The following is a 230,686-nucleotide window of genomic DNA, read 5'->3' on the forward strand; positions in this document are numbered from 1 at the left end:
CTGATTGACTCATTTAGAGATGAAAAAAGCTGTGAAAGAATAATCTTTACTCAAGTCAAGGAACTTAACCGAAAACTCAAACCAAACCCTAATTCACAATTTACACAATAATCCTTGCACTACCCTGATCTCTCAAGTCTTGACAAAATGGAATGGTTTTAGTATTCTTTCCTCAGGTCTAATGTCTCAACGGAACGCTTACTCCTATGCGATACTCAATTGCCCTGGTGAGTAGTGCTGTCCTTGTAGCAGGACTCACTTTCACAGTACTTAATGATTCCGATCCGATTCAAGAGCCATTGGTTGAAGGCAGACTCTCGTATGCGAAAACGGATACGGTTTACGCTCAGTTGAAAAGGGACGGTGCGTTGATCAGGCGAAAACAGTTGCCTAACGATTACTTCTTCGTACAACGAGGCTACCCCAACGGTTCAATTCCTAACGAAACAGTTCGTCAGGCCTATGAGCAAGCAGCCCAAGAAAGAGCAACCAAAGATCGCCAATCCCCTTTTGCAGCTTCTGTCTGGGAATCGATCGGACCGACCAACGTGCCGGGACGCATATCCTCGCTGACCGGCCTTACCGACGACGCACCGAACATTATTATCGCCGGAAGCGCCACCGGCGGCGTGTACAAGTCGATAGACACCGGTCATACATGGGAGAGAATCTTTGGCTATCCGTATACAATCGGCGCCCTCGATATGGTTGTCTCGGGCAGCGACACGATTGTTTACGTCGGCACGGGGGAAGCCAATAACGATGGCGGTGCTTATCCCGGTGACGGCGTTTACAAGAGCACGGATTTTGGTCAGACTTGGACATGGAAGGGCTTGGACTTCAGCCGTCACATCAGCCGGATCATTATCGACCCGTTGAGACCGGATACCGTGTTTGTAGCTGCAATGGGTGACGTATACGAGACTGGACTTGAGCGCGGTGTTTATCGAAGCAGTAATGGCGGGGATAGCTGGACGGAAGTGCTGTGGGTGAGCGATTCGACCGGCTGCACTGACCTGACCTTTGATCCCGACGAGGGTGTCCTTCTCGCCGCCATGATGGAACGGCTTAGGAGAGTGGACGGCCATCGGTTGGGAGGACCGACTTCCGGGGTTTATCGTTCCAATGATTACGGCCTGACCTGGAATCTGCTGGGAGCGTTCGAGGGTCTCCCGGCACCGGCCGATTCGATAGGTAGAATCGGCCTCACTTACAACACATTCTGGGATCGAGCCTATGCCATTTATGCTGATTCATCCGGAAAGTTTATGGCCCTGTACATGAGTAGTGATTGGGGTATCAGCTGGAATCAAACTGTCGATACTATCCTGACTGACTTGTACGGTGGGGCTGATTACAACTTCGGTTGGTACTTCGGACAGATAGCCTGTGAATCTCTAATCGAAGATTACGTTTTCGTGGGCGGGTTGAACCTGTACCGAGGCGACCTCGTCGGCATCCTCGACGACAACTGGGAATATATGGGCGCCTCTATGCATGTCGATTTACATGCGTTTCATTACGGCACCAGCGTCAGCGATTTGAAATTCTACGTGGGCACCGATGGCGGCGTGTATTATTCGGACGAAGACGGCGATGCGTACACCTATCATAACCGCGACGGCATGGCCAACACACAGTTCTACACAGTGACTATCGACCCGCATTCTCCGGATCGTGTCTACGGCGGGACTCAGGACAACGGCACACTAGTGACCGAGAGCGGCCTCCCCGATGACTGGCGCAATGTCCTCCAGGGTGATGGTTTTGTGGTGCAGGTTGATCCGGTCGACCCGGACGTCGTCTATGCCGAATACCAATTCGGACATATCTATAAATCGAATTCTCAAGGGTACAGCTTCGTTACGGCACAAAACGGAATCGACTTTGAAACTGATCGCCACGGTTGGAAAACACCATACGTGATAGACCCCAACGACCATCTCACTCTTTACTACGGCACTCAGAGACTGTACAAGTCTATCGACGGTGCCGAAAACTGGTCACCTATTACCGGCGATCTGACCAATGGTCCTCATTCCGGGACACTGTCCTATGGCACGATCACTGCGATTGCTGTCGCTCCCTCTAACTCGAACACCATCTATGTTGGCACCGACGATGCCAACGTCTGGGTATCAACAAACGGCGGTGCCGGCTTTGACCCGATCCATACGTCCCTGCCTGATCGCTGGGTCACGAGTTTAGCCGTTGATCCCTCTGATGATGCCGTCGCGTATGTTACGTTTTCGGGCTTCTTTGAGGGAGTTGAGGAAGGCCACGTGTATCGGACAGACGACTTCGGCTCCAATTGGACGCTGATCTATCCGGGATTTCTGCCTGTAAATGATCTTATCGTCGACCCCGATCTCGACTCCACGTTGTATCTTGCGAATGATCTTGCTGTTTGGGTCACGCACAATCTCGGTATGACCTGGGTCCAACTCGGCACCGGTTTACCGCTAATTCCTATTCTGGACATAGACCTTCATTCGCCGACACGCAAACTGGTGGCAGCCTCTTATGGTATGTCGATGTTTGCAACCTATCTTGACTGCCCTGAAATCACCGACACCGACGGCGACTGTGTGGCCGACGGTACCGACAACTGTCCTACTCTCTTCAACCCTCTCCAAACCGACAGTGATTTCGATGGGGTCGGCGATGCCTGCGATTTTTGCGCCTTTGGTCCTGCGTCACCACCGACGACACCACCGGATACGTTCTGGACCAAGACCTTCGACAGTGATGACTCCATCGAAGTGTCGTTTAAGGAGATTCTCGAAACACGGGATGGCGGGTACTTTCTGGCCGGAGACAAGGCGTTCGGTGGCATCCGTACCAACTACGTTGCTAAACTCGATGCTGCCGGTAATCTGGAGTGGGATGCAACTGGTACACTCTCGGGAAACCCCTGGCGAGAAGGCGGGGGAGCCGTGGAACTACCGAATGGGACTATTCACACCAGTTTCTCGTCAAAAGTCTCACCATCCGGCAACGTGGATATTGTAAGTAGAAGGTACTATACAGATGGCACTAGTTATCCGGTTGGACCGGTGATTGGCGAAGACAGCATTTCCGAATTCTGCACCTCCGTAATACAAGCCGGAACCGGGTTCATGCTAGGGGGCTATAGCTCTGAAGGTTCAAAGCACGGACCGTTACTGGTGAAACTTGACGCACAGGCTCGCTTCCGATGGATGCGCCATTACAGTATCGGCATCACTGCATTCGGCGCCGATGTAACCCAGACGTCCGACGGTGGATATGCGCTAACCGGACCTGCTGAATTCGACAGTGGCAACTTCGATGTGTTCATTCTGAAGACAACCCCCGAAGGAGACAGCGCCTGGATGACCTCCTATGGTGGCTCCGGTAATGAACAGGCCAGCGCTATAGTTGGGACACCCGATGGCGGCTTTGTAGTCGCAGGATATACAACATCCTTTGGAGCCGGATCACTCGACATGTATTTTGTACGAACCGACTCCGTTGGCGCCGTTATCTGGCAGCAGACCTATGGTGGAACCGGCGGGGACGTCGCTTACGATCTGCGCATCGCAAACGACGGGGATTTCCTCGTGACAGGCCTCACTATCGATGGGACAGGCGATTTGCAGGGAATCATTCTGAAGCTCAACTGCGATGGTGATACCGTCTGGACGAAGAAAGTCGGAGCGGCGCAAGACCAGTGGTTGACGCTCGGGATGCAAACATCAAACGGTCGATATCTCACGGCAGGATCAATCGGACCCTTTCCAAGCGGTCCAGCTGACATGTTCGTGGTAGCTTTCGGTCCCAACACTCTATCCGGAACAGATGTAGAAGTGAGCCTGGGCTTTGGAATTCAAACCACATTCTCAACGGTTTCCGGTGATGGCAACACCGAAGTCGATACATCGTCAACCGGCCCACCCCCGTCGGGTAGTTATCAATTCCTGCCGAGCACTTCGCCCATTTATTATGACATCACGACGGATGCCACTTATTCAGGCGATGTTGAGGTTTGTTTTGAGTATGATCCGAGTATCGTTTCCGATGAATCCAGCCTCGCCGTCTTGCATTATACGGGGAGCGTGTGGACGGATATTACAACTTCACTTGACACCGTCGCAAACATAATCTGCGGGACAACTTCTGCCCTCTCCCCATTCGTGCTCGCCGCCTCGGAGGGTTGTTGTGTTGGTGAACGAGGCAACGTCGACTTTGATATTAATGACGTAATAGACATTTCAGACCTGGTCTACCTGGTGGACTACATGTTTGCCGGTGGCCCGGCGCCTGAGTGCACGGAGGAAGCAGACACCGACGGTTCCGGAGGAATCGACATCTCCGACCTTGTCTATCTCGTCGACTACATGTTCACCGGTGGTCCGCAGCCGCCGCTGTGTCCGTGATTCTCATTGCAGGTTTGTAGGTCAGGTCCCTTGCCGACCTGACGGCATCACTTGTGCCCGCTTGATCGTCAGATCGCGCGAACAGGCACCGCCGGATTTATATAGAGGCTGATTCTCAAGACCCAACCATTACAAGAACGAGATTGCCGCGGCACGTCCGCCGCGGCGGACGCCTCGCAATGACGAAGCACCGCGGGAAACACATGATACTCATTTACAGGTGGCTTGCCCGTGTCACTCTGAGCGCCCCCAACGTCACCCTGAGCGCCCCCAACCTCACCCTGAGCGCCCCCAACGTCACCCTGAGCGGAGTCGAAGGGTGGGCGTGCTAACTCGTCAGCCGGGCCAATCGCTCACGAGTGTCGATGATTTCATCAAGCTCGACGTCAGGATCAGACCAATATTTCAGAACCTCGCGGTAAGCTTCCACAGCGGCATCCGGGTCGCCCAAAGCCTCCTCGGCGATACCCATGTAATACAAACTCGGTAGATAGTTCCACGAGTTGGTGGTTTCGTGTTGGCCCGAAAGAACCTCGGACAAAACCGTCTTGCCCTCATCGTAGCGGTGGGTCAAGACCAACAACGCACCCCACTGGGCGCGAACGCCCGACCCACCTTGATTCGCATCTTCGATAAGGGAGCGCAGTGCGTCTATCAACAAGGCGGTGTCGGCGTTGCATCGGGCGTCGAACATGTTCTGAAGTAGATCAGCGAGGTTCCACATCTCTTGGGGCAGTCGGGAACGGAAGTCGTTCAGGCCTGTTTCGATCAGCGGCCGGACGGTCGGCTCGGACGATGGGTCCCATTGGACCTCACTGACGTACAGGTCGAGCTTCTGGAATATCGTAGCCCACTTCAGTGCTTCATGATTGTAGTGTAGAGACGAGTCTTTCATATCAAGGGTTTCATACCGATTCGAAATCCTGATATAGGCTTGAGTGATCCTGGAACTGTCGTTCATTCCTTTGGCCACTTCCAGACCGTTGAAGAGTTCATCCATGCCACTGTGGAATCTCCCTTTCCAGAACTCCTGGTTGCACCTGAAATAATGGTAGTTCAACATTTTGAAAGGATCATCGCCGTGCTTCTCTCGAATCTTCTCGGTATAGAAAGCGGCGCTGTCGAAATTCCGTTTTATAATGTACGAAGATAGCAGTGTGGTCAGAGCCTGGTCATCATCCGGGAACTTCTGCAACAGTTCTTGGGCCGTCGCAATAGCTTCGTCGTGAAGGTCCAACTGGTGATAGGCGGTCATGAGGATTTGATACGATTCAGGAGATTCCGGATAGTAGCTTTTCATCAGAATTCCGTACTCGATGACCTTGTCGTAGTCCTGGAGCCCCCCGTATATCTGGGTGTACCAAGACAGGGCAAGCATGAATCGACTATCGAGAGCCATAACAGTGTCGAGGTGGGCCAGCGCCGACTCGCTGTCCTTCCCTAGTTGATGCAGGAGAATGGCGTAGAAAGAACGTGCCTCCTTGTCGTTGGGATAGTTGGCCACGAAGGCCTTGCATTTGACCATGCCGTCGTCGTACTGCTGGTTGAACCAGATATCGTTGTAGATATCCAGTAGGGACCTTTCCTTGATCGGCAGGCGATCCTCGAACCGTTGGGCCGCCGCGAAATACGGTATGGCTTCCTGAGCCCGGTTTCTGAGAGAGTACCCCATCCCGATCCGCATGTACGGTAGGGCGAAGTTTGAATCAATCGCGATCGCCTTCTCAAAATGCTCGTTGGCCTCGTCGTACTCCGAAAGACCGAACTTGTCCATACCGAGGATATACTCGCGATAGGCTTCGGGTGATGACGATGTGATGTCGGCTACTTCACGATCGGCCGATTTGGGCCCCTTGACATTCATCGACCGCGCGATCTTCTGGGTGAGACTGTCGACCAGCACGAAGGGATCATCGCCGACAACTTTCTCAGCCAGCAGTATCTGTCCCGATTTGATATCCTCCAGCCGGGCATCGATGCGAATCTTGTCACCCATTTTGTAGAAGGCTCCCGACAACACGGTAGCCGCACCGAGAGACCGGGCAGCCGTTACACATTCCTGGTGTGAAGCCAGGTCGGTAGTGCTTTTCACTTTGTCTGAAAGACAGTCCAGCACGCGGCTGCGTCCGATGATATTCATGGCGCCGCTCTGAGCCAAGTCGGTCAGCAGAATCTCAGGCAATCCGGCCTGCAACCAGTCGAGTTCTGTGTTGCCGGTCTTATTGTCGAAACCCAGAATGGCCAGAGCGTTGGCCTGGACTGGTAACTTGGGCAGCCCCGAAACACGAATGGACCCGTCCTCGTCCAATAGTCCCTGGTCAGCTAAAGCCCGAGTGATGTTCTCTCCGAGGTTTTCGAGATTGGCCAGCCCACTTACCGGAGTATCATCCGAATGACTCACAAATACCACCGGCACCACAACCATGATCAGGATCGCCAATAGCGTCACAAGAGCCGCTATCGCCAAGACGACTTTCTTCCAACTCAAGTTGAACATAACGGTCTTTTTGAACTTAGGCGCATTGGTCATGACTGAAGAACTATCGGAGATGGTGCTGTCATGCTGACGTCTCAGACTGCGCAGATCAACCACCAAATCGCGCGTGTCCTGGTAGCGATCGTTGGGGTCTTTTTGCAAACACTTGTCGATGATTCGTTCAAGCTCGGCCGGGATGCTCTCGTTCTTCAGCCTCAACGGCTCCTGGCGACCCTCCAGAATCTTGGCCAGCACAGAGACTTTGTCCGGTCCTTCGAATGGCGACACGCCTGAAAACATCCGGTAGAGCAGAATGCCGAACGAAAAAATGTCCGAGCGGGTGTCGATTGGTCCACCGCGCGCTTGTTCCGGTGACATGTAGGTCACGGTCCCCAGGATTTTGCCTTCCTGAGTCAGCTCATTGGAGGCGGTGTCGGTCATGTCGGCCTCTTTTGAGCCGAGCACTATGTCCAGTGGTTTGGCCAGACCGAAGTCAAGAATCTTGACCTCGCCGGTGTCGTCGACTTTGATGTTGTCGGACTTGATGTCACGATGGACGATCTTGAGCTGGTGTGCAGCCGACAATCCGGCGGCGATTCGTTCGGACAGCCTGAGCAGTTCGGCGTTGGAAGGAGTCCGACTTACCAGGTATTCAGAGAGTGTCTGGCCGCTGACATTTTCCATTACGATGTAGGAGATATCTCTATCCGATGACTCATCGCGGGCGCGATCCAGATCGTAGATAGCCATAACGTTGGCGTGCGATATTTTTGCAGCCGTCTTGGCTTCACGGGTAAAGCGCTGCAGCCGGTCAGGATCGTCGAAAAACTCCGACTGCAAAATCTTGAGAGCGACATTGCGACCCAGTTTCAGGTCCTCGGCCAGATATACTTCGCCCATGCCGCCCTCGCCGAGTTTGCGGATAACTTTGAAATGCGCGAATTGTCGACCTTCATCAAATATCACTGTATTGCCCTCTTGACTGTCAGGATAGTTATGTCATCCGACCGTGGCGCTTCCCCCATGAATTCGTTTATCGATCCCATCAGTTTGTCCACGATCTGTTGGCTGCCCTCGCTTCGAACCGCGGTGACCAGTTGCTCGGTTCGTTTTTCGCCAAACTGCTCACCGCCGCGGTCGGCTTCGGTGACACCATCGGAGAAAACAAAGATCAGATCGCCCGGCTCAAGCTTGGCCGTTTGCTCCGGCCACTCGAAAGCCCCGAAAGCTCCTATCATAATACCGGAAGGCTCAAGGTGCTCGTGAGACCCGTCGGCCCGCACCAGCAACGGCGGGTTGTGACCCGAATTGATGTAGCGGACGGTTGAATCGCCGGGGTCAATGAGACCCACGAACAAAGTGGCGAAGTCCTCGGGATCACTGTTCTCGAAAAGCTGCTGGGACACCCGCTGAACGGCCAGAGCCAGGTCAAAACGGCGTGATTCGTACAGAATGCGAAAAGAAGCGAGAATGTTGGCCATCAACAGAGCCGCGCCCATACCTTTTCCGGAAACATCGGCCACCATGAAGAGTAAGCGATCATCGGCCAGTTTCCGAAAATCGTAAAGGTCGCCCCCGACCGATTGGCACTGTTCCTGAAAGGCGCAGATGTCCCATCCGGGTAGTTCGGGCGGCGTTTCAACCAGGAGTTTTTTCTGAATGGCCGAGGCCCGCTTGAGTTCGGCATCCAACACATGTTTTTCCTGCCGCTCGGTCATCAGTGCGTAGTTCAAAAGACGGGATGCGACCAGGTTGCCGAACGTGGCCAGCACGCGAAGTTGTTCATCGTCGTAATGATGTCGAGGATCAGCCGTGTCGGCATACAGGATACCCAAGACCTTTCCTTCATCGAACAACGGTACGGCCACGGCCGAGGACAACTGCGACATTATTATCGACTGTTGGGAGGCAAATCGCGGATCATCCAGAGGATTTGAGATCAGAATCGCGTTCTTGTTGGTAATAATCTCGCTGACGATAGTGCGTGAGAGACTAAAAGCGCCTGGATCGCGCCCGCCGGGCAAGAGGCAGGCGGCGGTGAGGACCTCACTCTGATCTTCGGAAACGAAAAGCACGGCCAGCCGTTCGGCCTTGATCACACGAGAGATCATCTCAAGCGAACGGTTCAGCATAACATCCTGCGGTTCATGCCCACCGAGCATCTTGGCCATCTCAAACAGCGTGCTGAGCAACTCCGGCTGGTCGCCGACCTTCTGCGGCAGCGGTTTAAGAGCTTCATTTATGGACAGAAAGACGGAATTCTGAGGATCATGCTCGGAAAGCCGTGCCGTGGTCCGTTCCACCGAACCGGCTGTGGCTTCTTCGGCCGAAGCGATTCTGAATTCGGTGGAGCCAAAGGTGATGTTGTCCTGAATCTTGATCGGGATGCGTTCGGTAACAGCCATGCCGTTGAGTTGCGTACCGTTGTGACTGCCGAGGTCCTTCAGGAAGCAGTCGGCCTTATCCGATGACACTTCGATCTCAGCGTGACTTCGGGATACTGTCTTGTCCGGTATGTAGCATTGGCAATCCGGGCTGCGGCCAATCGTATGTCGTCCCGGGGACAGCGCCCAGGAGTAGAATCGTCTGCCGTCGGTTCCAACCAGTTTTAGCATAAGTATACAACCTAATCTTACAAATATAACGCCATAAAGGCCGGGGAGTTCTGAATATCGGCGTCAAAGTAAGGTAGTATACAATCGAGGGCAAGTGGATTTCTGGGTGTAGCCGGGAGGAAAGCATCGGTCCGGCAGTCTCTGTTGGCACCTTTTGAGTTTCAGCGCACATGACGGAGTGTTTTTCGGCGCCTGCAAAAGATTTTTACTTGATTTACTCCCGTGTGATTTGGATGTTGACATGATGGTAAGAGAGATACTATACTATCGATTGTTACTACCGGCAGAGTTGTTATGATGGCTAATGTACTATTTCCTGCATGCGGTGCTGTGCGCGGCATAAGTCGACTATTCGGTGACTTGCAGCCGGTGGCGTACCGCGCCGTTTGGATCGGTCAGCATGCGCCGCACCGACTCCACGAATGTCGGTTGGGATCACAATTGGGTGTCTTCGACCAGGGAGGTATTTGAGTGTTCAGCAACAGACATATTCTGCGAAGGTACCAGATAGCGTCGCTGTTGGTTGTGTCGATCATCGTTGGCGGTTTTCAACCGGCTTTCGCTCAGCCAGGTGTCACCAACGTCATTTATCCTGACCCGTCGTTTTCCACCGGTATGTTCAAAAGTGTCATCATCAATTCGAGCGCCATTCCAGGCGCCGATGTCTATGAAGTTTGTTTTTTCGACTCGGCTGATACCGAAAATACCACCTGTGCCGTGCTAACTCCGGCTGGACGTGATGCACTCGCGGCGGACCTTGAGGACGTGGTTGAGGGTCGCATCTACGGCTGTTTTATCCGGGCTCACTTTGACCAGAACGGTAAGACGGCCTGCAGTGACACTCTGTTTCTGACCGGGGAAGCCACGACACATTGCCGAGTAATCGCCAACAACGCACGGAAGAGTTTGGGCGCATACGATGCGGCAGGCGCCCAGAGCGTCACCCGCGCCCACAATTATCCCAATCCGTTCAATCCCAAAGAGGAAGATACCAGGATCGTCTTCGAGTCGGGCGGCGGCGGTAGTGTCACCATACTGATTTATGACCTCTTCGGGAACTTGGTGTACGAAGAGAACGATGTCGATACCGACGATTTGAGATGGGAAGGGCGCAATGGTCGGGGCGAACTTGTCGGCAGCGGCGGCTATATCTGCCTGCTGAAAGTCGGAGATTCAATTGTCTCCAAGCATAAGATAGCGGTGATTAAATGAGTGCGGGGAACCTAAGGTGGCTAACTCAGTCGCCGGTTTTATGGGTCATTGCGCTGGGCATTACCATGCTGACGGCATCCCCGGCAGCGACTATGGCCGCAGGCGGCGAGGCAGGTGAGGCCGATGAGTTCTTACGCTATGGTTCAAATGTACGCTCCCTGGGTATGGGACGAGCCTACGTGGCTCTGGCCGACGATGCTTCTGCCCTCTATCATAACCCGGCCGGGCTGATACGTCTGACTCGCGGCTACTCCGTTTACGGCATGCATTTCAGACCGTTTTACGAAAGCAACTACAACTTCGTCTCTCTGGCTATCAGCCGCCCCGATCCCACCGCCACCGGGTTAAAAAATATCTTCCTGGGTCCCAGTGCGGCCTGGGGCTTCGCTATTGTTCACCTGGGTTCCGATGGGTACGAGCAGCGAGATGATAACGACAATCTGGTCGATGAGGATTTCGGACTCTACCAACAAGCCTTTATGCTCGCCTTTGCTCGGGAAGCCGCTGGTTCGGCCGGGATTCTGAACTATGGAGCCACCTTCAAGGTGGTCCGACACGGTGTCTCCGACGCCACTTCAGAATACAACAATTCGGAAAGCAGCGTTGGTCTCGACCTTGGAGCACAGTTGCAGATGATTAATCCGCCGCTGGTGAAGGAACTCACCAGGGTACCTCTGATCGGCACCTTTTTCCAGCTCAAGCACCTAATGCCGTTACGCCTCGGTGTCAACATTCGCAACGTGATATCTCCAAAACTGGGATATGGTGGCAAGGCCGACAAATACCCTACCGCCTTGAGAGTCGGCGCCAGTTACCGCCTGCCAAGTGATTGGCTGTTACAAAACTCCGGCGTGCTGCTGGTCAGCGATTACGAGTGGCTTTTCGACGACATGGACAGGCTCATTCGTCTGAGCCGCCGCGTATCGTTTTCCAAAATTGCGCCGGGAGCCGGACAGTATTTCGGCACCGAGTTTCAGTACCAGACAGAGAAACTGAAACTGTCGCCACGCTTCGGGTTGAGCCATGTCTATAATGATTGGAAATTCTCGACCGGTTTTGGCGTGGCGTTCGAGGCGTCGGGCATGGATTTCCAGTTCGACTTTGCTCACGGCTACCACGAAAACCTGGCTGACGATCAGCGGATTTCGTTGACCATTAGATTCGGCGGCAAGCGTGATGCCGATTATTTTGTCGACCCATGGCAGATCCGCCCTATCGTGTCACCTGACACGATGTGGTCAATAGATCCCTGTGAGCCGCCAGTCGAACCGCTGGCAGACGAATCCGATGAGTCTGCCGACACCGTGACCTCCCCAGGCACCAATTTGTCGCGCCGGAGTACAGCTTTGCGGGTGGTATCAGGTTTTCCGGACCTGTGGGAGGAGGCGTTACCAGCCGCCGTCACACTGGCCCGGGAACTGGACACGGCTAATGCTGACAGGTACCTGGAACTTGTCGGTGGACCCTTGTTGGCGGTGAACCTCGCCGAAAGAGCTATTGGTACTTTCCAAATCGATAGACGTGGTGAGGCAAGTCGTGTTGCCCTGGAGGCTATCGCTCGGTTTGAAGAACTGGTCGCCGAATCTCCGGACATAATGGGCGACTACTTCAATGTGTTGCTCGGCCAATGTGAGATGATCAACGCCGCTACCGTCGAAGGCGCCGCTGCCAATGGCGCCTGGTCACGCGCCGCCGATCTCTTGTACCGTGCCCTGGACAATGTCCAGTGCCTGAAACTGCATTTCCTGATCGGAACCTGCCACCAGAAAGAGAAAGACTTCACCAGGGCAGCCGAGCAGTTCCAAAAAGGTCTGGAGACATCGGATGCAGATTCACAAAGCATGCGCACGCTGTCTCGACTGTTGCTGGGCGAGGCTCTGTTGAACAGCAACCACGCCGACTCGGCCATAGCGGTCTTGTCGAAATTGACTCAAAGCCAGACGCTGCCGATGGCTTCGCTGAGCGCGGACTATCCGCGTTACTGGACGTTTGATGACATGCGCGTTCCCGACGATGCCCAGTATTTTATCGCTCGGTGCTATCTGAGTTTGAACGACGACAGCCGGGCAGCAGCCGAGTTTGTCAAAATCTGTCGCTTTTATCCCGGCTCCGACAAGTGTGAAGAGGCGGCAGTTGAAACCAATCAGGCCGTACAGAAACTGTTGAATAGGTAAGAGTAGAGATAGGAGAGCAGATGTTGTTGACACAGATAATCAGAATAAAAAGCCGTGGTGTCTTCTGGATCGCCCTGGCAGGGTTAGTGATCGGGGGCACCAGCCTGGGCTGGGCACAATCGGTAGATACTACGATTTGCATCAAAAAGCCTGTCGCGATCAGGAGCGATACGGCCCAGGGTACCGATGTGGACATTCGTGTCAGATGGCAGGTGGAGTGCGACACCCTTCGATTACCGCCGCAGACATTTGATGAGTTCCGAGTATGGTGTTCCGAAGACGCGCTCTTCGATGGTGTCACCGTCCAGTCGCAAAGGATCACCGATGACTCTGTCATTGTATTCTATGGCAAAGATTCTACCGCCAGCTATTACTTCAAAGTAGTGGGGTACAGAGGCGGCGAGGAGATTACCACATCGGAGATAATGCCTTTCTCCCTGGTGCGAGCAGGAGAGGGCGTTTATTATCGAACACTGGGCTACTGGTTTCTGTGGCTTCTGGATCACATCGGGCTGATTGATGAGGATGGTCGTAAGAAAGCGTGGGTAAAGTCCTCACCAACCGGCTGGGCTGCGTTCGAGTTGATTGCCATATTCTTTGTCATAGGCAGCATTGTTTGGATAAGCAGAACCTGGTTGGCGCTCAGGTCGACCAAAGTCTTCCTGGTTAATAAGCGGATTGGAGGACGCAACGAGGTCGATGTGGTCCTCCGTGAGCAGGAGGTAGAGTCTCTTAGGCCGGATCAGAAGAACACTCTCGCTCAGTTGATAAAGGACCGATTGACCCGCGGGTCCTTCAAGGGACTGTGGGGCCGACTTATCAGTGTCGCGTTGTGGGAATTCACGGTAAGACGCCGGGTCACACAAAAACGCTTTCGCTGTGTTCCCACGGTGAGGATTCTGCTATCATCGGCAACCGCCCTGCGTACCAGCAAAGAGATCGAGGACGCCATAGAGGTTCGCGTCCAGGCGGAGGAAGAGGAACTGCGCAAACGGAGTTTCATTGATATCCTCTGGGCCTTGGGTGTAACGGCGCCCCTGGTGGGGTTGTTCGGAACCGTAACCGGTATTAGCGAGTCGTTCAAGATCATCGGCAAGAGAGAAGTTCAAGAAAGTGGATTCATGGAGGCTCTCGCCAGCGGCATCAACGAAGCGCTGTACACTACTATCTGTGGATTGATAGTCGGGATCGCCTTCATGTTGGCCTATTACTGGTACAATTACAAACTGGAGCGAATTCATGCCATGTGGGTGATATTTGCTTCGGAGTTTATTGACCAGCTCAAACACCAGGTGGGTAATAGCAAAGCCGATAAAAACGAACCGGCATGATTGCGGATGTGAAGTGCAATGAAGTTTCGAAAGATCAAAGCAGCCAAGGAACTTGAGATTGTCAGCCTCATCGACGTTGTCTTCCTGCTGATAATCTTCGGCCTGGTCATGAAGGTCTATGAGATATCGGCGGAGGATCCCGGCGAAGAACTGGCCAAGACGCTCAAGATAGAAATCTGGCGGCAGTCCGAAACCGACGAGCAGGGAACGTTGCGCTCCTGGTCGGCCGTCAGATTCCTCGATACCGACGGCGCTTTGATCAGCGATACCGGCCTCTTCCCCCCCGATGCCGGTCTTGAACGAAGCAGCTTGAGTGATGGGCAGTTCGAACAATTGGATGCCTGCAAGCTCATTCGCCGCCAGCTTGAGGATTACATGCTGACGTTCGAGGCGGAGGATGTGGCTGATCCAACCCATAAGATCCACTTGGTGGTGGCCTCAGATACCAGGGTCAGGATTGTCAATTTCATCGCCAACGAGTGCATACCTTACCGTGATAAAGTACGATGGTTGAGACTGGAAAACGAAGTCAGGTGAATGGGAATCATGTATGCCTTATAGGGTAAGTAGAGTTGGAAGACGGAAGCTCATGCTGTTTCCTTTGATGGACATGTTCTTCATTCTTCTGCTGTTCTTTTTGATCACGTCGGGTTTTTCGACAAAACCACCATCGGAAACGGTCGTGAACTCTGCAGTCCCGAGGCCGGATATCGGCGAAGCCCAGTTTCTGCTCCAGATGGTCAGCCAGAAAAGTGTCGTCTGGTTGGACATGCTTTCATTCCAGGGGCAATGGGCCGGCGACTTCCCAAAGTCGCACACCATCGGTATTTCAAAACTGGAGTTAAAAGAGCGGCTGGGGAGATTCCTCGCCAAATACGGTGATTGCCTGCAAACCGATGTTGTTGCCGTCATCAGGTGTCCCGACAGCCTGACCTTCGGAGATATGGTGACCGTTCAGGAAAACCTCAAGACTGTTTTCGAAGAAAGTCTGCCGGATCACATACTTAAGATGAGCATGGTTGGATGCGTGGGATTTGATTTCTCAGTCGAAGATGTTGCCATCCCGGAAGGCGGCGGGAGAGTGAAACTCAGATGGTAGATTCCTACAAAATGAGAAACTGGCTGAAACTGATCGGCGCTCTCGCATGTGGCGGCTGGTTGGTGGCCGCGCAACCCGGCTGCGACGGCAGACAACCGATCGATTCGATGGAAGCTCCACCCGGTTGTGTCGAAGCCCCGTCCGATACCGTTACAACACCAACGGTCGGCCTGAGGGGTCTGGACCTCACTCCCGGAACCGTCTGCACATTTCAAATCAATTTGAGAGAAGGTCGCTCGTTGTTCTGGGATGACTTTGTCAGACAGTTCCCCAACGCTACCATCATGGTATCGCTGGAGATTGATCGGGCGGGCGGGGTGGCTCGATGGATTGACGAGGACGACGGTCAACAACCGGCTGCACTGACAAAAGTCAAAAAGGCCATTAACACCTGGCGATGGGAAGGCGGATGCCTGTATGGCGTGATCTGCTTTGTCTTCAACACGGCCGAATCCCGTGTATACATCGATGACTCCCGTTTGATTGAAATGCCCGGTTGCGGTGAGGGTGAAATAATCAGAAACCGTTTGCATCGTGTCTATAGAAAGAAACAGATGTACTATTTCTGGGAGAGCAGAAGTGAGATTTGTTACTAGCCGGATGAGTCAGGCTCAGGCGGCTTCACGAAATGGTTTAGAGTTTGACCAATGACCAACCTTAAGGACTCCATACTCAGGCTTACGATCCTGATGGCTGCCCTGCTGGTTATGCCGCGTCCCGGCGCGGCCCAGGAAGACGGCTACCCCGCGCTGGACCTCATGGTCGAGGCCGGCCAAACCTATCGTGACGGCTTGGCCGAATGTGATGCTTCGACAATTGGACGGGCAGGGGATGCATACTTGACTGTGCGTCAAACCTTGTTGGCCGATCCGGCGGGCCTGGCGCGGCAGTATCAGAAACTGATCCCCAAATCCGCATATATGATCGGCTGGTGCCGCTTGAGGCAGGCGGAGATACTCGGTGATTCGGATTTGAGAGAGACTGCTCTCTCTTACTTCGATTCGGTATCAAGCGATGCACCGGGTTTTCTGGGCGGCTACGCCAGGGTAATGACCGGAGAGATTCGGTTGCTGCAAGCTGTAGAACAAAAGTACCGTCTGTTGTGCCAAGGCAACCTGGATTCAGCGCATGTCGAACAACTGACGCGAGCCATCAATGCCGCTCGTAGCGACTTCGCCGAGGCCGACGGGTTGCTTGAAGATGGGGCCGATCAGCAGGCCTTGGTACACATTAAAACTGAAGATGTTTTCTATGAACTGGCCAGGCTGCACTCATCGGTTGGCGATTCGGCCAAGGCTTTAGCCTACCTTGACAGCATAAACTACTCCCCACAGAGTCAGTCAGCCGGCCCGAGCCTGGCCGCTTATAGCCGCTACTGCGATGCCGTCACTGTTCTGGACAGATACCTACTGGCTTTGGATGACCCATCGGCAAAACAGACGGTGTCAGCCCAGATCAACCGGTTCGGTCAAGTCGATCGGCCATTTCGTCTGGCTACTATTGCGCGCCTTAATGGTGACTATAATGCACCGATTGAGGACTACGAAACCGCCGCCGGCCTCACGTATCAGCGAAGCAACCTATCCATCCCCGAGGCGCATTATTTCCGAGGCTTTGCTCACCTGGGACTGGCCACCAACGAGGACAGCTTACGCGGTATAAACAGCGCACCGGCGCAAGTGCTCGGTTTGGCCAAAGAAGATTTTGACAACTACGTCGAATCGGTCGGAAATCTCAGACTGGACAATGACGAACGTTTGAGATACCTGGTGGCCCGAGCCGGACACAAGTCACTCGTGCTTGGGTCTGCGTTGGGTGAGACTCTTTCCGATGAAGAACTGGTGTCGCTCTCGGTCGACGATGTCAAGTTCCTGATAAGGATAGCCGCATCCACTCATACCCTGGCCCGTCGACGTTGTATCGATGCTTTGCACAGGTTCTTTGATGCCTATTTACCGCGCTTGCAGTCAGGTACGCTGGATGATACGCGGACTGCCGATTTTGAAGAATGCTCAACAGCCCTGGCCACCCGTTTCACACGGGATCAGGCCCTTTTCTACAAGGGTATCCTGCAGTCGCTGGAAGCTGAAGGACAGATAGGTCCGCAGGCAGCCAGAACATTTGAGATGGCGGCCGCGACAATGGCTCAGGTCACAGGGGACTTTGAGGCCGAAGCGGAATATGTGCGGGCACGATGCCTGTGTAAGGCGAGAAAGTATGATGAAGCCGAGCCGTTGTTGCGCCAATTGGTTCAGGACTATGGCTCGGTGCGAGCGCTCTATTTCTACGCCATGGCTTTCCGCGGCTTGAACCCCTTGAGAGAGGCGGCGGACACCACCGCCATCAAGGACGAACTCCACGGATTAATGTTGGCCGTTCGCGAGGCTATCCGCATCGCAGGCGACCGACCGGAGTATGACAATTTCCGCATAAACGCCCACAACATGCTTACAGAGAGTCTGTCGGGCCATTTTCGCCACCCCGACAGCCTCCTCATCGGCGGACTCGACCAACTCAATTGCCCAGAGACTTTGTCGGTCGACATCAGTGGTTGGACTCCCGAACTGGTCATGTACGAAACGCTTTCAGAGAAAGCGGCGATTGGTGAGCAGTTTGAACAAGAGAGCCGCAAAGACCTCATCGGCTACGGCCTGCCAAAACTGTGGCTGGCACCCGGCCAGGTATATTGCGGCAGGAGCGCGATTCCAATAATTGCAAACAGTTTTGCGGCCATTCCCGACTCGGTGCATGTTGATTACATTTGGCGGGGTCGGATACAGTTTGCAGATAATGATGACAACACTCTCAGCCTCGATCAATGTCACTCCGAACTGGTCAAGGACGGGTCGTTGATCGACTGTGTCGATTCAACATCGAGCCACGGCGCCTATTTCTTTGACGCCGACATAGACATGCACGATTCAGTATTGGTTCGGGCTACCAAAGAAGGGTTCTATCTTACCACCCTGAAACGCACCTCAAGTCAACCGGGCGATGCCTTCTTCAAGGAGACCCTGGCGCGAAAAGTGCGCTATGGAGCATCAGATCGGACCGGTTCCGGACCGTTTGAAGTGACCGAGAACAACCAGGACGCCTACAGTTTCAACCTGGCGGCTCATCGAAACTCACACCAGCCGCCGGCAGAATTGGTGGAGCGTTTTGCAGCCGATCGATACCTTCGCGATTATGCTTATGATCAAAGCCACAATCGATACCTGGCCGTAAGCAGTCAACTCAACCACGGACTGATTGTCTACTCCGCTGAAGGCACCGCCGATACCCTGAGGCTGAAGGCATCGACAAACCTGGACAACGCCGAAGGCATCACCGTTGATTCGGATGGTAATATCTACATCGCCGATTGGGGGAATCATCGCGTACTGGTGCTGGATTCGTTCGGACACGAACGTTTCTCTTTTAGCGCCCTGGGGCAGAACCAAACAGCCAATTCAAACCAGGCCGCTCGACTGGTGTTCCCCAACCGGATAGTTGCCGAAGAAGACTTGGCGAGATTGGACCATCGGCGCCAAAGACACTTGTTGGTCTCCGACTGGTTCGGTGTCCACAAGTTTGATGCTCAGGGTAGATATCTCGACAGTCCCGTTCGCGCCGACCAGACCGACCTGGAGGAAGGTTCCATCTATGAGATTACACTGGACGGTTACGGCCCGGGTTCTACATTGAGACTGCACAATCTCGTGACCGACCAACCAAGTCCGTTCACCGCGGAAGAATAATTGTGTCGTCGGTCATACTGTTGACCTTATCCTTAGTCTCAGTCATCAATCTCCGGGAAACCACAGAGGCGGTTAACCGGCCTGCATACAGGTTTGGTAATCCGTCCATATCGTCTGATTTTCACTTGTGTGTCAATCGCCCGGAACGCTTATTGAGTCCGTCCTTGACTCTGATAGGTATTAGGGCAATGGGATGTTGTTATCCGGATTGCTTCCAAGGAGAATTACTCTATGCTTATGATCCGTGCTCTTTCGATCATTCTGCTCCCGCTATTAGCTATCGCCCCGGCCCAGGATAATACCTCCTCCGACCTGCCGGTGGTCAACATCGCAATGGTAATGGACGGGCCTGCCGCCGAGAGCGACTCCTTCGTTGGCATGTTTCGGCTTGAACTTACCGAACTGCTCAAAAACGAATTCGATATCAGATTTCCCGCCGACAAACTGGTCGTTTCCGACTGGACCAACGACGGAATTACCAGCAGTATCGAACGCCTCCTTTCAGACGAAGGCGTCGACATACTGTTAACGTTGGGTGCTTATAGCACCGAGTACGTTTGTCACAAGAGTGACCTACCCAAGCCGGTGGTGGCACCGTTTGTAATCAATATCGATCTGCAGAAGATCCCTTTTGACGGGCATTCCAGCAAGGTGCCGAATCTCAGTTACATTGTAGCCTCGCCCCACTTGAAACGCACTCTGGAGGCGCTTCTTGACCTGGTATCAATCCAGAAGATCAGTTTTGTCCTGCCCCGACGAATCATCGCTCTCAACCCCAAGCTGGCCGACAACCTGCAGAATATCGCCGGGAGTCTCGGTTTGTCCTCCCACGTGGTCGCAGCCGGGTCGTCCGCGGCCGAAGTGCTTGCGGCCATCCCTGCTGATGCTGAGGCAGTGTGGGTGGGGCTGATGCTCGAAATGACTCCCGAGGACTTTCAACAACTGGCCAATGGCTTGATCGAACGACGCTTGCCTTCATACGCCTTTTCCGGTCGAACCGATGTGAAGCGCGGACTCATGATCGGCCTGGGTGAAGGCGTCGATTTCCCGCGTATCGCCAGGCGGGCTGCCTTGAACGTGCAACGAATTCTCCTCGGTGAAGAGGCTGGCGACATTGCCGTACAGTTGTCCAAAAGCGACCGACTCACCGTTAACATGTCCACGGCCCGAGCCGTGGGTGTCTACCCGGATTGGAGCGTCCTTACCGAAGCGGAGCTGGTTTCGGAACCACGCACCGAGGCGCAGCAGACATGGACCTTTCAGGCCGCCGTTGAAGAAGCTGTGCGCGTCAATCTCGATCTTTTGGCCGCCGACCGGGAAGTGTTGGCCGGACGACAGTCGGTCCGTATCGCCTTGTCGCGACTTTTGCCACAGATTGATCTGGCCGCCGGCGGTCTGCTGATCGATGACGACCGAGCCGCTGCCTCTTTCGGGTCTCAGGCCGAACAGACGCTCACCGGATCGGTAACCATGACCCAGTTACTCTTTTCTGACCCTGCATTCACAGCCCACGCCATCGAAAAGCAGGCGCAGGCGACCAGGGTAGCCGAGCGCCTGAGAGTTCGGCTGGACCTGAGGCTTGAAACGGCCGTCGCTTATCTCAATATTCTCAGGGCTCAGACGTTCGAAAGTGTTCAAAGAGATAACCTGCAACTGACCCGATCCAACCTGGAACTGACCCGTACACGACAAGCAATAGGGGTGGCCGGACCGGGCGAAGTGTATCGTTGGGAGAGTCAGTTGGCTTCCAACCGCCAATCAGTCGTTGATGCCCAGGCGGCGCGCAACACAGCTGAGATTGCCTTCAACCGATTGCTTAATCGCCCGGCCGAAGAGCATTTCATGCTTGCCGAGGAGGGACCCGACGGTTACCTGGGCATCGTCGAGAACGATCGTCTGCAAAAGTATATGGGGAACAAGTGGTCCTTCCGGCACTTTCGTGACTTTGCAGTAGGTGTGGCGGTGGCCAATGCGCCTGAGTTGCTGGCTCTTGATGCCGCCATCGCCGCCGGGCGGCGCGCCTTGAGTTCCCGACAGCGAGCTTTTTGGCTGCCCCGTCTGGCCTTGAGCGGCCAACTGTCGAGCAGGCTGGTCGAACGAGGAGCGGGCGCCGGTGACAGCCGTTCATCGCTTTTGCCACCATCGATGGCCGACGCCTTCCCCGAAAGTGACGACCTCGAATGGAACCTCGGCTTGAGCATCTCACTGCCGCTCTATTTGGGTGGATCTCGGTTCGCCCAACAAAGTAAGGCCGGCCATGCATTGACCGGGCTGGAACACCAACGCCAGGCCATGGCCGAACGGATCGAACAACGGATACGTTCGACCTTGCATACCGCCGGCGCCTCGCGGGCTGCTATTCAGTTCTCCCGGAGCGCTGCCGAAGCGGCCGGTAAAAACCTCGATTTGGTCGCCGATGCATACTCGCGTGGGGTGGTGTCGATTCTGGATCTGTTGGATGCACAAAACCATTCGCTGGTAGCTGAGCTGGCCGCCGCCGACGCCGTATTCAGGTTTTTGATAGACTTCATGAAAGTCCAGAGAGCTGCTGGGAAGTTCTTTTCACTGTCAACCCAGCAGGAGATTGATGATATTTTCCAGCGCCTGGAGGTTTACTTCGAAGCCATTCCCGCTTCAAAATAGCAAGGAGAAACGCCAGGCGATGAAATCGTTTCGTGCGCTGTTGCATGAACCAGGAGGATCAATGTCCATATCAAGACTGCTTGCACTTTTTGTATTATCCGTCGCCATCTGCGTCGGGTCCTCAGGTTGTGGAGGCGAAGATGAATCGGGACCACCCCTTATTCGGCCGGTGCGATATGAACAAGTTTTTGCGACCGGCGGTACTCGTGTGCGCGAGTTTTCGGGGGCTTCCCGGGCCGGTGTTGAATCCAGACTGAGTTTCAAAGTTGCCGGAACAATCCGTGAGCTATCCGTCAGAGTTGGTGAAGAGGTCAAAGCCGGCAGTCTGATTGCACGTCTGGATTCTGAAGACTATCAATTGCAGGTGCAGAGCGCCGATGCTTCCCTGAGTCAGGCCAAGGCCCAGGCGAGAAAGGCAGCGGCCAATCATGACCGCGTGCGGGCGGGGTATGAGAATCGCAGTTCCTCGCTCAACGACTTCGATGCGGCCCGGGCGGCCAATGAGTCAGCCCGGGCAGCCGTGCTGGCAGCCCAAAAAAACCTGGAACTGGCCCAACGACGGATGGAATACACGCGTCTCACCGCACCCGTGGCCGGCGCCATTGCCGCCGTTGAGTGTGAGGTGAATGAAAACGTCAAGGTCGGCCAGGTGGTGGCTTTGCTCACCTCCGGATCGGACCTGGAAGTTGAGGTGGCGGTGCCTGAGATACTCATCTCGCAGGTGCGGGAGGGCCAGCAGGCAACAGTGACGTTCGATGCTCTGGCCGATCGACCGTGCCGATCCATTGTCACGGAAGTAGGTGTTGCATCGACCGGCATGGTTACCACCTTTCCGGTGATCGTGGTCCTCGAAGAAATTCCAGCGGAAGTACGCCCCGGCATGGCGGCCCAGGTGGCCCTGACTTTCGAGTCTCGCGACCAACGGGAAAGGTACGTCGTCCCGTCGGTGGCGGTCGGCGAGGATGGTAAGGGACGATTCGTGTACGTGGTCGCGGCATCGGACCCGGGATTCGGCCTTGTAAGAAGGCGCCCGGTGACAGTGGGCGAGTTGACAGCCGACGGCATAGAACTGTTTGAGGGTCTTGCCGATGGCGATCTGGTGGTAACGGCCGGCGTGAGCAAACTCGTCGACGGTATGACCGTCCGGCTGGCCGCCCCCGAAGGGAACCCTTTGTGAGTATCACGCGCCTGGCCATCGACAGAAACCGAGTCACCGCTGTGGCCCTGGTTGTCATCATGCTGGCCGGACTGTATGCCTACCGCGGTCTGCCACGCGATGAAACCCCGCCCTTCATCATTCGAACTGCCCTGGTGCAGACACTCTTCCCCGGCGCTTCCCCGGAACGGGTGGAGCAACTGGTCACCGACAAGTTGGAAAAGGCGATTCAGGAGATGCCTGAGATTGATTTCATTTCCAGCCGGTCCAAGACCGGCGCCTCGGTGATCTATGTCAACATCAAAGAAGAGCATCGCAACATGCGGCCTATCTGGGACAATCTGCGTCGCAAGGTGGACAAAGCGGGAAGCGAACTGCCGGAAGGCATTATCGGTCCAATTGTCAATGACGAATTCGGGGATGTCTTCGGGATTGTCTTCGCCATCACCGGAGAGGGATTCACCTACGCCGAGTTGAAAGAGGTGGCCGACGTTTGTCGCAACGAACTCCTCCTGATCAATGAAGCCGCCAAAGTCGACATCTACGGCGCCCAGGAAGAACGTGTTTTTGTCGAGTACAACAACGCACGGCTGGCCGAGCTAAGGCTCTCACCATTGCAACTGAAAAACATCCTGGAGACGCGCAACATTATCATTCCGGGTGGACAGATTTTTACCGACCGCGAACAACTCGTTTTGGAACCGACCGGCAATTTCGAATCGGTGGAGGACCTGCGCCGGACGGTGATCAAGCTGCCCGGTCGTTCCGAGCTCGTCTACCTGGGTGATCTGGCCAGGGTCTATCGAGGCTATATCGATCCGCCGAATTCCACACTGCACTACATGGGTCGGCCATGTCTCGCTCTCGGGGTTAATCTTCGCCAGGGAGGGAATCTCCTCGAACTGGGTGAACAGGTCAAAGAGCAGGTGGCGCGATTCCAGACGGTTTATCCTATCGGAGTTGATTTCGAGTTTGTCGCCTTTCAACCTTTCTTCGTCGAAAAGAAGGTTAACGACTTTGTCGACAGTCTGCTGATGGCCGTTGCCATCGTTCTATTGGTGATGCTGGTGTCCTTGGGTCTTCGCACCGGCCTGGTGGTGGCCAGTTTGATCCCGGCCGCGATGATCATGGCTTTATTCTTAATGTCGCTTCTGGACATCGGGCTTGACCAAATGTCCCTGGCTTCTCTGATAATCGCCCTGGGCATGCTTGTAGACAATGCAATCGTCATGTCCGAATCGATCATGGTGCAGATGCGTAACGGCAAAACGGCGAAAGCTGCCGCCATAAATGCAGCCTCGGAGTTGCGTATCCCCCTGCTGACATCATCACTGACAACGGCCGCAGCCTTCCTTACAATCTTCCTGGCCGAGTCCACTACCGGTGAGTACACGGCGCCGTTGTTCAAGGTGGTGACGATCACGCTGATATCATCATGGATACTATCTCTCACCATGACACCGCTTTTGTGTGTCCGTTTCATGAGAGTGAAAGTTGTCGCGTCCGATGCGATACCTTTCAACAGTCGGTTCTATCACAAATATCGGGCTTTTCTGCTGATGGTATTGAAACGTCGGTTGCTGTCGTTGGCCGGGGTGGTAGCTGTCTTCATGTTGGCCATGTTTGCATTCGGCTGGGTCCCAAAGATCTTCTTCCCACCGGGGGACAAGCCGATTGTCTATGCCGAATTAAAGCTGCCCATCGGTACCCCTCTGAAACGCACCGAGAAGGTGGTCGAATCCATCGAGGGATTCATGGCTTCTGAATTGGTTGCAGATTCGACCCGTTCGGAAGGCATCGTTAATTGGGCGTCGTTTATCGGCAAAGGTGCACCGAGGTATGTACTCGGCGTTGCCCCCGAACCGCCCAGCCCCCATTACGCCTACATCCTCATCAATACTACCACCAACGACGCCGCGCTTAACAGAGTCATACCACACCTGGAAGTTTACTGTCAGGAGCAGTTTCCCGATCTCGACGCGACCATCTCCGATCTCACTCTGGGACCACCGGTCAAGCACCCCGTGGAGGTCCGGGTGTCCGGAGCCGACCTTGACAAAGTTTTTGATTTGGCCGACCGCGTCAAAGAACGCATGCTGACCCATGAGAGCCTGCGCAATGTCACCAACGACTGGGGACCGCGCACCAAAAAACTAATGGTAAACATCAACGAAGCACGGGCACGACGAGCCGGACTGACCAATCGTGACATCGCGTTCTCGCTTCAGACGGTACTCTCAGGCATCAAGACCACCAACTACTACGAGGACGATAAACTGATCCCGGTCACTCTGCGCTCGATTGCAGCCGAGCGTGATGATATCGGGAAACTGCAAAGCCACAACGTCTTTTCGCCACTGACCGGTCGTTCGGTGCCGTTGATGCAGGTGGCCGACGTCGAAGTTGTATGGCAGCCGGCGGAAATCCATAGACGCGATCGCCTTAAGACCGTGATCGTCTCGGCCAATGTCGCACCCGGTGTTAATGCCATCGCCGCAGCGCAGGAATTGGACAAGTGGCTCAAAAGCGAGGCCTCCGGTTGGGAGATCGGTTACAAATATGAACTCGGTGGTGAACTGGAATCGTCGGGTGAAGCCAACGAATCAATCGCCGCCAAATTCCCTATCGCTATGTTGATCATCGTCATGCTCCTGGTGGGACAGTTCAACTCGGTAAGACGACCGGTAATCATCCTGCTGACTATTCCCCTGGGGTTGATCGGCGTGGTGATCGGTCTATTGGTGGCTCGCTCCTATTTCGGCTTCATGACCTTACTGGGTGTTATTTCGCTGGCCGGAATTGTCATCAACAACGGCATCGTGCTGCTTGAAAGAATCAAGCTGGAAATCGAGGACAACGGTCTCAGGCCGCAACGTGCCATTATCGAAGCGGCTCAACACCGGTTGCGACCGATCCTGTTGACAACGGCCACAACTGTCGGTGGACTGTTGCCGCTGTGGTATTCAGGCGAACCAATGTTCAAGCCGATGGCCATAGCCATCATTTTCGGTTTGCTTTTTGCAACCATACTGACTCTTGGGGTGGTGCCGCTGCTCTACTCCCTTTTCTTCCGAGTCAGTTTCAAGGATTTCACGTACAACAAAAGTTGAGGAAGGAGACTTCACGCTGCCGGGCATGTTGATAAACACTTGTTCCGTTGTGTCGGGTCCTGACCACACCGGTGGCATCCTTGTGCCGAAGGTCCGCCCTAGGAGGGATACCGCCGAGATCGGCAGGATCACAGTCCGCCGCGACTCTTGCCGGTGCTGTCAGTCGACTCGCCTGACAGCCAGTTGGCTGGCGGTATCACCCAACACCACCCACGAACGAGATGTTCTTCAACGACGCCCGTTCGGTAGGGCGCGCGCCTGACTCGAACGGTCGAGTTAAATGCCTCAGGATGAAGAGAAAGTCCTTGGAAACAGTGGAGCAATGGCGTTAATAGCAGCTAACGAGTCTTAGGTCTGGACGAGTCTGTATGAAAAAGATATTTGGAAATCTCGTGGACATTCGCAAAGGTGAGATCGGCCTCACGCTGCTCATGTTCTCCAATTACTATCTGCTCTTAGTTACCTATTATTTTCTGAAGCCGGCGCGGGACTCGCTGTTCCTGGTAAAAGTCAGTTCCGAGATGCTACCGCTGGCGTTTATTATAACAGCACTCGTTGCGGCGCCGCTTACCATACTCTACTCGCGGGCCAGTCGCTCGCTTAAGTTGAATCAATTGGTCAATGTGACCATTGCGGTCATCATCATCAACTTAGTCATCCTGCGCTATCTGGTTCAGATCAATCAACCTTGGGTGTACTATCTGTTCTATACGTGGGTAAGCATCTACGGCGCCTTGACCACTTCGCAGTTCTGGCTTTTGGCCAACACCGTCTATGATGCATCTCAGGCCAAACGAGTGTTTGCTCTGCTGGGTCTGGGTGGTATCCTGGGCGCCTTCACCGGCGGCGAGGTCACGGCTTTCTGTATCGAACGCCTTGGCGTGTCAACTGAGAACCTATTGTTCTTCTGCATGGGTTTTCTTTTCATCAGCGCAGTGTTAAGCAGCGCCGCCTGGAAAAAAAGTTCCGGTCAATTGAGTCTCAGTAAGAAGCCTCGCAGCCGAGGCAAACCGCGAGCGGAAAAAATGGGACACTCGGTCAAGGCCATCTTTGGATCGAAGCATCTGAAACTAACCGTTGGAATCATCGCCCTAACCATGATGGTGGCGACCTTTGTCGACTACCAGTTCAAGTCGGAAGCAGTCAACGCATTTCCCACCAAACCGGAACTGACTTCGTTTCTGGGACAATTCTATGGTCGTCTCAGTTTGGTGTCGCTCGGTCTGCAACTTTTGTTTGCCTACCGCTTCATTCGTTGGTTGGGTGTCGGTGGCATCATAATGTTTCTCCCCATGGGATTGGTCCTTGGCTCGGCGGGCATGTTTATGTTTCCGGGTTTGCTGGCCGCCGTCCTCCTGCGTGGCGCCGATGGCAGCCTCAAATACTCGCTGGACAAGACCGGTCGGGAGTTGCTATTCCTGCCCATCCCATCGCAGCTAAAGGCTCGCACGAAGATATTTATCGATGTGTTCGTCGACCGCTGGTTTCGCGGATTGGCCGGCGGCCTGTTGCTAATGTTCACCGCTGTCTGGAGTTTGTCGGTGCGTGAGATTAGTCTGGTGGTGCTCGGCTTGCTCGCCGTATGGCTGGTACTGGTCCTGATGATGCGCAAGGAGTATGTCAACTCGTTCAGGACGGCGCTGGAAAAACGACATATCGACGCTGACGACATTCGGATGAATATCAACGACACCGCGACGGTCAACGCCTTGATTGCCGGTCTCGGGTCAACCAATGATCGTCAAGTAGTGTACTCGCTTCGGATGGTCAAATCGGTGACCGATGTCGAACTCGTCTGGCCGGTCTTGCCGCTTCTCAGACACCGATCGGCCGAAGTAAGGCGGACAGCTCTTGAAGCCCTTCAAATCCACGGCGGCACCCAGCAAGTCGAGGAAGTGAAACGACTGCTCACAGACTCAGACATAAGTGTCCGCTGTGAGGCTATTCACTTTCTGAGTCAGCAAGAATCGCCCGACGGGATCGATACTATCAGACAGTACCTGGGCAGCACCGAGATTGGCATTCAACACGGCGCCTTGGCCTGCATGGCCACCTACGGAACGAGCGAGACGGAGAGACTCTTAACCGACCGGGTGATCAGCGGCATCATGCAGGAAACCTCGCCGGGCGCGGTCGAAGGCCGAGCGCAGTTGGCGCGTGCTCTGGGAACTATGCAATCGACAAAGACCGCCGAGGTCCTGGAACAACTTCTTGACGACCCATCGACAACCGTCATTAAGCATGCCATCGCCGGTGTCGGACGCAGGCAGATACGCAGCCGCGTGCCGTGGCTTCTGGAGCATCTGGCCGACCGGGAACTCAGGTCCGACTCAAGAGCCGCCCTGGCTGCTTTTGGTCGCAGTATCCTGGGAACGCTGCATGACTACCTCATGGATACCGGCATCCCGTTGAACATTCGCCGAAACATCCCCCGCGTGATGCGGCAGATCCCCATCCAGCAAACGGTAGAGATACTCACAACGGTTCTGGGTAAAGTAGAACCCACTATCAACGGCGCGGTAATCAAAGCCCTGAACAGTTTGCGAACGCGACACTCCGATCTGGCCTTCAACTCCGATGAACTCGGCGAATCGCTGGTCGGCCAGACTAAGAGCTACTACCAGGTCGCCCGGGTGCTGCACCTTCATCAGCAGTCCTTGGACAGTCCGGCCGGGAACCTCTTGCAAAGAGCCCTTCAAGAAAAACAACAGCAGAATCTGGAGAGGATATTCAGACTCCTGGGACTGGTGTATCCGCCCCGAGACATTTATTACGCCTACCTGGGCATCGTGAGTGGCCGCAAGATGCTCCACGCCAACGCCATCGAGTTCCTGGACAATCTGCTGCGTACAGACATCAAGAGATATATTCTGCCCATTTTGGACGATGTTTCACCCGGCTTGATACTGCAAAAAGGAAGTGAACTGTTTGAGGTTGGCTACGCAGATCGCGAAGATGCTCTGACCTATCTCATGGAAGGGCCCGATTCGTGGTTGCGAGCCTGCGCCGTTTTCACTATCCGACCGGACGACTCGCATCGCTTGCAGGAACTCGTCGAGAAGTCGCTGGACGATCCGGATCCGGTTGTCCGCGAAACGGCCAGATTAATGAAGGCGAACAAAGGGCCATGATGACTGACCGAACCGATCAAGACGGGAGGTGTTACATAGATTATGCGGCTATCACAACCAAGCAGCCGAAGACGAAAGGAGCAACCAGATGCTCACAACTATTGAGAAAGTGATCTTTCTGCAAAATATCGATGTGTTCGCCGAAGTGCCCACCGAGCAACTGGGCTTGCTGGCCACCATTGCCGAAGAAGTGGACTTCGTGGCGGGCGAGGTCATCTATAGTGAGGATGAACCGTCGGACGCACTCTACCTGGTGCTTGATGGAACCGTCAGGCTGCATCGCGGCGAGCAGGAGATAGCGCAGGCGACCAACAAAGATGCTTTTGGCACCTGGGCGCTGTTCGATGAGGAACCACGGGTGGTGACGGCAACCGTTGTGGATGATGCCCTCTTGCTGCGCGTCGACCGGGAAGATTTCGTGGACCTTCTGGCCGACAATGTGCAAATCGCCCAGGGCGTAATGAAGACGGTCGTCAAGCGGCTGCGCAGTCTGGTGGAACGTGTGGCCTGATCGGTTCTAATAACTATGTCGAATGCCAACAATGCAGACCTGGATCGGCTTCGTGAATCGGAAGCGAAGTATCGTCGGATGATCGAAATGGCCAACGATGCCATTTTTACCATCGATGCTTCAGATAGTTCTATTTTGGAAATGAACCCCAAAGCCGAGCAAATGACCGGCTATAGCCGAGAGAAACTGGTCGGGCGCAAAGTGTGGGAACTCCATCCACAAGATGAAATGGCGTCGGCGCAGGAGTTGTTTGCCGAAGTCGTGAAAACCGGTCGGGGTGCGCGGCATGAAATGCATCTCAAACGAAAAGATGGCGACCTTCTGCACATTGAAGTGAGCGCGTCGGTCATTACCTATGGCGACAAGAAAGTCATTCAGCGTATTTGTCGCGATGTCACCGAGACCTGGAATCTGCATCAGCGCAATGAGTACATGAAACAGTATTTCCGATCTATTCTCGATATGATGCCGATCGGCCTCGGTGTTCGCAAGAATATCGATAAGACGCCGGAAGTGGAGTTCGAGAACAGGAACCTTATAGACATGTTCAAACGTGTGCAGGAGCAGGGTTGCGACTGCGCCTGGCACGAAGGTGATAACTCAGGCAGAGTCGATGTTACGCCGGCCGTGAATCAAAACGGTGTCTACGCCGAAGAGCGCGTCTTTCCCAATGATAAGGTCTTTCAGTTCACCGCCAACTACTTTCGTGACTTTGAAAACAACTGGCGCGAACTGCAAATCGTTCAGGACGTCACCGAGCGACACCGCCTTCAACAACAACTACAAGCGGCCAACGAGGAACTGGAGCACAAGGTACTCGAGCGAACGCGCGAGTTGGAAGAAAAGCACGCTCAACTTCTGCAGGCTGAGAAGATGGCCCTTCTCGGCAACCTGGTCGCAGGCGTTGCGCACGAAATCAACACCCCGCTGGGCGCGCTCAAGAGTAACTACGACTTATTTGTCAGGTCCATGGAAAAACTGCATTCAATCGCCCAACCGGCGCCGGATGCATCCGACGAAGACAAAAAACAGGCTGCCAAGTTGTTTGAGAGTATCCGAAAACTCAACAGTATTAACGAAACTGCGACCGAGCGGATCGTAAACATTGTCAACTCGCTCAGGACATTTGCCCGCCTCGATCAGGCGGAGATGGACAGTTTCGACCTCCATGAAGGCATAGAGAACACGCTCGTACTCGTGGCGCACGAATTGAAAAACCGCATTGAAGTGGTCAAAGACTATGGATCTCTTCCGATGATCGAGTGTTTTCCCAATCAACTGAATCAGGTCTTCATGAACATACTGGTCAACGCGGCCCAGGCCATCGAAGGTGATGGCACGATCGGTGTAACCACCCGCGCTGAAGACGGCTGGGTGTCGGTAGTGATCTCCGATTCCGGCAAGGGCATTCCCCGAGAGGACCAATGGCGGATTTTTGATCCCGGTTTTACCACCAAAAGCGCCGGCGTCGGCACCGGGTTGGGACTCTCAATCGTGCACCAGATTGTCGGTGAGCACGGCGGAACCATCGAGGTTGAAAGCCGGCCGGGCGAGGGCGCAGTTTTCACAATCAAGCTACCCATTAAGTGAGGCGTGGATGAACGCTATAGCGGGACCAACCGAAGCCACAACCACTGTGATGATTGTCGACGATGAAGAGATCGTCACGCAGAGTCTGGGGTCGTTCCTGGAGTTTGAGACCGACTACGAAATCGCCACCTTCCAGACCCCAAGAGAAGCCCTCCAGATGCTGAAGAAACGCCCTGTCGATCTGGTGATTTCGGATTTTCTGATGCCGGAGATGAACGGCCTGCAGTTTCTGGCCGAGGTGCGTCGCATGTATCCACAGGTTCCGCGGGTTATTCTTACCGGTTATGCTGACAAGGAGAACGCCATCCGAGCCATCAACGAGATCGGACTCTACCAGTATCTCGAAAAACCCTGGGACAACGATCAGCTCAAACTCGTGGTCCGAAACGCCGTGACCAGCAAAAGCCGCCAAGAGCAGCTTGCCGCCAAGATCAAAGAGCTGGACGGAGTCCTCAGACAGCGCGACAGACTGTTCGAACGCGACGACTTGATGCGACGGGAGTTAGAAATGGCGCGCTGCGTTCAGGAAAAACTGTTGCCGAACGCGCTGCCCGGGTTGGATGGGTTCTGCTTTGAGGCGCTGTATCGTCCGGCCATGGAACTGGGCGGAGATTTCTACGATATGATTGAACTGTCCAATGGTCGCTGGGCGTTGCTCGTTGCCGACATCACCGGTCACGGCATCCAGGCAGCGCTGTGCATGGCGTTGTTAAAATTCGCTTTTGGATCGTTCGCCGGTTCCGACTGCACGACGACACAGATAATCTCCGGCATGAATCCGATTCTGCATCGTGGCTTGCCGGAAGCGATGTTCGTGGCTGCCTTGATAACCATCATCGACCCGGTCGGCCGTAAGTGCACGGTTACCAATGCCGGATTACCCTTTCCCATGTTTGTCAACCGCCGCCTCGGCCAGGCCGAGTGCGTACCGAACGCCGGATTGCTGCTGGGCGTGATCGACCAAGAAGAGTATCAGCCCGGTGAAGAAACCGTCCTACAACTTGACAACGGCGACCGTTTGATAATATTCACTGATGGCCTGACCGAAATAAAAAACGATTCGGGTGAAATGGTTAACAACGATGCCGTGTGTGATCGTCTGGTGCAAAGCTGCGACTCGTCACTGGCGGAGGCCCTCAAGCTCTTGGCCGACGATGCTGCGAAGTACACCGATGTCGACAGTCGGGACGACGTCACCCTGTTTGGAATTGAAGCAAAGTAAAGTACGGAGAATACTATGGAAGATAATTCTGCTATCAGCACAGTTGTAATTGTCGACGACGAGGAAATGGTCCTGACCAGCCTGGCCTCGTTTTTGAATCTGGAAACCAAGTATACGGTCAAAACTTTTGTCTCCGCCGGAAAGGCCCTGGAGTTCATTAAGACCAATGACATCGACCTGGTGATTTCGGATTACCTGATGCCGGAGATGGACGGGATTAGTTTTCTGGCTCGTGTTCGTGAGCACAAACCGCAGGTGCCGCGCATCATTCTGACCGGCTATGCCGACAAAGAAAACGCCATCAAGGCGATCAACGACGTCGGTTTGTTTCAGTATATCGAGAAACCATGGGACAACGAGGACCTTCTGATAATTCTGCGCAACGGTTTGGAACGTCAGATGCTGATGAAACAGCTTGACGACAAGATCAGTCAGATCAATAGTGCCTATGAAGAGTTGCAGGGATTACAGAAGGAAATTGTCAAGACCTTTGTCTGAGCCGAAGCGATCGGATCAGAACGTCCAGCGATAACTCACGACCATCGGCGCCCCGCCGCTTACGTTGTCGGTGACATCGGGGTCATCGGCAAATTGGTAGAACAACTCGGCCATCAGCACGCCCACCGCTGCACCCACCATAACATCACTGACAAAGTGCTTGTAGGCATGAATACGGCTCCAGCCAACAAACGACGCCCACGAGAACAACACTGTCGGGGGCAGCCAGCGATAGTCTCGATACTCCCCGGCATGAAGTTCTCTTCGCATGATTGCCCGTAGACGCAGATTGAGATAGGCACAGGCAAAAAACGCGCTGGAGGTATGCCCCGATGGGAACGACTGACGGTCATAGTAATTGTCAATCTTCTTTCGCTGACCTGCTAATTCCGGCTCCAAACATAACAACGGTCGCGGTCGGGCCACGATGGTTTTCAAAAGGCTGGTAGCACCCTGGGTGGCCAATACTCCCGATGTGAACAGAAACAAATCCTGGCCGAGCTCCTTTCCTTTCTCATACCGTGGCCAAGCCAGATCGGCTGAGACCAATAGGAGCGCTGCCGTGATTGCGGTATAACTGGAACCCCTCTTATTGTCCAGGAAGTTCGTCTGCCCCAGGCTGCATCGACCGCCCAACCAACGTTGCAACGACGCTTCCAGAGGAAGCGGTCCGCCTATCAACGGATTCCGCGTTGAGTCTGCATTGCCCACCAGGTGAGCCAGTCCAAAAACAGCTGCCGCCCCTCCACCGATAGTCGCTACCTCCCCGGTCGACAGGTACTCTTGCCCTTGCAGCGTCGGCGTGGCCAGGAGGACCAACGCAATAAACAACGCCATGAATCCGGTCGGCAGGCGAACAATAACTCGACTTGTCTCTTTAGTCGGTGTAACCATATTGGCTCCTACAATAGTCAATTCACCGTTTTGGTTCCACTAAATTAAATCCGCCCGGCCATACCCAGACAGAGCCATGCTACCGAAAAAAAGCCGTCCCTGTCGACAGAGACGGCTTTGGATGTATCGGTAGATACCTGCTTACGGTATGCAGTAACTGTCGGTCGTTTCGTGGTTGGAACCGGAATTGTAAGTTGTTCCGGATTTGGTAACACCTGTCACAGTGGCATCAAAACACAACCCGGAGGAAATACCGCGCAGGGTGAACTTGATCACGCCGGAGCTGCTGGTAGTGCCGCCGAAGTTGTAATCACTGCCGCCAATGTGGTGCAGCGTCATGGTGACGTTGGCACCAGACACCGGGGTGGAATGATCCTCGGAGTGAATGGTCACGAAAACGTTCAGGTTCTTCTTGTTGTTGGCCCACGTGATCGACTCCACGTGCATTGTGTCGGCGCCGCCCGGAGGATCGCCGCCACCGAGGTCGTCACCGTTAGTGGTGTTGATAGTAGCCTTCTCAGCATCAAGCAGTCCCGAACCCTGATCGTCTGACGGCAAGCCGATGTCTTCGGCCGATGACTTCAAAAGGTTGCGAATCTGCTGGTTGGAGTATCCCGGATGAGCCGACCAGGCCAGCGCCGCACCACCGCAAACCATCGGGGTCGACATTGAAGTACCGCCCATGTAAGCATAGCCGCCACCCTTGTAGGTGGAGAGAATGTTGTCACCCGGGGCGATAACTTCCACCTCGGGTCCATGGCTGGAGAAACCGGCCAGGCCGTCCGAAGCGTTTGACGCGGAGATCGCCATCACACTGCTCAGTGCAGCCGGATACTCAACGTCGGCGCCGTAGCCGTTACCGGCAGCCGCCACGATAAGCAGTCCGGCGTTCCAGGCTGCCTGACAGGCATCATCTTCAGACTGAGCATAGCCGCCGCCATAGCTCATGTTCATGATGTCCATGCCGTTGTTGACACACCAGTCGATGCCGTCAAGAATGTCCGACAGGTAGAAGCTGCCCGAACGAGAAATCTTCACAGCCCACAGATCGCATCCCGGCGCAACACCGACAACACCTTCGCTGTTGTCAGCCGCCCCGATGATTCCTGCAACGTGAGTACCGTGACCAGACTTGTCATCCCAGTTGCGCCCGACGAAAGTTACGCCACCGGCCCAGGGTAGGTCGGGATGATCCATGTCACCACCGGAATCGAGGATAGCAACTTTGATCCCGGCGCCGGTGTAACTGGAATTGGCCCAGACATACTCGGCATCAACGCGGTCAACACCCCAATCCAGAGTCTGGGCCGACGGGTAGCGAAGAATGTCTTCTTCCACATAGCGGACGTTCGGATCGTTTTTCAACGCTTCGATGCCTTCAGCCGTAAGGCTGGCATAGATGACCGCGAAGTTCTGGTACTCGCGTTTGACGACACCATTGGATGCCGACAGCGCGGTGCGCACAGCGTTCTTGCCGGTGTAACCGATAAGGACATCGATCGGTCCATTGTCGGTCGCTACCGTTTCGCTTGATGACGAAGTCGGTGCCTGCTCCTTCGAACAGCCCGACACCAGGAGCACTACCATTGCGAGGGCAAGGATGAGGATTAGTGCATGTTTCATACTGCGTCCTTCAACTTTTGGGGTTTGGGTTTATGACAGAAAAGAACACAGCAGTCCATTTAGGATTGAGTACCCTCGGTCGCCTGACTATGATTCGATCCTCTGTCAATTTCTTATGCCTGCGTTTGGCGCTGGCGTTGGCTGCCGGCTCAGCAACTATAATGCAGAAAAGTGAGAATCACCGCAAGTCAAAAATGAAGATACTGTCGGTCCGAATTCGCCGAAGACAGTCAGAGCTTACTGATGAGGATACCTTCGTACTCAATCCCCAATCGGTCCAGGGCAATGAAAAAATGCCCGAGCGTCAGCAGGTAATGATCGGAACGAGTGGCAATATCGTCACGAATGGTCTCTGCGATATTGCTGTAAAAGTAGTGCCCCGACTGCGCGTTGACTTTGACCAGTTTCTGCTCGGCTCGTTCATCGATGAAGAAAGCGCCGGCAGTCAGGAGAGGTTCGCCCGGGAACAAAAAGGCGTGATTGGCGCGCGGCACTTTACGGCCGGTCTCTTTCTCGATACGATCAACCTCCTCGCGCAATAGCTCACGACCAAACCGGATTGTGCCGTTGAGGCCGACGGCGAAAAAGTACTCGCCCGATTGCAATCCATCGAATCCAGCCCTGGTCAGCGTCTGCAATACTCCTGGGTCCCCCCCGCGTCTGAAGAACTTGCTGTACTCCTCTTGCAACTTGGCTGCTTCTTTGTTGGGAAATGCCTCACGCGGCGCATTCTCTTTCATCCACTCCAGCGTCCTGACCGTAGGTACAAACGCCGTGATGCCACTGGCAAACTCGGTCGTAAGTTCGGCGTGTGCGTGCAGGAAATCTTTGTAGTTTTGGTATCCCTGGATGACATAGTCGGGCGGCTCGGCGTACAGATCGAAGAGCGCGGGTAGATCAAATTCGGTCGCCACCGGCGGCCTGTGTACCGAGTCGGCGTCCAGGCTCATCAGATATTGATAGACTGCGGCCTCGTATTTCGTGCGATAGGACTTGTTTTCCAAGAACCAGCCATCACTCGCCACCCGGTGCAGCCAGATCAAGTACCGGTTTTGTTGCACAGTGCAGAGTTGGATATCTGCATTCCATGGTGCGGTTTGGCCGTCCGACTTTTCCCCATTGAGTACGTTGCTATAAAAACGAAAAGAACTTGGCATGTATAACGGAACCACGAACGCCGTCCCCACGCTAACAGGTGAGTTGTTATGATACTGGTGGTTTGAAAGCGCCTCTGCTGCCCGCATGACTGCCGCCCGATCGACACAGATCAGCCGGGTTGTTCGGAACCAGGCGTAAAAAGTGGTATCACTATCGAACCATGGATCAAGCGGCCCGCAGGCGTAGCAGCCTTCAGCGCGCAGCAAGCTACCCAACTCTTGCTGCAACATCGTATCCTGGGCCGCCATCAGCGATCCAAATGCGTCTCCAATGATCGGCTCAGCCAGGCCACCGGAAACGGCAAAGACAGTTACCAAGACGAGAACAAATATGGGAATAATGCGAAGATGCATACCGGTCACCTATTAATCCATGTGCTCTATGCTCACCAGGCGAAACCGTTCGGACAGATCATCGAACCAGAGCAGCAGTCGGGTCGGTTTGGAAAGGCCGGTCTGCTGACGCTTGGTTTGAAGAATGATCTCATACAGATGGTCCTCCTGCTCATCGCTGCCCTCCTCGTGCGGAAACTGTGCCATCATAGTGCGCTGATCCTTCAATGACAAGGCGAATGATGTAACACGGAACTCGCGGGGACCGATGACATTTTCTCCACGGTATCGAACGGTCATGAAGTAGGTGGCGTTGTCCGGATAGAGTCCGTACTTGACGGCCAGATCCTCGAACCTGAATTGCAGATCACGACGGAAATACCCGACCTCGAAATAGTCGAGCGGGTTGATTTTGTTAAACCAGTGCCGTCCGATCTTGTCGCGCCGTTCGAGAAGCGTTCTTAGCAGATAGGCTTCCGCCTCCGGGTCGGAGTATTGTCCGGTGGAGACGAGCGCTTTGAGGTCCTCATCGGTGAAAGCCATCACAATCTTGGCGCCCCAGTAGGCGTCACGATCGGTCATGTTCTCAAAGGCCGGGTTGGGATAGATGGGATCGAACTTGTCAGGTTCGAACAACTTCGACTCAAAGTAACCAATCGACGGATACTGGTACGGTTTGGCGTACTCCCAGGGCCAGGTCTTAAGACCGAGTGTGACCAGCGAGACGAAATTGTCCCTAAGATCGAAAAAGTTCGCATACCCTTTTATCGGCGGCTTGGCGCCATGACCGTCGGCGCCCAGCGTGGAACCGAAATCCAAAAGGTAATGTCTGAGGAATCCCCGCCCGTTTTCTTCTTCAAACACATCAAGGCTGTTGTGGTCTTTGAGATCATAATGGTTGACCAGCGATCCGATCACATACAGCCCGCGCAATTCCCGTCGATCCTCGTGTCGGCACCAGTCGTTGGGATCATCTTTGCGCCGACCCGAGTAGCTGAAAGGTCCCTTGACATTACCGAGCGACAACGAAGCCAACGACCGGATGCGTCCGTCCGGTTCATGATGAACCTCGGCCAGTATCTCATCGAGGTCCTCTTGCAGGAAGGGGCGCTTTTTGCCCGCCGCGTTTTTGATGGTAGCACCTTCTTTGATGCGCAACATTTCCGGCCGCCAATAAACAATCGTCTCCTGGGCCACATTGTAACCGCAGGCATGAAAATAACGCGACACTACAGCAGCGGCGCCGGTCCCCAATTGGGGGAACCCATGCGGGTCAAACTTAATAATGTACTGGTCGCCGCGTGCATCCTCGATCCAGAATCCGGGCGTTTGACCACCCACTTTGGGCCGGAACACCGTCCACACGCCGGTCGTGTCGGGCCCCGCCGTTCGCGCCGGTCCGGTGCGGATTTGCTCGGTAGACATTCGTTCAAAACCATGACGATTGGTAAACCAGCTACTGTTCGGCACTTCATCGAAGCTGTTAATATTGACCGCCCGTTTTCTGTGTCCGGTCAAAATTCGGGCAGAACGCTCGAGGTCGAGAAGCTCAAGACCCGGATCGAAAACTGTGCGGTCAATGGTCGTCCAGGACAAGTCCGGTTCACGGAACTCTGGTTCGTCGATATTCCGTCGGTCGTCATCGACCCAGAACGGTCCCTCGGGGTCAATCCTGGGATGCGACCCGCACGATGCCAACAGGATGATCGCACTTAGGGCCGGAACAATACCGCCCAAAATCGTGCTCTTGTTCACAATCCTGTGATCCTGCCTATTCATCCGACGCCTCCTCACAACCTCTCCGAAAGTTGCAGATAGAAACGCATGCCTTCATCGCTGAAGGCGACCTGTGTGCTCAGTATCAGACCATTGTCGTTCCAGACGCGCAGCCCGCCCCCGGCCGAGTAGCGCCAGCCGGACATGTCGAAGTCATCGGTGATTGACTCAGCCACACGGGCTTCGTCGAGAAACATAAATGCATCCAGCGTCAACCAGACAGGCCATCGGTATTCCACCGAGACCAAAGCCAGGTCGTTGTCCACGAATCTCCTCCGCCGGTAGCCGCGCAGATCATCCTCCCCGCCGAGATACCTGCGCAGATAGAAAGGAACATTCGGCGAATCACCCACCGGATCGATTGATTCCACCAGCAGGCGCAGGGCGAGTATCCGTTTTTTGAAGATGTTCAGGTAGTGCCTGAGATTCAGGCGCGTGACCGTATATCCGAGATCGTCGGAACGGCCGACGCCATGATGGTAGGTCACACCGATTTCTTCGTAACCGCCGCGCGATGGCTGCCCTTCGCTGTCGCGCCAATCGTGCGAGAGCGAGGCGCCGAACGCCATTAGGCGTACCGCAGCCAGGTCCTCAGCCGCCAGACCCAGATTACTTCCAATGCTGTCTATGTCTCCTTCGAGATTGGGATCTTCGCCGTCGTATATGTTCTGGGCATGGAAGGCGCCGTCGATGTTCAGCCGAATCTGTGGTTGCAGAAGATGGTGCCAACCTATACCCACATAGCTTTTCTCAAGACCAAAGGTGACTTCATCGGTTTCACGCGCGTCGTTACCGAGTCCGTAGAAACTCTCCCAGGGACGGTTTCTGTATCCGGCCGCAAAGTAGGGCCTTTTGAAGGCGCCGAATTTGTTGGGAGCACTGTATATGAGAGTGTAGCGCTGATAGTCGTTGGTCGAATAGGTAGCTTTGATTTTGAGCCGCTCACCTTTGGTGAAGACCTCCTTGGAGGTGAAGGCAAAACCTCCCTTGAACCCGGAGTTGGAACCATAGCCTACCACCGGGTAGAAACCCCAGACGCGATCGACTTTGGCAAACAGGGAACGGAATCGAGCCACCGGCTTGGTCAGGATAACATCGTTGACAACGAGTCCGACTACACCTTCGACCGTGTGAAGCGGCAGCTTGATTATCGTCTGCGGAAGCCGCAGAACCTTCTGCCCCAATGACCGCTTGTGCTTTAGCTGCCTGCGGACACGCGTCGTATCTATCTCGTAGGCATCAACGGTTACCGCCTGCATCAGAGGGGCAATTATCAATAAGGAGACCAGGATATAACGCCGAAGCATCATAGCACATACTTTCGTCCAAAAGTGTTTCAGCAAATCGTAAATCGTATTGGCAAAGGTTACTTAAAACTGGTAACAAGTCCAACCAGAAACTGTTCCATGTCGATCTGTCTTACAATTCGGCTGAGCCGATCACTGGGCCGGCTTCACTCCTGCAAGTATACTTCGCCCGCTCGGGCCAGGGCCATTCTGGTCAGGAACGGTCCCACCCCTTCGTAAATGATCACCGACGATAGAACTACCGCACCCATGATTTGTCCCAACTCAGGGTTCGATTCCATCACTGTCAGCACCATGCCGATGGCCACACCGGCCTGTGGGATCAACGTAAGACCAAGGTTTCCGCTCACTATCGGATCGACATCGGTCGCCTTGGCGGCAACCCAGGTTCCAAGGAACTTGCCGACAGGTCGCATGACCAGGTAAACGATACCAAGAAGACCAAGGGTGGCCAACGATTCAAGGTGCAAACTGGCCCCGGAGAGGACGAAAAAAGCAATGTAAAAAGGCATCTCCGTCTGGCGCAACTCGGCATACACCAGTCTGTGCATCATCGACAAGTTGTTGGTCACGGCGCCCACGATAAGGCACACCATCAAGTATGAAATGCCGATGGTTTTAGCCGCACCGATGCCGAGAAGGAGTCCGCCGACGATCACCAACAGCAGCTCCGACAGGTCGTCGATCTTCTGTTCCCAATAGGTGATCAGGGCTGCGATTACCGCGCCGATAAACACCGACCCGATCAACTCTTTGCCAATGGCCAAGAGCACACCGGCTATCGGCTCACCATCCAACAGCGCGCTTGAGGCATAGAAAACACGGAATATAATCAGGCAGATAATATTGTTGATCGCCACGACCGCCAGAAGCGTATCGGTCAGCGGTCCTCGCGCTCGGTACTCGCGGATAACCAAAAGAGTCACGCCCGGTGCCGTGGCCATACTGACCGCCCCAAGAAGGATCGACAATCTCAAGTCCGAGGTAATGGCCAGCGTTGCGACAAACACCAGTATGAAAGCGCCGAAGCTCTCGGCCAACGCAATATTAATCACGCCGCGACCAAGGGATTTCAAGTGACGTAGTTCAACTTCGCCACCGATGGCAAACAGGATTAGTCCCAGAGCGACATCATTAATGATATGAATATCAGCCAGTGTCTCATACGAGATCCAGCCCATCACCGAGGGTCCGAAGACCAGCCCGACCAGCATATAACCGGTGACCCGGGGGATTTTGATCCGATGCGATAGTTTACCGCCCAGCAAGCCAAGCAGTATCACCATGCCGACGCTTAGTAGCTCATAGACCTGCACCTGTTCTCACTCCAATGCTCGCGCTCATTTGTCGAAGATGATAAGCGGCGCGCTGTCATGTGTCAACCAAACTTCATGGACGCAGGTTTGTCATCAAACCTACCGACCGTGTAGGGCATCCGCCGAGGCGGGTTTCCAGGAGTTTCGGGCGACCCAGACCGCACTATGCTGTAGGACAAGTCTTTCTTCAGACCTGCCAAAGAAGGCGGGTCCGAAGACGGACCCACCCTACTAATGAGCTCTCAACCTCACCCTGAACTCCCCAACCTCACCCTGAGCTCCCCAACCTCACACTGAGCTCCCCAACCTCATCCTGAGCGGAGTCGAAGGGTGAACCAAGTCCAGTAGGTCGGAACCCCTTAGTGGTGCCGACATGAATGAACGGCAGAACCAGAAGCGGTTCTGCACTACGTCATCTTGAGGCGGTCTTCGGGCGACCGTCTCTGAACATATTCGAGGCGAATATCAACGGCGTTTGGAAGAACGACTGCGCGTTTTCTTGCGGGGGCGGTCTTTCTTGGGAGACTTTTCAGGCGGAGCAGGTGGCGCGGGTGAAGGCTGTTCCGGCGGCGCGTGCAAAGTCTCCTGGTAGTAATCATCCAGCAGCATGGCAATCACCGAGGCTTCATCTTCGCTCTGACCCAGTTCAATAGCCAGCGGGACGAATCGCTGCATCCGTTCTACCTGCAACTTATCGCGCGCACGCAACCGGGCTTCCAGCAAGGCCGTCACGCGCTGGGCGGCAATGGCGGCAACGTCGTCATCGGTCGGCAATGGTCGTTCAATCATTTCGATACTGAACCGCTTGGCGATGCGTTGCAGCTCGGCTTTTTCCAGCACATTGGCCAGGGTGATCGCTTCGCCCGACGCTCCCGCCCGTCCGGTGCGTCCGGCTCGATGAACATACAGTTCGGGGTCCTCGGGTGGTTCATACTGAATGATATGCGACAATTCCGGTATGTCGATCCCTCGCGCAGCCAGATCGGTAGCGACCAGAAATCGAAGTTTGTGTTCACGCACGCGGGTCATGATCTTTTCGCGAGCCCGCTGGGTCAGATCGGCCGTGAGTTCATCGGCGTCATAACCAAACCGTTTGAGCACAGTCGTAACAAAACCGACCGTTGCCTTGGTATTACAGAAGACAATCGCGCCGGTCGGGTTTTCGATCTCAATAACGCGCACCAGGCAACGTTCTTTTTCCATGCCCGGCACCACGTAAAAAACATGCTCGGTTTCGGCCACATGCACGTTGTCCCGACTCAGACTCAGAAAATCCGGCTGCCTGAGGAATTCTCCGGCCAGACGGATGACGTGACTGGGAAAAGTGGCCGAGAACATGTAGGCGTTGATCCGCCGACGCGGCAGGTAGCGCTGGATCTGCTTCATGTCAGGATAGAAGCCCATCGACATCATTCGGTCAGCCTCATCAAAAACCAGTATTTCCAAACCATCCAGACTCAACGTCCTTTTGAGCAGATGATCAAGGATTCTTCCGGGAGTGCCCACCACAATCTGCGCACCGGAGCGGAAAGCCTCGATTTGCGGACCATACCCGACACCGCCATAAACAGCGACGCACCTGATACCGGTATTACCGGCTAAAAGTGAAATCTCATCGCCCACTTGTTTGGCCAGTTCGCGGGTGGGAACCAAAATCAACGCCTGTCCGGTCGGTCCCGGATTCTTGATTCGTTCCATTATCGGCAGCACAAAAGCGCCTGTCTTACCGCTGCCGGTACGTGACTGACAGATCAGATCACGCCGGGCCAGCATGTAAGGAATGGTCCGTGCCTGAACCGTGGTCAACTCCGTCCAACCGGCGCGCGCTGCAGCCTGGCGCAATTGTGGCGGCAAGTCGACCATCGAGGTGCTCGGAAGTGAGTCGGCCGGTTCGACCAGATGTTCGGCGCCGGCACTCAGTGATCGGGCTAGTTTGCTCTCGAGGGCATCCGGCGAGGCGTCTTCGTAATTCGTGTCTTCTGTTGTCATGTTCCAGCTATAAGTTCGTTCAACCCTTCGCTATTGTACCGGGTTTTCCAAGTCGGTTCCTAAGATACAGATTATAGATCAATGTGTACAGGAGTATCTCGGGTTTTCCACAGTGACATACCTACTCCGGTTTTTGCGCTAAGGCGACGGGGCTTGACCGCGCCAAAGGCAGGATCATGACCCGACCCATAACGTACATACGAGACAAGAGCGGTCGCCCTCTTGGGGGTTGACATGGCGGTTGGTCGGAACATATAATGACTGTTCTGAACATCCAGCTAAAGGCCTGACAGAATGAAGCCAGTCGGTAGTACTACCAGAGTATCCGGATTCCACGTGATCAGAGCAATAACGGTCTTAGGAATAATTGCGACCCTCGGGGCTGTTGTCGCAAAAACTGAAGCGGCCCCGCAAAACTCCCAGCCCACTGACAAAAAGTCCATTGCCGTGCATACGCCGAGTTCGTCTGAACCTGCGGGAATCGACGCTTACCCCTTCCATCGACCGGTCACCTCAGGGGCTATCATACTCTATCAAAAACTGATCAGCCCGGCCCGCGGCACGTCGTGTCCGATGCATCCACACTGCTCCGAATATGGCCGCGAGGCGTTTGCCAACCACAGTCCAATTCGGGCATATATCATGACAGCCGACCGGCTTCTTCGCTGCGGCCACGATCTCAATCAGTACCGACCAACCAGCGTTGATGGTCGCAGGCGTTACTTTGATCCCATTGACCTCGACCAGGCGTTCGGTGGCCGGATGATCGCCCTCGCCGCTGCCGGTGAGAGCGAATCCGCAGATGACACCAACATCAATCCGCGATCATCGGCCAACAGCACAACCTCGACCAATGGCGATTCGGACAGTTTGCTGTTTCGGTTCGCTCGCCAGCTACAACAAGAGGGCGACAATCAACGCGCGGTTACCGAGTACCTCCGCCTGGTGTCATACTATCCGGACTCTCCATTTGGGGGACGGGCAAAGTTGGCGGCCGTGCAGTGCTATCATGCCGCCGGTTTGTTCTCGCAGGCAGTTGTCTACGGTGAATCCGTTCTGTCGGAACAGCCGGAGGCAACCATCGCCGATCCGATCAGATTTCGTGTCGCTGCTTCCAAATTCAAATCCGGTGACCTGGACTTGGCCCTGGCCGACTTTACGGGCTTGTCTCGAGGCGAGGGAAGTTTTCGCCAGCAGAGCATTATGGCGCAGGGTTTAACGCATGCGCATTTGCATGATTGGACGGCTGCTGCCATCTCGTTCGATGCCATCGACGACTCTTCGCAGCATTCAATGAAAGCGCGCTACTGTGCTCGGTTAGCCCGTGAAGCGTCTGACCTGGATTACAAGAATCCCAAATTGGCCGGGCTTCTGGCGGTCGTACCGGGGCTCGGTTACCTGTACGACGGCTATTATGGAACCGCCCTATCGGCGTTGATGGTGAACGGGCTGTTTATGTGGTCCACATACGAAGCTTTCCGCCAGGATCACAACGGCCTGGGGGTAACTCTGACAATTTTCGGCATGGGTTGGTATGCCGGTAACATATACGGCTCGGCCTACAGCGCTGTACGGCAGAACGAGCGGCGACGGCATGATCACCTGCTGAAGTTTGATCTTGGTTTCAAATTCTGAATGGGTAATACAGACTATTCGATGACAACAAGCCGTTAGTGAGACCGGCATGGAGACAGAGGATGTGTAGATTATTCGACAAGACAAATTACAGCGGCTCGCAACCGGTTCACCCGGTCAGCCCATTGCTGTTGGTGGCGCTGATGATCGGCCTGATCACCGGATGCGGCGGCGCGAAGGTAGTCCATCTGGTGGAGGATCCATCGTTCGACTACTCTCAGGCCTCCTCGGCGGAAATCGGCATGGCTGGATTCGTGTCGATAGTCGGCGATGACAAACAACGCGCTACCATTCGGCGACAACTGCCGCCGTTATTGGCTCAGAGTATCAGTGAGAAACGGCCCGATCTGACTATCATTTCACCCGAAAGAATCCAACAAGCATTGGGTGAGGAAAACCACAAAGCAGTGCTGGATCAGTATGTCAGGGGTGGCGACCTGGATCAGGGTAGCATGATTCAACTGTTCAGCGCCACCCGTGGGCTGGTGCGCTACGTGATTCTGGGACGGGTTGAGAAAGACCATGTTCTCCGTTTTGAAGAACACGAAGTAGACTCCACGTCTTCAGGAACCAGGTACAAGGTGCGTCGCGAAATGGCCGTCTTTTTGCAGGTGTATGATCTGGAAGCGGGGCGGTCTGTCTATGGCGGTTTGATTACCAACGACCAAACCAATCAGCGCTTTGAGCCCGATGTCACCTCCGGCGATGCCGACTCCTTCGGTGAGGCTGGCACTAATCTGTTCGTATCCTGTATGATGAATCTGGTTTGCAGTATGTTTCAGAAAGAGTCGGAGGAAGGTGGCTACCCCGCACCACCCACCAACGAGGAAATCACCCGGGACATTTTTGAGAAGTTCGCCGAGTCGCTGCCGGCACCGGAAGGAAGTTAATGGAATATGAGAAGTGACAATGGAACCACCATGAACAAGGGGTTAACCTTCGGGTTGATATGTCTGGTCACACTTCTTTTTGCAGCCTGGTTTGGCGGCTGTGGTGAGGCCAAAGTTGTCCATGTCAGAACCGATCCAAATTTCACTTATGAGGCGGCATCTTCCTCCACCATCTCGATAGCCGGTGTCGTCACAGCGATCGGGGATGAGGATTATCAAAAAGAAGTTGGCAACAAACTGCCGCTCCTCCTGGCTACGCGAATCGCAAAGAAGCGGCCGGACCTATCCATCACAGACCCACAGCGAATCGAGAAGGCTCTGGGCAAAGAACGACTCCGGGAACTGCTGGATCGTTACGGTCAAAGCGGTCGGTTGGATACGGCCAGTGTGATAGCGCTCTTCGAGGCCAGCCGCGGATTGGCCCGCTATGTAATCTTGGCCAGAATATATATGGACTCAACAGCGCGGGTCATAAACGAGGATGAGTTTTCCATCGATCACAAGACGGAGCGGATGATCAAGATCGTTTTCAACGTCTACGATATCTCGACGGCTACACTGGTATTCGACGAAAGCATCTCGCATGAGGATTTCAACCTGCAACTGGACGCCAAGCATGAGGCTCCCGACGATGATTGTAGCTCGGCTCTTTCTTTCGTCGCCTGCATACTTGATATTTTCAGCTTCCTGGAAGACAAGGACGATGAAGGATTTCCACCGCCGCCTGAGCTTGAAGACATGGCCAAAGTGATTTTCGACCAATTCGCCGCGACCTTACCGGCAGCCTCATCCGGATAGGTTAACCGGCTGGCCCGCTTCTCGTGGGCAGCAGACTCGAACGTACACCGCTCACAAGACCGGTCTAGAACCAGTCCAACGCGGCTAACTCGGGGATTGCATCCCTCAGGTCATCGGTGAGGTAGTCCAAATCGTCGACCATGTCTTCGATCTCTTCGGCTTTTTCCTCAAGCTCTTCGGCGCGTTCCTCAATCTTTTCAGTAGCCAGCTCGACTTCGTCCTCTAAGTCGTCCTCACTATAGTCACTGAAGATCATTTTTAAGACGCCCAGTCCGGCCACCAGCCCGATCTTGGCCCCTTCCGCGCCGATGCGAGCTCCTTCCCAGCCGATCTCTTTCGCCCGGTCATGGATTTCGCCGAGCTGCTGGTGATATTGCTTGAGGAGTTTGGTTTGGTCATCATCGGTCTTGACTAGCTCATCATCGATGTATAGTTCGTAATCTCTGGTGATCTCGACCCTGGAAGTTTCCCGTCGGCCACGGTGCTTAATCATCACCGAGCCGTGCTTCATATCGATACTGGTGCGGTCAGCGTGCCCATGTTGCCATGATATATGATCCCAATCACGATCACGATGGCGGCTGCGGCTACGATTCCTGCTTCCGGCGAAAGCGCTGCCGACCAGCAGAAGAGCCAGCCCGATTGTCAAAATGCGAGTTACAGATGATCCCATTATCATTCCTCCAGTGTCTCATTCTCTCTTTGATTTTACCTACGAGCAGCAGCCGGTCATGTTTCAAGCCATTGCTTGAAACCGCGTAGCGGCGGGGCTTGTCTCCGCCGACCTGAAATCTTGCAGGGCAGGTCTCTTTTCTCCCTGGGACCTGCCGGTGGCGGGTTCACGCCGTGGCGCGTAGTCTGCTGTCATGCCGGACCTTGATCCGGCATCCATCTTTTCTTCTAACTGACGTGCGTGGTGTACGTCCCCCTGCGCCACGTTGAAATGGGTTCGTTTTGCGGAAAAAACACTTTCCCAGCCCTCCACTTCCCGCGGGCGACAGACAACTCGACCTAAGATCAACGGGGACACAACCATGTCATGCCGAGCGCAGTCGAGGCATAAGCGCATTGAAATGGGTTTGAGTGTCGTGAATTCATGTTATTGTAACAGAATCTATGGTGATGACGAGACTGGCGTGCTATAGCTGTTGTTCGGACGATCAAAGTGTTCATGGCATTCGTCTTTTTACCTACCGGTGTGCAGATGTTGTTTGGTAAGGGTTGGTACGGTTTTTGTGGGAGGGACATCCCCGTGCACCACGAGCGTAGAGGTCTTATCGCGTAGCGGCGGGGCTTGTCTCCGCCGACCTGATATCTTGCAGGGCAGGTCTCTCTTCTCCCTGAGACCTGCCAACGATGTCGAAACCGCAGGGGTTTCGACCTACGATTGAAGAACTGGATTCCGGGTCAAAGCCCGGAATGACATGCTGCAGGACCGCAGGGAACCCTGACCTACAGACGCCGTCGCGCGGGGTCGCACGACAGCACCTGAAGAATCACGCGAAGCGCGTGATGTCGAAACCGCAGGGGTTTCGACCTACTGTTACTTGCAATGACGGCAAACTGGTGTCGGGCGGGGTCGCCGCGACACCACAGGCAATTGCGTCAGGTCTCCAAGAAAAGAGAGACCTGACCTACAAGAGAAGAACTGGATTCCGGGTCAAAGCCCGGAATGACACACTGCAGGCCCGCAGGGAACCCCGACCTACGGTTGAAGGCTCGTACACCAGGCACAAGAATCTTTTGAAACCCGGACGAACGTCCGGGCCACCCGCGGCACCATCGTGGCGCACGAGGACGTACACCACGCACGGAAACCAGGATGAACGTCCCGGGTCACCCTGCCGGAACTCACAACACCGCGTAGCGGGCGGCCTTGTGTCGCCCGATAGATGCTTGGCCGGAGACAAGCCCCGGCCCTGCGCTATGAAATCCCCTCTTTCCATTAATCGTTTTCCCTGTCAGATGGTCTAAGATTATGAGTGATTGAAGCACACGTTTTGGAAAGGTCCGCAAAGTATGAACGACAACCCATATAGAGAGGCGCGAATGGCTGGTCTGCAATCGACCGGGAACAGAACCCGCTCCCCTATCGGCTTGGCCCTGATCGGCATGGTGGCCGGCCTGGTCTTGACAACATCCTGCAAGAAAATCGAACTCAACAGCAGTTGGGCAACGGCGCCCATGCTCATCGACGGTCAAACTCCGGACTGGAAGGGTGTCACCAGCCACTTCCTCGAGGAGAGCGAAGCTTCGGTGGCTTTTGCCAATGATAGCTCGCGACTCAATATACTATTGCGAACTCGTGACCCCCGGCTGGCTTCGGTGATTCGCCGTAGCGGCTTGACCTTCTGGGTAAACGCTCAAGGCAACCAGGAGAGGGATTTCGTGATTCGGTATCGCGGTGGTCCCACACGCGAGGAAATGAGTTCCATGACCGGTAGAATGCAACACCGCGAATTCGACCGCGAGCCGGAATTCATGACACCCGACACGGGTGGGGCGAGTCTCACCTGTTTCGTGAGAGACAGGATTGTCGAGATGGAGATTCCACTTGACGGGTCCACCGGTCCGGCCGCCGCTTACAGTTTGGACGAAGGCTTTTTCACCTACGAATTCAGCCTGCCCTTGCACGAAAGTGCGATGCGATCCTACGGACTGGCCGCCGTGCCGGGACAAACAATCAGAATCGGCGCTGCCTGGGGAGGCGAAGGACGGGGTCTGAACCCGGACCTGCCAGGCCCAGCCGGTCTCAAACGGAGTCCACCGACCGGCGGTGGATTTGGCGGGCGCGGCGGCCGAGGTGGCGGCCGGCGTGGCGACTCTCAACAGAAACGGCCTCAACCTATGACCTCACAGGATATTCAAATGCGCCTTAAACTGGCTGAATCGAGGGGAACATGAAAGATGTGTGCGTCTCACATTGCCTTGTTGATAGGTCCAGCTTACGTTGTGTCGGGTCCTGAACCCCGCGATAGCGGGGGTTGTGACCCGGCGCTTGACCCTATGTTGGACAGCGGCGGCGGGTCACACGGATTCGCTTGCGTCCGCCGCGGCGGACAGGACCCACCTCAACAGGCTACCGGTTGTGGCATGAAGGATGTGTGTGAGTGAGCTATATAACCCACCGAGCTAACGAGAGTTAAAACTTTGATTTGGAAGACCAAAACTGCAGATTCCACTATGCACGAAATGATGTTCGCCGACTCAAATGGTCGGCCCGGATTCAAACAACTCAGAAAGTGACGGCATGGACAAGTTTGTAATCAACGGCGCCAAACGCCTCAAAGGGGAACTCAAAGTCGAAGGATCCAAAAACGCAGCTTTGCCCATTATCGTGGGATCACTCTTGATCGAAAAGGGAGAGTCCGTAATCCGCAACGTACCCCCGCTGAGAGATATCGGGTCGGTCATAACAGTGATGGAATACCTCGGGGCGAAGATCAGTTACAATGCCAAAGCTCATGTGATGACCATCAACGCAGAAAACTGCGATCAAAACACAGCGCCATACGAACTGATGCGTCAAATGCGAGCATCTTTTTTGGTGTTGGGTCCCTTACTGGCCAGACTGGGCGAAGCACGCGTGTCGCTGCCGGGTGGCTGCGTGTTAGGTGCGCGCCCGGTCGATTTTCACATCAAAGCGTTCAAAAAGATGGGCGCCCGCGTTACCGAAAAAGGCGGTTACATCACGGCCAAAGGCAAGCCGCTGGCCGGTGGCTCGATCTACTTCGATAGGCCGTCGCACACCGGTACCGAAAACGTCATGTTCGCGGCCATGTTCGCCAAAGACAGGACCACCATCGCCAACGCCGCTTGTGACCCGGAGATTGTTGATGTGGCCCGGTTCTTGAACAAAGCCGGGGCCAAAATAAGAGGCGCCGGGACGCCTACAATTGTAATTGAACCGGTGCGTCGCCTCAAAGCAGTCGACCACAAGGTCTCCGGCGACCGGCTGGTGGCCGGCACATACATGATCGCAGCAGCCATCACCGGCGGCCGGGTGAAAGTTGCCGGTATCGATTCCGATCATCTCACTATGGTCACTCACAAACTATTGGAAATGGGGTGCAAAATCGAAACCGGACGCAATTTCCTGAAAGTGGCCGGTCCCCGAAAACTCAAACCGGTCTCGGTCACTACCTTTCCCTACCCCGGTTTTCCAACCGATTTACAGGCGGCCTTGATGGCGGCAACTTGCGTGGCCGACGGTACCTCGCAGGTCAGGGAGACGGTATTTCCCGATCGGTTCACGCACACCATGGAGATGCGCAGGCTCGGCGCGGAAATCACGGTATCCGGCGATGAAGCCATTATCCACGGCGTACCCGGCCTGACCGGAGCAGAGGTAATGGCTTCAGATATCAGAGCCGGAGCAGGCATCGTACTGGCCGCCCTGGCCGCAAAAGGCAAGTCCGAAGTGCTCAGAGTGTATCATGTTGACCGCGGTTACTTTGCCATAGAGGAAAAGCTTTCGGCTATTGGCGCCGATATTAAGAGAATGAGTTAGTTTGAAGGGCCGGTGCGTACTCAGTCCTGATGGTTTTGCCGTCACAGTATTGAACCGAAAGGCCTTCTTACTCGTTATAATAGTGTGATGACTGAGGAGCTCGGCCAATAGCCACGGGTGACATAATGAAAAGATACAGAATAGCAGCGTTGTTTATCATCGGCCTGGCCTATGTTGGGGTCAATGCCCAGGAGACTTATTTCGGCAAAAACAAAGTCAGGTACAAGGACTTCGAGTGGAGCTACATTCAAACGCGCCATTTTGATATCCACTTCTATGAAGAAGCCTACCCGACGGCCAAGTTTGCCGCAACCGTGCTTGAGTCATCATACGTTGAGGTCAGCAAGGAGCTTAACTACAAGATTCAGCGCCGGGTACCGGTCTTTCTCTACAACTCACACAACGATTTCCAGCAAACCAATATCCTGCCATCGCTCATCGGCGAGGGAACGGGCGGCTTTACGGAGGTCTTCAAGAACCGCGTGGTGACACCGTTCAACGGTTCATACGAAGATTTTCGTCATGTTCTGCATCATGAACTGACGCACGCCATGACATTCGACCTGCTTTACGGCAACGCCTTCTCAGCCCTGGTGTCACGCCGTCGCCTCTTCCAAATGCCGTTGTGGCTGGCCGAAGGATTTGCCGAGTATTCCTCACGCCACGGCTGGGATGCCGCTTCTGACATGTGGGTGCGCGATGCCACCATCAACGGCTACCTTTTGCCGCCCATGTATCTCAATGGCTACAATGCCTACCGCGAAGGTCAGGCCCTGGTGAAGTACATCGCCGACAAGTACGGCGAGAAAAAACTGGCCGATATTTTCCGCAAAGGAAAAATCTACCTATCCATTAACAAAGCCCTCAAAAAGTCAATCGGTATAGATCAGGAAAAACTCTGGGAGGAGTTCTCGCGAGAGATGAAACGGCGCTATTGGCCCGAGATAGCCTTGCGCCAGGAAGCCGAGGAGATCGGTACCAAATTGACCAAGGCGCGCAAGGACGGTTCTTATTTCAACGAAAAACCGGTCTTCTCCCCGGAGGGGGATAAGATCGCCATGTTCACCGACGGTTCAGACTTTACCGAGATCGTCCTGATCTCGGCCGATGACGGCAAGATTCTTGATCGGTTGGTCAAGAGTTCCCGCAACGGCGATCTGGAGTCGCTGCATGCATACGTCTCCGGTATTTCGTTTTCGCCGGACGGTACCAAACTGGTGTTCGTTGCCAAGTCGCATGGCAAAGAGTCTCTGTTCTTTTATGATCTGCTCAGAAACCGGGTCTACAAGAAAAAACGGTTCGACTTTTACAACCTCCTTTCGCCGGCCTGGTCACCCGATGGTGAGAAAATCGCCTTCTCAGCCCTCAAGGAGAATGAGCGCGACATATTCGTGTATTACCCTCAGACCGATCAACTCGACAGACTGATGAATGACCGCTATGACGACGTCGATCCGAGTTGGTACCCCGAATCGGACAGGATTCTCTTTACGTCCGATCGACCTCACCCGCAAAGCGAGGTCGTCACCGGTGAGGAACATGAATACGTAACAGCCGGTGCTTTTATGCCGGGTGATTTTGTCTATGGATGGTACAATCTCAATGAGATCGATCTATCCAACCGAGAGGTCACGGCCGTTGATGTCGGTGCGGGTCCCAACACGGTTCCCACGGTATCACCTGACGGCAGCAAGATTGCGTTTATTTCGGGCCGCAGTGGGATAGACAATATCTATGTCGCATACACCGATTCCGACCGCGTCTATCCAGTCACCAACATCCTTTCGGGGATCGATTACGTCTCATGGTCGCCCGATGGTAAGAAACTGGCCTTTGAAGCATTCAACCAGGGCGCCTTTGACGTTTTCATTCTGGACGAAATAGTCCCGGTCGGCGACAACGGCACACTGACGCCGACAGCCTTTGCACAGGGTGACAATAGTCTGTTCACTTTCGACCAATCGGAAGAATCGGTCGATTCCGCGTTGGCGGACGTTGAAGACGAGCCGGGCGAACAACCCATGCTGGCTTCTCTGGACCCGGACGAAAACCTCTCGGATGATCAAGCCGCCGCCTCAGGCGACCAGCAACCGTTCGATTCCACCATGGCAACTCCCGTAAGTACGGAAGCCGACAGTTCGCAGACCGCCGACGGCAAGGAGGACGATGAAGTCATCACCGAATCCGGTATCTACGACGAGGAATACGTTCATGTCTCAGACGGCCGGTCCGGTGATCCGCTTGATCCGTTTATGTTTGATGTTGAGGGTGATAGCTCAGATGTTCGCAAGACCGTGGTGGTGGAGGAACCACCTTCTTTCGATTCAATCGCACCGCCTTCATCATCGGGCGACTATAACATCCAGCAGTACAAAGTTAAATTCACGCCCGACTATGTCGGTGGCGGATTCGGGTACGATACGTTCTTCGGCTTGCGTGGCCAGACAGTGTTTCTGTTTTCAGATTATCTGGGTAATCACCAGATTCTGGTTGCCACCGACCTGGTCAACACTATCGATCAGTCAAACGTGCTCGGCTACTATGTGAACAGCAAGAGGCGCATCAATTATGGCGTGGGTCTGTTTCACAGTAAGAATTTCTATCTGGACCCGGCGGATAATCTTTTCTCCGACCGCTTCTATGGCTTCCAGGTGTTCACCAGTCGGCCTTTTTCGATCTTCGATCGACTGGAATTGACAGCCTCGCAGTTTTTCATCGACCGAGAGCATCACGAGGCTGACGATACTCTATCCAATCGCAGCAGCAAGGTTACAACGGCCGAGTTCTCCTATGTCACCGACAACATAATCTGGGGTCTGACCGGTCCCTTGAACGGACGTCGCGCCAAGGTCACTATCGGCAGCGGCCTCAACCTCTTCGATTCGCGAGATGTCGAGTTCTACTCGGCGGAGTTCGATTTTCGCCAGTATTGGCATTTCGGCGGCCTCTATTCCCTGGCCTTCCGGGCTTCCGGTGGCGCCTCAAACGGCCGCACCCCCAAGTTGTACTTTCTGGGAGGAACTACCAACTGGATCGGCAACACTACTCTTGATGCCAAAGTCTACGAAGTGGAAAACCTGTACTTTGCGGATGTCGTTACGCCATTGCGAGGCATTGACTATTATAGTCTTGCCGGTGACCGCTATGGCCTGATAAACATCGAATTCAGATATCCCATGATCGATTACTTTGCCATGCGCTTTCCGCTGGCTCTCACCATCAGTCGGGTCGGCGGCGCCATCTTCCTGGACATGGGGTCCGCATGGGAAGGCAGTAACTTCAAGGCGGGAACAACTCATGGCGGCCTCCCTGCCGACAGCACCTTGGGGGGCAGGGGGAGCGAGAAGCGCCTGCTTGACCTCAAGACAGGTTTCGGCTTCGGGATGCGTGCCAACCTGGGTTTCATACTGCTGCGTTACGATATTGCCTGGTCAACGGATTTCTACTCCGTGTCGGACAAACCGACCTTTTACTTCTCGATGGGTGCCGATTTCTGATCTGACGGATGCTGCCTGAGAGCGACGAACGTCTGCGTCCGCACATGATCCACATACAGTAAGTTCCGGCATTTCCTGCGTTCGCCGAAGGAGAGACTGTGCACGCCCATCGCGCGCAACGCGAAACACAGGCTTGCCTGCGTCAGCACGTTCACCACACACCGCCGATCGGGTAATACTGTTATAGGCCGGTATCCAGTCTTCGAATACAGAACTGGATGCCGGATCGAATCCGGCATGACGAACAAAACCACTTTCTGCTTCTCAAAGAAAAACGCGACTCCGATATGGAGCCGCGTTTTTCGGAAGCTGACGCAACCTATTACCGTTTATGCACGGAGCACATTTTGGCTTTGCCGTTAGTGAAGCGTTTGCACTTCTTGCCGGCTTTGGTCTTGCCTGCACAGCGGACCTTCTTGGTCGCTGCCTTCTTCTTCTTCGGAGCCGCCTTCTTCTTAGCTACCTTCCTCTTCGGAGCGGCTTTCTTCTTTGCCACTTTCCGCTTCGGTGCAGCTTTCTTTTTGGCGGGCTTTCTCTTTGGCGCAGCCTTCTTTTTGGTTGCTTTCTTAGCTTTGCGCATAGAAACTCCTCCAAGGTTTGGGTTTCGTTATACACAAAAGTTTTTTTTTGAATATATGTCAAGGAAAAAAGTTGCATGTCGTGCATCTTTTATTACGCATCATGCACGAGTCGTTCACGGTGCATGCATGATTGCACGCAGCTTCTGTTGACAAGGTACCAGTACGATCCGGCCGGGCTCGGCCAAAGATGCATCCCATCTAACCTATCATCTCATGGTGCAACACACTATTCGGATGGCTTATGTGAGTTGTTATGGGCGACGACGTTTCTTTCGCGATGACGATTCAGTCTTGGTGGTTCGCCGGGTTTTCTCCGCTTTAGCTGTGTCGTTGTTTGAAACACGTCCGAAGTTCTGCAGAGCAAGGGCCATGTCGTACAGCTTCTCGTCAACGGTTGCCATGACGGATCCTTTTGTGAACCTCCCGCTGGCCAGACGGCGACCGGCCGCCGTATCGGTGAGAATCTCGATCCCCTGCGCAATGGTCTTAATGGGATAGATGTGGAACTTCCCTTTGGCAACGGCCGCCAGTACGTCGGAACGAAGCAGCAGGTCGCTTGCGTTCTGATGAGGTATTACGCAACCCTGCGTTCCGGTGAGCCCGCGGCTTGAGCACACATCGTAGAATCCTTCCACCTTTTCGTTTATGCCGCCGATCGGTTGAATCTCCCCTTTCTGGTTCACCGAACCGGTGACGGCCAGGTCCTGACGGATAGGGATGCCGGACAATGACGACAGAATAGCGTAAATCTCAGTCGACGATGCCGAGTCGCCGTCGACCCCGGAGTATGATTGTTCGAACGAAATTGAGGCCGACATTACCAGCGGCTTGTCCTGAGCAAAGGTCTCCCTGAGATAGCCACCCAGAACCAGCACACCTTTGTTGTGAATAGGTCCCGACAAGTCCGCCTCGCGTTCTATGTTGATCACACCGGATTTGCCCATTGAAGTGCTCACCGTGATGCGAGTTGGGCGCCCGAAAGCGTAATCTCCGATGTTGTAGACCGAAAGTCCGTTGATCTGTCCCACAACTTTACCGGTGGTGGAAACCATCAGGGAATTGGTGTCTATCATTTCCTGGATTTTGTCTTCGACCAGATTAACGCGCGTGCGGCGTTCCTTGACGGCATTCTCGACATCATCGCGTGAAGCTTTGGACGCCTTACGCTGACTGGCCAGGAACGACGCTTCCCGAACGATGTCTGAGATTGTTGCGAAACGGGTTGTCAGTTTATCTCGTCGACCGGCGACACGGCGTCCATACTCGGCCACCGCCTGCATCCCCGAGATGTCGAACGGCATCAGTTGCTCATTCTCGACCAATCTTCTGGTGAATCGGTAGTACTCGTGGGTGTTTCGCTTGTTGAACGGCATGACGCTGTCGAATTCGGCCTTGATCTTGAAGACTTTCTTGAAGTCATCATCGGCCCGCCACAACAGATGGTATATATTCGGTTCGCCGATCAACACTACCTTGACATCGAGCGGTATCGGCTCCGGTTTGATTCCCGATCCGGCCATGTTAAAAAACGGGTCATATCCGGTGATCTCGATGTTGTTATTGCGAATGGCTCGTTTCAGATGAACCCACACACCCGGCTCGGTGAGTACATCCATGGCGTTCATCACCAGGAAGCCGCCTGATGCCTGCAAAATCGAACCTGAGAAAATCCTCGTAAAGTCGGTGCGCCAGTACCCGAACCGATCAACTACGCGCTCAAGTGAGCCAAACAGGTTTTTATAAGACGGCGACATCTCAATGACAATCGGCACCGTTTCGGCCTCCGAGTTGTCCAGCACGACATTGATCGAGAACTCTTCAAACGGTTCACGTTTGCGATACGGCGGCGCTTCTTCTTCACCACGGCGAGGTCGCGCCTCACGGAAACGATCCAGATCGGACAACAGCGCCTCCTGCACCTCATCCAGGTAAGCGACTACCTTATCAGAAGGGAAACGCTTCTTGAGCAAGTTGACTTTGTCGGTCACCAACGGTGAAATGGCTCCGGAGTCCAGCTTCTCCAGCGCCACCTCCAACTTGTTGGTCAGTTTCTTGGATTCTGTCGAGGTTACGTCGAACTCTCGGCGTAACCGATCCCACAGCCTGCGTAGTTCATCAAGCCGCGGCAGGGGGAATTTTCCCTCACGCGAAAGCTGTTCCAGTTTATCCAGTGAGGAAGGTTCATCATCTATCAACGGCTGAATCTCGTTACGGACGCCGATACCGGATTGGACCTGTACCATCACGAATCCGGCCTGAGTCAGTTTATCCTCGAAACCACGGATCAAGTCCTTTTGCCGGTTTTCGAACTCACGAGTAATCCGCGAGTGCTTGTCTTTGTAGTCATCGGCAAGGAATATCTGCGGCACCGCCTTGCGCACCGAGCTGATCAGGTACGACATATCTTTCTTGAATCGTCGACCGTCACCGGCATTCATTATCAAGACCCGAGGACAATCTTCATTCTTGAAATTGTTGGCGTAGCATACATCCTGAAGGCCCGGTCGATCATGATCAAGTTGTTCCAAGAGACGTTTGATCGTCGTCGTTCGGCCGGTGCCGGTCAGGCCGGTGACAAAGATGTTATAACCTTCACTTTTTACATTCAGGCCGGTCCGTATGGCGTCAACGGCCCGTTGCTGGCCGATAATACCACAGCAGGGGTCGACATCATCGGAAGTCTTGACGCCGGTCGGCTTCCAACTGATCCTGTAATCCAGATCTTTGGTTTTTAGTTCGCGTATTGTCTTCGCTTTTGTCTTAGTCGCTTTGGGCATATAACCTCCGTTACCGCGTTTCTACAAAGGTACAATAAACAGCACTACGGCCTCTGAGAGTACAAAAAAAAGCTCACTCCGCGTCATCGGAAAGCGAGTTGTCACCAATGTATACGTCAAATACCGGCACGTAGCATCCTGAAAGCAAAGAACGGCGCCGTCATTTTCATTATTAATGTGAAGGATCGATGGTACGCCGGACTTAGGTGTGCGGCAGACATCCTCGTCTGCCCCCTGACATCGTGGCGCACGAGGACGTACACCACGCACGGAAATGGTTCATCACTGCGCGCGCGAAGCGCGAGAAACAGGCTTGCCTGTGTCACCCACGGCTTGACCGTGTCACCCCGAGCGGAGTCGAGGGGTGCTCCAGCTTATCGCGTAGCGGCAGGGCTTGTCTTCCCCCGGTCACCGCTTATCGCGTAGTGGCGGGGCTTGCCTCCGCCGACCACTGTCTTTGGTAGGGCGGGTCCGGCTTCGCCTGCGCGCCGCGGCGTGAACCCGCCAAATGTGTCACCCACGGCTTGACCGTGTCACCCCGAGCGGAGTCGAGGGGCGCTCCCGTTTGAGCGACGCGGCAATCTCATCCCTCGTCATTCCGGGCTTTGACCCGGAATCCAGGCGATAAATCGCTTTCTTGCGCTACGCGCATCTTTGTACCCCTGCCAATCCCGCGAAATCAGGAATCCCGTCTTGCGTGAAAAGGCTGGATTCTGGCCTGCACCAGAATGACACACTTGGCTCAGTCTGGATTCCCTAAACTCACAAACGAAGTGCAACACCTGTATAGGCAGTTGTTAGAGTGGTGTTGGGCGACCTCGCCCGACACAATTCTCGACCTAAAAAGCGGTTTATCACAGCGTGGTTTATCACAACGTGATTCATCACAACGTGATTTATCACAACGTGATTTATCACAACGTGATTTATCACCGCGAAGGGTAAAATACCCATTTATGAGTGTTTTTCAGGTGGCCAAGGCCAAACCTGCCATAATGGCTGTCGGCCTGCCATGTCGCCGCTCGAAATAATCTCAAAAAAGTGAAATTAGCGCGAGATTTGTGACAATTATCAAATCGTTGAGCGGCCACAACTTGCGATAGCGCCAACCGTAACTTGTTGTGGTGTAACGAGGTTATCTTACTTGACTTGGCCTGTAAAGCTGATATATTGCTTCGTTGCTTTTTTAGCTTTGCGCATGTTGGCGGTATCGTCTAGTGGTTAGGACGGGTGGTTCTCAGCCACCAAGCCGGGGTTCGATTCCCCGTACCGCTAAAAGCCAGCATGGTCGCGCTAAGCGAACCAGGTGGCAGGACTGAGGTGGTTGGTCCTGCCACCGCTTTTTTTGTTTGGAGTTCCACTTGCATCAGCTGGGGTCGCTCAGTGTGGTATCCGTCCATCACTAAAGATGAACTCACCTTGTCCACACAATGCGTCTGTATTTGTGATCTCTTGCGGTTCTCAGAGATTCCATCCAATCGGGTTCGTCTCCAATTGAAGAGTAACTACCGACTAAACGGATTTCCTCCCCGTTTGACAGAAAGTAGTAGAACTTCTGATTCTCTGGGAGTCCATGGGGTGGAATCGATCCTACGTGAAAGTAGTACTTCAGAGAAATTGGATTTTGTTCAACATAGATGTCATTGCCGGCTTGACGCACGTTGATGGACTCCATACTTGTGATGCCCGGAAGCTGTGAAAAGGCGTCCATCAGCCGAGCTGGGTGGAAATGGCCGTGCCTGGTTCCCTTGCGGACAAAAATCCATCCGGTTGTTGCTGAACTGCTAAAACCACCGAAGTGCTCTGATATACACCTGAAAGGCCAATAGGCGGGACTGTTTCTGGAACTTAGCATTGTAATATCGGCTGGCGCCAACTTGAATCCAGATCCGTACCATGGCCATCGGTACTCTACACTGTCAATTGATGCCAGCGAGTCGGGCCAGTTCTCTCTGATCCATTGCAGATCAGCGGCGATCCGGTCATGCAGGTCCTTTGGAGCTATGAGGCTACCAGATAAGAGCAGCGCAGCACCTCTGGCCTCTTCACTCCCTTCGTAAATCTCGAATTCCGGAAAATCCAAACTTATTGTATCGCAAGCATACACCGGCGGGGTAGTGTCCGCAATCCACGTCCGAAACACTCCATACTGTTCTCCTGCAGCCACCAGAAACTCATGCCAGTAATCGTGTGTAGACGTGTCATTATGGTGGTCTTCACCCAGATAGACCGCTGAGTCACCTTCGATTCGGAAACCGAGTCTGGCCGGACTACACGAGTTCGAAACAAAAAAGTACCTTGCGTCATTGTCTTCGTGAATCAGGATGTGGATGCTGGGATACAGGTCCAGGTGCGCGTGGCCGTTGGGCTGAATCCACCGTACATCCGGAATGGAATCCAGACCGTAAGTATCTACCAAGAGATTTGAGTTAAGAAGGGCCGAATCAGCGGTGTTGAAGTGCGCCAAGAACCAGCCCCCGGAGTATGGGCTGTCATATACTGAATCTACCTCAATCGTAATACCGTTCCATTCGTAGGACCTCATCTCCACGGGATGATCGATTCCCATTATCAGCATGCTTGGCTTCCATGGGAGATGAAACCGTGTGTTGACACAAGGTATCGAATCACCGAATCGCGATCTAAGCAATTCGAAATCCTTGGTTAGCGAATCATACAAGCCCTGTCGTGCAAGCAATTCACCACCGAGCCACAGGGCTGCTTCGTGAGCTTCACTGTTTGCAGCACCAGACGTAATGTATGCAACAGGCTTCTCCGTCGTTATCAATGTCACATCCCCCGAACACCCTGTATACCAAGACAAACACACACCCACTAATGACACTGATAGTAAAGTACGTTTCACCACAACCTCTTAACTTGCGGCCTCCAACCAAACTGACTGTCAAAGATGCAATTCCTGCTATCCACAAGTAAGGACGGCGATAGCCTTGGAATGTGCAAGGCTATTTATCGCACCCTTCCCCCTAGACCAGTGCTTGGTGCGTGTAGATATTACCGAATTTGGTTCTAGCGCAATCAGCCAGCGGCCAGAACAAACTCTTCGCCTCCCCCCCATACCCCCAAAAATAAACACCAACAGAACGCAAACTGGATACGTTTGGCCTACGATAGATACTGTTTCTTTTGTGAGCCGGGCAGTAACGATTCAGGCAGTACACATCATGCCGCGCCGGCCAACAGTTTGACAGAGCTACGACAAACAAAACGTCAGGGATATTAAATGAGAAGAAACTTAATTGCTTTGGCCGCAGCGCTTGTACTATTGCCCCTGGCCGGTGCGATTGACAGCGTTGTGGCGGACACGAATAACGAAGAGATCAACTGGCAGGTAACGCCCGGCGGCGGCACGGTAAGCAGTTCGGCCGATTACTTCCTTCGCGGCACAGCCGGTCAAACCGCGGCCGGAAACATCTCCGGCGAAGGCATCAGCTTGAGACAGGGATACTGGCAGGATTTCGAGACGGCCAGTTGCTGTATTGGCGCCATTCGCGGCAATGTGGATTATGATCCGGGAGATAATATCGACATCTCGGATGTAATCTACATGGTGGACTTCATGTTCACCGGTGGACCCACGCCGATCTGTTTCGAAGAAGCCGACACCGATGGCGACTTCGTGACCGAACTCAATGTCGCCGACCTGGTCTATCTGGTCGACTTTATCTTTCTGGGTGGACCGGCACCGCCGCCGTGTCCATAGAGTGTGCAGTAAGTAGTCGCATAAACGCGGCCTTTCTTTTGACGTAAATATGGAGTATATTGAGCCAAAATATCCGTATCTGGACCCGCAAACAACGCGATACAATTGTGCTCATAGAATAGAGTCTTGTCAAACATATTGGAGACATTCAAATGCGTTTCACTAAAGCCATACTATTAACAATCGTGACAATCTTCGCCCTCGGCAGCACCATTCAGGCCGAGGCTCCGAAACTATTGAGCTATCAGGGTCGGTTGGAAGACGGCGCCGGTGCCTCGGTTGCCGATGGAACTTACGAAATCGCCTTCGAGATATACCCGATTGCCACCGGCGGCGCTGCCGTGTGGAGTGAAACGCAATCGAGCGTCTATGTAGCCGATGGTTTCTTCAACGTCCTGCTCGGCTCGGTTGAACCGCTGGTAGACAGCGTCTTCAAAGGTGAAGAGCGTTACCTTGAGATCACTGTCGGCACGCAGGTGCTGTCACCTCGGACCCAGCTTGCCTCGGTCGCCTATGCTCACCGAATTTCCACGGTCGATGGCGCCAAGAGCGGCAGCCTGACCGGTGAGTTGACGATATACTCCGACGAGACGATTGCCTTTGGTCCTCCTTCGCCGGCTGGTCCGAACGCCACGCCCAATTATATCAAACTCTCGTTCGACGACGGCGCATCGATGGCCATTTACGAGCCGGCTGACTCCAAAAACGGCGACTTTACCTCTACCAAAAAAGTCGAGATGCGAGCCGGCGGCGTAACACTGTTTGGGCTTAACGAACTGGATACCACATTGCAGGTGCTACCCAACGGCGACATTGTCGGTGTCGGTCAGATTACGATGGGCGAGAACAGTTCATCGGGCGAAGAGACCACCGTGTTGGGGTTTGAGAACACAGCCGACGGCGATTCATCCACGATTGGCGGTGGCTCGGCCAACGTCACCACCGGCACCAGTTCGGTTATCGCCGGTGGCTACAACAACTCAGTCAGCGGCGAAGGCGGCACCATCTCCGGCGGCAGCACCAACGATGTCAGCGGCGCCTACTCGGTAATCCCGGGTGGTCAGTTCAACGAGGCAGCCGGTGACTACTCTTTCGCTGCCGGATACCGTGCCAAAGCGCTGCACAATGGGTCCTTTGTCTGGGCCGACTGGACCGAGGAAGATTTCTTCACGACCGCCGACGATCAGTTTATCATCAGAGCCGGCGGCGGTGTGGGCATCGGAACCTCCTCGCCGTTGGGTCTGCTCGAAGTGGCCGGGGCCACCGGGGACGGCTCGGTCAATCTACCGGAGTCGTCTATTGCATCGCCTGAGATTCTCGACGAACCCGGTCTGGCCTCGTCACGATACGCCGATGAAGTTGTTCTCGCCCAATATAAAGCCAATACTGACGGCATAGTGACGATCTCAATCAGCACACCGTCATCCGGCTACATCATTATTCGCGGCGGCACCACGCTGAAGACTTCGGGGACGGCCGGACCCAATCGCGCCTACCTTCAGATATCGGAAAGTCCGGGCGGGACATTGGACCTGCCGTATTCGGCGCTGGCCGGCGCGGGACACTATGATGGACCCAACAAGGTCGCATACAGGTCCATGACGGTGGAGCGGGTATTCTTCAAACCGGCCGGAACATACGATTTCGAGCTTGAAGGTCTCGCCCATCCTGACAACGATCTCGACGCGATTACGTCTATGGCCAACTCATACCTGACCGCGTCGTACCTGCCGACTTCGTATGGTTCGGTTAATGCCATCGTATCCAATGAGGATCTGAACGAATTCGACATGGCTTCACCGGTGCAAAGTGAAGGCTCGACTGCGCACTATCAAGTTGACTTGCGCGAACTGGAACTTCGTGCGGCCAAAGCGCGCGCTGATGCTATAGAAGCTGAAAGGATGTTGCTGGAGGCTCAGTTGAAGTCTTCTGGTGGGTCGACAATGGCCAAGGGTGGTGAATAGAGGCTCAACCCCGTCTGTTTCGCAGGGTCTCGACTTTGCCGAAGGCTGAGTTGAGACCCTGTGAATTCCCCAGATTAATGTAATATATAGTGGTGGTCGAGTCTTCTGACTCGGCCACAAGACCCACGGGATCTGAAGATCACGCGGGCACAGGCGTGCGCCGCCTATACGTGCGCGGCGTATGTCCTCATGCGCCGCATAAATGTCGCCCCTCGACTCCGCTCGGGGTGACAGGGTGGGCGCGCGGAGCGCGAAGGACCCATTTATGGGTGTCATTCCCGCGAAAGCGGGAATCCACTCCGTCGAAAGATGGACCCCCGCCTTCGCGGGGGTGACAGAGATAAGATTGGCGCTTATGATGTAAAGCGTGCAATCAAACTTGATATCTGTTTGACTTGCGGCTGGATCTCACGCTGGCGGGCCGAGGTAAGAGCTGCTTCGAGGGTTTTGAGTCCTTCCGCCTGATCCGCCTCAGGACCACGACAGAGCGACTCGCCCAGCAATACTTCAACGTGCAACTTCAACTCGAAATCGGCGCTTTCCTGCACCTTGCGTCGCACCGTCTGAAGCTGCCGAATTCCGGAATGGTACAACCCATCCCTGACCGACAGAGCAGCCAGATAAGATGCCACCAGGTCCCTACCCGACTTGTCACCGATCTCGCGCGAGATACTCTGGGCCTGCTTGACATGACTGGCACATGACTTATTGTCTTCGACATGGTAGTAAATCTCTGCGATGTCCAGATGCAAATGGGCCATGTTCCGGCTCATGTTGCCTTCAGTCGCGATGTCCAAAGCGGCTTCGTAATGTTCGATAGCTTTGTCTGAGTCTTCCATCACGAAATACACCGCGCCGAGGCGATGATGGGCGGCGCAGCTGGTCAGCGGATGTTGAATCTCCTCGGCCATGCTCAGGGCGCGTTGGGCGGTCTTGAGTCCGTTTTCGTTGTCGCCAAGAGTAAGCGTGAGCTGGCTGATGTTGCAAAGGGTGAGAGCAAGATTGCTCTGATCGCCCAGCGCCTCGAAAGTCTCGGCGGCCAGTTGGAACAGCCTGAGCCCCTCGTGGTACATACCGCGCTGAAGCTGGATCAGCCCGGTATTGAGGTTTTGTCTGGCCTCGCCGGCCGTGTCGCCCAGACGTTGGTTGATGTCCAACGCTTCATTATAGTACTTGAGGGCCATCTCGATCTCGGCCTGAAAGTAATAGACATTGCCGATATTCGACAGACAAGCAGCCTGCAGTGAGAGATTCCCCTGCTTGCGAGCTACTTCAAGCGCTTCGTCGTAGAGATCCAGTGCCCGGTCGTACTCACCCTGACGCGAGTAGGCAACGCCCATGTTTTTGAGCGCCTCGGCGGTTTTCTCTTCATCATCAAGTTCGCGACTGATCTCCAGCACCCGATCAAACAGTAGCAACAACTCGTCGTATTTTGCCTGCGGTTGCAGGACCGATATCAAAGTACCGAGTATCTCAGCTTCACCAGCCAGATCACCGCTCTCACGTCGGATTTGCAGAGCTTGCTCACCCACTGCCCAGGCTTCTTCCCAACTGGAGCGACCGATATGAAGTTGCGCCAAAAGATGCAAAAGGTTGGCTTTTTCAGCCGCCTGGTCCTTTCCCTGAGCCTGCTCCAGAGCGGATTTCAATTCGGTCTCCGCTTCTGTGAAGTCTGCTTGATGTATCAACACCTCGGCTATTCCGGCCCGGGCGGCCAGCAAAGTCGGTTCCTTCTCAAGAGCCTGACGGTACAACTTCTGAGCCGCTATAATGTCTGAGGTATCCTTCTTGTGGTCGAATGTGTATTTGCCTTTGAGGTAGCTCTCATAGGCGTGCGCATCTTCAGCTTCGGGGACTCCGATTTGCGCATCGTGGATCACCGTAGTCCTGACCTGGAGGGCTTTACTAATACCCTCGGCCAGGGCTCGCTTTATCTGCGGTAGATTCCCGGCCTGCTCCTCCCACCGTTCGGCCCAGAGGGCATCACCGGTGGAAATCTCTATCAACTGCACGGACACTCTGACCGCCGTTTCGGTTCGTTGAATGGAACCATCAAGCACCATACCGACTTTCAACCTGGCCGCGATTTCTTCCAGATCGTCGTCGGAGTCCTTGTATTTGAGCACCGACCGCATCGGCGTAATACGCATTGAGCCGATACGCGAGAGGTCTACAATCAGATCTTCGGTAATACCATAGGCCAGGAACTCATCGTCGGCCGGTCCCAGATTCTTCAGTGGCAGAACAGCCAGACCACGCGACGTCTGCTGCTGCGGAGGCGGTTGAATTGAGGTGATCTGAGTGGGTGCGGAAAAACCGGCCACTTCACGAAGGGCAATGGCAAAGTCGTTGATGCTCGGGTAGCGATCGGTGGTGGCCTTCTGCAGGCACCGTTTGATGATGTTATCCAGCGACGACGGAAGACCCGGCATTATCGTCGAAGGCGGCGCCGGATCTTCGTGGACTATCGAGTGGATGGTGGCCGGCATGTTGTCTTTTTTGAAGGGCAGTTTGCCCGTCACCATCTCATAGAAGACAATCCCGACTGAAAAAATATCGCTGCGAGAGTCAACATCAATGCCCTGCCCCTGCTCCGGTGACATGTACTGCACCGTTCCGACCGCCTGACCCACCTGAGTGAGTTGATTGTCGCCCGGCTCCTTGGCCAATCCGAAATCGAGGATGCGCACTCGTTGTGAATTGTCGATCAGGATATTGGCAGGCTTGATATCACGGTGAACCAACCCGGCAGCATGGGCGGCGGCCAGGCCGTCGCAGATTTGAGTGCAGATAGCCACCGCCTGATCCACCGGCATCGGCCCCTGATCCATGACCTCCCTCAACTCCTTCCCCTCGACCGCCTCCATGGCTATAAATACCCGATTGTCCTGATCGGCGACATCGTAGATTGTCACGACATTGGGATGATTCAGCCGCGCCGCGGTCTGGGCCTCACGCATGAAACGCCTTCGAAAACTCTCGTCGGCGGCAAAATCGGGCGAAAGGAACTTTAAGGCCACGTCCCGCTGCAACTTAGTGTCGGTGGCCAGGAAAACCTCCCCCATGCCGCCTACGCCCAGTTTCCTGGTCAGTTTGTACTGTGAAATGACAGCGCCCGGCGCCAGTATTGTCACCGACTGGGTACGATCATCGCCTGCCTCATTGGACATCGAACGGACACCTCCGCCTTTTCATCTTCTGTCTCGGCCTTAACACAACCGCAAGTAAAGATAGTATTGGTCTATCTTCACCACAATAAACAATTTGCCGGTTCGATTGTGCCCGGAATGTTGCAAGTTATAGACATGAGGAAACTATTGTCAACCCCGGTCCGGGTAGTCCGTTTGTTTGTGACGGCAAGTTCCTCTGGTTCCTGCGTTCGCCGTAGGCGAGCGTGTGAACCGGAGGATTCCAAGGCTGCTCATACCCAATACCTTAGTGAGAGTCGCAGGGTCACAACCACGTCTGGTGCGTGGTCAGGACCCTGCGAAACCACATTATGACACAGCCTCTGGGGGTGAGGCGGCCAACCACCATCCACCGGCGGCCAGGTCGGCGGGGCGCAACCTCGATTAGATCGATGTCAACACCCGGCGCAATGAAAGCATGGACAAAAAAAAGGGCGGATCAAGAATCCGCCCAGGATCGACGCTGTCTTCCTGAGACCCTTTCGTAACAAAAGGACAACGCCGGGGAACTTTAACTCTGTTCATTGGTGCATCGTTATCTGATACATCTTTTTCAAACTCGAATCAACACTTGGACCCTGTAGCAACTTCAACGAATGCGCTCGACGTGTGGGATCGAGCCTGGCGGTGAGTAAACAGTCTTTGTCTTCGGCGATAATATAATCCTTCGCATGCGAATGTCAAACCGTTTCTGTAGTCTGTGCGCCGGATGTTTGGACGTTGACTAAAGACGCAGAATCTGCTTTCTTGGCGGACAAAGACAACGCCACAGAAGAGGACAACCCATGTCGAATGCATCCGGCGCCGGTACCGGCGAAAGTCTCCGCTCGCAGTTTTTCTCCATGAGCCGTCCGTTTTGGATGGTGAACATCATGGAGATGTTCGAACGACTCGCCTATTACGGCGTGCGTGTGGTCATCCCCATCTACATAGCCCAGGCCGACGCCATCGGCGGGCTGCACTTTTCGCAGTCGGATAAAGGTCTCATCTTCCTTCTGTGGGCGCTGTTTCAATCGCTCACGCCGATGATTTCGGGCGGCTTTGCAGATCGATATGGATACAAGAAGACGATCGCGGCCTCGATAGTCATCAAAATCGTCGGCTACCTGCTGATGGCCACCCAGACCGAATTCTGGCCGTTCCTGATCGGATGCTGCACACTGGCTTTGGGCACGGCGATTTTCAAACCGGGTGTTCAGGCCACCATGTGCTCCGCCCTCACCAAAAAGAACTCGTCGGTGGGCTGGGGAACGTTTTATATGCTGGTGAATATCGGCGCCTTTCTGGGCCCCCCGCTGGCACATTTCCTGTATGGAATCTCGTGGCCGGCTGTTTTCTACGGCTGTGCGGCCATAGTCTCGCTCAATTTCCTGATGTTGCTCACCTACAAGGACCCACCGGCCGGCGGCGAACAGGTAGGTGATCCTCTAAAGGTCTTGTGGATCACCATCAAAAACTTTTTCAATCTGAGATTGATCGTTTTCGTGTTTATAATGTCCGGCTTCTGGCTGATGTTCATGCAACTGTTTGACATGCTGCCGAACTTCATCGTTGATTGGGTAGACTCATCAAAACTGGTGGCTGATCTCAGAATACCGGACTTCATGCTGCAACGCGACTCATTACGCGGTGCGCAAATCACTCAGGAGTGGTTGATCAACGCCAACGCCGGACTGATAATTCTGGCCGTGGTCTACATCAATTTTCTCGTTTCGCGGATGCGTCGGGTGCACTCGATGTTTATCGGGATTTCGATTGCCTCGGTCGGTCTGGTGGCAGCCGGGTTTACTACCAGTGGTTACCTTTGCTTATTGGGAATTTTGATTTTCTCCGTCGGCGAGATGCTTTCCTCGCCGAAAATGAATGAATACCTTGGTGTCATCGCCCCGGAAGGCAAGAAGGGCCTATACATGGGTTACGCCAATATCCCGCAGGGGATCGGTTGGGGCTTGGGGTCGTGGTTTGCCGGACAGGTCTATGATGACATGGGGGACAAAGCCAACCTGGCCATTAGATATATGGCCGACAACAACGGCATCACCGGAATCGACCGCACCGAGGCCATGAACAAATTGGTCGAGGTTACCGGCATGACCCACCAGGAGGCGACCGACATGCTTTGGACGGCCTACCACCCGTATGAATTGTGGTACCAGTTTGCGGCTATCGGGGTAGCGTCGGCCTTGCTGATGCTGGTCTATGCAAAATGGGTGAAGAAATACGAAGCCTCGGATGTGTAACCGATAAATGGGTTTCTTGCGCTTCTTAGGCCATAAATGGCTTTCTCGCCCTTCGCGCGCCAACTGTCATGCCGAGCGCAGTCGAGGCATGGGCGGCAGGACCTCACTCTGAGCGAAGTCGAAGGGTGAGGCTACAAATGTGAGAAACATGAGAAGCAGGTTTATCTGTGTCATTCTGGCGAAGGCCAGAATCCAGTCTTCGAATCCCGAACTGGATGCCGGATCAAGTCCGGCATGACAAGGGAATGAGATGCTTGCCCGCCGCCCCAAACAAGTTTGAGACGGCCACAGATGCTTCTGTCTGAGTCGGAACACACCCCGCCCCGCCGTCGGCGGGGCACCCCTCTCAAGAGGGGATAAGAAGAAAGTGGTTTATCACCGCGATGCGCGAGAAACAGGCTTGAATAAATGCCGCGTCCAAAACTAATCGAACAACTCGCCGAGATGATCAACATCGTGAAACGGTCTCACACCGTGCGCGTGGCTATCGATGGTGTCGATGCCTCGGGAAAAACAACGCTGGCCGACGAACTGGTGACACCCCTTGAGGCCAAAGGTCGGTCGGTCATCAGGGCTTCAATCGACGGCTTCCACAACCCACGAAGCATGCGCTATGGTAGAGGGGCCGACTCCCCCCAAGGTTACTATCACGACTCCTTCAACTATGACATGTTGAGGTCATCACTGCTGACTCCGCTCGGACCTGTCGGCGACGGACAGTATGTCCAGGCCGGTTTCGATTTTCGCACCGACGCTGAAGTTGTATCAGAGAAGAAGTCGGCGCCGGACGGTGCAATTTTACTGTTCGATGGCGTCTTTCTACTGAGACCTGAGCTGATCGAATGCTGGGATTTTTCTCTGTTCGTCGATGTGGGCTTCGACGTTTCGGTCCAGCGTGCGGCACAGCGCGACCAACATCTTTTTGGATCCGCCGATGATGTTCGCGCCAGGTATTTCAACCGGTATGTGCCGGGCCAGAGACTCTACCTACAACAAGCGCAGCCAAAGAGCAGAGCCGACGTCATAGTGAACAATAACATCCCGGAAGATGCTTCAATTGTGCGCGGAAGGCGCCGACCTACCGACTCAGATTAAACCAGACCTCGTTGGCTCCACCTCCGAAATTGGATATAAACAGGTCCAGGTCGCCGTCGCCATCGAGGTCACCCAACGAGACACCGGCATTGGTGGCTCCACCACCCAGACGCATGCCAATGTCGATCAATTCTCCCGAGCCGTCATTGATCCAGGCCTGGTTGGGCAAGCCGAGATTGGATACTACCGCATCCGAGTGGCCGTCACCGTTCAAATCGCCGACACCCAGACGAGCCCTTCGCGTTCCGTGTAGTTCCTGATCGGAGTCCATGAACGACTACATTTCCATTGTCGATCCATGAAACAGTGGCAAGCCACTTTTTCGCGCTACGCGGTGATAAATCACTTTTTCGCGCTACGCGGTGATAAATCACTTTTTCGCGCTACGCGCGTTGGTCATGTCATGCTGAGCACAGTCGAAGGCGTTCTTTCCCACTCGAGAGGGGTGCCCGCTGGGCGGTGTGTGTTCTTCGCCACAATGAGCCAATAACACACCCCTAAATCCCCTCTCAAGAGGGGACTTTGAAAGAACCAACATCACCCGGAGCGAAGTCGAAAGGTGCGCCCAGATGATCGGAATCCACGAACGACTACATTTCCATTGTCGATCCATGAAACAGATGTTAGATTGGGCGCATCGGAAGAAAGCACAAAACAACCCACAAGGAGATAACAATGCCGAACGAGCCGACTTTTGACCTGAAGGCCGCTCACAAGTATTTCTCAGCACACTGTTTCAACTCGGCCTGGGGCCTGATAGACAAAGAGAACCGCACACCGGTAGAAGACCAGGAGATGATCGCCCTCAACCAGGCCTCACTGTGGCACTGGACACAACGTGAGGACTGTACGCCCAAGAATATGTCGATTGGTTATTGGCAGACATCACGCATCTACGCCCTATTGGGCCGTGACCATCCGGCGCGCAAGTACGGACAGCTTAGCCTTGACAACGCCAAAGATGCCGAACCGTTTTTCATCGCCTACGCTCACGAAGCACTGGCCCGTGCCGCCAAGGTGGCCGGTGACACCGGCATGATGCACGAGCATCTAGCTCAGGCACGCAAACAGGCCGAGGCTATCACCGACGCTGAGTCGAAAAAGATGCTTGAGGATGATCTGGATACGATTGGGTAGAAAGTAGGGCGGGGCCGACTTCGAAGCGGCCAGTTATTGTTCAGGGTTCTACATACTTCAGTAGTGGATTCTCCAGGGAATCGTCGGCTGATGGACGCGTCGGAGGGGGGATGAGTAGAATGTCAAATCCGTACATGTGAGCGCTTCTGTCCTTCCAATGTCCGGCTTTTCGTTGATACTCGAAAGTCTGCTTCACTGGTAGCGTCACCGCAAGACTGTCGACAAGTCCACAGGAGTTCATTGCCGCCGATAGAATTCGGTCGTCCCGTGAACTCCATTTCTCAATTCCGTAGCGTAGAGAAAGCCTGTTGCCGCCCGACAAGGAATCAACAGACATTTGCAGACGACGAGCGGTGAGATCATTGTACTCGTTCTGTACCATAGCCAGCACGGCTAGAACGTTGTCCGCGCAAATATAGTGAGCGTCAGGGTGGATGGAGAGTAGGATCAGGCGTTTTGGCTCTTGTCGTATAAGACTCTCTACCAGACCGAATAGAGCATTGAAATCGACAACGTACACTGAAGAAGCAGCGTTCAGTGAATCCGGCGGCAGAAGCTTGGGCAGGTTGTCAGGTTTTACAAACCGTGTGTTCCACCAAATGCGACAATCATCGTCCACTCTAATCTCCACAAGCCATGACTCTCTTATCCCCGTCGATGTTTCGACGGTGGCCGACGTAAGGGCAATCGCCAAGCAACTGTATGTGATAAAGCTACAGAATGTCCTCATATACCTTACCCTGCTTTGTCCACAAGCGAGTCCAATATAAAGACGTGGCTTGAGTGAGTCACGTTCAATTGAATGTCTGTGTACATACAGACAAGAAAGTCAGGACCACAAGGGTCCTGAGTAATAAATCACTTTTGACTGCGCTCAAGGTGACTGACTTGGCGGGTCCACGCCGCGGCGCGCAGGCGAGGACGGACCCACCCTACTTGAGTTCATGCTTCGACTGCGCTCAGCATGACGGAGTCAAGACGCACTTACATTCAATGCCGCGCGAAGCGCAAAAGACACGGCTTGACCGTGTTACCGCAGTGGCGTGTGGTCCTTTGAGTAGTAATCGTTGGTGATCTTCACCAGCAAGCCCGAGAGCGCTATCAGAGCAATCAAATTCGGAATGGCCATGATACCCAAAGCAAGATCGCCGAAGGTCCAGACTTCCTCAAGTTTTAGGACAGACCCCACAAAGATCATGACACAGAACAATAGTCGATATGGTACGATCACCTTGTCGCCGAACAAGTACTGTATCGACCGATCACCATAATATGACCAACTGATCATGGTCGAGGTAGCAAAGAGTATGACCGCCGCCGTCACGATGTAGTTGCCATATCCACCCAGGAATGCAAGTCCCTGCTGGAACGCATAGGCGGTCATCGGTGAGCCGTTCAACGGGGCACCGTTGATTTCAACAGTCCATGCACCGGTCACCACAATGGCCAGTCCGGTGAGGGTACAGATTGTTAAGGTGTCGATGTATGGGCCCATCATTGCCACCGTGCCCTCGCGCACCGGTTCGTCGGTTTTGGCTGCAGCGTGGGCAATTGGCGCCGAACCCTGACCGGCCTCGTTGGAGAATAGGCCGCGCTTGATTCCCCATATTAATGTAAACATGAACCCCGAACCGGCAAAGCCACCCACGGCACCCGGTGGCGTGAATGCCATCGAGACAATGTCCGAAAAGGCGCCGGGAATGCGGTCATAGTTCAACAGAAGAATCAAAAGCGCGCCGCACACATACACTACCGTCATGAATGGTGACAAAAACGCGGTCACCCGACCGATTCGTTTTACGCCGCCGAGAATCACTAAGCCGACCACTATCGCGATAACTAAGCCGGTCATCCAATACGGAAAAGCAAAATCGGAGTTGAGTTGGTCGGCGACGGTGAAGGCTTGAATCGCATTACCGGTAGCCAGGGCGCACACCGAAGCCGAGCCGGCAAAGAGAATGCCAAGCCATTTCCAGCCGAGCGCTTTTTCCATGTAGTACATCGGGCCGCCCGAAGCTGAACCGTCCGGGTTGATCTTGCGGTATTTCATCGACAGTGTACATTCGGCATACTTGAGCGAGGTGCCTAAGATACCGGTGACCCACATCCAGAATAGCGCCCCCGGACCACCGTAGTGGATAGCCGTGGCGACACCGGCAATGTTGCCGATCCCGATAGTTGCCGACAGCGCGGTCGAGAGAGCTTGAAAGTGTGAGATATCCCCTTTGTGTGAGGGATCGTCGTACCGGCCACGGGTGATATCGATGGCATGTTTCAAACGGCGGAGTTGAATCCAGCCAAGCCGGAACGAAATAAACAGTCCGGTGCCCAAAAGCAGGATAATCATAGCCGGGAAGATATCCGGCCAGCCCCAAACGTAACCTGTCGCTTCGTCAATGATGAAACCTATGAATTCCACGTCGCCTCACTATGGTTGAAAGTGCTGATTAGCATGACTGTGTTTCCAATGAAGAATGGCGGGTCCACGCCGCGGCGCGCAGGCGAAGACGGACCCAGCCTACTTAAGTTCACCCTTCGACTCCGCTCAGGGTGAGGTTGTTGGATGCTCCTGGTGAGAGAAAATGGATTCCCGCCTTCGCGGGAATGACAGAAAGGGCGCGAAGCGCGAGAAACAGGGCTTGACCCTGTCGCCATTCGACTGCGCTCAAGGTGAGGTTGTTGGATGCTCCTGGTGAGAGACAATGGATTCCCGCCTTCGCGGGAATGACAGAAAGGGCGCGAAGCGCGAGAAACAGGGCTTGACCCTGTCGCCATTCGACTGCGCTCAGGGCGAGGTTGTTGGATGCTCCTGGTGAGAGACAATGGATTCCCGCCTTCGCGGGAATGACAGAAAGGGCGCGAAGCGCGAGAAACGGGGCTTGACCCTGTCGCCATTCGACTGCGCTCAGGACGACCCTTTGGGCCAGGGGTTTGACCTACAAGACTTGTTCGGGTGTAGAACATTGCTGCAAAACTAAGACAATCCGGATTTGCGGGCAAGGATAAAGTGTGGGAGAGGAAAGGCCGAGGCTTACCGCACTTCTTTCCAGTTGCACACTGAACAGACAAGCTATATGTTTCGTCTTCGGGATAGACGCGAGGTCTGTCACATGTCCCGGCCGACTGTGATGTCCGCCTTGGGACTTCAAGACATGGGAGGTAATATGAACAAGGTTCTAGTCGCAACGCTTCTAACAGCGATGCTCGCAAGCTCGTGTGGTCATTCGAGCAAAACAGTTTACGACCAAGACCCACCGGAGCCGGAGATCGAGTATGAGTTGGGGGTGCGGCTGAGCATGGACCTAAGACCGGGAGACCCGGCCAACTTCAGCGGCCTCGAAGCCACTATCTGTCTGGCAAAGTCCGACAGTTCAGAGCTCCCTCCGGTGACTGAGATCGCCTGGATGAAAGCAATCACCGGTCCTCACTTGTGGTTGTATGTGTTCACGGATCAAGATACCACCGTTGGTTCGCCGATCAAAACCTGTCGCACGGCCGACGGCGGTCCTTTGTGGCCTGAGAACACTCAGGTGGATGTACAGGTTATGATAGTAGATTCTCTTGGCGATTCACTGTGGCTTGAATCCAAGGGTGAGCGGATTTATGTTGCTTATTAGCGATTGACAGAAGCAGATCGGCATCTCGGCGATGCCAACGAGATAACAAAATTCTTGACTGATCGATCTAACGGGGCGTATTATTAGCCACTTGCTTTAGGCCGTAACAGGGTTCGTCCACCGACAACTATTCGGATTGTGCATGGAACAACAAGACTCTGCAAACCCCGACATTTTCTTAAGCTACGCCAGCGAAGACCGCAAGCGCGTTAAACCCCTCGTGGCGGCCCTGGAAAAACGAGGCTGGTCGGTCTGGTGGGACCGCAAGATTCCGGTGAGCGGCAACTACAACGAAGTGATAGGGAATGCCCTGAATGAGTCCCCATGCGTTGTGGTGGTCTGGTCCGAAACCTCCGTGAAATCGAACTTTGTCCAAGCAGAAGCAAGCATCTCGCTTAAAGCTAAAAAATACGTGTCCGTAATGATCGACCAGGTGCCGTTCCCAGTGGAGTTCTACATGCTTCAGGCAGCGAACTTAATTGGCTGGCAGCCGGGTATCGACAATGAGGACTTCGATCATCTGGTGACCGCAATCACAGCGTTAGCAGGCGAACCGAAGCCAGAACCGGTCACAGCACCCAAGGAGACTGCGAGCAAACCGGAACCGGCGCCAGCAATCAAAGAGCCTGCGAGCGAACCGAAGCCGAAAAAGGCGAAGCCGATCAAGGCGTCCGCGAGTAAACCGAAGCCGGAAAAGATGAAGCCGATCAAGAGGTCGGCGGGGGAATCGAAACCCACCACGATGGCTCAAGTTGGCCCTATACCATCTGGGCACGATATTCTTTTAAGTTATGCCAGCGAAGACCGCAATCGTGTAAAGCCGCTGGTGAAGGCACTCGAGGCGGAAGGCTGGTCGGTCCGGTGGGAGCGGGGGATACCACCGGGGAGAACCTTAGCCGAAGTAATCGACGAGGGATTGACATCCTCCAAGTGTGTGGTGGTCGTTTGGTCTAAGAAATCGGTACAATCGAATTGGGTAAAAATTGAGGCCAGCCTCGCATTGGAGCGAAACAAGCTGGTGCCTGTGATGATCGACCATGTAGAACTACCGCTGGAGTTCTACATGATTCCAGCGGCGAATCTGGCGGGCTGGCGGCCGGGTGTGAAGAATGTGGGCTTTGATCAACTGGTGAACGGAATCAAGGCATTTGCAGGCCAACCACGGTCAGCTAAGACACCCAAAGCGAAACCCCGGCAGAGAATACCCTTCCCTGACAAAAGCCGAGGCAAACTCAAAGCCCCATCAAGCAAACCGGTCAAGGGTGCGAGCCTTAGAGAATTCGCGGCTGGGGCGAAGCAGCCAGATGCCAAGAAGATAACCACAAAAAAGAAACCCGCGTCTTCCCCCGGCCAAACCCCTGTTGCCGTGACCGCCGATGAAGTACGACAAATTCTGACACCTCTTAGATCATCCTCAAAGGGTCTGTACATATCACCCGACATCCCTGACAGGAAGCTGAGAGGGGCGATGAAAAAACGGTCTCTGCCGAACGATGAGACTCCTTTGGCCTTAGTCGATCTCACGGTTTGGGGTTCCGCCAGCAGCTGCATGATTGTAGGGGAAAAGGGTGTGTACTATCACAATTGGTGGGCTGCGGAACAACCGGGGTCCGGTGTTCTGCTGTATTCCAGTTTTCCTAAATGCCAGTTCAGTGCGAAAGGGACGAAAGAGGTGCTGCTCGGAAGTCTGGGTTCGATAGATGTAGCCGGCGGAGATTATAAGACAGTGTTGGCTATCCTTGAGGCGCTCAAGCGCTTTTTGGCCCCAAGGAGGCTCCCTTAGCCTCATGTCCTTAGACCTACTGCACGGTTTGGGTTGAACGTATTCTTGTAACCAGTCGAAAATCACCATTCGGGTCGGGAGGATACGCACTGCAAAGCTCTACAAAAAAAATCAGGAGCACCAAGGGCTCCTGACCTACAGTTTCGGCATTCACCCTTCGACTCCGCTCAGTGTGAGGTTGCAAGATTGTCGTGCGTGGTGTACGTCCTCGTGCGCCACGTTTAAGTCATGCTGAGCGCAGTTAAAGCAGGGGAAGACGAGGGCGGCCACAAGTGGCTTCCACCGGCCGCCCACCGTGCCCTCTAGGTGTCGGGCGGGGTCGCCCAACACCACCCGGCGGCAGATGTGGACATCTGCCGGGCACAGAGCAAAGACAGGCTTGCCTGTCATGCCGGACCTTGATCCGGCATCCAGTTCTGCAATCGAAGACTGGATACTGGCCTTCGCCAGTATGACGTAGAAAGAAAAGATGGATTCCCGCCTGCGCGGGAGTGACACGGGGGGCGCGGGAATGACACGGTCAAGCCGTGTTCTTTGCGCTTCGCGAGTGTCAAATCCGCAGTGTCCTCAACCTAAAAGATCCCACAAAAAAAGTCAGGACCACGATGGCCCTGACCTACAATTGACTTATATGTGAGAACCTACGCCGAGGTTTCGGCAGGCTCTTTGGATTCTTCGATGACTTCGTGCTTGCACTGGGGACAGCGAAGGAAATCACCCTTTTTCTTGGATGTCTTTTGAACCATGAACGGATGCTTGCACTCCGGACAAGGTTTTTTCACCGGCGGGTCCCAACTGGCAAAATCACACTTGGGATATTTCGAACAGCCATAGAATATTTTCTTGCCGCGAGTACGCTTCTCGGTAATCTGGCCTTTGCAGCCGTCGCGCGGACAATCGATACCCAGCGTGATTGCTTTGGTCGTCTTGCAATCAGGATAGGCCGAGCAAGCCAGGAATCGTCCGAAACGTCCGACCTTGACGACCATCGGTGAACCGCACTTTTCGCACACCTCGTCGGTTTCCATCTGCGCTTCTTCACCGGGCAGCGGTTTGGTCGTCTTGCATTCAGGATAGGCCGAGCAGGCCATGAAGCGACCGTTACGACCCCACTTGATGACCATCGGTGAGCCGCACTTTTCGCACTTTTCATCGGTCGTCTCGACCATCGACTCTTTGATTTTCTTCTCTTTGCCTTTCAGGTGGCCGATCGTTTCCATGAACGGATCATAGAAAGTGCGCATCACCGTGACCCAGTCTTCTGCGCCTTCTTCGATCTGGTCGAGGTCTTTTTCCATATTGGCCGTGAAAGCGACATTGAAAATATCCGGCAGGTTTTCGACGAGAATTTTGTTAACCGTATTGCCGAGTTCGGTGGGCGTCAGTTTGCGCTCCTGCGACTCGACGTACTTGCGGTCTTTCAATGTCGAAATGATCGAGGCATAGGTCGAAGGTCGTCCGATCCCGTCCGCTTCCAGTTCCTTGACCAACATTGCCTCAGAAAAGCGAGGCGGCGGTTTGGTAAAGGCCTGGTTCGGTTTCAACTCGACCAAGTTGAGGTTTTCGCCTTTTGAGAGATCGGGCAGGGAGTCGACTTTGTCGCCATTGCCGTTTTCATCCGGCTCTTTTGTCTCGTGGTATAGTTTCAGGAAACCATCGAACACCAGTTTCTGCGTGGTCACGCGGAAGGTGAACCGTCCGGCTTCGATATCGACCGTCACAACGTCAAACTTGGCCGGATTCATCTGCGAGGCCACGAACCGATTCCAGATCAGGCTGTACAGTTTGAACTGTTGTGGCGTGAGAGCTTTTTTGACTTTTGCAGGCGGCAGGGTCAAGTAGGTCGGACGGATCGCTTCGTGCGCATCCTGGGCGCTCTTTTTCTTGCCATACGGAATGGGTTTCGGCGGCAGGTAGTCTTTGCCGAACTCTTTGCCGATGTATGACCGCACCGCCGACAGGGCTTCTTTGGATACACGCACCGAGTCGGTCCGCATATAGGTGATCAAACCGGTCGGTCCGTCCTGCCCGATTTCGATACCCTCGTAGAGCTTCTGGGCCGTAGACATGGTGGCTTTGGGCGACATCCGATAGACCTTGGCGGCGTCTTGCTGCAACGTGGAGGTAATAAACGGCGGCAGCGGACGACGACTGCGCTCGGTCTTCTTAATCTCTGCGACCTGATACTTTGCTTCTTTGAGCTCGTCGAGGTATCCTTTGACCTCTTTTTCGGAGCCGATGGTGATTTTTTTGGCTCCTTTTTCGGTGGGGCGAACCACCGTCTTGCCGTCGATCTGGTACAGTCGAGCGGTGAATTGTTCCTTTTTGTCGGTGGCTAAGTCAGCAGCGATCTGCCAGTATTCCTGCGGCTTGAAAGCCAGAATCTCCGCCTCACGCTCGCAAACCAAACGCAGCGCGACCGACTGAACACGACCGGCCGACAGATTGCGCGCGACCGTTTTCCACAAGAAAGGGGATACGGTGTAGCCGACAATGCGATCCAACACCCGGCGGGCCTGCTGGGCGTTGACTCTGTTCATGTCGATTTCGCGTGGGTTCTGGATAGCTTCGTTCACGGCCGATTCGGTGATTTCGTTGAAAGCTACCCGCACCATTTTGGTATTTTTCTGGTCGATACTATTGGCCACATGCCAGGCAATTGCCTCCCCTTCGCGGTCCGGGTCGGGGGCCAGGTAGACAGTGGTGGCTTTCTTGGCTGCTTTTTTGAGCGCCGCGATCACCTTTTCTTTGCCTTTGATAACCTGATAGTCCGGCTTGAAGCCGTCTTCGACATCAATACCGATTTTGGATTTGGGCAGATCGATAACATGACCCACTGTGGCCAGGATTTCAAAATCCTTGCCCAGGAAACGACTCAAGGTCCGTGTCTTGGCCGGGGACTCAACTATGACTAAATTCTTCGGCATTCTGCAAATATGGTCCTAACCGATGTTTACCTTATTACATCGTTTCGGGGCGATTAAACTTAACCTTTCCATCCAAAACATCTTTCAGCGCCACGGCCGTGATTTTTCGGGTTTCCAGGTCAACCGACGGGTCTTCACCCATGCGCTCCAGTTGCTCCAGCCGGACTGCATTGAGCTTTCTGGCGTGCTGGGAGGCGACAATTACGGCCTCGTAGGTGTTTAAGTTCAACTGTTTCAAACCTTCAATCGAGAACAAGGGCATTTAAGCCTCCTATCTAAAAGAACAATACGTTAACTACCAAACCTTTGCTTTTGTTCCATCGGCAGGTTCTCTGTGCGAAACGAAGCTGCCTCTATAATAGTGCGAACCTGTTTAACTGCTTTGCTAAGATCATCATTGACAACGGCATAGTCGAAACGGTGGTAGAGGTTCATTTCTTTCCGGGCGTTGTCAAATCGTACTTTTAACTGCGCTTTGGTTTCGGTGCCGCGCTGTTTGAGGCGTTTTCTCAGCACCGTGGTCGAGGGTGGCAATATAAAGATCGTAATCGCCTGCTTGTAAACTCTCTTAAGTCGTTGAGCGCCCTGAACATCGACATCCAGTAGCATCACGCCGCCCTGTTTAAGCACCTTTTCCAATGGTCCCTTCGGCGTACCATAGTTGTACAGATGAACCTTGAATTGTTCGGCAAAAAAACCAGCGTCCGCTTTTTTTTGAAAATCCGACTCGCCCACAAAATGATACTCACGACCTTGTCGCTCACCGCGTCGTCTTTGCCGTGTCGTACAGCTTATGGAAAAACGCCAGCCGAGTTTTTTTCGGGAAGGGGTGAGCAGTTTTCGACAAATCGAGGTTTTGCCGCCCCCGGACGGCGATGAGATAATCACAATTCTGCCCGGTTTTTCATAGGAAGGGGAGACCTTGGGGCTGTGTCGATCTGGGCTATTCAACGTTCTGGACCAGTTCCCTGAGTCTCTCGACTTCGTCTTTGACATTGATTGAAGCCTTGGTGATGCTGATTTCCGAGGCTTTGGAAGCTATAGTATTGGCTTCGCGGTTCATCTCCTGGAGGATAAAATTGATAGTCTTGCCTATTGAACCTTTTTGCTTCATGGTGGCTCTGAACTGCTCTACATGGCTGATCATCCGGGTACATTCTTCGGCAATATCGGTTTTCTCAGAATAGACTGCGATTTCTTCCTCCAACCGGACCTGATCGGCCGCCGGTCTGGCCAGCAACTCTTCGATACGGTCGGTCAGCCGCTGACGATACTGCAAAACGGCCTGGGGCGCCTTGGCCATAATCTCTTTATTGAGACGGCTTATAATGGTGAGTCGTTCTGCCATATCCCGGGCCATGGCCTGACCTTCCTCTTTTCGCATGCCGATCAGCGAAGTTACCGCCTTCTCCACCGAACGTTTCAAGGGCGGCCAAAACTTATCCTGGTCGGCCCCTGTTTGATCGGAGCTACAAATCTCCGGTAGCGCCAGCAAGTCGCTCAACTTGATGTCATCAACCAACTTGAGTTCTTTATTGAGTTTTTTCAGTTGCTGATAATAAGAGCGTGCAGCCGCTTGATTGACCGGGTACTTTTCCGGTGCGCCCTCGGGCATCTCATAGTTTACAAACAGGTGCACCTTGCCCCGCTTGAGTTTACTGGAAACCAATTGCCGGACGCTTGGCTCCAGGGAGAAGAATGAACGCGGCAAGCGAAGGGATATCTCCAGGAAGCGGTTGTTGACACTGGCCACTTCGGTGGTAAACTTGCCGTTCTTAGTTGTCACTTCGGCTCTGCCGAATCCTGTCATCGAATTCATTATATATATTCCCAGTACGCTGGATTGCGGACAAAAATAGAGTCTTGCAGCTATTTGTCAACCGAATTCGACACCACGGCGTTAGTTTCGCCTTTCTGGCCGGTTTGGCGGCTCGGTTCGATATCGACGATAGCCCCGGCCGGGGTCGGCCGTATGGACGGTTCCGAGATGTTGGAGAGACGTTTCAAACTGGATTCAATTCGTTCGGCCGACTGCCTTATCATGGTAACTTTACGGGCCACATCCGGACTGTGTTTCCTGGACTCCTTGAGAATCAACTCAGAAATACCCAGGATAGCCATCAGTGGGTTATTGATCTCGTGCGACAGAGTACCGGCGGCCGTTCTCATCATTTGCGCTTGCGTCTCGGTCGGTTTTTCTTTGCGGCCTACCCAATTGACCGACTCACCCACCGGCCTGCGCAGAACTTCCTCAATGACGGTGGTGACGGTCCTGGGATAGCCGTCTTTTCTGGTCAGGCAATAGACCGCTTTGACCGAAGTAATCCGGCGCGGCGAGATGCTGTCGTCGGCCGGCAGCGAGACGATGATCGGCAGGTCTGCGACCAAATGGCGAATCGACTGAACGACCTCCACTACGCCAACATCGCCACTCTCCACGTGGATAATGGCCAGATCAAAGCTACGCGCTCGCAATATACATAAGGCTCTGGGTGGATCACAAACGGCGGGATCGCAGCCTTCGAAAAGTTCACCTATTTCGTCCAACAGGATCATTGCCCCATAGCGCTCGTCGCACACCACCAAGACTTGCAGTTGGGTATCCATGGTCAGGATCCGCTCCGAATAGTCTGGGGCAGCATGACGGCAAAACGGGTACCGACTCCCTCTTTGGAGGCGCCTCGGATTTTGCCGCCGAGATCATGCACCAGAAGTCGGGACAGTCCCAGTCCGGCCCCGCCGCTTCGACGCGGGATACCTGTCGCCTTCGGTGGCAGGTAGATATCGAACAAGCGCTGGAATTGCCGACGCGGCATCCCGGCCGCCTCGTCTGTCACTGCGATACGGCAGTGGTCGCCGATCATGCTGACGTCTACCGACAAGGTAACTTCGTTCTTTGGATTATGCCTTACGCAGTTGGTCATGAGGTTCCTGAGCACGGCCGCCAAACGGACCCGGGAAGTTTTGATTGAGGGTAGCCCGGCATGCATGCAATTGATAGTGACATCCGGAAACTCGCCGCGCACGGTTTCAGTCGCTTCGTCGACCAGATCGCCCAGACTGACGGCGACCGACGACGAGGGCTGACGCCTGGCATAAAGGAGTGAACTATCGGCCAGTATCTGATGCATGGTGCGGACCGCTTCGTGCAGTCGGTTCAATCCGGAATCATCCAGGTGCTTCACCTGGCGACAGTAATCACGACTCACCTGCTCGGCCCCACCGGCCAAGTCATCCAAAGCCGGTTTCAGGCCATCGACCAGCGAAGACCAGACCGACGTCTCATGGTGGGTTTCGGAGTCGTTGTCAGGTGCCTGCGACCGCGGTATCAGCACCCAGCAGGCGGTTTGGTCACCCGGTTGGTCGCCAAACCGAATTATCACCAACAGGTACTGGGCGCCAGAACCAAGAGTGAGATCGATTCGCAGATCAGCGGTGTCGCTGTCTCGCAACTGCTCATGGATCAAGGCCGCCCATCCGCTGGAGTCATCCCCTTCGAGCAAGTCGACAAAGTCCCGGCTTGTTTCACCGGGCGAGAGTTGGTCGAGCATTTCGACCAGGATCGGATTGTAACCTACAATAGTGCCGTCGGCATCGGTCAAGAGAGCTCCGAAGCCGAGGGTCGACAAAAAGCCGATAGTGAACTTCATGTCGATACCGGGATCAGTATCGTCGGACGATGCAGGTGCCGCGCTGAACAACTTTTCGGCCACCTGTAAGGCCAGCCGGGCGCGGGCCGTAGCCTGAGGTTGCATATCGGAGGGCATCTGCGCAGAGAAGACAAAGCGCAGCAGGCAGGAACGGTTGTCAAGAGTAGCAGAAGCCACAAACTCGGGCAACGCTTCGATATCAGCATCACCGGCGTGTGCGGCGCTTTCATCACCCAGGGCGTAAACCTCGTTCGTCTGTGCCACCCGGTGGTGCAGCTCGGTCGGTTCGGTGATCGTTTCGAAACTGAACGGCTCGGAGCTACCGGCCTGAGCCCCGGCTATCGCTTCGAGTCTGTCTTCGACGATCAAGTAGATAGCCGCTTGCTCGGCTTGAGTGTATTGACACAGCAGGTCGGGCAACCAACTCAAGCAATCGCCCGGCTCCAGGGCAAGACAGCGCTGGATGAAATCCTCAGTGGTGAAGCTTTCGTCAACCTCATCGGACGGCTGAACGGATTGGCTCCGTTGGTTCAGGATCAGTAAGTAGTTGACCGGGTTGCCGGCGGCGAAACAAAGCGAAATGGTAGCGTCAACCTCAATGGCGTTACCGGATTTACCAAGCAGGGTGAGCAGCGCATGGTCATAGTGGGTTTCATAATGGTTTCGATCCGACAGCACCTGTTCGATCAGAGCTTTCGAGGAAGTGTCCAGGTAATCGAGAATCGATTTGCCGAACAGCTCGACGCATGCGTACCCCAACAGTTTTTCTGTTTGTGCATCGACAACGACGAAGCGCCCTCGCAGATCAATCTTGCAGACGGCACAGCGACATATTCCGGTCGAACCGGTGAGCGTTCCAGTAGTCATTCAGCTCGCGTCTCAGTTTGACTTCAGCAACTTGAGGACCACCTGTTGCCGCCCGGTGGTGACCACAGCCATATAGACGCCGGCGGCTGCCGGGTCGCCTTGCTGGTTGCGACCATTCCAGGCCAACATGGTCCATTCCCTTATGCTATCGGTCGATCCGGGATGCGAGTTGACTTTTTCCCATATCTTTTCGCCTGAGACGTTGAATACTGAAACACTCTTGAGCGGTCCGACCGATGGGTCCACGAAGAACCTGACCGAGTCTATAAAGGGATTCGGACCGGCAAAAACCTGACGGTCGGTCGGTACGAAAGTCTCAAGATATATCGTAGTGCTGTCTGAATACCGGTCGAACTCTGCGATCAGTCGAAAACTGACCTGGGGTGGGTTATCCGATGAGCCGGTGACCGACAAGAAACCGCTGCCATCGCCGAAATCATGCAGCACAACCCCGGCCGGTGGTTCTCTCAAAGACAACCGCGGCATGGTTCCGTTGTTGCCGGTAACGGTAAACGGCACCTCGCGCAGTTCACCCACGGTAACCCGGATGGTGTCGATCTCTGCAAGCGTGGCTACGCCCGAAGATCGAAAAGCATTGAACAGGCCGTAGCCGAGATCGTTGTCCGGACTTTCGGCCTGGCTGGCCGTGGAGCGGGCCAGTTGACGAAACTGCTCGGCGGTCAGACTTTGGTCGTATTGCAGAGCCAAGGCCGCGCCGCCGGCCACCAGCGGAGCGGAAAAAGAAGTCCCCTGGGCAAATGTAAAACCACCATTCGGTTCGGGGCGAATAGTATAGATGGCAGCGCCCATGGTGGTCACATCCGGTTTAATACGACCGTCGGCGGTCGGACCGGGCGAGGAGAACCCAGCCAGCGTTGAATCCGGCCAGACGGCGCCGATAGCCAGCACACTGTCACCATCGGCCGGGGCACCCACAGAGTTCCACGAAGTCCCGCGACTGTTACCGGCGGATGTAACAACTATGATGTTCTTCGAGGCCGCGATGTCGGCGGCGATTGTAATCAAGGCCGTGTTGCCGTCCATGTCATCAAGCGTGTAGCTGCCTGAGTCGGTGAACTGTGTGTAGCTCAACGACGACGTGATGATGTCGGCGCCGATTGAGTCGGCCCATTCGGCAGCCGCTATCCAGTTGTCCTCTTCCAGCTTGATCTCAGTACCGCCGCAGACAATCTCCGTTTTGGCCAGAACGAAATCGGCGTCCGGGGCCACACCGATCATCGTGTCGGCCGCAAAAGCTGCAATTACGCCGTGCACCAGAGTTCCGTGGTAGTTCTGAGTGCCGCTGCCGGTGCACTCGTTTTCGCTGACCGATGTGTCCTGGTTTATGAAGTCGTAGCGCGCGACAATCGAGGCGCCCGACAAAGCCGGGTGGTCGGTGTCGAATCCGGTATCGAAAACGCCGATCATGACGCCTCGACCGGTGATACCCATTTGGTGCAAGCGGTCCGCTTGCAAAATCCGGTTTTGTGTCAACGACTGACCGTATCCAAAGTCGATGGCGGGCTTCCGATGGTGACCACGATCAAATTTCACCTCAGGCGGGATAGGCGCCATGAGCGAACGCAGGGTGTGGACTTGCTTGACAAAGGGCAGCGTGGCCGCTTGTGCTATCTGAGCAGGGTCGGCGGTTACCGCGACCGCTTTGAGATAGCGTGAGGCATGCCGGATGGTCAGGCCGAGATCAACTATGCGTTGCAGGGCGGTATCGGCGATTGGATAGTCACTGCGGTCGATCAACCATCGCGATGGATCAACTTTGGCCCGTCTGTCCCGAGCGCGAGTGGTCAACGGGATCGGCTGACCGGCGACAGCCGTGCTGTCAACGAAGAGCCAGTAGATGTTCGGGTATGGTCCTTCGGCGACCGTGGCCTGTGCTTCGCGGGTGAATTTGTCCAGGGGCAAAATGGGTGACCCCGAGACCTCCGGTTCCGGTGCTTCTTGCGTTCGCGCCAGGCGAATGTGTGTACCGCCTATTGGGCCATCCGACACTGGCAGGGTTTCACTTTCGACTACGTCGAATGCAAGACCCTGCGAAACGATAATTGCGAAAAGCAATAACAGCCGAGGCATTTTCTTATCGCTCCTCCCAAAGCGTATGGAGAACAGGAGAGACAGCGCAGGAATCGGTCGCAGTTTCCAGTTGTGGCAAAGAGTCCAACCAAGCTCTGAGGTCTTCGTTGGTCCGAAGCTCGAATCTGTGGTCCTGGGACCACGAGCCAATGGCATCCCATAAGACAGAATCACCAACCTGGGCTTCTACACCACACAGCATCCGGGGGACCGTGCGTAACCAGGGTTCGACATGCTTTGTTATGCGCTCATTCCTGTCGAAACTCTTCCACATCGATTCGTGCCCTTCTATCATTGAGAAGCCTTCCCGGCCGGAGATGTCATATATCAGGTTTAGAGTGGTGTAATACTCAAGGCCGCGTTGATATGGCAATTGGTCGGCAGAGTCGGACAGTCCGGGTGAGAACCAGCAAGGGGTCAGATTATGAGCAAGGGTGGCCAGGTACAAGGAGGGTTCCATGGGATCGTAAAGTGTCAGTAACAGGTTCCTTGAAAACACCTGCACCCGGTAGATTCGTGAAGGAGCGATCCTCAAGTGCTTAAGCGGAAACATACCCAGCCTGGTTTGGAGCCTTCGCACCATCCGGGCGGCATCTTTAGCCACAACACCCGCCCAAACGTCGGCCAACTCAGGTGGGTAGCAGACTTCGATGGTCAAACTGTCGACGTAGGCGCGGTCGCGCAGGAGTCCCTTCTGTGCGAATACATTGAAATCGATCGTGTTATGCGAACGGATGAAGTAGGTCTTTTTGCCGTGTTCAAAAACCGGCGTGTATTTCATTCCGGCATACGACTGTTGGTGCTGGTGGACGATATCGACATAGATCGAATCGTCATGGGCCGGGGGCAAGAGACCGTAGTGTTCTTTGTGGTTCACCAATTCGCCGGGATGCACGAGGTGCCACGCCGAATCGACACCGACCGATACGGTGAAGTCGGCAAACGACGGCACCGCCCGATCTGTCATGCCGCTGGTGGGAGTGTACCATCGCCCCTCGTGGTAAGCTGCGACCCTGGGATACCAACCGGCGTAGGCCACTCCGTCCCTACCGTTGTCCGAATCCATCTGCGACTCAAACGTCATGATGAAGAACGCTCTCTCACCCGGCTCAAGCGGTTGCGGCAGAGTTACGGTGATGGTTTGGCCGTCGATTGCCAGTTCATTTTCCGACAGCGGAACACCGCGGTAGAGCATTGAGTCCAGGTGTACGAACGGCGGCTCGACCATTGTGGTACTGTCACGGGGGTCGACAATCGGAATCCCGGTGAACATCCGGATGTCGGCCAGTGTATCTGAGCTGCGATTGGTGAACTCGATCTCCATCAGACCGCGAGCCAGCGACGAGTCCGGTTTCAGTTCACCTCGGAACCGGACCTGCACCGGGGGAACCCGGCGCGGCTTGAAAGTGCTCATGTCGGGATGCTGGTGTCCGTGGGTCTGGGCGGTGGTGGTGGCTGTTAACAGAATGACCAGAGCAAATGTGACCAGACTTATCAGCACGGGGAATAGATGCCCGCCTTGGCGGGCATGGCAGAGTGCGGGCGGCCCACAGCTTGCCGTGGGATTTGCTGTTTGTCGAAACCTCACTTCGTGACCCCTTCGGGGCAGGGGTTTCGACCTACTGGCGCCGTCAGGCGAGTCGCCTGACAGCACGGGGAATGGATGCCCGCCTTCGCGGGCATGACAGAAAGGGGCTGTTTTGTCTGAAGCCCGTATCACTGCTAAAACAGCCCCTTGATCAGACCCTCGGCTTCTTTTTTCAAGTTGTCACCGAGGTTGTCCTTGATAGCATCCGTATCGAGGCTTGGCTTCGGATTGTCGAACGTTCCGCCGATTGACAATGGCAATTTCACGCGGCCGGTGTTGCCGCTTCCGAACAGCGACCCCAATCCGCCCATGAGTTTTTTCGAACGTTCCTGCGACAGAAGGATAGTACCATTGTAGTTCAAACTGCCGTCGAATATTCCGTAGAATCCGTCCAATTCCAAATCGCCCAAGTCGCCCAGTTTGGTGATCAGTTTGTCGATACCGACTTTGCCGTCTTTGACATACAAGTTGGTGGCGGCATTTTTGAGCGGCTGCTCCCGCGAGAACTCTTCGCCTAACTTCGACGCGAGGCTGTTGACTAATTCGAAAGTGGCCCCCGAAGTTCTGAGTTTCCCCTCGTTCATGTCGAGCCTGGAGTCCATCTTGAGCGAATTGAGAAAATCTTCCGGCTCCCAACCTACGGCGTTGAAGCTGCCGTCCATATCGATCTTGCCGAAAACATATCCACCACCCATCGGTAAAACCGGGAATCGTGTGATGAAGTCATCCACCTCTATTTGCCTGGCCTGGAACTCACCCTGGTAAACCGGTATCTCAAAATCGCTCAGGTCGATGGTGGTGTTTCCGCTAATACCGCCTGAGTAAGCGTTGCCGGTAACATCGGTACAGACGATCTTGCGATCCTTGATCATCACACGACCATCTATGCCGGTAAACTCAACCGCGCTGTAAATCAGAGTGTCGATATGGAAACTACCGCGCCCGTTGATATCGGGCAGAATAACCGATGACACCGAATCGGCCGGCAGCGAGGCACGATTGTTGCCGGAGCCGGGGACTGCTTCGGGGAAGAGGCTGTCGATATTCAATCGATGCGAGGTCAGGTCGAATTTGAAATTCGGTTTCTTCACTTGGCTTTGGTCTACGATCTCCAGGGGCAAGAGATATGGAAAAGGGTCGATCAACTTGCCTGTGACGGACATATCCGAAGTTTGAAACTCAATCTTAAGCTCTTCGACGTCGATAGTGTCCGGCCTGATTATCAACTGAGCATCAAGTCGCTCGATAGGTTCCGGCCAGCCATCGTTGTGGTAAGAGCCATCGCTGATCGAAAGCGTCCCGTGCGGTTTGAAATTGGCCAGGTTGTCGGCCGAACCGGCCAGTCTAAGATCCATCGTAATCTGTCCGGTCAGTTGTGCATGTGCCTCCTGATCCAGGAATCTCTGGAGCATACCGAGGTTGAGACTGCCCTCAACAGAACCATCCATCGACGGTGTGACGCTCGACGCAACGGTAGAATCAGCCATCAGGTAAGGAACCAGGTTGTTGACCCGCCCGCTGAAGGTCAGTTTGCCACCGGCGGTTTCAAGCGAAAGGTTGCGCACGTTGGCCAGGCTGTTGTCCACAAACATATCCAGGCTGAACCGTTCGATCGGTTCAGGCAAGAGCTTTGATGAGTAGGCGCCGTTGGCAACCGATAGCTCTCCGGAAAACCGCATGTCGGCGGGGTCTGTCATCGAACCGTCGAACTTGGTGTCAAACTCCAGTTCACCGGCAAGCTGGTGGTTCTCCTCAACCGGCAGAAAAGGGGCAATGAAAGCCAGGTTCAATCGCCCGGCCAGTTCACCGTTCACCGTGGGGTCATCGAAATCGTTGATAGTTAGCATGCCGGTGAGAGGACGACCGTCGAAGGACCCCTGTTCGATATTCATGCGCAGGTTGTCCACCTCGAAATCAACCAGCGCCCGCTTGAAAGTCAGTTTCCCTGCAATATCTTTTTGAGCCATTTCCAGATCGGTGATTACGGCGCTGCCGGAGTAGTCAAGGGGTTGTTCTTTCTGTTCATCGTAGGTGAGATCAAGATCAAAACTAAAGGCGCCATCCAGCTCGAAATCCTCAAGTAGTTTCATCTGTTCCGGCGGCATCAGTTTGAACAGGTCGGCCACACTGATCTCTTTGGAGTGAAGCGATCCCCGACCGTGCTTAGCACCATTTGCATGGCTGCCCGAACCGTTAAGTTGGAAAGCCAGACCGTTTACATTCAACTCCGACTCGTGTATGAGGATTCTGCTTTGGGCCAGGTCATAGTCGGCGCGGTATTCAATTCCCACTGCAAAAGAGGGCAACGAATCCTCGGTCACTACCATCAGGGACTCGGCGCTGATTTTTCCTGACGATTGATAAACGTTGTCGCGCGGGACCTCCAGTGAGGTCGACAGATTCAATCCGCCGGCATGAATGGCCAGCCCGGCTTCGGTGTCGACAAAATCGACCCGACCGTTGTTGATTTCCAATTTGTCGAACGTCACCACCGCCGCGGCGGCTTTGGCTTCGTCCGGCACTGCTTCGGCTACGGCATCCGGAACCTGTTCCTCCATCGAGGGGAAATCGAAATTGGAAACACCGGCTGCGTTTTTGCGCATGGTGACTACCGGGCTGTTGATTATCAGGCGGTCGACACGGTACTCGCCGGAGATCAGCGGGAACAATTGTAGTTTGACGTCGATATTGTCAGCGGTAAGCAGGTCGGCGGTATCAAACTCTGCGGGGCTGGCTACTGTTACATCGACCAGTCTGACACCCAGCCCGCCCCAGAACGACACATCGAGATCAGCGATCGTGACTTGGCGATCCAACGCTTCGACTGCTTGCTCGACGGCCATAGCGCGGATTTTGTCGGCCGGTAGGAACAGCTTGGCCGCGACTATTAATAGCACTACCAGCACGGCAAATATGCCGGCTGACCACAGGAGTATCTTGAACAGTTTCTTCATTATCTCACTCTTTGGCGTATCATATCCATCTGTAGGTTATACTATGTGACAACGGGTGAGCGATCAATTAAAACAGCACGGCCAAGCCGTGTTCTTGTGGCTTCGCCACCTGGTGCACCAGAAGCGCGAAAATCGCAAAAACCAGGCTTGCCTATGGTTCGACTCCGCTCACCATGAGGTTTTGCGCGAAGCGCGCAAAACGGCTTCGCCGGTGCAATCCTCCCCCTCTGTCATTCTGGCGCAGGCGGGAATCCAGTCTTGTAGGTCGAAAGCCCTGAACCGAAGGGTCGTCCCGAGCGGAGTCGAGGGACGGGTTTCGACAAAGATACCTATCTCTCTATCGACCAAATGCCGCGGCATCAAAAAAGTCTAAATAGTACTTCACGGACCCATGTTTTCTTACGTATTACTTGCGAGGCTAATAAGTCAGACAACTATTGCAATAGGGAACAGAGGAGCCTACTTGCTTGCCGCATTTGGACGGTATGACCGGACCGGTGTGTCTTGTGGGTCTGGTATGTGCTCCTGAGATAGCATGGAAAATGGTAACCCAGAGGGAGAAAGATGGAATTGGTGTTTCTGAGCTAAATAGAAAACGAGGTGGAATGAGCCGCTTTAGTATCAATTTACCAAAAGGAGAAGACAATGGACGTTAGGAAGATGTCTAAATGGATACGCAAGAACACTTGGATCATGATTGCGTTGATTCTCATGTCGGCGTCGGTGGCCCGTGCGGATGAGGCCAGGGCGAAGGAACCTGATCAAGAAGGCGATTACACTTTCAACCTCACCGGGGCCAACCAAGAGGTGGAAATAGTACCGGTTGAGAAGGTGAAAAAGAAAGAGGTCGCCAAGAGCAAGAAAGTGGTCTACACTTTCGACCTCGCGGGGAAAAACCAAAAGATAACTATTGATCCTGACAAGGAGTTTGAAATAGTACTCAAGAACGCTGTTCCCCTTTACTCATATACCTACGAATTTGAAACGATAACACTCAGGCCTGAGCCTCTCTCGGTGACTGAATTCTCGAAAGTGCTGAGCGCTTTTGCTGCGTCCGCGGATTCCGCATCTGCTTCGTTCGTAGCTCCACCATCATGCTTAGAGGAGGCGAGTGAGATTATAGTGACTCTCGGGGGCAAATTGGAGAACCTGAAGGATGAGGCGGACGTAGTTACCACGCTGAGAGGAGCCGAGCTGAAGGCTGAGATTCTTTACGGGCAACATCCAGATTGCTCAGAAACAACTGTGACGTTTCTGAAAGAGGGACTTGCACGGCTTCGCCACCTGACTGAACGTCGTTTGGAAAACACGATTGTGCTCAAGAAAGACCAGCAAGTAACGATCAAAGTGAATCGTCCAGAAATCACTGAGCGCAAGAACAAAGTAGATACTACCATCCAGACTTGGGAGTTTACCCTCTCAACAGGTGAACTCCCACACTTTGAGATATTGTATGGATTTTCGTTTATCACGAACGGATTCAACAAAGGCAGCGAATATCATTCGCGACAGATCGATTCCGGTAGCTATGAAATCGTGCGCAATGATATGCGTGGTTGGGGCGATCTGGACTATTCTCCCACAGTTTTCGCTGCATGGTATCTTTCCAGAAACTCGACCAAGCCGGAATTTGGATTCATGGGTGGCATCGGTACAGCAAATGAAACTATGAGTGTGGCCTTTGGATCGTTTGTGTCGTTCAAGAGGAACTTGGGCATTGGATTCGGAGTGGCGGTTCATCAGGTGCATGAGTTGAGGAGTAAGTATAAGGCGGATGCCGATCGCTCCGTAACGGAATCGCTCGACTTCGATCAAGTACATGATAAGCGATGGGCCACAGATTTCTTTGTGTCGCTAATGTTCCGTTTTGGCAGTAGTCCGTTTTCGTCGAGTGACAATCAGAAATGATTGCTGTTGTGCAGGGTCCTTCCCCGCTTTCAGCGGGGTGAGACCCTGCGCTGGCTCCGACAGCAGGGTCACACTCACGCCTGCGGCGCGACCAGGACCCAGCTGAACAACTACATACCGTCTAGGCTGCGTTCCTGCAACCCAGCCGCGCGCGAAGCGCACGAGTGCGATTTATCGCCGCGAAGCGCACGAAACCCATTTATGGGTGATTTAGCACCGCCCCTACATCTTGTACTCCTAACCACATAGACCACAACATATAACACCATAAAGAAAAAGTGACAATTTATCATATTTCGCTTGACAACTGCACAAATGTGCAGTATTCTTATCCAGAGCCGATAATCTACAACAGACCTCGGAAAGGAAACCAATATGATTGAAATCGGACGGTCGTACCCCTATCAGGGAGCTGAACTGGTTGAAGATTATTCTGTTGGTAGCGCTGCTGCTTTTGTGGATTCACCCACCGAGGCGGAGAACTACAGCTATCTCAACGCCGCCACCTGTCCCGATTGCGGCGCCGGGATGGTTCGGTTGGGCAACTGTTTTAGCTGCCCGCTTTGCGGTTTCGGAGGTTGCGGTGTTTGACACCGCAAGCGGTGCTCTTGTGGCTTCGCCACCAAGTTTCGTCGGACGGGTGGCCCGGACTTCAGTCCGGGTTTCAAGGCCCTTCGACTCCGAAAGAGAGATTGCCGCGCTCCCCGCGAAACGCGGGATCGCTCGCAATGACAGGGATATGAAGTACGATTTAAGGAAACAGGTTTACCGATCACCCTTCGACTCCGCTCAGGGTGACACCGCAAGCCCACAAGTGGGTCTTTGGCGCTTCGCGCCTGTCTAGCAAACACGGTACCCCACCTAAAGCGAAGCGACGCTCAGGGTGAGGTTAAGGAAATAATAGAATGACAGAAGTTGTTACAGCATGGTTAACAACGCGCGAAGCGCGAGGAAGTGATTTATCACCGCGTAGCGCGAGAAACAGGCTTGCCTGGTGAGACTAAGTGATCTTGACAAATATGGGATACCATCAAAACTGATCGACCTCTGGCGTGAACGTCAGGGAGAATCACTACTGCCGGTACAAAGCCGCGCCGTGCGCAAAGGACTCCTCGGTAACTCAGAGTCCGGCAGTGAGCACGATCCGGTGCGGATGATTGTCTCGGCGCCGACGTCGTCGGGCAAATCATTCTGCGCCGAACTGGCCGCCGCCAAAGCATTGATGGCGCGACAGCGGGTGCTGTTTTTGTTTCCGCTCAAATCACTGGTCGAACAAAAACACAAAGTCCTGCAGGATACATTGGGACGGCTTGGCATCGACTGTTTGGTAGTCACCTCCGACCATCCTGAAAACGACAAGAAGTTCGCCGAAGGGAACTACCGAGTTGCACTGGCCATCTACGAAAAATTCGACCTATTATTGACAGCCAAACTCGACGCACTGAAAAATATCGGGCTGGTGGTGATCGATGAACTACAGACAGTCGGTCAGCCGGGGCGGGGAGCTCTTTTGGAAAGACTTCTCACCAAAATCAAGGCCTCGGTTTACACTCCCTCGCAGCTTGGGCTGTCGGCGGTAATTGGGGACAACGCCGCCTCAGCCGGTCGCTTGGCTGAGTGGCTGGAAGCTGAACTGGTCGAAGAGACCAGCCGCCCGGTCGATCTGATCCGTGGCGTGGCGGCCGAGGGATCCTTCCGTTATCGTTTTTACAATTCCGGGTTGGACGGATCTGAACCGTTTGAACAAACTGAAATGGGCGAGGAACCGATGGCCGGATTTATCCGCGCGTTGAAACAAAACTCTGGTTCCACATTGATCTTTTTGAAATCACGTCGCGAGACGGTCGATGCAGCTTTTCGTTTAGCCGCTGCCGTCAACTGGCCGGCTGCTTCCAAGGCGCTTCAGGCGCTCGATGAAGAAGAACCATCGTTTCTGATTCGTTCGTTAAAACAGGCACTAAGCCGAGGGGTGGCCTTTCACAATTCCGACCTGTCCAGCCGTCAGCGAGCCATTATCGAGCAGGCCTTTCTCGACAAAGAGGTCCGGGCGATTTTTTCGACCACCACGCTGGCCATGGGCGTCAACCTTCCGGCTGATACCGTCTATCTGGAGACGGTCAAGTATGACTCCGGTGAATACGGTGGGGGGGCATCGTTGGTGCCGGTGACTCGCTCGGAATTTGATAATATGACCGGTCGGGCCGGACGGTTGGGTTTGGCCAGGGAAGGCCAACCCGGTCGTGCAGTGGTTTTGGCCGAGACCGATTTTGATCGCGATATCCTGTGGGAGAACTATATCGCCCCCGACCAGCCCGAAGCTATCAAGTCGGCGCTGGCCACTACCGGGTGGGCAGACTGGCTGTTGGATTCGATTGCCGCCGGGTTAGTGCAAAAGAGCAATGATATTGGCAACCTGTTTGAGCAAACTCTTTACGCCACCGAGAACAGTCTGCCCATCGATTTTGAATCGGTGCAGCAAAATCTGCTCGACAACGATCTGATTCGATGCGATGAGACCGATCGTCTGAGTGTCACGGCCTCCGGTCAGGCAGCGGCGGTGTCTGGTATGTCGGTAAAACAAGCGATCCACCTCAGAAGACAACTTGCACAGGATCGGCCAACCGACGATGTCGGCTGGATTGCTCTGGCTTTGAGCACGCCCGACTGGAATCTGCCGCCCGGTCTGTTGTCGCACTGGGAACACAGCCAGGGGCTGCCGGTGCGGATGCTCTACCAGCAGTTCGGTGAGACCGTCGGTGAGGTATCTTTCCTGTTGGGCAATTGCCGTTTGAGCGAACCGTTGCCGTATCGTATCGCTGCATCAATGAAAGCGCTGATGCTGACCGAACAGTGGCGTCGGATGATACCGGTGAAACAACTGGAAGAACAGTTTCAGATGCATCTCGGTCAGATGATGGCCCTAGGCGATAGTGTCGCCCATCTGGTTTGTGGGCTGGCCGCGTTGATCGAAGCAGAGGACCGAGATTCGTCGTTGATCGGACAGTTGCGTGAATTGTCTTTCAGTCTTCGCTTTGGAATGCCCGTATCGATGCAACCGTTGTACCAACAAGTTGGTCATATTCTCACCCGTGGCACTCTGGCGGCACTGTACCGGGAAGGGATCACCACCGTCAAGGCGCTTTTGGAGCTTGATGAAAATGAACTGGCGCGGCTTATCCCAGGTACGCGCAGTTTGCACCACCTGAAGAAATATTTGTCATCTAATAAAAAGGAGAACGATATGAACCACAATGCAGCAATTATCAGTCAACCGGTTCAGAAGGGAGCAATGCCTTTGGTAACTGCGCCGCAGTCGGTCGAGATTGACGGCGCCTATGAACGTGAACGGTATCTGGTAAAGATCGATGGCTTCCCTGTCCGGTTGACCGGGAAGTCGTTCAAGTATTTTGCCAAGCTGGCCTGGTCACGACTGCACAGCGAGTCCGGATGGATCTACAAAGAGGATTTGGAAATCGGGTTCAACCAGGCGCGCTATCTCTATCGCATGAAAAGCGAGATCAGCGACAGCCTAAGATGCGACTGGCCGGTGATCGAGAACAATCGGCTCGGTTACTACCGGCTCAATGTCGACCCGTCTCAGGTGCAACTCAACATTGAGTGCCTCAAAAACCATCCGGACTGGGAGGTGCGCTCTTTGGTCGACAACGCGGGCCGTAAAGCCGCGAACTGACACACGGCCAACAGGCAAGCCCATAAATGGGTCTCTTCGCGCTTTGCGGCGATAAATCGCTTTTTCGCGCTACGCGCGTTTCCAATGTCACCCTGAGCGCAGTCGAAGGGTGACACGGTCAAGCCTGTCTTTTGCGCGTTGCACCTTTGTAACGGCACCTTGAGCGCAACCGGAGGGTGTGTCTAATATGCCCGCTGAGTCTTCGGACTCAGTGGGCAGACACATGTAAGCATCTTTCGGGACAGGTATCTTGTGGGGCAGAACCGTCTTTGGTTATTGTGTCCGCGTGATCTTCAGATCGCGTGGGTATGTAGCTGAGTCTGATGACTCAGCCACCACAACGCATTGTGATCCCGGACTTGACCCGGAATCCAGTAGGGCAGAATCACTTCTGGTTCGGCCGCTTATTGACGGGTGGCACCATCAAACTTGGTTTGGGGGTGATAAATCACTTTCTTGGCGCTACGCGCCTTTGACTCCAGGATACTCACATACCTGCTCAAGACGCGCGTGGCGCGAAAGACAGGCTCGCCCACCGTCCCAAACAAGGTTTGAGACGGCCACCCATTGTCGACTTCTCAATGGCGGAACCGCTAATCCGCCGCGGCGGACGCCCTACAGCTCAGTGGATAGACGCAGCCTGCTCAATTTGTAGCATACATCTTGTAGGGCAGAACCGCTTCTGGTTCTGCCGTTCTTCAGTGGCGGGTTCACGCCGCGGCGCGCAAGCGAAGACGGACCCGCCCTACAGGACTGCCGCCTCACTCGATGTGCGTGACTCGCAAGGACAGTATTGTGCGCAAATCATCGAGTTTTTTGGACCCTTTTGATCCCAAGTCCGTTATATTGGTGCCGGTCATACCGATGGCCGATTAGTACCAGATTCGGCGGTGCGCCGATGTTGCCGCCACTAAGGACGAGCCGTAAGCTATAGTGTCACAGTCGGTTCAGAGCCCGTGCAAACCGGCGGTTCAGGGAAACCGAAGAAAGTCGATATATATGAAAATGGCCTCAGATATGATAATCAAAAGCCGCTACCGGCTTCCTCTACTGCCGGACGGCCAAAAGGTGGACTGCCCGCTCTTACGACTGCGGATGGCCGTACTGTTCCCGCACAATTTGTTTACCGTTCAGGTCAGGCGCAAAGAGTCGTTGCAGGTGATAGGTGATTGCCAGCCGGGCGGTCAGCAGTTTGTTGCCTCACTTTCACCGCACCATAACGACGATGATCCGTCCCCGATCCACGAAATGGGCACGTTGGCCACCGTGCGTGACTGTCGCGAAGCGCCCGGCGGTTCGCTGTTGGTGACAATCGAAGGACTCAGCCGGGTCGGTATCGAAAAAGTGGCCGGTTCCGACATGTACTCGCGAGTCGCCGTCCGGGAACTCGAACTGGACTCCAGCGATGTAAAGAGTCACCTGGGCCGTATGGACGCCGTGATCTCGATGGTCGATGAAGTCAGCCGTCTCGATCCCAGCTACTCGGCGGAGTTGGTATATCTGCTTAAGGCCATCGAAGACGACCCTTCATTGTTGGCCGATCGCGTGGCGTCGTTTTTTCATTTCCCACTTGAATGGAAACAGGAGTTGCTGGAAGCGGTCGATCTGCAATTGCGCTATGGTCTTTTGTTGGGATACCTGGACCGCGTGTTGACCCACGCCGGTGCCTTGCGCAGCGTCAAGAACGAGCGGCACAGCGACGGGACTCAAAGCCCGTATATTCCCTGGCAGCCGGCCCGCGCTTTGCAACCCTATGCCGATAACGACAATGGTCAGGCCGAAGAAGCATTCCGAGTTCGCGAGGTAATCAGTCGTTCTTCGCACCTGCCTCCGGAGGTGAAAGCCCGGGCCACCATCGAAGTGGACAGGCTGTCGCGGCTGCCTTCGGCCTCGGCTGAATACGGCGTGACCAAAGACTATCTCGACTGGATCCTGGCCCTGCCCTGGGGGCGCCTTACTCCCGAGAGCTATGAAATCGATGATGTTGAAAAGATCATCTCCACCGACTACTTCGGTCCGACCAATATAAAAGAACAGATTCTGCAACGGATGTCGGTCCGCAAACTCGCGGGCGGTATCGACAAAGGTCCTACTCTCTGTCTGGTCGGGGCCTCCGGCACCGGCAAGGCATCGCTGGCCAAGGCCATCGCGCGGGCGCTGGGCAAAGAGTTTATTCGCATCTCGGTCGGCGGTATCTCTGAAGTCTCTGAGATCAAGGGAACACCCCGGACTTTTCTGGGTGCGCAACCGGGTAAAATCATCCGCGCTCTCAAGGATGCCGGATCGTGTGATCCCGTCATACTGATTGAAGACATCGATTACTTCAATCTCGAAAACAAGTCATCGGTTAACATGGCGCTGTTGGAGGTTGTGGATACGCGCTACAACGCCCGCTTTATCGACGCCTACCTCGGAGTGCCGTTTGATCTGAGCAAGGTTCTGTTCATCTGTTCGGTGCGGGCTTTTGAGGAGATACCTGAACAGTTCATACCACGTTTTGAACTGATGGAGATACCCGGCTACATCGAGCGGGAGAAAATCGTCATCACCAAGAAATACATCATCCCCTCGCTGTTGAAGAAGCACGGCCTGCGCAAATCCGAATTCAAAATCTCTGAAAAGACTCTGGCCTGTATCATTGCCGGATACACCCAGGAGGCCGGTCTGTTGGGGTTTTCGCAGCAGATAGAGAAAGTGTGCCGCAGGATAGCCCTTGAGAAGGCCCAGGGAAAAAAGAAGTCCTGGACGGTGAACGACAAAAACCTCGAATCGTTCCTGGGTTCGCCGGTGTTCATCCCCGAAAAAGCCGAAAAGGAACCGGAAATCGGTACCGCTACCGGTCTGGCCTGGACCGGCGCCGGGGGCGACTTGATGTTTATCGAGGGGCTTAAGATGAAAGGGGAAGGGACCATCATCACCACCGGTTCGCTTGGCGAGGTGATGAAGGAGTCTATCCAGGCGGCGCACTCGTATGTCCGTTCAAAAGCCGACGTTCTGGGCATCGACTTCTCCGATTTCAACGAGTTTGATATCCACATCCACTTTCCCTCGGGCGCAATCCCGAAGGACGGCCCGTCGGCCGGCGTGACCGTCTGCCTGGTGATAGCCTCGGTCATGTCGGAGCGCCCGATTCGAAATGACATCGCCATGACCGGTGAGGTGACACTACGCGGTAAGGTGCTGCCGGTAGGTGGAATCAAAGAGAAAATTTCAGCCGCTTACCGGGCCGGGATATTCAACGTCGTTATGCCGATTGAAAACAAGAAAGACATCAAAGATATCCCGCGAGAGATTCAACGCAAATCGAAGTTCACTTATATCAGCCGTGTCGATGAACTCTTCTCGCTATGCCTGATGGATTTCACGCCATCTACTTTTACCCTTGAAAAGATTTTCGCCGAAGAGATGGAAAAGGCCAAGAAGTCATCGGCCAAAAAACCGGCGAAAAAGAAAAAGGGTGGCACCAAAGCAGCTCGATCGCGGAAGAAGTAACCTTCGTGTCGTGGCTGTAGGTCAACTCCTGTTGCGTAACGATCAATAAAACCTTCATGCTTCGACTCCGCTCAACATGACACGGTCAAGCCGTGGGTGACACGGGCAAGCCACAGTAGGTCAGGACCCCTTGCGGTCCTGACATCCCGCGCCACGCTGGATTCTTCCTTTGGAGTCGCCCGGCGGCGTTGGCGTCTCCGTCCGACAAAGAGCCCCACCCGACGCAAAGCCTCTGGGTGGGGTACCGTGTACGACTTGCAAAACTTCTTCGTACCGTCATTCCGGGCTTTGACCCGGAATCCATTCTTCGAAGCGGGCACTGGATTCCAAGACTGGATTCTGGCCTGCGCCAGAGTGACAGACAAGGAAGCCGGGTTCACGCCTCGGCGCGCAGGCAAAGACGGACTCGCCCTACAATGCTGGTCGCAGCATGTCTCGAAGAGCGCGCGTAACGCACAAGCGTGGTTTATCACCTCACCCTGAACGCCCCACCAACCTTACCCTGAGCGGAGTCGAAGAGTGAACTTTCTGGTCTCGGTTTTCACTTGAAAGCGCGGACTGCTTGCCCTAATATCAATCACATGAAACAGAATTCCCCCGATACCGATCCCTTCGCAATCGTCCGGAATGGATACGACAAGATCGCCGAGTGCTATCTCAAGGATAGAGAGAAATTCGAAAACTGGAACGAACTGGAGGAATTCTGTTCCAAGCTTCCGCCGAAGGCGAGAGTACTGGATGTTGGTTGCGGAACAGGTACGCCCGTTGCCAGATATCTGATAGAGCAAGGTTTCGAGGTGGTCGGGATCGATGTGTCGAAAGAGATGCTAAAGGTGGCGCGGTGGAACGTGCCGGAAGCTTCTTTCGTTCAGATGAACATGACGGATATCGACTTTCCACCGGAATCATTCGATGGTTTGATATCATGCTACGCTATCTTTCATGTTCCCAGAGAAAGACACGCCGCCATATTTCGATCTTTCCATACAATTATCAAAACCGATGGCCCCCTTCTGGTATCTGTCGGCAGTTGTGCATGGGAAGAAGTTGAGAGTTACTATGGTGTGAAAATGTTCTGGAGCCATTTCGATCCGGCGACCACCGAGTCGCTGATAACCGACGCAGGTTTTAGTATCGTGTTCGGCCGAAATGTCGACAGTGGTGACGAAACACACTATTGGATTCTGGCGCGCAAGTGAAAAAGTGAGGACATACACGCGGTAGCTAAGAAATCATGGAATGAACGTCTGCAACGGCGACCCGGTCTGTGCCTTACCCTCGTCTGAACCTACAAAGTTACACATCCAACCAGCGGGGCCGGGCCGCCTGTGAACATGTAATCCACCAGATAGACGAGATCACCAATATCAAGGGCGCATGAAGCATCAACATCAGCCAATTGGCCAATCGGCGGCGGATCGCCGTCTGTGAACATGTAGTCCACCAGGTAGACCAGATCGGATACGTCAACAACACTTGAGTAATCTATGTCGCCGGGCACCAGGGTGGTCGGTGAGAGGTTGAAAGAAAACTCTCTGGAATCTTCATATCCAACTACCTGCTGGTCCTCAACGTGCACGGTGAAAGTGAACATTCCGGTGTCGGAACTGCTGCCGGATATTACGCCGGCCGAGTCTATGCCATACCCGTCGGGCAAGGCGCCGGACTCGATAGTGTACGTCGTCCTATCCAGACCGCCTTTGGCTTGGATGGTATCCGCATAAAACAGATACTGCCGAGGTGTGCTCAGTTCTTCCTGGGTGGTGACAATACGCATATCCCACGACTCGAAAGTCTCGTATCTGAGTATCCAGTTCAGCGGGTCCAATTGTACCAGATAGCTTTCCACTTCATCGGCGAAGTTCAGCTTGAACATCTGCGTTCGTTGATCGTTGAACAAAACCAGCGTGTCATCAGGAGCGTCCACCAGACCAAAACGGAACCGGATCGGCATCGCGAACACCTGTGGATCGGTAGTCTGCAATTGCTTTACTTCGAGATAGACATCATATCCGGCAGTGTCGGAAACCTCCTGGAAGTATGACCATCGATAGCTGGGCAAACTGGAACCATAGACCCATTGATCGAAAAAGTAATCGAGCTCCACACCGCAAACCGTCTCGTAAATGTTTTTCAGGTCTTCGGTGGTAGCTGCGTTCCATCTGTGTTGCGAGTTGGCGTAAGCGTCGAGACCGGCAAAGAACAGCGAATCGCCCACCACACCTCGCAACATGTGCAACACCCATGCCCCCTTGTAATACTGTGCCCTGGAGAAGAAATTTGAGTAGCTGGTGGTATCACCGACAAACACGGTCAGATTGCCCCAATACGCCATGTCGTTCATGTACTCATGGTAGAAGGGACGTCCGAGAACGGTTTCGAAGTAGAGCGCCTCAGAATATGTGGCAAATCCCTCGTTCAACCATAGATCACCCCACGATTCACAGGTGATCATGTCGCCCCACCATTGGTGAGCCAACTCGTGTATCACAACATCCGGTTCGAAAATCCCCTCGGCCGTACCCATGGTGCTCATCGTTTGATGCTCCATCCCCACCCAACCCTGACTCATGGCATGACCATACTTCTCATCGGCAAATGGATACTGTCCAAACATCTCAGACAAGAGGGTCAGAGCGTCGGGTAGTATACCGTAGCGAGGAAGGGAGTACGAATAGAACGATGGGAAGACGGCGTGAGTTATCGGCATCGTATCCGCTTCATCGTTGTAGACCCATTCATCGTGCCAGACCTGGTACTGGGATATCGATAGCGAGAAAAGATAGCTGGCCATCGGGTAGTGCTCGGTGTAATAAAAAGTCTGCCATACATCGCCCGAAGCAACCACCGAATCAAGCGTTCCATTGGAGCCGACATAGAAGCCGGTGTCCACCGTTATGGCGATGAAAAAAGTGTCGGCTTTGTCGTCCATGCGATCCTTACACGGCCACCAGTCCCGAGCGTCGTAAGGCTCAAAAAGAGTCGTCAGATAGACGATCTCCTGAAAGGAAAAGAAGTAGATCGACCGACGATAGAACATGTCAAACTCGAATTGCTCACCGGCATCGTACACACGGTCGAGGTCGACGGTCACGGTGTTGTTCAACCGAGAAAAGCTCAGCGTCCCCGACGGAATCGCTATCGAATCAAGCTGCCGGCCATCATTGAAGTCGACCTCAACCTGAGCGACACCGTCGACGGTGGCCCGGGCGACAAATTTCACCGCACCATAGAGTGTGTCGACATCGTGGTCGAGCTTCATTCGGATATCGTAGGTCAACACGTCATAGTTCGTCTGAGTACTCATGGCGTCCTGAGCATCCCGCATCTTCTCAGTGAAACGACTATCCATCAACCTCTGGCGTTTGGCGTCGGCCAACCGTCTGTGTGATTCATCCGACCACCGGGTCTTGTCGGTCGGCGGAATCGGCTGGTCACCGGCGAATGCCGGGATGGAAAGGGTGAGCAGTACTATTGCGGCTGTACAAGTCATCGATGCAGTCATGTTACCTCATTCCGGTATGTATTTTGCAGACCCGACCAATATAACCGTGGCTTCAAAATACTCCTACCCTTAGTTGTAAACTACCGCAAATCAGACGCAAATAGGCTCGATGACTCGATTACCATGGGCTCTGAAGCAGGCGACAAACCGGTTGAAGCCAAAATTCCTTGACAAAACCGAGGCGGACGGCGTATTTTATTGGTGGATAGGACGAGTGAACATCATCGGGTCAAACTGATAAGTTCTATTGTGAGTTAAACGCGCACTTGAAAACCAAACCGGGTTGGCCAGGCAACCACTCTGGTTTGATTTGATCGCACAAACGCGGATGATTTGAGTCTACATTGCGTGACTTGAGAATCGCCCGCCGCCGGATTGACTCCTTGTTTATTCTGGATAGCGACCCGATGATGGTCCGCAGACAGGGTGACTGTCAGGCCGAGTAATCACCTGAGTCCCCTGCAGACATGTACACGATAATGTGGCAGTGTGGATTGTACCGTGGAAAGCAGACGGGATACAAATAGAGTCGAATCGCAAGGAGGCAGATTAGATGAAGGTTAGAACGGCTTTTGTAACAGGGTTGGTGGTGGTATTGATGGCAGCGTCGGCAGATGCTTCAGTCGACGGCCTGGGTGCGCCGGACACGGTTGACCTCCATGTCACGGTGGCGCCGCATGCCGCCGGAAGTCAGATGCAGGTGCAGATGGACCTCTGGGTGTTTAGCGACTCCAACGATGTTTTTGGTGCCACCATGGGTTTCAATTGGGACAATCCGAATCTTCAGATGGACTCGGCCGTTCCCAGTGCGCTGGCCACCAGCTTTGAGATTGGACCCTTCGTTTACGAGAATGACGACATCGGCCTGACCAATGCCAACCAACGTTTTCTGTTTGGCGGCGCCAAGTTGTTCGGTTCCGGGATACCTCCCGATGACACTCGCCGCTTGTGGGCATCCTATTACTTCACTTTGTCAAACTGGACCGTCAATGATTCGATTGTGTTTGATACTGTAAGCTACAGTTCATCGACTGTCTACAAATTCGTCGGCGGGCAGGGTGTCGGCGACTACTTCCCCAATTATGTGGGCGGTTCGGTGATCCATGACCCCGACTTCGTGGAGCCGGTCGACCTGGTGGTCACGCCCGATTCGTTGGGTTTTAGCGCTGTTGAAGGAAGCGGCAACCCGGCCGGACAGTCTTTCCAGGTGGCCACCGACGGCGATCCGGTTTCCTTTGAACTGAACGAAGACGCCGACTGGTTGATCTTGACGCCGACACAAGGAACCACGGTTCAGACTATAAATGTTGGCGTGAATGCCATCGGCTTGAGCGCCGGAGAGTACATCGATACGGTCGAAGTTGTCTCAACGGGCGCGGCCAATTCACCTCAGTTTGTGGTGGTGACGCTAAGTATTGTTGAACCGGCGCCGGCCATCGCCGTCGAACCGAACGAGTTCTTTTTCAACGCTATCGCAGGCGGTTCCAACCCGGCTTCGAAGACGCTGACTATCACCAATTCCAGCGCCTCCGTCTTGCAGTGGTCTGTGACCAACTCAGAGAGCTGGCTGTCTCTGGCGCCCGCCAACGGCACCGATTCCGGCGATGTGACTCTCAGCGTGGATATCACCGGGCTTGCCTTCGCCGATTACTACGATACCATAGTTGTGAGCGATCCGGCCGCTTCCAATGATCCGGTTCTGGTGCCGGTGAACCTGTCGGTCGGCTCCGATTTGCCGATCATTGAAACCGATTCGGCCGGTTACACGGTCATCGTTGGCTTGGTCGCCACCATTCCCGATCGTACAATTGGCATCCTCAACGGCGGCGCGGGCACTCTTAACTTCTGGCTGGAGGAGAGCTCGCCTCGAATTCTGGGAATGAATCCGGACAGCGGCACGGCACCTCAGGGGGTGGACATCAATTTCAAAGCCCAGGCCGGTACGCCGCCCAACGACTACTTTGACACTATTTGGGTTTACTCAAATGAAGCCATCAACTCACCCTACCCGGTTGAGATTCACTTCATTTATAGAGAGAACCCGGCTTACATGAATGTCAACAAAGATACCGTAAACCTTGACGTCTACGAATGCAGCATGGGATATCTGGGCATTCTGCCTTCCCGAAGCTTTGTTGTTTCCAATCTCGGCGGCGACAATCCCATGCCGATAACCTTGACCTATGAGTCCGATTACTTTACAGTCTGGCCCGACACCGGTACGGCCGCAGCGGCCTTCACGATTTCGGCCGACTATCTCGAACTGCCGGTGGACACATATCTTGATACTATTATGGTTTCGGCGCCCAACGCTACGAACTCGCCAATTTACATTGAGGTTCGTTACAATGTGCTGGAGGGTGTTATAACGCCCGAAATCGTCCTGCCGATAGATCGTTACGTGATCCCCACTCAGGAGAACTCCGGACCCACGCCACCGGCGGCAATGGATATATACAACAAGTACGGCGGATGTATGGAGTGGGAGCTGATTGATAGTATCCCCTGGCTCTACCCCCATGTCCTTAGCGGGGACGTTCCGGCCGGTCTTAGTTTCAATATGAATTCAGCCGGGTTCCCATTCGGCGAGTACGAAGACACTCTGTTGGTGGTAGCGCCCTCGGCCGGCAACAGCCCCCAGGAGGTCTCGGTACGAATGCGGGTTTGGCGTTTTCACGGCGACAATGACTATGACGGGATTATCATGATCGCCGATCTGGTCTACCTGGTCGAATACATGTTCTCCAACGGCCCCCGCCCGGAACCTCAACTGCACGTGGGCGACCTGACCTGCAACCTGATTATCAATGTCGAAGATCTCGTTTACATGGTGGACTACATGTTCAACGGCGGGCCTATCCCCTGCGGTAACCCCTATTGATCGGATAAAAGTCTGAGTTTTCAAACGCCGCTCATACCAAGTGAGCGGCGTTTTTGTTTGCCGCCCCCTACGGGCCTGTTGAAAAAGGCTTGGCTCGCTGGTGGTGTTGGGCGACCCGGCCCGACACTTGCCGCCCAGCCAATGGCTGTCCGGCGAGTCATCTGACAGCAGCAGCGCTGCAACGCAGGTCACCTGACGGCGCCAGGGGTCTATCAGCAAGCCCTGCGGCCCGGGGTGCAGTTCCTGCGCCGCTTTAGCATTGACAAAGCCCGCCGATAAGGGTATTACCTTGACAAAAACCGTAATTACAATAAGTTGAGGACTAACTAAGCACGTCATCCGCCTGGAGAGGCGGAACCAACTTATGTTCAGGTGGTTAATCTACTGAACAATGTACTTACTGAATGGAGCCCCCGATGTACGCTGCTGATCGACTCAAAACTCTTCTCTCCGCTATTACGATTACCGCCATACTATGCCTTACACCGGTTTTGTGCAATGCCGAAGACTCGGATATCGATTGGGATAAGGCGCCGCCTTCGCTGATTCATCAGAAGCTTTGGGAGGCCAAAGCCTCCTCTCTGCTCGACCGACAGTTTGCGCGCAAAATGTCCGCAGCTTCACCGGATGTGAACACTCAGACCAACTACGACGTGCTGTTTTACGATGTCAATATTCGCATCAATGACACCACCGAAGTTGTCTACGGCACCGTCAAGATGATCGCGGCGGCGGCTATCGACGGCGTTACCGAAGTCCAGGTCGATTTTCACAGTTCCATGTTCATCGACTCGCTAAAGTATCCCGCCGGGACGCTGTCGTATACACGTATGGGCGACGTCGTCACAGTGACTTTGGATGCCTCCCGGAACACCGGCGAGGAGTTTGAGACGGTCTTTTACTACCACGGTCATCCCACTGAAGGTGGTTTCCAGGGATTCAGCTTTGATACTCGCTTCACCTCCAAGGTGATCTCATCGCTTTCCGAGCCATACTTCGCACGTAGTTGGTGGCCGTGCAAGGATCGCATGGATGACAAAGCCGATTCGTTCGACATTGCCATTACAGTGGACACTTCTCTGTACGTCGCCTCCAACGGCACGCTTGACTCCACGGTTGCCTTTGGCGCCAACGCGCATACTTTCTACTGGTCGGTGGGCTATCCGATGGTCACCTATCTTTTTTCCCTGGCCATTTCTGATTACACGGTGTGGACCGACGAATGGGTCTACAACGCCGGTCAGGATACTATGCCCCTCGTACACGCCGTCTATCCGGATCGGTACACCTACTCCCTGACGAAATATGGAATCACCCCTTATGCACTCACGGTGCTGAGCGGCAAGTACGGTCAATACCCATTCGTCACCGAGAAATACGGCCACGCCAATTTCGAGTGGGGCGGTGCTATGGAGCATCAAACCATGAGTTCCATGGGTGGTTCCGACTTTGGCTTCTCCGAACCGGTGGTCATACACGAACTGGCCCACCAATGGTTCGGCGATATGATAACCTGTCGCGCCTGGGGACACATCTGGCTCAACGAGGGTTGGGCCTCCTATGCCGAGGCGGATTACTTTCTGGAAAAAGACGGTTGGGCGGCCTACCACAGCTACATGAACAACATGGCCTACACCGGCGGCGGCACGATCTACGTCGAGGACTGGGACACCACTGGCGTGTGGGGGATCTTCCATGGAGGACTCTCATACGACAAAGGCTCCTGGGTGCTGCACATGCTTCGCGGCGTACTGGGCGACCAGTTGTTCTACGACGGCGTGGATGCATACACCAACTCGGAGTTCAGACACGCCGCAGCCACCACCGAAGATTTCCGCGACGTTTTTGAAAACTCCTCCGGGCGAGAACTGGATTGGTTTTTCGAAGACTGGATTTACGGCACCTATCGCCCCAACTATCACTTTCGCTACCTGGAAGAAGTATCCGACTCAGGTGGCTACGACCTCTACCTCCTGGTGGAACAAGTTCAAACTACCAACCCGCAGGTGTTTCGAATGCCGGTCGACTTCTTTTTCGACTTTGCCTCGATACCGGATGACACCGTGCAACTGTGGCCCAACGAGCGCCGGAATATGTTCATCTACAATCTGCCGACGACTACAAACAACATCCAGTGCGATCCCTCCGACTGGGTGCTGAAATATGAATCGCACCAGCCGTGGCAGTTGCATTTCGTAACACCGGTGGACGGACTCGCCGATGGGGAGCAGTTCTTCGAATACAGTGGTGAGCTTCGCGCCATAGGCGGCTCCAATAACCTGGCTTACACGCTGGTGGGTGGCTCATTGCCCGACGGATACAGCCTGAATTTGGATGGGTCCATCTCGGGTTCGACACTCGACACCGGAACGTTCACGTTCACGGCTCGGGCCGACGACAACTTCGGAAGTTTCTTCGACGAATTGGAGTACAGCCTGCGGGTGGGACCTACGCCGCCAATTCCCGGCGATATCGATCTCAGCTTCGCTGAACCGGATATTGCCGATTTGGTCTACCTGGTCGATTTCATGTTCACCGGCGGTCCTGAGCCACCGGTGATGAACATTGCCGACGTCAATGCCAGTTGTCAGATTGACATCGCCGACCTGGTCTACCTGGTCGATTTCATGTTTACCGGCGGTCCCGATCCGTTGATCGGCTGTGTGATCGGTAAGGTGGAGTGGCCCGGGCCACTATCCGGCCCGAATCAGTGAGTCTTCAAATCAGCAAGACCCGCCCCGGCTCCGAATGAGCCGATTTGCCGGTCGGCGGCTGCCTTCCGGACAATCCCTGGGGCAATGTTTTGTTTGCTTTTGAACCAATAACCAGTATCATCCTGACGAGTTGACCGATCGTTGAAAGTACCCGTCACCCCGGGGTTGGAAATGGACCGCAGCCCGCGACCGCAGACTTTTCACATCACTACATTTGGTTGCCAGATGAACCTGGCCGATTCCTCCACCCTGGTGTCGATTCTCAGTGACTCTGGCTACCAGAGGGTCGATGACGAATCGAAGGCCGATCTGATAATCCTGAACACATGCTCGGTGCGTGATAAAGCGGAGCAGCGAGTAATAGGCAGGCTGGGTGAATTGCAGCGTCACAAACTGGCTCGACCTGAGATGAAGCTGGCCGTTGTCGGTTGCATGGCCCAAAGGCTCGGCGAGGACCTGGTCGAACTGGCCCCTCATGTCGACATCGTGCTGGGCACCGACCGGCTGTTTGAGTTGCCTCAGGCGCTTATGCGCACCAATGGCTCGGCTACCGTGGCCACTTCGTTCGGACAAGTTGACCTGGATGGTATAACACCGGTGAAAGAAACCGCCTATTCTGCTTTCGTTACAATATCACGAGGCTGCGACAATTACTGTTCCTATTGTATCGTACCATACGTGCGTGGCAGTGAGAGAGCTCATTCGGCCGACGCTATTGTAGATGCCGTCAAACGACTGGTCGATGAGGGCGTGGTCGAAGTCACCCTTCTGGGGCAGAACGTCAATAGCTATCGGCACGGCCAAGTAGACTTCCCCCGCTTGATGAAACGTGTGGCACGAGAGACAGAGATTCCCCGGTTACGTTTCATGACCTCGCACCCCAAGGACCTGTCGGCAGAGCTGATCGACGTCATGGCTTCCGAGCCTGAGTGGATGCCGCATGTTCATCTACCTTTGCAGTCGGGCTGTGATCGCGTGCTCAAAAAGATGGGACGGGTTTACAGCTTCTCACACTATATGGGCATCGTCGAGCAGCTTCGCAAGCAGCTTGATTATGTTTCGCTTACCACCGATCTGATTGTCGGCTTCCCCAGTGAAACAGAAGACGAATTCGTGCAAACTCTGGATGCCGTCAGGGAAATCGGTTTCGATGCAGCCTTCATGTTTCGATACTCGGTCCGGCCCGGCACCGGCGCCGCCCGACTGAATGATGACGTGGCCGAGGAAGATAAGATCAGGCGTCTGTCGGAACTGATCAGGCTGCAACAACAGATCGGTCACCAGCGTAACCAACGTGAAGTGGGTCAGGTACGTTCGTGCCTGGTGGAGGGAACCTCCCGGCGTAGCGACAGGTATCTCCGCGCCCGCACCAACGGCAACAAGACGGTGCTGTTTGAGGCCGATGGAATCTCGGCCGGCGCCGTGGTGCCGATCCGGATAAGTTCGGCCGATGCCTTTACATTGCACGGGGATCTGGTGGAGCCGCCAAGATGATCAATGCTTGGGGTCACATATTGTTGCCGCTTTTGACTGCGCTGGTAATCGTATTTGTAGCCTTACGTCTGCGCTTGTTTGCCGACGGCGGATTGGCTGGTCGCTGGTCGTTTGTTTTCGGTGGCCTGCTTGTGCTGCTGGCCGCCATCTGGCAAACAGTCAAAACCGCGTTTTCATACTACGAGTGGTTTATCCAGGATGCGTACTATTGGCTGGAATGGGGACAGCTTGTGATATTGCTGAGTGGTGTGATCCTGATCGCGGTAGGTCTGTCCCTATACTCTGACTATTGGCAAACACGTGGCGAACAAATCGCGCTACGCGACCGACGCCTTTCGCTCATGGAGAATCTTCAGCTTATCGCCCGCGAACCGTATCAGCTCCTCCAACTGCTGGACATCTCACTCAAGGAGATGCTCAGCGAACTGCCGGATGCCTCGGGTTGTGTCTTTCTGATGAATCGTGCCCGCCGTCAACTGGTGCTAACGGCGTCGGCCAACCTGACCCCGGAGGAGACAACGCTACTGGAACATTATCCCTTCGGTCGCAACCTGGTCAGTCGGACGGCGGAGTTGGGCGAACCAAGCCTGGCCGCGGATTTTGAACTGTTTGATCGCAGCGGTAAGTTGGTAATCTCCCGCTTTCAGTCATCACTATTGTTGCCGCTGGTCTCATCGTCTGAAAGGATTGGCGTCTTTGTGCTCCTGGGTGAGTCCCGCCACTTTTTCTCGCCGGGTGAAATCCGTTACCTGGCCCCGGCCGTCCAGTGGCTGGCCGAAAAAATAAAATCGGCCCGGCTGACTCGTGAACTGACGGTGGCCCGAAACGAAGTGGAACGTCATCAGACGTACCGACAGGATATGTTGGCTCGGTTGACAACGGCCGGTGCAGCCTTTTCTTCGGCCGATACCGCCGACGCATTCTGCCGCAGCCTGGTTGGACTCCATGGTGCGGAGTCGGTCCATTTGGTAGGTATGGCTCAAGGGGGCCTGATGTTCCCCGGTGGTAGTGAGCCGATGCTGGACCTGACCGAGAACTACAAGACAGCAGTGGTCGATGCTCTCGACCGGGAACGACCACTAATAATCAATCAGGAGGTGGTTGGCGAGCAAGATAGGACTGTCGTTGCTCAGTCTACCCTGCTCTATCCGCTCGGTGATCGGTCCAGACCGCATGCCCTTTTGTTCCGACGTGAAGGCGGACCGTTCAAAGTTGCCCAGGACGATCTCAAGACGATTGGCGTGTTTGCTCGCCTGGCTCAGGCGGTTTTGAAACAGAAGGAGCTCTCACGAACCGACATTACACGACGTAAAGGTTTTGACAAAGTCCTCAGCCTGTTGCGCTTTGACTCGGCAGAACCGCTGGAATCCGACACCGACCAATTGGTGAAACATGTGAGTGGAATCCTCCCCTCAACGGCCCGAGTGGTTGTACTTACCAAACATCCCGATGGATCTTTCAGAGCTCCGATAAGTGACGAGGCCAAAGCCCTGCACCTGTTGCCTGGCGAAGGAGTGGTGGCCGAAGCGGCCGGCGCCCTTGAGCCGGTGGTGATCCGCGGCTGCAAAAACGTGGCGGCCCGACTGGAGGAGCTACAACTGGCCAATCGTGAAGCTTGCTTTCGCCTGCTGGGTGAGAAGGAGGCGCCATCTTTCATGGCCGCCTACCCCCTTGTTGGTTTGAACGACCTGGCCTGTCTGATTCTGGTTTTTATCCAGGATGGACCCGAGGGGGAACAGGCCGAATGGGAGCGGCTGTTGACCCTGGCCCTGGGGCTTTACTCGGTGCGCATGACCGTTGCCGAACTGCGAAGGCATCAGACCGTTGCATTACCGAACGATATCCCCGGCGTGCCGCTGGGTGGAATCGTTAACCGGCTGAACAACCATCTGTCGGCTTTGATAGGCAACGCCGAACTGGGTATGACTCGCGCCGATCAACCGGTGGAGGTACGTCGCTACCTGGAGAGCATTGTCGATGAGGCCGACAAGGCGGCTCGATACGTGCGTAGTTCTCTTGGACATTCTCTTCAGGGAGTGTCCGGGAGTGACATCTCTGAGGACGGCGCCGACGACATCAATGATATCATCACAGCTTATCTGGACCGGGTGAGGATTTCCGACAGCCTTTACATGGTGGCCGGACGACCCCGCGAGATTTTTCCACGTCTATTCAAGACGGCTCCGATCAACACCTCACCTTGGGCCATAGAAAGGCTGGTTGAAGAAGCAGTTGGCCACCTGGCTTCGGTTGCTCGCGACGATGAAGTCATCACAGTTTCCAGCTATCGACTTGACCGCCATGTATACCTTGATCTTTCGCGACATGGCCGTGAGTTGCCGCCGGTGGATCAGATCGCTCGATTTGGTGACTATGTTTGGGTTAGTGAACTGTCGGTTGATCTGCCGGTGGAGAAGTACCTGTCAACGCTTGCGGCACAACCCTGTTTGTGCAGCATCGACCGTAGCGGTGTTCAGCCATCATATCTGTCTTTCAAATTCCCGGTCAACGACACTCCGGTCAAGTCCGGCAGGTCTGTCTCATCAAGAGTTCGATTGCTGGCTATCGATGATCAAACGGTCATTCTGGACCTTATTACGGCCATGTGTCAGTCGCTCGACTATGAGGTCTTCACCGCCCTGTCCGGCGCCGAGGGGTTGAAACTGGCCGAGCAACAGGATTTCGATATTATTCTGGCCGATCTGGCTATGCCCGGCGCTTCCGGGCTTGACGTGGCCAGACGGCTCAAGGAGATCGCACCGGGCGTACCGGTAATCCTGGTTACGGGCTGGGAGGTCACCATTCAGCCGGAGCAGCTCAGAGAAGTCGGGATAATCAACGTGCTGCACAAGCCATTCCGGATCGAGCAACTCACAGAAATAGTCCGTTCGGCCACCGCCCCCAAGAACGTTGGTTAGACCCTGCCAAAGCCGAGTTTGGGCGGCCGGTTAACCATTTCGACAAAGCTGCCGATACTACCAACAAAAATAAATACGGCCAAGTATGAACAAAATCGACATCCTAGCACAGATTCGCAGTAATGAGAAACTTCTTAGCCTGCCGCACGTCCTGTCGGAAATCCTGGCGGAGGTGGGCAAAGACGACTTTTCCGCGGACAGCCTGGCCAAGATCATCTTGAAAGACCCATCGCTGACAAGTCGTCTGTTGAAGATGGCGAACTCGTCATTCTATCAGCGCGTCACCGAGATCACAACCGTGCACCAGGCGGTCTCGATCCTGGGTGTGACAACGGTGAAGTGCCTTACCCTGTCGGCCTCGGTTTTCAATCCGGACCGGATCACCGCATCCACCGGCATAGACCCCAAGGAGTTTTTTGCTTACTCACTTTCAATTGCCGCAGCGTCTGAGAAGATCGCCCGGACGGTGAATTATCCATCACCTGAGGAAGCCTTCATCGCCGGTTTATTGCACGATATTGGCGTCCTGTTTTTTCTGCACCATCATACCGACAAATATGCCGGTATGCTGAAGGGCGAGATTATTGCCGAGTCCTTAGTCGAGGCGGAGACAAAAGTGTTCGGCGTCGATCATTGCGAAATCGGGTACCACCTTGCTGAAGTCTGGCGGCTTCCCGACTACGTTGCCGATGCCATAATCACTCACCACGGCCAGAAATCGTCGGCTCCTTCTACGGTCCTGCAAAACATCGTCGGACTGGCCGTTCAGCTGACCAGCGACCGGTTCTCGGGATTCGAGATCAGCCTGGAAAAGCGTCTGCAGATGATCGGTGAACTATCCGAGCGGTTGTCGCTGGACAAATCGCAGGTCGACGAGATCTCATCGTCGCTGCTGGCCGGGACCATCACCACCGCTGAATACCTCGGAGTCGATATCGGCAACATTGAGGACATGCTCATTCGGGCCAACCAGGAAATCTGGAAATCCTACCTGACCATAGAAAACCTCTTCCGCGAACGACAAGAGTTGTCACAAAACCTGCTGAAGCAGGAGCGTGAAAAAGGCGCCATCGAAGCCAAAAACGTTGCCATGGCCACTCTCTCACACTATCTCAACAATGCCACCATGGCGATTTATGGCCGGAGCCAACTCCTGAGAATGAAACTCACCAAGGGTGACAGCGAGAACCTGCTGGCCAAACTGCCGCACGATCTCGAAGTGGTAGACCGGTCAATCGAACGGATCGTTGCGGTGCTTGAGGAAATGCGGGAAATCTCGCCGATCGATCAGCAGAAATATTACGACATGTCCAAAGCGCTCAATATCGACGATCGTATTACGCAACGTCTTGAAAGAATGGGCACCGACGGCGCCTGGGCATCACGAGTTGAGATGGCTCCCGAAGTGTAGCCACAAACTCGTTGCGCCCACCAACTCATTTGCATAGTTTTGACCTATGCTTACCTATCTAACCTCAGGTGAATCGCACGGACCGCAATTGACCGCAGTTATCGACGGTCTGCCGGCCGGTCTCAAGATCAATGTGGAAGCCGTCAATCATCAACTGGCGCGACGTCAGAAAGGTTACGGACGGGGCGGTCGGATGAGGATCGAGAAGGATCAGATTGAGTTGGTGGCCGGGGTACGTTCGGGAATCACTATGGGCGGACCGGTGACTATAGTTGTCCAGAACCGCGACTGGAAGAACTGGTCGCAAATTATGGACCCGGTCAAGCCAATCGGTGAGGAGCTTACCGACAAACAACACAAGCTGGCCTACGATACGCACCGACCAAGACCGGGCCATGCCGACTTAGCCGGCGGCATAAAATGGCATCACCACGATATGCGAAACGTGTTGGAACGGTCCTCGGCCCGCGAAACCGCCGCTCGAGTGGCCCTTGGCGCTGTGGCCCGACAACTGTTGGAGCATTTCAATGTTAAGTTTGGCTCCCATGTCGTCGGTATCGGTGAGGTGACACTGCCGCCGGACTTCGAACGACCGGGTCTTGAGAAAATGGCTGAACTCACCGAGGACTCCGATGTACGATGCATCGATGCCGACACCGAACAGCGGATGATCGCGGCTATTAAGGCGGCCTTGAGGGACAAAGACTCAATCGGGGGCGTGGTGGAAATTGTAGTGCAGGGGTTACCCGTCGGTCTGGGTGGATTCTCTCAGTGGTATCACCGCCTTGATGGTCGGCTGGCCGGCGCTATGATGGCTATTCACTCGGTGAAGGGAGTAGAGATCGGGCTGGGTTTCCGGGCTGCTGAGACCCGTGGTTCTGAGATGCATGATCAGATATTCTTTGACCCCTTTGGCGATCCGGCGCGCAAGAAGTTCCACCGCGAAACCAACAATGCCGGTGGCCTCGAAGGGGGCATCACCAATGGTGAGGATGTAGTCGTCCGCGTCGCTGCCAAACCAATCTCGACCTTGAATCGGCCCCTTAAGACAGTCGATGTTGTCACCAAAGAAGCAGGCGAAGCCATCGTCGAACGAACAGATAGTTGTATCGTACCGGCTCTGGCGGTGGTGACCGAAGCGGTGGCTGCATTGGTGTTGGCCGAGGCCTTCTGTGAAAAGTTCGGCGCCGACAATCTGGCCGAGACCGAACGCAACTACCACAGTTTCCTGGCAACAGAATACTAGTAGGCTGGGTCCGTCTGTCCCTGTGTCCACGTGGCGCACGAGGACGTACACCACGCACAAATGAGGTCGCCCGGCACACCATGCACGCGCTTAGAGTATGATGCATCCTTCGACTCCGCTCAGGATGAGGTTGTGACGCGCGTAGCGCAAGACCCATTCATGGGTGCGTCTGCCACTGCATCCACGTGGCGCACGAGGACGTACACCACGCACATTATCCAGCCCTGATTCGCCACCAATCCTCAACTGTAACGCTCTATCTTCCCGGTCGAAATCTGTTGCCGTTGCCTGAGTATTACACTACTTTTCACCAAAGCAAAGGAGTCCTACCGTGAAGATAGATTATTCGGCCAATCCTCCGCATGAATGCGCGACCACTGCCCTGGTTATGTTTGTCACTTCATTCGACAGCATTGTGGATAAACGATTGAAACAGCTGGACAGTGCATCCGATGGGATCATCCGCACCCTGCTGGCGAGTGGTGAGTTCACCGGATCATCAGGTGAGATGGTTTGCATCAACAGACCCGATGGATACGCAGCCAGCCGAGTCGTGCTGGCCGGTCTCGGCCCCAGGAAAACATGCACTCCGGACAGTTACCGGCAAATGGCCGGGCTACTCTCCCGCTACAAACCGTTGACCTGTTGTGATTCTGCTACCTTTCATCTGGGTACGGTTTCTGAGCCTGAGACTTTTCAGGCGGTGATTGAGGGATGCATCCTGGGTTCATATCGGATGCTGAAATACAAGACCGATGAAGCCAGTCTGGCCGGCGAAAACCTCTCGGAAGTTACCTACGCGATCGACAACAGGCGATTGTTGAACCGGCTTCAGAAATCGGTCGAGCGTGGTTGTGTTACGGCCGGGGGGCAGATCAATGTCCGGCGACTGTCGGCGCTACCGGGCTGCGACCTCACGCCCAAGATGTTTGCGGCCGAGGCGGTCAAGACGGCCGACAAGCTAAAGGGCTTGTCATGCCGAGTGCTTGACCAAAAAGAAATCAAGGCCGAGAAAATGGGCGCCCTGATGGCCGTCGCACAGGGTTCTGTGGAGCCACCGCGCTTTGTGATTCTGGAATACAAAGGCGGACGCAAAACACAGAAACCGATCGTGCTGGTCGGTAAAGGGGTCACTTTTGACTCCGGAGGTTTGTCGCTTAAGGCGGCCGACATGATGATCGAGATGAACGGCGACATGACCGGCGCTGCCGTCGTCCTGTCCACCATGCAGGCGGCAGTTCTGTTGCAGTTGCCGCTCAACCTGGTCGGACTGATGCCGCTGGCTGAAAATATGCCGTCGGGTCATGCCATCCGTCCATCTGATGTTGTCACCACCCGCAAAGGGATCACTGTTGAGATCATCAACACCGACGCCGAGGGTCGACTGATCTTAGCCGATGCCCTTGACTACGCCAACAAGTTCGACCCGCAAGCGGTGATCGATATCGCAACGCTGACCGGCGCCACGTTGTACATTCTGGGTTACTCAGGCGCACCCATTCTGGGTAACCATGACGATCTTCTCGAACGAATACGAGCTGCGTCCGAGGCCACGGCCGAACGAGTATGGCCGTTGCCTATCTGGGATGACTTTCGCAATGCCCTGAAATCCAACATTGCCGACATCGTCAACTCGGCCGGCAAGACGGCGGGCACGGCTACAGCGGCGGCCTTTCTTGAGAATTTTATCGGTGACTGGCCATGGGCGCATATCGACATCGCCTATGTCGACATCGAAAAAAAGGGAGCACCTTATACTCCCAAAGGAACGACCGGTATCGGTGTCCGGTTGTTGATTGACCTCTTGTCGAACTGGAAAAAGCTCTGAGGGCGTAGCAAGATTTGTGATCTGCTGCATCCTGTTCATGCTTCGACTCCGCTCAGCATGAGGTGAAAGATCGATCTTTCAGTGCTTAGCACCCAGTGTGAGTAGAACTGCGCGCTTAGCGCGAACAACATGGCTTGACCATGTCACTCACGGCTTGACCGTGTCACTCACGGCTTGACCGTGTCACCCACGGCTTGACCGTGTCACCCTGAGCGGAGTCGAAGGGTGAGGTGATAAATCACCTTCTTGCGCTTCGCGCCTGCATCCTCAACATGGGATTCAGTAGATTCTTGTAGGGCGGGTCCGTCTTCGCCTGCGCGCCGCGGCGTGAACCCGCCATCTTCTCTTTGTGTCCGGCAGATGTCCACATCTGGCGACTGGGATTCACTCCCGCACATGAAACGGTACAGCCATCAGCACAGCACCTATCCCCACGATCAAATAGGCGTTATCGAAAAAGTACGGAAAAGCGCACAACACCACGCCACAAAGCAGGGCGACACCCTGGCGCTGTTTTCGACCATAGACAATATACCCGGCGCCGATGGCTCCAAACAATATGCCGAACATCATTCCCATAGCTCAAGTCATGTCTCGATTGCAGGCGCAACAATCTTTTGTGGTGGCCGAATCTTCAGAATGGGCCAAGACAGGCATTGCCATCTGAAGATCACGAGGGCACAAAGCACAGGCTTGCCTTTGCACAGGCTTGCCTGTGAGCAGGTGTGCCGGTGTCGGGCGGGGTCGCCGCGACACCACCTGATAGCGGATGTCAATCTCCGCCGCTTCAGCCCGGAAGATAGGTCTGGCCTACGGCGGTTGAGAAGATAAAAGTCGATCAGAGGCGATGTCTATACGGTCCAACATCTTGCAGCGCAGCACCAACTGACTGTGAGCCACTCAGATAGCATGACCCGAAAAAAATCGCCCCAAGGGACTTGAACCTCATCGGATATTTGCTTATTATTTAAGGCTATGAATGACAAGACCATCTGGGCACCGTGGCGGGCCGGGTTTGTCCTCGGAAAGAAAGAATCAGGATGCATCTTCTGCAAACGACTGAAGATGAAGGATTCGGTCAGGAATCTAATCGTCTATCGCGGCAAGAAGGCGTTTGTGATTCTCAACAAGTTCCCATACAACGGCGGGCATACGATGGTGGTACCTCGTCGCCATGTAGGGCTTTTGGAGAAGTTGACACCTTCGGAGTCGGTTGAGTTTTTTGAGTTGACCCGTTTGTCGGTCAAGGCGATCAAGAAAGCGCTTAAACCTCATTCCATGAATCTCGGCATGAATCTCGGCCGCAGTTCCGGCGCAGGGATTCCTGAGCATCTGCACATGCATATAGTACCGCGCTGGCAGGGAGATACCAATTTCATGCCGGTGATCGGCAACACCAAAGTCATGTCGGTGCCGCTTGCGCCGGTGTACGAGGCGATCAAAAGGGAGTTTGACAAACTGTGAGTCCACGCCCCAAGATACCTACCAAGGCCGAACTGGTGCAGTTGCAGAAGCTGTACAAAACCGATGAGAAGATCGGCGAGCGACTGGGTGGGGTGCCGGCTTATCTGGTTGCATACTGGCGACGCAAAAAGAACGTACCCCGCCACTCGGTACCCAAGTTCTCCGAAAAAGAAGTCCGTAGTCTTTGGGAGAGGTTTGGCGACGATGATCGATGCGGGTTGGAACTGGGTATATCCAAAGCTGCCTTTTACAACTGGCGACGGCGCTACGGGATTCGTGAGAAACCTGCCTTTTTGAAGCTGGAACAGTTGGAGCTTGATTTCCCAGGGCTATCGACAAGCTCGAAATCCGCATCGCTCTGGGGAAAGCAGACGTTGTCGCAAAAGATCATAGGCGGCCTGGCCAAACGTGACTCTGTAGATGTGGGCGAGACTGTGGAGGTGGAACCGGACCTGTTGGTATGCGACCGGTCGGCCGACCTGGTCATGGAGAAGTTTCGTGAACTCCCGGGTGAATTGATGTTCAACAGTTCGCGGATCGTCGTGGCCTTGTCCGAAGTCAACTACTCCGGCAAAGGTTCGACCGCCGAACTCAGCCACACGGTCCGGCAGTTTGCGGAGCGTCACAGACTTCAGGCAGGCCTTGAACACGCCCAGGGTTGCTGTCATCAAATCATGATCGAGCAGGGGACGGCTCTGCCCGGTATGCTCTGCATGGGCGCAACCGAGAACATAGCGTCTCTGGGGGCAATCAACAGTCTGGGCTGGCAGGTCGACCTTGACACGCAGGCCGGGATACTGGCCAGCGGTCGGGTGGCCATGACGGTGCCACACACCCTGCGTGTCGATATTACCGGCAGGCGGTCGCGCGGCGTTTATGCCGGGGATGTTGCCCTGTCGATTGTTCAGCGACTGGCGGCGGAAGAGTCCGACGGCAAGATGATTGAGTACTACGGACCGGCGGTGTCGCAGATGACGATCAGCGAAAGATTCACCCTTTGTGCTATGGCCGCGGCAATGGGTGCTACAGGCGCTATCTGTCCTTTTGACTCGGCCACCCGCCGTTACCTGACCGGTCGGACTCAGCCGGTGTTGACGCCGCAAATGGCCGACAAAAACGCCGTCTACGAACAACACTACCAGGTGAACATTGAGCAGTTGCCGGCCCAGATAGCGCCGCTGGGACAACCGGGTGAAATCAAGCCGGTGGCCGAAATCGAAACCTTGCCTGTCAACAGGATCATTATCGGCTCGGCTATTAACGGACGGTTCGATGATCTCAGAATTGCCGCTGACGTTCTCAAGGGGAAGAGAATCAAACCCGAATGCAGCCTGCTGATCTACCCGGCATCGCGCACCGTGTTCCTTGAAGCGCTCAAAAAAGGACTGATCCGTGCCCTGGCCGAAGCCGGCGCTGTTATCATGCCGCCCGGCTGCGGATGTCATGACCTTCCGGCCTGGGCCAGGTTGACCGACGGTGACCGATGCTTGACCACCGGGCAGGCCGAGGGTGTTGTCCCAGCCGACGACGGCAATGCAGAGGTCTATCAGTGCTCTCCGGCTACGGCCGCCGCCTCGGCCTTGAACGCCGCCGTCACCGATCCATCACGGTACGTCAAGTGAGCCCCCCTGCGGCGAGACGGAATGTGTGCAGGTGGCAGGTTTGAAGACAAACCTGCCCTACGAGACTGTCAGTGGGTGGGATTGCCGGTGTCTGGCGGGGTCGCCCAACACCACCAAGGGTAGCGTTGTGTCAGGTCTTGATCATGCCGGTAGCGTGGGTGTGATCTGACACCGATAAATCGGTTTTTTGCGCTTCGCGCTCTTTGGTCCCAGATGGCGAAGCCACAGAAACACGGCTTGGCCGTGGCAGGTCACACAAACCACGCGGAAGGCGTGTCTCGCAAGTAACGAGTAGGGCGGCATCCCTGCGAGGCCGCCGAGATCGGCAGGATCACAGGGATCCTGCCCTACAAGACTGTCAGTGGGTGGGATTGCCGGTGTCGGGCGGGATCGCCCAACACCACCAAACACCGCGTAGGGAGCGGCCTTGCGTCGCCCCATGAACGAGGTAGGGCGCTTGCCGAAAACTGAACCACAATTATCGAAAAATATCTCAGCATCGTCCGTGGCGTATGTCATTCGTATCGTTGTCACCTTTCTTTTCGTGCCGTTCATTACATCGGTGTTGGGGGACGCGCGCTACGGCGTGTGGGTCATAATCTTTCAGACGATCAACTACTTTACGCTGCTCGACCTGGGTTTGACCTCGGCCATTACTCGTTATGTATCGAAGTATCTAAGCGAAAGGGACTATCCGCTAATCAACCGGGTGCTGAACACATCCACCCTGCTCTACTTCGTGATCGGGACTGTCGTCGCGACCGGCATCTACCTATTTGCGACTTTGTTTTTTGGATACTTCCGAGTAGGCGATCCGGCCATGATCGAAGAGGGGCGTCGAGCGTTAATCGTTCTCGGTGTTTTCATGGCGTTCAATTTCTACTTGCTGCCTTTCGGCAACAGCCTGGGAGCTTTTCAACGGTTCGATCTGGCTCGCGGCCTGGCCGTGGGCGAGGAAGTGTTGCGCACCATCATGATGGTCTGGCTGTTGCGACAGGGGTACGGCCTGGTGTCGCTGGCGATGACGCTGCTTTTGTTTACCATCATACGTCATGTGGTCAGCTTTGTCATTTTGCGTCGCCTGCACCCGGAGGTCTGTCCCGGCCGGGGGTTCATCGATAAAGAGACGGCCGGGATGCTCTTTCGCTATTCGCGAGTGACCTTCGCCATTGTGGCTGGCTGGCTGGTCATCTTCAATACCGACGCTTTTCTGTTGGGCCTGGTAGGTTCATCGGCTCTGGCCGGAGTGTACAATCCCGGCGCGCAACTGTTATTGTATGTCCGTAATGCGGTCAACGCGATTGCCCAACCATTGACACCGATGGTGTCGCACCTTGAATCCACCTCAGGTGTTGAGGCTGTCAAAAGACTGTATCTGAAAAGTCTGCGCTATGTCTCGTTTCTGTCGTTCATGCTCAGCGCCTCGGTTATTCTCTATGCCCATGACTTTGTGGCGTTATGGTTAATGCCGGAGTTTGGAGCAGCAGCCGATGTCATGCAGGTGCTGGCGGTTGGATCGGCGATCTTTCTGCCGCAGATCATCGGTAACGCCGTGCTGTTCGGAATAGGCAAACATCGCTACATCCTCTACGTTGTGATCTGCGAGGCGGTGGCCAAGATCATCCTCGCTCTCTGTCTCATAGGTCCGTATGGGTTGCTCGGCATGGCTGTCGCTTCGGCTTTACCACAATTCATCCTGTACCTGAGTTTGTATCCATACTTCATGTCTCGCGTGCTCGGCCTCTCCTTCATGCGGTTGATGAGCCGTGTTCTGGGCATGGGACTCTTAGCCGCTGTTGTTACCGTTGTGGTAAGCACAGGCATGCGCATAATATGGCCACCTTTGAGTTGGTTGGCGTTTGCGTTCAATGTCATTGTGGTGCTGGTTTGCTTGATGTTGACGGCGTGGTTTGTAATAGAACCAGGGGACAAAGACAGGCTGAGGCGACGCATCTTCAAAAAACAGTAGGTCGAAACCCCTGCGGTTTCGACATCACGCGCTTCGCGGGATTCTTCTTTTGATGTGGCCGGACTGAAGGGCTTGTTGATAAACCCACCATACTAGATGGTGAGGTGCTTCGCGATGAAGGTGCTGTCAGGTGACTCGCCTGACAGCCAGCTACTTGGAAGAATGGCGTCGGGCGGGGTCGCCCAACATCACCCATCATAGGAGACTCTTTCAACCCTCCCTGAAGTCCGCCCACACTGAAAGATGGCGGGCTCACACCTAAGCCGGGACTCAGGCGAAAACGGATTCACCTCACCTGGGACAAGAACCGTCACGCGGGGTCGCACGACGGCACAGAATTGGCGGGTTCCCTCCTACGGCGGATCTTCGGCGAAGATGGACCCGCCCTACTGGGGATACCGACTGGGACAAGAACCGTCGCGCGGGGTCGCACGACAGAAGAGAATCACGCGATGCGCGTGATGTCAGGTCTCTAAGAGAAGAGAGACCTGCCCTACTGGTAAGAAGGCGACCGACGACATAGAAAAGCGGGTCCGCCAAACGACGGACCCGCTTGAATTCAAGATAGTAGCATCGAGCTTAGCGCTTGAACCTTTTGGGACTGCGGGCTTCCCACTCGACAACGATCGGGCTGGCCACGAAGACCGAGCTGTAAGTACCAACAATAACACCCAGGATCAAAGCCAACGCAAAAGTGCGGAGTACTTCACCACCCAGGAAGAAGAGCGTTCCCACGACCAACAGCGTGGTCAATGACGTGTTTACCGTTCGTGAAAGCACTTCGTTGATCGAGGCGTTCACGGACGCGGCGAATTCGCCTTTGGAGCGAAACTTCTTTAGGTTCTCACGGATGCGGTCATAGACCACCACCGTGTCGGTCAGAGAGTAACCGGCCAGGGTCAACAAGGCCGTGATCAACAACAAGTCGAATTCAATATTGAGCAGGTAGGTAATCCCCAGCACGGCCAGCACATCGTGAAAAGTGGCAATTGTGGCCGCTATGCCGCTTCGAAAATCGAACCGGACCCAAATGTAGACAACAATGCAGAAGAGGGACAGAAGCACCGCTTTCTGGGCATCGTTACGCAGGGTTTCACCGACGGCCGGACCTATGATGTGTTCCGACTGGATGGTAAATGTATTCCCTTCAAAATTGGTGCCGATGATCTCTTTCAACCGAGCAGAGCGATCCCGCCCCTCGGCTTCGGACTCCGGTCGTTTGACCTTGACGATGAAAGCATTCGGTTCCTCGAAGTCGGACAGTTGCGTGATCATGGCGGCCGGGAAGTCGGCTGAGATAGCTGATCGCATATCATCGATAGCGACTTCGTTTTCAAAGGTGCCGATAATCATGGTGCCGCCTGCAAAGTCGATCCCCAGGTTGGCTTTGCCCGTGATCACCATGGACAAAGCAAAGATACCCAGGGCCACCAAGGCCAACGAGATAACGAAGGCATACTTGCGGACACCGATGAAATCTATTTTGGTATCGCTGACAATTCTAAACATATACTTCGTTCCTCTCGGTTAGATACTCAGTTTGCGATAGCCTTTGCGGAAATCGAAGACCTGTTTGGTCACCACAAAAGCCGTGTAGAGTGAAATCACAATTCCCCAGAATAGGGTCACCGCAAAACCTTTGATGGGGCCAGAGCCCAAAAGGAACAGCGCGCCGGCGGTAATCAGGGTTGTGACGTGAGAGTCGAAAATGGCAACAAAGGCGCGATCATATCCGGCATCGATTGATGCCCGCACGGTCTTTCCGGTGCGCAACTCTTCCCGGATGCGTTCGAAAATCAGAATGTTGGAATCGACCGACATACCGATGGTCAGGATGATACCGGCGATTCCAGGCATGGTAAGGGTAGCACCCAGCGCCGACATGACGGCCAGCAGAAAGAATATGTTGAAGCATAGACCGATATCGGCAATGAATCCTGATAGACGATAGTAAATGGCGATAAACACGAGGACCAGGGCAAGACCGAGCAGTGAGGCGTTGAATCCCTTGCTGATCGAGTCCGCCCCCAGGGTGGCGCCAACCACGTTTTTCTCGATTATCTCAACGGGCGCCGGGAGAGCGCCGGCTTTAAGCACGATCTCCATATTGCGAGCGTTATCTATCGACGCCGTTCCACCCATGGTGATTTGTCCACGACGGCGAATCTTGCTGCTGATGAACGGCGCCGACTCCACCCGGTCATCCAGCAGGATGGCCAGCGGCTTGTCGATATTGGCGCCGGTCAACTGGGCAAACCGAGACGCACCGTCGCCGGAGAGGCTGAAGTTAACCACGAACCCACCCATCTGATCACGACCAAGTGCGATATTCTCAAGGAACTTGCCCAGGAACTGCACTTTGCGTTTCAACAGGTATAGATAGTGGACCTCACGGTTGTTGCGTACTTCCGATCGGGTCGACCAGGACCACTGTACATCGATCGGCAGCAGATTGGCCACCGCCGGCAGTTGCAGCCATCGTTCCACTTTTTCGCGATCGCGTTTGTTGATGGCGAATTTGGGCCAGGCTGTACCGGTGCTGCTATTGTAATGAGCAAGCTCCAGACGTGAGGTCAGCGGATAGTCGCCTTCATCCAGAGCGCCGGTTTCATCAAAAGCAAACAGGTCGCTGGTGTCCGCGCCGGTGGTGTCATCGCCCAGTAAGTCTGCAATGACATCATCGCTGCCGGTCTGGGTTGAATCATCGGTCGAAGTGTCGGCAGTCAGTTCGGCGGTCAGGTCGTCGCTTTCGACCGCTTCTTCGGATGTCTCTTCGCCGCTCTTTTCTCTCTCGTAGGCGGCAATCACGGAGTCTATGCGGGTCAGTAGAAGATTGGCGTTTTCAGCCGTCTCCATCAGCTTGAACTGTAACAGCGCCGTTTGACCTATCAACTCCTCGGCCCGATTGGCATCGGTGTATCCGGGCAGATCAATGATGATTCGATCATTGCCCTGTTTGACTATTGTCGGCTCGGCCACACCGAGACCATCGACGCGGTTGCGGATGACCTGCATGGCGCGGTCAACGGCGTCTTCCTGCGCTCCTTGGTCGAGTTCTTCCAGCTTGACTCGCAGTACCACATGGATACCGCCCTGGAGATCCAAACCCAGCCGGATAGCCTCCTGCTGTAACTTTAGCAGGCCACCGGGATCGTCTTCCTGCATGGTGACCCGGTCTGAATCGGTCATGGTCCACAGCTTAAAAGTGTCCCAGAAGGCAATACAGGCCAGGGCGACCAGAATGATGGTGAGGCCAATGCGCCAGTTGTGTTTTGACATAAGCAATCCTTTTCAGCTTATCGAGACGTTATTGATTTTTTCAGTGAATTTCGGCAAAAGCGTCCGCAGCCAGATGATCGGCCGGACGTATGAGGAGCTAACTGGTGCCGGAGGGTCGCGCGCCCACCAATGTGAACTGTCGACTGAGTTTGGTGTCGATCATTGGGGCGGTGGTGCAAAGGGCGCCGACATGCACATCTGTGTCGGACCAAACCGGCGACCGACCGCCGATCCCACGGCGGAGTTTGGTGCGGCCGGGGCCATTGTCCTTTTGCAGAACAAACGGCACCAACTGAGCTGCTGAATCATCGCCTGAGGGAGCACTGGTTGAAGCCCTATTACCGGGATCTGAATCAGAAGACGGTATCCCGGTCGTCAGTATCCGGCTGGAGTCGCCGGTTGCCTGATCAGTTTGTAGACAAAACCGGTCAGCCACGGCTGCCAGGGTCAAAAGCAGTATCAGACAAAGCAAGGCTTTGTGCCGACCGGCTCGGGCGATATGTTTGGTCAGTTCATTCATAATCAAGTCGGGCGAATATAACATCTATCGCGATCAAGTCAATGCAAATTTGAGACTGGATTGACTTGATTGCTGGGACTCGATAGTATATCCTTTTATCGTTCGAGAAGACCATGAACTTGACCAGTAACCAGCACTTTTGCAGGAGAAAGCTATGAGCCACAGCAGGGCAAAAACGGTTTCAAAAGCGGCACTGGGCTGCATCATCTTAACGATACTTACGGCCGGAATGGCACAAGCGGCCGGCACAACTTACCATCTGGACAACGGAATGGAAGTGATTCTCAAGGAAACGCACGCTTCTCCGATGGTCGCAGCGATGGTCTTTGTCAGATCAGGGAGCAAATACGAGTCCCGATTTGAGAACGGTATCACCCATTTTCTGGAGCACTTGCTTTTTGACGGCACTATTAACAAAAGCCGTGAGGAGATCGACGGTTCGATACGCGATCTGGGCGGCTATATCAATGCCTTTACGCGCAAAGAGATGACCGCCTATTTCGTCCTGATGCCCAAACAGTATGCTGATTTCGGCATGGTCACCATGTCCGACATGTTGTTCAATTCTACATTTCCGGACGAAGAGCTGCCCAAGGAACGAGGAGTTGTGATTGAGGAGATCAAGCGTGATATCGACTCCCCCGGCTGGGCGGCTGAGAAGTTCTTCACCGAAAAAGCGTTCATAGGCACCGATTATGACCGCCCGGTCCTCGGGTATGAGTCGTTTATTGCCAATATTCCTCGAGAAGCCATAATCGATTACTGGAAACGATACTACCGGCCGGACAATATGGTGCTCTTGGTTATCGGTGATTTTGAAACTGCCGACATGAAAAAGAGCGTGGCCTCGATTTACGGCGGGATCGAAACGGGTATAGCGCCCGAGAGGGCCGAAGCCGAGCCAACGGGTGACAATCTATCGGGCGGTCATGTTTTCGATACGGTTGCTGATGTCAGTTCGACCTATATCAAGTTTTCGTTCACCGCGCCGCATCACGGCGACAGTATGTATTTGCCGTTCGATCTGCTATCGCAATACTATGGAATGGCCGGAGCCTCGCCGCTGGTCAAGGCACTAACCGAGGGAGCTTCGCCGTTAGCTTCAGAGGCCGGCCTCTATCTGGATACTCGCGAGGAATTCTCGCGTCTGACGGTTTCAATCATCACCGAAAACGCAAACAATGTCGATTCCATTGTCGCCCTGGTACCGGCTCTATTGAAGCAGGCAAGCTCCCACCAGGCCGATCAAGAGACTATTGCCGGAATTATAACCAGCACCAAGTGCTCAGAGATTTACAACTCCGAGAAACTGCACTACCTGGGCTTCATGATCGCCCCCATGCTCATGACATCCGGATGGGAGGCGGTTGAGAACTACGGCCCGGAACTATCCAAAGTCACCTGGACACAGGCCCAACAAGCCGCTGCCGCCTGGCTGGATGAGCCAAACTTTGTGGCTACCGTGGTTCGACCATTAGTCGACTCAACCCATAGCGCCTGGCTGCCTGCCGAAATGACGGTCGATGAAGTCACCAGTCACTTTGAGACAGCCGAGATCGCCGAGCATGATCTGACCAAAGGTCAGGCCCTCACCTATCCCGAACCGGATTCGGTAGAAATGGCTCTGCTGGACCCGGCCGAGTATCACCGGCAGTTGATGGTCAGTGGTTTGACCGTGATCATCAAGAGCAGTCCCGACAGCCGTGTCTTTGGAGTCAGCCTTATCGGCAAGAACCGTAACGCCAACGAGCCGGTCGGCAAAGCCGGAATCACCGATTTTGTCAACCATTGCCTGGAAAGAGGAACCGTGAACCGCGACGCCGCTGAACTTTCCAGGGACCTGTCTCGCATCGGCGCCAACCTGACCATGTACGACAACCCGTGGATACCATACGATGATCACTATACGACGCGTCGGTTTTCATTCATCAAATTCGAGACTATTGATGAATTCGCACGCGAGGGTTTTGATCTGTTCGCTGACCTGCTCTTGAATCCGACCTTTGATTCGACTGAAACCGAAAACGTCCGTTCTTCGCTTATCGGCGCTCTCGGTCGTAGCGCCGGATCTGCCCGCAAGGTGGCCCGCGGCCTTTTTTATCAGTCCTTTCTTGGTGACGGTCCTTTTGGGCAGCCGGTGGCCGGGACAGCAGCAAGTATTGGTTCGATAACTCGCGAGGATCTCATCGCACACCACAAGAAAATCTACTCGCCCGGCAACATGATCCTCAGCATTGGCACCAACTTGCCGATCGACACGATTATGAGTTGGGTCAAGAGTAACTTCGGTCTGTTCCCGGCGGTCAGTACGGCGCCGACTGTGGTGTCTGCTCCGGCCTCAAGGGCAGAACCATTGACGGCTCACCGTGAAATGGAGGCCAAACAGATCAGCATGTATCTTGGCAACCCCCTTCCATCAGCCAGTAGTTCGGACGTGCCGGCTCTGGCCGTGGCTACTTCAATCCTGAACAGCCGGCTGTATCTGAACCTGCGCGAGAAGCAGGGGTTGGCCTACTCGGTCGGCGCCGGGACTGTTTTTGACCGCGAGTTTGGATGGTTGTATTGTGTCATGGGGACCTCGCACGAGAATTATCAAAAGGCGCTTGACGGTATCCTGTTGGAAATCGACAAACTCAAACTCGACGGCCCGACTTATAAGGAGATCAATACGGCTCGAAATCAGATTTGGGGGAGCGTTGGCCGGGCTCGTTTGTCGCGTGTCAACCAAGCCTACTGGCTGGCCGTGAATGAGTATCTGGGACGACCGCTGGGCCACGATCAGACCTACCTGAAGGCGCTTTCAGAAGTTTCTGCCGATGCCATCCGCCGTGTCACAGCCAGGTATTTCAATACCGATGCTTACGTGCTGGCTTCGGCGGGCAAGAAGGAGTAACGGGCTTGATGGACATGACAACCGGGCGAAAGAGTGTGTTGGTAAACCGCCGCACCGTTGTGTTGGGTCTTGATCACGCCGGAGGCGTGGTTGTGACCTGACACATAACTACATGCCGGGCAAAGGCGGCAGGCCACATCCCGCCAGGGCGGGACAAGACCTACCGCAACGCTTGGGAGCAGAACAAGTCTGCCAACAAGCCCAACGGTCCGGACCATCCGGCTGTATAGAATACGAAACAGACAATATGACATGAAAGATAACCCGTGGAGTTAAAACATGACCAAAGGTGAAGTGTGGAAACGGTTCTTTGAAGGAAAAGGGTGGCTGGCTGATGATGTCGTGCGTGGCAATGAGGGGGAGTCGATTAAGATCACCATCAGTTCCTTGTGCAATTCGCAGGAATCCGGGACGACCACATTTGACGCCGTTCTTGTCCTGAAAGAATACGACGTTCTGTGTGCCGAACTGCCCTCAGGCTCCGTGTTTTTTCAATGGGACGATATCGTTCACGTGATGGTTGGCGAGGCTAAGAAAAAGAAGGGCGGCTGGTTCTGATATTGGCGCTGACTACTCTTGTGTCGTCAGCGAAAACTCGCGATAGCCTCATCGACTGAATCAAAACATTTGAAGACCCGGTCTATCCGGCACTTCTCCATTATCGAGGAGACCACATCACAGGCTCCGGCCAGCCTGAAGTCCCCTCCTTTGTTGCGCAACGACACCAAGGCTGAAATACACATGCCAATGCCCCTTGAGTTCATCCAGGTAACCTTGGATAGGTCCATCACAACATTGGTGTGACCTTGGTTTATCAACCCATTAACAGCCTCCACCAAGGAGGCCTCATCCGGTTCACCCATGATCTTGCCCGATGCTGTGATGACTTGCGTTTCGTCCTTTTGACCTATAGTGAACTCCATACTCTGACCTTTCCTCCGGATTCGAGACCAGGTTACCCGTCCGCAAGGTGAGTGACCCTGGTTTCCGATGCTGTCTCTACTTGCCGTCAAATATGCACTTTTGAATCGGGAGATTCAACCCTAAAACCCAAAAACGCGAGCAAACCACCGATTTCCGGTCACCTTTGGCGATTATCTATGGGTCTGATCCCGATGTGTGGCCGTCTCCAACCTTCTGGCTGTGTTATAATGTGGTTTCGCAGTGTCCTGACCACGCCCCAGGCGTGGTTGTGACCCTGCGACTCTCAATAAGGGGTTGTGAAAGAGCAATCTTTGAGACCTCCGGTTCACAGGCTCACCTTCGGCGAACGCAGGAACCGGAGGAACTTGCGCGAAACCACATTGGGATACAGCCTGCTTGGTCGGGGCGGGGTCGCCCAACGCCACTTGAATGGACTCACCCTACGACTCCGCTCAGGGTGAAGCTTTCACCCGCCATTTCTGAAGACTCAGCGGGCACAGTTTGTGGAATGACAAGCCGCGAAGCGCAGCTAAGCGAATTATCGCCAGCCCCAAACCGAGTTTGAGAGTGCCACCCGCCGGGATCAGAGCGAATGCGAGACTGCTGAAAGAAAAAGCTACATTCTTCTTGACATGTAAAACGCCGAGGATATATTCCCCGCAAAAATCGGACGTTATACCAAAGAGTAGCCCGTCTAAATGACCACCACCGTCGACTCCGGCCGACCCTATAGTTCGCAATTTAAGCCAGGGGATTCTGTTGCCCTGAAACTGGCGGTCATGGCCGGGTTGCTCTACCTGTTCATCCTCTCGATCACACTATTGGGGTCCACCTTCAAGCTGTTCGGCAAAGGTTTCGCCGAGACGATCTTTCAATCGACTTCGAACCCGGTGCTCGGTCTGATGATCGGAATGTTGGCGACGGCTATCGTGCAGTCATCGTCTACTACGACCTCACTCATCGTGCGCCTGGCTGCATCTGGTCCCAATGTATTACCTCTGGCCAGTGCAATTCCAATGGTCATGGGCGCTAATATCGGCACATCGGTCACCAACATCATTGTCTCCCTGGGTCATATTTCGCGGCGTGATGAGTTCCAACGTGCTTTCACCGGTTCGATGTTACACGACTTCTTCAACGTCTGCGCTGTGGCTATCTTGTTGCCGCTCGAATCGTACTTTCACATGATTGAGAAGTCGGCGCGTGTCCTGCAGATTCAGTTTTCCGATTTCGGAGGACTCAAGTTCACCTCTTTTTTGGGTGCGATCACCAAGCCGGTAGCAGAGTGGATTATTCAGCTGACCGGGGACAATCCATACGTCGCAGTTGTCCTGGCTTTGATAATGATGTTTGTGGCGCTGCGTTATATTGTGAAAGTGATGAAGACATTAGTCCTGGCGCGGGTTGAGAAATTCTTCCAAAGATATATTTTCCGCACGCCGGTCTTGAGTTTCCTGCTCGGTATGGCCATCACCGTTCTTGTCCAGTCATCATCGATTACCACTTCGATTGTGGTGCCGTTGTTAGGCGCGGGCGTGTTGAACGCCGTCCAGATATACCCCTACCTGTTGGGCGCCAACGTGGGGACCACAATCACGGCCTTCCTGGCCTCGTTTGTCACCGGATCGGTCGATGCCGTGGCAGTGGCTTTTGCTCATCTTATGTTCAACGTGTTCGGCATTGCGATTTTCTGGCCTCTCAAGCGCGTGCCGATCTTCCTGGCCGAAACGCTGGGTAAGCTCACGACCAGGTCCAAACTGGTTCCGATTGCGTATATAGTTGTAGTGTTCTTTGTGATTCCCGGAATCGTTATATATTTGATGGAGTAGATAGATGTTTAGTAAATTCAAAGAACTGTTTAGTTCCGAAAACCTACTTGACTCAGCCTTCAAGACCACGCTCACCATGATGGAGTTCGATCAGAATATGTTCGATGCGGCTCGCAAGACTCTTCGCGAATCCGACAGTGACGAACTCCCCTTCGACATCAGAAAAACCGATCGCAAGATTAACAAGTTCGAACGACAGGTTCGCAGACAGGTGATGACCCACCTGACCATTGCCGGTACGCACAACCTTGCCCCCGGCATGGCTTTGATTTCGATCGTGATTGACGTCGAGCGGATCGGCGATTACACCAAGAACATCGTCGACCTGGCCAGTATGCACAAGAAGCGGTTGAGCGGCGGCAAGCACGAAGGTATGCTGAAGGAGATTGAGGAGACTAATGAGGAGGCTTTCGCCAAGGTTATCCGGATTCTGAAGACACAGGACAAATCATTGGCTCGCGAGGTAATGCAGGTTGAGGTGGAGACCGGCAAGAAAGTGGAGGCTATCATCGCCAGTATCGTAGCCGGCAAGGACAAAAGCCTCGATACGGCCGACGCTGTGACATTGAGCATGTACGCCCGCTTCTTAAAACGGATCAACGCGCACCTTACTAATATCGCCAGTTCGATTGTGAATCCATTCCCGCGCATCGGATTTAGAGAGAAGAAGAAGCCGAAAAAATCTTAGCGCTTCTTGAGACCAAGACCCATGCGCATGGCCGGCAGAAGCTCTCGACGTTGCACAATGTGATATATGATCGCCAAGGCCAAATAAACTGCCATCATTTCCAAACGGATTTCCGAGAAGACAAGCTGAGCCAAAAAGAGCACCAGCAACGCCAGACCTTCCTTGCGATTGAACTTCAGATTCACTAGAACAGCAACACCAAACAGAGATTGCGCTGCGGTCAAGAGCAATTCGTGCTGCTGGAAACTATCCAGAACAAAAGGTTTTATCGCACTACCACTGATCGCGTAGACCAACGGAATCGTGCCCACCAAAAGTGTCCACTGATTCACTTTCGACGAGATCAACGCTTTGATGGCGGAGTTGGCGGCGCCGCGTAGCGCCCACGTGGCGGCGACTATGAATTCGGGCGCCTCGGACGCCAATGGCGCCAGCCACTGGATCAAAAGACGCTTATCAACGCCAAGTTCCTCGCCCAGATAGATTAATGAGTCTGCGAACTGATGGGCGGAAAAGAAAATCACCGCGCCCCCCCAAGCAAAAAGGGACACGGTCATCACTCTGCGTGGAACGGTTTTCATGTTAGCGATGATTTTTACCGGTCCCACGAATTCCGGCTCGATGGTTTCCATTTGGGCCGCCCGCCGTGTGTACATCGCAAACATCAGCACCAGGATAACCGTATCGATCAGGTTAAGACTGCCCTTCAGCGGAATCGTGAAAGAATACAGCGTGGCCATGGCAAGGTAGAATATCTCCACCCGTTGCGTGGAATCCATGACAATCTCTTTGCGACGTTTCGCCCAGACATATAGAAACAGCACCACCGGCCAGCCAAGACCCACCAGCAGTCGATTGGCACCGGTCATGTTTGCGATAGCTAACGGCGCCTGCGAGGGATCATGGGCCGACCTCCAGGTAAATACAAAATCAACGGCGTACTCGGGCAGCACTGCCAGGAGAGCGAGGATAGCAACCGCCAACGACTCCGAGATGTCAATCTGCGCCGCCTCCGCTGCCCACGCCAGACAGAATGCCGACCCGAAGATAGCGAAACCAAACACGAGGCTGCCGACAATCGGGCCAACCTCGGAATCCGTCATGCCCAGGTAGAAACCGGGAATAGTGGCGGCAAGCGTCGTCGCCATCATTACATAGAGTCCGGGTGAAGTTGTGTACTTACCTGGTTGGTGACTCATTTTACTACTGGATACTCGGGGAACTCAATAAAAGTCGTGATGCCCTGATCATCCCCTTATTACCATACTCACGATATCTTTGCGCAGCAGCACGCCGACCAGATTCTCGTTCTGGCAAACAAACACCCGGCGCACATCCTTGAAGATCATCATGGCAGCCACTTCCACAATGCGGGTATCGGGCGTTGTCACCTCGAAGTCGGAGCGGTAGAGTTGCGACACCTTGATTTTGTCTTCCTGCTTGAGCAATTCCTCGAACGGCTCGACATCCATTGAGTAGTTAAGATTGGAGATGAGCGACTTGTAATCCGGCAGGGCCGCCTTGATCAAATCCCGATCATCGATGACGCCCAGTAGCTTGTTTCTTTCGTCGACCACGGCCAGCGCAGAGAGGCGAAAACGGAACATTTCATTGGCCACGTCTTTGAGCGTGTTGTCCGGCGTTACGCAGGCGACTTTATGACGCATAACGTCCTTGACCATCAGCTCTTTGTCGACCTGGAGACCGGCGTCGCTGATTAGCTTGATAAGGTCGACCGGTCTTGTCACGGCCAGTACTTTCTCAAGAGTACCATCGACTCGCCCGAAAGCAGCCAACCCGGACAGCATCTGCAGATACAACTTAGCAATAGTTGAAGGGGTCAGAAGCAGGCAGATGACGTGCGAAGGTATCCCGTCTGCGGTCTTGCCCACCAAGCCCTCTTTGGAAACGCCTATCAGAATGTAGAGTTCGTTAACCGCATCGGTGCGAGCATGAGGAAAAGCAAAGCCATGACCATAGGATGTATTTTCGATATCTTCACGTTCTCTGATCGACTTGAGGATTGAATCGAAATCCAGTTGCACACCTTCATGCTTGATCAAATCGAGCAGTTCGATAACCGCCTCATCCTTGGTCTTTGCCCGTAAGTTTATCGAAATACGCCGTTCCATTATCAGGTTGGCCAGATTCACTTAACTACCTCTCTTTTTTCGTTCGAACTACTTTGCGGTCGGCATTGAAATGTGGTCGGTGACGCCACACCTCCTGAAACCAGGAACTTGACACCCTCTTCCACGGTCATGTTTACCGCCATGACCTCACTCGCCGGCACCACAAGTACAATCCCGGACACGGGCGTCGGTGTCGACGGTACGAATACGGTGACATACTGGCTTGTCTCCCCGTTGATCTCCATTACCGGGCGTTTGGCCACGAAACAGAGCGCGTAGGCGCCACGGCGGGGGTACTCCACCAGCGCCACTTCTTTGAACGAGTCGACAGTCGGCAGGGCGATAGCTTCCAACAGTTGTTTGGCCGCCGAGTAAATGGGACGAATGAGCGGCATGCGAACCAGGATGCTATCCCCCAGACGGTAGAGTCGAGCTCCGACTAAGTTGCGAGTAAAAAAACCGGCCAGGATAATCAGCAAGATAGTGGTCACGATTCCCAGTCCGGGGTAGTACCACCCGACTACACGATGCAAAGCAGGTTCCAGCAGACCGTCGACTACTTCGAACAAAACTTTCAGCACCAGGTATGTCAGGATCAACGGCACCACGACCAGAACGCCGCTTACGAAGTGGCGTTTGACGATGGCTTTTACTGTATCAAGCAACTTCATTCAGACACCCGTCCCTGTGTAACACCGAAATGATTATACCAGCGAGCAAGGAAGGTGTCAACAATTATCCAACGTCTACCTGGGGATCACGCCCGCGGCCGATGGGATATCGGAGACAAATTGAAGAATCGGCTCAGCATAGATACCGAAAAGTACAACACCAATCAATCCAATGGCTATGACTGCCACGGCCGGTGCATCAGGCTTGAGGCTATAAGGGGAGGCGGCGTTTGAGAAATACATCTGCTTGATAACATTGGCATAGTAGTACAACGAAAACACAGCCGTAATCAAACCGACACCGGCCACCCAGTACAACCAGGAGTGAAGTTCGTTGTGCGAAGCTAAAGACACAGCAGCTGCAAACACCTTGTACTTGGCCAAGAAACCGGCCAGCGGCGGGATGCCGGCCAGCGACAACATAAACACGGCCATGGCCGCCGCAATTCCCGGCGAAGACTGTGACAAACCACGGTAGGTTCCCAACTGGCACGATCCCGTCCGGTCTTCGACCACGGCCACGATGGCAAAGGCACCCATGTTGGCAAACATGTAGGCAAACATATAGAAGCTGACGGCTTCGAGGCCCCATTCGTTGACGGCGACCATACCGATCATCATATAGCCGGCCTGGGCAATTGACGAGTACGCCAACATGCGTTTGATGTTGGTCTGCCTGATAGCCACCACGTTGCCGTAGATCATGGCGGCACAGGCCAGAATTCCGACCAGGTAGCCCCAATCGTTGGGGGCCATCTCACGTCCCCAAAAGGCCCAGAGACCGTTGACGAAGATTTTCGAAAACGCAACCAAACCCGCCGCTTTTGAGCCGACCGATAAGAAAGCGGCAATCGGGGTCGGGGAGCCTTCATATACATCCGGCGCCCATTGATGGAACGGCGGCAAGGCCAACTTGAAACCCAGTCCGGCGATGATGATGATCAAGGCCACCATCGGAACCACCCCGATAGATCCATGCGCGATGAACATGGCCGCCAGGTTCATCTTCATCGGCACGATTTCAGTCGTGGCCGACATACCGTAGAGGAACGAAAGACCATAGAGCAACAAGGCCGACGAAAAAGCGCCAAAGACAAAGTACTTGATACCGGCCTCAACGGATAGCTTGTCGTCCTTGTAAAAGGCGGCCAGGATAAACAACGGAATGGTCGTAAGTTCCAATCCGATCCACAGCGACAACAATTCCTGCGACGAAGCAAGGAACATCATCCCAACCGTCGACATCAGAATCAACCCGAAGTACTCGCCTCTGTGGTTTACGATTCGTTGTCGGGTGATGCTAAACGAACTGCCGACGGCCATAAAGGCGGCGCCCAGAAAAATGACTTTGAAAAAGAGAGCCATCGGTTCATTGAAGAACATCCTCCCAAAGCCACGGCCGTAGCCGGTGACCGACAGCAGGCCGCCGCAGATTAGGAGTCCGGCCAGTGTCAGATAGCCGACGGCATCACCTTTTTTTCGTCCTGTGATCAGGTCGAAGAGGATGACTACCAGGGACCAGAGAAACAGAAATATCTCCGGCAGCATCAGACGCAGACTGTAATCGGGTAGCTCGAATTCCATTTTGTTACCGCGCCATCAAAGTTATCAGATTCTCCAGAGTCGCGTTCATCAATAGACTCAGCGGCTTCGGATAGATGCCGACGAACAATGTCAACAACATCAACGGAACCACCGTCACCAACTCGCGAATGTTGATTTCTTTCAGGCCGCCCCACTTGGCCAGATCAAACTCACCGAGGAATACATTCTGCACCATCCTCAGCATGTAGGCGGCGCCCAGGACTACGCCCAACACCGAGATGCCGACCAGCACTTTGTTCAAGGCCGAGAAAGCGCCGACAAAAATCATGAACTCACTTATGAACCCGCTCATGCCCGGCAAACCGAGGGCAGCCATCGAGAAGAACACCATAATGCCGGAGTAAATCGGAAGTTTGGCGCCGAGTCCGCCAAAGGCTGCTATTTCGCGGGTGTGGGCGCGGTCATAGATGACTCCGACCAATAGGAATAATGCGCCGGTGATCAAACCGTGCGAGATCATCTGAAACATGCATCCGGCGATGGCCGTCACCGATGAAACAGCAGCCAGTGCGAGCATGCAATAACCCATGTGGGACACCGATGAATAGGCCACCAGCTTTTTGAGGTCCTTTTGCGCCATTGACACCAAGGCGCCGTAGATTATCGCAATGACGCCGAGCAGGGCTATCCAGAACGACAGCGTGCGCAGCGCTTCGGGGAACATCGGCCAACTGATTCGCAGCATGGCATAAGTTCCCATCTTCAACAAGACACCGGCCAGGATTACCGATACTGCCGTGGGTGCCTCCACGTGTGCATCAGGTAGCCAGGTGTGGAACGGCCATACAGGTACCTTGATTGCGAAGGCTATGAAGAAGAAGATGAAGCAGACCATCTGCAAAGTGTGCGACAGCGCCGGGCTGGTTTCCAGCAGGGTCATCATGTTGAGCGTGTGCGGTTCCGACGTGAAGTACAGAATCAGAATCGATATCAACATGAAGATGGAGCCAAACAACGTATACAAGAAGAACTTGATCGCTGCGTACTCTTTGCGTGGTCCCCCCCAGACGCCGATCAGGAAATACATCGGCACCAGCATGATCTCCCAGAACACATAGAAGAGAAAAAAGTCAAGGGCTACAAACACGCCCATCATGCCGGCTTCCAGAAGGAGGAAGAAGGCAAAGTATTCTTTGACGCGGTTGGTAATGCCGAACGATGCAATCAACGAAATCGTGCTCAACAGTCCGGTCAGGAACAACATCGGCACCGAGATGCCGTCGACGCCCAGAAAGTACTGGATGTTCAGGCTCGGTATCCAGCTGTACGGTCCCTCCTGGTAGGCCATGGCCGCCGAACCGGAAAAGTTGACGAAGTAGTCCCAAGTGAGCCAAAAAGAGAGGAACATGGGAATCAGGCTGATGATGGTCGCCGTCCAACGAATGCTCTTGTGGTTTTCTTTTGGGAGCAGCATCACCACCACCGTCCCGACAATGGGAACGAATATCAATGAACTCAGATACGGGATTTCCATAACTTTGATCTATCCTCCAAACTCAGGCAGGTTCTTTCTCTTTTGTTTCGGCGGCCGATGCTTGCTGTCCGATCGATCTTGAGAGGGCGGCGAGGAAAATGATACCGACCGTCAAGAGGATTGACAATAGAGGCAACCCACCCTCTCTGTCCGGCGATCCCATTTCCAGCTTGACAAATGCCAGCAGAACGATCAGCAGCATCGCAAAGAACGTATAGAATTGGACGTGACCGGTCTGGAAAAACCTCAGGATGTCGGCTCCCTGACGGACAATCCATCCGGACCCGTTAACAGCGCCGTCAACGATCCATTTATCGAACCACATTTTGATATCCGACCACACGATAGTAAACCGAGCCGCGCCATTGACCAGACCGTCGATTATACCGGCGTCAAAACGCCACATCAAACGACCAAAGGCCATTGTCGGTCGCAGAAGGATCAGTTCGTACAGTTCATCGAAGTAGTACTTGTTGTACAGCAACGTATGGAGCGGTTTGAATCTCTCGGCCAGGCTGTCTGCGCTGATTGATTTCTTGTAGTAGACCAAGTAGGCCAGCCCGATACCCGAAGCCGCCACGATGGTCGAAACAACCATCAGAAGATAGTTTGCATGCGGATGGTATCCCTCACCGTGCGACACGAACGACGCGAAACCATGCTTGATCCAGGGTATACCCACCCAACCGGCGAAGATTGACAGGAAGGCCAGGAAGACCAACGGGTAGGTCATCACCTTTGGCGACTCGTGCGCATTGTCGAAACGTTCCTTATCGCGCGGCTCGCCGTAGAAGGTCAAGAAGCAAAGTCGGAACATGTAGAATGCAGTCATGAATGCAATCAACAACGTGAAGACGAAGAAGATGGGATGGTGCGATGAGGCCGCCACAATTTCATCTTTGGACCAAAACCCGGAAAGCGGGAAGATCCCGGCTATCGATAACGATGCGATAATGAACGTCGGACCGGTGATCTTTAGTTTGCCGAGGAGACCACCCATCTTCTGGATATCATTGGTGTGCACGGCGTGAATCACCGAACCGGCGCCTAAGAACAAAAGTCCCTTGAAGAATGCATGCGTCATCAGGTGGAAAGTGCCGGCGTAGAATCCCGGTGAATGTTCCCCCACCGCGGTGTCGTAACCATAGAGACCGAGCGCCATTATCATGTAACCCAACTGGCTACAGGTTGAATAGGCGAGCACTCGCTTGATATCGTTTTGTACCAAGGCGATTGACCCGGCCATAAATGAAGTTACCAATCCGATGACGGCCACTACCATTGACGCTTCCGCCGAACCTACAAACACACTCATCGAACGGGCCACCAAGTAGACCCCGGCTGCGACCATGGTGGCGGCATGAATCAGCGCCGAGACCGGCGTGGGTCCTTCCATGGCGTCCGGCAACCAGACATGCAGAGGAAACTGCGCCGATTTTCCGACGGCGCCGCAGAATATAAAGATGGCAGCGGCTGTCAGAATGCCGGTTGGAATCATGCCGGCTGCCACACTGTCGAAGACCTCACCATAGTTGAAAGTCCCGGCATAAACGGCAAGTAGAAAAAGTCCTACCAAAAAGCCGAGATCGCCCACCCGAGTTGTAAGAAACGCTTTTTTGCAGGCGTTGGCCGCTGATGCTTTCTCAAACCAAAAGCCGATCAGCAAATAACTTGTCAAGCCGACCAACTCCCAGAAGATGAAGATCATGAAAAAGTTGTTGGCCAGAACCAGTCCCAACATCGAGAACAAAAAGAGTGACAAGTACGAGAAGAACCGGCTGAACCTGGGGTCGCCATGCATGTATCCGATGGAGTAAATCTGCACACAAGCGCCAACGGTGGTTACAACCACCAACATCACGGCCGCCAGCGGGTCGATGAGGATACCTATCTCCGGTGCGAAACGGGTGAACTCGACAAACTTGTAAAACATTTCGTAGGCTTGGCCGTGCGCCGACAGTTGCTCGATAAGGACCATAACCGACATGGCCCAGGACGAGAGAATCGCGGCAATTGAAACACCTGCCGAGAGTTTCTCATTCCATCGCAAGAAGAAGACGATCAGAACGAAGGACAACAAGGGAAGCAGCGCGATCAGGTATGAATGTTCAGTCATGCTTGTTATCCTACCACTTCATCACATTAAGGTTGTCCATACCAATTCCACGCCAGTTGCGATAGATCAGAAGCACGATAGCCAGACCGACTACGGCTTCAGCCGCCGCGACGACAACGATGAACAATGCGAACATCTGCCCGACCAGCGCATCCGTTGCAACAAACTTGTTAAAAGCGACAAAATTGATGTTGGCGGCGTTGAACATCAGCTCGAGCGACATCAAAATGCCGATAACGTTTCTGCGTGTCAGAACGCCGAACAATCCGATGGCGAAAAGAACCGCCGCCAATGCCAGATAGTAAAACATCAGGAGCGCTCCTTCCTGGCCAGGACAATGGCGCCGATCAAGGCAGCCAACAAGAGCACCGACACTACTTCAAACGGCAACATGAAGTCGGTCATCAGATATTTGCCGATACTACCGACGTTGTCGGCGATCAAGTCTCCCTTGGCGGGCGGCCACACTCCCGTCTCCTTGATGAGATAGGGGGCGCCGATGGCAAAGAGGCTGCATACGACAAAGGCGATGGTGCCGTTTTGGTTGTGTTGGAGTGTTTTGCTCGACCCCAGATCGGTGGTCAACATGACCGTGAACACAATCAGTATGGCCACTGCTCCCACATAGATCAACACCTGCGCTGCGGCCAGGAATTCTGCGCCCAACAGAATATAGATTCCTGCAACCGCCGACAAACAGAGAATCAGGCAGAGCGCGCAGTGGAAGATATTTCTAAGGGTCACCACAAGCAGGCCGGAGACCAGGATCACCAAGGCGAGAATCCAGAAGACGATGCCGGGCTCAAGAAGTTCCATCGGTTTGACCTCCCTGTTCTTTGTCTTCGTTTCCGGGAGCGGGATTTTTCGCGACCGTCGGCTTGGTCACCTCGGGCGGATCAGCCGGGAGATCCGGATCGGCGACGACCGGTGGTTCCTTGACAGCCTCCGGTGATGTTGTGGTATCCTTTCCATCAGCCTCAGGTACAGGCGTTGCCGTCTGTTTTTCTTGCGTACCGGCTGCCGGTTTTGCGCTATCCGTTGGTGGATCGTTCTTGGCCGGCGCTGTACTATCATTGGTGGTCTTGGTTTCGGCCGGTTTGTCCGGCTTTGGCTTTTTCTTCTTGCGAGTGTCGACATAGTCAACGTCGCGGCCCACCTGTTGAAGTTTGTCCACATCCCAGATGAGTTCGTCCTTGCCAAGCGTGGAAAACTCATACTTGGTCGCCATCTTGAGAGCGCTGAAGTTGCACGCTTCCTCACACAGTCCGCAGAAGCAACAAAGACCGTTATCGACGACAAATTCGTCGAGCACCTTTTTCTTATTCTCATCACGATGGGCAACGATTTTGATGGCGGCCGTGGGGCAGGCTCGCATGCACAGTTCGCAGGACGTACAGTTGAGTTCGCCGGTTTCCTTGTCGGACAGCAGAACCACGATGCCGCGCGAACGTTCGGGCATATCCATACGCTCTTCGGGATACTGAATAGTGATCGCATGGCGGCCCAAATGTTTACCAGCTATGCCGAGGCCTTTGAGCAGGTTTCTGATATGGTCAAGTATACGCATACCGTCCTACTCCCAGTAGAGCCCGTAGTGTTTCAGGATTGCGGCCAGGATCAGATTGGCGAACGTTACCGGTACCAGGAATTTCCAGGCGAACTCCATCAACTGATCGACGCGCAACCTTGGATAGGTCCATCGCACCAGCATCAGGAAAAAGACCATGAGCAGCGTCTTGCCCAGGAACCACACCCACGAAGGCAACCAGGGACCGTTCCAACCGCCGAGAAATACAGTTGCGGCGATTGCAGACACCGTGAACATATTTACAAATTCGGCCAGGAAGAACATGGCGAACTTCATACCTGAGTATTCGATATTGTACCCGGCCACCAATTCCTGTTCGGCTTCTGGAATATCAAACGGCGTGCGGTTGGCTTCGGCGATGGCGGCGATTGTATAGGTTACAAAAGCAATTGGTCCGAAGGGCACACGGAAGATGAACCAGTTGAACCAGCCGGATTGCGCTTCGACAATGTCAACCATCGACAAAGAACCGGTGTAGAGAATAACGGCCAGCAGAGATACTACCATAGGCACCTCGTAGCTGACCACCTGAGCGGCCGAGCGCATCCCGCCCAGCAGGGCATATTTGTTGTTGGAACCCCAGCCAGCCATCAAGAGCGAGATGACGGTGAACGTCGTTACGGCCATGATGTACAGAATGCCGATATTGAGATCGGCCACGATCAAGCCACGACCGAACGGCATTGCAACATAGGCCAAAAAGGCGGCCACAAAACAGACGATAGGCGCCCAAAAGAATACGATCTTGTCACGTGTCTCGATTCTGATGTCTTCTTTTTGCAGTAGTTTAAGCGCATCCATAACCGTCTGGTACCAACCATGCCAACCTACGCGCATAGGACCGAAACGCTGTTGGATGTGGGCTGCTATCTTTCGTTCCCACCAAACCAGGAACAGGGCGAACAATGACAGCACACTGAACACCGTCACGCCGAGTGCGCCGTACATGACGATGTTTTGCAGCGGCTCGGGCAGACCGATTGAGACCAATAGCTCGTGTAGCCATTTGAAAACGCCGTGGAGTTCACCGATAGCAATAACCGGAGGGTTCATCGATCAACCTCGGGCATGATAATGTCAAGGGTGGCAAATATGGTCACCAAGTCGGCAATCAATACATCGGTGGCAATCTCCGGCACCAGTCTGAGATGATTATATGAGCTGCCGCGCAGTTTGACCCGCACCGGTTTGGTGCTGCCGTCGGAGCGAATGTATACCCCCATCTCACCGCGCGCACTTTCGATACGCGAGTAGACCTCGCCTGCCGGCGGTTTGAACTTCGGTTTGACTTTGCACTTGATGTCGCCTTCGGGCAGATTGTCCAGCGCCTGTTCGATGATTCTCAAAGACGCTTTCATCTCATCGATGCGTTGAATAAACCGGTCGTAGGAGTCGCCGTTTTTCTGAGTAGGTATCTCAAAATTAAATTTGTCATAGATCGAGTAAGGGTCGTCGCGTCGGACATCGTAATCGACACCCGAAGCGCGCAGTACCGGCCCTGATGCACCGAAGGCAATGGCCTTCTCAGCCGTGAGTACGCCGATCCCTTTGGTGCGCACCAGCCAGATCGGATTTTCGTTCAAGAGTCCTTCATAGTCGGCGAACTTGCCCCACAGTTTATCCATAAACTCCCGACACTTGGGCACGAACTCGTCCGGGATATCCTGCGACACACCGCCGATGCGAATGTAGTTGTAGGTCAGGCGCTGTCCGCAAGTCATCTCGAACAAGTCGATAATATCTTCGCGTTCACGCAGGCCGTAGAGAAACGGCGTATAGGCGCCGACATCCATGGCCGTCACGCCCCAGAAAATCAGGTGTGAGGCAATGCGGTTCAGCTCTACCATGATGACCCGCAGATACTCGGCCCGTTCGGGCACTTCCAATCCGGCCAGTTTTTCCACGGCCAGGGCGTAGACATGATCCGAGGCCATGGCCGTGACATACTCGAACCGATCCATCATGGGCGAACACTGCGGATAGGTGCGGTTTTCACAAATCTTCTCTATGGCCCGGTGAAGATAGCCGATTACCGGCTCGATATGCACTACCTTTTCACCATCCATGGTCAACACCAGGCGACAGACGCCGTGCGTTGAGGGATGGTGCGGCCCCATATTAACCAGGAATTCTTCGGTTCGCAGCTTGGCCATTACAGCTGTGGCATCCTTATGAAGTCGGGTGCATCCCAGTCTTTGCGCATGGGGTAACCCTGGTCCCAGTCGTCCGGCAACAGGAATCGGTTCAAGTCGCCGTGGTTGGCAATGTCGATCCCGAACAGCTCCCAGATTTCACGCTCGTGCCATTCGGCAGCCGGCCAAACTTCTTTGGTGGACTCGATCACCGCCTGATCGTATGGGAGCGCGACCTTGAAGTCGAGGCGCAGGCTGAACGTGATGGAAGACAAAGAATAGACGACCTCAAACCGTTCGCCGGTGTCGACACCTGAGATGTTGTTCAAAAAATCGAACTTGAGGTTTTCGTGGTCGCGAAGCATCAGCGCGACTTTCATAAGGTCGCTCGGCTTCACATCGAACATCAGATCGAAGACACCACTCTCTGAAGGGGTCATCGTTCCCTGGCTGAGCTTGAGTATCTTCTCTTTGAGTTCGTCTTTATTCATGTCGGTCATGCCTGTCGTGCTATTTTTCGTGCCAGTCAGCAAGCTTCTGCGACTTGATTTTCTTTTGGAGATGAAGGCAACCTTCCAAAAGCGACTCCGGTCGTGGCGGACATCCGGGTATATAAATATCGACCGGGACAATATGGTCGATCCCCTTCTCGACGGCATAGCTGTCATAGTAAAACGGTCCGCCCTTGATGGTGCATCCTCCCATGGCGATCACGTAGCGCGGCTCAGCCATTTGGTCATACAGTCGACGCAAGCGTGGCGCCATCTTTTTGGTAATTGTACCGGCGGCAATAATCAGATCGGCCTGCCGGGGCGTGGGGCGGAAGATCATGCCGAGTCGATCAAAGTCATAGCGTGAGGCGCCGGTGCACATAAGTTCGATAGCACAGCAAGCGGTCGCGAACAGAAGATACCACATGGAACAAGCCTGCGAATGGCTGAGAATGGATTCAAGCTGCGTGGCGACAATCCCGCCACCTGGAATTTGTTCAGCATATACCGGAACTTTTTTGATCAGACCCATTTGAGGGCTCCCTTTTTCCAGGCGTAGACGAGTCCGAAGAACAATATCAAAATGAAGATCACCATTTCAACCAGGGCGTAGAGGCCGAGTTGGCCGTATGCTACCGCCCACGGAAACAGGAAGACCGCCTCGACGTCGAAGATGACAAAGATCAGCGCGAAGATATAGTAGCGATTGTGAAACTTGATCCAGGAATTACCGATGGGCAACTCGGCGCATTCGTAGTTGACGTTTTTCTCGGGGTATGGATTATGCGGCCTGAGAAGACGGGCCAAGAAGAACGTAAACAGCACCATCCCGGCGCCAACACAGATGAAAATCAAGACCGCCAGGTACTCGGACATTTCTCAATACCTCTCATTTCCGGTGAACTCGTGTCCATGTGACCGAATTCACAAATAACGTTGGCGAAAGAAAGGCTGGTGCGCCCATAAGTCAAGATGTTTTTTGCGGAGTTTGGTGCCTTCTCGATTCGCTCAGGGTGAGTTTGGGGGGCAGTCAGAGTGAGGTGTACGGGTTTCGTTAATGGCCACCTCATGGTGAGCGGAGTCGAACCATGAACGCTCGGTATGATCACCTACGAGAGCACATTATAAGAATGTAGGGCAGGTCTGTCTTCTTTAATGCTGGAAAAGTCCCGCGCGGCGTCATTGCGAACGGGTCGGCGTTTCGCGGACGAGCGCGGCAATCTCATGCCTCGACTCCGCTCGGCATGACATAATTACAACGAATTGAGATTGCCACGGCATCCGGCCAATAGGAGCCACTTGTGGCCGCAGGATACCTCGCAACGACGGGTCCGTGGGTTTATCGACAAGCCCCTTGCTGTGTGTTTACTGTCCTACTCTCACCAGGCCGACGGCGCCGGACCGCCCGTGAACATGTAATCCACTAAATAGATGAGGTCGGCTATATCGATCTGGGTGCCGCCGATACCGTCGACATTGGCTGTCTCCATTATCGAAGGTTCGGGACCTCCCTGAAACATGTACTCGACAAGGTAGACCAAATCCGAGATGTCTACATGGCCGTCAGCGTTCAGGTCACCCGAAATGTGGCCCACGAAGACAAGCCGGCCAACTGCCGTGAACGGTGCACCGTCCAAATACTCACCTTCAACGGTGTAAGGCTGCACACTGATGTCCATCAGAGCTCCATAACCTTCAATGAACTCTCCGGCATGGAAGACTACTTCAAGGACATCGCCATCGAAAGCGGGAAGTGAAGGAATCACGGCTGCTGAAGTTGGAGAAACAGTGGCATTGATCGAAAGTGTCGCCGTATTAACATCAGAGGCGGTGTAGCCGGAATCGAAATTGCCCATATACGATGTCAGTTCCAAGGGAGTTACACTGTGCGCAAAGTAATAGTACATCGTATCAGGATCGGGCGCGGCTGCCGGTGTCGTCCCCCATTCGGTCAGATTGGACAGGATCGAAACATTTCCAGAGCCCCCATTTGCTACCGCCAGATCGTTGTCATTGTCGCCATCAAGGTCGGCCGAGAAGATCGCCACGGGACCGTTACCTGCCCCATAATCGCCGGCCGCTGCAAATGTTCCGTCACCATTGTTCAGCAGGATGGAGACATTGCCGGAGTTCGAATTTGCCAAAGCCAGGTCGTTATCACCATCTCCGTCAAGGTCGGCCGAGGATACAGACGAAGGCTCATTCCCTGCTGCATAACCGGCCGCGGCGGCAAATGTCCCGTCACCGTTGTTCAAAAGGACTGAGACACTATTAGAAGACTGATTGGCCACCGCCAGATCGTTGTCGGTATCGCCGTCCAAGTCGGCTGAGAAGACCGACCAGGGCGCTGTCCCGACAGCATAGTTGACCCGTGTAGCGAAGGTCCCGTCGCCATTGTTCAGCAAGATAGAAACGTTGTTGGCAAGCCGGTTGGCCACGGCCAGGTCGTTGTCGGTATCGCCGTCCAGGTCGGTTGCGAAAACTGACCAGGCGGCATTCCCGGCAGCATAGAATACCCGAGGAGCAAAGGTCCCATCGCCATTGTTCAGCAGGATAGAAACATTGTCGGACTGTCGATTCGCCACCACGATATCGTTGTCGGTATCACCGTCAAAATCGGCTGAGAAAAGGGCGCGAGGCTTGCCTCCGGCGGTGTAATTGACCGCCGCCGCAAATGTCCCGTCGCCATTGTTAAGCAGGATTGAGACATTGTTGTTGTTGGCGTTCGTCACAGCCAGGTCGTTGTAGGTGTCTCCATCAAAGTCGATTGAGAAAACTCCGGACGGGAAAGCACCTGTTGCATGATTGGCAGCCGTGGTAAAAATCCCAATACCGTTGTTCAGCAGAACAGTGACGTCACCGGAAACGCGATTGGCCAGGGCCAGGTCGTTATCATTATCCCCGTCAAAGTCAGCTGAGAACACGGCCCGGGGGCCACCTCCGACCCCATAATTGACCGCGGGATCAAACAGCGGATCAATGGACAAAACGGCTCCGACCAGAGCCAGGGTCAACAGTAGGGTCAGCAACAGGAGTGTTGGTTTTGACATGATATATCCTCTCTGTAATAGTCAATATCGTGCAGTAATGGCTTACGATTCCACGGGGACTCCTGGTAGAGTGATCTCCGGGAAAGCGTGAAGTATATGGCGCTTAGACCACTGGAAATATACCTGATTTCCAGAAATCTCCAAGCCGAAATTCCCATATATGGGTTACAAAAGCCGGGCCGGTGGGGTAGTGCATTGTTGTGGTGGTCGAGTCTTCAAGGCATGTTGAAAGAGTTCCCTCGTGAGGGCTTGTTGAAGAACCCTCGGCGCCTCGGGTGGCCGTCTCAAACCTTGTTTGGGACGGTTTTGCGATATGGAGAAGATCACCCCCAAAGCGACCTTGAGGGTGCCACCCGACGGAGAGATTGCCGCGGTACGTCCGCCGCAACAATACCATGTCATGCTGAGCGCAGTCGAAGCATGAGCGCAGTCGAAGCATGAGCGCGGCGACGTAGGAATTCACCCTTCGACTGCGCTCAGGGTGACACGGTTGAGAACGTACTTCGCGATTCGCGGGATGTCGAAACCACAGGGATTTCGACCTACGGTTTTCTGCCGATCTCGGCGGGTCGGGTGGCCGTCTCAAACCTTGTTTGGGACGGGGTTTGGCATAGAGAAGATCACCCCCAAAGCGACTTTGAGGGTGCCACCCGACGGAGAGATTGCCGCGTCGCTACGACACAGGTGCCTTCGCTCCTCGCAATGACGTTGAGCGAAGCGCAAGGGACCCATTTATGGGTGATTTATCACCCCTCGGCTTCGATCTCGGCCATCAGGTCGGCGCCGACCTCCAGCTGGTCGTAGGTGCTCTCAGACGATTGATAGAGAACCAACAATGTCACGCGGCGGTTGCGGGCATCGGAAGGCTTGTCCATTATCATTGGAAATCGGTCGGCATAGCCGCGCACTTCGCGGATTTGGTCGGGGCTGAGACCGGAAACTTCCATAAGTTGTCTGGCCGAGTTGGCTCTGTCGGTGGACAGTTCCCAGTTGGTGTAACCTTTACGGCCGGCGTAGTTGGCGTCGGTGTGGCCTTCAATCGAGATACGATTGTTCAGTTGGCCCAATTCACGGGCGATAGTGATCAGAATCACGGCCGACTTCTGCAAGAGCTTGGCCGATCCGGGTTCAAAGAAGGCGGGTGAGTTTTCAGACTCGTTGAGGATGATACGGAGACCCTCAGAAGTCATTTGCATTTTCACATTTTTCTTGAGCCTTTGAAAGGCCTCCTGCTTTTCCAGTTCGTGGGCTATCCGTTTGGCCGCTGAGTTCATTGTTTTGCGTTCGACATCGGAGGGTCCTTTAGGCGAATCTGCCTGCGCCGATTTCAGCCCGACATCGGATGAAACTCTTGGGATCACGGAGGCCGAACCTTTCAAGACACCGGCTGCGCCTTCTCTTTGGTACTTCCCGGGATCGCGAAAATAGCCGCCGACCGCTTCACGCACTTCCGGTTTCTGACCGACCAGCCACATGACCATAAAGAAGGCCATCATGGCTGTCATAAAATCGGCAAAGGCTACTTTCCAGGCACCGCCGTGGTGGCCGCCATGACCACCGCGTTTGACTCTCTTAACGATAATTGGTTGTTGTTCGTTGCCGTCGGCCATTTCGATTATCTCTTTTTGGCCTCGTTGCAGGCGGTTTCGAGCTCAAGGAAATCCGGCCGGACTTGATTGAACAGTGATCGGCGGGCGAACTCGACCGCGATGACACCGGCGACACCTTTGTTGAAAGCCAGCAGCGCATGTTTGATACAGGTCAAGTACTGCTTGTTTTCATCGACCCGATGTTTGAGCGTAGTGGCCAAAGGTCCCACAAAACCGTAACAGGCTAAAATACCCAGAAAGGTTCCGACCAAAGCAGCCGCAACGTTGGCGCCTATCTCTTCAGGAGGACCATCGATGTGTCCCATGGTGATGACAACGCCCAACACAGCGGCCACGATACCGAGACCGGGCAGTGAATCAGCGGTGTTGGAGAGGGCGCTGGGCGGAGCAATCTCCTCCTCATGGAGGGCCTCGATATCGGAATCCATCAGGTCTTCAAGATCATGCGGTTGCACGGCGCCCGAGATAATTACGCGCATGGTGTCGGCGAAAAACGCCATGGCTTCGTGATTCTTCAGAAACTTCGGGTAGCGCTGGAATATCTCACTGTCATCCGGATGTTCGATATGGTTTTCCAGGCCGACCAGACCATCGCGTCGGGCGACATTGAAGACTTCAAACATCATGACGAGAATGTCCAGATAGTCTTTTTTGACAAAGCCACCGCCGAGAACACCGGTGATCTGCTTGATCAGACTCTTCAGTACCGCAACCGGCGTGGAGATAATCAAGGCTCCAAGCGCCGCCCCGCCGATAATCAGAACTTCATTCGGCTGGTTGAGGGCAAGCACCTGACCGCCGTGCCACATGTATCCCCCCAGAACCGAACCGAGTACGACAATTGCACCAACAAATACTAACATAAATAATGTTTCCCACCGTCTTGGACTATTTCAACGACGCCTTTCAAAGCGGCTATTACTCTATATTTCGACAGTTTAGGGCCGATCTTGAACGGCTCGGCGATGGGTCTCCAGAGCTTCCGGGGGAAGTCCCGGCTTGTCTTTAGGCGGACAAAAAACTTGCCGGGACTCAGGCCGAACGGTAGTTTGCCGCCAGTTTGGAGCTTCAAAAGAACAAGGCGTTCACGGAGGTGACATGCGCTTCTTGACCGATAGACGACTGGTTTTGATCCTGGCTGTAATGGCTGTTTACCTGTTGTACGGGCTGGCTTTCGGCGATGACGCCAATACCGGCGCCGAATTGGCTGTGACAGATTCAACTACCCATGAGGATAGCGGGCATGGGGGGCCGGTTCTGGGCATATTGCTGGGCCTGATCGTGATACTCTTGGTAGCCAAACTTGGGGGGGATGTTTTCGAACGCTGGGACCAGCCGGCGGTGTTGGGAGAGTTGGTCATGGGCATGATTCTCGGCAACCTCTATATGGTCGGAATCGACCTGTTCGAGCCGTTCAAACATGACCTCACACTGGAAATACTGGCCGAGTTGGGCGTGATAATCCTGTTGTTCGATGTTGGCTTGGAATCATCGGTCAAAGAGATGATGAAAGTCGGGCTGGCTTCGTTTATGGTGGCGCTGTTCGGCGTGGTGGCGCCGTTCTTCCTGGGCTGGGGCGTGGGCTATTGGTTCTTGCCGAACGAGTCGATCTACGTGCATGTTTTCATCGGAGCCACGTTGACGGCCACATCGGTGGGTATCACAGCCCGCGTGCTCAAAGACATCGGCAAGAGCAAGTCGCGTGAAGCCAAGATTATTTTGGGAGCTGCGGTGATCGACGACATCCTGGGACTGGTGATCCTGGCCGTCGTCGCAGGTATTATCGGAGCGGTAAATGCCGGCCAGGGTGACGGTGTGTCATCCGGTATGATTCTGTGGATCATCAGCAAAGCCGTTCTGTTCATTGTCGGCGCAATTGTGATCGGATCGTTTATACTACCCCACTTTTTCCGGTTCGCCATTCGGCTCAGAGGCAAAGGTGTGTTTCTGTCGTTTTGCCTGTTGGTCTGTTTCGGATTGGCCTTACTGGCCGGTAAGGTCGGTCTGGCACCGATAGTGGGTGCTTTTGCCGCCGGGCTGATCCTGGACGATATTCATTTTCATCAGTTCCGCGAAAAAGGGGAACACAACATCGAGGAATTAATCGCGCCGATAGCCACCTTCCTGGTGCCTATCTTTTTCGTGCGTATGGGAATGATGGTCGAGTTGAGCACATTCGGGCAGGTTGAGATTCTGGGCTTTGCTGTCGTCATGACGTTGGCCGCAATTGCCGGTAAACAGGCTTGCTCACTGGCCATTTTCGACAAACAGACGAACCGAATCGCTATCGGCCTGGGGATGATTCCGCGCGGCGAAGTGGGGCTGATATTCGCCGGCATCGGAGCCAAACTGATGCTCGACGGCGACCCGGTAATCTCCACAAGTACTTACTCGGCGGTGGTGATTATGGTTATTGTTACAACGCTGGTGACACCGCCGGCTTTGAAAATGTCACTGTTGCGCGGCGACAAGAAAACCCCGGCGCAGGCAACCTGAGCCGACCATGTAGGACAGAACCGCTGGTAGTTCTGCCGCCCATAAATGGGTCTTTGGCGCTACGCGCCCACCCGTGTCATGCTGGGCGCGGTCGAAGCATAAGACCGGTTTGTAGGTTATGCCATCTTTCATTGGCGGAACCACTAAACCGCCGCGGCGGACGCCCTACTAATCTTCGCTCCGAGCAAAGTTTGAGACGGCCACTCGGCTTTTGTGGTTTCGGGAGTGGCGTTGGGCGACCTCGCCCGACGCCTGCCATGTAACTCAAATGCTGTCAGGCGAGTCGCCTTACAGCACCCAATAGCGCGCGAAGCGCGAAAAACACGGCTTGACCGTGTCAAGTCGCAGATGGGATTCTATAACAGGCATGCTTCGACTTCGCTCAGCATGAGGTGGCTTTACAGATGTTGCCAGCCAACTGGATAGCGGCGCTAAGGACAAGGCGGCGGCGGTGGTCCGCCCATGAATATGTAGTCCACCAAAAACACTAAGTCGGCGATGTCGATCTGGCCATCCGGTGACCCATTGATATTTCCTTCCTCCAGGCAGGGTGGTTCGGGGCCACCACTGAACATGTAATCAATAAAGTAGATCAAGTCGGAAATGTTAATCGGGTAGGAGCCGGAGTGATTGACATCGCCTGGAAAGTCGCAGCAGCCGGGCGGATCATAGTAGAAGAAGCTGAAAGTCTCTGAAGAATATGTTTCGGCGAGAGCAAGGTCGCTTGCCATCACCCGCCAGTAAAGCCATACATTAGGGTCGGCCAGGTAGGAGACCTCGGTATCATAGAGTCCGGTCATTGAAATGGAGCCGGTGAAGCCTGGATTGTCGGCCAGTTGCACTGTGTAGCTGACCACGTCGCCGGGATCGTTGTCGGTGGCCGGTTGCCAGGTTAGGAGGGCCAGCTGTGTGGGCAGAGTATCTCCGTCGGGCGGGCCGATCAGGCTGAAACTGCCGGGCGCTTGATTGACGGCGTTGATCCGAAATGCGGCCGGGTCTGAAAAGTCGGTATACTCAAACCCATCGTGCGACCGTGTCCGCCAAAAATAGATCTGGTCCTCAACCAGGGTCACATCGACCGTCCAGGTGGTCCAGGGGAAAACCTGCGGTACCGCCGAGGTAGAAGTAATCAGATTGGATAAACCGGGATCATCGTACAATTCGAAGTCGTAGGTGAGCGTGTCGCCGTCCGGGTCGGCGGCGTTAAAAGTCTGGAGCGTGGGCGTTGTGGTGGAGATCAGTTCGCCGGCCCGTGGCGCGTAGGGGATGCCCGGATTCCCCCGGCTGTTCATTCTGAATTCGAATTCACTCCAAGCCGACCAGGTGACACCATTGTTCGTGCGCACCGTGACGACATAGGTCTGGCCGTCTTCAAGCAGATCCCCGCTGTAAACGACACTACTATCGTCACCACTTTGAAGGTCCAGAGCCCACAGGTTGTCACTGTTGTGGCAGTTTCTGCCGGTTCCAACATGCACTTCGTACATCATGGTCGGATTGGCTGTGCTGTCTATGACGCTCCATGAAAAAGTAGGCGTATGATTCACGACGTTCTCAGCAACCTCACCGACCACTACGACATCGGCTACGGTCGGGTTTTGTGAATGAGTCTCGGGCACAAAGAAATCTATGATTCGTTGGAACACCGTATCCGGCGGCGCCCATCCGGTGGCCTGCCATTGATCCGAGATAGCCTCAAACCCGAAGCTGAACAGCACCAGCTTGTAATTGCCGTCATAGGTCAAGCAGGTGGAGCCGGCTGGTATGGTGAAATTGGATACCGAGCCGTTGATAGGCTCCATCGACTGCGGGTCGGTCTGGTTGGCTGTCGGACCATAGCGAATCTTCAGACCGCCGCCGACCGGCGATCCATCGACTCCGAACATGATGGGATAGATCACACTCGAATCGTAGGTAGCGCGCAGGTAGTTGTGCAGAAAGGCTTGATTGTCACTGTCCAGTTGTCGGATAATCGACTGTCCGTTCAAAAACAATGAACCGCCCGCATCCATATACGTTTGCATGGCTGCGACATCAGCAGCACCAAGAATGTTCGTCCGTTCATCTCCGGTCAGCCACATTACTATCGGATAGTTATTCAACAGGGCGCCGCTGGGTGAGCCGAGTTGCGCCTTATCGTGCAGATCGAAAGTCAATCGCCTGGCAAACAACGGTGCGATCAGAGCCTGTTCCCAGTCGGCACTATTGTCATCGTCGACCAGGAGTACCTGGGCCGGGCCGATGTTTACCAGGAGTCCGAGCGTGGGCACAGGGTTGGGGTTGTCGGAGTCAAAGCTCAAGTAAAACGAATCCAGACAAGATGCAAACCCGGTCGGGACACTGAATACGATCGGGTTATCGTTGTTGTCACCGAAACCACCTTCGCCGTTCACCGTGCCGAAATCGGCCGTCGGATCATCGAAGATGATGTCGTTGTTGTCGCAGCTCATTGTCGCCGTCACATTGATAGCCGTCAGCCAGATGTTCTTCACCGTGCAGGTGAAAGTAATACTCTCACCCTCTTCAACGACGCCGTTGTCATTACCGTAGAGTGAGTCCGAAAAACGATAAGTCATGAACTGATACCGTGGCCGTGAATACGTGATGTCCAGATTGGCATGCATCAACGAATCGGAGTCCGAGATATCCCACACCGCGGTCTTGGTGGAGCCGGTTTCCCAGGCGTGAGTGTTCGGAGTCGTCAGGTCATCGAATTCCGACTGGGTCGATGTTGACCAGACATCACCGCCGTCGCCACGATTGAAATTGGCTTCCAGGTCGAACCGTCCGTCGGCCTGCTCCACTGAGACTTTGAAGCGAGGTTCGTTTTCGTTACCCCACTGGGTTTCGTCGATATGCAAAATCAACAAACCCGAACCGGGCAGATCGAACTCCTTGTCTATGGCCTGACGGTTTTCAACAAGGAAATACTCGCTGCCCTGTTGGCCTTCGGTCCAGATACGATAGGCGACCTGATTGTACTGGGCGACCGGAATATCAACGTTGGTTAGGTTGGCCGTGACATTTATGGGTGTCACCATCCCCAACTGTGATTTGCACCAGGCATCCAAAAAGGCCGGATGATCGCCGCCATCGCCCCAACTGCCAAAAGCCATGAGCGTCCAGTTGCCGGCGCCGGATGAAGAGTAGTCGGTGTCGTACAGATCGGGCAGGCCAAGGTAGTGCCCGTACTCGTGAGCAAAGACCCCGAATGAATGAATCTCTCCACCCTGCTCTTCCGGTTCGATAGAATATATGCTGATGTTCACGCCGTCCAATTGATGCCAGTCCCACGTCCCGCCCATGTGGGGCCAGATATGGTTGTCACTGCCCGACCAATCAGCACCTTCGCCGGGGAAGACGATAAACAGTCCATCAAGTTCACCGTTGCCGTCGACATCGTAGTTGCCGTAATCGACATCAGGATCGGCCGCCACCACGGCCTCGTCGGCGAGCACGGCGGCGCATCCGGGACATGGTCCCCAGCCATTGTTGCCGTTAACGTAATAGGCGTAGGTCTCAGGCATGCGGTACCACCCGACCACGTCTCCCTGAAGAATGAATCCACCGGCCGAGTTGTCGCGGAAAAACTCGCTCATGGTATAAAACTGATCGTACTCATTGATTGAGAACAGCCGAGTTTGAAAATCAGCCGGCTGAGCAAAGACGCCACCGCCCGAAGCCGGGTTGTCCGAGAAGTCGGTCATTATGACCAGCACGCGCAGAGTGTCCGGACTGGCCGGATCGAATTGAAGCCGCTCGGCGGCCTTGTCGTAAAGCTTGAGATAGCCGCCAGTATTCGGCCAGACGCCATTGGCCCGAGCCGCGGCCATCCGTTCGGCCAACTGCTCAAGCTGACCAGCCTGTTTGAGTCGCTCATACAATTCCGGTGACGGCGGCGAGGCAGTAATCGAGGCTGAAATAAGCAGTATGATCAACAGGCAACAAACAGCAACCATAGACTGCGCGATGGAGGTTCGTCTGAGGACAGGTGCGGTCATGTCGGATTCTCCGTGCCTTTGTGTGGGACCTGTACCTAAGATAGTCCGAAACGGAGTTCTGTCAAGCCGCATGGTGGGTGTCTTAGCGACGCCGTGGTTTTGTCGATAACGAAAAGATGGATTCCCGCCTTCGCGGGATTGACAGAGATAGCGCCGGAATGACACCCCGCGCCACGCGGGGTCCTTTGCGCGTCGCGTATCTTTGGGCCATACCCTTCGACTCCGCTCAGGGTGAGGTGGGACCCCGCTCAAGGTGAGGTTTGGAACGCTCAATCGTCCAACTTCACTTTGAGAATGACCTTGCCGGCCATAAGCGTGTCATCACGACCGGGAAACTGTATCTCGATGAGTTTACCGATTCGGTCCAGAAGCGTATCTTTGTTCCAGAGAGTCTGTTGGTCTTCACTGTCGATGTACACCCGGACAGCCTTAGCCGAGTCTGAGTATCGTGGACCCAATTCGAGATTCACCACCCGGTATGATGGTTCACCGACCGTCTCGACATTCACCGACAGCGCCATAGCTTCGGTCTCAACCAGATGCCAGATTTTCTCCAGCATAGACTCAACTGCCGCATCTGATGAATCGGCCGAAAAGACGGCGCCATCGAGCTGCTCACCGTTAATTATGAGTCTATTGTCCCTGACCCGAATTCTGTTGGGCGGCTCTTCATCGTCGGCCGATGGTTTTACCACCTGAGCCAGCAGTGAGCCGGAAACTTTCTGTCGGATCGGTTCGACCGATGGTTCGCTCTCCACTTCGGCTAATCCGGCCAACGCCCCGGCCAACTGTCTGGCCTCAGACTCGGTGTTTATAGGCGCAAACACGTAGGATTCCACTCCATTGTTCGTCAACGAAGACACTTTGATGTCATCTAATCCGGCGGCCGACATGGCAACATTCCACAGGGAGGGCGAGGTTCCCAAACGTTCTCCCAACCCGGCCACGGATACTTCATAACCGACCGTCTGAGTGTAGCTGAACGGCACCAAGCCCACGAACGAGATCACAGTCAACATTACGGCACAAGCAGCCCACACCAAAGGTCGTGAGCGCCATTGATATTTGATTGAGGACATGATATTCTCCCAAGCTGTAACATGGTTTTCAAGTTCGGTCAACCGGTTGCGAACTGTCTCGAACGACGGCGGATCGGCCACCTTGCTTGCGGTCTCAAACAGTCTTCTCAGATGATGACTCGTCTGAGCGGCCCGGGCGCAGCCGGTACAGAGCTTTAGATGGGCGATCACTTCAAGGCTTGGCGGCGTCCCTGAGTCAATCTGCCGTATCACATCCTGGCAACGCATAGGCACTATCTCCAATAGTCTGTTTTTGTTCAGTCTTCCGTCGGTCGTGCTCGAACCGTTCGCGCAGTTTTTTTCGGCTGCGGGCAAGGCGCGTCTTGATCGTACCCTCCGGCCTGTCGAAGGCCACAGCCAACTGTTCGATTGACCAGTCTTCCATTTCGTAGAGGACAACAAGCGCCTGATCCTCGCTGGACAAGGCGGTCAGGAGTTGCCTAAGTTGACGACGATGCTCGTGCGTCGGTCGCGGATCGGTTACGCCGATGGCATCGATGTTCTCGGCGGTCAGAGGTTGTCGGCGCCGCCACCACGGGCTGCGCCGGCGGTTCTTGTGCTGGTTGACGATTATCCGATACAACCAGGGCCGGAAAGCGTCATGATCTCGCAGCCGTTCCAGTCCGCGCATGGCTTTAAGCAACGCCTGCTGATACAAGTCATCACCATCATCGTCGTTCCCGACCAAACGTCGGCAGAAGATCGCCGCCTCTCGGTGCACCGGTTTCAGAAGCTTCCAAAACAACTTATTGTCCATACCACTAATAAGACACGGCAGGACGCCGACACGGTTTCATTTAATTGGGCGCATCAGCCCATACCGCGCAGAGGGCGACCTTGCCTCGCCCTTTTGGAAGTTCCCCTGGGGACTGCGCTGGGGGTGAAATCCACCTGGCTCTTAAGTTGCCCCGGTTCCTTTTCAGCCAAAAGCGGGATGAGACCCGGCACGCCTTGTTTGACAACAGGGTAACACATTCACCTCTGGTGAAGCCAGGACCCGGCTGAACAAAGCCGTGGGGCGCACCAGGTCGTACACCAGGTATGTTAACAACAGATGGAGAGGAGCCCAGATGTTATTTCGAGTGGTGAGACTCGTCAGGCCGGATGAGTGACGCGATTAAGTTCGTCGCGCACGGCCGCAGCCAGACGACGACGGGTCAGCGGCTTTTTCACAAAGGCGCCGGCGCCCATCTTTAGGGCGGCCGCGACCCGGTCGCTCTCGGCAAAACCAGAGACAATGATTGCCCGCTGTTCGGGGTTAACCAATTGTGTTTGTCGGAACGTCTCAGCGCCGTCGATCCCCGGAGGCATTATCATGTCCAGAATCAGCAGGTCGTATGCATGATCCTTGAGCACCTTCAGCGCTTCTTCACCGCTTTCGACGGCCGTGGTATGGTAACCGAGGCTGCCGAGCAACTTGATACTAACATCACGCTGTACTTTGTCATCGTCAACGATCAGAATCGACTCTCTGCCGCCGACAATCTCGTGGTGCAACTGAGTGCCAACGGTATCCCGTGTGACCGGAAAATACAAGAAGAAGCTGGTTCCTTTGCCCATGTTGCTGATCAGGTCGATGTGTCCATCGTGGTCCTTGATGACAGCGTCGACCACACTGATACCCAGTCCGGACCCTCGTTTTTTGTCCGCTGTCTTGGTTGTAAAGAACGGCTCGAATATCTTCTGCCTGATTTCATCCGGAATCCCGCAACCGGCGTCGGTGATGGTCAGCTTGACGTACTCTCCCTGCGGTACTCGGGCGTAGTTGATCCACATTTCGTCGACGTAAAAATTCTCTGTCCTGAGAGTGATCTGGCCGATGTCCTGCATTGCCTCGCGGGCGTTGACCAGAAGGTTGGAGATAGCTCGGAACACCTGCGATCGACCTCCCTTGATGTTCATGAGGTCTTCCGCCAAGTCGGAAACCAGCACCAAGGTCGATGGCGGAGACTCTATCTGCCTGACCGCCTGCGAAACCACATCGTTGAGATTCATCACTTCCTGGTTGTAATGACCACGTCGACCCAGGGTCAGCAGTTGTTGATTGATGTCGGCGATCTGTCGAGATGCGTTTTCGATGTCGTCCAGGTATTTTAGAGCGGAATGATCGGTGCCGAGTTCCTCACGAATAAATTCAGGGTAGGCCATCAACGGCGCCAGCAAGTTGTTGAAATCGTGAGCCACCTGGCCGGCGATCTGTCCAGCTGTTTCCAGTCGTTGAGCGCGCGACTCAAGTTCTTGCAGACGCTTGGTCTCGGTGATGTCTGAACAGAAGGCCATGTACAGCCCTTCGGAAAGTGCAACGGCATCCAAAGACACCGAGACCAGTGAACCGTCCTTTTTACGGAATCTGCTTTCCGAACTGGTCCGTCCGGATTCCTTTAGGTTTTCAAAGCGTGCCCTGGCTTCATTGCTTAGCTTGGGATCGACTAAGTCGGTGATTGACATGTTGGTCAGTTCTTCTATTGAGTAACCGGTCAGCCGGAAGGCAGCTTCGTTGACATCGACATATCGACCCTGGGGATCGGCGATAAAAACAGCGTCGGGCGCGTGGCTGATATATGTGCGGAATCTCTCTTCGCTGGCTCGCAGTGCTTCGTTGGCCAATCGCTGCTCGGTTATATCCTCAGCCGAGGCGAGTGTTCCGGTTATCTGCCCGTTCTTGTCTCGCAGTACAGAATTGTGCCAGGAAACCAGACGCTCCCGGCCCGACTTGGTGAGGATGGGATTCTCATAGTACTCAACCGGATCGATATGCCCTGACATAAGTTGGTCAAAAACCGCTCTCGTTGGTAATCTGTGTTCTTCGGGGAGGAAGTTTTCAAACCAGTCTTTCCCTTCGATTTCATCCTTGGCATAACCGAGAATCTCACACCCGGCTCGGTTGATCATCGTCACCTGGCCATCGGTATCCAGCGCCACAAGAATAGAGCCGGCAATGTCCAGATACTTCTGGGCGCGATCACGTTCAACTCTTACATTCTCTTCGGCTTGTTTGCGTTCGGTAATATCCTGGATCGTGCCAATCATTCTTATGGCGTTGCCTTCGGAATCAAACTCCAGTTTTCCCATGCCGTGGACCCAACGGACTTTGCCATCGTTCCGGCGTACAATGCGATACTGTCGATCAAAAGAGTTGTGTTTATTGAGAACTTCTTCTGTGAGGTACGAAAGCAACTCTTCTCGGTAGTCGGGATGTACAATCTGTAACCAGCCGTCGATGTCCTTTTTGTAGTCGGCCTCGATACCGAAAACAGTGTTCAAAACATCAGAGCTGGTCCATTTACCCTGGGCAACATCAAGATCGTAGGAGCCTAGTGAAGCCACCTGTTGCGACTCTCGGAGAGTGTAGTCTCTTTCGATCAAGGCTCGATCGGCCCGAACTCGCTCGATTTCTGCAGCAGCGCGGGCTCCGAGAATAGTCAGCAGATTCCTGGCTGTATCCTGCAGCTCGTTCGAGAACGGCTTGGTGTCCATCACAACCAAAATGCCCAAAGCACTGCCGGTCGAACTGAAGAGAGGAGTTCCCATGTAGCTCTCAGCGCCAAGCTTCACCAGGTCCACATCGTCGGGGAACAGAGCCTGGATATCACGAGGGTAGACGCAGGCTTGCTTACCTGAAACGTTCTCGCAGGGGGTCCCGGTCAGGTCGTAAACCATATTTTCAACAATGTTGTCACCGGCACAGATGGCCAGAGTTTGCACCTGCTCTTTGTGGCCCGGCAACAACTCGCCGATAAGCGCGTACTGCATGCCCAGAGCTTGAGACAAGAATTGGACCAGTGATTGAAAAAACTCTTCACCGGTCTTGGCCGAGGTTCCTTCGACGGCCAGTCGCAACATGTGTTCGGCCCGCTTTCTCTGGGTGATATCACTGGTGAGAACCACCACACTGTCCACATCTCCCTGCTCGTCCATCACAGCATAGAAGTGTTGCGAAATCCACAGATGTCGCCCTTTACGTGACTTCTTGATTTCCAGTTCCGGTATGAAGAGGTAGCCACCGTCATGGTAGATCTTTTCTACTTTCGGCCGCCAATCACCAAGGTAATCGTCACGGTGATCGAACCTCAATGACTGGCGTTCCCGAGTTTCGTAGTCGGCCATGTCGTCTTCGCGGACCTTCCAGATCTCTCGCCAGGCTTCATTGTACGTAAGCAATTGACCGGTGCGGCTGCGCACAGAAATGCCGACCGGTGAGTGGTCGATGACGGCGCGGCTGAGTTCTTCACTCTCTCTCAAGGCCGCCTCGGCCCGAGTGCGTTCGGTGATGTCGTAGGCCGTGCCCTGGGTACCGATGATATTTCTGTCACTATCGTAGAGAGGCAAAGCGTTGAATACCAGATGAACGTCCTGGCCAGACTTGGAAAGGTGCGAGGTCTCATAGCCCTTCATGGAACCACCGGCGAGATGGCGTGCGAATTCTTTAGTGTCGCGCTCGTGAATTTCCGGGCGCTGAAAGTCGCCGAATGGACGGCCCATCATTTCCTTGGTCGTGTATCCCAGCGTCTGTTCCCACGCCTGATTGAGATAGGTGAACTTGCCCTCGGCATCGCATTTCCAGATCAGGTGCTGTGAAGTTTCGACAAGTTTGCGGTATTTCTGTTCACTCTCCTCGATTGCTTGCCGCGCCTGTTTTCGTTCGGTAACGTCTCGTACCATCGCCTGCAGGTAGTTGCCACCGGCCAGGTCGAGCCGATTGACCGTCACCTCGGCGTCAAAAGCGGTTCCATCATGTTGACAATGCACCCATTCAAACCGCAGCGACTCTCCGGCCATTGCCGCCACAGCGATCTCGCCCACCCGCTTTTCGGAATCGGTACCGTCAGGCTGGGTCGGAGGCGAAAAGTTGATCGGCGACTTCCCGATCATTTGCTCCCGGGTACAGCCGAAGATCTCCAGTGTTTTTGGGTTGCAGTCAATGAACCGCGGTCCTTCGTCGGTTACTTGTATGATGAAAATAGCATCACCGGCCGCTTCGAATAGGGTGCGGTGTCTGGATTCGCTTTCGCGTAGCGCCTCCTCGGCCCGTTTGCGTTCGGTGATTACTTCGGTGTAGACTATGATTCCGCCGACTGAGCCATCAGCCTCATACCACGGGCGGCATTCCCAACGAGTCCAGTCTACCGTGCCGTCCTCCCGGTAATAAGGATCGTCTTCTGCGCTTGATATCTCCCCGGCTAACGCCTTTTGGTGCACATCTCTCCATTTCCGGGGAAGGTCCGGGAAGACCTCATAGTGATGCTTGCCTATGACATCACGCTCCTGAACCTTGTATTCGTCAAGATAACGTTGACTGACATAGATGTACTTTAGGTCTTTGTCGTGGACGGCAACGCAGCTTCGGTTGTGCTCGATTATGTAGCTCATCAAGTCATGGGAGTGTTTAAGCGTCTCCGCCGCCCGCTTGCGTTCGGTGACATCTTCGAAGATACAATGTGTCTGTTTGAACGTACCGTCGTCGTTATAGCCGACTCTTCCAACAAATGAGGCGATAATGCGGCTACCGTCTTTCTTCATCATAGTATGTTCGACGCCATCTATGGAACCAGCGTCTATGAACATGGGGAAACATCGTTCAAAAACATCCTTGAAACCGGGATCAATAAACTCGGCGAAGCTTCGGCCGATCACTTCCTCGCGACTGTAGCCCAGCGTCCGGCACCAGGTGTCGTTGACTTCGAGAAAACTGCCGTTTTCATCAAGCGACTGGTAACCCAGGGGAGCCAGTTGAAAGAGTTTTCTGAACCGGTCCTCGCTTTGAGCCAGAGCCTCCTCGGCCTGCTTGCGCGCGGTGATGTCGATCATGGTACCGAGGAGATTGGTCGGTTTTCCGCTTGAGTCACAAACCAACTCCGCCTGAGCATGGACCCAAATCACTTTACCGTCAGGACGCAGCATGCGATGGTCATTGTCGTATGGCTTGACACCGCGGATAGCCAAATCCAGTTGCTCTTTAACCCACTCCTGATCGTCCGGATGTGCAAATCTGACAGTCGCTTCTAAACTACCATCGTATTCACCGGGATCGACCCCAAGCAGGCGATACATCTCATCGGACCAAAGCACCTCATTTGTCTGGAGATTCCAGTCCAAAAGACCCATGCCTGCGACGTGCTGTGCTTTAAGCAGCCCGTCGGTACTCTTTTGTAGAGCTTCTTCCGCTCGCTTGCGCTCTGTGATGTCCGTGAAAGTAGTATAAACCTGAGTCGGGCTGTCATCTCCAGCTGTAAACTGTGGCACGGCGTTAACGAGTATCCAACGATATGTTTCAGTATCGGGATTGAAGACGCCCATGATCACATCATTCACCACCTTGCCGGTTTTGAGTGCAATCATGGAAGGATGTGTTTCCCCCGGAAAATCGGACCCATCTTCGTGAACAGCTTTCCAGCGTGGGTCAATGGATGTTCGACCTTGCATTTGATCCACTGTCAAACCCAGGATCCGCTCAGCGGCCGGATTAGCAGAGACGATTTCCCCGGCTGCATTCTGGTAGACCACTCCTTGTTCCATTGTCTTGAACAAGACGCGGTACTTTTCTTCACTCTCCCGTAGCGCCTCCTCGGCCAGCCTGCGCTCGGTGATATCGCGACTAATAGCTACGAAAAAGGGCCGACTATTGAGATGTACGTAATGCGAGTTGACTTCGACGGGGACTTGGTTTCCATCCTTGTGGAGATTTGTGCGTTCAAAAAGCGAGTGCCCATTCTCAGTCATTTCTCTCGTAAACCTGGCGTTGTCGGCGGGCACAGTTGGGTCGCGCAGGTCGACCGGTCTCATCTGGAGTAGTTCATCACGGGAGTAACCCCACATCCGACAAGCAATATCATTCACTTCAACGAAGTTGCCGGGGGAACCGATATCGTCGGCCTTGGCTACTGTAATTGCATCCTGGCCGGCGTTGAAAAGCGCCCGATATTTGTCTTCGCTCTCCAGCAATGCCTCCACGACCCTCTCTTGTTCAGCCGACAACCGCAGATTGACCACTGTTGTGGCAGCCAGATCGGCAAAGAACTCCAGATACCGAAAGGTCTGCTCACTTGGCCGCTGGCCGTCGGTCGGGTCGTCCATGGAAATCACCCCGATCACCGCACTATCGGGGCCGTACATTGGGACATAAGCCTCATCACATGAGTTCCACGTATCTCCGACTTGCTGGTGGCGACTGGATAGTCTGATGGGATCAGACAGACTAAGCTCGCTCCGCCTTTCCGCGGGAATGAAATACGATTTGCTTACACGGAAATCGGCTCGCTCCGAACCGTAGATTGAAGATCGCTCTTGTGGGCTGAGAAGTCCGGACTGCAGGATTTCGATATCCTGTTCGCTCAGCCCCACAAAGGTGGCGTCGACAATCTCCCAATCCTTGAACAAGTATACTGCTACAGATGCCCAACCGGAATCGTGAACCGCGGGGGCTACAACATCGAGCACCTGTCGTTCGGTGGTTGCCGCCTGGACCTGGTTGGTTGCTCTGAGGAGGGTGGCAAGCTTCATTCGTGTTCTTTCGGCAACACTTGACGACTTCTCTGGTTGAGACTCAGTTGGCCTATGTCCGGTGACATCGGCCATTGTAAGGATCAACGCCGTTACGTGTCCGCCCTCATCCCGGACCGGCGCCAATCTCCAGTCAAACCAACTGACGCCACGTTCTTTGTTCTTCTCGTATTCAAACGGCTTGGCCTCAACATGATAAGGTCGGCCGGTCTCAATTACCTTTTGGAATATCCGGAGGTTTTCTTCGTTGGGGTACAGATCAAAGTGGTTCTTGCCGGGATAGAAAGAAGGGTCCTGCCCATGAGCCTCGGCGTAGGCGCGATTCACCCGGACAAAATCAAACTGCGGATCGAGGTAGGCCACGAGTATCGGCGAATCATCGAGCAACGCCTTCAACAGGTTTTGATTATCCACTGATGTGATTTCGCGATTGCCGGAACTCAATTGGACCCTCTTCCCCAACCCGGGCTAAAACAAGACACTTCCGAATAATACGAAACTAAACTCCAACGCACGAATGGTCACTCAGGCGGCGCTTGAAGCCCGGATTCAACCACCACACAAACATGATTTAATTCCGAAACACCTGCAGCCTGCGTGACTCTTGGTCCGGAGATGCTATCCAACAGATGCTTAAGTTATTTATCGGCTCTTTGGCTGTCGATGTCAAGCGTTAAACCTGATTTTCCTTGGTCAACCGCTCATGCCTCAGTATATTACCACAGAATACGGCTGCCCGAAGGTGGCCGAGACAGCGAGATCGAAAAAGTGAATCCAACCGCTATTCGGTCTCCCCATTGGACTGGGCTCTCCCTCACCTTTTGCGTGCCCTCGTCTTCCCGTCGTACCAACATGTTGAAAGGTTCGTTATGTTCAAGACCGTAATCACTCTGACCCTCCTGATGGCGCCACTTCACTCACACACAATTGCCCAAGACCTTTACAAAGTAACCATCGACAGCCGAAGCGCGGCTGATCGGCTGGAAAGCTGCCAGGCGGACGTCGTGCTGAGAGTCGAAAACGGATACCTGGTGCTCGTGGATAGCAAGGGCATTGAAAGGCTGACCCAGAGCGGGTTGAGGTGCGAAGAGATTGCGACCGATGTAGACCGCGGTGAAATCGCGCTGGACACTCGGCTGGACTTGGCCAACCGCGGACGTTATCCAATGTTGTTCGAAGAAGGCCAGGTGCGTTTGTATCGTGCCGATCCATTGGTACCATCGCGTCTGGGAAAAACAACGGGGCTGGCCGGGTTGCCGACAGGTGGGTTGCGCATCGTTTACAGGGAGAGCCAACCTCTCAACATGGGACGACTGAGCCAAGTGATGGACCTGAACGCGCTGATCGGGCTGGTGGAGCAGGATTCGCTTGAGTCGTACTCGGCCCAACTGGAGACATTCTGGTGGCGTGTCACCGGTACCAGCGGCAACTATATCAGCCGGAATTGGATTATCGACAAATTGTCCGAGTTCGGCTATGACTCCGTCGGTATCGACAGCTTCACCACCGAGATTTACGGACGGATAAAAAAGGTATACAACGTCGTGGCCGTCAAAGAGGGAGCCGAGTATCCTCTGCATGAGATAATTGTAGGAGCCCATCGTGATGCCGTACCGGACTCCCCCGGCGCCGACGACAATGGTTCCGGCACGGTGGCCACTCTGGAGATAGCCCGTATCCTTTCGACCATCGATACTCGCTCCACTTTCAAGTTTATTCTGTTCGATGGCGAAGAGCAAGGTCTCCACGGCTCCTGGCACTACGCCAACAAGGCAGCTATGGCGGGCGATAGTATCATCTTCATGCTGAACATGGATATGATAGCAGAACTGACCAACACCAACCAAGCCTACATATACCGCGGAGGCGACGACATCTATGCTCCCCTGTGGGCAACTCTGGCCGACTCGCTTGACGGTATCAACATCACGGCCATCCTGCGCGGAATGAGTGGCGGTTCAGACCACTATCCGTTCTATTCGAATGGCTTCGACGCCATCTTTGCCCATGAGCGGTATTTTTCGCAAGTCTACCACACCTATCGAGACAGTATCGGCTACATGAATTTCGATTACTTCACACGCATGACCAAAGCCTGTTTGGCGACGGCCTATGCCGTCGACGCTGCTTACGTTGCTCAGCCGATGGTACTGTTTGAGTACGATGCGGATGAACTGCCTATCATATATCCGGGGATGGATACGACGGCGCAGGTTTCAATTACCGCTTACGCGGGCGAAACACTTTTGCCGGGCACGACCCAGATGCATTACTCAGTGGATGGAGGCTCATTCGTTGCCACGCCGCTTGATGACCTCGGTGATGGTCTGTACTCGGCAACGATTCCGGCCCAAGTTTGCCTGGCCACGGTAGAGTATTACTTCAGCGGCGAGGGCGCGGCCAGCGGCATGACCTACTACCCGGACACGAACTCACCCTATCTGGTCGTGGCGGCTACCGGTGCCACCACCAGGTTCACCGATAATCTCGAGACCGACCAGGGCTGGACCGTCAACGGCAACGCATCCCATGGCGCCTGGGAACGGGCGGAGGTCGATGGCGGCGCCTACGGCGCTCCGCCTCGGGATCACGACGGTTCCGGCATGTGCTACCAGACGGGGGAAAGCTACGGAGAGGATGTCGACGGCGGCCTTACCAACGTATTCTCACCGGTGGTCCTGCTTGGCGGCGGCAGTCCTCTGATCGAGTATGCGCTTTGGTATTCCAACTCCACCGGTGCTGCTCCCCACGAAGATGTTCTTAAAACCTATTACTCTGAAAACGGGGGGGCCAATTGGGTGCAGATGGAAGAACTCGGCCCGGTGGACGATGCCGACGGCGGTTGGAAAATGCACCGAATTTGGCTGGATCAGTTTGCGCCCGCAGCTACATCGGTGTCAATCCGATTCAACGCTTCGGACTATGGCGATGATTCACAGGTGGAAGCGGCGGTCGATGCCGTTCGGGTTGTTGAATACTCGTGCGATCCGCTTATTCTAACGGAGCAACTTCCCGACTGGACGGTCGGTATGCCCTACCTGGCGCAGTTGATAACGGTCGGCGGCGAGGGAAACGTGACCTACAGTGATCTGAACAACGACTTGAACGGAACCGGATTGAGCCTGGACCCCTCCGGCCTTCTTTCGGGCGCCGCGCTCAGCCACGGCGACCTGGGATTCACGGCCGTGGCCACCGACACGATCGGGCAGGACGATGCAAGACTATTCGGTATTACTATCAACGTAGCGCCGGACATCGCCAACCTGAACCTGGATGATGCCTTCGCGGGCGTGGCCTACGGATTTCAACTGGTATCTACCGGGGGGACAGGTCAACTGTCCTGGACTGACCCGAGCAACGATCTGAGTGGGACCGGTCTGACTCTGAGTGTCGACGGCCTGCTGTCCGGCACGCCGGTGGACACCGGTACGATTTTATTCACAGCCCAACTTGAAGACATTGCCGGCGCAACCGACCAACAGCTCCTTAGCCTTTTGGTTCGCGTCTGGTTTATTTGCGGTGATATCGATCACAGCGGCGGTCTGCCGGACATTTCGGATTTGGTTTACCTGGTAGACTATATGTTTACCGACGGACCGCCACCGGCGGTGATGGAATCAGCCGACGTCAACAACTCCGGCGGCGATATCGACATTGCCGATCTGGTGTATCTTGTAGACTTCATGTTCACCGACGGTCCACCACCGGTCTGCCCGTGAACAAGCTACCCCAATGATTACATCTGCAGCGTCCCGGCCATGCGATAATGCCAGCGAATCCGGTCGCCTTCCTTGGTGGTGTACTTGTCGCAGGCTACCGCACCCATCTCGCCGTTGACCGAGTACATCCAGAAATATCCGCCCTCATTGGGGACGTCGTCGATCCTGGTGACATAGGCGCCCTGAAGCGAGGACATGTACTTGACATCGTACTGCTGCAACAGGACATCGAGCACCGTCATAGAATCCACACCGACCATCTCGTAAATCAGGCTGTCGGATGGGTCGGCCAAATCTATCTGCTTGACCGGTTCGTTGTCGGTTACTTCGATGTCCTCCTCTTTCTGGCTACAGGACACAATGAGGATCAACGCCGTCAAGGTGGTAACAATGCTCACGAATCGATAGTATGATTTCATGCTGGCCTCACGATATGCTCATGGTTTTATTCTGCATCATCTGTAGGTACGCAAAAGTGGGAGACAAATCAAGAAAAGGGGCGCATCCGGTACCGATCGTGTCCAAAATTAAACTTGAATAGACCAAGGCTGTTTTGGTATTCTTGTCAGAGAGGATAGATTTCATGGACTACGGACGCATCATCGGTGATTCATTCCGAATAGCCTGGCAACACAAATCGCTATGGGTATTTGGCCTCTTCGCCGGCACCGTCGGCTCCGGTCTCAGTTTTGATCCAAGCGCTCGGGATTTCTTCCTGAGGGGGAGCGAATGGCGAGAATCCGTCGAGTCGGCCGGTTCGTTGATTGGCATGGAATTGGTTTTCGCATGGATAATGATAGTGTTCGTCATCGGCCTGATTCTAATGGCCATGCACTTGGTTTGTCTGCCCGCTCTGATTGACAGCGTAAATAAAATAGTACGAGGTGGCCTCTTCCAACTGAGCAGTTCCTTTTCCGTGGGGCTGGACTTCTTCTGGCGTTTTCTGGGACTGGCGTTGATCTCCATCACGATAGGGTTGATAGGATTCGGACTCAGCGTGATGGTTGGATTAGCAATGCCCGACGTCGATACAGCAATACTGGCTATTGCCGCGCTGTTGTTTCTGCCCGTGGTGCTGTTCGTTAGTTTCCTCCTCAGTAGCATCTTCGCGCTGGCCCAACGCGCTATGGTGGTGCGAAACGTCGGCATCGCCGACGGCTTGCATGAAGGCTTCGAACTGCTCAGGCAAAACCTCGGCAGGAGTCTCTTGGTTTTCCTGATCTATATAGGTCTTTCCATCGGAATGGCCTTCGGCCTCGTGGTGATCCTGCTAATCATCGCAATTCCGGCGATCCTGGTGGTAGTGATTGCAGAAGATGCCTGGGTCTTGATGGTTATCCTCGGTTTCCTTTTCGGGTTACCACTGTTGATGGCCATGATAGCCTTTATCTCCACAGCGCTGCAAAACCTGTACACGCTTTTTTACTTCGAATTGGTGGAACCGAGAGGACAAGTCCCCCCCGGCTCAGCTACCCCGGCGGCCCCGATAGCATAGTTTTCCTTGCCTTGGAGGGCCCCAACAGGTTATTGTCTGGTATGAAACGGTTCCTGATCTATACTGTCCTGACGGCGTCGCTGATTGTGTCGGCCTCGGCCCAGGATGCTTTCTATTCAATCTTCAGCTTCAACGGCTTCACGCCCAAGGTAAGTTTCAATGACCGCTCGACGGCTTTGCAGCACTCTCTTTTTCCAAAACTGTACGACACCCGGTCGGTTCGCACCGACATGCGTTGGCTGGCCGACAACGACAGCCTGTTGACGGCTTTTTGGCAGAACAAAGGGGACTCCGTTCTGCACATCCTGAGAGAACTGTCCGGCATCGAGTGGTACGAGTCGGAGTTTGATATCTACCTGGTCAGGTTCTACCCCACCCTGGGTGCATCCGATCCGTGCATCATTCCGATGGGCGGGATGGGGGACGGGACATCGTTCGAGGTGGCGCCCGATGGTAATCGGCTCATCTTGAATCTGCTGTTTCAGTTATCACGGCGGATGCTGGCCCAGGCGGTGCAGCCGGAGGACTCGGTGGTGCTCGGTATTGCCTACCATCCCCTGATGCAGCCGGGACCATACCGGCAGGACAACCTGGCCATGCTGCTGGCTATTACCGCTGCTCACTCCGTTATGGGTTATGATTCGACAATGGATGCCTGGGCGTCGGCCTTTTGGAAATATCATACGCCGGGCCGCAAGATTCTTGAAAAATACCTGTACAACCAATGGATCCTCAGCCCTGATCGTCCCCTGGCCGATTGGATCGCTTCCGAATCGTACAGTTCGCCCTTGGTTCGATTGACCCGTCCGCCCAAACCGGTACGGCCGGGCTTCGGCGCCAAGCAGCAGCCGCTGGTCGACGGTTTGCCGTTCAAGGGGGAGCTTGGTTTCTCGGTCAAGTTTGACGAGTCCGACCGCATGGTGGTGAATCAGATAGATGTCAACCGGTTGGCTTTCGCCAATGGTCTCCGGGAGGGTGATCGGTTGCATAGGGTGGATGGTCGTCGAGCGAAGAGTCACCGGGAACTGGTCGAACGATTGTTGGCCGGTCTTGATGCCGGCGGGACACTGCTTGAGATTGTCCGTGACGGAAAGACCGAGACACTTCTGATGCAGCCATTGAAACCGCTCGACGAGACCGACTACTATTATCTGGACGCCTACGACGATTACGACATCGACACCACCGGCACCGCCCCCGACCCGGATGAGGATGAACAGTAGGGGGCGTTGCTCCTTAATGAATTTCCTTGAAACCGGCTAGCCCTTATCCACCCGCCGCTGCGCTTCCATCTCCAATGTGGTGCGGGTGTAGTCGAAAGTGTCGAGCAGGCGTTGATGATCGGCTGGGGCGGCATCAACCAAATCCTGCGGGAAGCGATTCAACAACTGGACGAATCCGGTCATCGAGTAAACGAAAAGAGCCAGGTCGCTGACAGACGTGAAGGGTCGCGTGACGGCGTGGACGATCTTAGGTAGCACCATAGGTATCTTCCGGTATCTAATCTGTCTGCCGACGACACGACTGATCCGTTGGGCGGCCTGCTCAAATGACACAGCATCTGGACCGGCCATACGAAAACGCAGCCCCGACAAGTCCCGCCGTTCAACAGCCTGGGCGGCAATCTCGCCCATGTCAACAGGCGATATGCACGGCAGCGCCGGCGGCCCACCACCGGGCACCATCATGCTACTCCCGCGAATCATGCGGAAAAACATCTCCATCGAAGGTGGCGCTCCAAGGACGGTCCAATTGAAATTCGAATAGGTCAGCGCCTGTTCGACATCGAGCTTGATCTGGGCGATCTCTTTTCTGAGTGCGAAATCGAATCCACCGGGCATGTCTAACCTTATGTCATAGATGGAGACATAGATCACGCGTGCAACGCCCATTCGCTCAGCCTGGGCGATAACCTGAAGTACCGCGTCTCGTTCGATCATGCGCATGCTTCGAATCGACTTGGGGCTGAAGGCAGAGACGCTAATGACTACCGCACGCACACCATCCAGGGCCTGGCTGATCGAAGTCTTCGATACAATATCCCCTTCCACGATCTCAGGTGATTCACCGAGTAACTTCCGAGCATTACTGGCGCTTCGGCTTAGAACTCTCACCAAGGCGCCCCTGGCCAGGAGATTCCGGACAATGTAGCGGCCATAATGGCCGGTTCCGCCCAGAACGATGATTGGTTTTCTCTCGGTGTCGTTCAATTAATGCCTCGCTTCAAAACAGGAAAGGGATGAACATCCGGGTTCGCTTCATGTAGTCCTGATAGGCAGCACCGAAAAAGCGAATGTTTTCGGCTTCTTCCATCCTTGCGGTCATTACCAAAAAGTAACTCGCCACCATCGCCAAGACAATGCCCGGCAGAGAAGGCTGTTTGAAGAAGATACCCCAGGTCAAGAATAGCAATGAACTATAGATCGGATGACGCACATATCGAAAGGCGCCGCCTGTCACCAACACGGTTGTCTTTTCAATTCCTATCAACGATGAATCCTCTCGCTCACTACTGGGCTTCCCCATCCGACGTAATGAATGAACGCCGTGAATGAACCAGTAGGTGCAGATAGTAAGAAGAAGCCACGAGATCAACTGGTGGATACTAAAGGGATCATCAAACCAATTGTCAGTTCTTAGCAGCGCCTGAGCCAGGATCAGTTCCCAGGCAAAAAAGCGATAGAAGCCGTGGGAGCGCCTATCGCGCAGGCTTGATCGGGACAGCCAGAAAAGTCCGACCGACACGACGATGAAGACGGCTTCTTTGTACTGAAACAGCATCTGTTCTTCTCAGCGGGGTTGTTAGCTTTAGCTGTGGTGTCATCGTCCGAAGATGCAACTAACACCTTCGTGGCTCCCCTGTCCAGTAGAAATCTACCACCGACCAACAGCGCCATTTCGCCCCAACCCTCCCCATAAAAAAACCCCCGCCGGCTAAGCAGGGGTCTGGTCTAACAAAACTGGCTGGTAAACAACCAAGTTCTGAGACAGGTACCATGCAACCTTTGTGCCGGTTGGTGGCCCCAAGATGGCCTTCCCGATTAAAGCTCCTGCCGGCAGCACGTTTCGCGGTGATGATTCATACCGGCAGACTCTCAAACAGTCTCCAACAGGCGATTCCTGTAGGTGGACCGTTGACGCCTGTGCAGTCGGGTGCAGGGTCGGAGACCGTCCAGATGCAACCTGGTTCGGTCATTGAGCAATAACGTGCTTACATCCGGGCCAAAAGAGAGATTCCGGGCCTGGTGTAGAGCCTGTCTGGTGCCTGTTCGTTCACCCTTCGACTACGCTCAGGGTGACAGGGCCAGCTGCTCTCTGGGTGGCCTGGTCAGGCCGAGACAGGCGTATCGACGCAGATATCGGCCAAAGGGAAGGTAGTGGTGATTGATGTGCCCTGAGACAGGGCTGACTCTATAGACAACTTGCCGCCGTGATTCTCTATGATTCGCTTGCAAACAAGCAGACCAAAGCCGTGGCCGTCCTTTTTGGTAGTGAACTTTTCAGCAAAAGCCTTCTCCAACAGGGCCGGCTCCATACCGGCCCCTGAGTCACTGATGGTCATGGCAAACATTCCATGGGCGCGGTCGATGGTGATACCCACGTTAATCTCGCGTCGGGCGCATTCGATAGTTGCATCGGCGGCGTTGTTGAACAGGTTGTACAGCAACTGCTGGATATGGGTGGCATCGGCTTCAAACAGAATCGGATCTTTCAGAGCTGCAATGTTGAGAGACACGCCGGCAAACCGCTTTTGTGGTTTGAGATAGTCGACCACCTCCATCAGAAGCTGATCGAACCGAATGGCTTCCTTCTTCGAAGCGATCGGCGTCAGGTCCATCAAGTTCCCGGTGAAGGTCTTGATCTTATCGATGTTATCGAGAATCGCATGGAGATACCTGGGGAGTTCGTCGTAGTTCTGCTTTTTGAGATGGAAATCCAGGAGCGACAGGTTGCCGGTGACGACACCCAGGAAATTGTTCAGCTCGTGGCCGATCTCGGCCGACATCTCACCACGCGTGGCCATTTTCTCAAGCTGAATGGTCTCATCCTGTAGCTCTTTGAGACGTGCGTAGGCATCCTTGGCTTCTTCCAATAGAGTAATATTCTCAAGCGATAAGGCCAACTGGCTGGCGGTGATGGAGAGAAAGGTCAAATCGGTCTCTTTCAATGTATCCGATTCCTGATTTAGACCTATCATAAGCAGCCCATAGTGAGACCCGGCGCGACTCAGCGGCACCGTCACCACACGATGGGTCGGTTCCAGACAGGGCGGAAACAAGTATTCAACCAGGGAGGGGTCGGGACAGGCCAGGTACAAGGGATGTTGATGAATGTCGTTGACATAAAACGGAGCTTCCAACAGTTCCGGATCGATGGCGCTCAGGCAGGCCGTCAGGGGCTGATCGGCCAGCGTGGTTTCTTCGGTCTGGTCATCGACGATGGAGACCCTTCTGCAGTCTGCCCCGAGGCTGTCCCAGTAGAGGGCGACGCCGTGCGTCGAACGGCAGTGGACCATGGCGAATTTCAAAGAAAGAGTGGTAAGCGACTTTCGATCTCCGGCCGTATAAAGCATCTGACTCAGGTCCGAGAGACGTTCAAGCTGGACGCCGCCGTCTTTGTCGGCCGCCAATTGACGAATTTTCAGGACTGCTTTGTCGACCGCCTGTCTGATCTCCTTCAGTTCGAACGGTTTTAGAATATACTCAAAAGCACCCTGCTTGATAGCATCCTTGGCAGAGTTCAGGTCGGCATAGCCGGTGATGAAGATGACCACAACGTCGGGACGAACCTCACGCGCTTTTGCGGCCAACTCGATGCCATTCATGTGCGGCATACGAATATCGGTTATAATCAGATCGACCGGAGTCTCTTCAACCAGTTTCAAGGCGTCAGGACCGTTGGACGCAACCTGGACCAGATGCCCTTCATCCTCCAGCATGTCGCGTACCAGGGAGAGGACGATTTCCTCGTCATCAGCCACGACAACATGGACGGGTTTTTCGTCAGTCTGGGTCATAGCGAAAGTGCTTTTGAGAGAACCTCTTCAACGGTTCGAGTGACCTCTTCCAGATCGAACGGTTTGGTCAGACAACCATAGGCGCCTGCCTCCTGAGCCAGTCGTGCCAGTTCATCGGGCAGGGAGTCGGTCATTATGAAACGTGAGGATGGACGGGCCGCCGTCACCTCGGTAAACACCTGATAACCATTTTTCCGAGGCATGTGTAAGTCACACAGGATAATGTCAAAGTCGCCATCCAGCGCCTGCTCGATACCATACTGACCGTCGACGGCTGAATCGACCTGATGACCTTGCTCACTCAAGTATTCGGTCAAAAGTTCTCTGATAACCTCTGAATCGTCCACAATCAAAATCCGAGCCATGAGTTACCTCACTGGGCGATACATTCAGCCACTGTGTTCATTAGGTCCGAGATCGAGAACGGCTTGGATAGAAACGCACACGCGCCACCCTTGGCCGAATCGCTGACGGAGAACAGAGTAGAGTAACCGCTGATGACCACAACCTGATAGTTTGGGTCCTGTTCGCGAGCGAATTTCACCACTTCTTCACCCGATACTCGGGGCATTTTCAGGTCGGTGATAATCAGATCGTATTTTGTCGACTTGATTTTTTCGATAGCTTCGTCACCGTCACAGGCCGTTGAAACCTGATAGTCTTCGCCGAGAACCTCAAGAAGAAACTCTCGGATGATCTCCTCATCATCTACAACTAAAATGGATTTGGCGGCTGAATCCTGCATGGTCCTAAGTTCAAACCTGTACGTCAGACTGTTTTGGTACCGTCTCACTTGAATTATCGGAAGCTGAGGCCGGTTTCTGAACAGGCAGAATAAGAGTAAACTTGGTTCCCCGACTAACGACCGAGTCGACTTTAATCTCGCCGCCGTGATCCTTGATAATACCGTAGCTGACCGAGAGCCCCAGTCCTGTTCCCTTGCCGACTTCTTTGGTGGTGAAGAACGGCTCGAATATCTTCTTGATCGTCTCCGGTTCAATGCCACTGCCCTGGTCGGCGATTTGCACTTCGACCGCTCCGCCGAACTCTCCCAGGGCCGGACTGAATCGCGACTTGATGCTAATCACACCCTGAGGCTTGGAAGCATGCATGGCATTGATAATCAAATTGGTGAATACTTGCTGCAACTGTCCGCCACTTCCCTGGATGATCGGCAGATTACTATCGAGTTCAAGACTCAACTCGATCTGGTTCATGTGTAGCTGATGCTCCACAAAGGTGACAGTATCCTCTATGGTCGCGTTGATATCGACATCTTCAAACTCGGTGGCCCGCCGTGAACGCGAGAACCTGAGAAGGTTTTGGACAATAGCCTTACAACGCCGCGCCTGGGTCTCGATATCGGTAAGGTAGCGAATGAAGCTCATCATCTCCTTGTTGTCGGGATCGGCGGTTTTCTTCTTCTTCATCTTCTCCAGAGCGAATTGAGCATAACCCAGAATCCCGCCAAGTGGGTTGTTCAGTTCATGGGCGACTCCGGCTGCAAGTTGACCGATAGCACTCATCTTCTCTGACTGGATCAACTGAGCCTGGGCATCTTCAAGTTCCAGGGTGCGCTGGATGATTTTCTCTTCGAGAGTACGGTTGTATTCCTCAATTTCGTTTCGTGTTTGCTGCAACGACTCAATCATCTTGTTAAATGTATTGGCCAGTTGACCGAGCTCGTCACTTTGATTTACACTTACACGCTGACTCAGATCCCCTCGTGCTACCTGGTCTGTTACATCGACCAGCATCTGTACCGGTTTGGTCACAAACCGAACAATGAAGGTGATAAAGAGAATAGTGATAGCCACGACCAGCAGGGTAAGGATTATAGCGGCCACTCTCGCTTCAGCAATAGCCTCATTGACCGCTTCGAGGCTCAAAACCAGTTTGATGTCCCCGAGGTGTTCGCGAACAAAGGTCTTGGTCAAGGAACGATCAATACCACCTGTGATGCCGAGATTTTCGCGATCCAGTTTTTCCACCCGTGACATCACCGGGTAGTTCATTTCGATGTAGACCTTGCCTGTGGCGTCTTCAACGTAGTAGTCATGGCAGTAGGCGGCATCGGGATCGTTGGGGTGGCTGATTTCTCTGAGCCGAATTGCCGAATCTACATCCCACTGTCCGAGTTGCGAGAGTATCTCACCCTCAAGGTTGTAGATTGTCGCACACCGAATATCCTCGAAAACCGAGAACTTGTCCAGCAATTCATCCAGTTCCTGCGTGTCCTCAAACAACACGCCGCTTTCGGCTTGCAGGGCGAGTATGCGAACCATTGTCTCGCCGTTCTTTTCGAGCCCCAAGCGGAAACCGTCTTCCTGTCTCTGGATCAGATAGGCGCTCATCACAAAAATGGAGCAAACCAGGATAACCGATATCGGCGCCACGAATTTGGTGCGAAGCTTGCAGCGGCTAATCATGCTCGGGAGGTTCATCGGTACACCTCCTTGGCCACTGCCACCAGATCGTCCGGGATTGTAATACCCACGTGTCCGGCGGTTTTTTCATTGTAATGGAACCAGACGAAATCGGCCTGGGTAACAGGAATCTGGCCCGGGTTTCTTCCGGCCAATATACGCTTGACAATCTCACCGGCTTGTTGACCGATTGCCTTGTAGTCAAAATCCAGCGCGAACAACGCGCCCGACTCTACCACGTGCCGCGAAAAACCCATGAACGGGACGCCCTTGCGGAGCGTGTTCATCAGGATGTATCGGGTGGATCGCGGGTCAAACAGATTTGGGTCGGCAACGCTCCAGATACCGTCGGTGATCTTGGCCAGAGAGTCGAGCGCTTTGGGTAGCTCTTTGAAATCGTTTACAAGCATCGGCACCAAAGTGATACCGGCGTTGTCTGCCACCACCCTGGCGTGAGCGATCAGTGCGGCTGTATTGTCCGTGTACAATACACCGACATCTTTCAGTCCGGGAATTATCTTCTTGAAATACTTAAACTGGAGATCGACCGGAACGTTGAGCGAGGCGCCGGTAATACTGCCTCCGGGCTTGGCCATCGACTTGACATAGCCCGAAAGAACCGGGTACTTTACCGCCGAGAAAACCGTGGGGACATTTTCAATATTGGTTTTGGCGAACTCTGTGGCCGAACTGCCGACGGTCAGGATAACTTTGGGGGACACTTGGTCGAGCGAGTCGATGATGGTCAGGTTGCCGGCAACATTGTCGCCGACTTGAAACTCATGAAAGGTCGCACCGGGGTGTGTTCGCTTGATCACTTTGCGCGCACCCTGCAAAGTGCGCAGGGTGGACTTCAAGCTATCCCGGGTGATTATGCCTATATGAATATCCTCACCGGCCTGCGCGACAGCTGAGCCGGCCAGCAGATATAGAATCACCGCGCATACGAGCACTCTCTTGGACCACTCGTTCATTGGCGTACCGGACCGTATCTTATTGACAACGTTGACAATCCTATGCTGTTGGGCGCTCCCCCTTCTGGGTCCAGCACCACGGGTTGTATGGTCATAGCTATCGGACACAACGCGCAAAACTTGACAACCGATGCTGGGTCTGGGGGGATCGAGCAGGTCAGGGCAGCTGACCCATTGGTGATCGTCATTATAACAATCCACTTTTTGTTCTCAGGGGACCTTAAGATTTTTTTCACAGGACCGACCTTAGAATGTAAAGTGCATTCTGTCTAAGAAGCCGGAATCTGGAAAATACAATGTTCAAAATAACTCGTGCAGGAGGAGTTGCCTTGTACAAACAACTTCTATCGTTGTTCTTGCTCCCACTTGCAGTCCTGTTGCTCTTCGGAGCGACGTCACTTCACGCAAGTGTGAGCGGCAAGATATCGGGAGAGGTTTTAGACTCCCAAACCGGCGAACCGATCGTGGGGGCGACGGTTCGTATCTCAGGGACTAGTCTGGTAACACGAACGGATGATGACGGTGAGTATTTCATGATCAACATACCAGTTGGTAAATGCGATCTTTTCGTCACCTCCGTCGGTCATGAGACAATGACCAAGAAGGGAGTGCGTGTTCTGGTTGATCTGACTACACCCGTTGATTTCGAACTGGCTCAACAAGTCATCGAAATCGGTGGGGCGGTTGTCGTAGTGGCATCCAATCCGATCATCCAACTAGACCAGACGGAGTCGCGGATCACCTTCACCGCCGATCGACTGAAAGAACTACCCAACATAGTAACAGTTCAGTCGGTACTTACCAATTATCCCGGCGTAGTGATCGGTCGTGATCAGAATCTTCACGTCCGCGGCGGCCGGGACGGCCAGGTATCCTACTACTACGACGGATTCTCGATTCAGGATCCGTTCTACTCGACCTCCGGCATTCGGATAATGCCCACCGCCCTTGAAGAACTCTCACTGACGTCCGGCGGCTACACCGCCGAGTATGGTGAGGCGCTCTCAGGTGTGGTCAGGGCGGTGACTCGTGAGGGCGGACCGGAGTTCCACGGCGGGATAAAGCTCTACGAAGGGGCTACGCATCCGTATGACGTCACCACCGGCGACTGGGGTGATCTCACCCGGACCGGAAATCGGTCCGTTGCTTTCAACCTGTCCGGACCGCTGATGGGTTTTGATCCCAAACGTTTCAATTTCTTCACAGCCGGTGAGTATCTCACCGACGAAACATCCCTGCCGGCCAACGGGATGGACGCCTACACCTGGACAGCCAAAATCTCGGCACAGCCGACTCCACACTTGCGAGTAAAAAGTAATTTTACTTATCATGATCAGAGCGGCAGGCTGTACAACCATCGGGATGTGAACGGCATCTCCTATGATTTCAATCTTGATGGGTTACCATCGATGGAGCGGAATTCATATCTCTTGGGTCTGACCAGCAATTACAACTTCAGCGAAAGCGTAATCTGGTCGTCCACATTCAACGTCTTCAGCACCCGTACCTGGCGTGGCCCCAAGGACCTCATCCACACTTACTGGAATGAATGGCCCGGGTATTCCGAGGACGCAGAAGGCGTCTACAACGGTACGATTGACGACGACAACTACCTGGGTCTCGGTTATCGCGACTTCAACGATCCCTATCATGCGACCGGTTTCACCACCGGAAATGACTTTGAACCCACGTTTCGTCGGCGAGAAGCTCATTACACTTCATTTAAGACCAGCCTGCTGACCCAGTTGAATAAGACCAATCAGATCAAGGGCGGTCTTGAAGTGCGTCGTTACAAGGTCGATTGGGACCTCAAACAGTTCTACAACGAGTTCCCTTATGGTGAAAAGTATTCCAGCCGTCCGCTCTTGGCCTCGGCCTTCCTTCAGGATAAATTGGAGTACAAAGACTTTGTTATTAATGTAGGATTGCGTTTCGATTATCGTGACGCTGATATCGAGTACAATCTGGCTGCTCGCGGCACGACCGCCGAAGAGGAGGCTCACTATGTGAAGTCCGAGTCTGAGTCGCGCCTATCGCCGCGGCTGGGCGTCTCCTTCCCGATATCCGAAAAATCCGTGATGCACTTCAACTACGGCATCTACTTTCAGGAGCCACGCTACGTCTTTATGTATACCAATCTGCAGGGCGATGTCACCTCCGGACTGCCGTTGTTGGGTAATCCCGACCTGGAACCGGAGCAGACGATTTCCTACGAATTGGGCCTGGATCACCTGATCGGCGATGACTTGAAATTCGATGTGACCGCCTATTATAAGGACATCAAGGATCTCGTCACCACCCGCGCTTCGGTGCGCGATGCCGCCAACATTATAACATACTTCGACAATGGCGACTATGGTTCGGTCACCGGCTTTGATGTTGAAGTGGAGAAACTGCCTCTGGGTGGGTACTTCGGCGGATCGATATCCTATGGTTACATGCTGGCCACCGGCAACAGTTCTTTCGCCACCGAACCTTACTATACGTTTATAACCTCAAATGCTGATTCTCTGGCACCGGTGGGCGAGTACCCGCTCGACTTTGACCAGCGCCACACGGTCACAGCGGTTCTCAGTTATCGGGTACCGGCGGAGTGGGACGGCCATTTCTTCGGTATGCCCCTCCCGGGCGCATGGGGCATTACAACCGTTGGTCACTATGGCTCGGGACTGCCTTACACACCAACCGATCCGTTCGGCAATCGGTTCGGCGAGCGCAACGAAGGTCGTCTACCGGCCAACTACACAGTGGATATGCGCTTCAGCAAGGACTTCAATATCGGCGGCGCCAGCCAGGTTTTGAGCCTGTTTACAGAGGTCGACAATCTGTTTGACCGACGAAACGTGATAAACGTTTACACCCGTACCGGCCAGCCGGACAACGACGGACAGCTAGCCCAGATCAGTCTGGGCACGGCTGAAGTTCAGTCGTCGCTGTCACGGCTTGATCGGCTTTACGATCACGATCCCCAGAATTATTCCCCACCCCGCACTATTCGGTTCGGGCTGGAGTACAACTTTTAGAGCGGAGCCCAGAGCATGAAAACGACACACAAAACAACCGGGGTTGGTTGGGTGACACTACTGCTTCTGCTGGTTCCGGTTACCCTGGTGATGGCCCGTCCGGCCACCCAGGGAGGCTACCAGAACCCGAGTGATCCCCGCCCACCGTCGGCCCTTTCGCCCGGCGTCCACACGCTGGATCAGATCACTCATAACAAGGGCAACATTGTAACCACCATCGACAATTTCGGATATATCGGCGGTTACCAATACTATGGTTATCCTTCGGGCGAATGGCCGCGCAATTCCGGCCATGACTACATAGGTGAGATTCGTTATTGGATGGGTGCCGTGACTCCCGGCGGTGATACGCTGGTGGCCAACACCTACGATGATTTCGAAGCCACCCCCATGCCGGTCAACGGTGAAGACGAGTATTTGATCTATCTGTCAACCGACACCAGCCGCTACTGGAACTATGATCCCACCGACACAGTGGGACTCGGTGGCGGCAGCCCGGCTTTCGGTTGGCGCGTCTGGGACCCCTCCGGCGACGTCTTCGATTTCAACGAAATCTGGGATCCGCTGGCGGCTACTTATGATCCGGGCGGCCCAACTTCACTTCAGGAGTCGCACTATCGGTTCAACGATGCCGCCGAAGGAGCACCGCTATTGGGCCTGGAGCTGACTCAGACTATCATGCAGTGGAACTACTGCTACAACGAGGACTTCCTCTTCGTTGTCCTGGAGATCACCAATACTTCGGTAGTAGATTATTCGGAGTTTGCTTTCGGTCTGTATATCGATATCGACGTCGGTGGTCCCGACGGCACCGGTGAAAACGGACGCCTTAACGACATGGTTGCATACGATGTCGACGACAACCTGGCCTGGAACTATGATGTTGCCGGATATGACCCGGGTTGGAAAACCAAGACCGGCGTCATGGGCACCAAGATTCTGGAGATGCCGGACGGCCTCGGCATGACGGCCTTTCGCTCCGACGACTGGGCGATTGTTACCGGAATCGATGATCCGGGCATGTTTGAATTGATCAACAGTACGCAGTTCGATGAGTCACTACCGCCAACCGATCAATTCTATATTCAGTGTACGCGAGGTATCGACCTCACCGCCGGCAAAACTGTGCGTTGCGTTTTCGCGCTGGTGGCCGGTAAAGACGAAGCTGACTTCCGTAACAATGCCTCCCTGGCTCAGAATCTGTATGATAACAACTTTATCGGCCCTCAGCCACCGGCCACACCTACCTTGACGGCACGCGCCAGCGAGGGCCAGGTCTATCTGAACTGGGACGACACGGCAGAAGTCAGCATCGACCCGCTGAGCAGCGAAGTCGACTTTGTCGGATACAAACTGTACCGCAGTAACAACCAGGGCAGGTCCTGGGGCGCTGTGGATGACGAAAACGATAATAGCTGCCTCGATATCGACTATGACAGGATCGCCGAGTTTAGTGTCTCCTACCCAGGTGATCCAATCAACCATTCGTACATCGACACCGGTCTCTACAACGGCGTGGAATACTGGTATTGTCTGGTTGCCTATGATCGTGGAGATTTGGAAACAGGCGTGGATGTGCTGCAATCGGGCTTCGGCATCGCCGGTGAGGTGTCCAACGTTGTGGCGGCAACTCCAACAGCCGCCCCGGCCGGATTCTATGATGCCGCTTCATCCGTTAAACACACCTACGACGGAGCGGGATCACCTTCCCAGGGCAATGTTGTCCCGATCGTCTTTGACACCGACGACATTACCGGTTCTGAGTACCAGGTGGTGTTTGAAGACACGCCGGATAACGAAGCCACCGTCTGGCATCTGATAAACGTCACCAGCGGCGACACGCTGCTGTTCGATCAGGAAACGATGTCCGGCGACGAAGGTCTCTACGAAGTGGTCGAAGGGCTAAGAGTGGTTGTCACCGATGTCGATCGGGAACCGGCCAGCTTTGGCCAAACCGGTTTTTCAGGCGCTGACACCAGCTTCAATGTTTTTGAAATCCTGGGACCGCCGGTCGCCTGGTTGTATGACGACCCCAGCTACGTGTGGGGCAATGAGCCCTACCGTAACACTTACGAGCTGCGCTACACTGGAGATTCCACGCGCGCCACCTGGCTTTTGGACTGGTACTACGGCCAGGACATTCCGTACTGGGTACCCTTCGAGGTTTGGAACACGACCTCAGGCGAGCGCGTATCGATTTCAGTGCTGGATTGGGGTGGCACCGGCGTGTGGGACGCCAGCCAGTTAATGACTATTGTCGACTGGCCTTACAATGCCGCTTCCTCGGTAACCGACAGCGCCTTCCCTAATCATTACAGTTGGCTGTTCGACCTTGACGTGGATACCTACGATCCGGCCACCGGTGATGTGGTGACCATGGAAGGGGCGCCCATGAACGGTCCGGCCGACGTCTTCACGTTCAAGCCGGATGGAATCAGCGCCTCGGCCGCCAGTAACGAACTCAAAAACATCCGTGTCGTGCCCAACCCGTACTTTGGACGTTTCTCAGGCTATGTCGAGACGGCCAGCGAGGCTTCGGAGATCACTTTTAACCGAATCCCGGTGGGTTGCACGATCAGAATATACACGCTGGCCGGCGATTTGGTGGCGACACTGCATCACACCGATGGTGACGGTTCGGAAAGCTGGAACCTGCAGTCGGATAACGGCCGCCAGGTAGCCAGCGGCATGTACGTATACCACGTTGAATCAGAGTATGGCGAGCACCTCGGTCGCTTTGCCATAATCAAATAGAAGGAGGTGCGAAGTGAGAAAGATTATCTGGCTGATGTTGCTGCTTATGGTGGCCACGACCGCCTCCGCAGGACATTCCAAAATGGGTAGCGCCGGCGCTCAGTTTCTGAAAATCGGCGTTGGCTCCAGGTACCAGGGTACCGGTGAAGCTTCGGTGGCCATGGCCAACGATGTATACGCTATGTTCTGGAACCCCGCCGGTCTGGTCGAAGTTGAGAATTCCGCAATCGGCTTCACCAATGTCAACTGGCTTCTGGATATCGACCTCAACTATGTCGGCTACGCCAAGCACTTCGAAGACATCGGCGTCTTTGGTGTCTCGGCGGCCGTGTTGTCGATGGAGGATCAGGAGATCACCACCCTCGATGATCAGGACGGCACCGGGGATTTCTATTCAGCTGTCTCTTACGCCGTCGGCGTGAGCTATGCTCGCCAACTTACCGATCGGTTTGCATTCGGCGGATCGTTCAAGTATGTCGGTGAACGAATCCACAAGGAAAACGCATCTACATTCGCCTTCGACTTCGGTACCCTGCTATACACCGGATTCAAATCGCTACGGATGGGGATGAGTATTACCAACATGGGTCCGGACCTTCAGTTTTCGGGACCCGACCTTGATGTAGCCTATGACGAGCTGGATGGAGACGGCGCCAACACGCCAATCGGCGCCTCGGTCAAAACCACTCCGTATGATCTGCCGATGATGTTCCGGTTTGGTCTTGCCTATGACTTTGCGGTTGCCTCTAAGTCAGATGTAACGATCTCGGCTGAGATGAAGCATCCCAATGACAGTCACCAGCAGGGATCGATCGGCGCCGAATGGCAGTACGATGAAATGTTCTTCCTCAGGAGCGGCTATAAGTTCCAGTCCGATGAGGAAGGGTTGTCCTTTGGTGGAGGCCTTATAACCAACATCTCCGGCGAAACCGATCTCTTGATCGACTACGCCTGGCAGGACTTTGGCCGACTACAATCTACCCACCGGTTCAGCGTTGGGTTCAATTTTTAGAGGCTCTTTGCGATTGAGAGAAAGCCCGCCTTGTGGCGGGCTTTTTTGTAACAACTCTGGACTTGACGTGTAGAATGGATGATATTGTCGGACGATATGCAAGATACTCAAGGAGCAGCGACCGAATGAAAACAGTTTTGTCTCGACTTTCTATTGCAGGTATGTTGATAGTTCTTTTTGTGTCAGCCGGTACCGCCGGGGCGGCTGATCGACCCGTGGATATCCTGGGCGAATACTTCGATCTACTGATCTCCGGTAACATTGAATCGGCCCACTACCTCTGGAGCGGGCCTTCGTTGGAACGAGCTTCCCGGTTCGGTATCGAATACACCGATATACCTCTAAAGAACGACTGCAACTCACCCATAATCCGTGATCTGAAACTGTATCGGAATCATCTTCAGCCGGTGGCCAAGCGCATTATCAGCCTGGGCGATCCGGCCTACCAGCTTCTTCTGTACTCAAGTATCGTAGAAGGAGAGTTGGTCGAACACAATTATTTCCTGAATTTCGATGGACAGTATTGGTGGTTGTGCTACCCTCAGGATTACTACTGCCGCGACTGGCCGATTCGGGAAAGTCGCTACCTGAGAGTGCACGTGGATCCTACCGCCGAACGATACCTCAACCCGGTATGCTTAGAGGCGACCGATTCATTCATTGAGCAGACTGCCCGGTTGCTGAAACTATCCAAAGATCAGCTTAAGCTGCTGACCGACGAAAAGATTGACTACTTCTACTGCGGCAGTGATTCAACCATCGAGCAGATCACCGGACATCTCGTTAAGGGCGTTTTCGATCTGCCGTCCAACGATCTGATTTCATCGTTCTTTCCACACTACCATGAGTTGATCCACTTCCTGGTAAACCTGAAACTTCAGAAACTGCCGCTTTACACTCAGCCACTTATGAGAGAGGGGATTGCCGTAACACTCGGTGGTCGCTGGGGTAAGACACCGACTTCTCTCATTGATCTGGGTGGGTTCTTGTATCGAGAGAAAATAGTCGACCTGGACAGCCTGCTGGCCATGTCGCTGTTCGAGCCCCATTCCGGTGCCGACATCGCCTACCCGGTGGCCGGCCTGTTCTGTGCTTACCTGCTCGAGCGTATGGATCAAGAGCGATTCTTCGAAGTATACCTGAAACTCTCGGGCGATTTCAAAACTGTCTATGGCCAAACCACTCAGGTAGTCAAACAGATTCTGATCGAAGCAACCGAAGACGAAAACTGGGAAGAGTTTCTTGAGGGATTCGACAAGTTCATCGACGAGGTGATGGATGACCGACTGATGATTCGACCCGGCAGGCTGGCCAAGGGGAAAGAACTGATAAAGGGGGACAGCTACATCGTTCGCGAAAACAAACATTGGCTCGGTTTCGAATTCAGCTTCGAGCCGGAGCAGGAGATATCCGGCAATCTGATGTTCGGTTTCGACAAGCGTCTGGCCGCGGTCTCTTCGGTCTTGTTTGGAGAACAGTACGGCGTTACCACCAATGTCGACGGATATCGGTTCGGCGTTCGTTTTGACCGTAACGAAGTCGGCCTGTATGACTACGCCACCAGTCATTTGATGGCCAAGTATATCTGGGGAATCACGCCGTCGGGCGATTATTTCGATGAAGACAACAACCGCATAACGCTGATGCTCCACAAAGACCTTCTGAAGGATCACCTGCCCGAGAAGAACGACGTCAAGTACCTGGCCAAATAGCAACTGAAAAGAGATTGATGGACGGCGTTAGCATAATAATCATCGGCGGACTCGGACTGGTGGTTGTCCTGTTGGTCAGTTTGTTGGTCGGTCAACGTCGGCCTGACAGCGACGCTCCACGAAAAATCGAACTGGCCCTGGAAAAGCTCAAGAGCGAATTACTGGAGAAACAGTTGGAGGGGCTGGTCAGTTTGCGTGATTCGCTGGACAGTACCGGCCGTCTGATGAACGAACGCCTGGCCGAGGGTACCGGCGCTATCGACAAGCGTATGGAACTACTGGTCGACATCGAGCACCGGCTGGGGCAGCTTCAGACCCAGGCTGAGAATATCGAAGCGGTCGGAAAGAACATCCAATCACTCTCCGACCTACTGAAGCCACCCAAACTCCGAGGCAGCCTTGGGGAGATGCTGCTTGAGAATCTGCTGGCTCAGATATTGCCGCGCTCGATGTTCGACACGCAACATAGGTTTGCGTCGGGCAAGCGTGTCGATGCTGTAGTAAAGCTAGCCGATAGACTCTTGCCGATAGACTCCAAATTTCCTCTCGAACCGTTTGAACGACTTCGCGCCGAACCGGATTCATCGGAAGCTCGAAAAGAGTTTGTGCGCTCGCTCAAGAAACATGTCGATGACATCAGCGGCCGTTATATCCTGCCTGCCGAGCAGACCACCGACGTTGCGCTCATGTATATTCCATCGGAGGCGGTCTACTATCGTTTCGTTTCCGATGATCTCGAAACCGGTTTCGAGTATGCCCTGTCCAGGAACGTCATCCCCAGTTCACCGGGTCATCTGTATGCCTTCCTGGCGTCGCTGGCATCTGTGTATGCACATGCCGGTCTATCAGGCGATGGCCGAAAGCTGTCGGCCGGCTTGAACAACCTTGGCGATGCGTTGGGACGTCTGACAAAACTGCACGAACGGATGGAAGGTTCGGTTCGTGCACTCACCAGTACACTTAGTCATGGTCGTGACGAGATCAACGGCATGACCACTCAGTTACAGCAGTTGCGTGAGCCGTCGACATTGGACGAGCCGGTCGAAGAGCCGACTGTTGCAGACGGGTGACGGTCTTGCACTCTTGTAGGGCGGGTCCGTCTTCGCCTGCGCGCTGCGGCGTGAACCCGCCATCTTCGTTTATTCCACGAATGTTGCGCTGGGTCCTTCTCGCCGCAGGCGAGTGAGACCCTGCGCCGAAGAAATAACACACCCCTAAATCCCCTCTCAAGAGGGGACTTTGAAGAAGGACTGGTTTGTCGTTAAGCCTGCTGTTGGTGTAAAGAGCGCAGAATAGCCGACTCAACCATCAGGTGGTGAGAAGAAACTGCCGTATGAGTGGTTTCAGGCTGTCCTTATACTCTCTAATAGCCTGTTTGGGATCATCCAGTAGGTGTTGCCAGCGTGCTTCCGTTTGCCTCCTCGCCCTCTGGTATCTCACATTGAACTGACTATGGCGATGATAATGAGCAAACTCTGTCAGAAAGTCTATGTCGATAGAACTACCGTTGACAATCGCAATCCGATCTCTTGCATCGATGACACCGATGTCCGGATTCTTGAGCGTTTCCAACACTCTGTACCAAAAGAAATACGGGTTTTCTAGGGTGAGAATTCCATGCGCGTAGTTCTCGAGACAAATGAGCTTAGGCTCGGAACTGGGCTCAAAAAGGGGCTTTAGTATGGCGTAGATATCCCCCAATCGGCTTCTCGCCAGTGTCCCCCTGGCGGAAATAGGAATATTGTGAGTAACGGATATCCACGGTTTCGTTTTTATACCTGCCTCCGCTGCTTTGTCAGTAAAATCGTCTTTGACCGGGGGCAGCTTTAATAGGCTCTGAAGCGATGGCGAGCTTTGCGATTCAGTTGGAAAGTGGTCCAGAACAAAGACAATGGATAGGAGAAGCCTATAATGGAGGTGCCAGAGTAAAGGTGCGTGCAACTGGTGGTTGGCAGGATTGTGCCCAGAAGTGTCCTTGCACGTTGCACCGGCGTACAAGCGGAATAGTGTGCGATCTGAACCGTGTGAATAGTGGACTTCATAAGACAAGCGATCCGCTAAATTGACACGATAGCCCTTGGAAAAATCGTCGCTGAAATCCAAGGACCACGGAACGGCAAACTCGGATGTATAAGTGTACTCAAAGTTCCCCGACTCTTCCTTTGTCATTTCATCCTCCTATTGCATTGATCGCTGTTGCTCGACCTCCAGAAATCGCCATCTCTGGCAAGATGCCTTGGTTAAGCCTTTCACACACTGTTACAAACATATACTATCAAGGACGACACTGATAATCAATAATCTACGTCTATCTTAGCCAAGCCGATTTCCAGCTTCGCCCCAGCAAAACCCCCACATCATCCCCGCAGAAACTGGCTGGCTCCCGCTTAGTAAAGGACCTTACTATGCCTACGAGTGAAAGACAAATAGCAGTCAACCGCCACACGGCCAGTCTCATGCAACACCCGGATCAGTCCGACATCCCACCTCACTCCGGCGGAAAAGTACTTTTTCCGCAAAACAAACCCATTTCGCCGACCATTGGCGTTCCCATTGCAAGTTGAAGATGTCTATGCAGAGAAGATGGATTCCCGTCCCAAACAAGGTTTGAGACGGCCACCCGAATCGAAGAACTGGATTCCGGCCTTCGCCGGAATGACAAAATGCAGACGGGTCCCGCAATCGGCGGGTCCGAAAACGGACCCACCCTACAAGAACTGAGCGGAGTCGAAGCATGAATACACGGCAGATATGGACATCTGCCGGGCACAGCTGAAGTGCCTTGAAACACGGACCAAGGTCCGGGCCACCCGCCATACCGAGCGGTGTCGAGGTATGAACGTTCTTCCTTTGGTACCCCACCCAGAGGCTTTGCGTCGGGTGGGATCATAAATGTACATGGGGCACCGGTTAGAGGCGGATCCGAAGACAGACCTATTTCAAAGTCACCCTTCGACTCCGCTCAGGGTGAGGTGGTGAAAACAAACCCGGCAATCAGTGCTCGGTGACTTGTAGATTAATATTGCGGGCTTTCAGATGCGGGATGAACAAGGACGGATCGACCACTATCTCCTGCGGCTTGACACCACGCTGCGTAATCTCACCCGAAGCCGCCATCAGGGCCACTATCGAAGCCGGGAAAGCTGTAAGACGCATCATCGCTGTCAGCGCGGTTTTGCTCTCCTGCCGGTCGACGATCTCGTAGATTCTGGTCTTGCTTTCTCCATCTATCAGGCCCTCAGCGGTCAGACGAACCAGGCCCAGGTCGAGGTCATCGAAAGTCAGCGATCTATTCAGTACCGCCTTGAACACGGCACGCGGTTCGACAGCAGTACCGTTGACATCGATCTCCTGACGGGAACCCAGACCTATCTCAAGCATCGGCCGAAAGAGCGCACAGTGGCCGGGATAACGGATAGTTTTATAATCCAGGAAATCTATCTGCCCGAGGAAACTGTCCGGCAAGGTCGAAGTACCACCGGATGTATAGAACGCTTCCAGTTTACCGATACCGTCGAACTCCAGAAGCTCCACACCGGTCATCGGGTTAACGGTTTTCTTCTGACCCTCCTCGACAATAACGCACGGCTCCCAGTATTCATTGATGAGTCCTTCAGCCGCGAAGAGCATCATGTAGTTCAAGGGCGGCCTGGGTGATTGCGGCAGTCCGCCGACTCGAATTCTCATCGACTCCACTTTATCAAACCTGGTCATGGCGTCGGCGGCGAGCACCGCTACCATGCCGGGCGCAAGGCCGCAGTCGGGGACGATGATGACATCGGCTTGCTCGGCTTCAGCGGTAAGTTGAAGTTGGGCGTCAACCATGTCGTTGTTGCCACCCAGGTCGACCAGGTGACAACCGGCGGCGATGGCGGCTTTGGTCAGGTTCAGGTTATATCGGTAGGGAACGCATGAGATGGCAGCGTCATATCCCTTCAGAGCTGCCGCAGCAGCGGTTTCATCATCGGCATCAAGAGCCGAAGCAGAGGCTTTGCCGTAGCCAAATTTGGTGGCCATTTCGACGGCGAGGTTTTCGTCGGTATCGAATAACCCGACGCTCTGGACACTATCGTTTTGAGCAAGATCATAGACGGCGGCTCGACCCATGAGGCCGGCGCCGATAACTGCAACTCTCATTGATGTCTTCTCCTGTTGTCTTTCATCGGCCCAATATACACCGAGGGTCTGGATTTGCGAAGAATATTCGAGTCTGCCCACTCTTTTTAACCGGCAACTGGAGAACTTCTTCCGACCAGCCGATAATACAACAGAACTAACGAAAAACGTCCCTGTTAATGAAGGAATTCAAATGGCCGGCCGGGTTCTCAAGACCCACTTACTGACTGAGAATCAGCAAGAGGAACTGGACCTCTTTGAGGCGCTAAAGCCATACCTCGGACAGTGTCTGACACTCAATCATGACCTGAACAATCCGTTGGCCGGGATAATGGGTTATGTCGAGTTTCTGATCGAAGAGTCAGACCAGTTGAGCGAAGAACACCGGGAGTTTGTTGAACAAATCAATCGCTGCGCTGAACGGATGCGCCAGGTGCTCGACAGCCTTTGTGAAGAGAAGATTGCATTGTCCAGGAAAGTGGATATCCGCCGTGTGACCGAAGCTTACCAGGCCTGTGACAAGTCGTCAGATTAGCTGGTTTACTTTCCTTAGAAGCCACTCCACCGAAATCGCTCCCAGAAAAACAAGCAGCAGCCAAAACTGTCCCCACAGTAGATGCTCGGTGTGCGAGGTAACCTCGATAGGCGACAGATCGAGATATTCCAGCGCATCATCAAAGGCAACAGCCTGAAAGGCCTTGCCGCCGGCGCGTGAGGCCAACGCTCGCATCCCGGCCGGGTTGCCGGATTGATCCAGTTCCTCCAGCGAGAAAGCCTCCAGCAGAATTCGACCCTCTACCCTCTTGAGAAGCCCTTGCTCGCTATGGAAACTGGCCTCGTAAGTGTATTGTCCCGGCGGAAGGTTCTCAAACCGGGCCGAGTACTCTCCCTGGCCCAGCGCCAGCAGATCAAGCTCTCGACCTTCATCGGTACCTTCAGCCTGCAATTTGACTACACCGGTGACGCCCGGTATGGGGCGATAGCCCAGGTCGAAGGCGTACCCGTCGAAACGTACCGCTTCGCCACGCGTGAAGACTTCCTTCTCAGGCAGAATGCGGATTGGGTCGAAATCATCCCTGACCGTCAACCAGGTGACCGATCCTTCGAGAAACCGATTGTAGAAATCGGCAGAAGAACCGCGGCCAAGATCGGCGAAGCTCCAACTCCAGAAGGGCATTGCCGACGACGCCAGCAGTTTGCCGGGTCCCATTCGCCTGAAGCCCAACACCGGTGGTTTCTGAATCCGGCCAAGTGATCGGGATGCCCAAGCCAGTACTACCGCCTGCGGCGCAACCTGATCGCATGGCACCAGCTTCTGAAAAGGAGGGACTTCCATCCAAGCGGCCCGGACAGCACTCTGATCATCGGCCAACCTTACAACCGGGTGCAACAGGTTTCCTTCGGCCGGCTCAGCGTTGAACTCAACGTACTCCACTTCGGTTCGACTGGACTGAGAAAACGGCAGCAACCGGTTGAACCAATCAAGGGGACCGGCGGCTGCGAATCTGTCACCCATCAGGACCCACAGGGCGCCACCCCGATTGGACAGGTATGATTCGATAATATCTTTCCTGGCCGTCAGGCGATGGGGGTCGGGATCGTGCAGAATTACCAGGTCGAACCGATTCAATTCGGTCTGACGCGATGGAAAACTTCCGGCCATATTGCCGACCCGTCCCCCGGTGGCGGCCAGTTGTATTTCGTACTTGTCGGAACGTTCCAGGAATCGTTTCAGAAACCCGACCTCGTAATCCGGCGCTTCCGACACCAGCAAGACCAACAGCTTGCTTTTGAGAATCTTGACAGCGAAGAATCGTTGGTTGTTGTCGGTAGTTTCTTCGCCCTCAACCGGCACCACCCTGGTGCTCAGCATTTTTTGTCCGGGCTCCTCCGGAATCAGTCGGAGGGCTACTTCACCGAGCCCATCACCCGAGGTCAGTTGCAACCGTTTCTGGTCGATCACTCGGCGATCATCCAGGAGCTTCACCTGTACCGTTCGGTCGCCGCCTCGTTGCCATTGCAGCTTGACCAAAACCTCGGTCGGCTGACCGACGAAGGTAATCGGGTTGTAGTTGATATCAGCCACGCCGATGTCGAAATCGCCGCCGCCGGTTGCCATGTCGATAGCCACAATCGGCGTGGACAAATCGGCCGCGACCTCGGTCGGTTCCCGTCCGGAATTGGAGTTACCGTCGCTAAACAGCAACCATAGATCGGCCGGCGCGGCCAGTTGTTGTTTGTCAAGCTCGTACATGACATCGGCCAGCGCGGTACGGTCAGCATTGACCTGATCCGGCAGGGTGGCCAGATTACCGCCGAAATAGCGCGTCTGAGGCTCGACCTGCTGTAGCACCTGTGTGAAGTCGGGCGAGGTCAAGAGCGAGTCCATGCGCTGCCGGCGAGTCAGCCCCGCCTCCTGTTTGTCCATGCTGGTCGAATGGTCCAAAAGCATGGTCACCCGGCGCGGTCGTTCATACTCGCGGGTGAGCCTTAGCACCGGTTCCAAAAGGGCCAGGATCAAGGCCAATACCGCAACCACCCGCAGAGTGGCCAGTAGCATGCGTACATAGAATGGCAGTGGCGGGTTGGTACGACGGTAGAGCAACACTGCAAAGGCCAGCAAAACCAACATGGCCGGTAGGACCAGGTACAGGTAGTTGCTCAACAAGTCAAATGAGATGTCCTTGAGACCGGTCATGATCTACCTTATACACGCGGGTCGATGCTTCGATGAAAGATGTTGGCGCCGGGGGGGGATCTGTATCATTAATCGGTAGCAGGGCATCGTCTTCACACCAGTTTTCGTTATCGGTTTCAAGCGCCGCGTAGCGGGCGGCCTTGTGTCGCCCGAAATGACCGGCCGGAGACAAGCCCCGGCCCTGCGCAACAAGAATCGTATCTTATGGGGCAACTTGGGACGGGCATGGCCGGTAATATCACGAGGCCCGTCGGGTGGCGTACTCGACGAGACTGGCCAGGCTGTCGTAGTATATCGAATTATCGATTCGGGCGATTGCCTCCAGCCCTTGTCCGCTCAACCGCTCGGCTTTCTGGTAGGCGTATTCGATGCCGCCGTTTTCGGTCACGAAATTATGCACTTTTTCAAACGATGCTTCATGACCATCTCCCTTGAGCGATTTCATGATCTCGTTGCGTCCGGCCTTGCCTACTTTCTTGAGCGAGTGAATCAGCGGTAGAGTTACCTTGCCGGTCATTACGTCGTTGCCGGGCTCTTTACCCGTAACTTCGGGTTCGCCGACAAAGTCCAGCAGATCGTCGGCGATCTGAAAGGCGGTGCCGATTTTTTCGCCGAACTGAGCAAAGCGCTGCCGCTCACGAGCGCCTCTGGAGGTCAGGATGGAACCGGTCTCACAGCTCACGGTGAACAGAGAAGCGGTCTTGTCGGCGATTATTGAAATGTATTCTTCTTCGGAAAGGCTGTAGTTGCCCGTTTCCTCAATTTGTCTGAGTTCCCCCACCGAAACCCGCTCGGTGGCTTTGGATACCGTGCCCATCAGTTCCATGGAGCCTGTACCAACCAAAATACGAAACGCCTTGGCGAAAAGATAGTCCCCCATCAATACCGATATCAGGTTGGTCCACTGAGCATTGACCGTTTCCTGGCCACGCCGGAGATCGGATTCATCGATCACATCATCGTGAAGAAGGGTGGCGGTATGAATCAACTCGATGGCCAAAGAGGCGCTGACCGAATGCTCGGTAAAACTGTCGGCCGCTCGTGACGACAGAAACACAAAGGCCGGTCGGATTCGTTTGCCACGAGTTTTCAACAGGTGGCGGGCGATCGATGAAATCAGCGGTGAATCCCCGCGCAAAGAGTCCGAAAGTTGCCGATCAAACTCCTGCAAGTCGGTCTCGACCGGTCCGACACATTCCATCATGCTGGTGGCATCAAGCATATTATCAACTCATACGTTGTCAATTCACTCCGGACCGTGAAAATATGATGCGATTGTATGGTTGTCAATGGATTTGTAGGCTGGCCAAACAGTCGCTACTCACTCCGGTTTCCAAGTGGCGCACGAGGACGTACACCACGCACAGTCTTTGGTCTTGTAGGGCGGAACCCTCTTAGTGTCATGCTGAGCGCAGTCGAAGCATGAAGTAGGGCGGGTCCGTCTTCGAACCCGCCAGGTCGTCAGGACCACACCGAGAATCCCACCCGATGCAAAGCCTCTGAGTGGGGTACCGGTTTCCAAGTGGCGCACGAGGACGTACACCACGCACAGTCTTTGGTCTTGTAGGGCGGAACCCTCTTAGTGGTTCCGCCATCGGTGGACGACAGAACCAGAATCGGTTCTGCCCTGCTTCTCTGTCAGGCGAGTCGCCTGACAGCACCGGGAACTTCGGCTTGACAGGTGTCGGGCGGGGTCGCCCAACACCATGAATAGGAATTGGCGGGTCCACGCCGCGGCGCGCAGGCGAAGACGGACCCACCCTACAAGCACCGGTATAGTAGGTCAATCCGCCGCGGCGGATTGTGGTCCTGACGTGTTGCCCGGTGTCAGGTCCGTAAAGGACCTGACCTACAAGAGAACTCGCCCACAATAAGCTAGTCCCAATTGTCGAACTGCCGATTGATTAGAATGTTCTCTATGCATTCACGATACGATTCAGCCTGCATATAATGCCGATCATTGTGCAATCCCTCAATTTCGACAACTCGCTTGGGGCCCATACCCTTCTCATACAGCGCCAGACCCATCTGAAACGGGATCATATCATCCTCTTTGGAGTGAGTCACCAGCAAAGGACAGTTGACACTCTTGATCTTGTCGATGGAGGCGAATTTGTGCTTGAGCAACAGCCCAACCGGGAAGTACGGAAACATAAGATTGCCCATAGCTTTGGCCGATGTAAAAGAGGACTCCACAATCAACCCGGCGCACTCGACCTGAGTGGCTAACTGTATGGCTACCGCACCTCCCAGCGAACGACCGAAAATCATGATCTGTTCGGACGGCGTTTCCTTTGTGTCGGTCAGCCACCGGTAGCAAGCCAGAGCATCAGCGTACATGTTTTGTTCACTGGGAACGCCGCCGGAGCGACCATAGCCACGGTAATCCACCAACATAATATTGGCGCCCAGTCCGACCACCAGGTCAACCGTCGGCAGGCGATGCGATATGTTGCCGCCGTTGCCGTGGAAAAAGAGCACGGTGGGAGCGTGGCTGTTGTTACTGCCGCTATTACCGTCCGGCGCAGGTACGTACCAGGCGTGGACCTGCACGGAATCGGTCACTTCAATGAAAACGTCATCGAAAACCAGGCCGATTTCGGCCGGTGTGGTCTCCATCTCACGACTCGGAAAGAAGACCATCCGGTCCTGCGACAAGTACAGATAGAGACCGAAGGCGACAAAAGCGCCGACAGCAACTGATCCTATAATTAACAACATCCTAAGCAGTTTCATCCCGGTTCATCGCACCACACACTGTGTAAGCGTTATATGATTGAACATATAAATATGATAATGGTTCAGACGATCCCGAGCAACCGACGAAATCCGGGTGGGCCGGCAGGTGGACTCTGCAGCCCGCCTCAGGGCAGTTACTGCGGCGTGGTGGCGGCTGAAACCACCGACGCCTTCCCACGTGATCTGAAGATCAGGCGGGCACAAATCCTGACTACCCAATACAATTACCCATAGTACCCACCAACCTCACCCTGAGCGGAGTCTATGGGTGAATCTGTTGTACCGCCTCTTGCCTTTAGTCAGGTTCGTGAAGCACCTGAACTTCTTTGACCGAAGGCGATTTTGCAGCCAGACGGTTTTTTAATTTGACCCTGAGCATTTAGATGGTAAACTAAGGTCCTGATCGGTTCGATATATACGATAGAGGCGTACCAGAGCGTGCGCACCGCATCGTGAACGGAATATGAAGTCTGTATTATGACGGTAGGAAACAAGTAATTTGGGTCTGTTTGACGTTCTCTCCAACGATATCGGTATCGATCTCGGCACCGCCAACACTTTAGTCTATGTCCGTCATCAGGGGATTGTCCTGGACGAACCCTCGGTAGTAGCCGTTGAGAAATCAACCGATAAGGTTCTGGCTATCGGATCGGCAGCCAAGGAAATGATGGGGCGCACTCCCGGAGGTATCGCTGCTATTCGCCCGCTTAAGGACGGCGTGATCGCCGATTTTGAAATCTCCGAGAAACTTATCTCCGATTTCATCAGACGAGTGGTCAAACATCGCTATCTGATGAAACCGCGCGTGATTATTTCGGTCCCATCCGGTATTACCGAGGTGGAAAAACGCGCCGTGCGCGATTCGGCCGAGAACGCCGGCGCTCGCGAGGTCTTCTTACTGGCCGAGCCGATGGCGGCCGCTATCGGTGTCGGCTTGCCGGTCGATCAACCTTCCGGAAGTATGATAATCGATATCGGCGGCGGCACCACCGAGATCGCGGTGATTGCGCTCAATGGCATTGTCAACGACACTTCCATCCGCGTGGCCGGCGATGAGCTCAACGAAGCGATCATTATGTACCTCAAGAAGAACTACAATCTGCTGATCGGCGAACTGACGGCGGAGGAAGTCAAGATTCAGATCGGTTCGGCCCATCCACTGGACAAAGAGCTTTCGATGGATATCAGAGGACGTGATCTCGTGGCCGGCGTACCCAAAAACCTGACTCTTTCCTCGGTGCAGGTACGTGAGGCCATCTCGGAAACTATCGATATCATCGTCGAAGCTGTCCGTCAGGCGCTGGAACGAACACCGCCGGAACTGGCTTCGGACATTCTCGAACGCGGTATCATTTTGACCGGTGGGGGGGCGCTGCTGCGCGGATTGGACAGGCGACTTCGCCAGGAAACCAACCTCCCTGTCAACGTGGCCGAGGATCCACTCACCTGTGTAGTCCGCGGGACCGGCCGGGTCCTTGAGGATTTCACCGGATTCACCAAGGTTCTGGAAAAAAGCCGAAAAGACTGATCCCTTTACTCGATACACACCCCAAAGTGGCTTTCAAACAAGGCGCGATACTCGGTGCGTAGGGCCGGGGCTTGTCTGCGGCCAGGCAGTACACGGGCGTTGCTTTAGGTCGGCGGACACAAGACCCGCCGCTACGCGATAGAATAAACAGATTCCGTGCGTGGTGTACGTCCCCGTGCGCCACATTATCAGAGGGCATACCTATTGACCCACTCGTCAAGGTACGCACATGGGCGTCTGCCGCCCACAAAATGGGCAAAGACCCATTCATGGGCCTGTCTTTTCTTGCTGCCGACTGAAGTTTCCATTAATCTAAGGTGAGCCTCATCTGTCATAAGTGCAGAATGGACTTGTATGGCATCGGAAGAATATGATGAAATCGAACAACTGGCGCAGAAGGCAAAACTGGGTGACCGGGCCGCCTTCTCTCGGATTGTGCGGATAATGATGAGTAGAATAGTATCCCTGACATATCGTATGACCTCAGATCGCGAGAGCGCGCTGGATTTGGCCCAGGACAGTTTTGTGGCGGCCTGGGAGCAGCTAGCTGGTTTTAGGGGTGAATCAAGATTCTCCAGTTGGCTTTTCCAAATCGCTACCAACAAGTGTCTGAACTTTCTCAAGAAGGCATCGACGCGACAGAATGTCCCGCTAGATGATACGACATCGGCCACCCTGACATCAGGCGACCCGGCCGCCAATCCGGAACGGACGCTGAAAATCAAACTGTTGAAGGAGGATGTCCTTCACTTTATGCAGAGTCTGCCTGATATGCAGCGGTTGGTGTTTGAGCTCAGATTTTATCAGGGGATGCCATTCTCAGAAATCGCTAGACAAACAGGTAAGGCCGAAGGTACGGTCAAAACACATTATCGTCAGGCGGTCATCAAGCTGCGCGAAGTCGCCACCGCCAAAGGATGGGCGCCATGACCTGCGACGAATATCGACAGCAGTTGGAGCAGAGTTTTGGACAGACCCGCCTTGAGACGTCTGTTTTGGAACATCTAAAAAGTTGTGCCGAGTGTAGAAGATACTGGCAGCAGTTGGCGGGTCTTGCCGAAGATATACCGGATGACCAAGCGTTTGCGATCGATGCCGCCACTGTTGACAGGTTGGTGCAAAAGGTTGATGGCGTCATCAATCTATCGAACGGCACAGCATCGCTAGCTCCAAGTGACTCGCGCGAGAGTTCACCGTGGAGCCTGCTGAAGTTACTGCCTGCCGCGGCGGCTCTGCTGGTGGTGGTTGGCGTTGGTGTCGGTGGCTATTTCGTGGGCCGGACCGACCTCGACCCACCCACAGCGACCAACGATCAGGCGGATGCAACACTTTCTGGCTTGGTGGACGAGAGCGACTACGATGAACCGGACGAACCTACTTATGACATACTCCTGTCTGCGTTCACCACTGATCGACCCTATGATGCCAGTGAAAAACTGTTGGATGACATAACCGATGAAGAGATGGAGTACTTAACTCAGAACTTTGATGTAGGAGATTTGCTCTGATGCGCAAAGTTGCTCTGATTTTTGCAACCGCAGTGTTGCTTTTCGGAGGTGGTCCGGCGCTACCGGATGACAAGCCCGAAACTGTCGTAACACAAACATGGGACGACTTCTTCTTTGAGATGCAGCACGAAATGTTCGCCCAGGTTGAAGAAGAAGGCGAGCATGCTCAAATGGAGCCGGGCAAACCGGGTCAGCGTCGTCGCCAGCGAAAACATGTCGAGCAGTTACGAATGTTGAAGATGCTCGAACTTTTGGACCTCAATGAGGATCAAGAGATTAGTTTTTTGACCAGCTACAATAATCTCAGAGGCGACATCCGGCGGGTAGACGAAGCGCGGATGAAAGCGCTGACAAAGCTGGGTGGTAAACTGCACGATAGCACCTCCTCGGATTCCGAGATAGAAAAACTGCTTGAACAAATCGGGGCGAATCTTGTAGAGAAACAGACTGTGGAAGCCAGGTTTCTTGAAAACGCCGCCGCTATACTCACCGTTCGTCAACTCGGTAAGCTGATTATTTTCAACGAACACTTTGAGCGGGAACTTCTGGATCGGGTACGCGTGTTTCGTGAAGGCAAGATGAACCGCCAGCGACCGGATGGACCCTGACCCTTCTTGAGACAAACAAGGATTGAATGCACGAACTATACGAAAGGAGACACCATGAAGAAACTCACCGTCATACTGTTAGTAGCCCTGCTTGTTCCAGCCGCAGGCGTAATCGGTCAGATGCAGTGGCATGAAAAGGATGGTGACAAGGAAGTTGTCATCTTCGAAGGTAAGGCTCACGGCATGGATACCGGTAAGGGCCGCGGAATGCACGGCGACAAGATGATGAGCAAACGGGGGCACGGCGGCCACGGCATCATGGCGATGGCTGATGAGTTGGGTCTGAGCGACGACCAGAAAGAACAGATCAAGAAGCTGGCCCTGGGGCACAAACTGGCCTCTGTCGATAATCACGCCGCCGTTAAGAAAGCTGAGATAACTCTCAAGGCAATGATGCACGACGGCGATTCCGACCAAGGCAAAGTTTTTGCTGCTATCGACAAACTGTTTGCGCTCAAAGCCGATGTCAAGAAAGCGTCCTGGAGCCATCACGAGAAGGTGAAGGGTCTATTGACCGACGAACAGCGCGACAAAATGAAAGAACTGAAACACCGATCCGGAAACGTCATGTTCTTTGGCGAACCGGGCGAACACGGCAAGAACAAAGTGATGCGTCGCAAAGTCATCGAAATCGAAGACGACGGCTGATACCACTCACGATCAGTCGACACACCCCCTGTCATAGAAAGGCCCGCTTCACGGCGGGCTTTTCGATTCTTCTCAGAAGCTTCCCAAGCGATGGCTGATCAATACGGACACTCCGGCGGCGGCGGTCCCGCCAAAGTCATGTAGCGCCATAAATACTCCACGTCGTCCTCGTCGATTGGATTCTTATCACCGCTGGCGTTTATATCAGCTTCTTCGATGCAGGAGGGACGTGGTCCATTATTGTATACGTAGTCTACTAAGTAGGTCAGGTCCGAGATATCCAGCACATCATTTTCATCGCCATCGACATTGCCTCGAATCCCGTCGCAGCATCCGTGTGGCTGGCCCGGATAGGACATGTCTTCCGAAGTTGCCATGATAGCCCAGCCCGAAGCCAGCAGCACCATCGACGCCAGAGCGCGCTGAACCATACCCGGGCGAAAAATTCGAATGGTTTTGGAGTCGGGGCGTCGCAGGAACCAGTAGCTCATCGGCAGTATGTTCAGTGCCATCAGGTCGGTAGCATCCTTGACCCGTCCCGGCATCGGCCAAGTGGTCAGGCTACCCAGCCAGTCAAGCATGATCTCGACCGGGGCCAGTTTCCACAGCGCAAAACAGAGTCCGACCGCCAGGTGCAGAACAATCATCGACCGGCGGCTGTGCCACCATCGTCCAAGAACGACGGCCAGGAACACCGGAAACACAAAGAGTCCGGAAAAATCGGACAGTTTCCCGGTAAGCCAGGACGGATAGACTGCTTTGAAGAGATGGTCATTAAGTATCAGCGCCAGCAAGGCGCCAAGAAACAGAGGGTGCGTCAACAGGTAAATCTGTTTGTTGGTGTCGGCTTTCATGATCACAACGCTCCCGACCAGTGCGTAATCTCAACGCCGAGACCCAAAGATACATCAACGCCGGTTCCGGAACCGAATTCGGGGTTATCAAAATCGAGACTAAAGACCGAGACCCGAAACGAAAGCCAAGTCAGAACTCGATGGATTCCCCCGTGGAGTTCGGCTCTGTCGAGGAGCAGGTCAAAGCGCACGGCACCCAGCGGCCGGGCTCGACTTTCGGCGTTCAGATTCCAATTGGGGTGACGGTCGTAATACTGGTGACGCTCCTCAAGCTTATCCCATCGCAGTCCGATTTGAGGTATTACGCGAAGCCCGCGGCGATCATAAAGCTGGTACTCAAGCTGCAAAAGAGTCGCTGTCGACTTAAAGTCCAGATACGACAGCGGATAACCCGACCGGCGGGAAAAACCTCGACTGACTTGGTAATGTTCAACGTGCGTGCCGTAGGAGATAGCTATCCTGCGATACCGAAAACCGACGGTAGTCAAACCCATCGCACCGTTTTCAAGAGCGTCGCCCGCACGGCCCGAATACGATACATCGCCAAACAAGAGACTAATGTTCAACCAGGGGCCGGGCGCTTTGGACGATGTCCAGGACCGTGACGAATCGCTCCCATCGGAGCTTGTCGACAAACCCGCATTTTGTTGTGTCGGGTCCTGAACGCGCCGAAGGCGTTGTGGTGACCCGACACCTAACACCATGTTGGACTGCCGCGGCGGGTCACGCGGAGCACGTGGGTCGCAGGACCCACCGCAACAATCTGCAGAGACTTCATCAACATCCCCATCGGCCCGAGTATGCGGTGCCGCACACAAAAGCACCGCCGCCACCAACCACGCCCGAACAAACCGCTGAGCCGTGAACAAGTGGGTACGTCTCACGGCAACAACCGCCGTTCTAAGACAAAGCCAAAGCTGAAACCACGGACCGCGCCGGACCTGAGCACTTTGTCTCCGAAGTCCATTGTGGATAGAAACCCCTGAACACGGAACCAGAGGTCACTCTCACCCAACCAGGCCAGGAACTCTCGATTTGGGATCGATAGGCGCATCCCCAGAGTCAGCCCCAGAGACGCAGCCGGTCGACTCCACACCCCCAAGTCGTCGGTTACCTCCCACTCAAGCTCGCTTGGAAAATCCGCCTCACGCACATAGTGCCATCCAACACCGGCCTTCGGCGTTATGCGGATTCGCGAATGAGCCGCAATGGCATACCCGACCTCAAGACCCCAGTAGCCTACCTGAAGGTTGACCTTTCCAGCCGGCATGCCGAAACGATCGGCGTAGCTTTGGTTCACTTTCGGTGTTCCACCGACAAACCTGGCGCCCATAGTCAGTTCGCTCCTGCGAACTCCCAATAGGACGGCAATCACATTCGACCGCTCCAACACATCCCCCGGGTCGCCGTCAAACCACTGTTCTCCAAATGATAAACCGATACAGATTCGTGGTGTTACGCGTGAGTCGCCAGAATCCCCGACGATAGGTATCTCATCGCCGTAGGCTCTGAGAGCCATTAACGTCATACCGATCACCAACAGTTTTAGCTTGATCGTTTTCCTCCCGGGTCAACGACAACTGGGTTGTCTCACGTGGTGCTTCCCTATACTAACGCAGGAACCGATTGGATTGTCAAACGGATTCTCACTCAGCAAATCACAAAAAAAAGGGCGGGGTGAACCGCCCTATCAAAAACACGATGCCTTATCGGTGGTGAACTAAAGCATCGAGAGATACTTGCCTGTTTCAAACTGACCCACATGCATGCGATAGGCATCCCACTCGATCCGCTTGTTCAGAATCAACGCATCGAAAATATGATCACCCAGCGTTTCGCGCATCAGTGTGGACTCTTCGAATTTGCGCACAGCGTTTTCAAGTGAATTGGGCAGGATTTCAATGTCCAACTCCGCCTTCTTGTCATCGGACATGTGGAAGATGTTCTCTTCTATCGGTTCGGCCAGTTCGTATTCATTCTCGATCCCTTTCATACCGGCCGCCAGCATGCAGGCAAAAGCGAGATACGGATTGGCCGCCGGGTCGGGCGAGCGCAACTCTATCCGGGTAGCGGCCTCTTTGCCGACCCGATACATCGGTACCCGCACCATCGAGGAACGATTGCGCCGTCCCCAACTGACATAGACCGGCGCTTCATAGCCCGGCACCAGCCGCTTGTACGAGTTCACCCACTGGTTGGTGATCAGCGTGAACTCTTTGACATGTTTCAAAATCCCGGCCGTATAATGCCGAGCCATTTTCGACAGATTATACTGAGCGCCGGAGTCGAAAAACAGATTCTTTCCACCTGAGAATATCGATTGATGGCAGTGCATGCCGCTTCCGTTCACACCGAAGACCGGCTTGGGCATGAAGGTTGCGTAGATCTCGTTGTGCATGGCTATTTCTTTGACGATAAACCGATAGACCTGAGAAAAGTCGGCCATGACCAGCGCTTCCTGGTATTTCAAGTCGATCTCGTGCTGGCTGGCCGCGACTTCGTGGTGCGAACACTCCACCGGAATATCCATCGCCTGCAAGGCCGCCACAGTGGCTTTGCGCACCTGAGTGCCGAAGTCGATAGCGTCAAAATCGAAATACCCGGACTTGTCCAGCGGTTTGGTGGTCTCGTCGTTCTCAAAATAGAAGTATTCGATTTCAGGGCCGACATAGACGGTCCAGTCTTTGTCCTGCAGCTTGGCCAGGTTGCGTTTGAGCACCCAGCGCGGGCAACCTTCGTAGGGCGTGCCGTCGGTGTTTTGAATGTCGCAAAACATCATGGCCACCCGTTCGCCGGAAATCTCCCACGGAATTATGCGAAAAGTGAGCGGGTCCGGCACGGCCATCAGGTCGGACTCTTCGATTCGCGCAAAACCTTCCACCGAGGAACCATCGAAACCCTGACCTTCTTCGAGCACTTGCTCGATCTCTGACCGAGTGATTGACATACCTTTGATCTTGCCGAGAATGTCGGTGAAGCAGAGCCGGATATAGCGCACCCCGGCTTCGTCAATTTGTCTGAGAACATCTTCTTTGGTTCTGGTCACGGCGGGCTCCTTGCGGAAAGTGGTCTAAACACCTCGACGAAAGGCACAATAAACAGGCCGCTTTTTCAGAAGCAACTATAAAGTTACCCAGCCGTGTTTTTTCGTGTTTTTGGGGTGGTTGTTCCGCAGGGTCTTGCACGCCGGAGGCGGGTGTGAGAGTGGGGGGCCAACCCTGCGCGAAGCGCAAAAAACCCATTTATGGGTCACCCCGAGCGGAGTCGAGGGGCGACAACCTCATGCTGAGCGGAGTCGAAGCATGAGCGAATTCACGTAGGTCAGGAGCCCTGCGCACCTGACACCCCGCCTACTCCAGCACCAGGTTGAAGCAGTTGGTGATGTGGATATTCCTGGAAACTGCTATCCAGTCCAGGTCCAGCTGGAGCAATAGACGTCCAAACCTATGCAACTCTCGAATACTTAGATCGTCAAACGGTTTTTGATTTAGAGTACCTCTTTCGGCGGTCTTGGAAGGTTTCTTCTTCACCTGATAACAGAATTCTCCCTTGTCATCGAACACCAGATTCGGATCAATCCCAGTTGTGGCGAATGGAGATTCCCAGCCTCTGCCGGATAGCCATCGAACCAAGGCGGCAGACTCGAACGGATGCAGCACGGAGATAGCCAACCACTTTGCGAACGACGAAGGTGGCACATACCCGGTTCCTGTGCCTACTTGTCCGGCCCGCTCCATTATCAGAATATGGCGAGCCATCATGTAGATATTAATGAATCTTTTCATAAGACGGGGCGAGATGTTGAACCCATCGGTGTCCATGATGTTATTAATCACACTGTACTCGGTCGGTGTGATCTTCATTCTAACTGCCTCGATCGGTCCCGGTTGATCGATTTCATCGGATAACTCAGCTTCAGGTGAAGGCGCTGCTTTCCGGGCCGGAGCAGGTCTTTCGGCTGACGGAGGAGCGGCGGTTTCAGCTATTGGTTCGGCTGTCGGCTCGGCAACATAGGGTGCTGGTTTGGCGGGGAGATCAATAGTCTCGGAAACAGGCACCGGCTCAGGCTCCGACATTTCTTCAACCACGTATTTACTGATTACGCTGTCAATCAGTTGCCTTCGCTTGACCGCAGTTAGCGCCGGTAAGTGGAATGGCACCTGGATCATCTTTTCGAGGTAGAACCGGCCCATTTCCTCGCGGTCCTTGACTGTCTTGCACATAAACTTGTAGTGTTCACCGATGGCGAACCGTACTACTCGCGTATCCATGGCCAGAATGAATACGAATCGTTCCGTGTCCATAAACAGTTTGATTGCTTCCATCAGTAATAGCACCTTGCCCGGTTGCACCCGGTCTATGTCGTCTATGAACACAACAAAGCGGTCGGTCGACAGGCTGGATGTGGGTGGTTGGTCTTCAGACTCCTCGGTCGGTTTGGTCTGGAGAGCAAGCCACTGAGAAACTATGGACAGGTATTGAATGACATCCTCCTGCGCCTGTGGAAGAATGTCACGGCCACCCTTCTTGACTTTACCCAGCACACCCCGAGATAATGGCCAGAACCAACCCCAGATGGTACTGATGACGGTGATCAAGCCCGTGACAACGGTCATTGCATTTTTGACACCTATCGACTCAAAATCAATCAGGGAGTCGTTCTCTGTCTTGGGTTCTTTGACATATAGAGTCGCTGTAGTGTCGTTAGGTGGATTGTCCTCAACTACCGTGATGATCTGTCTCAGCTGATCCCCTTGAACGGTTTGGTCGGATGTAAAGTGGTCGATGATTGTGGGTACTTTACCGTAGAGGATAAAACCAAAGACTATCACACCAGCAATCCAACCGACCAGCCGTAAGGGGTGTGCTTTACGTGTAACGAATAGACGGAAACTGATCTTTTTCCAGAAGCCGAGCGAATCTTCGATACCTTTGACAATCACGCCGAGGAAGGCGGCCCAGACGGCATTGGATTTGGAATACCTCCAGGCGTTGAAGTCAATAACTTCTGCACGTTGCTGGTCCTGCTCCGAACGGTTCTTGACCCCTTTCAGTTTGGCGTTTATGACGTTGATTTCGTCCTTAATAAACTTCATCAACGCGGTCTTGCCCCGACCCCAGGGCGCACAAATGCCGATAGTGAATGGCATGCCTGTGGCGCTGTCGCAAATAGTGGTGGCTAAGGCCTTGGCATAACCGCCGTAGTCTAGGGCATCATTGGGTGCTTCGCTGTCGGAATCGAATCCGAAGAACCCGGTGCTGGCGGTTTCCCGGGGAGTGGGTGAGTCAGGAGTGGGAGTTTCCTCAGTCGGAGGCGGCAATGAACGTCCCACCTTGCTCTCAATGGCCTCGATCATCCGGTCGAATTCCTCGTTGGGAACGCCCGGCTCCCAGTCCACCAGATCCGTTGTCTGGATCATCCGAAATTCCAGCGGCGGGGTCACATCGTCTATCAGCACGGGGAGAAGTTTGTCACGCTGTTTCGCTTCGCCTGCTTCCGTTTTTACCCAGTGCGATTTTATCGAATTTGCAGACCAAACCGCGATTACACACTGCGATGCAGTCAGTGCAGATTCGATAACATCGTCGAAGCTCATCCCGGGAGGTATGTTCAGTTCCCACTCCACTGACAAACCTCGTTTTCTGAGGGCAACTATCAGTGGTATTACGCGCTCACGGTCTTCATGGGAGTAGCTCACAAATACATTGCCGGTCGAGGGAGAGTCGTCTGTTACTGGGGTCCCTTTTTTGGATGCGCCGCCGGAGCTTGCCGTCTCATCGGGGGCCTGTTGGCGTGGGTCGGGTCTGGCTGTAGACTTGGCGTGGATGTTGGGATACTTGTCTGCAATCACCGCCAACACACGCTCAATAGCGCTGATATGATTGTCAACGCTTGGAGTCGATTCGCGGGTTGCCTGTAGGGAATCAGGAAGCGGCCACAGCAACACGCCCTCATTCATCCTGCTTGCCCAGGAGTTAGGCAATTGATTCAGCATCTCATGAATTACCTGGTTCGGGATATTCGGTGCGTGCTCATAAAGACCGATGGCCGCAAGAACAAGGTAGGCGAAGATCGGGACGTCCGGCCCATCGACCAGTCCCATCTTGTAACCACGTCGGCTCACCACGGCCATGTAATCTCTAAGTTGGATTGGGTCTCGTGTGAGTATCTTATCTTCCAGTATGATCTTGAGATCCGCTGTAATCACCGGATCGGCGGGCGCGCTTAGCTCTATATCATCGATTTCATACGGTGGATTTCCTTGCCAGATAACTGATATTTCCCCCGCAAATTCAACTTGAATCACCCCACCCGATTGGGCTGTGATAAACTCCGCGACTTCGGGGCCGCATGTGACGCGCGGTGTGGTAAAAAGCCGGTACCGATATTCCCGTTCTTCTGCCTTCATGTATCGCTCCTGATTGTTGACGGACGAAAGAACACACCGGCGGCTGTGTGGGTCAACAAGTTTTGTGGTTAGGGCATGCCTCAACTGGGCTAGTGCCTGACTGCGCTCGGCATAACGTTTTGTGGCCGAGTCTGAAGACTCGACCGCCACAACGCAGGAGGTGTCGGGCGGGGTCGCCACGACACCACAAGAAATGGCGGGTTCACGCCGCGGCGCGCAGGCAAAGACGGACCCGCCCTACATAAGGAGGTCATTCCAGCTTGCACACTCGTACCAATCCCATATATTCCCAAACATGTTTGCACATAGTAACAAGGTGTTGCAGTCGTGCCGTTAGTGTCCATCGGTGAGCACAAGCTGTTCTATCGGGAAGAGATGCCACCGCCGAGTTTGGGTGGTACGCAGGAGAGTCTGATCCCCATCATATTCCTGCACGGGTTTACGCTCGACCATCGGCAGTGGAACAAGCAAGCCGAATACTTCGGCCAAACTCGGCGTGTGTTGTGCATCGATGCGATGGGGCACGGCAAATCCGATGCGCCCGAAAGTGGCTACAGCCGCGCCGACCGCGTGGAGCACTTGCGCGCCTTTGTCGAAGCGTTGGGAATCAATCGGTTTCATCTGGTCGGGCTGTCGATGGGAGGAACAACGGCAATCGGCTACGCGCTCAGGTACAGCAAGCAGCTTGAGTCGATGACACTGGTCAGTACCGCCGCCGCCGGCTGGTCCGGGAGCAACAAAGTGTCGCTGGTCGACCGGCTGGCCCGTGAAAAAGGGCTGGAAGCGGCTCGTCGTAAATGGAAACAAATCACACTATTGTACTACAAAGAGAAGCATCTGGAAATCAAGCAACTTATGGAAGAGATGGTCGACGGCCATTCCGGCGCCGTCTGGCTGGACCCGATGCGAGGCAAGTACCCGCGCGAATACGATCTTGAAAAAGTCCATGAGATAACTGTCCCGACCCAGATTATTGTCGGTGAGCTGGATCGCATTTTTGTTCCGCTGGCCCACACACTGAATCGGCAGATCGCTGAAAGTCGGCTCCTCGTCTACGAAAACACGGGACACATGGTCAACATGGAACAGCCCGACCGCTTCAACGCCGATTTGAGTGAGTTTCTGAAAGAAGTAGACAAGTAGTCGACTGGGTGGCCGTCTCAAACCTTGTTTGGGACGGGAATGAGCGCAACAGATTGACCCTTCGACTCCGCTCAGGGTGACACGGTCAAGCCGTGAGTGACACGCTCAAGCAGTGGGTGACACGGTCAAGCCGTGTTTTTCGCGCTTCGCGCCGAAGCGTTCATTTGCTTGTCTAAACCCGCCTGCGGCGACCCTTCGGGTCGGGGGTCTCGACCTACCAACCGGCAATGTTCCTTTGCAAGATTGAGACGCCTGCCCAATACACCACCAAGTTTTCTCCAAATCAATTGACACGGCCCGTGCGCAATTTATATTGCCAGACCATTGGATTTCTCCGGCGGGTTCACGCCGTGGCGCGCAGGCGAAGACGGACCCGCCATACAAGACCGTGTCGGGCGGGGTCGCCGCGACACCACAAGAAACGGCGGGTTCACGCCGCGGCGCGCAGGCGAGGACGGACCCGCCCTACAAGACCGTGTCGGGCGGGGTTGCCGCGACACCACAAGAAACGGCGGGTTCACGCCGTGGCGCGCAGGCGAGGACAGACCCGCCATACCGGCGGTGGAGATGGAAATGGAAGCGAACAAGACCACACCGAGACTCGCCGTGTTTATTTCCGGCAGCGGTAGCAACCTTCAAGCCCTGATCGATGCTACCAAGTCGGGCATTCTGTCGGCCGAGGTGGTTTACGTGGTCAGCAGCCTGCGGAAAGCATACGGGCTGTTGCGCGCGGCCAACGAAGGAATCGAGTCGTTCGTGTTCAAATCGAAGAAGTACCCCTCGCCTGAGGCCGCCGGTGAGGATATTGTGCAGAGACTTCGCGAACGAGATATCGACTACATCGCGTTGGCCGGCTATCTTAGTTTGATCCCACCGGAAATGGTCAAGGCTTACCGCAACCGGATCGTCAATATCCACAATGCACTCTTGCCCAAGTATGGCGGAAAAGGAATGTACGGCCACCATACTCACCAAGCGGTGTTGGCGGCCAACGAAAAAGAGTCCGGACCAACGGTCCACCTTGTTGATGAAATCTACGACAACGGACGTATATTGGGACAAAAACAGGTACCTGTTCATCCCGACGACACCCCCGACAGTCTGTCGGAGCGAGTGCTGGAACAGGAACACAAGCTATATGCACGCGTCCTACAGAAACTGATCAAAGGAGAGTATGATCTTGATTGATGAAAAGGTTGTTCTGACCTCGAATATCGCCGAGTATCCGCTGATGGTTCAGGGGAAGGTGCGTGATGTGTACGATCTGGGTGACCAATTGTTGTTCGTCACCAGCGACCGTATTTCCGCTTTTGATGTCGTCCTGCCGAACGGTATTCCCGGCAAAGGCAAGGTGCTGACGGCGATGTCGCTGTTTTGGTTCGAACTGTTGGCCGACACAGTCGAGAACCATCTTATCACGGCCGATGTCGACCAGTATCCCGAGCCGCTGCAAAAGTATCGCGACATCCTCGAAGGGCGCTCGATGATTGTCACCAAAGCCGACCGTATCGACTGTGAGTGTATCGTTCGCGGGTATATCTCCGGCTCTATGTGGAAAGAGCTTCTCGAAGCTCGCTCAGGCGGCTTGCATGAAGTGCACGGGTTTGAATTCCCGCCCACTCTTCAGGAGTCTGAGAAACTGCCTGAGACGATTTTTACACCATCGACCAAGAACGACACCGGTCACGACGAGAACATCAGTTATGCCCAGCTGGTCTCCACCATCGGCGACGAGCAGGCAACGATGTGCCGCGACGCCTCAATAGCAATCTACACCAAGGCGGCTGAGTACGCTCTGGCCAGGGGGATAATTATCGCCGACACCAAGTTTGAGTTCGGCTTCAAAAACGGACGGTTCATTCTGATCGACGAAGTGCTATCGCCCGACTCCAGCCGCTTCTGGCCGGTCGATCTCTACGAGGTCGGCAAAAGCCAACCATCGTTTGACAAACAGCCGATTCGCGACTATCTGGCCGGGTTGGCCTGGGACCGCAAACCACCGGGACCGACGTTGCCCGACGAAGTGGTCGACGCATCGGCACAACGATACCGCGAAGCACAAAGACTGATTACAGGAAGTTGAGAGCATGAGCGATAAGGTGAAAATCAAGCGCGCCGTCATCTCGGTCTCGGATAAGAGTGGCGTTGAGGACCTGGCCTTGAAACTGGAAGCCATGGGCGTTGAGATTCTGTCAACCGGCGGCACAATGAAAAGACTGAAAGAGGCCGGAGTCCAGGTCATTTCGGTATCTACATTCACCGGCGCCCCGGAAATCATGGGCGGGCGGGTCAAGACGCTGCACCCGAAAATCTACGCAGGCATACTTTGCCGCCGCGACAACCCCGGCGACATGGAACAGTTGAGTGAGCAGGACTATCGCCCGATTGATCTGGTCGTGGTCAACCTGTATCCTTTCCAACAGACCGTGGCCCGACAAGATGCAGACGACGCCGAGATTATTGAAAACATCGATATCGGCGGACCCTCGATGATCCGCGCATCGTCGAAGAACTATGAGGCCATCACAGTAGTAGTGGATCCATCCGATTACGGCAAGTTGATCGAACAAATGGAGGCCAACGACAGCGCAACCGATCTTGAGTTCAGAAAATCATGTGCAGCCAAAGCGTTTGCACAAACCGCTGCATATGACTCAGCCATCGCCACCTACTACAAAAGCGGTCGCGGTGCAGAAGCTGACAAGTTTCCGGCCCAATTGACACCGTCGTACTCCTTCACCAGCCAGCTTCGCTACGGCGAAAACCCGCATCAGCAGGCGGCTGTGTATGCTGCCAACGACAATGTCGGTCCGACTCTTCTGGAAGCCGAGGTGCTTTCCGGCAAGGAACTATCATACAACAACTATGGCGACCTCGATGCCGCTCTTGATCTGGTTCTGGATTTCTCTGAGCCGTTTGCCTGCGTGCTGAAACATGCCAACCCGTGCGGCGCGGCCGTCGGCGCCTCTATCGCCGAGGCTTATCAAGCCGCCTATGACAGCGATCCTTTGTCCGCCTTTGGATCGATCATCGGATTAAACCGTGAGGTCGATCTTGAATGTGCCAAGGTGCTGCACGAAACGCCGTTTGTCGAGTGCGTGCTGGCGCCGTCGTACTCAGACGATGCTCTCAAACTGCTTAAGAAGAAGAAGAATCGCCGATTGTTGGCACTGCCCACGATCGCTCAGGGGATGCCTGAGGATCATTCGGTCTACAAATACATCCGTGGCGGGCTTCTGGTGCAGGCTGGTGATGTTCTTGAGTCAGCCGCCGCTGATTTGAGAGTGGTCACCAAGCGGGCACCTACCGACGAGGAAATCAAGTCGCTCTTGTTTGCCTGGAGAGTAGTAAAGCATACCAAATCCAACGCTATAGTGCTGGCCAAAGGGAACGCCACAGTCGGTGTCGGCATGGGCCAGACCTCGCGCGTCGATTCCGGATTCATGGCCGTCAAACGGGCCGGGGACCGCGCCAAAGGTGCGGTGATGGCCTCTGACGCATTCTTCCCGATGCCCGACGGTGTGGAAGTTGCCACGGACGTTGGTGTCACGGCGATAATCCAGCCGGGTGGATCAAAAGGTGACGAGCAAGCCATCAAAGCGGCCGACAAAGCGGGCGCGGCGATGGTCTTCACCGGCGTGCGCCACTTCAAGCATTAACCGACAAAGCTCTGTCGTGTAAGCCCATCTTTGCAGGTGGGCTTTTTTTTGGCATTGATTAGAATGTAGACACAACTGTTTTCGGGTGGCACCGTCACAGCTGCTTTGGGGGTGACAGGCAAGCCTGTTTTTTGCGCTTCGCGCCTTCCATGTCATGCTGAGCGCAGTCGAAGCATGAATCCATGTTGCCGGCTCCCGTCCCAAACAAGGTTTGAGACGGCCACCCGCCGGCGAACGCAGGAACCGGAGGAACTTGCCATTGGGTGGCTTGGCCGGACCGGCCGGGCATAAAAAAACCGGGGACCGCGCTTGCTGGCGCGGTCCCCGGGGGAATAATCAAATCAATGTCTGACTATTGAATTTCGAAGAAGGCGTTGCTCGCATCGGAAATGGAGCCAGCCATCTCAGAGATTCTAATCATACAGGCCGCCGAAACTGTCTCGGCAGGATCGATATCCCAAGTCCAGGAGGCAGCGGCCGGATCGATATCCGTGGCCAAGGTTGTCCAATCGACGCCTGCGTTGGTCGAAAGCTCAATCCTCAGCAGGCCGACGGTCGCAGTAATCACATCCCAGGTGATGTCATAGCTGTTGCCGCGAGTCCAGACATCGCCCGGACCGTTAGGCACTCTGACGATGACACCGGCGATGGAGAAAGCGTCGCCCTGACCGACACCGGTCGGAGCTCCGGCCTTCTTGACACGCACCCAAGCCTCATCGGCCGGCGGAGCCGGTACAGGATTCCACAGCCATGAACCGGTATCCGGCACGTTGGAGGCCAGCGTGATCCAGTTCGGCTGGAAGCCTGAAGTATCGTACTTGTACTGAATGTCTACGAAGCCGCCTATCAGCGTTCCGACTGTCGTCCAGGTGACCGTTGTGCTGCTGCCCTGAGCATGGTTGCCCGAGACAGGAGCGGTAACTACGGCACCGGAGAAGGTCATAACACCACTGGTGGTGTAGACTGCGTCGGAGTTACCCCACAGGCGAATGGTGATATTGGACGAGGCCGAATTGGCAGGAACCGTCCAGTTGAGCGGGCTTCCGCCTGCATAGTTCAGGTCAATAACAGTTGAGTCAGTCACAAAACCGTCATTCGACCAGTAGAGCGAGATATTGCCGACGTTGCCAACCGAATGCCATTCGATATCCTGACCGGTACCGACCAGCCATTCTGTTCCAGCAGTCGGAGCGTCGATTACGATACCGGAGATATCGAAGTTACCGGTCGCATCGAGGGTATTCAGGTTCCACTTGTCGCGGATTCTCACCTGTGCGGAATCGTTGGCATAAGTGGTAGCCGGCACAGCCCATGTGTATTCACCGTCATTGGCAGTCGGATCGACAATGGTCATCCAGGTAGCGCCACGGTCGATCGAGTACTCAATAATGACTTCGCCGCTTGTCAGGTGCGGAGCGTAGACGGTAGTATCCCACGAGATAACGTAGTCGGCACCACCGGCAACGGCTTCGCCTGTTGACGGATCAGTCAGATCGGTGTAGTCGTTGGTCACGTAGAATTCCCAGGCAGCCTGGTCGTTCGGACGGTTATCGCCGTCCCAGTCGGCCACGCGAACCTGGCACATGTAATCCCAACCCATGTCAGGAGCATAGAAGGTGTAAGAACCGGTGCCGCCGGTGACAGCAATAGTAGTGTCATCCATCCAGGCGGACCAGCCTTCGTCTTCATAACGATACTGGATCGTTACGCTGTCAAGACCAGCGTAATCCCAAGTCAGCGGCACACCGGTGGAATCAACACCGCCGTCGTCATAGAACAGGCTGGTGTCGAGCCAGGCCGAGTCCGGACCGGTCACGTCGATACCGGTGTGGGTAAAGACGTCACTTTGCCAGATCCAACCGCCATTGGTGTTGGCCAAGCCAACCATTGCGGTGGTGGAGTAAACCGTATCAAGAACACTCCAGCTACCCTCATACTCACTCCACCAGTCCCATTCAAAGACTGTGTCGGTCCAGGTGACGCCACCGTCATAGGAGAAGTACAGGTCAAGATAGTCGTTGAAGCTACCGCAGTCGCTATCCCAGATATCCCATTCGATTGTGAATGAAGGGGCCTCAAACTCGGTAGTTGCGGCGTTAGGCTCTTCGATTACGAGGTAAGGATGGATGTCGACAGTATCTTCACTGGCGTTACCGGAGTTATCGGTAAGTGTGACGACCATGTAGTCGGCCGATCCGCACATGCCGATAGCTACCGTGCCCATACCTTCACCATTTCTCATATCGACGTCCCAGTCCCAGGCCACGTCGGCTGAGGTCAGAACAAAGTCGGGATCACCACCCATTTCGAGGAACGCGAAGGCGATGGTCGAAAGGTATTCGTGGTCGTCGCCTTCATCAAAGTCGCCTTCGGTGTAGATGTAGAATTCCATCGGCTCGGTGCCGGCAGTGTTGTCGGCACAGCCTTCGATGTAGGCATCGAAGTTCGGAGGTGTTTCGTCACCGACCGTAATCTCAGAGGAGAACGGACCGGCACCGGCGGAGTTAACCGCGCGCACCTGGAATGTGATCTCCGTTCCGGCACTGAACGGCGTCTGGATTGCATCATCAAAATACAAGTCAAATGACGCGTTCGCAGCATCGGCTAGATTAACGGAACCAACCTGCATGGTGTGGAAACTGATATCCTCAATGTAAGGATTGACCACGATCAGATCGGTGTTCTGCATGTTGTCTTTGGCGAAAATCTCGTAATATTCAGCACCACCAACCGAATCCCACTGGAATCCGATCCAGGTTGTGTTGAAGTCGGCCTTCCAATCGGTGTCCATATCAAGAACAAAGTTGGTCGGAGCAGCCGGGATAGAAGCCATATTCACCGTTGTATAGGTCAGCTCGGGACTTTTTACTTCTGCATCGGTGGCAAAATCACCACGCAGAGCCGAGAAAACCTTGAAGTCCAGCAGGTACTCGCTGAAGGACTTAAGATCGTTGGACGGATTGATCGTGATGGTAGCGCCTGAAGCAGAAACCGTTGCGTTCACTTCGCGATCGTTCCATGTGTCATATAGAACCACCCAACCGGTAAGCTCGTCACCCGGTGTCGGCAGAACAACATCCATATCGAAAGTGATAGTGATGTCGGCGTCGAGCGGGAAGAGCGTGAACGGGTTGCTGTCGTCGCCATAATCATCAAGGTTGGTGGCTACGAAACGGATACCCTGCTGGGTCATGAGGTCGCGATCCCAGAGGTTGTTGTGGTCTTCAGAATCCCAGAGGGGGAGTCCGTCGGCAGACATACCGGAGATTTCGACGTCATAAGTCTCGTCCGGTACCAGCGACAAGGCCGGGTTGACAGTCAGCGTCATGAAGCCGGCATCCCACCCAAAAGCGAAGTCCGGACCGTCGAGATCGATCTCAACTGTGGTCGGATTCATCTCCTTCGAGAAGTTGATGACCAGGTCGTCGGTAACCATAAAGCCGGGTGTGTCAAAGTTGAAGGCGAGCACTACCGGATTGTCGGTTACGTCGGCATCGTCACCACTACCGTTCAACGGAGCGTAGACGTTGGGAATCGTGGTCGTACCCGGAAGCATGCTGATGTCTTCCAGAGTAACCGCCTCGAAGCTTTCGCTACCTACCGTAAACGGCAGAATAACCAGATCAACTTCCCAGGCATCGGCCAAGGCTTTATTGGGGCCGCCGTCTTTGGGGGCATCTTCCCACCACGGTTCATCGGTGTTAAACACCAGCGGTACGTCTACGAAAGTGTAGGTACCGAAAGCGTCGGTGGTCGCGTTGTACTTGTCGGGGTGGATATCGAAACCATAGTCGAGAATCACTTCCACACCGGCGGCCACGGACACGAGGTTCGGATCATCGAGGGCCAGGACAGGTTCACCGTCCTTGGCGGGCGGGGCCGGAAGAGCCGTGTAGACTTTTCCGGTGACGGTAGCAGTCATCGGCAGCATCCAAATGTTGGCGGTTGCCATATATTCAGTCCAGCCTACCGCATCGTCGTCGATATCCTCTTTGATTTCGGCGATGGTCGGGATATACACGGTTGCGGTGAATTGAGCATAACCGTTCATGGAGAAGGTCAGGACGTAGTATCCAGAGGACAACGAATCGTCTATCAGATAGTATCCATCGGCGTTCGTTGTGTAACTGAAGTCCGCGTCGTTCTTGGTCCAAGTTACTTCCACACCAACCAATAGTGCATTGTTATAAGCATTAGCTACGACACCCTGTATGGAACCGAGGACACGATCTTCCTCTTCCACAATCACGGTGGTGTCGTTGGTTACCGGATCGGGGAACTCAATCACGGTTGAGTCGTCGCCACAACCGCTGATGAAGTACGCCGCCATGATGCTGGTTGCGAAGATCGCAAGCAGCAACAGAAACTTCATGTTTCTTCTCATTACCATCTACTCCTTTGAGATTCGGTTAAAACTTTGTTTACGTTCTGAAGATTATTTTTCGTGGTTATTAAATTCCTAGCCCTCATCTCGGATAAAGGGGCTGCTACTACGGGCTGGGTCCAGCCGTCTGTTGCACCAACAAAACCTCCTTTGTTCGGCCTAAGAGAATCCTTTCTACTTGTCTTCATCCTATAGAATCCAGTATCGGCGTTTTTACCTAAATCCTTATACGGTAGCCTTTTCAAATAAAGACTTTTTGCCAAGTTGGGGCATAACATAAAATTCGCGTTTCTTACTGTCAAGAATAAAAAGGACACCTTAGTGACTTTATTCTCAAGTAGTTATCCTCCGCCAGAGCGTTGTTGCGATCCGCTTAAATCCCTGCGGGAGCGCAAAATAGCAGCAACAGCACATGAACGTCCGTTTTCAAGGCTGGACTATAAGCACGTTTGGCATCAAAAGCAAGAAAAAAGCGGCTTTTTCAGCCTATCGCCCGCGGCGGGCAGATTCGACCAAAGGGAGGAGTGAAACAGTTTCGATGAGCACAAGCGCGTCCGGTTATGCACCACGACCGATGGGTCACACTCTCGCCTATGGCGTACAGGACCCAGCCGGCCTCATGTTCTGCAATGGCGGAACCGCTAGCCCGCCGCAGACGCCCCGCGTGAAGTCGCTCACCGATGGTCACCCTCCGACTCCGATCAAGATTAGGCGCAAGTTCTCATACTTGTCATTCCCGCGAAGGCGGGAATCTATCTTCATGTTTGATGCTGTAGGACTGAATCGCGTCTGGAGCAAGCGCTCACCGATGGTCACCCTTCGACTCAGATCAGGATGAAATTGGGGGATGCTCAGGATGAAATCGCGGGGTGCTCAGGGTGCTGTCAGGCGACTCGCCTGACAGCCAGTGGGTGCGACAGCAAGTGTCGGGCGTGGTCGCCCAACACCACCTGAGATGCCGATGCTTATTGACCCGCAGGCAACCCTTGTCTATACTGACAGCAAAGACTTACAACCGCATATAGACGGAGCGTGTTTTAATGTCCATCCTTACCCTGGATAAACTGCCCAAACAAGTCCTGGCCAAAATCGATCTGCAGACTGCGTTCCTGGCCTCGCGATGTGTTATCGCAGCGGAGCGTCTACAACTGTTTCGCAAGCTTCATGGCAAATCACTTACATCCACGGAGATCGGTCGTAAGACCGGTATCCGTCAACCTCGGCGTGAGTTCTTCCTCGCGACTCTGATCAGTCTGGGGTTACTCAGAAAAAAGGGCAATACCTACAGCCTGACGCCGCTGGCTCGGAAGTACTTTGTTGAGGAACGGTCCATATACTGGACCACTCTCCGTTCCGAAGAGTTAGTGGACGAATACCAAGCCTTCCTGCCTCTGGAAGAAGTGCTTACGACCGGCCAAAGCTACCAGTCCATTCTGGGCATTAAGCGTCCCAGCTACACTGAAAAAATGAAGAAGAACCCGAAATGGGCGCACGACTTCACGCACATGCTTTACTATCATCATCAGGACAACGCCAAAGCACTGGCAAAGCATCTCGATTTGTCCGGATACCGACGGTTGCTGGACATAGGTGGTGGCTCCGGTGTGATGTCTATGGCGTTGTTGCGCAAGTATCGGAGTTTGTCAGCGACGATTCTCGACTTTCCCCCGGTGTGCAAAGCTGCCACGAAGATCATCCAGAAAGAGGGTCTCGCGAAACGGCTTGACACTCAACCGGGCGACTTGAACAAGCGGTTGCCGAGCGGATACGACGTCATCATGTTCTGCGATATCGGCGAGACCGATCCTGAGGTGCTTAAACGAGCCTATCGAGCCTTACCCAAAGGGGGTAAGATCGTTGTGGCTGATTACTTTGCCAAAGAAGACTGGTCGGGGCCGCTGCTAAGATTCATGTGGCAACTCAGGTCGGATACCCCCTGGTTGATTACGGCCAGTCGGGCGGCGAAACTGGTGCGATCGGTTGGATTCAAGTCGGTAAAACGTCGAGAACTGAGGGCGGATATCATAATGGTGACGGGTATCAAGTAGTCGCCGGGTCGTGTCACCATTCGACTGCGAGCCACCACGATCCGTCATGCTGGACTTGATCCAGTATCCAGGCGACAAATCGCTCTTTCGCGCTACGCGCTGACCAGTCACTTCTTCAGACTTTGTCAGTGCTGGTTCCTGCATGGGAGATGACTGGATTCCGGATCAAAGCCCGGAATGACAGCGTAGGGATATTTTGCTGTGTTCACCCTCCGACTCAGCTCAGGGTGACACGGTCAAGCCGTGTTTGTCACGCCCTGCGTGCTGTCTCCTCCAAACGTCGCTCATCGGATCAAGTAGTCTCAGCTTCGAGTTTGCGTATGTAATTACGAACAAGCCACAACGGCAAGATGCCGATTACACCGAACGAACAGTCGATCACACGCCAACTGAGCGGGATACCTCGAACGTATCCGAATATCAGCGCGTATGGCACGACCAGTACGCATGCGATCATGCCGAACTGAATCACCCAGACATTCTTCACAGGATCGCGCAACGGTCCGACGAAGGCCAGCGCCAAAACAAAATGCCCGAAAGCGAGCCAGTCGGTGCCATAGGCCAGAAACGGATATTTGATACTGGTTTCCTGCACGCCGTTGTTTACAAACGTGCACCACTCTGCCATCCCCGGCCACATTTCCCCGAAGCTGCTTCCCACCCCGAACGTTTCGTGCAACCAGGTTGCTCCGTGCGTGAGCGGTATTGCTGTCAGTCCGCTTAAGAACAGACCTACGATGAAAAAGCCGATGAGTAGTTTGACACGTTTTCTTATTTGTGTTTGGTCCATTGTCTACTTATACAACCAGAGATCAAAACATTGTCAAGATAGTTGATGGGGGGTGGGCCAACCGTTGCCGGTTACCCAGTGCAAACTGTGGCCGCCTGAGGAACCTGGTTCAATGGCTCACTTTTCCGTGGGCGTCGGTCTTGATAAGATAGATATCGGCATAAGTGTTGTGCCCGATTTCCGGCGAGTGCGTCACCCCGGCAACAATGTAGCCGCCGTCGGGCGTTAAGGCCACGGCCATACCAAACTCGCCGCCTGAGACTCCATGGAGCTGTGTCCAGAGACTGTCTCCGGCCGCATCAAGCTTGATCAAATAGACTTCGCGACCGTTCGAGAACAAGGTACCTACGACGATACAGCCACCGTCCGGGGTCGCCGCCACCGACCGTCCATGATCCCAGTTTGCTTCTCCGAAGGTCCTCTCCCAAATAAGTTCGCCTGTTGAACTGAACTTGACCACCCAGATATCTTTGCTCCCAGCTCCCGAGGACACAGTGTGACCTACCGCGACATAGCTCCCATCGACCGTTTCTGTAACGGAATTGACAATGTCCTCCTCCGCACCGCCAAATGTCCTGGTCCAAACAGTGTCACCTATGGCATCAGTCTTGACCAGATAGCCGTCATATCGGTTGTATCCGTTGGAACTGGCGCCCGCCAGTACATAACCGCCGTCACGCACAGATATGACGGATGTGGCCACTTCTGCGCTGGCCTTAGCATATTTCCTGGTCCACAGGGTGTCGCCTTGGGAGTTGATTCTCACCAAGTATGCCCAGCTACGATGATGTGGATCACTGGTGTAAAGCCCACCGGCCAAAACGAAGCCGGAATCGTTGGTTTTGGCAACGGACATCGCCCACTGGCGCTCTCCGGGACTGAGTGTCTTTTCCCAGACCGTACCACCGGCACCGTCGATCCTGGCCATATAGATTTCGTCTATGCCGGTAGCTTCAGATTCGGTCATGCCCACCAAGAGGTAACCGCCGCTGCCGTCGGCCACTATCGACATACCAATGTCTTCGGCCGAGTTACCCCAAACGCGGCTCCAGAGGCTGTCGCCCTTGGCGTCGGTAGCCAGTAAGCAGAAATCAGCCGAACCCGGGGTCATGTTTTGTGTGTAGCCGGCTATCAGGTAACCGCCGTCACTGGTCAAGGCAACCGATTGGCCCTGCTCGATCTGATTACTTCCGAACGCTCTGGTCCAGGTAATGACCGGCTCGTCCTTCTTGACCGGGTTGCGTTTGTGGCAGTGAAGCAGTGCGCCCGTTGCCACAAAGAGGGCCAGCATCGGCACTACCAATCGAACCTTGTTGTTTGACATCGCGGTATATTCCCTCCAGATTCTGACTCTGTAGCAAGGTAACGTCTGGTGGGCAAATTGTCAAACCGGGCTCGACTGGGTGGCGCCCTCAAAGCCGCTTTGGGGGTGGTTCTTCTCAACATCCGCCCCAATCAAGGTCTGAGACGACCAGCCGACGTTGGCAACCACTAATCGAAGACGGTCAGTAGCCTACACCTTCACGAAGTACTGCTCGGCGTGGATCTGGCCCGGTTCGCGTTTGGAGTGTTTGATGAATCCTTCCGCGACTAAGATGTCGGTCATCTCTTCGATCATCAGAGGGTGACCGCAAAGAAAGACATGGGTGTTGTCAGCCGTAGGATGAAAACCCCAGGCCTTATCGAGAACACCGTTGGTCCAGAGCTTCTGCACAAAACCGGTGTGACCGTTCCAGGGTACTTGTTCTTCGTGCGGATGACTCAGGGTGGGCAGGTAGGCAAACTGCTCGGAGACGGCATCGAGTGTCTGCAACTCCGAGTGATATCCCAGATCGGTCGAATGGTAGGCGCCGTGAAATACAGCGAAACGTCGTTTTAGTCCGGATGCAATCTCGGTGCGGATCATGCTCATGTACGGCGCCACACCGGTGCCGGTGGCGACTAAGACGGCATTGAATTGTTCGGGTACTTCAGCCAGCGTGAACATGCCCTTGAACTTTTCAGACATCCACAACCGGTCACCGACTTTGAGACCCAGTATACGCGGCGACAACCCGCCGGTGTGCACCAGGCCAACATAGAATTCGACAAACTCCTTGGCTCGTGACGAAGAAGCCACCGAGTATGCACGAATCATCAGCTTGGCGGGGTCTTTGGGCGGTCGTTCTTCGGGAAGTTGGGTCCCCACTCTCGGTGTCGTACCCGGTAGTCCCAGGGAAGCAAACTGTCCCGGTGTGAAGTTGGGCAACTCCCAACCATCGGGAATGACCCGCAGCTTTATCAGTTCGGGGCCAACTTCGATTCGTTGGCTGACTATCGCATTCGGCTCTTTGGTGGCCATCGATGACTCCTGCACAAAACAGATGGGGCAAAACAACACCGTCAACGGTTTCAACAGGAGGTCATAATAGCGGCACGATTTATTATGTCAAGTCCTTTGCAGGGCCAAGCAACCAAAAATAGGTTTTGCTTTACAACATGGGTCTAATTATCCCAAATTGACAAACGCCCTCATATCGCTATATTACAGCAATCAATAGTTCTGCATCAAACCATGAACGGTTGGCTTCAGCCATTCATTAGGCTCAACCAGAAGAGGATTGCCATGAAACACCACACTTATACAACCGCTATGTTGACCCTCATTTGCCTGTTGTTTGTCGCCGCGGCAAGTGCCGATGTACCGCCGTTGATCAATTACCAGGGTCGGCTGTTGGACGTCGGTGGAAGTCCGGTGGCCGATGGACCGTATCAGATCAGTTTCAAAATCTACGGCAGCGAGACCGGCGATGACTCACTTTGGTGGTCCGGTTTCCAGACCGTACAGGTGCAGGACGGGCTGTTCGATTACCAACTGGGGTCGACCAATCCTATTCCGGCGGACATTTTCGGACCGACCAGTGAACCGTATTTGGGGATCACTGTCGATGCCAATCCGGAGGCGGTGCCGCGCACACAGATCAGTTCTGTGGCCTTTGCATTCTATGCCAACACGGCCGATACGGCAACCGTTGCCGCAATCGCTCAAGACATCACTTGTTCCGACTGTGTGACGACGAACGAAATCGCCGACGGGACCGTTTTGTTTTCAGACATTGGCCAAAACGGAGCCAGCTTCGATCAAATCATGAAATGGAACGGCTCGGCCTGGATACCAGCCGACGATGAAATCGGAACTGGGGGAAGCGGTGACATTTCTGCGGTCCATGCCGGGAACGGTCTGCTTGGCGGCGGTGAGACCGGTGATGTCGGTCTTGATATTGACAGCGCATGGGTCGACGCCCTTGTCGACACGAGCAATACCCGCTATGCCGACAGTGCAGGTTTGGCCGCGGTATCTCACTCAGCCGAAGAGGCCGGGCACTCAATCAATGCCGACACGGCCGGGTTTGCACATGAAGCTGCTCACGCCGCCAATGCCGACACGGCGGGGTTCTCGCATGAAGCTGCACATGCCGAAATGTCTGAGAATGCCGGACATGCAACGCACGCGGATACGGCCGGGTTTGCACATGAAGCTGCTCACGCCACCAATGCCGACACGGCCGGGTATACGCATGAAGCTGCACATGCCGAAATGTCTGAGAATGCCGGACATGCATTGCACGCGGATACGGCCGGGTTTGCACATGAAGCTGCTCACGCCACCAATGCCGACACAGCCGGGTTCTCGCATGAAGCAGTGCATAGCGAGGCATCGGAGTATGCCGGCCATGCAGTACATGCCGACAGCGCCGGATTCGCTCCGATGGCGACTTATGCCGACACGGCCGGCTACGCCCTGGCAAGCCCCGGCGGCGGGCTGAGCCTGCCCTACAGCAGTACAATTACCGACCCCGGGCCGGCCTTCTTCATCGCCAATAGCGGAACCGGTGCCGGGACTGCAATACATGGGTTGAGCGATGAAAACGACGGTGTCGTTGGATGGTCGGGCGTCTCGGGCAAGAGCGGCGTGTATGGTTACAACGCCGCAGGAACCGGCATCACCGGGCGAAGCGAGGGTGACGGGAACGGCGTCTATGGCGAAACCGGCAGCCTTGATACTCTACACGGTGGTGTCAAAGGAATAAACCTGGGCGTTGGGGCCGGTGTACGGGGCGAAGGTTTTAACGTCGGCGTCGAAGGAATTGCCCAGGGAATCGGTACCGGCGTTGTTGCCGCCGCTCCGTTTGGTGGCATCGGCCTGTCAGCCCACGCTGATGGGTTGGCTGCATGGGGTGGCCATATTTCGGTTTCAGATGCATCCAGCATTGGACTGGTTGCAGCCAATGCCGATGGAGGCGTTGCGGGCTCCTTCCTCGGAGACTTGCAAGTCCTTGACGGTACCAGCTACTTTGAGGTCGACACCCTTACCAACTCAGACTCTGCTGTCCTGCACGTGGAATACCACGGACCCGTGCCGACCAGTTTATCCGCCGTCGGCGTTAGGTCTATCTGTATAGCCGAAGATAGTATAGGCACGGGAGGTCTCTTTAGGGGTGGGCAAACCGGTGTTGCCGGTTACGTTTTGGACCCGGGCCCGAACTTTATGGTCTTCGGCGTAGATGGAGCTGTCCGGGACCTCGGAGGGTCGGGTCCGACTGGAATCTACTTCGGCATTACCGGGTCGGTAATGAGTAGCGGGAATGCGGTCAACGAGGCAATCATCGCAGACGCCGATGGAGCGTCACTAAACGTCGGCCTGTATGCCAAGGCGGCCGATGTCAATGGTTATGGGGTCACCAACTACGGCGTATATTCCTTTGCCGGCGGAAATGGACCATCTAACCTGGAAAACTGTTATGGCGTCTACACTGACGTCGAGGACTGTGATACCGCCTATGGGTTCTATGCTTATGCTATTGCGGACGATGTCAGTTATGGAGCATACTGCGAGGCCGATAGCGCCGCGCGGAACTACGGTATCTATGCCAAGGCTCCGTTGGGTGCATCGGATTGGGCTGGGTATTTTGAAGGCGACGTTGGCATCAGCGGTACTTTGTATGGTGGCAAGTCGGCGATACGAATCGATCATCCTCTCGATCCGGAGAATAGATATCTGCAGCATTCCACCGTTGCCTCACCGGACATGATGAACGTCTACAACGGTAACGTCACGGTCGGTTCCACCGGCGAGGCGGTAGTGACTCTTCCCGACTACTTCGAGGCGCTTAACACCGACTTTCGCTATCAACTGACGGCTATAGGTGCTCCGGGGCCCAACCTGTACATCGCCGAGGAGATTGTAGGCAACCGATTTGTCATTGGCGGCGCCATGCCGGGATCAAAAGTGTCCTGGCAGGTGACCGGTGTGCGCAAAGATGCCTCGGCGATAGCTCATCGGCAGCCAACTGTAATGGACAAACCGGAGATCGAAGTGGGTGCCTACCAAGACCCGCAAGCGTTTGGGTACGGAGAAGAAGCGGGCATCGGTCACCGTCTGCATAAACAAGGAGATGCCGGGAGGGAACGCGACCGGAAACTGCTGGACGAGACGAACCGCAAGCGAAGCGAAAGGTAATATCTCCACCACCTCATGCTGAGCGGAGTCGAAGTATGCTACCGAAGCATCACTGTGGTGGCATTGGGCGACCCCGCCCGACGCCCCGGCACCAACCAGACGGCTGTCAGGCGGTTCACCTGACAGCACCAAACACTCATCGGCGACCGATCACGGTGCTTCGTCCGGGCATGGCGGTGGTGGTGGTCCATCGTTGAACATGTAGTCTACCAGATAGACTAAGTCACCTATGTCCAGTTGCAGGTTGACTTCAAGGTCGACCTCTTCAAAGCACTTGGGCGGCCCGCCCCCGGTGAACATGTAATCAACCAGGTAGACCAGGTCTGAGATATCAACTATCTCCGAACCATTGTAATCGGCATCGCCACGACCGGCACCCAGACAAGGAAAGCGCGCGATTGTCGGCGTCCAATGCTCTCCGTCGTCATCGCCGACTGCAAACGGATAGTGTGAGTATCCCTCGGTTTGTGACGGCGACAACGAATCCCATTCGATCTCGATCGGTCGCCACACCAGCGGAAGAGAAGGCATGGTCAGATGCACATAGCCATACTCGTAAGTACCGGGAGGAATGTTGTGCGCCGGTTGCATGGAGATCAACCCGATTGAGACCTTGCCGTCAGTGTGATCCACCTTGCTTACATATTGAAAGGTGGTGTTACTTCCCTCAGGCAGGGTGACTGAGTCGATGGTCGGAATCTGGCCGCCAACTCTGATATTGAAAGCCAGAGAGGCTACGGTCAGTTCGGTGTCGGTGGTCAGATGAAAGTGCACGGCGAATTCGTCCTCACCCTGTGGGAAGTACTCATCGGCCGGAAAAGATGTCTCGAAAGTGTGCAGGAAGATGTTCCCGTTGGTCGTTCCGCCCAAGGGCGAATTGGTCGGTGGACACTGTGCCGGTGCGCCCAACACAAACAACATGCGAACAAGTACGGCCCAGTCGTTGATGGTGTATATCTCATGGCCGTCGCAATCGGCAAAGTCATAGTCGGCCGGTGGGTCGCCGTCGAGATACAGATAATTCAAGCCGGCGATGAAGTCCGGTATACTGGCCATCATGTCGCCGTTGAAGTCGCCGCACATCTGAGCCCGGGCGACAGGTGTAAAAGTCAGTGTCAACAAAACTGCGATGACGCCGATCAATAGTTTGTTATTACTCATCATTCTCTCCTCCTAAAAAGTCAAAGTACCGTTCAGCCTCACGGGAGACGATTCTCTCGATATTATTTCTTCGTCTATTAACAATTGCCGGCAGCCCAGTGATATTGTGGGACCACGGGCGAGCGAAAGCTCAAAAACGTAAGACAGTGCTTGTCAAATCAGACAAGAGGACAATACCCAAGCCTCCAGGCGGGTGAGAATGTCCTCGTGACTCCAAAGTAGTAAAAAACGGTCGCTTTTTCAAGCGGTTTTTGAGTTTCTGGGAGCGCTTATCGGATTAACCGAATCCATGTTGACACATTTATAGGTTTGGGTTATATTCACAGAAGCAATCGAAAAACGCCCTATTGACGCCCGAAAACCAGATACTGTAAGCAGCGTTTGTAATCACCTAAAGGAGCCACCGGTGGTCTAGCCCCTTTAGAAAAAACCGAACCATTTCTGATCGCATTGGACTAACGCACTATGATCAGGTCTAATGCGATCAATCTGGACGTTGTACTTATCCGCAAGATAACAGTTTTCCGCATGGCAACACACTGGAGACATACCCATGAAATATCGTAACCTTGGTTTAACCGGTCTAATCGTCCTGGTGACCGTATTGGCGATGGCCCCACCGATCTCGGCTGCTGTAGTCAGCTATCAGGGAGTACTCACAGACGCCGGGGGTGATCCGGTGGCGGATGGCAACTACTCGCTACACGTTGCTTTCTTCGATGACTCATTGGGCGGAACGAAACTGTGGGAAGAGACTCATCCCAATGTGTTAGTTACAAATGGCGCCTTCAACCTGCTTCTGGGTTCGATAGACCCGATTAGTGATGGTTGGTATGGTGCTCAATCCGCCTTTGATGTCTTCTTCGAGGTTGATGTCGATGGGAACGGTCCGTTCACTCCGAGGACTCAGATAACGTCGGTGCCTCAAGCGATGAATACCCACCGGGTGAGCGGCGACATTCTGACCGGGCCGGGACTGCTTGAGATGCACCCGCCCGAGCCGGGAGTAGTCGGCGGACCCATGTACCCCGGCTTCCGCCTCAGTGCCGATTCACTCGTTTCCAAATGGAAGCTGTTTGTGCCCGGAGCTGCGGGGGAAGACGACACCTGCGGCGGCATGGAGGGAACAGTGGAAACCGAGTTAGTGGAGCTCAATCTGAGCATGGATACAGATCCTGCAGATCCCTGCGACAGCTTACCGGGCCTCAAATTGGCGGTCGATGCCGACAAGGCCAGACTGTTTATGCAGCGGCATAATGGCGGATCGTCGGTCGATATCACATCGAATGTCGGTCCGGATTTGGTCATGACGGAGCCTGTCTCGATGACCGAAATCAACCTCGGCGCCGCTCCGAGCCAGGGTGGTCTATTGGCTATGAGCAGCAAGTCGGCCTCGAGTAACGACTCCAATGCTGTTGAGGTGATGACCAGTTCATCCGGAGCGGAAATCAACATCAACCACATTCCGGGCGGACCAACCCACAGTTCGACGATGGCCATAAGCACAGGGCCGACCAGCGGGGTGAGCATGTTCATGTTCAATCCGCAACCGGAACCGCCGGCCGATCCGTCCGACGCTGCCATTCTGCTCAACACCACACCCGGTAGCGGCGCCAGTATGCTGATGTTCAACCCCCAGCCGGAACCACCGGCCATGCCGTGGCTGGCTATCGGAACTGATCTGGGCGGAGCCAAGGACGCAAATATCGGCGGTAACATAGGTCTCCTCATGTTCAACCCGCAGCCGGAACCACCGGCCGAGCCTCAGCTTGAAATGCTCAGTTCTGCCATGGGTGGACGTTTCAGTTTGGCTGGAGCAGAGTCGGATAATACAGACGGCAACTCGGCCTTGCGAATGATCGCTGAGGAGGCTCAAGCCAGCCTCACCGTCGCTCACGACTTCATGCCTCCCTTTGGTGGCAATGACAGCAACAAGGTGGAGATTCACACCGACTCTGCTCAGGCCTCCCTGAGCCTGTTTGGGGGACCGGCTGATGTTATTCCTGATATCGTGATGACAGCCAACAGCAGCGACGGCGGCATGGTTGGCATTAACACCGATGCACCGACCGAAGCGCTCTACGTGGTGGGCAACATTATCGCTACAGGTAACATTACAGCCCTGACAGACACCAAAGTAAAGACCAATGTCGAAACGGTTCAAGGCGCTCTGGACAAAGTGTCTGCGCTGCGCGGAGTTACCTATGACATGAGGCGGGACGAGTATCCCGAACTCAAACTCTCTGACGAGCGGCAGCTAGGTTTCCTTGCGGATGAAGTTGAACAGGTCGTGCCACAAGTAGTGCTGGGTGAGGGCGATAATCTAAAGTCGGTCGACTACGGACGCCTGACACCTTTGTTGGTGGAAGCAATCAAAGAACTCAAGCAACAGAACGAACAACTGAAGCGACGTATCGAACAACTGGAATCGCGATGATGATCGCCACGATGTAAGCACCACACTTTAGGGAACGAATGAAATTGGCCGGAGTGTGTCATTCGCACACGCAGAATATGGAGTTTATTGACCCAATAACACCATTACTAAGAAATCAAAGGACCCAAGCTTGCAAGGAAACCCAATGCGCAAAACTCTCTTAGTCACGAGCCTGCTATCTGTTTTTCTGACAGCATCGACATCAGCCGCTGTCCCAACAGCCATCAACTACCAAGGTCTTCTGTTGGACAATGCCGGTGAGCCCGTTGCCGATGCCGCCTACTCGGTCGTGTTCACAATCTACGACGCTGCCGCGGCCGGTAATTCCAAATGGACTGAAACCCAAAACGTAAACACGTCGGGCGGTCTGTTTTCGGTCCTGCTTGGATCGATCAACCCGATTCTGGACACCGTCTTCAACGGCAGTACCCGTTACCTGGGAATCAAAGTTGGCGTGGACCCGGAGATCAGCCCGCGAACGGCAATGGTAACGGTTCCATATTCATTTCGCACCGCTACTGTTGACGGCGCCAGTGGGGGCAACATTACCAGTAAAGTTACGATTGGTCCCGGCCACACCAACAGTGGCGCCGACGCCTTCGTGGCCGGTGACGGCAACATTGCCTCAGGTGATCAGTCTACGGTTGGCGGCGGTACCGGCCATGATGCTTCAGGTACGCAGTCTACGATCGCGGGTGGCCGGAGCAGCACTGTTTCAGCCACCGTCGGTACCGTCGGTGGTGGAATTGGCAACACCGCCTCGGGAACGCTTGCTTCGACGGTCGCCGGTGGTGAGAGCAACACAGCCTCGGCCAGCCGGGCTACAGTCGGAGGCGGCTCGACCAACGAAGCTACAGGTGAGCGCAGCACTATCAGCGGCGGCTCACACAACGATGCTTCCGGGGAAGCCTCAACTGTTGGCGGTGGACGAAACAACTACGCTCGAGGGGACTTCTCCACGATTGCCGGTGGCGGAAGCGATGTCCCGGCCGACTCCAATTATGCCGAGGGTATCTACTCAACAGTTGGCGGTGGAGCCGGAAATGGGGCCACCTCCGGGCGGACCACAGTCGGTGGAGGAAGGGACAACATCGCCTCGGGTTACACGGCAACGATCGCGGGTGGCTACAACAACTCCGCGAGCGATCAATACTCATCAGTAGGTGGCGGCTCCGGAAACATCGCGTCTGGGTTCATGGCAACGATAGCAGGGGGCCAGAACAATGAAGCCGACGGCACAGAGGCAGCCATCGGGGGCGGGAATGGTAACACTGCCGACGGGTCACGGGCAG

General features: G+C 54.3%; 148 protein-coding genes and 1 tRNA gene (1 of these 149 cut by a window edge). 74 read left to right on the forward strand and 75 right to left on the reverse strand.

Translation table 11 applies throughout. From position 1 onward, the window contains the following. Positions 1-206 precede the first annotated feature (206 nt). A complete protein-coding gene (locus tag OEV49_06615) occupies positions 207-4,397 on the forward strand; it encodes a hypothetical protein (GenBank protein ID MDH3890740.1) in 4,191 nt (1,396 codons plus the stop codon). Between the two features lie 328 nt (positions 4,398-4,725). Here the strand turns inward: OEV49_06615 and OEV49_06620 are convergent, their stop codons facing one another. Both OEV49_06620 and OEV49_06625 read right to left on the reverse strand, forming a co-directional pair. Further along, complete coding sequence (locus OEV49_06620; GenBank protein MDH3890741.1) at positions 4,726-7,839, reverse strand: protein kinase; 3,114 nt, start codon at positions 7,837-7,839, stop codon at positions 4,726-4,728. Next, a complete protein-coding gene (locus tag OEV49_06625) occupies positions 7,836-9,488 on the reverse strand; it encodes a SpoIIE family protein phosphatase (GenBank protein MDH3890742.1) in 1,653 nt (550 codons plus the stop codon). Before OEV49_06625 ends, OEV49_06620 begins: the two co-directional genes overlap by 4 nt. Positions 9,489-9,959: 471 nt before the next feature. Between OEV49_06625 and OEV49_06630 the strand changes: the two genes are divergently transcribed. The 15 genes from OEV49_06630 (at position 9,960) to OEV49_06700 (ending at position 32,902) form a co-directional block, all read left to right on the forward strand. Further along, on the forward strand, positions 9,960-10,700 hold the full coding sequence (locus tag OEV49_06630; protein ID MDH3890743.1) for a hypothetical protein: 741 nt from the start codon (positions 9,960-9,962) through the stop codon (positions 10,698-10,700). Continuing rightward, entirely contained in the window at positions 10,697-12,874 is a 2,178-nt protein-coding gene (locus OEV49_06635) for a hypothetical protein (protein MDH3890744.1), read from the forward strand. The genes OEV49_06630 and OEV49_06635 overlap by 4 nt, the downstream gene beginning before the upstream one ends. Positions 12,875-12,894: 20 nt before the next feature. After that, positions 12,895-14,205 carry a MotA/TolQ/ExbB proton channel family protein gene (locus tag OEV49_06640; GenBank protein MDH3890745.1) on the forward strand — a complete coding sequence of 437 codons (1,311 nt, stop codon included), beginning with the start codon at positions 12,895-12,897 and terminating at the stop codon, positions 14,203-14,205. Between the two features lie 18 nt (positions 14,206-14,223). Beyond that, on the forward strand, positions 14,224-14,742 hold the full coding sequence (locus OEV49_06645; protein ID MDH3890746.1) for a hypothetical protein: 519 nt from the start codon (positions 14,224-14,226) through the stop codon (positions 14,740-14,742). Between the two features lie 52 nt (positions 14,743-14,794). After that, positions 14,795-15,304: a biopolymer transporter ExbD gene (locus OEV49_06650; GenBank protein ID MDH3890747.1), complete on the forward strand. Its 510-nt coding sequence runs from the start codon at positions 14,795-14,797 to the stop codon at positions 15,302-15,304. Further along, positions 15,298-15,900 (forward strand): hypothetical protein, encoded by a 603-nt coding sequence (locus OEV49_06655; protein ID MDH3890748.1) that lies wholly within the window; start codon positions 15,298-15,300, stop codon positions 15,898-15,900. Before OEV49_06650 ends, OEV49_06655 begins: the two co-directional genes overlap by 7 nt. 51 nt (positions 15,901-15,951) lie before the next feature. Beyond that, complete coding sequence (locus OEV49_06660) at positions 15,952-19,041, forward strand: SBBP repeat-containing protein (GenBank protein ID MDH3890749.1); 3,090 nt, start codon at positions 15,952-15,954, stop codon at positions 19,039-19,041. 231 nt (positions 19,042-19,272) lie between these two features. Beyond that, positions 19,273-21,684, forward strand: a complete 2,412-nt coding sequence (locus OEV49_06665) for a TolC family protein (protein MDH3890750.1) — start codon at positions 19,273-19,275, stop codon at positions 21,682-21,684. Between the two features lie 61 nt (positions 21,685-21,745). Further along, positions 21,746-22,861: an efflux RND transporter periplasmic adaptor subunit gene (locus tag OEV49_06670; protein MDH3890751.1), complete on the forward strand. Its 1,116-nt coding sequence runs from the start codon at positions 21,746-21,748 to the stop codon at positions 22,859-22,861. Then, positions 22,858-25,950 carry an efflux RND transporter permease subunit gene (locus OEV49_06675; GenBank protein ID MDH3890752.1) on the forward strand — a complete coding sequence of 1,031 codons (3,093 nt, stop codon included), beginning with the start codon at positions 22,858-22,860 and terminating at the stop codon, positions 25,948-25,950. Before OEV49_06670 ends, OEV49_06675 begins: the two co-directional genes overlap by 4 nt. 368 nt (positions 25,951-26,318) lie before the next feature. Then, positions 26,319-29,081 carry an MFS transporter gene (locus tag OEV49_06680; GenBank protein MDH3890753.1) on the forward strand — a complete coding sequence of 921 codons (2,763 nt, stop codon included), beginning with the start codon at positions 26,319-26,321 and terminating at the stop codon, positions 29,079-29,081. 88 nt (positions 29,082-29,169) lie between these two features. Further along, the gene (locus OEV49_06685; GenBank protein MDH3890754.1) at positions 29,170-29,592 is read left to right on the forward strand and encodes a Crp/Fnr family transcriptional regulator; all 423 of its coding nucleotides are present in this window, start codon (positions 29,170-29,172) and stop codon (positions 29,590-29,592) included. Positions 29,593-29,607: 15 nt separating this feature from the next. Then, a complete protein-coding gene (locus OEV49_06690; GenBank protein ID MDH3890755.1) occupies positions 29,608-31,182 on the forward strand; it encodes a PAS domain S-box protein in 1,575 nt (524 codons plus the stop codon). A 7-nt stretch (positions 31,183-31,189) separates the two neighbouring features. Continuing rightward, entirely contained in the window at positions 31,190-32,404 is a 1,215-nt protein-coding gene (locus tag OEV49_06695) for a SpoIIE family protein phosphatase (GenBank protein ID MDH3890756.1), read from the forward strand. A gap of 15 nt (positions 32,405-32,419) precedes the next feature. Next, positions 32,420-32,902: a response regulator gene (locus OEV49_06700; GenBank protein ID MDH3890757.1), complete on the forward strand. Its 483-nt coding sequence runs from the start codon at positions 32,420-32,422 to the stop codon at positions 32,900-32,902. Between the two features lie 15 nt (positions 32,903-32,917). Here the strand turns inward: OEV49_06700 and OEV49_06705 are convergent, their stop codons facing one another. The 7 genes from OEV49_06705 to OEV49_06735 all read right to left on the reverse strand — a co-directional run bounded on the left by OEV49_06705 (position 32,918) and on the right by OEV49_06735 (position 43,297). Next, positions 32,918-33,796 carry a phosphatase PAP2 family protein gene (locus tag OEV49_06705; GenBank protein MDH3890758.1) on the reverse strand — a complete coding sequence of 293 codons (879 nt, stop codon included), beginning with the start codon at positions 33,794-33,796 and terminating at the stop codon, positions 32,918-32,920. A gap of 141 nt (positions 33,797-33,937) precedes the next feature. Further along, positions 33,938-35,419, reverse strand: coding sequence for a S8 family serine peptidase (locus OEV49_06710; GenBank protein MDH3890759.1), 1,482 nt, complete (start codon positions 35,417-35,419; stop codon positions 33,938-33,940). 230 nt (positions 35,420-35,649) lie between these two features. Continuing rightward, on the reverse strand, positions 35,650-36,930 hold the full coding sequence (locus OEV49_06715; protein MDH3890760.1) for a hypothetical protein: 1,281 nt from the start codon (positions 36,928-36,930) through the stop codon (positions 35,650-35,652). 12 nt (positions 36,931-36,942) lie between these two features. Further along, on the reverse strand, positions 36,943-38,688 hold the full coding sequence (locus tag OEV49_06720) for a hypothetical protein (GenBank protein ID MDH3890761.1): 1,746 nt from the start codon (positions 38,686-38,688) through the stop codon (positions 36,943-36,945). An 11-nt stretch (positions 38,689-38,699) separates the two neighbouring features. Next, positions 38,700-39,995 carry a BamA/TamA family outer membrane protein gene (locus OEV49_06725; protein MDH3890762.1) on the reverse strand — a complete coding sequence of 432 codons (1,296 nt, stop codon included), beginning with the start codon at positions 39,993-39,995 and terminating at the stop codon, positions 38,700-38,702. Between the two features lie 143 nt (positions 39,996-40,138). Then, the gene (locus OEV49_06730; protein ID MDH3890763.1) at positions 40,139-41,308 is read right to left on the reverse strand and encodes a cation:proton antiporter; all 1,170 of its coding nucleotides are present in this window, start codon (positions 41,306-41,308) and stop codon (positions 40,139-40,141) included. A 465-nt stretch (positions 41,309-41,773) separates the two neighbouring features. Next, positions 41,774-43,297 (reverse strand): DEAD/DEAH box helicase, encoded by a 1,524-nt coding sequence (locus OEV49_06735; protein MDH3890764.1) that lies wholly within the window; start codon positions 43,295-43,297, stop codon positions 41,774-41,776. A gap of 336 nt (positions 43,298-43,633) precedes the next feature. Here OEV49_06735 and yidD point away from each other — a divergent pair, with 336 nt between their 5' ends. From yidD to OEV49_06750, 3 genes are all read left to right on the forward strand, one after another. Further along, positions 43,634-44,932: a membrane protein insertion efficiency factor YidD gene (gene yidD / locus OEV49_06740; GenBank protein MDH3890765.1), complete on the forward strand. Its 1,299-nt coding sequence runs from the start codon at positions 43,634-43,636 to the stop codon at positions 44,930-44,932. Positions 44,933-44,994: 62 nt separating this feature from the next. Next, positions 44,995-45,822 carry a hypothetical protein gene (locus tag OEV49_06745; protein MDH3890766.1) on the forward strand — a complete coding sequence of 276 codons (828 nt, stop codon included), beginning with the start codon at positions 44,995-44,997 and terminating at the stop codon, positions 45,820-45,822. Positions 45,823-45,828: 6 nt separating this feature from the next. Further along, entirely contained in the window at positions 45,829-46,620 is a 792-nt protein-coding gene (locus OEV49_06750) for a hypothetical protein (protein MDH3890767.1), read from the forward strand. Positions 46,621-46,684: 64 nt separating this feature from the next. Here OEV49_06750 and OEV49_06755 read toward each other — a convergent pair whose 3' ends face one another. Continuing rightward, a complete protein-coding gene (locus tag OEV49_06755; GenBank protein ID MDH3890768.1) occupies positions 46,685-47,293 on the reverse strand; it encodes a YggN family protein in 609 nt (202 codons plus the stop codon). A gap of 1,346 nt (positions 47,294-48,639) precedes the next feature. On the opposite strand from OEV49_06755, the gene OEV49_06760 reads away from it, so the two are divergent. The 4 genes from OEV49_06760 (at position 48,640) to OEV49_06775 (ending at position 55,358) form a co-directional block, all read left to right on the forward strand. Continuing rightward, the gene (locus OEV49_06760; GenBank protein MDH3890769.1) at positions 48,640-49,524 is read left to right on the forward strand and encodes a hypothetical protein; all 885 of its coding nucleotides are present in this window, start codon (positions 48,640-48,642) and stop codon (positions 49,522-49,524) included. Between the two features lie 346 nt (positions 49,525-49,870). Beyond that, positions 49,871-51,130 carry a UDP-N-acetylglucosamine 1-carboxyvinyltransferase gene (gene murA / locus OEV49_06765; protein MDH3890770.1) on the forward strand — a complete coding sequence of 420 codons (1,260 nt, stop codon included), beginning with the start codon at positions 49,871-49,873 and terminating at the stop codon, positions 51,128-51,130. A 125-nt stretch (positions 51,131-51,255) separates the two neighbouring features. After that, positions 51,256-54,627: a BamA/TamA family outer membrane protein gene (locus OEV49_06770; protein MDH3890771.1), complete on the forward strand. Its 3,372-nt coding sequence runs from the start codon at positions 51,256-51,258 to the stop codon at positions 54,625-54,627. Between the two features lie 218 nt (positions 54,628-54,845). After that, positions 54,846-55,358, forward strand: a complete 513-nt coding sequence (locus tag OEV49_06775) for a hypothetical protein (GenBank protein ID MDH3890772.1) — start codon at positions 54,846-54,848, stop codon at positions 55,356-55,358. A 101-nt stretch (positions 55,359-55,459) separates the two neighbouring features. Here the strand turns inward: OEV49_06775 and OEV49_06780 are convergent, their stop codons facing one another. Further along, positions 55,460-57,985, reverse strand: coding sequence for an AAA family ATPase (locus tag OEV49_06780; GenBank protein MDH3890773.1), 2,526 nt, complete (start codon positions 57,983-57,985; stop codon positions 55,460-55,462). 1,203 nt (positions 57,986-59,188) lie between these two features. Here OEV49_06780 and OEV49_06785 point away from each other — a divergent pair. Beyond that, positions 59,189-59,260: transfer RNA gene (locus tag OEV49_06785), tRNA-Glu, on the forward strand. Positions 59,261-59,399: 139 nt separating this feature from the next. On the opposite strand, the gene OEV49_06790 is transcribed toward OEV49_06785, so the two are convergent. Further along, positions 59,400-60,773, reverse strand: coding sequence for a hypothetical protein (locus OEV49_06790; GenBank protein MDH3890774.1), 1,374 nt, complete (start codon positions 60,771-60,773; stop codon positions 59,400-59,402). A gap of 456 nt (positions 60,774-61,229) precedes the next feature. Here OEV49_06790 and OEV49_06795 point away from each other — a divergent pair, with 456 nt between their 5' ends. After that, positions 61,230-61,709, forward strand: a complete 480-nt coding sequence (locus tag OEV49_06795) for a hypothetical protein (protein ID MDH3890775.1) — start codon at positions 61,230-61,232, stop codon at positions 61,707-61,709. Positions 61,710-61,861: 152 nt separating this feature from the next. Next, positions 61,862-63,673 (forward strand): hypothetical protein, encoded by a 1,812-nt coding sequence (locus OEV49_06800; GenBank protein ID MDH3890776.1) that lies wholly within the window; start codon positions 61,862-61,864, stop codon positions 63,671-63,673. 353 nt (positions 63,674-64,026) lie between these two features. Here the strand turns inward: OEV49_06800 and OEV49_06805 are convergent, their stop codons facing one another. Beyond that, entirely contained in the window at positions 64,027-66,843 is a 2,817-nt protein-coding gene (locus tag OEV49_06805; GenBank protein MDH3890777.1) for a protein kinase, read from the reverse strand. Positions 66,844-67,646: 803 nt separating this feature from the next. On the opposite strand from OEV49_06805, the gene OEV49_06810 reads away from it, so the two are divergent. Together OEV49_06810 and OEV49_06815 are read left to right on the forward strand one after the other, a co-directional pair. Further along, positions 67,647-69,101 carry an MFS transporter gene (locus OEV49_06810; protein MDH3890778.1) on the forward strand — a complete coding sequence of 485 codons (1,455 nt, stop codon included), beginning with the start codon at positions 67,647-67,649 and terminating at the stop codon, positions 69,099-69,101. 408 nt (positions 69,102-69,509) lie between these two features. Then, positions 69,510-70,196 carry a uridine kinase gene (locus tag OEV49_06815; protein ID MDH3890779.1) on the forward strand — a complete coding sequence of 229 codons (687 nt, stop codon included), beginning with the start codon at positions 69,510-69,512 and terminating at the stop codon, positions 70,194-70,196. Here OEV49_06815 and OEV49_06820 read toward each other — a convergent pair. Continuing rightward, positions 70,180-70,467 (reverse strand): FG-GAP-like repeat-containing protein, encoded by a 288-nt coding sequence (locus OEV49_06820; protein ID MDH3890780.1) that lies wholly within the window; start codon positions 70,465-70,467, stop codon positions 70,180-70,182. The genes OEV49_06815 and OEV49_06820 overlap by 17 nt on opposite strands. A gap of 404 nt (positions 70,468-70,871) precedes the next feature. Between OEV49_06820 and OEV49_06825 the strand changes: the two genes are divergently transcribed. After that, positions 70,872-71,333, forward strand: coding sequence for a hypothetical protein (locus OEV49_06825; GenBank protein MDH3890781.1), 462 nt, complete (start codon positions 70,872-70,874; stop codon positions 71,331-71,333). A 40-nt stretch (positions 71,334-71,373) separates the two neighbouring features. On the opposite strand, the gene OEV49_06830 is transcribed toward OEV49_06825, so the two are convergent. Together OEV49_06830 and OEV49_06835 are read right to left on the reverse strand one after the other, a co-directional pair. Further along, the gene (locus OEV49_06830) at positions 71,374-72,063 is read right to left on the reverse strand and encodes a hypothetical protein (protein ID MDH3890782.1); all 690 of its coding nucleotides are present in this window, start codon (positions 72,061-72,063) and stop codon (positions 71,374-71,376) included. Between the two features lie 300 nt (positions 72,064-72,363). Further along, complete coding sequence (locus OEV49_06835) at positions 72,364-73,743, reverse strand: sodium:alanine symporter family protein (GenBank protein ID MDH3890783.1); 1,380 nt, start codon at positions 73,741-73,743, stop codon at positions 72,364-72,366. Positions 73,744-74,497: 754 nt separating this feature from the next. Here OEV49_06835 and OEV49_06840 point away from each other — a divergent pair. Both OEV49_06840 and OEV49_06845 read left to right on the forward strand, forming a co-directional pair. Beyond that, complete coding sequence (locus tag OEV49_06840; protein ID MDH3890784.1) at positions 74,498-74,950, forward strand: hypothetical protein; 453 nt, start codon at positions 74,498-74,500, stop codon at positions 74,948-74,950. Positions 74,951-75,092: 142 nt separating this feature from the next. Continuing rightward, complete coding sequence (locus tag OEV49_06845; protein ID MDH3890785.1) at positions 75,093-76,733, forward strand: TIR domain-containing protein; 1,641 nt, start codon at positions 75,093-75,095, stop codon at positions 76,731-76,733. A 641-nt stretch (positions 76,734-77,374) separates the two neighbouring features. On the opposite strand, the gene topA is transcribed toward OEV49_06845, so the two are convergent. From topA to OEV49_06890, 9 genes are all read right to left on the reverse strand, one after another. Beyond that, on the reverse strand, positions 77,375-79,660 hold the full coding sequence (gene topA / locus OEV49_06850; protein MDH3890786.1) for a type I DNA topoisomerase: 2,286 nt from the start codon (positions 79,658-79,660) through the stop codon (positions 77,375-77,377). Between the two features lie 34 nt (positions 79,661-79,694). Beyond that, the gene (locus tag OEV49_06855) at positions 79,695-79,922 is read right to left on the reverse strand and encodes a hypothetical protein (GenBank protein MDH3890787.1); all 228 of its coding nucleotides are present in this window, start codon (positions 79,920-79,922) and stop codon (positions 79,695-79,697) included. A gap of 29 nt (positions 79,923-79,951) precedes the next feature. Continuing rightward, a complete protein-coding gene (gene gmk / locus OEV49_06860) occupies positions 79,952-80,548 on the reverse strand; it encodes a guanylate kinase (protein MDH3890788.1) in 597 nt (198 codons plus the stop codon). A 55-nt stretch (positions 80,549-80,603) separates the two neighbouring features. Next, positions 80,604-81,479: a YicC family protein gene (locus OEV49_06865; protein MDH3890789.1), complete on the reverse strand. Its 876-nt coding sequence runs from the start codon at positions 81,477-81,479 to the stop codon at positions 80,604-80,606. A gap of 50 nt (positions 81,480-81,529) precedes the next feature. Next, positions 81,530-82,267, reverse strand: a complete 738-nt coding sequence (locus OEV49_06870) for a hypothetical protein (protein ID MDH3890790.1) — start codon at positions 82,265-82,267, stop codon at positions 81,530-81,532. 2 nt (positions 82,268-82,269) lie between these two features. Continuing rightward, entirely contained in the window at positions 82,270-84,177 is a 1,908-nt protein-coding gene (locus OEV49_06875) for an ATP-binding protein (GenBank protein ID MDH3890791.1), read from the reverse strand. A gap of 12 nt (positions 84,178-84,189) precedes the next feature. Further along, entirely contained in the window at positions 84,190-86,268 is a 2,079-nt protein-coding gene (locus tag OEV49_06880) for a S8 family serine peptidase (protein ID MDH3890792.1), read from the reverse strand. Positions 86,269-86,272: 4 nt separating this feature from the next. Continuing rightward, the gene (locus OEV49_06885; GenBank protein MDH3890793.1) at positions 86,273-87,769 is read right to left on the reverse strand and encodes a hypothetical protein; all 1,497 of its coding nucleotides are present in this window, start codon (positions 87,767-87,769) and stop codon (positions 86,273-86,275) included. A 221-nt stretch (positions 87,770-87,990) separates the two neighbouring features. After that, on the reverse strand, positions 87,991-90,810 hold the full coding sequence (locus OEV49_06890) for an AsmA family protein (GenBank protein MDH3890794.1): 2,820 nt from the start codon (positions 90,808-90,810) through the stop codon (positions 87,991-87,993). A gap of 645 nt (positions 90,811-91,455) precedes the next feature. On the opposite strand from OEV49_06890, the gene OEV49_06895 reads away from it, so the two are divergent. The 5 genes from OEV49_06895 (at position 91,456) to OEV49_06915 (ending at position 101,100) form a co-directional block, all read left to right on the forward strand. Then, positions 91,456-92,718, forward strand: coding sequence for a hypothetical protein (locus OEV49_06895; GenBank protein MDH3890795.1), 1,263 nt, complete (start codon positions 91,456-91,458; stop codon positions 92,716-92,718). 375 nt (positions 92,719-93,093) lie between these two features. Further along, positions 93,094-93,309, forward strand: a complete 216-nt coding sequence (locus tag OEV49_06900) for a hypothetical protein (protein ID MDH3890796.1) — start codon at positions 93,094-93,096, stop codon at positions 93,307-93,309. A gap of 403 nt (positions 93,310-93,712) precedes the next feature. After that, positions 93,713-96,409, forward strand: coding sequence for a DEAD/DEAH box helicase (locus OEV49_06905; GenBank protein MDH3890797.1), 2,697 nt, complete (start codon positions 93,713-93,715; stop codon positions 96,407-96,409). A gap of 999 nt (positions 96,410-97,408) precedes the next feature. Further along, positions 97,409-99,901: an endopeptidase La gene (gene lon / locus OEV49_06910; protein ID MDH3890798.1), complete on the forward strand. Its 2,493-nt coding sequence runs from the start codon at positions 97,409-97,411 to the stop codon at positions 99,899-99,901. Positions 99,902-100,482: 581 nt separating this feature from the next. Continuing rightward, entirely contained in the window at positions 100,483-101,100 is a 618-nt protein-coding gene (locus OEV49_06915) for a class I SAM-dependent methyltransferase (GenBank protein ID MDH3890799.1), read from the forward strand. Between the two features lie 89 nt (positions 101,101-101,189). Here the strand turns inward: OEV49_06915 and OEV49_06920 are convergent, their stop codons facing one another. Beyond that, on the reverse strand, positions 101,190-103,406 hold the full coding sequence (locus tag OEV49_06920) for a M1 family aminopeptidase (GenBank protein MDH3890800.1): 2,217 nt from the start codon (positions 103,404-103,406) through the stop codon (positions 101,190-101,192). Between the two features lie 553 nt (positions 103,407-103,959). Here OEV49_06920 and OEV49_06925 point away from each other — a divergent pair. The 7 genes from OEV49_06925 (at position 103,960) to OEV49_06955 (ending at position 117,898) form a co-directional block, all read left to right on the forward strand. Further along, on the forward strand, positions 103,960-106,287 hold the full coding sequence (locus OEV49_06925; protein ID MDH3890801.1) for a hypothetical protein: 2,328 nt from the start codon (positions 103,960-103,962) through the stop codon (positions 106,285-106,287). 416 nt (positions 106,288-106,703) lie between these two features. Continuing rightward, the gene (locus OEV49_06930; protein MDH3890802.1) at positions 106,704-109,001 is read left to right on the forward strand and encodes a M1 family metallopeptidase; all 2,298 of its coding nucleotides are present in this window, start codon (positions 106,704-106,706) and stop codon (positions 108,999-109,001) included. Positions 109,002-109,172: 171 nt separating this feature from the next. After that, positions 109,173-110,495, forward strand: coding sequence for a tRNA (N6-isopentenyl adenosine(37)-C2)-methylthiotransferase MiaB (miaB, locus tag OEV49_06935; GenBank protein ID MDH3890803.1), 1,323 nt, complete (start codon positions 109,173-109,175; stop codon positions 110,493-110,495). Continuing rightward, complete coding sequence (locus tag OEV49_06940; protein ID MDH3890804.1) at positions 110,492-113,413, forward strand: response regulator; 2,922 nt, start codon at positions 110,492-110,494, stop codon at positions 113,411-113,413. The genes miaB and OEV49_06940 overlap by 4 nt, the downstream gene beginning before the upstream one ends. An 85-nt stretch (positions 113,414-113,498) precedes the next feature. Beyond that, the gene (locus tag OEV49_06945; GenBank protein ID MDH3890805.1) at positions 113,499-114,824 is read left to right on the forward strand and encodes an HDOD domain-containing protein; all 1,326 of its coding nucleotides are present in this window, start codon (positions 113,499-113,501) and stop codon (positions 114,822-114,824) included. 46 nt (positions 114,825-114,870) lie between these two features. Continuing rightward, positions 114,871-116,070 (forward strand): chorismate synthase, encoded by a 1,200-nt coding sequence (gene aroC, locus OEV49_06950; protein ID MDH3890806.1) that lies wholly within the window; start codon positions 114,871-114,873, stop codon positions 116,068-116,070. Positions 116,071-116,401: 331 nt separating this feature from the next. Further along, a complete protein-coding gene (locus OEV49_06955; GenBank protein MDH3890807.1) occupies positions 116,402-117,898 on the forward strand; it encodes a leucyl aminopeptidase in 1,497 nt (498 codons plus the stop codon). 384 nt (positions 117,899-118,282) lie between these two features. On the opposite strand, the gene OEV49_06960 is transcribed toward OEV49_06955, so the two are convergent. Next, positions 118,283-118,471, reverse strand: coding sequence for an amino acid transport protein (locus OEV49_06960; GenBank protein MDH3890808.1), 189 nt, complete (start codon positions 118,469-118,471; stop codon positions 118,283-118,285). Positions 118,472-118,873: 402 nt separating this feature from the next. On the opposite strand from OEV49_06960, the gene OEV49_06965 reads away from it, so the two are divergent. The 3 genes from OEV49_06965 (at position 118,874) to OEV49_06975 (ending at position 122,953) form a co-directional block, all read left to right on the forward strand. Beyond that, positions 118,874-119,362 (forward strand): HIT domain-containing protein, encoded by a 489-nt coding sequence (locus tag OEV49_06965; protein MDH3890809.1) that lies wholly within the window; start codon positions 118,874-118,876, stop codon positions 119,360-119,362. Beyond that, a complete protein-coding gene (locus OEV49_06970) occupies positions 119,359-120,984 on the forward strand; it encodes an aconitase family protein (GenBank protein ID MDH3890810.1) in 1,626 nt (541 codons plus the stop codon). Before OEV49_06965 ends, OEV49_06970 begins: the two co-directional genes overlap by 4 nt. Positions 120,985-121,441: 457 nt before the next feature. Then, positions 121,442-122,953 carry an oligosaccharide flippase family protein gene (locus tag OEV49_06975; GenBank protein ID MDH3890811.1) on the forward strand — a complete coding sequence of 504 codons (1,512 nt, stop codon included), beginning with the start codon at positions 121,442-121,444 and terminating at the stop codon, positions 122,951-122,953. A gap of 579 nt (positions 122,954-123,532) precedes the next feature. On the opposite strand, the gene secF is transcribed toward OEV49_06975, so the two are convergent. The 3 genes from secF to OEV49_06990 all read right to left on the reverse strand — a co-directional run bounded on the left by secF (position 123,533) and on the right by OEV49_06990 (position 126,752). After that, positions 123,533-124,462, reverse strand: coding sequence for a protein translocase subunit SecF (gene secF / locus OEV49_06980; GenBank protein MDH3890812.1), 930 nt, complete (start codon positions 124,460-124,462; stop codon positions 123,533-123,535). Between the two features lie 18 nt (positions 124,463-124,480). Then, a complete protein-coding gene (secD, locus tag OEV49_06985) occupies positions 124,481-126,232 on the reverse strand; it encodes a protein translocase subunit SecD (protein ID MDH3890813.1) in 1,752 nt (583 codons plus the stop codon). 97 nt (positions 126,233-126,329) lie between these two features. Further along, positions 126,330-126,752, reverse strand: a complete 423-nt coding sequence (locus tag OEV49_06990; GenBank protein MDH3890814.1) for a hypothetical protein — start codon at positions 126,750-126,752, stop codon at positions 126,330-126,332. Between the two features lie 154 nt (positions 126,753-126,906). Here OEV49_06990 and OEV49_06995 point away from each other — a divergent pair, with 154 nt between their 5' ends. Further along, a complete protein-coding gene (locus tag OEV49_06995; GenBank protein ID MDH3890815.1) occupies positions 126,907-129,645 on the forward strand; it encodes an insulinase family protein in 2,739 nt (912 codons plus the stop codon). Between the two features lie 279 nt (positions 129,646-129,924). Then, positions 129,925-130,203, forward strand: a complete 279-nt coding sequence (locus OEV49_07000) for a hypothetical protein (protein MDH3890816.1) — start codon at positions 129,925-129,927, stop codon at positions 130,201-130,203. A 26-nt stretch (positions 130,204-130,229) separates the two neighbouring features. Here the strand turns inward: OEV49_07000 and OEV49_07005 are convergent, their stop codons facing one another. Continuing rightward, on the reverse strand, positions 130,230-130,568 hold the full coding sequence (locus OEV49_07005; GenBank protein ID MDH3890817.1) for an STAS domain-containing protein: 339 nt from the start codon (positions 130,566-130,568) through the stop codon (positions 130,230-130,232). A 699-nt stretch (positions 130,569-131,267) separates the two neighbouring features. Between OEV49_07005 and OEV49_07010 the strand changes: the two genes are divergently transcribed. Continuing rightward, the gene (locus OEV49_07010) at positions 131,268-132,398 is read left to right on the forward strand and encodes a Na/Pi symporter (GenBank protein ID MDH3890818.1); all 1,131 of its coding nucleotides are present in this window, start codon (positions 131,268-131,270) and stop codon (positions 132,396-132,398) included. A gap of 4 nt (positions 132,399-132,402) precedes the next feature. After that, complete coding sequence (locus tag OEV49_07015) at positions 132,403-133,086, forward strand: hypothetical protein (protein MDH3890819.1); 684 nt, start codon at positions 132,403-132,405, stop codon at positions 133,084-133,086. Here OEV49_07015 and OEV49_07020 read toward each other — a convergent pair. From OEV49_07020 to motA, 17 genes are all read right to left on the reverse strand, one after another. After that, positions 133,083-134,285: a sodium:calcium antiporter gene (locus tag OEV49_07020; GenBank protein ID MDH3890820.1), complete on the reverse strand. Its 1,203-nt coding sequence runs from the start codon at positions 134,283-134,285 to the stop codon at positions 133,083-133,085. The two genes, OEV49_07015 and OEV49_07020, sit on opposite strands and share 4 nt — an antisense overlap. A 48-nt stretch (positions 134,286-134,333) precedes the next feature. Further along, positions 134,334-135,239, reverse strand: a complete 906-nt coding sequence (locus OEV49_07025; GenBank protein MDH3890821.1) for a CBS domain-containing protein — start codon at positions 135,237-135,239, stop codon at positions 134,334-134,336. Further along, complete coding sequence (locus OEV49_07030) at positions 135,236-135,889, reverse strand: DUF502 domain-containing protein (protein ID MDH3890822.1); 654 nt, start codon at positions 135,887-135,889, stop codon at positions 135,236-135,238. Before OEV49_07030 ends, OEV49_07025 begins: the two co-directional genes overlap by 4 nt. A gap of 75 nt (positions 135,890-135,964) precedes the next feature. Further along, positions 135,965-137,473: an NADH-quinone oxidoreductase subunit N gene (locus tag OEV49_07035; GenBank protein MDH3890823.1), complete on the reverse strand. Its 1,509-nt coding sequence runs from the start codon at positions 137,471-137,473 to the stop codon at positions 135,965-135,967. Between the two features lie 4 nt (positions 137,474-137,477). Continuing rightward, the gene (locus OEV49_07040) at positions 137,478-138,968 is read right to left on the reverse strand and encodes an NADH-quinone oxidoreductase subunit M (GenBank protein MDH3890824.1); all 1,491 of its coding nucleotides are present in this window, start codon (positions 138,966-138,968) and stop codon (positions 137,478-137,480) included. A 22-nt stretch (positions 138,969-138,990) separates the two neighbouring features. Continuing rightward, positions 138,991-141,084: an NADH-quinone oxidoreductase subunit L gene (nuoL, locus tag OEV49_07045; GenBank protein MDH3890825.1), complete on the reverse strand. Its 2,094-nt coding sequence runs from the start codon at positions 141,082-141,084 to the stop codon at positions 138,991-138,993. A gap of 10 nt (positions 141,085-141,094) precedes the next feature. Then, complete coding sequence (gene nuoK / locus OEV49_07050) at positions 141,095-141,394, reverse strand: NADH-quinone oxidoreductase subunit NuoK (protein ID MDH3890826.1); 300 nt, start codon at positions 141,392-141,394, stop codon at positions 141,095-141,097. Beyond that, positions 141,394-141,900 (reverse strand): NADH-quinone oxidoreductase subunit J, encoded by a 507-nt coding sequence (locus tag OEV49_07055; protein MDH3890827.1) that lies wholly within the window; start codon positions 141,898-141,900, stop codon positions 141,394-141,396. The genes nuoK and OEV49_07055 overlap by 1 nt, the downstream gene beginning before the upstream one ends. Next, the gene (locus tag OEV49_07060) at positions 141,887-142,651 is read right to left on the reverse strand and encodes a 4Fe-4S binding protein (GenBank protein MDH3890828.1); all 765 of its coding nucleotides are present in this window, start codon (positions 142,649-142,651) and stop codon (positions 141,887-141,889) included. The genes OEV49_07055 and OEV49_07060 overlap by 14 nt, the downstream gene beginning before the upstream one ends. A 6-nt stretch (positions 142,652-142,657) precedes the next feature. Next, positions 142,658-143,725, reverse strand: coding sequence for an NADH-quinone oxidoreductase subunit NuoH (gene nuoH / locus OEV49_07065; GenBank protein MDH3890829.1), 1,068 nt, complete (start codon positions 143,723-143,725; stop codon positions 142,658-142,660). Beyond that, the gene (locus OEV49_07070; protein ID MDH3890830.1) at positions 143,722-144,825 is read right to left on the reverse strand and encodes an NADH-quinone oxidoreductase subunit D; all 1,104 of its coding nucleotides are present in this window, start codon (positions 144,823-144,825) and stop codon (positions 143,722-143,724) included. Before OEV49_07070 ends, nuoH begins: the two co-directional genes overlap by 4 nt. After that, positions 144,825-145,295 carry an NADH-quinone oxidoreductase subunit C gene (locus OEV49_07075; protein ID MDH3890831.1) on the reverse strand — a complete coding sequence of 157 codons (471 nt, stop codon included), beginning with the start codon at positions 145,293-145,295 and terminating at the stop codon, positions 144,825-144,827. Before OEV49_07075 ends, OEV49_07070 begins: the two co-directional genes overlap by 1 nt. Before the next feature lie 19 nt (positions 145,296-145,314). After that, on the reverse strand, positions 145,315-145,827 hold the full coding sequence (locus OEV49_07080) for an NADH-quinone oxidoreductase subunit B (GenBank protein ID MDH3890832.1): 513 nt from the start codon (positions 145,825-145,827) through the stop codon (positions 145,315-145,317). Further along, positions 145,818-146,171, reverse strand: a complete 354-nt coding sequence (locus OEV49_07085) for an NADH-quinone oxidoreductase subunit A (protein MDH3890833.1) — start codon at positions 146,169-146,171, stop codon at positions 145,818-145,820. Before OEV49_07085 ends, OEV49_07080 begins: the two co-directional genes overlap by 10 nt. A gap of 503 nt (positions 146,172-146,674) precedes the next feature. Beyond that, complete coding sequence (locus tag OEV49_07090) at positions 146,675-148,345, reverse strand: VCBS repeat-containing protein (protein ID MDH3890834.1); 1,671 nt, start codon at positions 148,343-148,345, stop codon at positions 146,675-146,677. Positions 148,346-149,091: 746 nt separating this feature from the next. After that, positions 149,092-149,955: an OmpA family protein gene (locus OEV49_07095; GenBank protein ID MDH3890835.1), complete on the reverse strand. Its 864-nt coding sequence runs from the start codon at positions 149,953-149,955 to the stop codon at positions 149,092-149,094. 5 nt (positions 149,956-149,960) lie between these two features. Then, positions 149,961-150,818, reverse strand: a complete 858-nt coding sequence (motA, locus tag OEV49_07100) for a flagellar motor stator protein MotA (protein ID MDH3890836.1) — start codon at positions 150,816-150,818, stop codon at positions 149,961-149,963. Between the two features lie 235 nt (positions 150,819-151,053). Between motA and OEV49_07105 the strand changes: the two genes are divergently transcribed. Then, complete coding sequence (locus OEV49_07105) at positions 151,054-152,451, forward strand: cation:proton antiporter (protein ID MDH3890837.1); 1,398 nt, start codon at positions 151,054-151,056, stop codon at positions 152,449-152,451. Between the two features lie 431 nt (positions 152,452-152,882). On the opposite strand, the gene OEV49_07110 is transcribed toward OEV49_07105, so the two are convergent. The 4 genes from OEV49_07110 to OEV49_07125 all read right to left on the reverse strand — a co-directional run bounded on the left by OEV49_07110 (position 152,883) and on the right by OEV49_07125 (position 165,475). After that, positions 152,883-156,452, reverse strand: a complete 3,570-nt coding sequence (locus tag OEV49_07110) for a M6 family metalloprotease domain-containing protein (GenBank protein MDH3890838.1) — start codon at positions 156,450-156,452, stop codon at positions 152,883-152,885. Between the two features lie 269 nt (positions 156,453-156,721). Next, positions 156,722-157,759, reverse strand: coding sequence for a hypothetical protein (locus OEV49_07115; GenBank protein ID MDH3890839.1), 1,038 nt, complete (start codon positions 157,757-157,759; stop codon positions 156,722-156,724). Then, on the reverse strand, positions 157,728-158,276 hold the full coding sequence (locus tag OEV49_07120) for an RNA polymerase sigma factor (GenBank protein MDH3890840.1): 549 nt from the start codon (positions 158,274-158,276) through the stop codon (positions 157,728-157,730). The genes OEV49_07115 and OEV49_07120 overlap by 32 nt, the downstream gene beginning before the upstream one ends. A 350-nt stretch (positions 158,277-158,626) precedes the next feature. Then, on the reverse strand, positions 158,627-165,475 hold the full coding sequence (locus OEV49_07125) for a PAS domain S-box protein (GenBank protein ID MDH3890841.1): 6,849 nt from the start codon (positions 165,473-165,475) through the stop codon (positions 158,627-158,629). Between the two features lie 425 nt (positions 165,476-165,900). Here OEV49_07125 and OEV49_07130 point away from each other — a divergent pair, with 425 nt between their 5' ends. After that, complete coding sequence (locus OEV49_07130) at positions 165,901-168,750, forward strand: M28 family peptidase (protein ID MDH3890842.1); 2,850 nt, start codon at positions 165,901-165,903, stop codon at positions 168,748-168,750. A gap of 17 nt (positions 168,751-168,767) precedes the next feature. Here the strand turns inward: OEV49_07130 and OEV49_07135 are convergent, their stop codons facing one another. Then, the gene (locus tag OEV49_07135; protein MDH3890843.1) at positions 168,768-169,169 is read right to left on the reverse strand and encodes a DUF4430 domain-containing protein; all 402 of its coding nucleotides are present in this window, start codon (positions 169,167-169,169) and stop codon (positions 168,768-168,770) included. Positions 169,170-169,333: 164 nt separating this feature from the next. On the opposite strand from OEV49_07135, the gene OEV49_07140 reads away from it, so the two are divergent. Together OEV49_07140 and OEV49_07145 are read left to right on the forward strand one after the other, a co-directional pair. Beyond that, positions 169,334-170,245: a hypothetical protein gene (locus tag OEV49_07140; GenBank protein ID MDH3890844.1), complete on the forward strand. Its 912-nt coding sequence runs from the start codon at positions 169,334-169,336 to the stop codon at positions 170,243-170,245. Between the two features lie 41 nt (positions 170,246-170,286). After that, complete coding sequence (locus OEV49_07145) at positions 170,287-171,468, forward strand: PDZ domain-containing protein (GenBank protein MDH3890845.1); 1,182 nt, start codon at positions 170,287-170,289, stop codon at positions 171,466-171,468. A gap of 36 nt (positions 171,469-171,504) precedes the next feature. On the opposite strand, the gene OEV49_07150 is transcribed toward OEV49_07145, so the two are convergent. From OEV49_07150 to OEV49_07180, 7 genes are all read right to left on the reverse strand, one after another. After that, the gene (locus OEV49_07150; GenBank protein MDH3890846.1) at positions 171,505-172,455 is read right to left on the reverse strand and encodes an NAD(P)H-binding protein; all 951 of its coding nucleotides are present in this window, start codon (positions 172,453-172,455) and stop codon (positions 171,505-171,507) included. A gap of 13 nt (positions 172,456-172,468) precedes the next feature. Further along, positions 172,469-173,026, reverse strand: a complete 558-nt coding sequence (locus OEV49_07155) for an isoprenylcysteine carboxylmethyltransferase family protein (GenBank protein MDH3890847.1) — start codon at positions 173,024-173,026, stop codon at positions 172,469-172,471. A gap of 547 nt (positions 173,027-173,573) precedes the next feature. After that, the gene (locus OEV49_07160) at positions 173,574-175,262 is read right to left on the reverse strand and encodes a response regulator (protein MDH3890848.1); all 1,689 of its coding nucleotides are present in this window, start codon (positions 175,260-175,262) and stop codon (positions 173,574-173,576) included. Further along, positions 175,259-175,627: a response regulator gene (locus OEV49_07165; protein ID MDH3890849.1), complete on the reverse strand. Its 369-nt coding sequence runs from the start codon at positions 175,625-175,627 to the stop codon at positions 175,259-175,261. The genes OEV49_07160 and OEV49_07165 overlap by 4 nt, the downstream gene beginning before the upstream one ends. 8 nt (positions 175,628-175,635) lie before the next feature. Further along, positions 175,636-176,055, reverse strand: a complete 420-nt coding sequence (locus OEV49_07170) for a response regulator (GenBank protein MDH3890850.1) — start codon at positions 176,053-176,055, stop codon at positions 175,636-175,638. After that, entirely contained in the window at positions 176,018-177,706 is a 1,689-nt protein-coding gene (locus OEV49_07175) for an ATP-binding protein (protein ID MDH3890851.1), read from the reverse strand. Before OEV49_07175 ends, OEV49_07170 begins: the two co-directional genes overlap by 38 nt. Then, positions 177,703-178,662, reverse strand: a complete 960-nt coding sequence (locus OEV49_07180; GenBank protein ID MDH3890852.1) for an ABC transporter substrate-binding protein — start codon at positions 178,660-178,662, stop codon at positions 177,703-177,705. Before OEV49_07180 ends, OEV49_07175 begins: the two co-directional genes overlap by 4 nt. A gap of 296 nt (positions 178,663-178,958) precedes the next feature. On the opposite strand from OEV49_07180, the gene OEV49_07185 reads away from it, so the two are divergent. From OEV49_07185 to OEV49_07205, 5 genes are all read left to right on the forward strand, one after another. Continuing rightward, a complete protein-coding gene (locus OEV49_07185; protein MDH3890853.1) occupies positions 178,959-181,685 on the forward strand; it encodes a TonB-dependent receptor in 2,727 nt (908 codons plus the stop codon). Between the two features lie 15 nt (positions 181,686-181,700). Beyond that, positions 181,701-184,439, forward strand: a complete 2,739-nt coding sequence (locus OEV49_07190) for a hypothetical protein (protein MDH3890854.1) — start codon at positions 181,701-181,703, stop codon at positions 184,437-184,439. Positions 184,440-184,452: 13 nt separating this feature from the next. Then, positions 184,453-185,451 carry a PorV/PorQ family protein gene (locus OEV49_07195; protein MDH3890855.1) on the forward strand — a complete coding sequence of 333 codons (999 nt, stop codon included), beginning with the start codon at positions 184,453-184,455 and terminating at the stop codon, positions 185,449-185,451. A gap of 125 nt (positions 185,452-185,576) precedes the next feature. After that, positions 185,577-187,163, forward strand: coding sequence for a hypothetical protein (locus OEV49_07200; protein MDH3890856.1), 1,587 nt, complete (start codon positions 185,577-185,579; stop codon positions 187,161-187,163). 17 nt (positions 187,164-187,180) lie between these two features. After that, positions 187,181-188,233: a DNA recombination protein RmuC gene (locus OEV49_07205; GenBank protein ID MDH3890857.1), complete on the forward strand. Its 1,053-nt coding sequence runs from the start codon at positions 187,181-187,183 to the stop codon at positions 188,231-188,233. 238 nt (positions 188,234-188,471) lie between these two features. On the opposite strand, the gene OEV49_07210 is transcribed toward OEV49_07205, so the two are convergent. Both OEV49_07210 and OEV49_07215 read right to left on the reverse strand, forming a co-directional pair. After that, positions 188,472-189,332: a hypothetical protein gene (locus OEV49_07210; GenBank protein ID MDH3890858.1), complete on the reverse strand. Its 861-nt coding sequence runs from the start codon at positions 189,330-189,332 to the stop codon at positions 188,472-188,474. A gap of 825 nt (positions 189,333-190,157) precedes the next feature. Continuing rightward, positions 190,158-191,300, reverse strand: coding sequence for a saccharopine dehydrogenase NADP-binding domain-containing protein (locus OEV49_07215; GenBank protein ID MDH3890859.1), 1,143 nt, complete (start codon positions 191,298-191,300; stop codon positions 190,158-190,160). A 172-nt stretch (positions 191,301-191,472) separates the two neighbouring features. Here OEV49_07215 and OEV49_07220 point away from each other — a divergent pair, with 172 nt between their 5' ends. After that, positions 191,473-191,814, forward strand: a complete 342-nt coding sequence (locus OEV49_07220) for a hypothetical protein (GenBank protein MDH3890860.1) — start codon at positions 191,473-191,475, stop codon at positions 191,812-191,814. Here the strand turns inward: OEV49_07220 and OEV49_07225 are convergent. The 3 genes from OEV49_07225 to OEV49_07235 form a co-directional block, all read right to left on the reverse strand. Beyond that, positions 191,806-193,977, reverse strand: coding sequence for a hypothetical protein (locus tag OEV49_07225; GenBank protein MDH3890861.1), 2,172 nt, complete (start codon positions 193,975-193,977; stop codon positions 191,806-191,808). The genes OEV49_07220 and OEV49_07225 overlap by 9 nt on opposite strands. Before the next feature lie 238 nt (positions 193,978-194,215). Then, on the reverse strand, positions 194,216-195,199 hold the full coding sequence (locus OEV49_07230; GenBank protein ID MDH3890862.1) for a polyprenyl synthetase family protein: 984 nt from the start codon (positions 195,197-195,199) through the stop codon (positions 194,216-194,218). A 653-nt stretch (positions 195,200-195,852) separates the two neighbouring features. Beyond that, a complete protein-coding gene (locus OEV49_07235; GenBank protein MDH3890863.1) occupies positions 195,853-196,698 on the reverse strand; it encodes an alpha/beta hydrolase in 846 nt (281 codons plus the stop codon). Positions 196,699-196,749: 51 nt separating this feature from the next. Between OEV49_07235 and OEV49_07240 the strand changes: the two genes are divergently transcribed. From OEV49_07240 to OEV49_07265, 6 genes are all read left to right on the forward strand, one after another. Continuing rightward, positions 196,750-196,950, forward strand: a complete 201-nt coding sequence (locus tag OEV49_07240) for a hypothetical protein (GenBank protein MDH3890864.1) — start codon at positions 196,750-196,752, stop codon at positions 196,948-196,950. Positions 196,951-197,221: 271 nt separating this feature from the next. Continuing rightward, entirely contained in the window at positions 197,222-198,244 is a 1,023-nt protein-coding gene (locus tag OEV49_07245; GenBank protein ID MDH3890865.1) for a rod shape-determining protein, read from the forward strand. Between the two features lie 354 nt (positions 198,245-198,598). After that, positions 198,599-199,174 (forward strand): RNA polymerase sigma factor, encoded by a 576-nt coding sequence (locus OEV49_07250; protein ID MDH3890866.1) that lies wholly within the window; start codon positions 198,599-198,601, stop codon positions 199,172-199,174. Then, positions 199,171-199,752 carry a hypothetical protein gene (locus OEV49_07255; protein MDH3890867.1) on the forward strand — a complete coding sequence of 194 codons (582 nt, stop codon included), beginning with the start codon at positions 199,171-199,173 and terminating at the stop codon, positions 199,750-199,752. Before OEV49_07250 ends, OEV49_07255 begins: the two co-directional genes overlap by 4 nt. Beyond that, positions 199,752-200,360, forward strand: coding sequence for a hypothetical protein (locus tag OEV49_07260; GenBank protein MDH3890868.1), 609 nt, complete (start codon positions 199,752-199,754; stop codon positions 200,358-200,360). The genes OEV49_07255 and OEV49_07260 overlap by 1 nt, the downstream gene beginning before the upstream one ends. Before the next feature lie 54 nt (positions 200,361-200,414). Continuing rightward, positions 200,415-201,008: a Spy/CpxP family protein refolding chaperone gene (locus OEV49_07265; protein ID MDH3890869.1), complete on the forward strand. Its 594-nt coding sequence runs from the start codon at positions 200,415-200,417 to the stop codon at positions 201,006-201,008. Positions 201,009-201,106: 98 nt separating this feature from the next. On the opposite strand, the gene OEV49_07270 is transcribed toward OEV49_07265, so the two are convergent. From OEV49_07270 to OEV49_07290, 5 genes are all read right to left on the reverse strand, one after another. Beyond that, positions 201,107-201,862: a hypothetical protein gene (locus OEV49_07270; protein MDH3890870.1), complete on the reverse strand. Its 756-nt coding sequence runs from the start codon at positions 201,860-201,862 to the stop codon at positions 201,107-201,109. Positions 201,863-201,864: 2 nt separating this feature from the next. Further along, the gene (locus OEV49_07275) at positions 201,865-202,497 is read right to left on the reverse strand and encodes a hypothetical protein (GenBank protein ID MDH3890871.1); all 633 of its coding nucleotides are present in this window, start codon (positions 202,495-202,497) and stop codon (positions 201,865-201,867) included. Positions 202,498-202,742: 245 nt separating this feature from the next. After that, positions 202,743-203,390: a hypothetical protein gene (locus OEV49_07280; GenBank protein MDH3890872.1), complete on the reverse strand. Its 648-nt coding sequence runs from the start codon at positions 203,388-203,390 to the stop codon at positions 202,743-202,745. A gap of 192 nt (positions 203,391-203,582) precedes the next feature. After that, complete coding sequence (locus OEV49_07285; GenBank protein ID MDH3890873.1) at positions 203,583-204,908, reverse strand: glutamine synthetase family protein; 1,326 nt, start codon at positions 204,906-204,908, stop codon at positions 203,583-203,585. A gap of 304 nt (positions 204,909-205,212) precedes the next feature. Further along, positions 205,213-208,272: a P-loop NTPase fold protein gene (locus OEV49_07290; protein ID MDH3890874.1), complete on the reverse strand. Its 3,060-nt coding sequence runs from the start codon at positions 208,270-208,272 to the stop codon at positions 205,213-205,215. A 327-nt stretch (positions 208,273-208,599) separates the two neighbouring features. Between OEV49_07290 and OEV49_07295 the strand changes: the two genes are divergently transcribed. From OEV49_07295 to purH, 4 genes are all read left to right on the forward strand, one after another. Then, a complete protein-coding gene (locus OEV49_07295; protein MDH3890875.1) occupies positions 208,600-209,415 on the forward strand; it encodes an alpha/beta fold hydrolase in 816 nt (271 codons plus the stop codon). 573 nt (positions 209,416-209,988) lie between these two features. After that, complete coding sequence (gene purN, locus OEV49_07300) at positions 209,989-210,603, forward strand: phosphoribosylglycinamide formyltransferase (protein ID MDH3890876.1); 615 nt, start codon at positions 209,989-209,991, stop codon at positions 210,601-210,603. Further along, positions 210,590-211,498, forward strand: coding sequence for a phosphoribosylaminoimidazolesuccinocarboxamide synthase (locus OEV49_07305; GenBank protein MDH3890877.1), 909 nt, complete (start codon positions 210,590-210,592; stop codon positions 211,496-211,498). Before purN ends, OEV49_07305 begins: the two co-directional genes overlap by 14 nt. A 4-nt stretch (positions 211,499-211,502) precedes the next feature. After that, positions 211,503-213,074, forward strand: coding sequence for a bifunctional phosphoribosylaminoimidazolecarboxamide formyltransferase/IMP cyclohydrolase (gene purH, locus OEV49_07310; protein MDH3890878.1), 1,572 nt, complete (start codon positions 211,503-211,505; stop codon positions 213,072-213,074). A 352-nt stretch (positions 213,075-213,426) separates the two neighbouring features. On the opposite strand, the gene OEV49_07315 is transcribed toward purH, so the two are convergent. Then, the gene (locus tag OEV49_07315; protein MDH3890879.1) at positions 213,427-217,458 is read right to left on the reverse strand and encodes a carboxypeptidase-like regulatory domain-containing protein; all 4,032 of its coding nucleotides are present in this window, start codon (positions 217,456-217,458) and stop codon (positions 213,427-213,429) included. 1,040 nt (positions 217,459-218,498) lie between these two features. On the opposite strand from OEV49_07315, the gene OEV49_07320 reads away from it, so the two are divergent. Next, complete coding sequence (locus tag OEV49_07320; protein MDH3890880.1) at positions 218,499-219,506, forward strand: methyltransferase; 1,008 nt, start codon at positions 218,499-218,501, stop codon at positions 219,504-219,506. Positions 219,507-219,798: 292 nt separating this feature from the next. On the opposite strand, the gene OEV49_07325 is transcribed toward OEV49_07320, so the two are convergent. The 3 genes from OEV49_07325 to OEV49_07335 form a co-directional block, all read right to left on the reverse strand. Beyond that, on the reverse strand, positions 219,799-220,296 hold the full coding sequence (locus OEV49_07325) for a hypothetical protein (GenBank protein MDH3890881.1): 498 nt from the start codon (positions 220,294-220,296) through the stop codon (positions 219,799-219,801). 109 nt (positions 220,297-220,405) lie between these two features. Continuing rightward, the gene (locus tag OEV49_07330; protein MDH3890882.1) at positions 220,406-221,620 is read right to left on the reverse strand and encodes a hypothetical protein; all 1,215 of its coding nucleotides are present in this window, start codon (positions 221,618-221,620) and stop codon (positions 220,406-220,408) included. A 189-nt stretch (positions 221,621-221,809) separates the two neighbouring features. After that, positions 221,810-222,637 (reverse strand): ferredoxin--NADP reductase, encoded by an 828-nt coding sequence (locus OEV49_07335; protein ID MDH3890883.1) that lies wholly within the window; start codon positions 222,635-222,637, stop codon positions 221,810-221,812. A gap of 264 nt (positions 222,638-222,901) precedes the next feature. On the opposite strand from OEV49_07335, the gene OEV49_07340 reads away from it, so the two are divergent. Further along, complete coding sequence (locus OEV49_07340) at positions 222,902-225,796, forward strand: hypothetical protein (protein ID MDH3890884.1); 2,895 nt, start codon at positions 222,902-222,904, stop codon at positions 225,794-225,796. 150 nt (positions 225,797-225,946) lie between these two features. Here the strand turns inward: OEV49_07340 and OEV49_07345 are convergent, their stop codons facing one another. Continuing rightward, positions 225,947-226,960, reverse strand: coding sequence for a hypothetical protein (locus tag OEV49_07345; GenBank protein ID MDH3890885.1), 1,014 nt, complete (start codon positions 226,958-226,960; stop codon positions 225,947-225,949). 550 nt (positions 226,961-227,510) lie between these two features. Here OEV49_07345 and OEV49_07350 point away from each other — a divergent pair. Together OEV49_07350 and OEV49_07355 are read left to right on the forward strand one after the other, a co-directional pair. Then, the gene (locus tag OEV49_07350) at positions 227,511-229,394 is read left to right on the forward strand and encodes a tail fiber domain-containing protein (protein ID MDH3890886.1); all 1,884 of its coding nucleotides are present in this window, start codon (positions 227,511-227,513) and stop codon (positions 229,392-229,394) included. A gap of 145 nt (positions 229,395-229,539) precedes the next feature. Next, positions 229,540-230,686, forward strand: partial view of a hypothetical protein gene (locus OEV49_07355; protein MDH3890887.1) — the 5' portion only. The gene runs 1,088 nt beyond the window's last position; only the first 1,147 of its 2,235 coding nucleotides appear in the window; its start codon is at positions 229,540-229,542; the stop codon falls past the right edge of the window.

It is taken from the genome of Candidatus Zixiibacteriota bacterium (genome assembly GCA_029860345.1).
In the GTDB taxonomy this organism is placed as follows: domain Bacteria; phylum Zixibacteria; class MSB-5A5; order GN15; family FEB-12; genus JAJRTA01.

What these genes read in the sequence shown, in the direction of transcription:
- OEV49_06615 (MDH3890740.1), top strand. Translation starts at nt 207, where the DNA reads ATGCGATACTCAATTGCCCTGGTGAGTAGTGCTGTCCTTGTAGCAGGA.
- OEV49_06625 (MDH3890742.1), bottom strand. Translation starts at nt 9,488, where the DNA reads ATGCTAAAACTGGTTGGAACCGACGGCAGACGATTCTACTCCTGGGCG.
- OEV49_06635 (MDH3890744.1), top strand. Translation starts at nt 10,697, where the DNA reads ATGAGTGCGGGGAACCTAAGGTGGCTAACTCAGTCGCCGGTTTTATGG.
- OEV49_06640 (MDH3890745.1), top strand. Translation starts at nt 12,895, where the DNA reads ATGTTGTTGACACAGATAATCAGAATAAAAAGCCGTGGTGTCTTCTGG.
- OEV49_06645 (MDH3890746.1), top strand. Translation starts at nt 14,224, where the DNA reads ATGAAGTTTCGAAAGATCAAAGCAGCCAAGGAACTTGAGATTGTCAGC.
- OEV49_06650 (MDH3890747.1), top strand. Translation starts at nt 14,795, where the DNA reads ATGCTGTTTCCTTTGATGGACATGTTCTTCATTCTTCTGCTGTTCTTT.
- OEV49_06655 (MDH3890748.1), top strand. Translation starts at nt 15,298, where the DNA reads ATGGTAGATTCCTACAAAATGAGAAACTGGCTGAAACTGATCGGCGCT.
- OEV49_06660 (MDH3890749.1), top strand. Translation starts at nt 15,952, where the DNA reads ATGACCAACCTTAAGGACTCCATACTCAGGCTTACGATCCTGATGGCT.
- OEV49_06665 (MDH3890750.1), top strand. Translation starts at nt 19,273, where the DNA reads ATGCTTATGATCCGTGCTCTTTCGATCATTCTGCTCCCGCTATTAGCT.
- OEV49_06670 (MDH3890751.1), top strand. Translation starts at nt 21,746, where the DNA reads ATGTCCATATCAAGACTGCTTGCACTTTTTGTATTATCCGTCGCCATC.
- OEV49_06680 (MDH3890753.1), top strand. Translation starts at nt 26,319, where the DNA reads ATGAAAAAGATATTTGGAAATCTCGTGGACATTCGCAAAGGTGAGATC.
- OEV49_06685 (MDH3890754.1), top strand. Translation starts at nt 29,170, where the DNA reads ATGCTCACAACTATTGAGAAAGTGATCTTTCTGCAAAATATCGATGTG.
- OEV49_06690 (MDH3890755.1), top strand. Translation starts at nt 29,608, where the DNA reads ATGTCGAATGCCAACAATGCAGACCTGGATCGGCTTCGTGAATCGGAA.
- OEV49_06695 (MDH3890756.1), top strand. Translation starts at nt 31,190, where the DNA reads ATGAACGCTATAGCGGGACCAACCGAAGCCACAACCACTGTGATGATT.
- OEV49_06700 (MDH3890757.1), top strand. Translation starts at nt 32,420, where the DNA reads ATGGAAGATAATTCTGCTATCAGCACAGTTGTAATTGTCGACGACGAG.
- OEV49_06705 (MDH3890758.1), bottom strand. Translation starts at nt 33,796, where the DNA reads ATGGTTACACCGACTAAAGAGACAAGTCGAGTTATTGTTCGCCTGCCG.
- OEV49_06710 (MDH3890759.1), bottom strand. Translation starts at nt 35,419, where the DNA reads ATGAAACATGCACTAATCCTCATCCTTGCCCTCGCAATGGTAGTGCTC.
- OEV49_06715 (MDH3890760.1), bottom strand. Translation starts at nt 36,930, where the DNA reads ATGCATCTTCGCATTATTCCCATATTTGTTCTCGTCTTGGTAACTGTC.
- OEV49_06720 (MDH3890761.1), bottom strand. Translation starts at nt 38,688, where the DNA reads ATGAATAGGCAGGATCACAGGATTGTGAACAAGAGCACGATTTTGGGC.
- OEV49_06725 (MDH3890762.1), bottom strand. Translation starts at nt 39,995, where the DNA reads ATGATGCTTCGGCGTTATATCCTGGTCTCCTTATTGATAATTGCCCCT.
- OEV49_06735 (MDH3890764.1), bottom strand. Translation starts at nt 43,297, where the DNA reads ATGACAACAGAAGACACGAATTACGAAGACGCCTCGCCGGATGCCCTC.
- OEV49_06745 (MDH3890766.1), top strand. Translation starts at nt 44,995, where the DNA reads ATGTGTAGATTATTCGACAAGACAAATTACAGCGGCTCGCAACCGGTT.
- OEV49_06750 (MDH3890767.1), top strand. Translation starts at nt 45,829, where the DNA reads ATGAGAAGTGACAATGGAACCACCATGAACAAGGGGTTAACCTTCGGG.
- OEV49_06755 (MDH3890768.1), bottom strand. Translation starts at nt 47,293, where the DNA reads ATGGGATCATCTGTAACTCGCATTTTGACAATCGGGCTGGCTCTTCTG.
- OEV49_06760 (MDH3890769.1), top strand. Translation starts at nt 48,640, where the DNA reads ATGAACGACAACCCATATAGAGAGGCGCGAATGGCTGGTCTGCAATCG.
- murA (MDH3890770.1), top strand. Translation starts at nt 49,871, where the DNA reads ATGGACAAGTTTGTAATCAACGGCGCCAAACGCCTCAAAGGGGAACTC.
- OEV49_06770 (MDH3890771.1), top strand. Translation starts at nt 51,256, where the DNA reads ATGAAAAGATACAGAATAGCAGCGTTGTTTATCATCGGCCTGGCCTAT.
- OEV49_06775 (MDH3890772.1), top strand. Translation starts at nt 54,846, where the DNA reads ATGCCGGATCGAATCCGGCATGACGAACAAAACCACTTTCTGCTTCTC.
- OEV49_06780 (MDH3890773.1), bottom strand. Translation starts at nt 57,985, where the DNA reads ATGCCCAAAGCGACTAAGACAAAAGCGAAGACAATACGCGAACTAAAA.
- OEV49_06795 (MDH3890775.1), top strand. Translation starts at nt 61,230, where the DNA reads ATGAGAAGAAACTTAATTGCTTTGGCCGCAGCGCTTGTACTATTGCCC.
- OEV49_06800 (MDH3890776.1), top strand. Translation starts at nt 61,862, where the DNA reads ATGCGTTTCACTAAAGCCATACTATTAACAATCGTGACAATCTTCGCC.
- OEV49_06805 (MDH3890777.1), bottom strand. Translation starts at nt 66,843, where the DNA reads ATGTCCAATGAGGCAGGCGATGATCGTACCCAGTCGGTGACAATACTG.
- OEV49_06810 (MDH3890778.1), top strand. Translation starts at nt 67,647, where the DNA reads ATGTCGAATGCATCCGGCGCCGGTACCGGCGAAAGTCTCCGCTCGCAG.
- OEV49_06815 (MDH3890779.1), top strand. Translation starts at nt 69,510, where the DNA reads ATGCCGCGTCCAAAACTAATCGAACAACTCGCCGAGATGATCAACATC.
- OEV49_06820 (MDH3890780.1), bottom strand. Translation starts at nt 70,467, where the DNA reads ATGGACTCCGATCAGGAACTACACGGAACGCGAAGGGCTCGTCTGGGT.
- OEV49_06825 (MDH3890781.1), top strand. Translation starts at nt 70,872, where the DNA reads ATGCCGAACGAGCCGACTTTTGACCTGAAGGCCGCTCACAAGTATTTC.
- OEV49_06830 (MDH3890782.1), bottom strand. Translation starts at nt 72,063, where the DNA reads ATGAGGACATTCTGTAGCTTTATCACATACAGTTGCTTGGCGATTGCC.
- OEV49_06840 (MDH3890784.1), top strand. Translation starts at nt 74,498, where the DNA reads ATGAACAAGGTTCTAGTCGCAACGCTTCTAACAGCGATGCTCGCAAGC.
- OEV49_06845 (MDH3890785.1), top strand. Translation starts at nt 75,093, where the DNA reads ATGGAACAACAAGACTCTGCAAACCCCGACATTTTCTTAAGCTACGCC.
- topA (MDH3890786.1), bottom strand. Translation starts at nt 79,660, where the DNA reads ATGCCGAAGAATTTAGTCATAGTTGAGTCCCCGGCCAAGACACGGACC.
- OEV49_06855 (MDH3890787.1), bottom strand. Translation starts at nt 79,922, where the DNA reads ATGCCCTTGTTCTCGATTGAAGGTTTGAAACAGTTGAACTTAAACACC.
- OEV49_06865 (MDH3890789.1), bottom strand. Translation starts at nt 81,479, where the DNA reads ATGAATTCGATGACAGGATTCGGCAGAGCCGAAGTGACAACTAAGAAC.
- OEV49_06870 (MDH3890790.1), bottom strand. Translation starts at nt 82,267, where the DNA reads ATGGATACCCAACTGCAAGTCTTGGTGGTGTGCGACGAGCGCTATGGG.
- OEV49_06875 (MDH3890791.1), bottom strand. Translation starts at nt 84,177, where the DNA reads ATGACTACTGGAACGCTCACCGGTTCGACCGGAATATGTCGCTGTGCC.
- OEV49_06880 (MDH3890792.1), bottom strand. Translation starts at nt 86,268, where the DNA reads ATGCCTCGGCTGTTATTGCTTTTCGCAATTATCGTTTCGCAGGGTCTT.
- OEV49_06890 (MDH3890794.1), bottom strand. Translation starts at nt 90,810, where the DNA reads ATGAAGAAACTGTTCAAGATACTCCTGTGGTCAGCCGGCATATTTGCC.
- OEV49_06895 (MDH3890795.1), top strand. Translation starts at nt 91,456, where the DNA reads ATGGACGTTAGGAAGATGTCTAAATGGATACGCAAGAACACTTGGATC.
- OEV49_06900 (MDH3890796.1), top strand. Translation starts at nt 93,094, where the DNA reads ATGATTGAAATCGGACGGTCGTACCCCTATCAGGGAGCTGAACTGGTT.
- lon (MDH3890798.1), top strand. Translation starts at nt 97,409, where the DNA reads ATGAAAATGGCCTCAGATATGATAATCAAAAGCCGCTACCGGCTTCCT.
- OEV49_06915 (MDH3890799.1), top strand. Translation starts at nt 100,483, where the DNA reads ATGAAACAGAATTCCCCCGATACCGATCCCTTCGCAATCGTCCGGAAT.
- OEV49_06920 (MDH3890800.1), bottom strand. Translation starts at nt 103,406, where the DNA reads ATGACTGCATCGATGACTTGTACAGCCGCAATAGTACTGCTCACCCTT.
- OEV49_06925 (MDH3890801.1), top strand. Translation starts at nt 103,960, where the DNA reads ATGAAGGTTAGAACGGCTTTTGTAACAGGGTTGGTGGTGGTATTGATG.
- OEV49_06930 (MDH3890802.1), top strand. Translation starts at nt 106,704, where the DNA reads ATGTACGCTGCTGATCGACTCAAAACTCTTCTCTCCGCTATTACGATT.
- miaB (MDH3890803.1), top strand. Translation starts at nt 109,173, where the DNA reads ATGGACCGCAGCCCGCGACCGCAGACTTTTCACATCACTACATTTGGT.
- OEV49_06940 (MDH3890804.1), top strand. Translation starts at nt 110,492, where the DNA reads ATGATCAATGCTTGGGGTCACATATTGTTGCCGCTTTTGACTGCGCTG.
- OEV49_06945 (MDH3890805.1), top strand. Translation starts at nt 113,499, where the DNA reads ATGAACAAAATCGACATCCTAGCACAGATTCGCAGTAATGAGAAACTT.
- aroC (MDH3890806.1), top strand. Translation starts at nt 114,871, where the DNA reads ATGCTTACCTATCTAACCTCAGGTGAATCGCACGGACCGCAATTGACC.
- OEV49_06960 (MDH3890808.1), bottom strand. Translation starts at nt 118,471, where the DNA reads ATGATGTTCGGCATATTGTTTGGAGCCATCGGCGCCGGGTATATTGTC.
- OEV49_06965 (MDH3890809.1), top strand. Translation starts at nt 118,874, where the DNA reads ATGAATGACAAGACCATCTGGGCACCGTGGCGGGCCGGGTTTGTCCTC.
- secF (MDH3890812.1), bottom strand. Translation starts at nt 124,462, where the DNA reads ATGTTTAGAATTGTCAGCGATACCAAAATAGATTTCATCGGTGTCCGC.
- secD (MDH3890813.1), bottom strand. Translation starts at nt 126,232, where the DNA reads ATGTCAAAACACAACTGGCGCATTGGCCTCACCATCATTCTGGTCGCC.
- OEV49_06990 (MDH3890814.1), bottom strand. Translation starts at nt 126,752, where the DNA reads ATGAATGAACTGACCAAACATATCGCCCGAGCCGGTCGGCACAAAGCC.
- OEV49_06995 (MDH3890815.1), top strand. Translation starts at nt 126,907, where the DNA reads ATGAGCCACAGCAGGGCAAAAACGGTTTCAAAAGCGGCACTGGGCTGC.
- OEV49_07000 (MDH3890816.1), top strand. Translation starts at nt 129,925, where the DNA reads ATGACCAAAGGTGAAGTGTGGAAACGGTTCTTTGAAGGAAAAGGGTGG.
- OEV49_07005 (MDH3890817.1), bottom strand. Translation starts at nt 130,568, where the DNA reads ATGGAGTTCACTATAGGTCAAAAGGACGAAACGCAAGTCATCACAGCA.
- OEV49_07010 (MDH3890818.1), top strand. Translation starts at nt 131,268, where the DNA reads ATGACCACCACCGTCGACTCCGGCCGACCCTATAGTTCGCAATTTAAG.
- OEV49_07015 (MDH3890819.1), top strand. Translation starts at nt 132,403, where the DNA reads ATGTTTAGTAAATTCAAAGAACTGTTTAGTTCCGAAAACCTACTTGAC.
- OEV49_07020 (MDH3890820.1), bottom strand. Translation starts at nt 134,285, where the DNA reads ATGAGTCACCAACCAGGTAAGTACACAACTTCACCCGGACTCTATGTA.
- OEV49_07030 (MDH3890822.1), bottom strand. Translation starts at nt 135,889, where the DNA reads ATGAAGTTGCTTGATACAGTAAAAGCCATCGTCAAACGCCACTTCGTA.
- OEV49_07035 (MDH3890823.1), bottom strand. Translation starts at nt 137,473, where the DNA reads ATGGAATTCGAGCTACCCGATTACAGTCTGCGTCTGATGCTGCCGGAG.
- OEV49_07040 (MDH3890824.1), bottom strand. Translation starts at nt 138,968, where the DNA reads ATGGAAATCCCGTATCTGAGTTCATTGATATTCGTTCCCATTGTCGGG.
- nuoL (MDH3890825.1), bottom strand. Translation starts at nt 141,084, where the DNA reads ATGACTGAACATTCATACCTGATCGCGCTGCTTCCCTTGTTGTCCTTC.
- nuoK (MDH3890826.1), bottom strand. Translation starts at nt 141,394, where the DNA reads ATGTTTTACTATCTGGCATTGGCGGCGGTTCTTTTCGCCATCGGATTG.
- OEV49_07055 (MDH3890827.1), bottom strand. Translation starts at nt 141,900, where the DNA reads ATGGAACTTCTTGAGCCCGGCATCGTCTTCTGGATTCTCGCCTTGGTG.
- OEV49_07060 (MDH3890828.1), bottom strand. Translation starts at nt 142,651, where the DNA reads ATGCGTATACTTGACCATATCAGAAACCTGCTCAAAGGCCTCGGCATA.
- nuoH (MDH3890829.1), bottom strand. Translation starts at nt 143,725, where the DNA reads ATGAACCCTCCGGTTATTGCTATCGGTGAACTCCACGGCGTTTTCAAA.
- OEV49_07070 (MDH3890830.1), bottom strand. Translation starts at nt 144,825, where the DNA reads ATGGCCAAGCTGCGAACCGAAGAATTCCTGGTTAATATGGGGCCGCAC.
- OEV49_07075 (MDH3890831.1), bottom strand. Translation starts at nt 145,295, where the DNA reads ATGAATAAAGACGAACTCAAAGAGAAGATACTCAAGCTCAGCCAGGGA.
- OEV49_07080 (MDH3890832.1), bottom strand. Translation starts at nt 145,827, where the DNA reads ATGGGTCTGATCAAAAAAGTTCCGGTATATGCTGAACAAATTCCAGGT.
- OEV49_07085 (MDH3890833.1), bottom strand. Translation starts at nt 146,171, where the DNA reads ATGTCCGAGTACCTGGCGGTCTTGATTTTCATCTGTGTTGGCGCCGGG.
- OEV49_07090 (MDH3890834.1), bottom strand. Translation starts at nt 148,345, where the DNA reads ATGTCAAAACCAACACTCCTGTTGCTGACCCTACTGTTGACCCTGGCT.
- OEV49_07095 (MDH3890835.1), bottom strand. Translation starts at nt 149,955, where the DNA reads ATGGCCGACGGCAACGAACAACAACCAATTATCGTTAAGAGAGTCAAA.
- motA (MDH3890836.1), bottom strand. Translation starts at nt 150,818, where the DNA reads ATGTTAGTATTTGTTGGTGCAATTGTCGTACTCGGTTCGGTTCTGGGG.
- OEV49_07105 (MDH3890837.1), top strand. Translation starts at nt 151,054, where the DNA reads ATGCGCTTCTTGACCGATAGACGACTGGTTTTGATCCTGGCTGTAATG.
- OEV49_07110 (MDH3890838.1), bottom strand. Translation starts at nt 156,452, where the DNA reads ATGACCGCACCTGTCCTCAGACGAACCTCCATCGCGCAGTCTATGGTT.
- OEV49_07115 (MDH3890839.1), bottom strand. Translation starts at nt 157,759, where the DNA reads ATGCGTTGCCAGGATGTGATACGGCAGATTGACTCAGGGACGCCGCCA.
- OEV49_07130 (MDH3890842.1), top strand. Translation starts at nt 165,901, where the DNA reads ATGTTCAAGACCGTAATCACTCTGACCCTCCTGATGGCGCCACTTCAC.
- OEV49_07135 (MDH3890843.1), bottom strand. Translation starts at nt 169,169, where the DNA reads ATGAAATCATACTATCGATTCGTGAGCATTGTTACCACCTTGACGGCG.
- OEV49_07140 (MDH3890844.1), top strand. Translation starts at nt 169,334, where the DNA reads ATGGACTACGGACGCATCATCGGTGATTCATTCCGAATAGCCTGGCAA.
- OEV49_07145 (MDH3890845.1), top strand. Translation starts at nt 170,287, where the DNA reads ATGAAACGGTTCCTGATCTATACTGTCCTGACGGCGTCGCTGATTGTG.
- OEV49_07155 (MDH3890847.1), bottom strand. Translation starts at nt 173,026, where the DNA reads ATGCTGTTTCAGTACAAAGAAGCCGTCTTCATCGTCGTGTCGGTCGGA.
- OEV49_07160 (MDH3890848.1), bottom strand. Translation starts at nt 175,262, where the DNA reads ATGACCCAGACTGACGAAAAACCCGTCCATGTTGTCGTGGCTGATGAC.
- OEV49_07165 (MDH3890849.1), bottom strand. Translation starts at nt 175,627, where the DNA reads ATGGCTCGGATTTTGATTGTGGACGATTCAGAGGTTATCAGAGAACTT.
- OEV49_07175 (MDH3890851.1), bottom strand. Translation starts at nt 177,706, where the DNA reads ATGAACCTCCCGAGCATGATTAGCCGCTGCAAGCTTCGCACCAAATTC.
- OEV49_07180 (MDH3890852.1), bottom strand. Translation starts at nt 178,662, where the DNA reads ATGAACGAGTGGTCCAAGAGAGTGCTCGTATGCGCGGTGATTCTATAT.
- OEV49_07185 (MDH3890853.1), top strand. Translation starts at nt 178,959, where the DNA reads ATGTTCAAAATAACTCGTGCAGGAGGAGTTGCCTTGTACAAACAACTT.
- OEV49_07190 (MDH3890854.1), top strand. Translation starts at nt 181,701, where the DNA reads ATGAAAACGACACACAAAACAACCGGGGTTGGTTGGGTGACACTACTG.
- OEV49_07200 (MDH3890856.1), top strand. Translation starts at nt 185,577, where the DNA reads ATGAAAACAGTTTTGTCTCGACTTTCTATTGCAGGTATGTTGATAGTT.
- OEV49_07205 (MDH3890857.1), top strand. Translation starts at nt 187,181, where the DNA reads ATGGACGGCGTTAGCATAATAATCATCGGCGGACTCGGACTGGTGGTT.
- OEV49_07210 (MDH3890858.1), bottom strand. Translation starts at nt 189,332, where the DNA reads ATGACAAAGGAAGAGTCGGGGAACTTTGAGTACACTTATACATCCGAG.
- OEV49_07215 (MDH3890859.1), bottom strand. Translation starts at nt 191,300, where the DNA reads ATGAGAGTTGCAGTTATCGGCGCCGGCCTCATGGGTCGAGCCGCCGTC.
- OEV49_07220 (MDH3890860.1), top strand. Translation starts at nt 191,473, where the DNA reads ATGGCCGGCCGGGTTCTCAAGACCCACTTACTGACTGAGAATCAGCAA.
- OEV49_07225 (MDH3890861.1), bottom strand. Translation starts at nt 193,977, where the DNA reads ATGACCGGTCTCAAGGACATCTCATTTGACTTGTTGAGCAACTACCTG.
- OEV49_07230 (MDH3890862.1), bottom strand. Translation starts at nt 195,199, where the DNA reads ATGCTTGATGCCACCAGCATGATGGAATGTGTCGGACCGGTCGAGACC.
- OEV49_07235 (MDH3890863.1), bottom strand. Translation starts at nt 196,698, where the DNA reads ATGTTGTTAATTATAGGATCAGTTGCTGTCGGCGCTTTTGTCGCCTTC.
- OEV49_07240 (MDH3890864.1), top strand. Translation starts at nt 196,750, where the DNA reads ATGATTGAACATATAAATATGATAATGGTTCAGACGATCCCGAGCAAC.
- OEV49_07250 (MDH3890866.1), top strand. Translation starts at nt 198,599, where the DNA reads ATGGCATCGGAAGAATATGATGAAATCGAACAACTGGCGCAGAAGGCA.
- OEV49_07255 (MDH3890867.1), top strand. Translation starts at nt 199,171, where the DNA reads ATGACCTGCGACGAATATCGACAGCAGTTGGAGCAGAGTTTTGGACAG.
- OEV49_07260 (MDH3890868.1), top strand. Translation starts at nt 199,752, where the DNA reads ATGCGCAAAGTTGCTCTGATTTTTGCAACCGCAGTGTTGCTTTTCGGA.
- OEV49_07265 (MDH3890869.1), top strand. Translation starts at nt 200,415, where the DNA reads ATGAAGAAACTCACCGTCATACTGTTAGTAGCCCTGCTTGTTCCAGCC.
- OEV49_07270 (MDH3890870.1), bottom strand. Translation starts at nt 201,862, where the DNA reads ATGAAAGCCGACACCAACAAACAGATTTACCTGTTGACGCACCCTCTG.
- OEV49_07280 (MDH3890872.1), bottom strand. Translation starts at nt 203,390, where the DNA reads ATGACGTTAATGGCTCTCAGAGCCTACGGCGATGAGATACCTATCGTC.
- OEV49_07290 (MDH3890874.1), bottom strand. Translation starts at nt 208,272, where the DNA reads ATGAAGGCAGAAGAACGGGAATATCGGTACCGGCTTTTTACCACACCG.
- purN (MDH3890876.1), top strand. Translation starts at nt 209,989, where the DNA reads ATGGAAGCGAACAAGACCACACCGAGACTCGCCGTGTTTATTTCCGGC.
- OEV49_07305 (MDH3890877.1), top strand. Translation starts at nt 210,590, where the DNA reads ATGATCTTGATTGATGAAAAGGTTGTTCTGACCTCGAATATCGCCGAG.
- purH (MDH3890878.1), top strand. Translation starts at nt 211,503, where the DNA reads ATGAGCGATAAGGTGAAAATCAAGCGCGCCGTCATCTCGGTCTCGGAT.
- OEV49_07315 (MDH3890879.1), bottom strand. Translation starts at nt 217,458, where the DNA reads ATGAGAAGAAACATGAAGTTTCTGTTGCTGCTTGCGATCTTCGCAACC.
- OEV49_07320 (MDH3890880.1), top strand. Translation starts at nt 218,499, where the DNA reads ATGTCCATCCTTACCCTGGATAAACTGCCCAAACAAGTCCTGGCCAAA.
- OEV49_07325 (MDH3890881.1), bottom strand. Translation starts at nt 220,296, where the DNA reads ATGGACCAAACACAAATAAGAAAACGTGTCAAACTACTCATCGGCTTT.
- OEV49_07330 (MDH3890882.1), bottom strand. Translation starts at nt 221,620, where the DNA reads ATGTCAAACAACAAGGTTCGATTGGTAGTGCCGATGCTGGCCCTCTTT.
- OEV49_07335 (MDH3890883.1), bottom strand. Translation starts at nt 222,637, where the DNA reads ATGGCCACCAAAGAGCCGAATGCGATAGTCAGCCAACGAATCGAAGTT.
- OEV49_07340 (MDH3890884.1), top strand. Translation starts at nt 222,902, where the DNA reads ATGAAACACCACACTTATACAACCGCTATGTTGACCCTCATTTGCCTG.
- OEV49_07345 (MDH3890885.1), bottom strand. Translation starts at nt 226,960, where the DNA reads ATGATGAGTAATAACAAACTATTGATCGGCGTCATCGCAGTTTTGTTG.
- OEV49_07350 (MDH3890886.1), top strand. Translation starts at nt 227,511, where the DNA reads ATGAAATATCGTAACCTTGGTTTAACCGGTCTAATCGTCCTGGTGACC.